Raw genomic sequence first — 230,686 nt, 5'->3', positions numbered from 1 at the left:
CCAGCGCCGGTACCGAACTCATTGCGCACACGCTCGAAACAATCTACGCCATGCCCTATGCAGACCTGCTCACGCAATTCATCGCGCGCGAAGCCGGCATGCGCGATACCGGGCTGAAAATCGCAGCCCAGGATGCCGGCCGGCTGGCGCCCGGCTACCACAGCGACAATCCCGTCATCACGACACCGATGCCGCAACTGCCCTGGGGGGCAGCGGGCAACCTGAAGTCGACCATGCCCGATATGGCGAAGTACCTGCGCCTGCAATTGAGCGCCCATCGCGCGGTCGCCGAATCGCACAAGCCGCTGGTGCGCTTTCAGGATGACTTCAGCATTGGCTATTTCTGGAACATCGGCAACAACCGCCAGTTGGGCACGCATTATGTACACCATGGCGGCGTGCCACGTGCGCAAAGCTACGCCTGGATCGTTCCCCAATATCAGCTTGGGGTCTTCATCATCACCAACCAGAGCGGCGACGCGACCGCCGGCGCCATGGAAAGCGCGCTGGCGCCTATTTTCGACACAGTGGAATCGATGGAAAGCGCGAAGTAGGCCGCCAACAATACGCACGGCGCCACAGTTTGGGGCGATGGCGCTTATTTGCCAGGCGCTGCGGCCTGCAAGGCGCGCAAGGCGGCCATGCGGGAAGTAAATTGCGCGAGCGCGTCGTCCAGCGCCAGGCCCGGGCGGCTGGCGGCGAAACCGGTCCAGGCCGGAGCGTGGCGGGCCGCCTCATCCCGGCCATGCTGGCCATCGAGGTAGGCAATGGCCGCCATCGCGTGCTCCTGATCAAAGTGCAACTGCGGCTGGCAAAGGTAATGTGCAAGATAACGGTGCAGGTAGTCGCGGCTGGCTGGCGTGTCGAAAACGGCCAGCGCCAGACAATACGCGCTGCCCGCGTAGCAGACCTCGCTGGCCAGCAGCAGGCCGCCCAGCTGGTCCGTGAAAGCGGACTGCCCGGTCAGTGCGGCCAGGTAGGCGCCCGCCGTGCGGCTGCGCCAGTCGAATTGCCCTAGCAGGCGCGCGATGACGGTGGCGTCGGCCTGCGCCAGCCGCTGCGCGCACGCCAGCGCCTGGGGCTGGTGCAAGCCCATGTACAGGGGACGCACCCAGTCATCGCGCAAGGCCGCCGTCAGCGGTTCCTGCGGCGGCAGCGCCGGCATGGCAAACGGGTGGTCATGGCGCACGGTGGCGCCGGCCACATGCAATTGCAATGGCGTCAGGGAAGAATCCGCCGTCATGGCATAGCTCCAAAAGTTTGATCCTGCAACTGTTCCACGAGGAAATCGATGAAGACGCGCAAGCGCGGCGGCAGGTGGCGGCTGGCTGGCCATAGCAGCCAGAATGCCGTGCGCGCCTGCGTATGCTCGTCCAGCAGCGAGACCAGTTGCCCCGCCGCCAGCTCGCGCTGCACGACAAATGCGGGCAGGTAGGCGATGCCCTGTCCCTGCACGGCCAGGAAGACGCGCATTTCCACGCTGTTGCATACCATGCCGGGCGCCGGCTGGGCAGCCTCGTCCATCAGCGGCCACTGTTCCAGGCGGCCCGTGGCGGGAAAACGGTAATCGAGGCGCGCGTGTCCCAGCAGCGCGGCGCCATCGGCGGGCCGGCCGTGGCGCGCCAGATAGGCGGGCGACGCCACCAGCAGGCGCCGGAACGTACACAGTTTGCGCCGCATCAGGCTTGAATCGGCCAGCTCTCCCGTGCGCACGGCCGCGTCAAAGCCGTCGCTGACGATATTGACCATGGCGTCGGAGAAATCGAGGTCGAGTTCGATGGCGGGATAGGCTTGCATGAAGGCGCCGATGGCCGCTTCGAACAGGCCGCTGTAGCGTGGCAGGCTGATACGCAGGCGGCCGCTGGGCGCACCGCCCGATTCACCGAGTTCGCGCTCGGCCGCTTCCACCTCGGCCAGGATGCGCTTGCAGCGCTGCAGGAATTTTTCCCCTTCCGCCGTCAAGGCCAGATGCCGCGTGCTGCGCTGGAAAAGGCGCGTACCCAGCCGCGCCTCCATGCGCGCCACGCTTTTCCCGACGGCCGACGACGACAGGCCCAGCAACCGGCCGGTGGCCGAAAAACTGCCGCTGTCGGCCACCTGCACGAACATGGCGATGCCACCCAAGCTATCCATGCGAACTCCATTGAAGACATTCTTGTCCGATATGTTGATCAGTTTAGCCCATTTTTCTTCAATGATGGGCGCGCCATACTCGCCCCTCTTTCTTTCATATCCGACACCCATGTCCTCTTCCTCACCTCTTTCACTCCCGCTGCAAGTGCTGGCCGCTTGCCTGACGGGCTTGCTGATACCCCTGTGCTTCACGGGCCCGGCCGTCGCGCTGCCCGCCCTCGGCGCCGAATTGCACGGCAGCGCCGCCGCCCTGAACTGGGTCATCAATGCGTATATCCTCAGCTATGGCAGCGCCATGATGGTGGCCGGCAGCCTGACGGACGTGCTGGGACGGCGCCGCGTCTGGCTGGCGGGGCTGGCGCTGTTTTGCGTGGCGACCCTGGCCATTGCCGTCGCGCCATCGGTGGCATGGATCGCCGCGCTGCGCTTCGTGCAGGGCCTGGGCGGCGCGGCCGCGTTCGCCGCCGCCATGTCATCGCTGGCGCCATTGTTCCACGGCGCGGCGCGCAACCGCGTGATGAGCGTGCTGGGCACGACGTTCGGCCTGGGCCTGGCCTTCGGTCCGCTGGCGGCCGGCGCCATGCTGGCGCTGGCCCGCTGGCCCGCCATCTTTTACGCCACGGCCGTGCTGGGCGCCATCGGCATGCTGCTGGTATGGGTCAGCGTGCCATCCGATCCGGCGCGCGGCCAGGGCCGGCTGGACTGGCCTGGCGCCATCAGCTTCAGCGCCGCGCTGGGCCTGCTGACCCTGGGCATGCTGTTGGCGCCCGAACACGGCTGGCGCAACGGCGCCGTGCTGCTGTCCATCGCCGCATCCGTGCTGCTGTTCCTCGCCTTTGTCGCCATCGAGCGCAGGACGGCGCGGCCCATGCTGGATTTGTCGCTGTTCCGCCAGCGCCGCTTTGTCGCCGTGCAAGTGCTGGCCGCCTCGCCCGCCTTCCTGTTCATCGTGCTCATCGTCATGCTGCCCGGGCGCTTCATCGGTATCGACAACATGTCCGCGCTGGCGGCGGGCCGTCTGATGATCGCCCTGGCCGCGCCGCTGCTGCTCGTACCCGTGCTGGCGGCGCTGCTGTCGCGCTGGGTCGAGACGGGCGCCCTGTGCGCGGCGGGGCTGTTGCTGGCCGCGGCGGGCCTGGCCTGGCTGGCCCAAGTGCTGGGCCATGGCGGCACCGCGGCGCTGGCTGGCCCCCTGCTGCTGATCGGCGTGGGCATCGGCTTGCCGTGGGGCTTGATGGATGGCATGGCCCTGAGCGTGGTGGAAACGGAGCGGGCCGGCATGGCGACCGGCATCTTCAATACCGTGCGCGTCAGTGCCGATGGGGTGGCGCTGGCCCTGGCGGGCTCCTTGTTGGCCGGCCTGATCGGTGCAGGCCTGGCGCAGCAACTGCCGGCCGATTTACCGGTGCTGGCCGCCGCCAGCCGCGCCGCGCTCGGTGATATCCAACAAGCAACACAGCTGCTGGGCGGCCAGGAAGCGCTGCTGCGCGCCAGCTATGACGCCGCCTTCCGCCAGTTGCTGGTCGGCCTGGCGGTGCTGGCAGTGGCGCTGGCGGCGCTGGTGCCGTACTTGCTTCGGAATGGTGCGACTCAGGCATCCAAACCGTAGAACACGGCGATAAGGATGGCGATATTGTTGCAGGCGCGCGCAAACGCCGTTGTCGCGTAGGCAACGGCCACGCTGGGGCCGCGGTAGCGCAGGTAGACAAAGCTGAACATGGCGCCGGACCCCAGCGCGACGATGGCGTGCAGCAGGCCGCCACTGATGAAATGCACGATGGCCCACAGGATGGCGCCGATAAAAACGCTGAGCTGCCGGCTGGCGCCCAGGCGCCGGAGGATTTCCAGCGGCAGCAGCTGGCCGAGGAAGGTTTCCAGGATGGGGGAATAGATGACGACCCAGAACACCAGCAGGGGCAGCGACATTTCGCGCTTGAACTTGGACAGGCCCGTGTGCGCGCCCCAGTATTCGGGCGGCAGCAGCCATTTGGTCACGAACAGGATGGCAAAGCACAGCATGCAGGTCAGCAAGCCCCAGCCGAGACCGGCAAGGGCCAGCTGCAGCACGGGCGGCGCCGGTTTGTCGTCGTCCGGGCTGGATAGATCATGGCTGCTGCGCACTTGCATGAGTCGTCCTGGCGGTGATCCAGCGCTCATTGTAGCGCGGAATATGCCGGTTGGCGCGCGCCGCGCCAAAGCACTGTCGGCCTCAGGCCGCCAGGCGCAGCGGTCCGTTGGCCGGCGGGGCCAGCTTGAAGATGCCCACTTCCTGTTCCAGCTGCGCCGCCTGCTGCTGCAATTCGTGCGCGGCGGCCGCCGCCTGCTCGACCAGGGCCGCGTTTTGCTGGGTCACACGGTCCATGTCGACGATGGCGCGGTTGACTTGTTCGATGCCGGCGCCCTGCTCCTGCGTGGCGTGGCTGATCTCGGCCATGATGCCCGTCACCCTGCCGATGCCGGCCACCACGTCATGCATGGTGGCGCCAGCCTGCTCGACGAGCACGGTCCCAGTACCCACCTTGCTGACGGAATCGTCGATCAGGGCCTTGATTTCGCGCGCGGCGGCGCTGGAGCGCTGCGCCAGGCTGCGCACCTCGGTGGCGACGACGGCGAAACCGCGTCCCTGTTCGCCGGCGCGCGCCGCTTCCACGGCCGCGTTCAAGGCGAGGATATTCGTCTGGAAGGCGATGCTGTCGATCACGCCGATGATGTCGACGATCTTGTTCGACGAGGCATTGATCAGGCCCATGGTGTGCACCACTTCAGCCACAGCCTTGCCGCCCTGCTCCGACACCTGCGACGCTTCGCGCGCCAGGCGGTTCGCCTGCTGGGCGTTGTCCGCATTCTGGCGCACGGTGGAAATCAGTTCTTCCATCGATGAAGCCACTTCTTCGAGCGAGCCGGCCTGCTGCTCGGTGCGCTGCGACAAATCGCGGTTGCCCGTGGCAATCTCGGTCGAGGCCGTGGCGATGCTTTCCGTTCCATGGCGCACCTTGCCGACGATGGCGGCCAGGTTGTCGCGCATGGTCTTGATGGCAAACAGCAGGCTGCTGTCGTCGCCATGGCGTGTGTGCACGTCGATGGCCAACTCCCCCAGCGCGATGCGCCCGGCAATCGCTGCCGCATACGCCGGTTCGCCGCCCAGCTGGCGCAGCAGGCCGCGCGTGATGACGGTGGCGACCGCAATGCAAATGAGCACGCTGAGCGCGGCCAGCACGCCGATCCAGCGCAGCGACTGGCCGTAGATGGCGCGCGCGGCCACGCTGGCCTGCTCCGATTCGCGCTGCACGTTTTTCAGCACCGTATCGATGTCGGCGACGATCTGGCGCCGCAGGGGGCTGCACTCTTCGACGAGGAAGGTGCCGTACTGTTCCATTTGCCCAGCGGCGCGGAACTGGCGCGGACGCTGCAATTCCTGCGCCATGGCTTTCAGGCCCGTGCTGACTTTCTCGAACTGTGGATCGCCGGCGAACTGCGGCGCCAGCCGGGCCAGCGCGTCCAGGTACAGTGCCTTCTGGCTGTCGAGGATGGCCAGCTCTTTCTCGGCCGCGGCCTGGTCGTGGAAGATATATGCGTTGCGGGCGGCCAGGCCCGTCTGGTCGAGCGCTTCACGCGCCACGTACAGCGGTTCGAGTTTTTCCAGTTGGACTTTTTCCTGCGCGTCCATGGCGCCGGAGATGGCGCCGATGCGCAGCAGCGCGAAGGCCGCCAGCACCAGCATGAGTAAGACCAGCAGCCCGAAGCCTGCGCTCAGGCGCGCGCCTATCGTCAAACGATTGAATGACATCATTGTTGTTATTGCCCTGTATAAAGTTGATTTTTTGCCGGTTCCGCTAGAACCGGGCGATCTGCTCGCCGTCGTGTGCCTTTCCCGCATGCTGCAGGATGGGTCTCTAACTGGCGTTTTTTGGGCAGTCAGCTTCTAATGTCGGGCAATGCAGGCGCGCGGGACTTTCCGCTACGCCATACAACAGCACACTGAATTATAAGCGAACAGCGTTTTTTATGATTTCACGCGCTCGCTTTTCATGCTTTGATGCAAGTCAAGAGCTGCCGCATCAGCCCGCACCTGGGGCGTCGATAACGGCCATGGTGATGCGCGAGATGCAGCACAGTTTGCCGTCGTCACCCGTGATGCGGATTTCCCAGACCTGGCTGGTGCGGCCCCGGTGGATCGGCGTGGCGCGCCCCGTCACGTGGCCGCCGCGCACGCCGCGCAGGTGGTTGGCATTGATTTCCTGGCCCACGCTCACGTGCCGGCTGGAATCGAGGCAGGCATTCGCGGCCATGCTGCCCAGGGTTTCGGCCAGCAAGACGGAGGCACCGCCATGCAGCAGCTTGAATGGCTGCATGGTGCGGTGGTCGACGGGCATGGTCGCCTCGATCCAGTCCGGGCCGAAGGCCGTAAATTCGATGCCCAGGTGGCGCATGGCCGTGCCCTCGCTGGCGGCGTTGAGGATGGCCAGGTCGAGCGGTGCGTGCCAGATTTCCATTGTTACCTCGGATAGTGTGTAGAAAAGGCCATTGTAGGACAGAGCGTCCACGCGTGCCGCTTCATCTTTCCTTCACCGTGGCCCGGGGTGGCGATGGCATTAACTGGTTATAATTGCCCCATTCTTAAAAAACGAGGTTGTGTATGAAGTGGGCCTTGCTGGGCATTTTTGTGTTTTCTGTTTTACATATTCATTTTCGGGGCAAGGTGCGCCTGCCGTTCCGCCGCCAGATCTTCGATCACTCCTCGTTCATGGCGCCGCTGAACCTGTTCATGCACACCTTTTCGAAAGTGCCGGCCACGCCGTATTTGGCCGTCGAGCAGTTCCCGGAACTGGCGCCGCTGCAGCAGAACTGGCAAATCATCCGCGATGAAGCGCTGCGCATGCAGGAAATGAAAAAGATCAAGGCCGCCGAAAAGAACAATGACGTCGGTTTCAATTCCTTCTTCAAATATGGCTGGAAGCGTTTCTACCTGAAATGGTATGACGCGAACCACCCGTCGGCGCAGCAGATGTGCCCGCAAACCTATGCCTTGCTGCAATCGATTCCGTCGATCAAGGCGGCCATGTTCGCGGAACTGCCGCAAGGCGGCAAGCTCAACCCGCACCGCGACCCGTTTGCCGGCTCCTTGCGCTACCACCTGGGCTTGCAGACGCCGAACGACGACCGCTGCTTCATCGACGTCGATGGCGAGCGCCACAGCTGGCGCGACGGCCAGGCCGTGATGTTCGATGAAACGTATATCCACTGGGCCCGCAACGATGCCGACAGCGACCGCATCATCCTGTTCTGCGACATCGAGCGCCCGATGCGCTACCGCTGGGCGCAAGGCTTGAACCGCTGGCTGGGCCGCACACTGATGACAGCCGCCGCCTCGCCAAACGAACTGGGCGACCAGGTGGGCGGCGTGAGCAAACTGTTCCAGATTTCCTGGACCATGGGCCAGTACCGCCGCCGCTTCAAGGCGTGGAACAAGACGGCCTACCAGATCACCCGCGTGGCGCTGGTCGTGGGCATCATCGCGCTGATCTATTTTATCTAAGCGCTGCATTACCGCACAAGAAAACCGCCTTCGGGCGGTTTTTTTTATAATGCGATACCACTGCCCAGGAGAATGCTGAAACATGACGCAACGCGACCACCAATACGATATCCAGATCGGCGACGACGCATGGATCGAATTCATCGGTCTTGACGGCCGCTATGAGCAAGCCATCGACATCGATCCCTTGCTGGGGGAACTGTGGCCGCTGATCTGCCTGCTGGAAACCCATTGTGTCGCCGACTGCTGCGGCATGGATGCCTACGATTTCACACGCGAAGCCGTCAATACGGCTTTGCTGGAACTCGATCGGGCGCAACTGCATGCCGCCTGCGCGCAAGCCCACAGCGCCGTGGCAGCGGCCGCCAGCGATGTATTGCTGAGTAACACGATGAATCACTACGCCGATAAACGCGTGTTCCTGCAATTGCTCGAGCATCTGGACGCGTGCATCGTCGCGCAGGATGCCGCAGGGGCTTGACCTTGCCAAGGCGGGAAGGTCCACAGTGGCGGCATTGAAGGATAAACGAGGAGAATCCCGCATGCCAAAAATCACCGTCCTGCCCCATCCCGAGCTGGCCCCGGAAGGCGCCGTCTTCGACGCGCCGCAGAACATGAGCATTTGCGACGCATTGCAGCTCAACAAAATAGACATCGAACACGCCTGCGGCCAGGTCGGCGCCTGTTCCACCTGCCACGTGGTCGTGGTGCAGGGTTTCGACTCGCTCAACGAGCTGGGCGACAATGAAGAAGACATGCTGGACCAGGCCTGGGGCTTGCAGCCCCACTCGCGCCTGTCGTGCCAGGCGCGCCTGGCCCAGGAAGACCTGACGGTGGAACTGCCCAGGTACACGCTGAACCACGCCAAGGAATAGTCCCCGGCGCGGTTGCGCGACTGCCCTACGGGTTTACCACGTGATTTACCACATGATCACACGCTGCTCGGGCGGCAGATACATCGGATCGCCCGGCTTGATGCCGAACGCTTCGTAGAAGCCGGGCTGGTTTTTGACCGTGCCCTTGGCGCGGAATTCGCCCGGCGAATGCGGGTCGCTCTTGATCTGGGCGATGGCCGCTTCGGGACGCAATTTCGCGCGCCATTTCTGCGCAAAACCGATGTACAGGCGCTGTTCGCCCGTCAAGCCATCGATGACGGGGGACGGCTTGCCACCGAGCGAACGCTGGTACGCCTTGTAGGTGATCGACAGGCCGGAATTATCGCCGATGTTTTCGCCCAGGGTCAGTTCGCCATTGATGTGGTAGCCCGGCACGGGGCTGTAGGCACCGTATTGCTTGACGAGGCCGGCGGCCAGCGCCTTGAAGGCGGCCCGGTCTTGCGCCGTCCACCAGTTGCGCAGACGACCCTTGGCATCGTATTGGCTGCCCGAATCGTCGAAGGCATGGCTGATCTCATGGCCAAACGTAATGCCCAGCAAGCCGTAATTGACGGCGTCTTCCGCCTTCACGTTGAAGAATGGCGACTGCAAAATCGCGGCCGGAATCGTGATGGCGTTGAGGGCCGGGCTGTAGCTGGCGTTGACGGTTTGCGGCGTCATCGACCATTCGTCGCGGTCGACAGGTTTGCCCAGCTTGGCCAGGTTTTGCTGGCGGCTCCACGCGCGCGCCGCGCGCACGTTGGCGATCAGGTCATTCGGCTGCGTCTGCATGCTGCTGTAGTCGCGCCAGGTATCGGGGTAGGCGATCTTCGGCTTCAGGGCGGCCAGCTTGAGCTGGGCTTCCTTCTTGGTTTCCGGACCCATCCAGTCGAGCTGTTCGATGCCATCCTTGAACGAGGCGACGAAATTGTCGAACATGGCCATCACGCGGGGCCGGGTTTCCGGCGGCAGATACATTTCCACGTAGCGCTTGCCGACGGCGTCGCTGATGGCGTTATCCGTGAAGCGCAGCGCCAGCTGCCACTGCGGTTCGCTTTGCGGCACGCCGCGCAGCACCGTGCCGTCGAAGGCGAAACGCTCCTTGACGGTTGCGCTGTCCAGGTAGGACGCATAGCTTTCGATGATGCGCCAGTTCAGATAGCTCTTCCACGATGCCAGCGGCACGGCGGCCACGGTCTCGGAAAAGCCTGTCATGAAGCTGGGCTGGCGCACGACGGCCGACGATGCCTTCGGCGCCAGGCCGGCGGCCGTAAAGTAGGCGTTCCAGTCGAAGGCCGGCGCCAGTGCCGCGAATTTGTCGAAATCGACGCGGTTGTACGATTTCACGGGGTCGCGCATCTGCACGCGCGTCCACTGCACTGCCGCCAGGCGCGTTTCGATGTCGAGGATCTGCGCAGCGTGTTCGCCAGCGGCCTTGTCGCCGCTCATGGCCAGCATGGTCTCGATATGCTTGAGGTATTTGGCGCGCACGGCGTGCAGCTTGGCGTCGTCATCCTTCAGATAGTAGTCGCGGTCGGGCAAGCCCAGGCCGGACTGGCTGATATTGACCGTGTACTGCTCGGGGTCTTGCGCATCGGGCGCCACATAAGCGGAAAACGGCGTCGCAACGCCATTGCCTTGCAGATAGGCGAGCAGCGCCGGCAAGTCTTTCTTGTCCTTGACGGCAGCAATGCGGGCCAGTTCGGCATGCAGGGGCTTGAAGCCGGCCGCATTGCGCGCCTTGTCGTTCATGAAGCTCGTGTACAGGTCGGCGATCTTGTGCGCCTCGCTGCCGGGCTTGCCGGGGTTTTTCACAGTGGCGTCGATCAGTCCGCGCAACTGGCCCTGGGCGATTTCGCGCAATTCGATGTAGGTGCCCCAGACGGATTTGTCGGCCGGGATTTCCGTATTGCGGGTCCAGACACCGTTGACATAGCCGTAGAAATCATCTTTGGGACTGACTGCCGGGTCCAGGGTTTTCAGGTCGATGCCGGAGACGGGTGCGGCGGGATTGTTGGCTTGGGCGTACAGCGAGGGCGAAGATAAGGCGAGCAAGGCGCAGCAGGCGGCGCTGATAAGTGAGCGTTTCACGAAGATTCCTTTAATTGTTTTCACTTCATGTTGGGGAACATGCTTGTCCAGGCATGGGAGGCCGGATTATAGTCCGCCAGCCTGCCCCGCAACAATGACAGTTGAACAATTCCAGGTATCAGCGGATCAGGAGATCGAACAGGTCCACGGTCTTTTTACCCTGATTTTTCAGCAGGTCCGCAAGCGAGCCCGGCGTTGGCCCGCCATCGCCGGCCGCATGATTGAAATAATTAAAATCGAGCTTGATCTTGTCTTCCAGGTCGCTCGCATAATTGGCGGGATATTGCGACTGTTCCAGCTGGGGCAATGTATTGAAATGCCCCAGCACCGACTTGAAGAAATTGGTCATCTTGCCGGTGGTATTGTATTCCTGCATGGCTTGCGCCACGACTTGGGTGCGCCAGGCCTGTTCTTCATCGTATGCCTGCGTAAAGGCAGCACGCCGCTCGTTGATGGTAAAGGTCCCGCTGTCATCGTTCGAAATGGTGGACAATTGCTCGCGCGACAAGCCGGCAAAGGGATTGGGCCCCTTCCTGTCGACAAACACGGTAGCGGCAGCGGCCGACTTTGCCGAGGCCGCGTCATTCGGTTGCGGCACCTGCTTTGCGGCAGCAGCCTTGTGTTCCGCGTCCAGCGGATAGAGAATCTCCGTCGTATTGTCCTTCACCCACACACCCAGCGCCGCATGATCGTAACCGTGGACGGTGGCGCTGGTTGCCGTCGCGGCCTTCGACAGGCGCCCGGCCAGGGTCGAGATCACGACATCCTCGGCCACGGCGCCAGCGCCGGCCGACGCCGGGGTTGTCTGGGCCTTGTCCGATGATACTTTGTCAGATGACACCTTGCTGCCTGCCGCGGCAGACAGTGCCCCGGACTGGATTCCCGCCGTGCTGATATTCACTATCGCCCGCCCCTAGATCAGTAAAAGTTACTATTTAAGTAAATGTTACTATAGCACAATATATGTCCATGCCGGCCAGGCGAATCCACGGGGCTGTCTCTGTTCGGCTCTGCCTTTTTACTTCACCGGCTCGAACGTCACCGTCAATCCATTACTGGTGGTCCTGAGCTGCGTGGGCACGAATTGCACGCCCGCGTAGCGCAATTCGTCGGGTTTGAACGTGTAGATCGGGGTTTCATGCATGAGCTGGTCGGCCACCAGGCTGGCCACTTTGGCGAACTGGCGCTGCTGGGCTTCATCCATGCCGTCGATGGTCACCTTGTCCACGCTCGCTTCGCTCAGGTAGACGGCGTTGCGCTGGGCGTCCAGCACGAGGCGGCCCGACATGGCCAGACTGCCGCGCCAGGTCTGGCGGATAAAAGGCGGCAGGACGCTGGCGTCCACGCTGAGGGCCACTCTTTCGCGCTCGGGTTGCAAGGACAGTTGTGGGTGGGTCAGCTTGACGTCCAGCACGGACAGCACGCGCTTGTCGATGGGAAAGCGGCGCTCCAGGCCTTGCTGCATCTTGCTCAGCGACACATTCACGTCGCGCGGGCCGATCAGGGTGGAACACGCGGCCAGCACAGTACAGGCAAAGGCGGCGATCGTGGCGGTTTTCAGCAAGGGACGTATGGAGGTCACGTTCATGGATGGTCTCGGAGGAAAGATGGCGCCATCTTACACATGCGCCCGCTTTCACGCAAAAACCGGCGCCCACCTTGCAGCGGGCACCGGTTCTTGTGTTGGCCTTGTCAGCGGACGAACAGGGCGATCAGTATGACGATGGGCAATGGAATGCCCAGCAGCAGCAAGAGGATGGAACGCATGGAGGACTCCTTGATTTATATAGTTTATAGAGACAGGGTTCAGATGGTGACGTGGCGCAGCACGCGCTCATGGTCGCGCTGGCGGCCGCCAAACGTTGCCGCCAGGCTGGCCACGAAAGCGCCGAGCAGCAAGGCGACGAACATCCACAGTGCAGTGTGGGCGCCGGCCTTGCGGGCCGTGTCAGCCGCTTGCTGGGCACGCGCCTTGGCATCGGCGGCGGCCTTGGCGGCGCGGCCGTAGACGGCGTCGACCCGCGCTTCCGCTTCAGCTTGCGTCAAGCCCGTGCGGCTGGCCACGACCTGGCCCAGATAGGCGCGGTCATCGGCGGCCAGGCTGCCCGTGGACAGGCTTGTCGCGAAGATCCTGCCGGTTTCCATGCGCTGGTCGGCCGTGCTGGCATTGGCCGAGGGTGCCGCCAGGGTGCCGGTGGTGGTGGCAGCAGCGGTGGCAGCAGCGGTGGCAGGCGCGGCAGGCGCGCGCAGCAGCATGTCCGAGAAATAATCGAGCGGATTGGCTCCGCCGCCCTCGCCTGCATTGGCGCCTGCAGCACCAGCAGCACCTGCGCCCGCCGCCGCAGCTGGGGACACCGCCGCCGCCACGCCGCTGCCCGCATCGATGGCGCCGCTCAGTACGGCGCGCGTGCCGCCGGCCATCACGGCCACGGTGATCAGGGTGGCCACGGCCCAGGCCAGCAAGCCGTGCGCCGTATCGCGGAAATGCACTTCATCCGTGTGGATGGCACTCCATTTCACGCGCAACCGGCCCGCCATGTAGCCGCCGATGCCGGACGCGGCCAGTTGCATGAAGGCCAGCCAGGCGATGGTCGACACACCGATGGCCGTCGCGTTGAACGACCATGGCGACACGGATGACAGACCCAGGCCCACGCCGAGGATCAGCAGGATGAAGGACAAGGCGGCCGCAGCGGCCGCGCCCGCCAGCACGGCGCCCCAGGAGACGCCCGGATTGTTCAGGTCCGACACGGACAATTGTGTAGCTTGCATGGAATACTCCCTTGGTTGTTGATTTTTTAAGCCGTTCAGACGGCCACGCCCGTCAGCTGTTCCTTGCGCGCGGCCATTTCCTGGCCCAGCGCGTCGAGGTCGACGGCCGTCTCGCGCACCTTGGGAAACATGTCGCCCTCCTCTTCCTTGACGTGGTGCTCGATTTGCTCGGACAGCACCTTGACCTTGGCGTCGTACAGGTCGTCGGCCGGGTCCATGGCGGCGATTTGCGCGATGAGCTCCTTGGCGCTCGCGTGCTCGACGAGGGCTTCATCCATCAGGTCGCCGTCGTGGATGGGGCGGCGCACGGCCGGGTAGAAGATTTCTTCTTCCAGCTGCGTGTGCACGGTGAGTTCCTGGCAGATCTGGTCGGCCAGCTTTTTCTTGGTGGCAAATGAGCGGTCGCTCAAGCCTTCATATTGGGCAAACAGGGCCTTCACGGCCTTATGGTCCTGCATCAATAGATTGATCGCGTTCATGGCGCCTCCTTGTTGTAGATGAGGCAAGGATGCGCCATGGCGGCGCCATCGTATGTGCGACGCCTTACACAATCTTGATTTTTAATACACTCAGCTATTCACCTGCGACTTGATGCCGTGATGACCCATCAGGTCGTACAGGGTGGGCCGACTCACGCCCAGCAGTTCGGCCGCCTTGGCAATATTGCCGTCGGCCCGCGCCAGCGCGCGCACCATCACCTTGTATTCGGCCCCGTCGCGGGCCTGGCGCAGATTCAGCGGTTCATCCTGGGGCGCAGCCTGGGCGCTGGCGGGCAAGCCCAGGTCGTCGGCGGCGATCTGCGGCCCGTCGCTCATGATGACGGCCCGCTTGATGCAGTTTTCCACTTCGCGCACATTGCCGGGCCAGCCGTAGCTTTCGATCAGCTGCAGCGCGCCGGTGCTGAAATGCAGGTTGCTGCGGCCTTCGCTGGCGCAGAACTTGTTCTTGAAATGGTGGGCCAGCAAGGCCGCGTCGCCGGCCCGCTCGCGCAGCGGCGGAATGCGCAGCACGATTTCGCTGAGGCGGTAAAACAGGTCTTCGCGGAAACGTCCCTGCTCCGCCAGCACTTTCAGGTCCTGGTGCGTGGCGCAGACGATGCGCACATCGACGGCGATCTCGGCGCGCCCGCCGACGCGCTCGATGACCCGCTCCTGCAGGAAACGCAGCAGTTTCGCCTGCAGCCCCATCGGCATGTCGCCGATTTCATCGAGAAAGAAAGTGCCGCCGTGGGCCAGTTCGATCTTGCCCAGGGTTTGCCGGGCCGCGCCCGTAAACGCCCCCCGCTCATAGCCGAACAGCTCGCTCTCGAGCAGGTTTTCGGGGATGGCCGCGCAATTGATGGCAACAAAGCGTTGCGCATGGCGGCTCGACAGCGCGTGCAAGCCCCGCGCAATCAGTTCCTTGCCGCTGCCGGAGTCGCCCAGCAGCATCACGCTGGCCGACGAGGGCGCCACTTTTTCCACGCTGCGGCACAGCTTCAACATGCCCGGATCGCGGCTGACGATGCCGGCCAGCGGCGAGTCCGCCTGCGTCTGCAGCATGCGGCGGTTTTCCTGCTGCATCGCGTGCAGATAGAACGCGCGGGCGATGACCAGGCCCAGCATGTCGGCCTCGAACGGTTTCTGGTGAAAATCGTAGGCGCCCAGCGCGATGGCTTTCAAGGCATGCGCGCGCTCCTGGTTGCCGGAGAGGATGATGACTTTCGTGTCCGGCGCCAGCGCGAGGATTTGCCGCAGGGTGGCCAGGCCTTCCGTGGCGCCGTCCGGGTCGGGCGGCAAGCCCAGGTCCATCGTCACGACGGCCGGCTGGTGTCGCCGCACGAGCGCCAGCGCCGCCTCGCGCTCGCCCGCCAGCAAGACTTCATAGCCGTCAAAACTCCAGTGCAACTGCTTTTGCAGGCCGGGATCGTCTTCAATGACCAGCAGTTTTTGCTTGCCCATGGCACTCCTTTGCTATGCCGCGTGCAGCGGCAGGACCACGCGAAACGTCGTGCCCACCTGCGGCTCGCTGCGCACCTCCAGGCTGCCGCCCACTTCGCGCAGGTATTCGCGGCTTTCGAACACGCCGATACCCATGCCCGCCGTCTTGGTCGTGTCGAACGGTTTGAACAGGCGTTCGCGGATGAATTGCTCGCTCATGCCCTGCCCCGTATCGTCGAGCTCGACGACGGCCGTGTGCTGCTCGCGCCGCAGCCGCACGGCCACCTTGCCATCGCTGGCCGTCGCCTCGATGGCGTTCTGGATCAAGTGGCCCAGCACCCGCTCCAGGCGCGCGCGGTTGGCCAGCACCGTCAACTCGCCATCGACGATTTCCAGCCGGGGCGCCGGGGCCAGGCTTGCCTTGGCGGCCACGGCCTGGCGCAACAAGCCGTCGAGCAGCAGCGGCGCCGGCGCTTCCGGCGCTTCGCCGCGCGCCAGTTTCTGCAGCAAGGTCTTCATTTTCTGCACGGAATGGTCGAGGGTGCCCAGCATGTCTTCCTGGAAGGCGGGATTGGCGCGGTGCTTTTCCGCATTACTCAGTAGCAGCGACAGCTGGAACACGAGGTTTTTGAGGTCGTGCACGATGAAAGTGGACATGCGGTTGAACGAGTCGAACTGGCGCGCCACCGTCAGGGTGTCGAGCGATTCGCGGTGCGCCAGGTAGCTGGCGGCTTGGCTGCCGGCAATTTTCAGCACGTCGAGGATTTCCCAATTCAAGCTGATATGCGTGCGGGGCCGCGCCAGCGCGACAAAGGCGAACAGCTGGCCATGCAGCATCAATGGCACCAGCAGCCACACGCCGGGCAGCGCCAGCAGCGCCGGCGGCAACTGCAAGCCGCCGTACTGGCGCGGGTTTTGCTGGCAGTCGGGCACGTCGATTACCCATAACCTTGCCTCCAAAAACTGGCACAAGGGACCAGATGCCGGCTCGCTCCACCTGCTCGGCGGCCAGTTCCAGCTGGCGGCCGGGGCAAACTGCCCCTGTTCGCGCAAGATCCACAGCGCGCCGGCGCGGCTTTCCACCAGTTGCGCCATCGCTTGTATCGTGCGTTCGCCCAGGGCCGGACCATCTTCGGACAAGGCCCGCGTAAATCTCAGCCATTCCTCGCGGTAATCGAAGATGGCATTGTAGAAATGTTTATTGATATACACCTTGAGCTTGGCGCGCAGGCTGCCGGAAAACAGCACGCCCGCCAGCAGCAAGGCCGCGCCGCCCAGGTAAGCCATCTGCATCAGGGAACCCCAGGTGCCGCCGAAATAGCGCAAATAATAGGCACTGGCCGCCATGGCCAGCAAATAGATGGCCGAGCCCAGCAAGGCGGCCGAGCGGTACAGCATCTGGCGCGAGACGGACAAGCCCAGCGCCCAGCCCGGATTGCGCGCGGCCGAGACGGCCAGCAGCGGCGCGCACAGGGCGTCGACGATGCCGCGCGCGGCCCAGATGTCGTCATTGACCGCGCGAAACAGCAAGGCGTCGCTGTACAAATAGAAATCGTAGGCGAACAGCCCGCCTACGCCCAGGCACGCGAACTTGATGCCCCAGCGTTTCAAGGGCGGCGTGTTGCGGTACCATTGTTCCACCAGCAACATGCCCAGCACGGCCAGCAGCAAACGGCAAACACTGGCGATGAGGCGCGCCGGCAAAGGCAGCGCCAGCCACGATGAGGCCATGGAGAGCAGCCACGGTGCCAGCGCCGTGAGGACGATGCCGGCCAGCACGAGGCGCAAACGGGGACGCGACGGTTCAATCAACAGCAGCAAAAACACCAGCCAGGCCAGGGTGCGCAACAATTCCAGCGCGTCGCCGGCCAGCGCGATGCGCTGCCCCAGCAGCACCAGCACCACCGTACCCGTCGCCCAGCCGCCCGTCGCCAGGCACGCCACCAGCAAGGCGCGCACGTTCTGCCGCGCGCGCCAGTTGCTGATCAATAGCAGCGCCAGCACGAAGAAGGCCAGCGACGCCAGGCCATGGCTGAGAGCCGCCGCGTCGGGCGCCGCCAGCCAGTCCGACTGGTCCCGCATCATCGGCTGCCCTTGCCAAACAGCACCACCTGCACCGTGTCGAGCAGGATCAGCAGGTCGAGGAACAGGCTATTGTTTTTCACATAATATAAATCGTATTGCAGCTTCTTGACGGCATCGTCGACGGAGGCGCCATACTGGTAGCGCACCTGCGCCAGGCCCGTGATGCCCGGCTTGATGCTGTGACGAATGTTGTAGTACGGCACCTGCTCCTTCAGTTGCTCGACAAAATACGCGCGTTCGGGGCGTGGTCCCACAAAACTCATCTCGCCGCGAAACACATTGAGCATCTGCGGCAGCTCGTCGATACGCAGCTTGCGGATCAGATTGCCCACGCGCGTGATGCGCGCATCGTTGGCCAAGGCCCAGATGGGCGTGCCGTCGCGCTCGGCGTCGCAGCGCATGCTGCGAAATTTCAGCACCTTGAATGGCTGGCCGTCGCGCCCCACCCGTTCTTGCTGATAGAACACGGGGCCGCCGTCTTCCAGGCGGATGCACAGGGCTGTTACCAGCATCACGGGCAGCGAGGCCAGGCAGATGACCCCGCTGGCCGCCAGGTCGAACAAACGCTTCGACGTGGCGCGGAAAAAGCTCTGGTCGAAGCCGCCGCCATAGATCAGATAGCTCGGTTGCAATGAATCGATGCGAATCTGGCACGCTTCGCGCTCGAAAAACGTGGCCGCGTCGATCACCTTGACGCCGCCCAGCGCGCATTCCAATAGTTGCTTGGCAGGAAACGCGCCATTGCGCCGGTCGCTGACGGACACGACGATTTCATGCGCGGCATGGCGCTGGGCCGTGGCCAGCAGGGACGGTCCGGTCGGCAGCAAGGCCGAGGCCGGCACGCAGCATTGCTCGCCCGCCACATCGATGCAGCCGACCACCGTAAACTGGTGGAAACCGATCTTGCTGGCCGCCAAGTCCATGCATTCGCGCGCCAGTACCCCGCCACCCACCAGGATCAGCCGGCCTTTCATCAGCGCCGATTGCGAGGATTTGAATACCAGCAGGCGCGCCAGCAGCACGCCGATGGCACCCAGGCCGAAGATCAGCACGCTGCCGCGTCCGAAATGCAGGGCTGGAATGAAGCGTATCAACACGCTGAGCACGGCAAACCCCAGCGCGAACGACGGCAGGATGCGTAATAACGTGTTGCGGATGTCTTCGCGCGAGCGGTGCTGGTACATGCCCAGCGCGCTCATGCTCAAGACAATGACCAGCGCAAAGATCGAGGACGACAGGTAGACCTCGCTCGCCCGCACCAGGTGGCTGCCATCCGCCAGCCACAGCAAGGACGTCAGGCTGGCCGACAGCAGCAGGATCAGGATTTCCAGCAACAGCAAGATAAACGCTGTTTTCGACACATAATGGCTGAAGATGCGGATCATGGTTCCCCCTGCGGCAAAAAGCATCAGGCCGCGCGCAAGGCGGCCCGCTGCTGGTCTTGCCATCATGGCGAACTGTTCCAAGAAGACATTGATGCGCCACAAGCTACAGCCCCGGCTATCTTTCGCTGGCAGAATTTATCTCAATACATTACCGAATGAGGGGAAATGGCATATAGTATGCTTCCCCTAAAAAAAGATAAATGTCATGAAATTTGATGTAGCGATTGTCGGCAGTGGCCTGGCGGGTTTATCGGTTGCACTGCATTTAGCTGAGACGCGCACCGTCGCGATCATTTCCAAACGCGCGCTGCTCGATGGCGCCAGCAACTGGGCGCAAGGCGGGATCGCGGCCGTGCTGGACTCGGGCGACAGCCACGAGCAGCACATCGAAGACACCCTGATCGCCGGCGGCGGCCTGTGCGACGAGAGCGCCACGCGCTACATCGTCGAGCACGGCCGTGAAGCCATCGAATGGCTGATCGAGCAAGGCGTGCCGTTTACGCGCGACGCCACGGCCGAACTGGGTTTCCACCTGACCCGCGAAGGCGGACACAGCCAACGCCGCATCATCCACGCGGCCGACGCCACCGGCCACGCCGTGCAAGTGACCCTGGAAGAAAAAGTCCGCGCCCACCCGAACATCAGCCTGTTCGAACACCATTGCGCGATCGACCTGATCACCTCCGACAAGCTGGGCATGAAGCCGACCCAGCGCAACGCGCAACCGCATTGCCACGGCCTGTACGTACAGGATGAGCAAACCGGTAAAGTACTGACGTTTGCCGCCGAGCACACCGTGCTGGCCACGGGCGGCGCCGGCAAAGTCTACTTATATACAACGAATCCTGACACGGCCAGCGGCGACGGCATCGCCATGGCCTGGCGCGCCGGCTGCCGCGTGTCGAACATGGAATTCATCCAGTTCCACCCGACTTGCTTGTACCACCCGTATGCCAAATCGTTCCTGATCACCGAAGCCATCCGTGGCGAAGGCGGCTTGCTGAAACTGCCGCCTGAAGCGGGTGCGGCCGCTGGCACGCGCTTCATGCTGGCCCACGACGAGCGGGCCGAACTGGCGCCGCGCGACGTGGTGGCGCGCGCCATCGACTTCGAGATCAAGAAACGCGGCCTCGATTACGTGCACCTGGACATCAGCCACAAGCCGGCCGAATTCCTCATTGAACACTTCCCGACCATCTACGCGCGCTGTCTGGAACTGGGCATCGACATCACCAAGCAGCCTATCCCCATCGTACCGGCCGCCCACTACACATGCGGCGGCGTCGTGACGGACCTGGCAGGGCGCGCCGACTTGCCGGGCCTGTACGCGGTCGGCGAGACGGCATGCACGGGCCTGCATGGCGCAAACCGCCTGGCGTCGAACTCTTTGCTGGAATGCATCGTCATCGGCCGCGCTTGCGCACAAGACATCGAAAGCAAGGAAAAGCTGGGCACGCCGTATCTGCCCGACTGGGATGAAAGCCGGGTCACGGATGCGGACGAGGAAGTGGTGATTTCCCACAACTGGGACGAGCTGCGCCGCTTCATGTGGAATTACGTGGGCATCGTGCGCACGACCAAGCGCCTGGAACGGGCCCAGCACCGCATCGCCCTGCTGAAAGAGGAAATCGACGAGTACTACCGCAACTTCCGCATCACGCACGATTTGCTGGAACTGCGCAACCTCGTCGACGTGGCCTCAATGATCGTCAACAGCGCCCTGTCCCGCCGAGAAAGCCGCGGCCTGCACTTCAGCCGCGATTATCCTGAGACCTTGCCGAAGGCGATCGCCAGCGTGCTGACGCCGCCGCACCGCTAATGTTACGCCTCAGTCCTAGACTATTTGTAAGCCGATAGCATCACCGAACCCTCAGGCAAAGAGCCGGGGTCAGACCCGACGGGTCTGACCCCAGTCCTTGTCTTGGGTTAATTGACATGCTTCACTGCTCCGGCATCTCAAACTCAATTCCATCCTCCGTGTACGACATCTTCGCGGACGCCCCCGTGCACTCCCCCTGCGCCTCATCCGCCACATAACGGCACTCGCTTTCCACACTACCGTCAGCACGCCAGTGCCGCGTCCAGCCCTGGCGCTCGCCATCGATATACTCGATCAGCTGCCGCGGCTTGCCATCGGCAAACCAGGAACGCAACGCGCCCTCCTCGCGCCCGCCTGCATTCCACTGCTTGTCCACCATCAATACGCCAGCCCGGCTGAAACGCTGCTCGCTGCGCAAGACGAAGTGGCCGCTGTGCGTGCGCTTGCTGGCCACTTTGCCATCCGGATAATATTCGACGCTGTCGCCCACGGGCTTGTCGTCCACGTACTGCGTTGTACGCTGCACCTTGCCATCCGGGAAGTAGCCGGTGCTCGGTCCTGACTGGATGCCGTTCTCGTACCGGCTGCGGCTTTCCACCGTGCCATCCGGATAGAACAGCAGCAGCTCGCCCTCCGTCTGGCCCTTGACCTGGGTCATGCGCGTGCGCAGCTTGCCGTCTTTATCAAAAGACCCCACCACGCCATCGGCGCGGGCGCCGTTCACGTACTGGCTGGCCTCGTTCAGCTTACCCGTATCGTGGTAGGTCCGCTGTTCGCCTTCCTGCACGCCATTGCGCCACGTGTTGCGCATGGAAATCTGGCCGTCAGGACGATACAGGGTCTGCACACCTTCCTGCACGCCGCGGCCATCTTGCTCCACCTGCATTTCCAGCTGTCCATGCGGGTAGTACATGCTGTAGTTGCCCACCAGCTTGCCGCGCAGGTAATCGGGATCGTTGACCTGGCCAATCAGCCGCTTCGGCTCGCCTTCGCGCGCGTGCACCACCTCGACTTGCCAGGTGCCGGGCGTCTTGCCTGGCGGCAGCGGGACGATCAGCGCATAGCGCGCATGTTCCTTGACTTCGCCGCGCGTCAGATTGTGATTCAGGTACAAGCGCGCCTTGCCATCGGCACAGGCTTGCGGCTCGCAGCCGCCCAGCTTGCCAACATCCGGCATGGCGAGCGCACCCACATTACCCGGCGCAGGGCAGAATTTGATACGCATCAACAAGGGCGTTTTGTCACGTATCAGCTTGGCCAATTGCTGCTTCATGGCGGCGTATTGCTGCGCGTCCAGGCCCACGGACACGGCATCCATCAGCACCTGCCTGCCGCCACAGCCGCTGTCGCTGGCCAGGGTCAGCACATCGCCGTCGGGCGTCGCCTTGATGGCGCTGACTACTTGCCGCTGTTCGATCTCGGCGTGGGCCAGCACCGGCCACAGCAGCGTTGCCAGCAGCACATGCTTCACAAGGCGCGCCATGCCTGCTCCTTGCGCTGCAGTTCCGGCGCTGGCGGCGCTTCGCCGCAGCCGCCCTGGGCCTTGCCGGCCACGTACTGGCATTCGCCCTTCAAACTGCCATCCTCGTGCCAGCTGCGGCTCCAGCCGTCGCGCCGGTCGTTCACGTAGTCGATGGCTTGTTCCGGCTTGCCGTTCTCGTACCACGAGCGCGACGTGCCCTGTTCGCGCAGTTGTGCATCCCATTTCCGTTCCAGCACCAGCACGCCCTGAGGGCTGTAGCGCTGGATACTGAGCAGCCCGCCCTTGTCTCCATATTGCTGGCGGCTTTTCACCTTGCCGTCCGCATAGAATTCCATTGCCTCGCCCGTGGGCAAGTCGTTAACCTGCGTCATCCTGGCTTGCACGGCGCCATCCGGGTAGTAATTCGTGCTCACGCCATTGAACTTACCGTTCTGCATTTCCGCGCGGCTGGAGATTTTTCCATCAGGGAAGTATGTGAGCATCTCGCCTTCCATCTTGCCGCCGCGCAAAGTGTAGCTGCTACTCAGCTTGCCATTTTCATCAAACGTCTGCACTGGCCCGTCGAGCTGCTTGCCGTCGCGGTAGATGCTCGTTTCACTCAACTTGCCGGTCGCGTGATAGCGCTGATGCTCGCCTTCTGGCAAGCCATGGCGCCAGTCACCGCGCAGCTCCAGCGTGCCATCGGGAAAATACTTGCTGCCGATGCCATGCTGACGGCCCTGCCCATCCTGCGCCACCTGTTTCTCGGTCTTGCCATTCGGGTAATACGTGACGTAGCCGCCCACCAGCTCGCCTTGCGCATAATCGGCGTGGTTGACCTGGCCGGACAGGCGCAGCTTGTGACCCGCCACGCTGTAAATCTCCACCTTCCATGTGCCCGGCAGCTTGCCTTTTGGCAAAGGCAAGACCAGCACGTTCGGCGCCTTTTCCTGCTCGATGGGGAAGAAGCGCTCGTGCAGGTACAGCCGCGCCCGGCCATCGGCGCAGGCCGCTGGCGTGCAGGCGGCGATCTGCCGCACGATGGGCACGCTCGCATCGTCCGGGCATTTTTTCAATGTGACAAGCATGGGCGTCTTGCTGCGGATCTGCTTGGCCAGCCGGGCTTTCATCGCTTCGTATGGCCCATCGTCCAGCCCGACCGAGCGCGCATCCATGCGCACTTGGCGGCCGCCGCAAGCCGTGTTCGCGGCCACGGTCAGCACGTCGGCGCCTTCGCTATCCTGCTCGCCGGCGATGGCTGTCACCACCTGGCGTTGAACGATCTCCGCCTGCGACAACGCGGGCCACAATAAGGACGCGCCCAGCACGGCGCATAAGGTCTTGATTTTCATGGCATTCCTCTAATTTTCCGCCGTGACGGCCACGCCGCCCGGCACAAAGCTGACCCGGCCATCGCGGTAGCGCACGAGCACCACCACCTTCGATTCCAGCAATTGACCGTGCTGCACGGCCGGCAAATAAGTCCAGCGCTTGACGCTATCGAGCAGCACCTTGTTGAGCATCGGCTCCATCGGCAACTCGGCCGCCGCATAGGTCAGGGTGCCGTCGGCCGCGATGGTCAGGGTCAGGCGGTTTTCACCCGTTGCGTGCTTTTCGTCCAGCACGCCATACGCAACCGTCGTCATCGTGTCGCGCTGCACGCCGCCGACTTGGTCGCGCAAGGGCGGCATGGCCTTGAGTTTGGCCGCCAACAGCGCGCCCTCGGCCAGCACCTTGTCCCAGCGTTTCTGGTAATCCCACCCCTGAGCCAGGCGCAACACCTTGGCGTTCAGGTCCATGCGCTGCATCGTGCGAGCGACGCCGTTGTCGGCCGGTCCGCCCGGTTCCGTCGGCAAGGCGTTCTGCACGGCATAACGGTAAGCCGTCAGCTGCGCCAGCGCCACCAGATTCACGGCATCGCGCTCATCGCCGCCGCGCAGCAGGGCCGTGGCCGCGATGCCCAGCCAGGCTACGCCATCGGTGGGGCGTGCCCACACGGCTTGCTCGAAATACTGGCGCGCCGCCTGCGGTTCGTCCAGGCTCAGGTACATGCGGCCCATGGCCGCCGCCGCCAGATAGTCGCGCGGGTCGGCTTGCAAGTTGTCGAGATACGTATCCGACAATTCGGGGGCGTAGCCCGGCATCGACCCCAGGCCTTCCATCAAGGTGGTGCGCAGCCGGACGCGCATCGGGTCGCCAGCGTAGGTGGACGGCTTTCCTTCGCCGGCCCGGTACAACAGCTGCAAGCCGCGCGTAACAGCGTCGTCGTCGCCCTTGCTGACCGCTTGCGACAGGCTGCGCACGGCCTTGCGCGCATCGGACGGCTGGAAACCGGCCGCCTTGCGCGTGCGCCAGCGAAATACTTCCAGGCCAGCCGCCTGGTCCGCTTGCGCCTGCAGGCTGGCCTTGTCCGTCACTTCATCGGACGACGAGGTCCAGGCCGTAAAGCCGATCAGAAACAGCACGATCAGCAGCACCACCACGGCCCAGCCCTTGCCGGAAATGCCAACCGCCTTGACCTGCGCACCGCCTGCAGGCAGCCGCACGGGCGCCTGCCCCGGCGCCGTATGGTGCGCGCCGCGCGCGCTGCGCTGCTGCGGCTGGGACTGCGCCAGTATCTGCTGCTGGGCAAGCACGGACGCCTGCCCGGCCGCGACGATGACCTTGTCGCGCGCGCAGGCCGCGCAGCCGAGGCCCGCGAAATGCTGGTGTTCGGCATTCACGCCACACACGACGAGCTTGCCGTCGCTGCGCTGCGCATAGCCGCGCAGCAACTGCGCCCAGTCGGCCGCCGAGGGCCGCTGCGGTTTGGGGGACTGGGAAAACGCGCGGTCGAACATGGCGCGCAGCTCGGGTGGCATCAAGGCATGGCCGCTGGTCGCGTTCGGCGCCAGCTGCTTGTGGCGTTTGACGCCATACGCATAACAGCCGTCGCGGATGCGCCCGGGAATATCGGTCGCCACTTGCGCATTGCCGGGCCGCCCGCTGTACGGGTGGATGCCAAAGTTGAGCAATTGGAAGATGACGACGGCCAGCGCAAAACGGTCTTGCGCCATTTCCGTGCCCGCCGGCATGCCCTTGCGCTGGAATTCCGGCGCCAGGTAGTCGGCCGTGAATTGCTCGGCAGGAAAACGCTCGGCATGGCCCTGGATGCTGAAGCCGTCGCAATCGAGCATGGCGATGTACAGCGAATCGCGGTAAAAGCGCAAATTCACGGGTTTCAGATCAACCACGTAATGCTGCTGTTGATGCAGCGCATCGATGACAGCGGCCAGGTTGGCGGCCAGGGTCAGCTTGGGTCCGAGCCCCGTGGGCAAGCCGGCCGCGCGCGCTTGCCGCTCCTGCATGATCTGTTCCAGCTCGGCCGTTTGCGCCATGTCCAGCAAGGGCATGACGAAACCTGCAAAGCCGCCCTGGCCGTCGAACACGGCCGCTTGCGGCCAGGCGATCTGCACGTAGCGCTTGCCGTTTTCCAACTGATCGGGCAGTTTGGGCGTCAGTTCCAGCATCGCTTCAAGCTTGCGCCGGTTGGCGGCCCGGTCCAGGTGCGGGTGGTACAGCTTGGCCACCTGCGTGGGCGCGCCCGGCAGCAGATACACGCTGCCCGCGCCGCCGCTCTTGATGAGTTTGCCCAAGACCAGGCTACGGACTTTGTCGAGCCAGATTTTTCCACCCGGACTCAGGCCCGGTGTCACGCCCTGCTTCCGGCTCATGCGCGCAAAGCCAGCAACAGGGTCTTGTCGTCGCCCGTGATCTGGTGCGTGCGCGGGTCGGCCAGGGTGGATGCCAGTGCTTCATTGCCCAGTTCGATGCTCTCGACCGTGCGCAGATAGCCTTGCACGGCATCCATGAACGGCGCGTACAAGGCCGCATTGTTCTTGCTCATGGAAAAGGGCATGCAACCATCCGACATCAGCACGACGCCGCGCACGGACTGGGGTATTGGCAGCAGGCGCAGCTGTTCGCGCCAGCGTTCGCCGCTGATAAAGTATGTTTCGTTCGCGTATTCGCCGTTGGCGGGCAGCGAGATCAGTTCGCCGCCATCGCCCAGTTGCGCCACGCCCAGGCCATCGCCCAGGTGGAAGAAGAAGCCGGTATCTTGCCCCATGACCACGCCGACGACTGTGGCAGCGTAATCGTCGAGAGTGGCGTTGGCGGCGCGAGCGATATCGTCCAGCGCGGCGCGGATCTGCGCCAGGGCGCCTGCCAACGCGCCGTCATGTAAATCCTGCACGGTGGCGCCCTGCTCCAGCCGTCCGGCCAGCGCCTGCACGGTTTGCGCGGAAACAAACTGTGCGCCCTGCTCGCTGAGCCTGGCCGAACCGGCGCCATCGCAGACAATGGCCACCAGGACGTCGCCCACGACGGCGTGCGCATGCGCATCCTGGCAAGGGATGTCTTTATCCAGATGCGCCTTGCCCGTGACGGAGGCGCCAAACGTGCGCCAGGAATCCTGTGTTGCTTGCACTGCTGCCATCGATCAGGTGCTCACGACAGACCAGCCGTCCGTCGAGGCCAGTTGCGCCTGCGCGCCGGGACGCGATTGCGACACCACCTGCATGCTGGCGCTCAGCCACAGGAACAGTTCGCGGAACTGCAAGCCCTTCAGCTGCTTCACGCCGCGTTCGCCACGACTGGAAAACTGCCCCAGGGAATCGATGTTCGCGTTGTCGCCCACGGCGATGGGGAAGATCGCCACTTTATTGGCCTGCTCGGCCGCGCGCGCCTGCTCGGCGCCGTGCTGCCAGCGGTCCGTCGGTTCGCCGTCCGACATCAAAAACAGCCACGGCCGCGTGTACGCCACGCCCGCCTGGCGGAAGCGCTGCTTTTCCTGCTCGATCTCGGCCAGCGCCAGCTCGACGGCCGCGCCGGTCGGCGTGGTGCCGTTCGCTTCAAGCCGGGGCGCCGTGAAATCCATGGCATCGCACCAGTTGCTGGCCACCACGGCTTCATCGTGGGCGCCATATTGAATCACGAGGATGCGCACGCGCTTGGCGGCGATCACGTCGGACTTGAGTTCCTGTTCCAGCAAGGCCAGACCTTCGTTCAGCAGGGCGACGGGCTCGCCATCCATGCTGCCGGAGCAGTCCAGCACGAGCACCAGCGGTGTGCGTTGTTCGGTATTGTCGACGAGGGCGACGTCGGGAATCATTATTGAACTCATGGGCTATCGGCAAATGTAAAATCGGTCATAGTGCGAATCTTACATCATGGACGTGTTTTGCCCGTGCAAGTTTCCTACAGAACACTATCCAACCATATTATTGCAAACCATTGCAGCACTGATGTCTTTGTACTATCTTGATAGTTGCCCAGGCCAGATGGCAGCGGCCAGCCCCTCCTCACAAAGGCGGGGCGGATCGCTGCGCAACAACGCCCTTACCCAGTTCCGCACCTGCACGCCTGCGGCACGCTGATCTAATCAGGCTATGGGGACAAGCATGGGCACAGGTAGCGCGGATGTGGGCAAACTGATTGCCGCCTTGTACGAGACGGCTTGCGGCACGGACAACTGGCCGCAGCTCGACAGCGCCGCCCTGAACAGCCGGCAATGGCAGGAACTTTTGCCGCATCTGCAACGCGCCCTGTGCCTGCAGCAGCGCCTGCGCGAGGCGCAACTGGCCAGCCGATGCGCGCTGGCGGCGCTCGACGCCATGGGCGCTGCCGTGCTGGTGCTCGACGCGGGCCTCGGGCTGCGCTTCGCCACGCCCGCCGGCCACGCCCTGCATGCGGCGCAACTGGCGCACGCTGTGCCGCCCGCCCTCGTGCGTGCCGTGCGCCTCGTCATCGCCAGCGCCGGCGGCGCGCCGCAATGCCAGTCGCTGCGCCTGGCGCGCAAGCAGCAAACGCCGCTGGCTCTGACCGTCACCCTGCTCGCCGCCTGCCAGCCTCCATGTGCGCTGCTGATTGCACGCGATCCCACACAGGCGAGCACGTCCGTCCCCGCCTTGCGCCAGCTGTTCGACTTGACGCAAGCCGAAGCGCTGGTGGGCAAGGAGCTGGCGCAAGGGGCCACCATCGAGGAAATCGCCGCGCGCAGCGGCATCAGCGTCAACACCGTCAAGACGCATCTGCACCACACCTACCTGAAAACGGACACGCGGCGCCAGGGCGAGCTGATCGCGCTGATCCACGGCGCGACCGCGCATCTGGCCGTGCTCGACGCATGAGGCTGTCTCATCCGATCGGATGATGTACAGGACAACTTGCCTGCCTACACTGGCAAGACCGGTCGCCCGCACCTTGCCAGTGTCACCACAACGCGTACGGACCAGCCGGTTCGCTTTTCCTGATATCGACAACAATATCGCCGCGCCGGCAGCGGACGGCACCAAAGTTCAAGGATGGGTAGAAAAATGAAAACATGGATCTTGGCCGGCACCCTGGGCGTCTGCGCCCTGCTGGCAAATGCACAGTCGCTTCCCGACAGCCAGACCGTCGTCGTTCCAGGCGGACGCCTGCAGACGATCGAAATGCCGGTACACAAACATTTCATGACTGCGGAAAGGTTTGCCCCGTTCCGCGGCGGCTATGAGCTGGCGAACGGCCAGGTGCTCTACCTGCGCAATGCAAGCAGCATCGGCGCCATCATGTATGCGCGCATCGATGGTCAGGAAGAACACCGCATCGTCGCCACCGACAACAACAGCTTCGTGGCGCTCGACCGGCAGCTGGCCATGCGCATCGACTTGCGCGACGATGGCAGCGTGGGCGGCGAAGTGCTGATGCTGGTGCCGGCCGAAAAACTGGCCAGCGGCGACATCGTGCCGGCCCACGTGCAAAGCATGGGCCTGGCATCGCGCTAAGGCAGCAAGTCCCCTTCAGCATGGGTGGCAGCCATGAGCAGACAATATTCTGTCCAACAGCAAAACGCGCTGACCCTGGCCGCCATCAAACAGACGGCGGCCTGGTGGCGCGCCCGTCCCCTGCCCGACGCCCTGTGCCAGTACGCGGCCAGCCATGGCGTGGCGCTGAGCGCGGCCCTCATGCTCGACCTGCGGCTGGCCTACCCCGGCATGCCCGCCGTGTACGGCAAGCTGCTGAGTGCCGACGGCCACTTCATCCACTTCGAAATGGATCTCGACGATGCCTTGTGCCCGCTGCCCGGCAGCGTGGCCTGGGACGACATCAGCGCCAGATATGACCTGGCCGCACACAAACGCGGCACTGGCGTGGGATACGGCGAGTTATGCAAGAAGGTGCTGCAAGAAATGAATCACGCTGCGCGCTAGTGCATAAACCACCGCCATGCGATGGCCTACCACGCAAAATATCAAGGCCGTCTCCACCGAATGAACGATGCGCAGCGCCAAACCTGTGCCTAGACTGGTTCCTGCCCTATGCCCGCCCGCATCACGCGCCAGAGGCCATCAACCAACGAGGACAACAACATGAAAACCATCATCCTGGGCACACTGCTGTGCCTCGCCGCCGCCAGCACGGCAGCCATCGCGCAAACCCTGCCGCCCGAGCACACTGTCACCGTGCCGGGCAACATGCTGCGCATCGATGTGCCCGAACACCCGCGCTACATGATGCGCCGGGATTTCAAGCAATTCGTCGGCGTCTATGATCTGTCGAATGGCGACACCCTGGAACTGCGCCTCGCCGGCGCTGAAAAGTATGCGCGTATCGGCAAACAGGAAGAGCACCGCATCGTCGCCACCGACCACAACGCCTTCGTCGCGCTGGACCGCCAGATGAAGGTGCGCATCAACCATAACGATGACGGCAGCGTCGATGGCGAACTGGTCATGGTGGTACCGTCGCAGAAGGTATCGAGCGGCGGCATCGTGCCTTCCCACGTGCAAAACATCGGCCTGGCGTCGCGTTGAGGCGGCGTACAGGCGCGGCAGGCACCGGCGCTGCCATCGCGTGCTATCATCGCCGCCAAATTCCTTAAACGAATGGCAACGGCCCATGGAGCGCAATGCAGACACCTCGCAGTAATCCGATATTCACCGTGCTGCGCGGCGGCCTGCGCCTGCTGGCCTGGCCCTTGATGGCCCTCGTCAGCGCCGCGTGCACCAGCACCACGCGCCATCCTGCCAGCGAGCCCACGCAAGTCGTCCTGCGCTTTACCTATGACGACGGCAAGCCGATGCGGCATGACGATTACCTGGCCAATGCGCGCCAGCAAACGTATATCAAGCACTGCAGCAAGATAGGTAGCACCACTGTCTGCGACATCGGCTCGGATCCCCTCTTCATGGGTGGCGACGCCCCGCTGGACGCCAACGGCGAAGTGCGCGTCACCCTGCACTCGACCGGCCCCATTGGCAACAATCCGAACCACCACTGCATCAAGGGCAAAAGCTACGTCTTTGATTCCGGCGACTGGAGACGCGGTCCGTTTCACCATGGCCAGGTGATCGAGATCCGCTACAGGATCAGCGAAGTGCAAACGGCGTGCCCCTGGTCGTCGGGCACGCCGCCGTGGTGGGACAAGAGTTAAGTCTGGCCAGCCGTGGCCGGCTGGCTTGAAAGTTACTGCAGCTCGAACTCGCCTGGATTCAAGCCCAGTTCGCGCGCGATCTTGCTGGCCACGCGCTGCTCATTGGCGTCGAAATTACCGTCCGACGAAGCGACGGCGATAATCATGCGCACCAGCAAGCGCGACGCCTCCACATTCGACTTCATCTTGCCCAGCGCCTGATACGCCTTGGCTTCGCCGATATCCTTGTCGAACTCCAGCTGCCCGACATATTCCTGGAACGCCTTGATCACGTCCGTGGTGGTAAACACCGACAGCGCATCATTACTTTCAATAAACTTCACCATCTTCTGCTTCTCTTCCGCACTGACACTGCCATCCGCCATCGCGATCAGGGCCGATCCCGCCATCGCGGCATTCAGGAAATCCTTGTTCTTGTACTTCAGTGCTTCGGTTCTCAGTTCGCTGGCTTTGGTCTTCAGTTTGGACAGAAAGGAATCGAAACTCATGGCGTACCTCCGGGTTGGTTGGTTCATGTCGAGCGGCAAGTCGTGCCGCTACCTAGGATAGTTGAGGGTGCAAGCTTGAAATACAAGCAAGGAAACCAGTCAGACGCTCACTGGCGGCATTTATCTCACCCACAGGCAAAGGCCGGGGTCAGACCCGTCGGGTCTGACCCCAATTTCTGCCTTGGGGTGAAATTCAGTCAACTCCACACAAACCACCACAAAACCCCAATAACATAAAATTATCTCATTTGCAGTTGAAAAATAAGTAACTCCATGGCAGCATGGAATGATATTTTCTTTACTGCAAGGTTGTGATGGACAAGCAATTGCTGTTGATTTGCGCACTGACGTTCATCATCCACATTATCGGCACGCTCGCCTACTCCGTGCGCATCGCTGGCATCCGCACGCGGCGCATCGCCGTGTCGCTGGCGCTGTTCAGCATTTTGATGTTGCTGTCGCGCACTTCGAACTCTTTTCTGGGCCCGTTTACGCCATGAACGTCATCGCCACGGCCCTTTGGACGGTGGGCGCATCGTTGTCCACCTTACACCGCGGCCCTGTACGCAGGCGTGCTCGACCCCAGCGTGCGCGTCACCTCCAGCACGCTTTCATCAATCATCAATCATCAACGGCGGCGCCACCATCATGATGGCCGTCTTCATCGACCCGCACATGTCGGGCATGACGGATGACGTCATCGAAGGCAAGATCGAAGAATCGCAGTTCCGGCGAGCGGTGGTGTGACTGGTTGGGAACAGATTGGCAGGAACGCTGATTGCGCAGTTTTTGCTGGTGCCGGCGGCGGCGGTGATTGTGGGGATGGCGAAGGGATTGTAATGAAATCTGCACCAATAAGGAATGCAAAAAATTAATTATTAAAAATTAAATATTTAAATTCACATACGCTGTAAAATAGAAATACAAATATTCACTTAACCAATTTCCCCAACTCACATTATGGCAACTCCAAAAGTATTTATTAGTTCAACATGTTTCGATCTTGGTGAAATAAGAGAGCAATTAACTAGGTTTGTGAGATCATATGGATTTGACCCAATCTTAAGTGAACATGGTGACGTTTTTTACAAACCAGAGTTTCACACACATGAGTCCTGCATTCATGAAGTTTCAAATTGTCATCTTTTTATCCTAATAATAGGCGGGCGATTCGGCGGAGAGTATGTCTCGGATAAGAGCAAATCCATTACCAATGCCGAGTATTCTGCAGCACGGCAAACAAACATGCCCGTATTTACTTACATTAAAAATAATTTACTATCAAATCACAATCTATATCAGAAAAATAAAAAGCATGCTTTTGCAGCAAATATTGAATATCCAGCAATAGAGAAGCAAGAACATGCAGTAGATATTTTTAAGTTCATTGATGAGGTCAGAAGAAATCCTACAAACAATGCTATCGAAGGATTCGATAATTTCCAGGGAATAGAAAATCATCTCAGAAAGCAATGGGCGGGGATGTTTTTTGATTTACTAAGATCAAGAGAAATTGCAGCACAAATGGACGTTACTAACCAGCTAATATCTGGCATAAGAACATCAAGTCAAAAACTTGAGGATTTAGTGAAAAGTCTATATATATCATCAAACAAAGTTGATGCGGAAAAAGAAATAGCTTCGATTGAAGTGATTAGCGATATTGAATCATTTTATGAAAGCGTTCTCCACCCAAACTGGATTAAAGATGGGAAATATTTGCTGAATATTGAAAATTTTGATTTGATAAAAATTTCCAAAATCTCCCCATCCAAGAAAAAATGGCATGAGTATTTAGTGGATACCGGGCTTTTCAGATACGACCAATTTCCGCTCGACGTTGACGATGAGGCGCAGGGATTTAGCGATGCAGTAACATGCCTAGCCACTATCGAAAGTAATAGTTTTTTCATGATAGGGATCGAAGATGAGGAGAATCAAGAAATTTCATCAATATTTCAAAGATGCATACAGTCATCATCAGCAAAACAGAGAGAAAAAGCGCTACGTAGAATATTTGAAAAATACGCTGCATTTAGTTCGAAAAAAATATTAAATAAAATCAACAATTCACCCTTCGATTAATAAAAATAATATTCCACATAGCTACAATACAAAAAAGCCGCTGTCTCCCGACAGCGGCTTTCTCATTCCCACCCCAGCAGCAGCGCCCTTAACCAAGGCGCCGCGCCGAAAATAGCTGAATTACCCCACAAATTTCCGCGCATTCCTGAACATGCGCATCCACGGCGAATCCTCGCCCCACGCCTCAGGGTGGTACGACTGTTGCACGCTGCGGAACACACGTTCAGCGTGCGGCATCAGCACCGTGAAGCGGCCGTCGGGCGTGGTCACGGAGGTGATGCCTTCCGGCGAACCGTTCGGGTTGTACGGATAGGCTTCCGTGGCGGCGCCCTTGTTGTCGACGAAGCGCATGGCTTTGGTGACTTGGGTGATGTCGCCCGTTTGCGAGAAGTCGGCGTAGCCTTCGCCGTGGGCGATGGCGATGCCGGCTTGGGTGCCGGCCATGCCGTTGAAGAAGATCGATGGGGAATCCATCACTTCGACCATGGCAAAGCGGCCTTCGAATTTCTCCGACTTGTTGCGCGTGAACTTGGGCCAGGCGTGGGCGCCGGGGATGATGGATTTCAAATTGCTCATCATCTGACAGCCGTTGCAGATACCGAGGCCGAAGCTGTCCGTGCGGTTGAAGAAGCGCGCGAACTGTTCCGCCAGGCTGGCGTTGAACAGAATCGTTTTCGCCCAGCCTTCGCCGGCGCCCAGCACGTCGCCGTACGAGAAACCGCCCACGGCGATGACGCCCTGGAAGTCGTCCAGTTTCACGCGGCCCGCGATCAGGTCGCTCATGTGCACGTCGACGGCCGTGAAGCCTGCCTGGTGCATCACGTAGGCCGTCTCGATGTGCGAGTTGACGCCCTGCTCGCGCAGGATGGCGACACGCGGACGCACGCCGGTGGCGATGAATGGCGCGGCGATGTTCTCGTTCTGGTCGAAGGTGACGATAGGCGACATGCCCGGGTCTTGCACGTCCAGCAAGCGGTCGTATTCGGCGTCCGCGCACGCAGGATTGTCGCGCAGGCGAGCGATGCGCCAGCTCGTTTCACTCCACAGGCGATGCAGTTCGGCGCGCGGCTGGGTGTAAATCAGCTTGGCGTCGCGCGTGAATTCGATCACGTCGCGGTCGTTCAATTTACCGATGATATGGCTGCAGGCGCCCAGGTTGAACGTGCGCAGCACGTCCATGACGAGCGACTTTTCTTCCGCCCGCACCTGGATCACGGCGCCCAGCTCTTCGCTGAACAAGGCGCGCAGGGTCAGTTCGTTGCGGCGTTCCGCTACCTGGCCGGCCCAGTTCTTGGCGTCGCCCCAGTCGCTCGAATGCTCGCCTTCCATGGTCAGCATGTCGAGGTTGACGGACATGCCCGTGTGGCCGGCGAAGGCCATTTCCGTCAGGGTGGCGTACAGGCCGCCGTCCGAACGGTCATGGTAGGCCAGCAGCTTGTCGTCGCTGTTCAATTTCTGGATGGCGGCGAAGAAGCCTTTCAGGTCTTCCGCGCTGTCGACGTCCGGCGTTTCATTGCCCAACTGGCCCATGACTTGCGCCAGCGCCGAGGCGCCCAGGCGGTTCTTGCCGCGGCCCAGGTCGATCAAGATCAGCGAGGTCTCGCCCTTGTCCGTTTTCAGTTGCGGCGTGAGCGACTTGCGCACGTCCGTCACTGGCGCGAACGAGGAAACGATCAGCGATACTGGCGACGTGACGGATTTCGCCGCGCCCGTGCTTTCGTCTTTCCACGTCGTGCGCATCGACAGCGAATCCTTGCCGACGGGGATGCTGATGCCCAGCGCCGGGCACAGTTCCATGCCCACGGCTTTTACCGTGTCGTATAGGGCCGCGTCCTGGCCAGGCTGGCCGCAGGCGGCCATCCAGTTGGCGGACAATTTGATGTCGGAGATATCGCTGATTGCTGCGGCGGCGATGTTGGTGACGGCTTCGCCCACGGCCATGCGGCCCGAGGCGGCGGCGTCGATGACGGCCAGCGGCGTGCGTTCGCCCATGGCCATCGCTTCACCCAGGTAGCCTTCGAAACTCATGGTGGTGACGGCGCAATCGGCCACCGGCACTTGCCATGGTCCCACCATCTGGTCGCGCACGGTCATGCCGCCCACGCTGCGGTCGCCGATGGTGATCAGGAACGATTTGTCGGCCACGGTCGGCAGCAGCAGCACTTTTTGCGCTACGTCCTTCAAATCCATGCCCGTCAGGTCGATGGCAGGGAAATCGTTGGCCACGTGGACCACGTCGCGCTGCATCTTCGGCGGCTTGCCCAGCAAGACGTCCATCGGCATGTCGACCGGCTCGTTACCGAGTTCCGTGTCGATCAGTTTCAGTTGACGCTCTTCGGTGGCCACACCCACGGCGGCGAACAGGCAGCGTTCGCGTTCGCACATGGCTTTGAACAGTGGCAGGCTTTCCGGCGCGATGGCGAGAACGTAGCGTTCCTGCGACTCATTGCTCCAGATTTCCTTCGGCGCCATGCCCGATTCTTCCAGCGGCACCTTGCGCAGGTCGAAAATCGCGCCGCGCTTGGCGTCGTTGGTGATTTCCGGGAACGCGTTCGACAAGCCGCCCGCCCCCACGTCGTGGATCGAGATGATCGGATTGTCAAGCCCCATTTGCCAGCAGGCGTTGATGACTTCCTGGGCACGGCGTTCCATTTCAGGGTTGCCGCGCTGGACGGAATCGAAGTCCAGGTCGGCCGTGTTGCTGCCGGTGGTCATCGACGAGGCGGCGCTGCCACCCATGCCGATGCGCATGCCCGGGCCACCGAGCTGCACCAGCAGGCTGCCGACGGGGATGTCGTTCTTGTGCGTGTGCTGCGCCGAGATATTGCCGATGCCGCCAGCGATCATGATCGGCTTGTGGTAGCCGAACACGGCGTCTTTATCTGTACCGACGTTCTGTTCATACGTGCGGAAGTAGCCGCCCAATACGGGACGGCCGAATTCGTTCGAGAACGCGGCGCCGCCCAGCGGGCCTTCGATCATGATTTGCAGGGGCGACGCGATGCGCTCCGGTTTGCCGTATTGGTCCGCATCTGTGCGGCCAGCCAGCGGCGCCGTCACGGAAGCGGCCGTTTCCCAGCTGCGCACGGCGTCCGGCAGCGACAAATTCGAGACGGTGAAGCCGGTCAGGCCAGCTTTTGGCTTGGCGCCGCGGCCCGTTGCGCCTTCGTCGCGGATCTCGCCGCCCGCGCCTGTGGAGGCACCGGGGAATGGAGAAATCGCCGTCGGGTGGTTATGCGTTTCCACCTTCATCAGGGTGTGCGTCAGTTCCGTCGACGCCGCGTATTCGTGGTTTGCACCGCGCGGGTAGAAGCGCGAGACGGTCGCACCTTCCATGATCGAGGAATTGTCGCTGTAAGCGACGACGGTGCCCTTCGGCTGCAGTTCATGCGTATTCTTGATCATGCCGAACAGGGACTTCGGTTGCGCCACGCCGTCGATGGTCCAGTCAGCGTTGAAGATCTTGTGGCGGCAATGCTCGCTGTTCGCCTGCGCGAACATCATCAGTTCCACATCCGTCGGGTTGCGACCGGCCTTGGTGAAGGCGGCGTCCAGGTAGTCGATTTCGTCTTCCGACATCGCCAGGCCCAGTTCCGTGTTCGCCGTTTCCAGCGCGACCTTGCCCTGCCCCAGCAAATCGATCGATTCGAGCGGGCGCGCTTCCAGGGTGCGGAACAGGTCCTTGGCGTCGTCGGCGCTGCGCAGCACGGATTCCGTCATGCGGTCGTGCAGCAGGTCGGCCACGGCTTGTACCTGCTCGTCCGTCAATTTGCCGGCGCCGATGGCGCTGCCCAGGATGCCCGATTTCAGGTTGATGCGGAAAGCGATGCCGCGTTCGACGCGCTTGATGTGCGCCATGCCGCAGTTGTGCGCGATGTCGGTGGCTTTCGAAGCCCACGGCGAGATCGTGCCGAAACGGGGGATGACGAAGAATTCTTCGGCAGCGCCTTCCGTATTGTCAGCCTGGGCCGGCTCGCCGTACGTCAGCAAGGCGCCAAGGCGCGTGCTGTCGTCGTTGGTGAGAGGCGCGCTGGCATCGATGAAATGGACATAGCGTGCTTGTACGGCAACAATCGCAGGCGAGACGGCTTGCAGTTGGCTTAACAGACGGTGGCTACGGAAAACGGACAGGGCATTGGAACCCGGCAGTATCAACATGATTGGAAGGTGGTTGATGCAGCGTGGCTGCGGGTTAAAGGTAGGTATGACAATATCTTTCGTACGGCAAATTTCCTTTGCGCGCATTATACCCGTTTTACCCCTGCCTTATGACCGGAACTTGGCCCTTTGCCACCGTTTTGCCCCTCACAGCGGCAGTTTTTGACACTGCAACAACACCCTCAGCCGGTCATCAGGCGATCACATAGCGGTTCTTGCCTTGCCGCTTGGCCAGGTACAGGGCCTCGTCGGCCAGCCGGTAGCTGTGGCCCAGCTCCTTGTTCCGGTCCAGCTCGGCCACGCCCACGCTGATCGACACGAACTGGGCTGCCAGGAAAGCCTGGCTGACGGCTTCGACCAGGGAGCCTGCAAAGGCGCGCGCGTCTTCCCGGTCGCCCGCGTAGACGATGCCGAATTCCTCGCCGCCCAGGCGGCCGCACAGATGGCCCTGGGCCTTGTCCGCGATGACGGCGGCCGTGCGCACGAGCACCGCGTCGCCCGCATCGTGGCCCTGCTGGTCGTTGATGATCTTGAAATTGTCGATGTCGATCATCAGGAAATGCAGCATGCCGCCATGGCTTGCGCCATGCATCTGCTGGGCGCGCTGCGTGAACATGCGGCGGTTGTTCAAACCCGTCAAACTGTCCTGGAAGGCGAGCCGCGTCAATTCCACCTTGGAGTGATAGTTGCGCAAACGCAATAAACTGAAGCTGACATTCAGTGCCAGCCCGAACAGCACGCTGACGGCGATCATCAAGGGCGCCCAGGACTGGTCGGGCAAGCCCTCGTTGACGGGATACAGGCCATGGCCCACGTTCCACCAAACGCCGGCCACCACGGCCAGGTAGCTGAGACCGCCATTGAAGATGGAGGCGATGGCCAGGGTCATGAAGACGCCCACCGGCAAGACCCAGAAGCTGGCGTGCTGGACGGCGTCGGCCATGGTGCGCAAGCCGAAAGTCAGGGCCAGCACGGCGCAGGCGCCGGTAATCGTCAGCATGGGCAAGGTGGTGCAGCGGTAGCGCACGACCAGGCTGATCAGCATGCCCAGCAGCGCCAGCACGGCATGCGTGAGGTTCGGATGGTAGGTAGGCGGCATCAGCAGCCACGTCAAGCTGAAGGCGATGATGCCCAGCACTTGCGTGACCATGCCGACCCGGTGCAATTCCGCAAAATAGGTATGCTGCTGTTCGCTGTTGCCGCCAAATGCGAGGGGAACGGCAACGCGGCGCAGGGAAGAAAGATCAGGAACACGCATACGGGTATCGACACCAGAAAGAAGAAAAGCGCCCGGTACAGCCTTGCGCATGCCTGGCCGCAAGGTTGTGCGGCATCCAACATTAGTTGTAATTAGGATACTATCATGCTAGTCAACTATGTGCTGGAATTTGCGGCGTCGGCACTGGCGCGCAGCACAACGGCGCCATGAAATACAACGCTGCGCGCCATCGGATGCGCCTTGCGCCCTGCCCCGCACCCGATTGCACGCATTTTGCTGGCAGTGCCGGGCAGCTTTGCAGTATGCTGATAAAAAACAATACTGCCAGGCCGAGACATATAAGAAGAGTTCCCGCAAATGACCGAACAGATGAACGAGAGCTGAACAATGCCAGAAACTAGCGACTTATCTGTCCTGATCGTCGACCCGAACCCCAGCATGCGGGGCAATCTGCACAATATGCTGAATCAGGCTGCCATCACCAAGGTGGAATATGCCGTCAATGCCGGCACGGCCATCCGCTTGCTGACGAAGAAACCGTTCGACATCATCCTGTGCGAATACGATCTTGGCAGCGGCACGGACGGCCAGGATGGCCAGCAATTGCTGGAAGACTTGCGCCACCATAAGCTGATCGGCCTGTGGACGATCTTCATCATGCTGACCTCGGAAGCCATCCACAGCAAAGTGATCAGCGCGGCCGAACTGACTCCGTCCGACTACATATTGAAACCGTTCACCGTCGACGTGCTGAGCGGACGCATCGCGCGCGCCATCGAGCGGCGCGCCATTTTCCTGCCGACCTATCAGCTGATCGACAAGGGCGACTTGCGCGAAGCCGTGAAAAGCTGCCGCGCAGCCGAACTGCAGCACCCGCGCCTGGCGGCCGATTTCGCCCGCCTGCGCGCCGAGCTGCACATCGCCCTGGACGAATGGAAGGAAGCGGAACAGCTGTACGCCGACATGCTGGCCACCCGCCCCATGGCCTGGGCCCACCTGGGACTGGCGCGCACCCTGTTCGAACAGCAGCGCCACGAAGAGGCGCAGGACGCGCTGCTGGAACTGGTGGAGGTCTATCCCCGCTTCATGGCCGCCTACGACCTGCTGGCGCAAAACCATGAAGCCATGGGCCAGCAGCTGCAGGCGAAGAAAATCCTCGAGGACGCGGTGGCCATCTCGCCGCACATGGTACGCCGCTTGCGCCACCTGGGCGGCATCGCCTTCGACACGGGCGACATCGGCGCGGCCGAACGGGCCTACAAGCAGGTGGTGACGAAAGCCAAATACTCGGAATTCCGCGATCCCGAAGATCATGTGAATCTGGTCAAAACGCTGGTCAAGAAAGGCGATGCACCGCAAGCGAGCGGCGTGCTGCGCGACATGGAGCGCTCCTTGCGCGGCGGCGCCAACGTGGAAGCGTGCCGCGCCATCTCGGCCGCCATGCTGCATGAATTGTCGGGCAACGACATCGCCGCCGCCACCGAACTGCAACTGGCCGCCGCCGCCCTGGACACGGCACGGGGCCTGTCGACGCAGCTGAAGGTGGGCCTCGTGCAAAGCTGCCTGAAAAACAACCTGGAACAGGCGGCGTCCGACGTCATGATGAAACTCGTCAACGAAGCCGACAGCGACGTGACGATGGAAGCGGCCGTCGATGTCTTTGAAAAGGCGGGCCGCCACGACCTGGCGCAAGGCATGGGCCAGCAAATCACGAACCAGGTACAGGAACTGATGCAGGATGCGGCCAGCAAGTCGGAAAGCGGAGAGCTCAAGGGAGCCGTATTCGTGCTGCGTCAGGCCCTGCGCAAAACCCCAGGCAACCTGCCCGTGCTGTTCGCCTCCGTCGACGCCATCCTGCGCCAGCTCAACATGCTGGGCTGGGAAGCCCCGCTGGCCGAACAGGCGCAACACCAGATGCAGGTGATCCGCAAGATCGATCCCAAGCATCCGAAGCTCGAGTCGCTCAAGCAGCAGTACGAGGCGACGCAGCACAAGTATGGTATTGCTACCTGATGTGAAGGACGCACTGCAAACCTGCTGCGCAGCCCACTCTCGGGTCGGCGTTGCTCGCCGTACTAAAGTACGGCTGCGCTACTCAACCCGACATTGGGCTTGCTCGCGACGGTTTTCAGAGGCGTCGTGGCGTGCGTTGACGTCAAAAACGCACAGCCCATTTCCGATCATTCACGTAGGTCGGACACGTAGGTCGGATTAGCGTAGCGTAATCCGACGCCATTGTTGGCTCAGTAGTGTCGGATTACGCGGCGTGCCGCCGCTAATCCGACCTACGCACTTGATCAGCTTCGCGATATCAACGCTCGCCCCTGAGCGTGTAGACCGGCTTCTCGGACTCCCCCTTCTCCGTCATCGCCAGCACGCGCTGCAGTTCCTTGCGCTCGTTGCCCTCCTTGGCCGATGACACCAGGTTGCGCAGGATGGCGACATGCGCCGTCTGCAGCGCCTGTGCCGCGGGCACGGCGATGTCCGGCTTCACGCCGACATGCTCCCAGTTGGTTTTGGTGACGGCATTGGTCGTGCGCGCGGTCGGAATCGCGACAATGATGTCCTGCCCTACGTTGTACCAGCTCACGGGATTGGAACCGCCGCCGGTGGTCTCTCCTACCACCGTCCCCCGTTTCTGCGCCTGGATGCCATAGGAGAAATCTTCCCCGCCGGAAAACGTGCGGGCCGAGGTCAGCACGTACACCGGCTTGTCGTAACGCTGTGCGACCGTCTTCACGGTCCAGAACTGCCGCGTCGTACCGGTCGGGCGATCGTACATGTCGATCAGGTGACGCTCGTCGCCGAACGGGAAGAAATGACTCATCAGGTAAGCCACGCTGGCCGGGCTGCCGCCGCCGTTGCGGCGCAGGTCGAGGATCAGCGCATCCGTCCCCGCCATGAGCGACATCGCCGCCGTGTACGCCGCAGCGACGAATTCCGGTCCGCCGAAGCCGCGCAGCTCGATGTAGCCGACGTTGCCGGGAAGGCGTTCGATCTTCTCGATGTCATAGCCGCGCCGCGCGGTCTGGTCGCGCCATTCGTCAATCTTGGCGCGGCTAGGCAGTTCATCGGCACCGCTGCGCTCACGAAGACCTTCGTAAAACGCGGCGCCGAAATGCAAGTCACCGCTCAATTCCCGCAAGTCCTTCGCCAGCGCCGCACTGAAGGCCTTCACGTTGGCGGCGGTCGCATAGCCTCCTTCGGCATTTTTCCTGGTAATCGCAATGCCGACCCGTTCGGCCACCGCTGGCTCGATGTAATTCGCGTTCATTTTCACTGCCAGTGTCTGCACGATCGCCGTGCGATCGGCCGCGTTCAACGCGGTGTCCTCCGCCGCAAAGGCGTGCAACGACAACAACGTGCCCAATACGATTGCTGCGGCAAGCTTCTTTCTACCTGACATACATTCCTCCAAGTTGGACTGCGAAACGTTTGATCGTTGTGTGAAAAAGTGTGCGTGGCGGCATCATTCAGGTTTCTCGCCAGGTGTTGTCGTCGCTGCGTCAGAGCGGGCATCCAGGCGCAGCCTGCCATCGTGGATGCGCGCGCCGAAGGAGCGCGTCTCGAGTACGGCGATCGCCTGTGCGAGGCAGTCGGACAAGGGAAACGCCAGCTCCGCATCGAGGCTGTCGGCCGCAGATTTGGTCGCCTGCCAGCACAACCGCAGGCGCGGCAGCAGCGCTGCGCCAGCGGCGCTGAGGCGCACCACGCGCTGCCTGCCGTCTTCGCCGCCGGCAGCCACCGTCAACAGGCCTTTCTTCACCATCAAAGCCACTGTCTGGGTCGCGGCAGGCTGCGTGAGGCCGCCCAGGGCCGCCAGCTCCCCGATGGTCGCGCTCGGCTGCTCGGCCAGCACCCGCATCACCGGCGTGTAGCGCGGCCGGTAATCGAGCCCCGCTTCCACGTAGGCCTGCTCGACCGCGCCGTCGAGCAGTTCGATGAGATGTCTTAATTGCGTGCCCAGTCCAGGTTTCATGCAACCATCGTAGCACTATTTATATAAGAGCTTATATAAATATTTGAAAACTATTGAAGCGGGCCACCATCCAACCAAGGTGGCCTCAGCGAAGCGCCTGCTTGTGCACGTTATAAGTTAGCGACGATTGGTACTTGGCAATAGGTTCGCTGCCACTGCAGCGCCTGCATCAGCGAGGGAATTTATACCGTACCAGCAGCGTAGCTCCCTTGCCGCCAGGTGGCGTCAGCAGTATCTCGTCACCCGGCTGCATCTCTTCATACATCACCGTGCAACAGGTCGGCATCGAGTGGCCGCGCGCCGGATAAACGCCAACCTCGGTGTGCAGGTTCGCAGCGCGTACGTCCACACTGGACTTGCCGGCCTTTGCTTCGTCTTGCAGCAGCTTGCGCAGTACGGTGACGAAGTCCCCTTTGCTGAGCCTGACAGGTGCCTGGTTTGCTTGCGGGCGAGTGGTTGCGTCGTTTTTCATGGCAGTTTCTTTCAGTAAATAAATTTTCGCCACTATAACATTCGCTCCTGGCGCAACGCGACCAGGGGGCACAGCGGGGCCATCACATCCGACCGAGGCAACTGCGGCAGAACACCTGCGATGGAGCTGCCATCATGATCGGCGCAACATGCCATCTGGCGTCTGGCCAAAGCAGAAGCTACGCTGGCCGCTTACATGCTCCAAGTGATGAGGCGACCAGCCATTTGGGGTAAAGTGCTGCATCCAGCGGATTGACCCGCCGGTTTGAATTGCCAACGGCAGTAGCCAACAGCAGGCATTGCAAACGTTAACGTCTTGTGGGGTTCAAGCACCTAGAGGAAAATCATGGCAGGAAAATTTTTGAGCCGAGGCGCGCTAGTCCACCTTATCAAGAGTCAGGAACGAACTAATGCTATTCAAAAGCGCGATGGATTAACCCAGCACCCGGTGCGAACAACTGTGTGTGGCTGCCCTGACCCTGATTGCGGTGGCTGGCATACCATACTGATTGAGAAAAACGTGCCAACCGAAGACGAATGCAGGTCGATTTTGCAACGTGAAAAGATCAAAAGAAAGGGCTAGTTGCGTATGCCGAATCTGGCCAAGAGCGGATGTTGAATAAGTTTGCGATGGGCAAGAACACAAGTTGTTTAATTCAGGGGCGTGCAGTCGCCCATTTCTAAATATGGAATCAATGACAGTGATGGCAATAAAGTGGAGGAACCAGGAGGTGCGAAGCCACAATGGCCTCGTGTGCAGCAACGGTGACATCTACGAAGTGCACGAAACCTGGATGGCCAGAGTACATGAAAAACAGGAGCTTGGCGGTTGGCTCAATGTCGCGATTCTGGCGCAAGAAGAGCTGTATGGTGGTCAGTACATAGTCAAGTGCGGAGAGGCTGCGGAACACGGCTCAATCGGCGTAGTCGTTTTGGAATCGCTGCAAAATCATGAACCTGTTTGGACGTTTGTTTCGGATCAATCCAATCCATTTGATCAAATAACAATCAAGGGCGGCTGGGTTGTGGTGCTGTCAACGTCAGGCGCCGTGTTACGGTTTGGTGCGCCAATGAGGGAGGCAAGGCTTCTGCTTACGCGTACTTCGATCCATGGCTCTAACGACGGGCGCTTGTAAAGTGGTGAGAGGCTGCGCGTCCGCTATGCTTAGGTGATGCCTTTTAGTCAGCCTCCGGCCAAGAGCAGCCGTTCAATGATCGGTTCAATTATGAAATTTATGCAATACGATGTAGTTAAGATTGTGGCATTCAACGTGCAACAGGCCACATTTTCTGATGCATTCAATCTTCGGCGTCCTGCAATCGCTGACGTCGCAACCATCATTGAAATTTACTCATCACCTCCGGGTTACGAGTTGGAATGCAGTGATGCACACGGTATTACACAATGGCTAGTTGCGTTTCGACCTGAAGATGTAGTGCTCGAGTTGCATCGCTAATTCGACCGAGATCGGCCAGAAGCCACCGTTCGCCGATGTAAAAACTGAAACATCCTTCTTCCTGGAGCATCGATTTGGACAAGATGATTGTTTTGCCAATTTCCGATAATAGTGGCGTAGACTTGAATGGCGTCAAACTACATTCAACAACTGAGGTCGCGGAAGCTCTTGAGAAAATCTCCGCCGAGAACCCGGACATGGCAGTTTCTGTCGAGGCCACCGATTCCAAATGGTATGAATCTATCGGGAAGGCCATTTACGGTAGCCACCGGGCGGGGTTTTCAGGTGAACGGTTTCGCGTACTTATCGATGGCAAGCCTCTGGAAGCCTGACATGAACCTCGGTTACTCCACCGCCTGCTACCGGCCTATCGTGTTGAAAAACGCGGGTAGGTTGACGTTTAGCTAGAAATTCTGACAGCCTAGACTGGCCAGAACCGCCGCTATTGAACGATCTCCGACTGTTTGGAGGTCTGAGACCTCCCGAAATTGTTGCCGATCGACTTCTTCAACACAATAGGCCAAAAGCGGACGGTCAGTCGCCGCGGTTTTGCTTGAGCATGTCCTCGATCAGGACGGCAGGATATTGGTCAGACCTGCCGCTTTATCCCCGGTATTGCAGCGTAGACGTGCAGCACATCTCCATTAATATGTATCACCTGCGCCGGTGTTCCTTCGAACACGGGCGCAAGCAGCAAGGGGCGCAGGTCGCCACTTGCCACTGCCGCATCAAGAAATACCAGCAGCTCAGTGACGCTGGCCTGCGCCACACGGCCCTGGAAGATAACGCGCTTGCCGGCATGTGCGACCAGCTTGTGGGCCACGTAATATGCTGGCGCCGTCAACTGCATCCGCAAGTCGGTCATCGAATCGTATGCGACCAGCGGGCCGCCGCGCAGGACCGGCGCCAGCATGCTGAAAAACAGCGCATCGGCATCCGGTCCCGGCGCGACTTCCTGCTTTGCCAGCGCCGCAAAAGTGTACTCGTTCTTCATGCAGCCCTGGCCTGGTATGGGATGTGCCGACGAACGTCGATGTGTGCGGTTTTCATGGGCAAAGCATAGCACGGCGAGCAAGCATTCATTTGAATGCCGGTTGTGGCAGCCTTCAAGCATACGTGAGATCAAATGCTTCAATCCCACGCCAATTTCAACAGACCGCAAACGAACTTTGAAGGTCCGCTTCGGGGCCAGGCTGTGTGAAAACCCGAGTTTTTGTATCGGGAGCGGCCGCTCCGTGCAAGCCTCCGATTTTCCCCGACGTGCGAGTCGAAGTTAAAAAGGGCTCACGCCCCCAACAACGCCGCTTTCAGCCCCTGATTTCCCATGATGTTCACCATGCGTTTCAAGTTGTAGGCTAGAACATGTAAGCTCATCTCTGTTTTCACGCGTGGTAACGTTCGAGTTAAAAAATGTGTAGCACCCATCCAAGCTTTTAACGTACCGAATGGATGTTCGACTGTTTGCCGCCTGATTCTCGCGACGTCTCCGTGCTCAGCTATCCGCTTGCTCATCCTATCGAGGGCGTCTTCGTGCTCCCAGCGGGCGATACGGCGATTTGCGCCGGTGGTGCACTGAGATTTCATCAGGCACTTGGGACAAGATGACGACCAGTATTTGTAAAACAGCAGCCCTTTTTCTAGCGTGCTGAATCGTCGGATTGCACGTTCTCCAGCAGGACATTGGAACTCGTCGCTCTCGGGCAGATATCGGAAGTCGCGTTTATCGAATAGCCCCTTTGCACGATTGCCCGAAGTGAGCGGTTTAGGAACTAATGGCACCATCCCCGATTCCTCGCACGCCAAAATTTCGGGACCGCTGTAATAGCCGCGATCAGCGTACACTTCTAGATGCTTCAGACCGATCACCTCATTGGCTTGCTTTGCCATTGACGCCAGCTGGGCGCGATCATTTCCTATGTTGGTGACTTCATGCGCCACGATCAAGTGGTGCTTTGTGTCGACGGCAGATTGCACGTTGTATCCGACGGTGGCGGTTCCGCGTCCGCTGGTCGACATCGAGCGTGCATCAGGATCAGTCAGCGAAATCTGCTGATCTGGCGTCTGCTTCAATTTCTTGTCGAGCTCACCCAGGCTTTCGATCTGCTCTTTCAGACCTGCGATTTTTTCTTTAATACGCATCACGCGAGTTGCGGGGACAAGCGCAGGATCACGGTCGGCGCGATCAAGCTCGTCCATGTAGCGCTTGATGCTTTCCTCGATCTGCTCAATGCGGGCTTCCAGCTTGTTGTTGGTGAAGTTTCGGTCGCGATTATTTACCGCTTTGAACTTGCTGCCATCGATTGCCACGCTGCTATCCGAGAAAACATCAAGCCTGCGACATACCTGGACGAATTGGCGGCACACTTTGCAGATGGCGGGGCCGTTATCTTTGCGAAAGTCAGCGATGGTTTTAAAGTCGGGAGATAGCCTCCCGGTCAACCACATCAGTTCGACATTACGCTGCGCCTCACGCTCCAGGCGGCGGCTGGACTGGATTCGATTGAGGTAACCATAGATGTAAATACCAAGGAGAACTGCAGGATGGTAGGACGGGCGACCGGTGCGTGCCGGGTCGGCACCGGCAAAGCCAAGGGTCCTGAGATCAAGCGCTTCAATGAATGCCTCTACAATCCGAACGATATTGTCCTCTGCAACGTAGTCATCCAGATGCTCGGGAAAGAGAACACTCTGGCTGCGGTCGGTTCCCTCGACAAAACGCTTCATCCTGCTCTCCTGATTACGTCAAATGAGCTATTAACGCTTCAGAAAAAATCTCGTTTACATTGGGGTGCGTTTTCACACACTCTGGGGCGAAAGCAGACGAACACGACGGCCAGGGATAAGATGGCGAACAGGACTGATGCTATGACTAATGCAATGCTGCCCGACGGCTTCAGCTGCTCACCTTTCAGCACAGTCGGATTATGGCCCCGCTAATCCGCCCCACGCTCCACCCGCGCCACCACCAGCTCAATCAACTCCGCAATCAGCGGCCGGAACGTGGCCGCATTACCGCCCTGCCCCAGCATGACGGTACGCGTGGTCAGATGCGAAAAAACAGCGTCGAACAGGATTTGCGGCAGGTTGGAAAACGAGGTGTCGGGCGCGATGCGGCCCCGGGTGCGCTGCTGTTCCAGCAGGCGCAGGATCAATGCGTGCCACACTTGAGGGCCGTGCTCGTACCAGGTCTGGCCCACGGCTGGCACGGCGGCGGCGCCCGTGACGACGAGGCGGTAGAAATCCACGTGGCGGGGGCTGGTGACGACGGCCACCAGTTCATCGAGGATCAGCTGCAAGCCCTGTTCCAGGCCCGCTTGCGACGTATCGAGCTGGCGCAGCGCGATGATGAAGTCGGCGCACAGGTATTCGACCACGGCCACCAGCAGTTCCTGCTTGCTGCCGAAGTAGCGGTAGGCGGTGGCTTTCGAGCCGCCCGCCTCGGCCACGATGGCGTCCATGCTGACGCCGTCGTAGCCGGAGTCAAGAAAGAGTCTGGATGCCGCCACCAGCAGCTTGCGCCGCCGCTCCTCGCTTCGGGTACTCGGGGAAGCTGGAACGGTGCGCAACTGGGGCATGAAGCAAACTCTTACTGTGTCTTGGGAAGCGCGTATGCTATCACGTAATCCGCACGGTCCGGGCTCTGGCGGGCGCCGCCTGCGACCACCACGACGTACTGGCGGCCCGACTTGGGCGACACATAGGTCATCGGCGTGCCTTGCGAACCGACGGGCATGCGCGCCTTCCACACTTCATGGCCGGTGGCGATGTCCATGGCGCGCAAATAGTAATCCTGCGTGCCCGCATAAAACACGAGGCCGGACGCCGTGCTCATGCCGCCGCCCAGGGTCGGCATGCCGAGCGGGATGGGCAGCCTCGCCTTGACGCCATTGACCACCGCATCCTGCACCGTGCCGGCCGGACGCTCCCACACTTTTTTCTTCGTCTTGAGGTCGATGGCGGCAAACACGCCCCACGGCGGGCTTTGGCACGGTATGCCCAGCGGCGAATTGAAGGCCTTGTGGTCGATGACGAACGGCGTGCCATCCATCGGATAGGTGCTGCCCACGCCGTGGCCAGCCGTCAGCTTGGCCACGTCCACCGTTTCGCGCGGCACCAGCTTGACCACTTGCGGCATGCGGATATCGTTGACGAACATATAGCCATTGCTTTCATCGACGGCCGCGCCGCCCCAGTTGAAGCCGCCGTAATAGCCGGGATAGATCAAGGTCTCTTTCGTGCTTGGCGCCGTGAACTCGCCCTGGTAATTGAGCTTGCGGAAGCTGATGCGGCAGGCCAGCTGGTCGAAGAAAGTGGCGCCCCACATGTCGCGCTCCGTGAGCGTTTCCGCGCCGAGGGCCGGCATGCCCGTCGAGTATGGCTGCGTTTTCGACACCCAGTCGCCGGCCGCGTGCTCTTGCGGCACGGGTTTTTCCACGACTTCCGCAATCGGTTTTCCCGTGCGGCGGTCCAGCATGAAGATCTGGCCACGCTTGGTCAGCTGCACCAGCGCGGGGATCTTGCCTCCCTTGCCGTCCGGGACGTCGTACAGGGCCGGCTGCGCTGCCACGTCGTAGTCCCAGATATCGTGGTGGACGGTTTGATACGTCCAGCGTTCACGGCCCGTGGCCATGTCGAGGGCAACGATGGCCGATGCGTATTTTTCCGTCAGCGGTGGTCGCTTGCCACCCCAGAAGTCCGGCTGCTCGTTCCCCGTCGGCAGGTAGACCAGACCCAGTGCATCGTCGAATGCGGGCGCCGACCACATGTTCGGCGTGCTGCGCGTGTAAGTCTGCCCTTCCGGCGGCAGCTTGGTGATGGCGGGATTGCCCAGGTCCCAGGCCCACACCAGTTCGCCCGTGTCGGCGCTGTAGGCGCGCACGACGCCCGATGGTTCATCGGTAGAGCGGCCGTCGAACACCCAGCCGCCGAGGATGATCAGGTTGCGCGCCACCGTGGGCGCGGACGTGTAGGCGTAGTACGGCACGTTCATCTTGACCTTGCCCAGGCCGACGGTCAGGTCGACCGAGCCCTTGTCGCCGAAGCCTTCGCACTGCTTGCCCGTCTGCGCGTCGATCTGGATCAGGCGCGCATCCATGGTCACTTGCACGATACGCTTGGCGCACGCTCCCGCGACAGGCGCGCTGGCCGCCTGCATGCCGTCAAAACGGAACGGATTCGTCACCTTCGCCGGCTCGTAATAGCCGACGCCGCGGCAGCGGTTCCACGTCTTGATGTTGGCCGGCTTCGGGTCGAAGGTCCAGCGCTCCTTGCCCGTATCGGCATCGAGCGCGATGACCTTGCTCGTCGGCGTGCACGTATAGATGGTGTCGCCGATCTGCAGCGGCGTGTTTTGCGATTCGGACGCGCCTTCGGCCAGTTCGCCCGAGCGGTAGGTCCACGCCACTTGCAGCTTGTCGATATTCTGCTTGTCGATCTGCGTGTACGGCGCGAAGCGCGTGCCCTTCGGGCCATAGCCGTAGTGCGCCCAGTTGGCGCTGCCACCGTTCACCGCCGCCAGCGCATCCTGCTGCGGCTGCACGGTGGCCTCAAGCACGCCATGCGGCTTGAACATGGCGGCGAAACCGGCCACCAGCACGACGGCAACCAGAGCCGCGAAACCGCGCGACTGGCCGGTGTGCTTGCGCCCCACCAGCCACGGATGCAGCAAGGCGGCCACCAGGCCGATGACGAGGAACGGCGCCAGGCGCGGTACCATGGGCCAGAAGGCGAAGCCGATTTCCCACACGGCCCAGACCAGGGTGGCGATGACCAGCGCGGCGACGATGCCGCTCGCCAGCGGTTTGCGGCGCAGATACAGCACGCCAGCGAGGAGCAGGCCGAGACCGGCCAGCAGGTAGTACCAGGAACCGCCGAGGGTAATGAGTTCGATGCCGCCGGCGGCCAGGGCCAGGCCGGAAAATCCGAGAAAGATGCCGAAAACCGTCAAGGCAAGCCGCTTGCCCCTGAAGACCGCCGGGATCGCCGGCGCTCCTTTATTTACTGAAGTGTCCATTTTTTATCCATGACGCCTCCCCTGCCCAGGCAAATACGCCGGGGATGGCTGGTTTTTTCAAATCTACGTAGTGAAACTGTACTGTACGGTTTCATTTTATGCCGATTTTTGATGCAAGGAAAGAAAAATTGACGCGGGAGCTTGATTTTTGGCGAGGATGGGAGTTGACGGGGGTGTCGGATTACGCGCTTGCGCGCTAATCCGACCTACCGGACTGCTGGATATGCGTAGTGCGTAGGTTGGATTAGCGCAAAGCGCGTAATCCAACAAACACAGGTCAACCAGATAGCAGCCGTTTTTGCTTTTAAAACATACCGGTTGGAACGCCCGAAAAATGCCCAGGGCTAGGCGCCGCGTCGAAGACAGTACGAATAGTACGGCGAGACGCGGTAACAACGCCCTGGGCTTTTTCTCGAGCGTTACAAAGATGCCATGTCGATCACGAAGCGATAGCGCACATCGCTCTTGACCACCCGCTCAAACGCCTCATTGATATCCTGGATGCGGATGATCTCGATGTCCGACACGATATTGTGCTTGCCGCAGAAATCCAGCATTTCCTGGGTTTCCTTGATCGAGCCGATCATGGAGCCGGACAGGCTGCGGCGCGCGCCCACCAGGCCGAAGGCACTGATCGGCGGCACGGCGCCGTCGGGGATGCCGACGATGACCATGTTGCCGTCGACTTTCAGCAGGTTGATGTACTGGTTCCAGTCGATAGACGCGCCCACGGTGCAGATGATCAGATCAAACGTGCCGGCCAGTTTGGTGAACGTTTCCGCGTCGTTGGTGGCGTAGTAATGGTCAGCGCCCAGGCGCAGGCCGTCTTCGCGCTTCGACAAAGTCTGGCTCAGCACCGTCACTTCGGCGCCCATGGCGTGGGCGATTTTCACGCCCATGTGGCCCAGGCCGCCCATGCCCAGGATGGCGACCTGCTTGCCAGGACCGGCCTTCCAGTGGTTCAGCGGCGAATACAGGGTGATGCCGGCGCACAGCAGCGGCGCCGCGGCGTCCAGCGGCAGGTTGTCGGGAATCGACAGCACATAGCCTTCCTTGACGACGATGCTGTCCGAGTAGCCGCCCTGCGTGGCCGTCTTGCCGTCCGCTTCCAGACCGTTGTAGGTCTGGATCAGGCCTGGCATGTACTGTTCCAGGTCCACGTTGCGCGTCTTGCAGGTGGTGCAGGAATCGACGAAGCAGCCCACGCCCACGTGGTCGCCCACCTTGAACTTGCTGACGTTGGCGCCGACGGCCGTGACGACGCCGGCGATTTCATGGCCGGGCACCATCGGGAAAGCAGCGCCGCCCCATTCGTCGCGCGCCTGGTGGATATCGGAATGGCACACGCCACAGTATTTGATCGAGATGGCCACGTCGTCTTCGCGCGGGGCGCGGCGCTCGAACGTGAACGGTTGCAGTGCGGAAGTCGGGCCCAGTGCGGCGTAGCCTTTGGCGATGGTGGTCATGAAAACTCCTGTATCTAGATGTGTGTGGCGAGGGGTGACGCGTGCCATGCATGCGATTGCACAAGTGTGCCCGAGATGCCCGGCCGCCGTTACCGCGATCCTGCAAGACCTTTGCACGATCCTCCAAATCTGCGTAAGATCAGCCCCTGCCCTTCTTCGCCTCACGCATACTGAACGCCATGTCCACGCCACTTACTCCGCAAGATGAAATCGCCGCCCTGATCAGCCGCCACGCGCCGCGCACGGGCGACTACACGACGGCCATCGGCAACCTCAGTTTCCACCGCCAGTCCTCGGTCACGGAATCGCTGTTCCATGCGGCGCGCCCCAGCGTGGCCATCATCGCGCAGGGTGCGAAAGACGTCACCCTGGGCACGGAAACCTTCCATTACAGCCGCATGCAGTATCTGCTGACCTCCGTCGACCTGCCGGTGCAGGTGCGCGTGGTGGAAGCGAGCGTGGACAAGCCGCACCTGTGCGTGGTGCTGGGCATCGACATCGCCGACGTGGCTGCGCTGCTCGACAGCGAAAGCGGCAGCGACAACGTGGCGCAGCAGAAAATCCTGCCCGCCACACGCGGCATTTCCGTCAGCGACGTGTCGGCCGAGCTGCTCGACGCCATGCTGCGCCTCGTGCGCCTGCTTGACAAACCGGGGGAAATCGCCACCTTGGCGCCCTTGATCCGCCGCGAGCTGACTTACCGCCTGCTCAATGGCCCCGTCGGCGCGCGCCTGCGCCACATGGCGCTGGCCAGCAGCCAGTCGCACCAGGTGGGGCAAGCCATCGACTGGATCAAGCACAATTATTGCGAGCCGCTGCGCATCGAACACCTGGCCGGCATGGCCAACATGAGCATGTCGTCGCTGCACCACCACTTCAAGGCGATTACGGCCATGACGCCGATGCAGTACCAGAAACTGCTGCGGCTGCAGGAAGCGCGGCGCTTGATGCTGGTCGAACAGATCGACGCGGGCACGGCCGGCTACCGGGTCGGCTACGCCAGCGAATCGCAGTTCAGCCGCGAATACAGCCGCCAGTTCGGCCGCGCGCCCATGCGCGACGTGGGCCAGGTACGCGCGCAGCTCAGCGGAGCCACGGTCTATTCCGTCTTGCCGTAAGCGCCGCCACCCGGCGTCTCGATCACGAACACGTCGCCGGGGCACATGTCGGTCTTGCCGATATGGGGCAAGTGTTCCACCGTGCCATCAACCCGCTCCACGTAATTGCGCCCCAGCGCGCCAGGCGCACCGCCATCCATGCCGAAAGGCGGATGGATACGGTTGTTCGACAAGATCGCCGCCGTCATCGGTTCCAAAAAGCGCACCCGGCGCACGCCGCCATTGCCGCCGTGCCAGCGCCCCGCCCCGCCCGAACCTGCGCGGATGCTGTAGCTGTCGAGCCGCACGGGAAAGCGCCACTCGAGGATTTCCGGATCCGTCAGGCGCGAATTGGTCATGTTCGTCTGCACCACGTCCGTGCCGTCAAAACCGGGGCCGGCCCCCGAGCCGCCCGATATCGTCTCGTAATACTGGTATTTGGCGCTGCCGAACGTGAAATTGTTCATCGTGCCCTGCGACGCCGCCATCGCGCCCAGCGCGCCATACAGGGCGTTGGTGATGCAGGTCGAGGTTTCCACATTGCCCGACACGACGGACGCAGGATACTGCGGGTTGAGCATGGAGCCGGGCGGGATGATCACCGTGAGCGGCTTCAGGCAGCCGGCATTCAAGGGAATCTCGTCGTCGACCAGGGTGCGGAACACGTACAGCACGGCCGCCATGCAGACGGCGGACGGCGCATTGAAGTTGTTCGGCAGCTGGCTTGAGGTTCCCGTGAAATCGATGACGGCGCTGCGTGCCGCTGCGTCGACCCTGATCGCCACTTTGATCTGCGCGCCGTTGTCGAGGTCCAGCGCATAGCTGCCATCCTTCAGGGTCGTGATGACCCTGCGCACGGCTTCCTCGGCATTGTCCTGCACGTGGCCCATGTAGGCTTGTACGACCGGCAAACCGAAATGCGCGACCATCTTGTGCAGTTCGTCGGCCCCCTTCTGGTTGGCCGCCACCTGGGCGCGCAGGTCGGCCAGGTTTTGCCGGGGATTGCGGGCCGGCCAGCTGGCGCCCGCCAGCAGGGCCAGTGTTTCCGCCTCGCGCAGCAAACCCGTGGCGCCGTCGACCAGCTTGAAATTGTCGATCAACACGCCCTCTTCCTCGATGCGCGTGGAGTCGGGCGGCATGGAGCCTGGCGTGGTGCCGCCGATATCGGCATGGTGGCCGCGCGAGCCCACATAGAACAGGATGGCGCCGCCCGCTTCGTCGAACACGGGCGAGATCACCGTCACGTCGGGCAGATGCGTGCCGCCGTGGTACGGGTCGTTGAGCATGTAGACGTCGCCCGGCCGCATGGCGCCCGCATTGCGCGTCATGACCGTGCGGATGCTCTCGCCCATGGAACCCAGGTGCACGGGCATGTGCGGCGCGTTGGCGATCAAATGGCCTTGCGCGTCGAAGATGGCGCAGCTGAAATCGAGCCGCTCCTTGATGTTGACGGAATGGGCCGTATTTTGCAGGCGCAGCCCCATCTGCTCGGCGATCGACATGAACAGGTTATTGAAAATTTCCAGCATCACGGGGTCGGCATTGGTCCCGATGGCACGGCGTTCAGGCAAAGCGGCGACTCTGCGCAAGACCAGATGGCCGTGCGCCGTCACTTCCGCGCGCCAACCCGGCTCGATGACCGTGGTGGCATTGGCGTCGCTGACGATGGCCGGGCCATCGATGATGTCGCCTGGACGCAGGCTGTCCGCCGCATACAGGCCGCTTTGCCGCCACGCGCCGGCGCAGTACATGTCCACCGTCTGCACGGGCGCCAGCCCACCCGCGCGCGCCGCATGGGCCGGCGCGGCCACTTGCGGCGCATCGGACGCGCCGATGGCTTCCACGGAAAGGGCTTCGACGATCAGCGCACGCGCCGGCATCAGAAAGGAAAAGCGTTTTTTGTACGCCGTTTCGAACTGCGCCTGCATGCTGGCCACCGTATCGAACAGCACGACGAGGGCCGAATCCGTGCCCTCGTAGCGCAGGTGCACGCGCGACACCAGCGCGATGCGTTCCTGTGCCACGCCCTGGCGCAGCAAGTCGCCACGCGCCAGTTCGCCCAGTTGCGCGAAATCGCCGGCCAGGTCCGCGCCCAATGCCGCCTCGATGGCGCGCTCGCGCATGGCGCTCTGGTCGGCCAGGCCCATGCCGTAGGCCGACATCACGCCCGCCAGGCTATGGATGAACACCGTGCGCATGCCCAGCGCATCGGCCACCAGGCAGGCATGCTGGCCGCCCGCGCCGCCAAAGCTGGTCAGGGTGTATTCGGTGACGTCGTGGCCGCGCTGCACGGAAATCTGCTTGATGGCGTTGGCCATGTTGCCAACCGCGATGGCGACATAGCCTTCGGCCACCTGTTCCGGCGTCGAGTATACCGTGCGCGCCAGCGCTTCGAACTGGGCCCGCACGGTGGCCGCGTCCAGCGCTTCATTGGCGTCGGGGCCGAAGACGCGGGGGAAGAACGCGGGCTGCAGCTTGCCCAGCATGACGTTGCAGTCGGTGACGGCCAGCGGGCCGCCGCGCCGGTAGCTGGCGGGGCCGGGATTGGCGCCCGCGCTGTCCGGCCCCACCTTGTAGCGGGCGCCGTCGAAATGCAGGATGGAGCCGCCGCCCGCGGCCACCGTGTGGATGCTCATCATGGGCGCGCGCATGCGCACGCCGGCGATCTGCGTCTCGAACACGCGTTCGAATTCGCCCGCGTAATGCGACACGTCGGTGGAGGTGCCGCCCATGTCGAAGCCGATGACTTTATCGAAACCGGCCAGCGCGCTGGCGCGCACCATGCCGACGATGCCGCCGGCGGGACCGGACAGAATGCTGTCCTTGCCCTGGAAGGCGCGCGCATCCGTCAAGCCGCCATTCGACTGCATGAATTGCAGGTGCACGCCGGGCAGCTCCATCGCCAGTTGGTCGACGTAGCGGCGCAAAATCGGCGACAGATAGGCGTCGACCACCGTGGTGTCGCCGCGCGCCACCAGTTTCATCATGGGACTGACTTCGTGCGACACGGACACCTGCGTAAAACCGGCTTCGCGCGCCAGCTGCGCCACCCGCGCCTCGTGCGCGTGATGGCGGTAGCCGTGCATCAGCACGACCGCAATGGCGCGCACTCCGCGCGCATATGCGTGTGCCAGTGCCACCCGCGCGGCCGTCTCGTCGAGCGGGGTCACGACGTCGCCGTGGGCGCCCACTCTTTCATCGATCTCGATCACGTCGCCATACAGCAGTTCGGGCAGGATGATCTGGCGCGCGAACAGCTGCGGGCGGTTCTGGTAGGCGATGCGCAGGGCGTCGCGGAAACCGCGCGTGATGGCCAGCACGGTCGGCTCGCCCTTGCGTTCGAGCAGCGCATTGGTCGCCACCGTCGTGCCCATCTTGATGGCGCCCACCAGTTCGACGGGCAGCGGCGCACCGGGCGCCAGGTCCATCAGCTGGCGCATGCCGGCCAGCGCCGCGTCGCGGTACTGGCCCGGGTTCTCCGACAGCAGTTTATGCGTGGCCAGGCTGCCGTCAGGACGGCGCGCCACGATGTCCGTAAAAGTGCCGCCCCGGTCGATCCAGAATTGCCAGTCCATCGCCTTGCCCCCGTACTTATGTGAGATGGCTATTGTAGCCGCACAATTACGGCGCACCGCAGGCGCGCGCGACTTGCCTTTCGCCCGCTTCGGCCTTATGTTGAAGATATGCTGACTAACGGAACACGCTCCATGAACCTGATCGACTCTGCCGCCCCTTTGTATTCCATCGCCGAACTGCGCGCCATCGAACAGGCGGCCATGCGCGACCTGCCGCAAGGGCTGCTGATGCAGCGCGCGGGGCAGGCCGCCGCCAGTGCCGCCCTGAAGCTGCTGCATGCCCAGGACGATGGCGACGACGCGGGCCACCGGCGCGTCCTGGTGCTGGCCGGCCCCGGCGACAACGGCGGCGACGCGCTGGAAGCGGCCGCGCACCTGGCCGGCAGCGGCACGGAGGTACTCGTCTGGCTGGCGCCTGAAGCGCAAGCGACATCGCCCGAACGCGAGCAGGCGCTGAGCCGCGCGCGCAACAGCGCCGCGCGCTTCATGGATGCGGCAACGTCGATGGCGTCGGCCGCGGTGGGCGCGGCGCCATGGTACCTCGTCATCGATGGCCTGTTCGGCATCGGCGCTTCGCGCCCCCTGGACGGCGAATGCCGCGACATGGCGCAGCTGGTCAACAATCTCGATTGCCCCGTGCTGGCCCTCGACGTGCCCAGCGGCCTGCACGCGGACACGGGCGCCATCGACGGCGTCGCCATCCGCGCCACGCATACGCTCACCTTCATCGGCGACAAGCCTGGCCTGCACACGGCGAATGGCCGCGACCATGCGGGGGACGTGGAAGTGGCCGCGCTGGCCATCGACCCTGCCCTGCTGCCTGCGGCGAAGGCGCAGCTGGGCGGCCTGCACCTGTTCGCCCGCCATTTGCTGCCGCGGCGCCAGAACACGCACAAGGGCAGCTACGGCAGCGTGGCCATCATCGGCGGCGCGCAAGGCATGGCCGGCGCGCCCATCCTGGCGGCCCGCACGGCCCTGCATGCGGGCGCGGGACGAGTGTATATCGCGTTTCCCGATGCGCCGCCCGCCTTCGACAGCGGCCAGCCGGAACTGATGTGCCGGCACGCGAGGGATGTCGATTTCTCGGGCTTGCACTTCGCCGCACTGGTGGCGGGACCTGGCCTCGGCGATAAGGCCGGGACGGTGGAACTGCTGCAGCGTGCCATTGACAGCGACAGCCCGCTGCTGCTGGACGCGGACGCGCTGAACCTGATGGCGGCTGAGCCGGAGCTGCAATCGGCGCTGGCCGTGCGCACGGGCGCGGGGGCGACGATATTGACGCCGCATCCGCTGGAAGCGGCGCGCCTGCTCGACCTGACGGTGGCCGAGGTGCAGGCCGACCGCCTGGGCGCGGCGCGCCAGCTGGCCACGCAGCTGGGCGCCATCGTGGTATTGAAAGGTTCGGGCACGGTGATCGCCGCGCCCGACGGCCAGGTCGTCGTCAACAACACGGGCGGCCCCGCGCTGGCGACGGCCGGCACGGGCGACGTATTGTCCGGCCTGTGCGGCAGCCTGCTGGCGCAAGGCTGGCCGGAATGGGAGGCGGCGATAGGCGCCGTCTGGCTACACGGCGCGGCGGCCGATGCGCTGGTGACCGCAGGCAGCGGCCCGATCGGGCTGACGGCCGGGGAATTGATCCCTGCGATACGCAGGTTGATCAATGCCTTGTCGGCATAGGCATTTGGCGCGCTTGTGCTGGATTACGCTGCGCTAATCCAAGCTACACCCCGGAGGCCGGGTAGGTCGGATTAGCGGAACGCGTAATCCGACAACCACCACTAACAATCACACCAGCCGACCCGCCGCAATCGTAATCGTCCGCCCGCAACGGGCCGCGATCGAACTGTCGTGCGTGACGAGCACCAGGGTCGAACCGCGTTCGCGGTTCAGCTCGAACATCAGCTGGATCACGGCTTCGCCGGTGGCCGCATCGAGACTGCCCGTCGGTTCATCGGCGAACAGCAGCGGCGGCTCCGTGACGAACGCGCGGGCCAGGGCCACGCGCTGCTGCTCGCCGCCGGACAGGTATTTCGGATAGTGCTTCAGGCGGCTGCCCAGGTTGACCCTGCCCAGCATGGCTTGCGCCTTTTCCTTCGCATCCGGGTCGCCGCGCAATTCCAGCGGCAGCATGACATTTTCCAGTGCCGTCAGATGGGCCAGCAGCTGGAAGGACTGGAACACGAAACCGAGCTTTTCCTTGCGAAAACCGGCGCGGCCGTCTTCATCGAGGGCGAAGATATCGGTGCCGTCGAGGATGACTTTGCCTTCGCTGGGCGTGTCCAGTCCCGCCAGCAAACCCAGCAAGGTGGACTTGCCGGAACCGGAGGCGCCGACGATGGCCAGCGTCTCCGCCGTTTGCACGGTAAAATCGACTTGATGCAGGATGGTCAGCTCACCATCGGCATCGGGTACGCGCTTGGCCAGTTGGACCACTTCGATGGCCGGCTGGGCATTTTGGCTGTTGGGTACGGCGGGCCGCTGGGCCGCCGCGTCTGATGGAAGAAAACTGGTGGAAGTCGCTTTAGGGAATTCGGGCATGCTGATCTATCTTAAAAAATTTCGTGAACAAATAAGTGTCGAGGGCAGCAGCCGCATGCGGCGGCGCACCCTGTCCTTGCTTCCTGCGGCAGCCCTGCTGCTGGTATCGAGCATGACGAACGCCTATTCTGCACCAAAAACGCTGCTGGTGCTCGGCGATAGTCTGTCGGCCGAGTATGGGCTGGCACGGGGCACGGGCTGGGTGGCGCTGCTGGAACAGCGGCTGCAAGCGCAAAAGAACGACACGCGCATCGTCAACGCCAGCATCAGCGGCGAGACCACGAGCGGCGGCCGCGCGCGCCTGCCTGCCCTGCTGGCCAAGCACCAGCCCGATGTCGTGCTGATCGAACTGGGCGCCAACGACGGCTTGCGCGGCTTGCCCGTGGCGGCCGCCGAAGCAAATCTGCGCGCCATGGGCGAGGCAGCCAAAAAATCGGGCGCGCAAGTGGTGCTGGTGGGCATGCGCATGCCGCCCAACTATGGCCGCGCCTATGGCGAACAGTTTTACGGCGTGTACGGCAAGCTGGCCAAGGAATGGAAGGCGCCACTGGTGCCGTTCATGTTCGAAGGCATCGCCGACCAGCCGCAGCTGTTCCAGGCCGACCGCATGCACCCGAATGCGAATGCGCATCCGACGATTTTGAGGAATATCTGGCCGCGGCTGGCGCCGTTGCTGGGGGCCAAATAAGCAAAGGCGGGTATTACCTCTAGCCCAAGGCAGAATCCGGGGTCAGACGGGGTCGCCGAGACCCGGCGGGGGGATATGCCCCAGTGGGGCATATCCCGATCGCGAAGCGACTGACCCCAGCTTTATGCTGACGATCCCGCTCGCGTCCATGGCACGCTCACTCCACAGACAAAATCCACAGACAAAAAAATAGCCGCTCAAGAGCGGCTATTTTTGTGGGCTAAACTGATTACGGTGCTTCCGGCGCTGCTGCAACCGGTGCGGTCACCGGCTTGACGATCTTCACCTTGGCCTTGGCTTTCAGGTATTCGACGTAATCGAACATTTCCTGTTGTGCCAAGATGCCGCTGATCTGGTCTTTCTCTTGCTGGCGGCGCGCTGCGTCCACTTGTGCTGGCTGCTGCACCTTGGCGATGCGGTAGATGCCGTAGCCCAGGGCTGGCAGGTCCACGCCCACATAGGCTGGCAGCTTGCTCGTGTCCGCTTTCATGACTTGCGCGATGGCGGCACGGTTGATGCCGTCGAGCTTGCTGCGCGATACCCATTGCGCCGCGCCGAAACCGGTGGCGTCACCGGAAGCCTTCAAGGCGGCCAGCTTGGTCTCGCCCGCTTTCTTGGCCAGCTTTTCCGCTTCTTCCATCGTCACGCGCTGACGGATCATCGCTTCGACTTCGGCCAGCGGACGCTTCGAGGCAGGCTTGAATTCCACCACGCGGCCGGCGATCAGCACGTTCGGTGCGACGGTGACGGCTTCCGTGTTGCGTTTGTCTTTCAGCGAGTCGTTCGAGAAGATGGCTGTCAGGAACTTGGCGTTGTTGAACGGTGCCTTGCCCAGTGCTGGCGACGGCGTGCGCGACAGGTTGGCGACGGTTTCCACTTTCAGCTTCAGCTTGTCGGCCACCGGCTTCAGGCTGTCCGATTGCTCGTAGACCGTGTTGGTGAACGTTTCGGCCATTTCCGAGTATTTCTTGGCGGCAAATTGCTTGCGCAGGTCGGCCGTGATTTCGCCGCGCACTTCGTCCAGCGCACGGACGTGCTGTGGCTTGAGCGAGGTGACGGTCAGGATGTGGAAGCCGAAATCGGAAGCGACGACATCGCTGATTTCGCCTTGCTTGAGTTTCGCGACAGCGCTCAGCAGCGGTGCTGGCAAACCATCCTTGCCAATCACGCCCAGGTCGCCGCCCTGTTCCGCGGACGCCGGATCTTCCGACTTGGCTTTCGCCACGGCGGCAAAGCTGGCTGGCGCCTTGCGGACTTCCGCCAGGATGGCTTCGGCCTTGGCCTTGGCGGCTGCCTTGTCGGCGGCCGACGCGTCTTTCTTGACGGCTACCAGGATGTGGCTGGCCTGGCGCGCTTCTTCCGTCGTGTAGGCTTTCTGGTTCTTCGCGTAATAGCCGGTCACGTCGGCGTCGGTGACGTCGACCTGCTCGCCGGCGGCGCTGTCGTCCAGCACGACGTACTCGACCTTGGCTTGTTCCGGGATTTCGAAGAACTTGCTGTTCTTGTCATAGAAAGCCTTGATCATGGCGTCCGTCACTTTGACTTCCGACACGTACTGGGCGATCGGCAGCAGCAGTTCCTGCACTTCACGCTCTTCCGAGGTGATGTCGGACAGGCGCTTGGAGACGGTGTTCGGCGCGAAGGCGGTGCCTTGCACGGCGCCGGCCAGTTGCTGCAGGGCCAGGTCGCTGCGGCGGCGCGCATCGTACATCTGCGGCGTCATGCCTTGGGCGGCCAGCATGGCCTTGTAGCGTTCCAGGTCGAATTTACCGTCCGGCAAGGTCAAGCCTGGGATGTCCAGCACTTCCTTTTGCAGCACGGCATCGCTGATGACCAGGTGGCTGCGGCCCACTTCGGCGGCCACGGCGCGCTCGGCGATCAGGTTGTCGAGGATGCTCTGGCGCGCTTCCGGCGTGTCAAACATTTTCTGGTCGAACTGCTCGCCCATCATCTGGCGGTAGCGGTCGATCTGCTGGCGTTGCGCTTCTTCATATTGCTGCTGCGTAACGACCTGGTCGCCGACCTTGGCGATGGTGTTCGCGCCATCGCCGAAGCTTTGGTAGCCGCTGATACCGACCAGTGCAAAAGACGGGACGATGACCAGCATCAGGAGAAACTGCATCAAGCGTCGATGGGTACGAATAAATTCAAACATGGTCAGCCAATTCGGGATGAGTGGATCACTATAAAAAAAGGCGAACATGCGTTCGCCTTGATTTCTTCGGCGGAATGGACGGGACAGATGTCCACTTCCCCTTTAGATTCAACAACTTGGCGCTGGAACTAAAGCAGGATTCTGACGCCCAAGCCATTATCTCCTGATTCTACAATGCCCATAGCGCTATAGCAAGAGTAAATCAGGGCGCGCGCCCTGCCCTGGCGCCGCATGGCGCGCAAGGCGCCGGGCTCGATCATTTAACACGGCGCAGCTTAAAGCGGATTTAAACGCGGGCGTTTTTATTCAAAACGGCAGGACGGGATTTTAAAAGACGGCGCACCGAGATAATCTGGCGCCGGAAAAGAAAAACCCGCGCTACTTATTCAGCAGCGCGGGCTTCTATATTCTGGCGGAGCGGACGGGACTCGAACCCGCGACCCCCGACGTGACAGGCCGGTATTCTAACCAACTGAACTACCACTCCTTAAGAGCGTATTTTTTGGCGGAGCGGACGGGACTCGAACCCGCGACCTCCGACGTGACAGGCCGGCATTCTAACCAACTGAACTACCACTCCGAAAAATACACAGTACTACTTGCATTTGTATTCAGGGTTGCGATTCGCAGAACTTCAACCCTGAAATCGCGGCACCCGGAGGCGCCGCCAAATGTTTCCGGTGATTGTCACCTCACCGAAGTCCGTTAGTTTACAGCATCCTTCAAAGCTTTACCAGCTTTAAATTTTGGAACTTTTGCAGCTTCGATCGTGATCGCTTCTTTGGTACGCGGATTGCGGCCGGTACGCTCAGCGCGTTCGCTGACCGAGAAAGTGCCAAAACCAACCAGCGTCACGCTGTCGTTGTTTTTCAAAGTTTCCGTCACGCCGCCGATAACAGCGTCGAGTGCGCGCGCAGCGGCGGCTTTGGAAATGTCAGCTTTTTCAGCAATGTGGTCGATCAATTCAGTCTTGTTCACTAGCATCCCCAATTACAAAGGTATAAAACGTTTACCGTATCGTTGCGGCACTTTTGGCACCACAGCTGTCCGGCGAAAAAAATGTGCAGGCGTATTAAACAAGCCACACTGTATATGTGTCAAGCGCTTTGGGGGCGCAATTCACGTTTCAATATAAAACAAGCGCTCTAAAAGCGCTTGTTTGGGGAAAACAGGGGTAAAACGTTAGTGTTTTACTACCTCGCCGGCCGCGTCAGGCTTGGCCGCGGCGGCCGTGACAGCCTCCACCGCAGCGACGTCCGCCAACGCTTCAGGCATGCGTTCGAGGGCGATTTCCAGCACTTTGTCGATCCAGCGCACCGGTACGATCTCGAGCTTGTTCTTGACGTTGTCCGGAATGTCGGCCAGGTCTTTCACGTTCTGCTCGGGAATCAGGACCGTCTTGATGCCGCCGCGATGAGCCGCCAGCAGTTTTTCTTTCAGGCCGCCGATCGGCAATACTTCGCCGCGCAAGGTGATCTCGCCCGTCATCGCCACGTCGGCGCGCACGGGGATGCCCGTGAAGACCGATACCATCGCCACCGTCATGGCCGCGCCAGCCGAAGGACCATCCTTCGGTGTCGCGCCTTCCGGCACGTGGATGTGGATGTCGCTCTTCTCGAACACGTCCGCCTTGATGCCCAGGCGCTGTGCCCGGCTGCGCACCACCGTGCGGGCCGCCTCGATCGACTCCTTCATGACGTCGCCCAAGGTACCCGTGCGGATGATGCCGCCCTTGCCCGGCATCGACACGGCTTCGATGGTCAGCAGATCGCCGCCCACTTCCGTCCATGCGAGACCGACCACCTGGCCCACCTGGTTTTCTTTCTCTGCGACACCGAAATCATAGCGGCGCACGCCGAGGAACTTGTCCAGATTCTTCGAGTTGACGATGACTTTCTTGTCGGATTTCTTCAGCAGCAGCATCTTGACCACCTTGCGGCAGATCTTCGACACTTCACGCTCGAGCGAACGCACACCGGCTTCCCGCGTGTAGTAGCGGATGATGTCGCGCAAGGCCGACTCGGCCACCGAGATTTCCTCTTCCTTCAAGCCATTGTTCTTGATCTGCTTCGGCAGCAGATAACGTTGCGCGATGCTGGTCTTTTCGTCTTCCGTGTAACCGGACAGACGGATCACTTCCATGCGGTCAAGCAAGGCTGGCGGAATGTTGTACGAGTTCGACGTGGCCACGAACATCACGTCGGACAAGTCGAAATCGACTTCGATGTAATGGTCGGAGAACGTGTGGTTCTGTTCCGGATCGAGCACTTCCAGCAGGGCCGACGATGGATCGCCACGGAAATCGGCACCCATCTTGTCGACTTCATCGAGCAGGAACAAAGGATTGCGCACGCCGACTTTCGACAGCGATTGCAGGATCTTGCCCGGCATCGAGCCGATGTAGGTGCGGCGGTGGCCGCGGATCTCGGCTTCGTCGCGCACGCCGCCCAGGGCCATGCGCACGAACTTGCGGTTCGTCGCGCGGGCGATGGACTGGCCCAGCGAGGTTTTACCGACGCCAGGAGGACCGACGAAGCACAGGATCGGGGCTTTGAGCTTGTCGACGCGCTGTTGCACCGCGAGGTATTCCAGGATGCGTTCCTTGACCTTGTCGAGGCCGTAGTGGTCGCCTTCGAGCACTTTTTCCGCATTCGACAGATCGTTATTGACCTTGGATTTCTTTTTCCATGGCAAGTTGACGAGGGTGTCGATGTAGTTGCGCACGACGGTGGCTTCGGCCGACATCGGCGACATCAGCTTGAGTTTTTTCAGCTCGTTGGTGGCCTTGTCGAGCGCTTCCTTCGGCATTTTTGCAGAAGCGACTTTTTTCTCCAGCTCGTCGAGGTCGGCGCCATCTTCGCCCTCGCCCAGTTCTTTCTGGATTGCCTTGACTTGCTCGTTCAGGTAGTACTCGCGCTGCGATTTTTCCATCTGGCGCTTCACGCGGCCGCGGATACGCTTTTCCACCTGCAGGATGTCGAGCTCGCCTTCGAGCTGGCCCAACAGGTGCTCGAGGCGCTTGGCCACGCTGAAAATTTCCAGGATGACTTGTTTTTGCTCAAGTTTCAGTGGCAAATGCGCGGCCACCGTGTCGGCCAGGCGGCCGGCATCGTCGATGCCCGACAACGATGCCAGGATTTCCGGCGGGATCTTTTTGTTCAGTTTAACGTACTGGTCGAACTGCTGCACGATCGCGCGGCGCATGGCTTCGACTTCCGACTCGTCGCCCGGCTCGGACTCGAGCGGCGTCAGGTCGGCGATGAAGTGCGTCGGCGCATCGCTGATATGGTTGATACGGGCACGCTGCGCGCCTTCGACCAGCACCTTGACGGTACCATCGGGCAGCTTCAGCATTTGCAGAATATTGGCGACGCAGCCAATTTCATAGATATCCGAAGGAGAAGGCTCGTCCTTCGCGGCTGCTTTTTGAGCGGCAAGCATGATGCTCTTGCCCTGCTCCATCGCAGCTTCCAGCGCCTTGATCGACTTTGGACGGCCAACGAACAGCGGTATCACCATATGCGGGAAAACGACGACATCCCGCAACGGCAATAACGGCAGTTGAGTTTGCTCAGTTAATTTGGAAGTTGTCATGGCGTACCTTATAGAAAGCGTGTTTACGATGTTGGCGCTCGCTGCCAAAACACAAGACCGGCGAGAATAAATAATTCTGTGAAACAAACATTTTTCTGTCTATTTCGCAAAACACACCCGCATGACGGTAATAAATGCAGTTTTCACAGTAAAAAAGCCACGCGCAGCTAAGCGCCGCGAGTGGCTTTCCGATTGAAGCCTGCACTCATTGATTTAAATTGTACTGCCATGCATTAAGGAATCAAAACCCTTTTTATGCATTTGTCTCAGCAGTAATCAATTTTCTCCGGAGGCCTTGGCAGTCTCTTGATAAATCAACAAAGGTTTGGCGCCACTGGTGATGGTATTTTCGTCGATGACGACCTTCACCACATTTTGTTCGCTCGGCAGTTCGTACATGACGTCCAGCAAAGCATGTTCCAGGATGGAACGCAGGCCACGGGCACCGGTCTTGCGCGCCAGTGCTTTCTTGGCGATCGCATGCAGGGCGGCCGGACGAATCTCCAGTTCCGCGCCTTCCATGTCGAGCAGCTTCGAATACTGCTTGATCAGCGCATTCTTCGGCTCGACGAGGATCTGGATAAGCGCCTCTTCCGTCAATTCCGCCAGGGTGGCGATGACGGGCAGACGGCCGACCAGTTCCGGGATCAGGCCGAACTTGACCAGGTCTTCCGGTTCCGCTTGCAGCATCAGTTCGCTGGCCGAGCTTTGCGACTTGCTGCGCACCGTGGCCGAGAAGCCGATGCCGCTCTTTTCGGAGCGGTTGGCGATCACTTTCGACAGGCCGTCAAAGGCGCCGCCGCAGATGAACATGATGTTGGTCGTGTCGATCTGCACGAAATCCTGGTTCGGGTGCTTGCGGCCGCCTTGTGGCGGCACGGACGCCATCGTGCCTTCGATCAATTTCAACAGCGCCTGCTGCACGCCCTCGCCCGACACGTCGCGCGTGATGGACGGATTGTCGGACTTGCGCGAAATCTTGTCGATCTCATCGATGTAGACGATGCCGCGCTGGGCTTTCTCGACGTCGTAGTTGCAGCTTTGCAGCAGCTTCTGGATGATGTTTTCCACGTCCTCGCCCACATAACCGGCTTCGGTCAGGGTGGTGGCATCGGCGATCACGAACGGCACGTTGAGCATGCGCGCCAGGGTCTGTGCCAGCAGGGTCTTGCCCGAGCCGGTAGGACCGACCAGCAAGATGTTGCTCTTGGCCAGTTCGATGTCGTCTTTCTTGCCCAGGTGCTTGAGGCGCTTGTAATGGTTGTACACCGCCACCGACAGGATGCGCTTGGCAGTCTGCTGGCCGATCACGTACTGATCGAGCAAGGCGGCAATTTCTTGCGGCGTCGGCAGGTCGGATTTGGTACCGGTCACCGTCTCGATGCTCGACGTTTCATCACGGATGATGTCGTTGCACAGGTCGATGCACTCGTCGCAAATGAACACGGACGGGCCGGCGATGAGTTTCTTCACCTCGTGCTGGCTTTTGCCGCAGAACGAGCAATACAGTAATTTTTCGCCGCTAGAGGATTTTTTGTCTGACATAAGGCATTTTGGTTGGAACTGCATTAACAATATTGCAAAATCGCAAGCCGGATGATGGTTGCCGCCCGCAAAGGCGGCTATCCATGGCGCAAGTCAACAACGTGCACAAGCTCCATGCTACCCGAAATAAAAGCGAAACGCCCGAACGTTTGATCGCCCGGGCGTTTACTTACGTACTTAGCAATACCGGTAGGGGCTCATCAAGCGCGGCTGGTCAACACTTTGTCGATCAAACCATACTCAACGGCCTCGTCGGCGGACATGAAACGGTCGCGGTCGGTGTCCTTGGCGATCTGTTCGATCGACTGGCCCGTGCGCTCGGCCATGATGCCGTTCAAGCGGGTGCGCAGGTAAAGGATTTCCTTCGCCTGGATCTCGATATCGGACGCCATGCCTTGCGAACCACCGGACGGCTGGTGAATCATGATGCGCGAGTTCGGCAGCGAGAAACGCTTGCCCTTGGCGCCAGCGGCCAGCAGGAAAGCGCCCATCGATGCGGCCATGCCCGTGCACAGGGTCGAGACGTCCGGCTTGATGAACTGCATGGTGTCGTAGATGGCCATGCCGGCCGAGACCGAACCACCTGGCGAGTTGATGTAGAGCGAGATTTCCTTTTCCGGATTTTCGCTTTCCAGGAACAGCAGCTGGGCGACAACCAGGTTGGCCATCTGGTCATTGACCGGGCCGACCATGAAAATCAAGCGTTCCTTCAGCAGGCGCGAGTAAATATCATACGAGCGCTCGCCGCGACCGCTTTGTTCCACCACCATCGGCACCAGGCCGAGCATCTCTGTGTCCAGCGCCGGATTACGGTTCATACCTGTCATTTCATTTCCTTGTGAAGCAGTTAGGGGATACCGCCCTCGCCTTTCGGCAAGAGCCGGCATCCCAATACCAACTGGTTTACGCTTGTGCGTTGCTTCCCATCAGTTCGTCGAAAGCAACTGCTTTCGTCGTGACTTTCGACAGGCCCAACACGTAAGTGACGACGTTTTCTTCCAATACAAGGGCTTCGATCTCACCCAGACGACGACGGTCGCTGTAGTAGTACTTCAGCACTTCGCGTGGATCTTCGTAGCTTTGGGCGAAATCTTCGATTTGCGCTTTGACTTGCTCAGGCGTTGCCTGCAGGTTGTTGTCGCCCACCAGTTGCGACAGGATCAGGCCCAGGCGTACGCGACGCTCGGCTTTTTCTGCGAACAGTTCAGCTGGGAAAGGCACGTCCTTGACGTTCATGCCGCGCTGCGCCATGTCTTGACGGGTCATTTCGGCCAGGCGTTCGGAATCCTGAGCGATCAGCGTTTTTGGCACTTCCAGCTCAGCAACTTTGATCAGCGCGTCCATGACGGCTTCCTTGTTGCGTGCTTTCACGCGGCCAGCGACTTCGCGTTGCAGGTTGACTTTGATGTCTTCGCGCATTTTGGCCAGGTCGCCATCGGCAACGCCCAGGGACTTGGCGAATTCCGCATCGACTTCCGGCAGGTGCGCCCATTCCAGCTTTTGCAAGGTGATGGTGAACGATGCGGTTTTGCCGGCAACGTCTTTACCATGGTAGTCCTCTGGGAACGACAATGGGAACGTCTTGGCTTCGCCAACTTTCAGGCCCAGGGTCGCTGCTTCGAATTCTGGCAGCATGCGGCCTTCGCCCAGCACGAAAGCGTAGCCTTCAGCTTTGCCGCCTGGGAATTCAACGCCGTCGATCGAGCCGACGAAGTCGACGGTCACGCGGTCGCCGTTGGCAGCGACAGCTTCGCCGCCGTCGCCGTGTTCGCCAGCTTCGCCCTTGGTGTGGAAGTGCACGCGCTGCTTGCGCAGGATGTCGATGGTCTTGTCGATTTCGGCTTCCGACACGTCGGCTTGCACGGTTTCGATTTCAACGGCCGTCAGGTCGCCGATGGCGACTTCCGGATACACTTCGAACGTTGCGTCGAAAGCCAGCTGGCCTTCGGCTGCTTCTTCTTTCGGCACGATGTTCGGGAAACCGGCCACGCGCAGATTGTTTTCGTTGGCGGCGTCGTTGAACGCACGGCCGACTTTGTCATTCAGCACTTCCGATTCAATTTGGTAGCCGTATTGTGCTGCGACCATTTTCAACGGCACTTTGCCCGGACGGAAGCCCGGTGCCTTAGCCGTACGGGCTTGCACTTTCAGGCGCTTCTCAACTTCCGTGCGGACGTCCGTCAGCGGGAAGGAGATCGTGATACGACGTTCGAGTTTGCCCAAGGTTTCGACTGCAGTTGCCATGTAAAAAATCGTCCAAAAAATAAACACTGTTGGTGCGAGAAAAGAAGACCCGACCCCTTGCGCCATCACTGGCGGCAAGACATGGGTCCAGCTTCACTCGCTCGCATATTCATCTGTAAAAGTACTGAAAACAGGACGATGGACCTGGTCTACCCGGCTGAGGGAAAACCCGCACCAGGCACCAAACAATCCGCCGCTTCCAGTACTGCGACAGGGCTCCGAGCGTCCAGCCATGCGTCTAAGTATATGCAGGGCCGGCCATCATTCGGTAAAGCGTGGCATTATAACAAAGGACTTCGGGAAAGTGGCTGGCTTTGCAGCCCGGCCACAGAGGATACCAGCGGCGGCGAACGAGTCGCCACAGCCTGGGGGTGCCCTGTCTTTACTCTTGCCCCGGCATTCTTTATTTCGCCAGAGACAGGCTTTCCAGCCTGCTTCGTTCATTAGTATATGCGAACTGGCGCCCCGTCCGAAACAAAGAAATGCGCTCACAGCGAAGATTTCGGGCAAAAAACCTTTGATTTACCTCAATTTGGCCATTTTTCAGGCAAACCTAAGCCGCGCACGCCCTCTCCAAGTGAATTTAATGGAGAAAACATCATGAGCGATAGCACATCCGGCAGTTCCAGCAACGCCAAAGCCAAGCTGCAAATGGTCCTCAGCCGCCTGCTCGACGGCGTATCCGATGACGACCTGCAAAAAATCCAGACGGAAGTCGATGAAATGGAATTGCGCATGCGCGGCGATGGCCACCACGACCACGACCACCCCACCGTCGCCTGACCCGGCAGTGGCTGCGCTTACCGTGCGCGCCGCGCCACCGGATGTGGACGTGCTGGCCGCCGTGGAAACGGCGCTGGCGGCCCACCGCGCCTTTGGCGACAGCGGCTATATCCGCGACCAGCTGGCCATCGCCTACCGGCGGCGCCTGCACAAACTGGGCAGCACCCTGCCCGAGGCCGCGCGGCTGGCCAGCCTGCTCGATGCGGCGCCGCTGGCGCGCCAGCGCCAGCTGCTGGGCGACACGGTGCTGCGCTGCGCCGTCCAGCACGCCATGCGCCAGTTGCACCTCGGTGACGAGTACGGCTTGCCGTTGCCGCAATGCGCGGCGCTGTTTCAGGCGGCCTGCGCACACCTGGACGCGGGCCTGCCCGGCGGCCCGCTGACGGCGCACCTGCCCGACATGGCGCGTCTGTACGGCGAGCCTCCACAGCAGGACAACGGCACTTACCTATGGCATGCCTGGCAGGAAGATACGCCGTATGCGCGCGCCTTCCTTGCCGTGATGGACGATAACTACGGCGCGCCACTGGCCACGCCCACGCCGCAGGAACGGGCCCTGCTGCGCCGCGGGCTAGGCTTGCTGGAAACCTTGCTGCCCCGCCTGACGGCCAGCGCGCTTTCTCACGTCCAATTGGTCGCCCTGTTTCCCAAGCTGGGCACGTGGCGCGGCAAGGCGTCCAGCTCGCAATTTCGCGTCAACGGCAGCGTGTTCCTGAACCAGGAACTGATCGGCAATCCCTGGTGGCTGGCCGAGCACTTGCTGCACGAGTCGCTGCACCAGAAACTGTACGACTTCCGCCACGGCCACAGCCTGCTGGCGCCCGACTATGCGCGCGAGGATGGCGCCAAGGTCTGCTCGCTGTGGAATGCCCCCGATGATGAGGGCAATCACTATTGGGATGCCCACCGCACCCTGGCCGCCTTTCATGTGTATGTCCACCTGGCTTTGCTGTGCCTGCTGGCCGAGCAACAGGAGGCGGTACTGTCACCCCAGTACGGCCCCATAGGCCAGCACATGAGCGGCAGCCGGCGCGCCATCGACCGCGCCCGCTACCTGGGCGAACAGTTGCAAAGCACCACCTGGCCGGAACTGGGACTGGCCGGGCGGCAGATGACGCACTGGCTGCTCGATGTGCTCGACGCCCTTGACACGCAACGGCGGCCAGGCGGCGCCACCGTGCATTTGCTGCTCGACCTGTACGAGCGCCAGAGCCGCAAGCTCGACACTTATCTGGCGCAGCAGCCGCCACCGCGCAGCGACACGCTGGCCGCGCAGGCGCGGCAAGAACTGGCGATGACGCGCGAGGCGCTGCACCTGCTGGACAAGGAACTGCCGCCCTCAACGCAGGCGCACGAGCACGACTGGCCGCAGGCACGGCAACGCGTCTTGCAGGCGCTGTGGCCGCTGACTGAAGATGATCATTTAATGGAAAGGAATGGCTACCCGCAGGCGCAGGCAGTGATTGCGAAGATGGTGCAACAGTCGAGCCGGCAGCTGGGCGCGCTGGGCGCACTCGCTTAATTGACTACTTTGGAGAAAATCTTGATGGCGCTGCACATCCGGGCTGGAACAACCCGGATTGGTGCGGATGGGGAGACTCGAACTCCCAAGCCGAAGCACTGGCTTCTAAGACCAGCGTGTCTACCAATTCCACCACATCCGCATTTGGTACTACTTTGTGCTACTTGTTGCAGCCTGCTCCTGATTTTAACAACTCGGGAGCGATCTGGCTACCGCAGACTAAACGAGCAAGCCCTCGGTAAAGCAAAGGCGGCATTCTACTGGATTTCCCAGAGGAATGCCGCCTTTTTTATGCCAGCGCCCTGGCGCTGGCGCCTAGCCTTCTTTTGCGCTCACCGGCTCGGGCCTCTTGACCCGGAACCAGGCCGCATACAGGGCCGGCAGGAACAGTAAAGTCAAGGCCGTCGCCAGGATCAGGCCGCCCATGATGGCCACGGCCATTGGCCCCCAGAACACGGAGCGCGACAGCGGGATCATGGCCAGCGCCGCGGCGGCGGCCGTCAGCACGATGGGGCGGCAGCGGCGCACGGCCGAATCGATGATGGCGTCCCACGGGGCGGAGCCATCCTTGATGTCTTGCTCGATCTGGTCGACGAGGATCACCGAGTTGCGGATGATCATGCCGAACAGCGCGATGATGCCCAGATTGGCCACGAAACCAAGTGGCCGGCCCAGCGCCAGCAAGGCAAAGGCGGCGCCCGCCACACCCAGCGGCCCCGTCAGGAAGACCAGCAGGGAACGCGAGAAACTGTGCAGCTGCAACATCAGCAAGGTGAAGATGATGAAGATGGCCAGCGGCAGGTTCGCCGAGATCGACGCTTCCGCCTCGCCGCTGTCGGCCGCCACGCCTTTCACCACGATGCGGTAGCCGGACGGCAACTTGGCGCGCAAGGCGTCCAGCTGCGGCGCCAGCTGCGTCGACACGGTCGCGCCCTGGATGCCATCGATCACGTCCGACTGCACGGTGATGGCCCATGCGCGCTTGTCGCGCCAGACGACACCCGGCTCCCACACGAAATGCGCACGGGCCAGCTGCGAAATGGGCACGGACTTGCCCGTCGCCGTCGGGATATTCGTGTCATTCAACACGGAAATCGTCGCCCGCTCTTCCAGAGGCTGGCGCACCTGGATGTCGATCAGCTTGTTGTCCTCGCGGAACTGGCCGATGACGGTGCCCGACAGGATCGTATTGGCCGCCTGCATCACCGTTTTCGAGGTGACGCCCAGCGCGCGCATCTTGTCCTGGTCCAGGTCCAGGCGCAGCACTTTCACCGATTCATTCCAGTTGTCATTCACGCCCAAGGTGTTCGGATTGGCGCGCATGATGTCCTTGACCTGGTCGGCGATGGCCCGCACACCCGCCACTTCCGGCCCCATGACGCGGAATTGCACGGGATACGGCACCGGCGGCCCATTCGGCAACAGCTTGACCCGGCCCCGCACTTCCGGGAAGTCCTTCTTGAAGACGTCGACGATTTGCTGGCGCAAGCGTTCACGGTCGGCCAGGCTCTTCGGCAAGACCACCACTTGCGACACATTGGTCTGCGGGAATATCTGGTCCAGCGGCAAATAGAAGCGGGGGCTGCCCGTACCGACATAGCTGGTCACGCTTTCCACGCCATCGAGCTTGCCCACAAACGCTTCGAACTTCTTCACCTGCTTTTCATTCGCGGCAAACGTCGTGCCCTCGGGCGACCACAGTTCCACCATCAGTTCGGGACGGCTGGAATCGGGGAAGAATTGCTTTTCGATAAAGTTAAAGCCGTAAATACCGAGCGCAAAGATGGCCAGGGTGGCGGCAATCGTCGTCTTGCGCCATTCCACGCACCAGGTGACGGCGCGGCGGAAGCGGCGGAAGTTTGGCGTGTCGAACAATTCATGGTCGTTATGCGCGTGCGGTTTGACTTTCAGCAAGATGTAGCCGATGTACGGCGTAAACACCACGGCCACCACCCACGAAATGATCAAGGCCAGCGCATTGACGGAGAACAAGGAAAACGTGTATTCGCCGGCGGCCGACTTGGCCAGGCCGATGGGCAAGAAGCCCGCCACCGTGATCAGCGTGCCCGTCAGCATGGGCATGGCCGTCGACGTGTAGGCGAACGTGGCCGCGTCGAAACGCGACATGCCCTCCTCCATCTTGCGCACCATCATCTCGACGGCGATGATGGCGTCGTCGACCAGCAAGCCCAGCGCGATGATCAGGGCGCCCAGCGAAATCTTGTGCAAGTCGATGTCGAGCAGGCGCATGAACAGGAAGGTGACGGCCAGCACCAGCGGGATGGTCAGCGCCACCACCAGGCCCGGCCGCACGTCGATGCGCAGCGGCTTCGTATGCAAGCCCAGCGCAACGAAGCTGACGGCCAGCACGATCAGAATGGCTTCGATCAGGGTATGCACGAATTCGCCCACGGAGGCGGACACGGCTTCCGGCTGGTTCGACACGCGCTGCAATTCTATGCCGACAGGCAATTCGCTCTTCATGCGCGTGACCGTTGCCTGCAAGGCCTTGCCCATGTCGATGATGTTGCCGCCCTTTTCCATCGATACGCCCAGGCCGATCACTTCCTTGCCATTGAAACGCATCTTGTCCTTCGGCGGATCGACGAATTCGCGTTTCACCGTGGCAAAGTCGCCGAGGCGGAAGGTGGTACCGTTGGCGCGCAGTTCCAGGTTTTCCAGGTCCTTGACGGTCACCATGGCGCCCGTCACGCGTACTTGCAGATTATCGGTCGGCGTCACCAGCACGCCCGTGGCGTTGATGCTGTTTTGCGCGGACAGTTGCTGCACGATGGCGTCGAAAGGAATGCCCAGCTGGGCAAATTTCTTGTGCGAGAAGATGATATTGATCTTTTCATCCTGCACGCCGAACAGTTCCACCTTCGATACCTGCCCCACGGCCAGCAGCTCCTGGCGCACCTTGTCCGCGTAATCCTTCATTTCCGCGTAGGTAAAACCGTCGCCGGACAGGGCGAAGATGGAGCCGTACGTGTCGCCGAACTCGTCATTGAAGAACGGGCCCACGACGCCGGACGGCAACGTGCCCTGGATGTCGCCGATCTTCTTGCGCACCTGGTACCAGGCGGCCGCCGTTTCCTTGGGCGGCGCCGATTCGCGCAATTCCAGCAGGATCAAGGTTTCGCCCGGCTTCGAATAACTGGTGATCTCGTCGATGTACGGCGTTTCCTGCAGTTTCTTTTCCAGCTTGTCCGTCACCTGCTCGGCCATTTGCAGGGCCGTGGCGCCGGGCCAGTACGCTTGCAAGACCATGGCGCGGAAGGTGAACGGCGGATCTTCATCCTGGCCCAGGCTGGCATAGCTGAGCATGCCGCCGATCAGCAGCACGGCCATCAGGTAGCGCGTCAGCGGGATGTGTTCGAGCGCCCAGCGCGACAGATTGAAGCCGCCCTTCATTTGGCCGCACCCACGGTGACGGCGGCAGCGGCGGCAGCCGGCTTGCTGGCCACGTCGGCGCCGAGGATAGTCACTTTCTGGCCCGGCTTGAGCAGGTTGACGCCGGCCGTGACCACCGTCTGGCCCGCTTTCACGCCCGACGCCAGCAGCAACTCATTGCCCGCCACGCCGCCCACCGTCACGGGCACGAGCTTCACGGCGCCGTTTTCCACCACCCACACGGAACTTTGCGATTTTTCATTGAACAGGGCCGTCAACGGCACCTTGATCTGCGGCGTGGCCGTCTGCGAGGCGAACTGCACCACGGCCGTCATGCCCAGGCGCACTTGCGGCGCGTCCGGGATGCTGACCTTGGCAATATAGGTGCGCGTGGCGGCATCGGCCACGGGCGACACTTCGCGGATCTTGCCCGGCAGCGCCTGCTTCGGATCGGCCCACAGGCGCACAACCACATCCTTGACGCCGCGCAAAGTCTCGACCTTGTCTTCCGGAATGCCGATCACGACTTCCTTCTCGCCGCTCCTGGCCACTTGCACGACGGGCGCGCCGGGCGCCACCACCTGCCCCACTTCAGCCTCGATGCGCGTGACGACGCCATCGACGTCGGCCAGCAGGCTGGCATAGCCGGACTGGTTGGCCTGGCCACGGTACAGGGCCTGGGCCGCTTCCACGTTCGCCTGGGCCGCCTTGTAGGTGGCATCCTTGCCATCAAGCACGGCCTGGCTGACGAAATTTTTCTCGCGCAAATCCTGGTAGCGTTTCAATTCCGCGCGCGCCAGGTCGCGGCTCGTTTCCGCACTGACCAGCGAAGCCTTGGCCTGCGCCTGCGACAGCTGCAAGTCGACGGGATCGAGCTGCATCAGCACTTGCCCCTTCTTGACGCTGGCGCCCACGTCGACCTTGCGCGCGACGATCTTGCCGCCCACGCGGAAACCCAGCTGCGACACGACGCGGGGCACGACCTCGCCCGACAGCTCGGCACTGACGTCAACATTACTGCTAGACAACACGATCGCGCGCACGGGGCGCACGTCTTCCACTTTGACAGCAGGCTTGGAACAGGCCGCCAGAGTCAGCGCGAGGGCCGCGGCGGCAGTCAGCCGCAGGGCAGGAAGTGCGGATGCGCCGGTCTCGCGGCGCAGGGTTTTCAGGGCAAACAAGGTATTTTCCTTTACTATGCGGGCTGCAATATTTTTATGCGGAGAAACTTTTTGCCTGCCCTTTGGGCCAAGACAAACTTTTTCGCACGCGATATCCTTAAATTTGTGACAATATCAGCTTGGTCGTGACGGGGAGTATTCTTCGCCTACTGACTTTCTGGTTATTAATTATAATCGTGCGTAAAAGTTTTTAGTGACTTTTGCGTCATTAATCTTGAGACGTACAACGTCCGGCCACACTCGAGCATTTGGGGTGCCGGACAAACGCAAGACTAGAGAAGTGTGTTCATGCCTGTAGACCATTACGAAAATTTTCCTGTTGCATCATTTTTACTGCCGCGCCGCCTGGTGCCCGCCGTCGAAGCCATCTATGCCTTCGCCCGCAGCGCCGACGACCTGGCCGATGAAGGCGACGCCACGCCGGCCGAACGCCTCGTGGCCCTGCACGCCTACGAAGAAGCGCTGGGCCGCATCGACCGCCAGGAAGTCCATGCCGGCGAGAACGCCGCCATGTTCGAACGCCTGGCCGCCGTCATTGCCAAACACCAGCTGCCGCTGAAGCCGTTTTACGATCTGTTGTCCGCCTTCAAGCAGGATGTGGAAACGACGCGCTACGCGAGCTACGACGACCTGCTCGATTACTGCGCCCGCTCCGCCAACCCCGTGGGGCTGCTGATGCTGCACCTGTACGGTGCGGCCGATGAACAGAATGTACGCGATTCCGATGCCATATGTTCAGCTTTGCAACTAATTAATTTCTTGCAAGACGTCGCCATCGACCAGCAAAAAGAGCGCATCTACCTGCCGATGGAAGACTTGAGCCGCTTTGCCGTCTCCGCCGCCGCCTTCGAGCGGCCCGAGGCGCACGGCAAGTGGAGCGCCCTGATGCGCTTCGAAGTGACCCGCGCGCGCGCGCTGATGCTGTCCGGCGCGCCGCTGGCCCTGCGTTTGCGCGGGCGCATCGGCTGGGAACTGCGCCTGGTGGTGCAAGGGGGCTTGCGCATTCTCGAGTGCATCGAAGCCGTCAATTACGACGTGTTCCGGCGCCGTCCCAAGCTGGAGAAACGCGACTGGCTGATCATTTTCTGGCGCGCCCTGCGCATGTCGCGCAAAAGCTTGCATCAAGAGACACAAGTAAAAACGGCTTTTCCCCCGTCGCCCACTCTGTAAGACGATAGAATAGCGGCTTCGATCTGCAACCCTTGCTCTTTTGACTATGTCTCCCGACGAATACTGCCAACAAAAGGCCGCCCAGAGCGGCTCCAGCTTCTACTACAGCTTCCTGTTCCTGCCGGCCGAGCGCCGCAAGGCCATCACGGCCCTGTACGCCTTCTGCCGCGAAGTCGATGATACGGTCGACGAATGCACGGACGAAGCCGTGGCACGCACCAAGCTGGTCTGGTGGCGCAAGGAAGTCAAGGCCATGTACGAGGGCAACCCCACGCATCCCGTGATGCGCGCGCTGCAGCCGCACCTGGATATCTATAAACTGGAAGAAAAACATTTGCAGGCCATCATTGACGGCATGGAAATGGACTTGAACCAGACCCGCTACCTCGATTACCAGGCCATGAGCCGCTATTGCTGGCACGTGGCCAGCGTGGTCGGTATCTTGTCGGCCAGCATCTTCGGTGCGACCCGCCCGGAAACCCTGCTGTACGCGGAAAAGCTCGGTCATGCCTTCCAGCTGACCAACATCATCCGCGACGTGGGCGAAGATGCGCGCAAGGGGCGCATCTATTTGCCGATCAGCGAATTGCAGCAATTCAATGTCACGGCGGCCGACCTGCTGAACGCGCGCCACAGCGAAAACTTTGAAAACCTCATGCGTTTCCAGGTGGCGCGCGCGCAAAAGGCCTACGACGAGGCGTTCGCGCTCTTGCCAGCCGAGGACCGCCGCGCCCAGCGCCCGGGGCTGATCATGGCCGCCATCTACCGCACCCTGCTCAATGAAGTCGAGCGCGACGGCTACCACGTGCTGAAACAGCGCATCTCGCTCACGCCGATCCGCAAACTGTGGCTGGCCTGGAAGACCTGGGTTCGTGGCTGACAAGGCCGTGAAGCAACGCTACGCCGTCATCGGCGCCGGCTGGGCCGGCTGCGCGGCAGCCATGGAACTGGCGCGCGCCGGTCATTCGGTGACCGTGTTCGAGGCGGCGCGCACCCTGGGCGGCCGCGCGCGCCGGGTCGAGAGAGAAAATACAACGCTCGACAACGGCCAGCACATCCTGCTGGGCGCGTACACGGAAACCTTACGCCTGATCAAGCTGGCGGGGCAAGACCCTGCTGCACTGATCCTCACCCTGCCCCTGCAGATGCGCTATCCGGCGGACTCGGGCGGCATGGATTTCATCGCGCCGCGCCTGCCCGCGCCGCTGCACCTGGCGTGGGCCCTGCTGCGCGCGAAGGGATTATTGCGCGCCGACAAGCTGGCCCTGATGCGTTTTTCCACGGCCATGCGCTGGATGGGCTGGCAGCTATACAACGATTGCACGGTCAGCGAACTGCTGCAGCGCTTCGACCAGACGGAGCGCCTGAACCGGCTGATGTGGCATCCGCTATGCCTGGCCGCACTCAACACGCCGCCCGAGCGCGCCTCGGCCCGCGTCTTCATCAACGTGCTGCGCGACAGCCTGGGCGCATCGCGCCGCCGCGCATCCGACATGCTGATCCCGAAAGCGGATTTGAGTACCCTGTTGCCCGACGCGGCCGCCCGCTATGTGGAACGGCATGGCGGCACAGTGCGTACGGGCGCCAAGGTCGACGCGTTGCAGGCGCTGGCCGATGGTTGCTGGCAGCTCGATGAGACCGGCACTTACGACGGTGTCATCGTCGCCACCTCATCCGTGCAGGCGGCCAGCCTGCTGCAAGGCTTGCAGGACGCACGCCTCGACGAGGCTATCGGCCGCATGCAAGCTTTCACGCCGGAAGCCATCAGCACCTGCTACCTGCAATACGACGCCTCGGTGCGCCTGGACTTGCCGTTCTATGCCCTCGTCGATACGCCGGAGCAGCAGCACTGGGGCCAGTTCGTCTTCGACCGGGGCCAGCTCGACAGCAAGCAGGCTGGCTTGCTGGCCGTCGTCGTCAGCGCGTCAAGCGCTGCCGCCGAGCAAGGCCACGGCCCGCTGGCGCAAGCGATCGCGGCGCAGCTGGCGCAGGTGCTGCAGCGCCCGGAGCTGGCGCAACCCGTTTGGACCCAGCTGATCACGGAAAAGCGCGCCACCTTTGCCTGCACGCCGGAGCTTGCCCGTCCCGGCAACGCCAGCGGCGTGCCGGGCTTGCTGCTGGCTGGCGACTACACGGCCAATGATGACCGGACGCAAGATTATCCGGCCACCATCGAGGCGGCCGTGCGCAGCGGCGTGGCGGCGGCCAAAGCCGTCACCACGGGCAAGGCGGCAAAACAGCCTTGACGGTGCATCCTGCCCTGGTGTCGCTCGCCCCCGCGAAATTGCAGTCTGTCGCACCGCGCTGGTGCGCTCGCGTGCGCTTGGGTACAGTCTGATCATCGACAACGTCCATGCCACGGGGAATACCATGCATACCACCTTGCACTTGAAAAACAGCTTGAAAGCCGTGGCGCTGCTCGCTTGTGTGGCACTGGCCACCTTGATCGTTGTCAGCGTACAGCAGGCATCCCATGCGCCATTGCTGCTGAGCCAGGCAAGCATGCTGCTGCCGGCAATGGGCTGAAGCGGCTAAGCGGACTGACAGGAAGAATATGATGAACAAGCAAGATTATCTCGACGCACTGCGGCGCGCGCTGGAAGGCTTGCCACCGGACCTGGTGGCCAAGACCCTCGATTATTACGAGCAGACCTTCATCGAAGGCGCTGCGGCCGGCCGCAGCGAGCAGGAAATCGCCGACGACCTGGGCGACCCGAAAAAGATCGCCCTCACCTTGCGCAGCAGCACCCACCGCCAGGCGTTTGAGCAAAAGAAGACCCCCGTCAACCTGCTGCGCCTGCTCGTCTCGCTCGTGGGCCTGGCCATCTTCAACCTGTTCATGGTCGTGCCTGCCGCCGTGTACGCGGCCCTGCTGGCCGCCCTGTATGCCGCCGGCCTGAGCTTTTACCTGGCCGGCATCGCCATCACGGCCAGCGGCTTGTCCGGCGCCAACGAACTGGTGCTCGACGGCCCGCTGCGCCACGTCTTCATCCATGACGATGACGGCGGCGAAGGCGGCGAACGGCGCGAAACGCGCATCACCATCGGCGACACGGGCATCGAAGTCGATCACCTGCCCGGCCCCGTCAAAGCGGAGTCCGAGCCTCAGGCGCCGGGCGCGTCATCGCGCGTGATGGAGCGGGCCGAAGCGCTGGCCGGCGGCGGCATCCGCATCTCCACGGACATGGACCGCGATGCGCGCACCACGCAAACCGTCTTCGGCGTGGGCATGCTGCTCGGCGGCATCGCCATCTTCCTGCTCAGTCTCGTGGTCACGCGCTATACCTTGATCGGTATCAAACGCTATGTCGCCATGAATGTTTCCCTGCTCAAAGGTCACTAGAAAGGCTGCCATGAAACGCTTGCTCAAAGTTGGCCTGTCCATGCTCTTGCTGGCACTGGTCCTGATCGCCATGTCGTATGCGGCGCTGCGCGCCAAGGGGATCAGCAATCCCAGCAGCGCTGCCGGCCGCGCCGTGCGCAGCGAAACGCGCCCGATTGCCGCCAATATCAACAGCATCGACCTGGCCGGCCCCATCGACCTGGTGCTGCGCCGCGGCGCCACGCCATCGCTGAAAGTGAGCGGCGAACAGCGCTTGCTGTCGAACGTCGACACGACGGCCGATGGCACGACCCTGCATATCGGCCCGAAAGGCATGCTGTTCCACCATCGCCAGCCGCTGCAGGTGGAACTGGTGCTGCCAGCCCTCGTGCGCGTGGAGGTGCACGGCAATGGCGACAGCAAGATCACGGGATTTTCCGGCGACAGTTTTATCCTGGAATTGACGGGTTCGGGCGACGTCAGCTTCACGGGACGCTACAAGCAGGTGCAAGCGACCGTCAACGGCAGCGGCGACCTCGATATCAATGCTGGCAACAGCGACAGCGTGGTGCTGGAAATGGTGGGTTCAGGGCGCATCGCCGCCAGCGGCAACACGAAATTCCTCCGGGCCGACCTGAGCGGTTCAGGCGATATCGATGCCGAGCACCTGGCCGCCGACAAGGCCAGCGTCAGCCTGCAAGGCTCGGGCACGAGCACCGTCTTCGTGCGCGACGCGGCCAACCTGACCCTGCGCGGCAGCGGCGACATTAACGTCCACGGCAACCCGCGCCAGCGCGAGACGCAAAAGAGCGGCTCAGGCGATATCACCTGGCATTGACCTTCTCTTCCAGCCACGCCACCGCCTGCTCGCCTGCCGCCTTGCCTTGCGCCAGGCAGGCCGTCAGCAGGTAGCCGCCCGTCGGCGCTTCCCAGTCCAGCATTTCCCCCGCCACGAAGACGCCCGGCATGGCGCGCAGCATGCTGCCGTCGACGCCGTCGAATTCCACGCCGCCGGCGCTGCTGATGGCTTCATCGATGGGGCGCGGGCGCACGAGCGTGACGGGCAGCAGCTTGATGGCGGCCGCCAGCTTCGCTTCGTCGGCGAAGTCGGCCGCGCTCAGGCATTCGCGCAGCAAGCCCGATTTCACGCCCTTGATGCCCAGGCGGCTATTCAGGTGGCTGGACATGGAACGGGCGCCACGGGGGCGCGTCACTTCCTCGAACACGCGTTCATGGCTGTGGTCGGGCGCCAGGTCGAGCCAGATGGTCGCGCTGCCGTCGCGTGCGATCTGCTCGCGCAGCGCGGCCGACAAGGCATAAATCAGACTGCCTTCCACGCCGCCCGCCGTGATGACGAACTGGCCCTGGCGCTTGATCCTCAAGCCGTCGATGTCATGCGCCGTGATGGCCACGGTCGTCAACGGTTCGCCCGCATGGCGGCTGCTGAAATGCGCGCTCCAGTCCACGTCGAAGCCGCAATTGGCCGGCGCCAGCGCTGCCACGGCCACGCCCTGCCCTTGCAGCAGCGGCACCCAGGCGCCGTCCGAGCCCAGCCGCGCCCAGCTGCCGCCACCGAGCGCCAGGATCACGGCGTCGAAGGCGCGCAAACGCTCGCCGTCCGGCGTGGCAAACGCCAGCTGGCCATCCTCATCTTGCCAGCCCGTCCAGCGGTGGCGCATGTGAAATTGCACGCCCGCTTCGCGCAGGCGGTGCAGCCAGGCGCGCAGCAGGGGCGCCGCCTTCATGTCCGTCGGGAAGACGCGGTTCGAAGAGCCGACAAAGGTCTCCACGCCCAGGCTGTGCACCCAGTCGCGCACCTTTTGCGGGCCGAACTGGTCCAGCGCAGGCTTCACCCGGTGCGCCTGCCTGCCGTAGCGCGAGACGAAGGGCTGGTAGCCTTCCGCATGCGTGATGTTCATGCCGCCGCGCCCCGCCAGCAGGAACTTGCGGCCGACGGACGGCATGGCGTCAAACAGTTCCACCTTGGCTCCCAGGCCGGACGCCGCCTGGGCGGCCATCAGGCCGGCGGGGCCGCCGCCGATGACGGCGATGTGAAACGGAGGGGAACTGGAGTTGGTCATGGCAAGCTGGAAGACGGTGAAAACCCCGGCATTTTAGTCGAGATAAGGCCGGTGGATGGCAAGAATGCCGAAAAATGATGCATACTGCGCGGACATGCCGCAACGATCGGCTTTGACTTCACGAGACAACGAGACGACAAGAGGAGAAACACATGGGCGCAGGATTCTGGATTTCCCGCTATTTGCTGGCCAGTTCGATTTTATTCATCATCCTGACGGTAGTCGAGTACAGCAAGGGCACGCCCAGCCAGGCCGATATCCTCAGCGCGCTGGCCTGGTCGCTGGTGGCCTCGGCCATCTTCATAGGCTCGAAATACTGGCGCTACCGGAAAGCCGTCGCCTGCGCCACGTGCAGCGGGGACAAACCAAAAACCAAGTCGCGATAAAAAATGGCCGCATCAGCGGCCATTTTCTTGAGTCAGTATTCTTAACCGCCCGTCACGGGCGGGAAAAACGCCACCTCGTCGCCATCACCGATCAAGGTGTCGGCATCGCACATCACCTGGTTGTGGGCCATGCGCAGCGCGCGGCCTTGCGCCAGCGCGTATTCCCAGTTGCCGCCGCGGGCGATCAGCAGCGCTCTCACCGCACCCACCGCCAGCGGCTCGGCTACTTCCAGCACTTCATGGCCGGTGCCCACCAACTCACGCACGCTGGCAAAAAATCGCAGATTGATCTTCATCGATACTTCCTCAGTACAGCAATTCGTTAAACGGGATAAAACGCAGCATGTCGCCGCGCGCAATCGACAGCCCCGGCGGACAATCGATCAAGCCGTCGCCCCACACGGTGGACGTCAGCACGCCCGAACTCTGGTTGGCGAACAGTTCCAGCTCGCCCTCGTCATTGACCTTGGCGCGCAAGAACTCGTTGCGCTTGTCCGCCTTCAGGCGCTCGAACGCGGCCGGCAGCTTGTAGCTGCGCGGCGCCAGGTTGCCCGCCACGCCTTGCAGGCGCAAAATGAACGGGCGCACGAACAGCAAAAACGTGACAAAGCTCGAGACGGGATTGCCGGGCAAGCCGACAAAGAACGCCTCCCGCACTTCGCCAAACGCCAGCGGTTTGCCTGGCTTGACGGCAATCTGCCACATGTTCAGCCGCCCTTCCGCTTCCACGGCCGGCTTGATATGGTCTTCCTCGCCCACGGACACGCCGCCCGAGGTGATGATCAGATCATTGCCCTGGGCCGCCTGGCGCAGCACGGCCTTGGTTGCTTCCAGACTGTCGGGCACGATGCCCAGGTCCGTGATCTCGCAACCGAGGTTTTCCAGCAAGCCGCGCAAGGTAAAGCGGTTCGAGTTGTAGACGGCACCCGGCGCCAGCGGTTCGCCGGGCATGGCCAGCTCGTCGCCCGTGAAAAATACGGCCACGCGCAGTTTGCGCAGCACAGGCAGCTGCGCCAGTCCCACCGAGGCGGCCAAGCCCATTTCCTGGCTGCGCAAGCGCCGGCCCGCACCGAGGATCTCGCCGCCGGCGCGGATATCCTCGCCCTGGCGGCGTACCCATTCGCCCGCTGCCGGCACGTGGTTGACCGTCACCACGCCATCCGCCACCGTGCACTGCTCCTGCATGACGACGCAGTCGGCGCCGTCTGGAATCAGGGCGCCCGTGAAGATGCGCGCCGCCGTCCCCGGTTGCAAGGGCTGGCCCACGTGGCCGGCCGCGATGCGCTGCGACACGGGTAAGCTGGCCGCGCCGCTGGCGCAGTCACTGGCGCGCACGGCGTAGCCATCCATCTGCGTATTGTCGCGCTCGGGCACGTTCAGGGTCGACGTTTGCGCGGCCGCCAGCACGCGGCCGTTGGCGCGCATGGTGTCGACCAGCTCCACGTCGGCCACCGGGCGCGCCGCGCCCAGCATGAAGGCTTGCGCCTCGGCCACCGACAGCATCGGTTTGCGTACAGTGCTGGCGTCTGTCATCACAAGCCCGTATTGGCGGCGATATACGCCTTCATTTTTTCCACGTCCGCATCCATCACGACGAACTTTTGCGGCAAGTCTTCGATGTTCTCGAAGCCGGCTGGCCGTTCCGCGTCCACGCCCAGCGCTTCGAGGATGGTTTCGTTGAACTTGGCCGCCAGCGCCGTTTCCAGCACGATCATCGGCACGTTCGGTTCCAGGTGCTCGCGCGCCACCTTGATGCCGTCGGCCGTGTGCGTGTCGATGGTGATGCCGTAGTCGTCGGCCACGTCGCGGATGGTGTCGAGGCGGTCCTGGTGCGTGGACTTGCCCGACTTGAAGCCGTACTTGGCCACCAGCTTGAATTCATCGCCATCGCTGCCAGGCTTGCCGGACAAATCGAAACCGCCGTGCGTTTCCACTTTCGTAAACAGGGCGCGCACGCGGTCGCTGTCGCGGCCCACGAGGTCGTAGACGAAGCGCTCGAAGTTCGACGCTTTCGAGATATCCATCGACGGGCTGCTCGTGTGGTACGTTTCGGCCGACTTGCGCACGCGGTAGACGCCCGTGCGGAAGAATTCGTCGAGCACGTCGTTTTCATTCGTCGCCGCCACCAGTTTCGAGATCGGCAAGCCCATCATGCGGGCGATATGGCCGGCGCAGATATTGCCAAAGTTGCCCGACGGCACCGTGAACGACACTTTTTGCTCGTTGCTGGTGGTGGCCGCCAGGTAGCCGCGGAAGTAGTAGACGACCTGCGCCACGACTCGCGCCCAGTTGATGGAGTTGACGGTGCCGATCTTCTGCTTGGCCTTGAACGGCAAGTCGTTCGACACGGCTTTCACCATATCCTGGCAATCGTCGAACACGCCTTCGACGGCGATGTTGACAATGTTCGGGTCTTGCAGGCTGAACATCTGCGCCGTCTGGAAGGCGCTCATTTTCTTGTGCGGCGACAGCATGAAGACGCGGATGCCCTTCTTGCCGCGCATCGCGTATTCGGCCGCGCTGCCCGTGTCGCCCGACGTGGCGCCGAAGATATTGAGTTCGGCGCCCGTCTTGGCCAGGGTGTATTCAAACAGATTGCCCAGCAGCTGCATAGCCATGTCCTTGAAGGCCAGGGTCGGGCCGTTCGACAGCGCCTGCAGCATCAGGGTGGTCGATCCGCCCTTGACGACGTTTTCTTCGAGCACGCGCAGCGGCGTGATGTCGGCCGCGTTTTCGCCGGCACGGGCGTTCTTGTAGACTGCCTTGGTATAGGTTTTCGCCGTCAGTGCCTTCAGGTCCGCGGCCGGGATATCGGTGGCGAACTTCTTCAGGATTTCGAATGCCAGGTCGGCATACGACAATGTGCGCCAGGCATTGAGCTCGGCACCAGTGACTTGCGGGTAGTGTTCTGGGAGATACAGTCCGCCATCGGGGGCCAGGCCGCCCAGGAGGATGTCGGAGAATTGCTGCTGATTCGATGGCGCTTTATCAGCGCGGGTAGACACGTAGTGCATAAATTTGAAGAGTCCAGTTGAGCTGAGTGCGGTTGATCATGAATGGCAGCGGATATTATAGTGCCAGCCGCCGTCCAAGGCGAATCGCGTGGCGCCCGCCTGATCAAGATGTGACAATTGGAGCGCCTGCCCATTATCAAACAAGCCATAATTGCATGAGATCAAGCCAGGCGAACATGGCTGGCGTACGCACTGGCGTGCGCCGGCGATTTACGTCACACTGTGCTGAGTATCCTTGCCATGATCATTATTGGAGTCGAGAACCGGCCATGTCGCTGAGTAAAAAACCGTATCTGCAAAGCGCCGCGCTGCGCTCCGACGCCGTCGTCGACCTCGATCACTATCCGTTCACCATTCCCGCCATCCGCGACTTCGTGCACATGGATTTCCACCGCGACGTGACGTTTTTCGTGGGCGAAAATGGCAGCGGCAAGTCGACCATGCTCGAAGCGCTGGCCGTGGGGCTGGGCTTCGGCAAGGATGGCGGCACGCGCAACGTGCGCATCGCCCTGCCGTCGGACGAGGAATCGGGCTTGCACGCGCACTTGCGCCTGAGCAAGAGCTATAAAAAACCCGAAGACAGCTATTTCCTGCGCGCCGAGAGCTTTTTCAACGTCGCCACCTACATGGACGAGATGCCACAGGAGTACCTGGAGAGCTACGGCGGCAAGTCGCTGCACGCGCAATCGCACGGCGAAGCGTTCATGGCGACCTTGATCAACAAGCTGCGGGGCAAGGGTTTATACCTGCTGGACGAACCCGAGGCGGCCCTGTCGCCGAGCCGCCAGATGGCGGCGCTATCCGTGATCCACCAGCTGGTGCAGGACGACTCGCAGCTGATTATCGCCACCCATTCGCCGATCTTGCTCGCCTACCCGAACGCGAAGATTTTGATGTTTACTGGCGGCGGCATCCACGAAGTGGCGTATGAAGACACGGAACACTATGCAGTGACGCGCGATTTCTTGAATAACTACCCGAGGAGGCTGGAGCAGTTGTTTGAGGAGGAATGAGTTTGTCAGGAGACTACTGTGGTGGTGTCGGCTTACGCGCTTTGCGCTAAGCCGACCTACGCCGACCTACGCCGTCCAACGCCCATCTGCGACATTGCCACTCACCGTAGGTCGGATTAGCGCGTGAGCGCGTAATCCGACAACACCATCAGCGCATCAGCAAGCGGCGTGATTGACCGTGATAACGTGGACGGCCAAGCCGCCCAGCGACGTTTCCTTGTACTTGTCCTGCATGTCCGCGCCCGTCTGGCGCATGGTTTCGATGACTTCGTCGAGGCTGACGAAATGCGTGCCGTCGCCCTTCAGCGCCAGCGAGGCGGCCGTGATGGCTTTCACGGCGCCCATGCCATTGCGCTCGATGCAGGGGATCTGCACCAGGCCGCCGATGGGGTCGCACGTCATGCCCAGGTGGTGTTCGATGCCGATTTCGGCCGCGTTTTCGATCTGTTCATTCGTGCCGCCCAGGGCCGCCACCAGGCCGGCCGCCGCCATGGCGCACGCCACGCCCACTTCGCCCTGGCAACCCACTTCGGCGCCCGAGATCGAGGCATTGCGCTTGCACAGCATGCCGATGGCCGCGGCCGTCAGCATGAAGCGGCGCACGCCGCCCACCGGATCGCTGGGGCGGCAATCCTGCGCGTAGTAGCGCAGCACGGCCGGGATGATGCCGGCCGCGCCGTTGGTCGGCGCCGTCACAACCCTGCCGCCGGCCGCGTTTTCCTCGTTGACGGCCATCGCATACAGGCTGACCAGGTGCACGGCGTCGTGCGGCAAGTCGTTGGCGCGGTTGTCGGACGCTTTCGCCTCCTGCGCCAAGCGCCACAATTTCGCGGCACGGCGCTTCACGTTCAAGCCGCCCGGCAGGTTGCCCGTCGTTTCCAGGCCGTGCGCGATACAGTCGCGCATGACGTGCCAGATGCGGTCCAGGCCCGCGTTCAATTCCTCGTCGCTGCGCTTGACGCACTCGTTCGCGCGCAGCATTTCCGGGATCGACAAGCCGCTTTCGACGCCGTGGGCCAGCAACTGCTCCATCGTGTCGAAGGGGAAGACGACCCGCGCGCTGGCGGCCGATTCCACGGCCGCTTCGGCCTGCGCCGCAGTTTGAACTTCCTCGGCCTCGCGGATAAAACCGCCGCCGATCGAGTAATACACCTTGTCGACACGGCTGCCGTCCGCCAGTTTCAGGGTGAAGCGCATGCCGTTCGGGTGTTCGGGCAGCGATTCGCTCTTGTGCCAGACGAGGCCCGTGGCGGCCGTGAATGGCACCACGTGCGTACCCAGCAAGGCGATCTCGCCGGCCGCCTCGATGGCGGCCAGCTTGCTGTCGACTTCATCGGGCGCCACGTCTTGCGGCGTTTCGCCCATCAAGCCAAGAATGACAGCCTTGTCCGTCGCATGGCCCACGCCCGTCAGCGCCAGCGAGCCATACAGGGCCGCCTCGGCGCCCACTACCTGGTCCAGCGGACCGTATTCGACCAGAAAACGCCGCGCCGCCACCATTGGTCCCACCGTGTGGGAACTCGACGGCCCGATGCCGATTTTAAACAGGTCAAATACGCTCATGTCCATGTAGTGTCTCTTTATTTAGTATGTTTTATGAATGCCGGGGCTGGACTCAGGCCGCCTTGGCGGCATGGCCCACGTCGACATTGGCCAGCATGTCCGTGACCATCTGCTCGACGCCGATCTGCGCCTTCCAGCCCCAATCGGCGCTGGCCTTGCTGTCGTCCAGGCTTTGCGGCCAGCTGTCGGCGATGGCCTGACGGCTGTCCGGCTTGTAGCTGATCTTGAAGTCCGGCACCATGCGCACGATGGCCTTGGCCAGCTGCTCGGGGTTGAACGACACGCCGGCCACGTTGTACGACGAGCGGATCTTGATCTGTGCCGCTGGCGCGTCCATCAGTTCGATGGTGGCGCGGATCGCGTCGGGCATGTAAATCATCGGCAGAGTGGTATTCGCATCGAGGAAGCAGTCATAGCGCTCGCCGCGCAAGGCCGCGTGGAAGATGGCGATGGCGTAATCGGTGGTGCCGCCGCCTGGAGGCGATTTGTAGCTGATGATGCCCGGGTAGCGGATGCTGCGCACGTCCACGCCATACTTGTTGAAGTAGTATTCGCACAGGCGCTCGCCGGCCAGCTTGCTGATGCCGTACATCGAGGTCGGGTCCATCACCGTCATTTGCGGCGTGTTCACTTGCGGCGTGTTCGGGCCGAAGGCGGCGATCGACGATGGCCAGAAGATCCGCAGCGGCTTGCCTGCCTCGCCACGCTCGCGCGCCAGTTCCAGGATATTGAGCAAGCCATCCATGTTCAGGCTCCACGCCTTCAACGGCGCCGCTTCGCCCGTGGCCGACAGCATGGCCGCCAGCTGGTACACCTGGGTGATGTTCTCGTCGGCGATGATGGCCGCCAGGCCGTCCTTGTCCAGCACATTGAGCTGGGCGTAGCGCTTGGCCTGATACAGATTGTTCGTGCCGATGTCGCTGGCGATGACGTTGTCCGCGCCGTGCTGCTGCGCCAGCGCGCCCACCAGTTCACTACCGATTTGGCCGTTTGCGCCGATGACTAAAATGCGTTCCATCTTCTTATCCTGATTTCTTGTTAATTGATAGTGGTCGTGGTCAGCAAACCGAGTTCCTTGCCAGCCTGTTCGAAAGCGGCCAGCACTTGCACCAGCTGTTCACGCGTATGGGCCGCCGACAGCTGCACGCGCACACGGGCCTGGCCCATCGGCACGACCGGATAGAAGAAGCCCGTCACCAGCACGCCCAGCTCATACAGGCGGGCGGCAAATTTCTGCGCCACGGGCGCGTCGAACAGCATCACCGGCACGACCGGATGGGTGCCCGGCTTGATGGTAAAGCCGATGCGCTCGATCTCGCTGCGGAAGAAGGCCGTGTTGTCATGCAGGCGGTCGCGCAGTTCCGTCGACTTGGCCAGGCGTTCCAGTACCGACAGCGACGCGCCGGCAATCGATGGCGCCAGCGTGTTCGAGAACAGATAAGGACGCGATTTCTGGCGCAGGGTGTCGATGACTTCCTTGCGCGCCGACGTAAAGCCGCCCATGGCGCCGCCCAGGGCCTTGCCCAGGGTGCCCGTGATGATGTCGATGCGGCCCATCACATTGTGGTGTTCGTGCGTGCCGCGGCCCGTCGCGCCCATGAAGCCGGAAGCGTGGCATTCGTCGATCATCACCAGCGCGCCATACTGGTCGGCCAGGTCGCAGATCTTGTCCAGCTGCGCGATCGTGCCGTCCATCGAGAACACGCCGTCCGTGACGATGACTTTATGGCGCTTGCCGGCGGCAATCGCCGCTTTCAGCTGCACTTCCAGGTCGGCCATGTCGTTGTGGGCGTAGCGGTAGCGGCCAGCCTTGCACAGGCGGATGCCGTCGATGATGGACGCGTGGTTCAGCGCGTCGGAGATGATGGCGTCGTTTTCATCGAACAGCGGTTCGAACACGCCGCCGTTGGCGTCGAATGCCGCCGCGTACAAGATCGTGTCTTCGGTACCCAGAAAAGCGGAGATCGCCTGTTCCAGTTCCTTGTGCACGGTTTGCGTGCCGCAGATGAAGCGGACGGACGACAGGCCGTAGCCGTATTTTTGCGTGGCGGCAATCGATGCCTCCTGCGTCTGCAGGTCGCCGGACAGGCCCAGGTAGTTGTTTGCACACATATTGATCAGGGTACGGCCATCGTCGCACACCACTTCGGCGCCCTGGCGCGAGGCGATCACGCGCTCGGGCTTGTACAAGCCCTGCTGGCGCAGTTGATCGAGGTTCTGTTGCAGACCGCTGAAAAAGGTGTTCTTCGCTTGCTCGCTCATGATGATCCTTGTGTGTCCCTGCGTTTGTGGTATCCGTGTGACCTCAGCCGCCATAGGGAAAAGCGGCCGCTTGACCGGTGCGCGCACAATGCTGTACCGTGAAGCGCTGTTTGAAGTCTACACGTTTCCGTATTTTTCTTCAAAATCCACTATTTCGAACTGAAATTCAATATAGTGGATATTACCCAAGCCTTTTGAACTTTGCAAGCCACCTGCCGATGAAAACCAGCGTTTCGACCAATTCTCCGCCCGAAGTGGGCGCCACCCTGCAACGGCTGCGCCTGGCGCGCGGCCTGACACTCGAGGATTTGTCGCGCATCGCGGGCGTTTCGAAGTCCATGCTGTCGCAAATCGAGCGCGAAAAAGCCAATCCCACCATCGCCATCACGTGGCGCCTGGCCAACGCCCTGGGCGTACAGATCGGCGAATTGCTGTCCAGCGCGGAAAAAGCCGTGGAAACCATCCGCATCACGGACGCCCACGAAACCCCCACCCTGCCCGGCGACCATGCGGGCTACGTGCTGCGCATCCTGGGACCGATGGAACTGGCCGGCAAATATGAATGGTATGAAGTGACTCTGGCGCCGGGCGGCGAACTGGCGTCGCAGCCGCACGACCCGGGCACCACCGAACATTTGACGGTCATCCACGGTAACCTGGAGCTGGAAGTGGGCACGGCGAAGAGAAAGGTCAAGAATGGCGGCACGGCACGCTACCCGGCGGACCAGCCGCATACGATACGCAACCTGGGCAAGACGGAAGGCAAGGCCTTATTGGTGGTCATCCATAGATAGTGCTTTTCAGCAGTGTGCAATAGGCGCTTTCGCCCATGCTAAGATTTTGGATTAGACAAGATTTTCACTGTCTTTCATGGAGCCTTAGCAATGACGATTTCCGAAAGCACCACCCTCTTCCACAAGAAAAAAGTCGTCCAGTACGATCCCGATATTGCGCTGCAGTCGGGGCAGGATATCGTCTACCGCCTCTCGCTCGAGTATGACGACAAGCGCAAGATGCCGGACCTGATCGCCGGCTTCCTGGAAAAAACCGACAAGAATGCGCTTGAGGCGCTGATCATCGGCATGTGGGGCGACCCGTACGAAGCGGGCGCCGACGAGGTGATCGCCGCACTGATCAGCCACGCGCCGCAGCTGCCGAACTTGCGCGCGCTGTTCATCGGCGACATGACGTACGAGGAATGCGAAATCTCGTGGATCGTGCAAGGCAGCTACAAGCCGCTGCTGGACGCTTTCCCGCAGCTGGAAGAGCTGCGCATCCGCGGCGGCAATGAGTTGACCGTCGAACCGTTCGCGCACCAGAACCTGCGCAAGTTCACCATCGAGTCCGGTGGCCTCGATCAGAAGATCGCGCAGGCGCTGGCCCAGTCGAGCATGCCCAAGCTGGAATACCTGGAACTGTGGCTCGGTACCGACGACTATGGTTTTTCCGGCGACGTGGCGCTGTACCAGAAAGTACTGGCGCAACTGGCCACGCCGACCCTGCGCTACCTGGGCCTGCGCGATGCGCAGATCGCCGACGAGCTGGCCGTCTGGCTGGCCAACGAGCCGCTGCTGGCCACCGTCGAGACCCTGGACCTGTCGCTGGGCACCTTGGGCGACGTGGGCGCCGAAGCACTGCTGCAAGGCACGCAATTGGGCAATCTGAAACGCATGGACCTGTCGCATCACTATATCTCCGAAGCGAACCAGGAAAAACTCAACGCCCTGCCCTTCCCCGTCAGGCTCGATGATCCGCAGGAAGACGACGAGGACGACGACGAAGTCTATCGCTATGTCGCCGTCGGCGAATAAAACCTGATGCTTTTGCTGGCGACACAGGGCAGCAAGCGCGTGCGCCTGCTGCAGGCGGCGCGCGCGCAGCTGCGCCTGCCGCCCGCGCAGGTGCTGGAATGGCGCGACTGGCTACGTCAGCCTGCCTTGCTCGAGGATTCATTGCGCCAGACCGGCCCGCTCAAGATCGAACCGCCCGGCGACGATCCCGCCGCCCACCTGCTGTTGCTGCAGGCGGGCTGCCGGCTGTTGGACCGTCCGCTGCTCTCGGCGCCCGCGCATGGCGAGCTGCTGGCCATGGATGCGTGGTTTGCCGGTTTTTCCAATGCCATGGCGTCCCTGGCGGCGCAACTGGCGGACCTGCCGCAGACGCGCGTCTTCAATGCGCCAGCCGAAATCTGTCTCATGACGGACAAACTGGCGTGCCAGCGCCATTTGGCCGCGCATGGCGTGCCCATACCTGCCTTGCTGGGACCAGTGGAGAGCTACGAGCATCTGCAGTCGCTGCTGCACGAACACCAGCTTGACCGCGTCTATCTGAAACCGCGCTACGGCTCGTCCGCGTCTGGTGTCGTCGCCTACCGCAGGAACAAGGCCGGGCGGCAGCAAGCCACCACCTCGGCCGCCTTGCACCGCACCGAGGGCGCAACGCGCCTGATGAACAGCAAACGCATGGCCCGCTACGAGTCCGAACACGACATCGCCGCCCTCGTCGACGCGCTGGCAGCCCAGGAACTGTATGCGGAAGCATGGCTGAACAAGCCGCGCTGCGGCGACAGCCATTACGACTTGCGGGTCGTGACCGTAGCCGGCCGGCCCGCGCACCGGGTGGCGCGTATCGGCGCCCAGATGATGACGAATCTGCACCTCGACAACCGGCGCGGCGACGCGGCCGGCCTTTTGAACGCTGCCGACATGGCGGCGCTGGAAGCGGCCAGCGCCCAGGCCGCGCGCGCCTTCCCCCACAGCCACGTGACGGGCTACGACCTCGTCGTGCGCCACGGCCAGGCCCATGTGCTCGAAGCGAATGCCTTCGGCGACCTGCTGCCAGGCCTGCTGTGGCAAGGCGAGGACACTTATGCAGCGCAACTGATCCATGTTTAAAGACACGGCACCGATCCCCGACATGCACCGCATCGTCGGCAGCCACGACATCGTCTTCATCACGCTCGACACCCTGCGCTATGACGTGGCGCAAGCCCTGTATGAGGCGGGTGAGCTGCCCGTGCTGGGACGTTTGCTGCCGCCGGGCGGCTGGGACAAGCGCCACTCGCCCGCCACGTTTACCTACGCGGCGCACCAGGCCTTCTTTGCGGGTTTCTTGCCCACGCCGGCCGCGCCCGGCCGCCATCCGCGCCTGTTCGCCAGCGCCTTTGCTGGCAGTGAAACCACCTCGCCGCACACGTTTGCGTTCGAGGAAGCGGACCTGCCCGCCGCACTGGCCGCGCGCGGCTACCGCACCATCTGCATCGGCGGCGTAGGCTTCTTCAATAAACAGACGGCGCTGGGCACGGTGCTGCCGTCGCTGTTCCAGGAAAGCCACTGGAGCGCCGGCATGGGCGTGGCCAGCCGCCATTCGACGCAAAAGCAGGTGGCGCTGGCGACCCGGCTGCTGGCGCAAAACGACCAGCGCACCTTCTTGTTCATCAACGTGGCCGCCCTGCACACGCCGAACCGCGCCTACCTGCCCGGCTGCCACTGCGATAACCTGGACAGCCATGCGGCGGCCCTGCGCTATGTCGACAGCGCACTGGCGCCCCTGTTTGCCGCCTGCGCCGCGCGCGCGCCCACGTTCGCCATCGTCTGCTCGGACCACGGCAGCGCGTATGGCGAAGACGGCTACCGTGGCCACAGGGTCGCCCATGACAGCGTGTGGCAGGTGCCGTACGCGCACTTCTTCCTCACGCCAGATACCATTTCCCAGGAGTCCCCACCGTGAACCCATCCGAACCGCCGGGCACCCTGGCGCAGCGCATGCGCCACACGCCCTACCAGGCGTATTCATATTCGTATCCGCACAAGGCGGCCTACCGCGCCTTGCCGCAGGCCGCGCCGCTGGCGCCCCTGTGGGCGCAACAGGACCGTTCCGCCCTCTTCGCCTACATCCACATCCCGTTTTGCGAGATGCGCTGCGGCTTTTGCAACCTGTTCGCCATGGCGCGGCCCAGCGCCGACATGGTCGAGCGCTATGTGCAGCAGGTGCTGGTGCAGATGCGCGCGATGGACGGCGCCCTCGGTGAACGCCGCTTTGCCCGCTTCGCGCTCGGTGGCGGCACGCCCACTTACCTGTCGCCCGCGCAGCTGGACACCTTGCTGTGCGGCGCGCGCGACATCCTTGGCATCGACCTGCAAGCCACGCCGGCCGGCATCGAAGCGTCGCCCGAAACCATCACGGCCGAGCGGCTTGCCGTCTGCCGCGCGCATGGCATCGACCGGGTCAGCCTGGGCATCCAGAGCTTTGCCGCCGGCGAGATGCGCGCGCTGGCCCGTCCCCAGCAAAACGCCACCGTCCATCACGCCATCGGCCTGATACGCGCGGCCGGCTTTCCCACCCTGAACCTGGACCTGATCTACGGCATCGCGGGGCAAACCGTCGTCAGCCTGCTCGCGTCCATCGACAGCGCATTGGCCTTCCGGCCCGAGGAAATCTACCTGTATCCGCTGTACGTACGGGAGCAGACGGGTCTTGGCAAAGTGGCGCGCCGCCAGGGTGCCGCGTCGCTCAACCCCATCATGCTGGCCCGCGATGGCGACAGCCGCCTGGCCCTGTACGCGGCCGCGCGCGACCATTTGCGCGCCCAGGGCTATGAGCAGGTCTCGATGCGCATGTTCCGCGCACCGCATGCGCCCGAGCAGAACGGACCGTCGTACTGCTGCCAGAACGATGGCATGGTGGGCCTGGGCGCGGGCGCCCGTTCCTACACTTCGCGCCTGCATTATTCGAGCGAGTACGCGGTGGCGCGCACGCAGACCATCGGCATCATCGAACAGTATCTGGCGCTCGACGAAACGCGCTTCGCGCAGGCCGAACACGGCTATGTGCTTGATGCGCAGGAACAGCGCCGCCGCTACGTGATCCAGTCGCTGCTGACGGAACCGGGCCTGGACCGCGACGCCTACACGGCGCGCTTCGGCACGCGCTGCGAGCTTGATCTGCCGCAGCTGGCCGAGCTGCACGCCTTGGAACTGGTGGAAGAAAACGGCGCGCTGCTGCGCCTGAATGACCGCGGCTACAGCTACGCCGACACCATCGGCCCGTGGCTGGCTTCCGATACGGTGCGCGCGCTGATGGCTGAAGGCGGCCAGGCGTGCTGACAGCGCAAGCGCCAACGCTGTCCCTGCTGTATCGCGGCACGCTTTCGAGCTGCAATTACGCCTGCGGCTACTGCCCGTTCGCCAAGAAGCGCGACAGCCGCGCCACCCTGGCCCGCGATGCGCGCGAAGTGGCGCGTTTTACCAGCTGGGTGGCGGCACAAAAACGGGACATCAGCGTCCTGTTCACGCCGTGGGGCGAAGCACTGGTGCGGCGCCACTACCGCGTGGCCATGCAAACCCTGGCAGCTTTGCCCCATGTGCGGCAAGTAGCGCTGCAGACGAATCTGTCCGGTCCCCTGAACTGGCTGCAAGCGGTGGAGGGGTTGGAAAAGATCGGCCTGTGGTGCACCTACCACCCGGACCAGACGACACTGGCCCGTTTTCTCGAACGCTGCGCACGCCTGGACACGATGGGCGTGCGCTATTCCGTCGGCGTCGTCGCCATGAACGAACACCTGGACGCCATCCGCGCCCTGCGCGCGGCCCTGCCCGCGCACGTCTACCTGTGGCTGAACGCCTACGACCGCCGTGGCCCCGGCTACTACAGAGAACAGGACCTGGCCTGGCTCGACGCCGCCGACCCGTGGTTCGCGCAAAGCCGCCGTCCGTCACCCTCGCGCGGCAAACCGTGCCTGGCGGGCGAAGCGTCGCTGTCCGTCGATGGCGATGGCGAACTGACGCGCTGCCATTTCGTGCCGGAGCGCTTGGGGAATCTGTACGTTGATGACTTGGCAGACATGCTGCAGGAACGCCGCTGCCCGCGCTTCAAGTGCGATTGCTATATCGGCTATGCACAGCGCAAGGATTTGCCGTTTCAGGCAGTGTTTGGGGAAGGGGTGCTGGCGAGGATCGTGACTGTAGGTCGGATTAGCCAGCGTAGGTCGGATTAGCGGCGGCACGCCGCGTAATCCGACACATTGTTGGCATGACGGGTGTTGTCGGATTACGCGCGGCGATGCCGCGCTAATCCGACCTACCGTATTTTACTGCGCAGCCACCTTGGCCGGCTCCGCCACTACCGGCGTCATCTTCAACGAACGGCTGAGGAAGCCCCAGCGATCCGCCACTTCTTCGATCTGCTTGGTCGTCGGCTTGCCGGCGCCATGGCCCGCCTTGCTGTCGATGCGGATCAGCACGGGCGCCGCGCCGCCTTGCGCTGCCTGGGCGGCGGCGGCGAACTTGAAGCTGTGGGCAGGCACGACGCGGTCGTCGTGGTCGGCCGTCGTGATCATGGTGGCTGGATAGCAACCGCCCGCCTTCAGGTTGTGCAGTGGCGAGTATTTCACCAGCGCCTTGAACTGCTCGGCGTCGTCCGACGAACCATAGTCAGGCACCCAGCCCCAGCCCACTGTGAACTTGTGGAAGCGCAACATGTCGAGCACGCCCACTTGCGGGATGGCTGCAGCGAACAGGTCTGGACGCTGCGTCATGGCCGCGCCGACCAGCAGGCCGCCATTGCTGCCGCCGCCGATCGCCAGCTTCGATGGCGAGGTGACCTTGTTGTCCACCAGCCACTGCGCCGCGCCGATGAAATCGTCAAACACGTTTTGCTTGTTCAGCTTGGTACCAGCCTGGTGCCAGGCTTCGCCGTACTCGCCACCGCCGCGCAGGTTGGCCATCACGTAGACGCCGCCCATTTCCACCCAGGCCAGATTCGCCACGGAGAAGCTAGGCGTGAGCGAGATATTGAAGCCGCCATAGCCGTACAGATAAGTCGGGTTGGAGCCGTCGAGCTTCATGCCTTTTTTCGAGACGATGAACATCGGCACCTTGGTACCGTCGCGGCTGGTAAAGAATTGCTGGCGTGTTTCAAAGGCGTTCGGGTCGAAATCGACCTTCGGCTGGCGGTACACCGTGCTCTTGCCCGACTTCATGTCGTAGCGGTAAATGGTCGCTGGCGTCGTGAAGCTGGTAAACGAGTAGAACGTTTCCGTGTCGCCACGCTTGCCCGCAAAGCCGCCGGCCGAACCGATGCCCGGCAAGGCCACTTCGCGCACCAGCTTGCCGTTCAGGTCGACGATCTTGATTTGCGTTTGCGCATCTTTCAAGTAATCGAGCACCAGCTGGTTGTTGATGAGGTTGACGGCGACGAGGGTTTCCGCGCTTTGCGGCACGATTTCCTTCCAGTCGGCAGGGGCAGGTTTGCGCGTATCGATGGCGATCACGCGCGATTTTGGCGCCTTGTTGTCCGTCTTGAAGAAGAACACGGGGCCGTCATTGTCGATGAACGAGTATGAAGCGTCAAACTCTTCCAGCAAGCCCACGACCTTGGCGTTTTTCTGGCGCAAGTCCTTGTAGAAAACGCGGTTCTTGCGTTCCGTGCCTTGCGTGGCCGTGATGATCAAATAATTGCCGTCGTCGCTGACGGTGCTGCCGCCGAACGCCCATTCCTTCTGGTCGGGACGGTCGAAAACGAGCACGTCGTCGCTTTGCGGCGTGCCGATCTTGTGGAAATACAATTTCTGGAAGTAATTGATATCGGCCAGCTTGGTGGCTTCGTTCGGCGCGTCATAACGGCTGTAGAAGAAACCTGTGTTGTCCTTGGTCCACGAGGCGCCCGAGAACTTTGCCCACTTGATGTGGTCTGTCAAATCCTTGCCCGATTCGATGTCGCGCACTTTCCACTCGTTCCAGTCGGAACCGGAAGCGGACGTGGCATAGGCCAGGTACTTGCCGTTCGGGCTGATCGAAGTGCCTGCCAGCGCCACCGTGCCATCCGTGGACAGGGTGTTCGGGTCCAGCAGCAGGCGCGGTTCGTCCGTCAGTTTTTTCACCGTGTACAGCACGGCCTGGTTCTGCAAGCCGTCGTTGCGGCTGTAGAAATAGCGGCCGCCCTGCTTCGTTGGCGTAGAGAAACGCTCATAATTCCACAGCTTGGTCAGGCGCTGCTTGATCGCGGCGCGCTCGGGAATGGTGCCCAGGTAAGACTGCGTCAGCTTGTTTTGCGCCGTGACCCACTCGCCCGTTTCCGCGCTGTTGGCATCTTCCAGCCAACGGTACGGATCGGCGATGGTGGTGCCGAAATAGCTGTCTTGCTGGTCGACTTTTTTGCTGACCGGATACGTCACGGCAGCGCCGTCGCCGGCCGGGCACGATGGCATCGCGGCGCTTTGCGCCAGGGCATTGCCACCGAAAGCGGCCATCAAGCTGAATATGAGGGATGCACTACGTAATTGCATGGGTTGTTGTCTCATTGTTGGATGTCGAGGAAAGCAGGCCGCTCACACACACGCCGCGCCTGCCCATGTTGACTTTCGCCAAGAGAAATCATAGCGCGGATTGCCACTTTTAAAGCACAGTTATCTGAGGGATTTGCCGTCTTTTGTTTGGATAATTTACGGGAAACGCCATGATAAATCTCGCTTTCGGCGGAATCGGCAAACTGACGTTCATGCAAGAAACGTTATCAAAAGCAAAGTCATTTCATCAAGTTGTCATAAATCTTCTTTACTATCGGCAACATGTTCATGGCCCGTCCAGAGGCCGTGCCGCCACAGCCTCCTATGCACACTCTCGCCCTCCCTACCGCCACCGCCGCGCCGGCCCCCGCGACGCCATCGAATGTGGCTTACCTGAAACCGCCATCGGCAAGCATGACCATCGAAGGGACGGATGCCTTACACGACATCCTGGCGGGCCGCAAGCTCAGCGCGCTGTTCCAGCCCATCATCCACATGCATAGCGGCGACATCATCGGCTACGAAGGCTTGATACGGGGGCCGTCCGACAGCCCCCTGCACGCGCCGATGAATCTGTTCAAGGTGGCGCGCGCGCACGACCTGACCCTGGAAGTGGAGCACCTGTGCCGCCAAGTGGTGCTCGAACGCTTTGCCGAACTGCAGCTGCCAGGCAAGCTGTTTCTCAACGTCAGCCCGGAATGCCTACTGCTGCGCAATGCCCGCCATGGCGAAACCCTCGAATACATCGAGCACATCGGCATCAACCCGGACCGTGTCATCATCGAGCTGACGGAAAACCAGCCCACCTACGATTACGAGCTGATGCGCGAGGCGGTGCTGCATTACCGTAACATGGGTTTCCAGATCGCCATCGACGACCTGGGCGAAGGCTTTTCCAGCCTGCGCCTGTGGTCGGAACTGCGTCCGGAATACGTGAAGATCGACATGCATTTCATCCAGGGCATCAACAACGACCCCGTGAAACTGCAGTTCGTGCGTTCGATCCAGGAAATCGCGGAGAAGTCGGGCACCCTGGTGATCGCCGAAGGCATCGAGGCGCAGACGGAATTGCTGGTCCTGCGCGACCTCGGCGTGGCGTTTGGGCAAGGCTATCACCTGGGCCGGCCCAACGCGGTGCCGGCACGGGCCCTGCCGGCCGAAGTGGTGCAGGCGCTGGGGCGCAATGGCGTGGCCGTGTATCCGCAGCGCAGCAGCCTGGAAAAGAATGGCGCCAGCATCCGCAAGCTGCTGCACAAGGTGGCGGCAGTGTCGCCACAGCTCAACAATAACGAGGTGTACGATATTTTCCTGAAGGAACCGAAGCTGATGATTATCCCCGTCGTCGATGACGGCGTGCCGCTGGGCCTGATCAGCCGCTTTGAAATGATCGACCACTTCGCCCGCCCCTACCAGCGCGAACTGTATGGCAAGAAATCATGCAGCCTGTTCATGGATGCCACGCCCCTGATTGCCGACCACGAGACGAGCTTGCAGGAACTCAGCTACACCATGGTGCAGTCCGATGCCCACCACCTGTTCAACGGTTTCATCATCACCGAGCACGGCCGCTACCTGGGCATGGGCACGGGCCACGACCTGATGCGCGAAATCACGCAGATGCAGATCAACGCGGCCCGTTACGCCAACCCGCTGACGCAACTGCCCGGCAACGTGCCCATCAACGAGCATATCGACCGTTTATTGCACAGCGGCAGCCGCTTCTGGGTCTGCTATTGCGACCTCGACCACTTCAAGCCCTTCAACGATGTGTACGGCTACCGCAAGGGCGACGACGTGATCCAGCTGACGGGAGAAATCCTCAGCAGCCATTGCGACCCGAACCGCGACTTCATCGGCCACATCGGCGGCGACGATTTCATGATCCTGTTCCAGAGCGAAGACTGGGAAACGCGCTGCCAGGCCATGCTCGACGACTTCGCGGCCGCCATCCTCGCCTACTACAGCACGGGCGACTGCGAACGGGGCGGCTACATCAGCGAAGACCGGCAAGGCAAGAAAGTGTTTTATTCGTTGATCAGCCTGTCGCTGGGCGTCATCAAGGTCGAGGCGCACCAGTACTACACGCACCATCAGATCGCCACGCAGGCGGCCGAAGCGAAGAAGCAGGCAAAGAAAATCCACGGCAACAGCCTGTTCCTGGACCGGCGGCAAGGCGCGGCTGTGGCGCGCATGGATGCCTAGCCTGGAGCAATAATACGCAAGATCAAATACGCACGAGATCGCCAAACGCATTGCTGCTGCGCGTATCGGACACGAATGCCAGGCTGATGTGCGCGCCATCGCGGCGCGCCTGCACGCGGTAGCTGCCTGCGGGCAGATCCACGAACAGTCCTCCATACGCCGTGTCCGGTTCCAGGCCGCCGCCCGTAACGTCTTCCCCGGCGCCGATGAAGACGCGGCCCGAAACGATGGCAAGATGCACGATCACCTGCGGTTCGGCAAGTTCGGCGTGCAAGGCAAGTTCATACGCGCCATCGCCGCCCACGTTGAAAAACGCGACTTGCCCCGCATTCACGGCCGCCAGTTCGGCGCTGGGGATGCTCCACCAGTCGCAGTCCTCTTCCAGCTTGTGGCGCAAGAGCGCCGGGTCGAACACGCACAGGGTAGCCGTCCCGGTCACAATGGTCGTCATATGGCCAGCGGCGCCGGTCCCAGCAGGGGCTGGCTCTCCACATACTGCGCGCTCGCTTGCGCCTGCCACGGGAAATGGCCATCGCGCGACGGCCAGACGATCTGGTACAAGGTAAAATCATCGCCCTGGTAATACCAGCGCGCATAGCCGACATAGTCGCGGTATTGCTCGACGGGCACGCGCACGAAGGCGCACTGATGGCCTTCCAGCAAGACGTCCGTGGTAGTCGTGAAATCCGTGATGGCGCCGCTGCGCGCGGCGTCCAGCGCCAGGTCGAGTATCCGGTGGGCCATGGAATGGGGCAAGCCCATGATCAGGAATTCAGGCTGGCCGAAGCTGTGGCAAGCGCCTATGGTGAAGGCATAGCCGGGACCTTCTTCATCGGCACCGATATGCACGCCATGCCAGCCATGCGTGGCGATGTCGTCGATGACTTTTTGCTCTGATGCATCCTCGCCTGCCTGCCTTACCATGCTCCACCTTTCACCGTGCCGAAAAACCGTGCCGCCTTGGCGACATGCCTGCCGGCAATTATCGCATGCGGCACGCGTCCATGCGCGCACGGCGGCGGCGCTTCAGTCGGGCGGCTGCAGCGGCGGAAAGCGCACCTGGTGCCATTGCCGCATGCGCTGCTGCGCCTCTTGCAGCTGTGCCGGCTCCAGCCGGGTGGCAGCCGCTTCCCTGGCCCTGGCCGCCCCGCCATCGCCACCCTCGGCCGCCAGCGCCAGCCACATGTAGCCGCAGACGGGGTCCCTCTCCACGCCGCGTCCGCTGTTGTACATGCCGCCCAGGTTGTACTGGGCCAGCGCATGGCCCTGGCCCGCCGCGCGCGCATACCATAGCACGGCCAGGCCATCGTCTTGCGGCACGCCATGGCCGTTCGCGTACATTACGCCCAGGTTGTTTTGCGCGCTGGCATCGCCCTGCTCGGCCGCCGTACGGTACCAGCGCACGGCGCACACTTCGTCGCGCTCCACGCCCTGGCCATTCGCATACATCACGCCCAGGTTGAACTGCGCATTCGACGCGCCCTGGGCCGCCGCCCGGGCATACCAGTCGAGCGCCAGGCGCAAATCGCGGATGACGCCGCGCCCGCCCGCAAACATGCCGCCCAGATTGTATTGCGCCATGCAATGGCCTTGCAGGGCAGCGCGCCGGTACCACGCGACGGCGCGCGCCTCGTCCTTGTCCACGCCCTGGCCGCGCGCCAGCATCAGGCCCAGGTTGAACTGGGCGTCGGCGTCGTCCTGCTCGGCCGCCCGCTGCAGCCAGGCATAGGCGCGCAGCTGGTCGGGCGCCACGCCCAGGCCTTCCGCATACGCCACGCCAAGTTGCCGCTGCGCCACGGCCAGCCCCTGTGCCGCGGCCTGGCGGAACCAGGCCAGCGCCTGCGCATCGCTCTGCACCACGCCCTGCCCCCGTTTGTAGACGAGCCCCAGATTCAGCTGTGCCTGCGCATCGCCTTGCAAGGCCGCCTTGCGGAACCACGCCAGGGCCAGCGCATCGTTCTTTTTCGCGCCCAGACCCTGGGCATAGGCTTCGCCCAGCAGAGATTGTGCGCTGGCCACGCCCTGCTCGGATGCGCGGTAAAACCACGCCAGGGCCAGCTCGTCGCTCTGCAGCACACCGCGTCCCTTGCGGTACATCTGCCCCAGGTTTTGCTGGGCCGAGGCATCGCCCTGGGCGGCGGCGCGGCGAAACCACAGCACGGCGTCGGCATCGCTCTGCGCCACGCCGCGGCCGTGGTAATACATGGCGCCCAGGTGGTTCTGCGCGAACGCCAGCCCTTGCAGCGCTGCCAGGCGTAGCCAGACAAAGGCACGCGCGTCGTCCTGCGCCACGCCTTCGCCCTTCTTGTACATCAATCCCAGGTTGAACTGGGCGTAGGCATTGCCCTGCTCGGCAGCCGTGCGGAACCAGATATACGCATGGTGGCTATCTCTGGCAGTATGGTCCTTGTCCATGTGCGCCCCCATCCACATCGCGCTTGCCGGCAGCACGCGCAAAACGGCGGCCCAGGGCGGCGAAATCGAAATCGTGTGTTGCTTAAATTTTAAATTCGCTGCAGGGGAAGGACTTGAGCAGGCTCAATAGAAATAATAAAATTATATCGTTTTGATGAGCCCGCTTAGAGGGGAAACGGCGCTCAGCGGCGCGATGGATGCTTTTGCAGGAATTGCGGCACCTTGGCGGCGGCCAGCTTGTTCAGCGACACGAGCAAGTCGGCGTCGACATCGGCGATGCCGTAGCTGCTGCGCAAATGGCGGCCGATATGGATCAGCACTTGCGCCGCCACTTCCGCGTCGGACTCGGCCCTGTGGGCGGCGCTCTTGAAGGCGATGCCCAACTGGCTCGACAGCAAGCCCAGCTTGTAGCTGGCCATGCCGGGAAACACGCGGCGCGACAGTTTCAAGGAACACACGAGCGACTGGTGTGCCGGCGTCAGGTTCAGCCTGGCGCTTTCCGCGCGCAGGAATTTTTCATCGAAGCTGGCATTGTGCGCCGACAAGGCATCGCTGCCGATAAAATCCAGCAATTGCGGCACCACTTCGGCCACGGGCGGTGCTTTGTCCACCATCGCCTGCGTGATGCCCGTCAACCCCGTGATGAACGAGGGGATGCGCGCATTGCAGTTGATCAGGGTCACGTAACGGTCCGTGATCCGCCCGCCCTCGATGCGCAGCGCCGCCACTTCCGTGATGCGGTCGCCCATGTCGGGCGACAGTCCGGTCGTCTCGAAGTCGATCATGACGATCGGTTTGTCAAACACATTCATGAAGTCAGGCTCTTTCTGCGATGCTGCGGTGGACCAGCTTAGCCGAACTTGCGCACGGCGTCCAGCGCAAGACCGGCACCAATGCTGCCGAACAAATCGCCTTCGACCTTGCGCGCGGCCGGCACCAGCGCCGCGATCTTTTCGCGCAGCAGGCGCACGCCGCTCGATCCACCCGTGAAGAACACGGTGTCGACGGCTTCCGGCGCCACGCCCGCGTCGCGCAGCAGACGCAGCACGGTGTCTTCCACGGAACCGCACAGGTGGCCGATGGCTTCGTCGAACTGCGTGCGTTTGAGCAACAGGCTTTGCGCGGGCGACAAGCGGTCCAGCTCCAGCTGCACTTCGGCCGCGTCGGACAGGGCGATCTTGCCCTCTTCCACTTTCATGGCCAGCCAGTGGCCGGCGCGCTCGTCGATCAGCTTTTGCAGACGACCCATCTTGTCTTGCTCGCGCGCATCGCGGCACACGTCGGCCAGTTGCACCCAGATCTTCTTCGTGTACGCCAGGTTGATCGTGTGCCACGTCGCCAGATTGAAATAATAGCTGGACGGCACTTCGCTATTGTTGTTCAGGCGGCTGCCATAGCCGAGCAGAGGCATGACGGAAGACAGGCTCAGGTATTTATCGAAATCCGTGCCACCGATGTGCACGCCGCCCGTGGCGAGGATATCGTCACGGCGCTCGGCCTTTTTCGCCCGGTCCGGCGACAAACGCACCAGTGAAAAGTCGGACGTACCACCGCCGATGTCGGCGATCAGCACCAGCTCTTCCTTGGCTATCTGCGACTCGTAGTCGAACGCTGCGGCAATCGGCTCGAACTGGAAGGCGACATCCTTGAAGCCGACGGAGCGCGCCACTTCGGCCAGGGTGTCCTGCGCCAGCTGGTCCGCTTGCGCATTGTCGTCGATAAAGAAGACGGGACGGCCGAACACGGCGGACGAGAATTCGCGGCCGGCGGACTGCTCGGCGCGGCGTTTCACTTCGCCAATGAATTGTGCGAGCAACATACGGAACGGCAAGGCGCGGCCGCCGACTTCCGTCTGGCCATCGATGAGGCTCGTGCCCAGCAGGCTTTTCAGCGAGCGCATCAAGCGTCCTTCGTAACCGGCCAGATAGCCGGCCAGCGCCGCGCGGCCAAAACTGACTTCCTCGTCTTCCGCATTGAAGAAGACGACGGACGGTAAGGTCGTCTTGCCATCTTCCAGGCCGAGCATGGTGCTCTGCCCTGGACGTGCCCAGCCTACCGTGGAATTTGACGTGCCGAAATCGACGCCGCAAGCATTGGCCATGTCGACCCTTCCCTGAATAAAGGGGCGTTATGTTATCAGAAGGCAGGCTTTTGCACCAGCAAAACCCGTTCATCCCGGTCAACAGCATAAGCTTGCTTTGCATCAAGTACCAACCACACGCAAAAGATACTCTTGGAAAATTAACGCCGAGCAACTCGGCCAGCTCCCGGAGACCCATCGTGCCCCATGCTCCCCTGCGCCACCTGCCAGCAGCTTTGCTGGCCGCCTTCCTCGTTTCCCTGGCCGGCTGCGGCGGCGGTTCGGCCGACACCCAGGCCGGCGCCGGTTGCGGGCTGCACAGCACGGCACGGCAGGCTGCGGCGGCAACCCGCCGCCGGTCGTCAATCCGCCCGTAACGCCTCCGGTGACGCCGCCCGTGATTCCGGCCGTCACGCCGCCCGAACCGGCCAGCCTGGCCACCGCCGTCAACCTCGTGTTTTCCAGCACGGAACTGGCCTCGGCGGGCCTGGCCGGCGGCGAAGTGGCCGTCACGGCCCTCGTCAAGGATGGCGCCAACCTGGCCTTGCCCAACGCGAAGATTTCCTTTGCCGCCGATTCCGGCATCCTCGGCAGCGTCGATGCCGTGACGGACAAGAACGGCCAGGCGCGCGCCCTGCTGGGAACGGGAGGCGCCAACAGCAACCGCAGCATTACCGTAACGGCCAATGTGGGCACGCGCAGCGGCAAGGGCATGGTGGCCGTCACGGGCAGCACGGTGGAGCTGCTGGGGCCGGCCGCCTTGATGCTGGGCCAGGGCGCCGACCTCACCGTCACCGTGCGCGACTCGGCGCGCAAACCCGTGGCCGGCGCCGCCATCGCCTACAGTACGGGCGCCGGCAACAGCGTGCGTGTCAAGGATGGCGGCGCTGCACTCAGCAATGCGCAAGGCCAACTGGTGCTGCGCTTGACGGCAAGCAGCCTGGGCAAGGACGCCGTGTCCGTCAATGCGCTGGGCGCCGCCGCCACGCAAGCGTATGCCGTGGCGGGCAGTGACCTGCGCCTGAGCCCGGCCGTGGGCCAGGATGCCAGCGGCGCGGACGTGCTGGCGGAAGTGGCCACACTGGCATGCCAGCCCATCGACGCGCGCTATGACAAGGCGGGCGTGGCGCAGTCCGGCAGCGCCAGCTTGTCGACCTCGCGCGGCAACCTGTTTGCGGACAGCGCCTGCAGCCAGGCCTTGCCCGCCAGCTTGATGTTCAGCAATGGCAACTTGCCGCGCAGCTATGTGCAGTCGGCCAACGCGGGCGTGGCCACCATCACGGCGGCCGTGGCCGGTGGCCCCTCGGCGCAGACGCGGCTGGAATTCGTCGCGCCATTGAGCCCTGCCAGCAAGCTGGCCGTGCAAGCGGATCCGGCCGTGCTGCGCGCGAATACGACGGCATCGGCCGACAATGCCAGCATCAGCACCAGTATGAGCACCATCGGCGCCGTGGTGCGCGATGGCGCGGCCAACAACCTGGTCAAGAACGCGCCCGTGCTGTTTACCATCTTGAGCGACCCCAGCGGCGGCTACCTGCGGCAAGCGGGCCGCGTACTGACGGGCAGCGACGGCCTGGCGCGCGCCGAGTACGTGGCGGGACCGGCCGACAGCGGCCGCGATGGCGTGCTGATCCAGGCCCGCATCGAGGGCGCTGCGCAAGCGGCGGCCACGGCCCTCGTGCGGCTGACGGTGGCGCGGCAAGCGCTGTCGGTCAAGCTGGGCACGGGCAGCCTGCTGCGCGAGTATTCGGCCAGCGTGCTGCAAAAGGACTTTGCCGTGTTCGTGTCCGACAGCGCCGGCAATGCCGTGCCCGGCGTCACCATCACGGCCGCCGCCTGGCCCAGCCGCTATGCCAAGGGGTACTATGTGTGGCAAGCGGACAAGCCCGAGTTCCCCGACACGGGCGTCTGGCGCCTGGCCCTGCCCCATTACAGCTGTGCCAACGAGGACGTCTTGCGCAATGGTATTTTTGACGCCGCCTATGATGGCAACGGCAATGGCGTGCTCGATCCGGGCATTCCCCTGACCGTCAGCGCAAGCGGCCTGAGCGACGCGCTGGGCATGGCCACCGTCACCATCAGCTATCCGCGCAACTTTGCTTCCTGGGTGCATGTCGCCTTGACCGTGCGGGGCACGGTCAGCGGCACGGAAGCGAGCGCCACGGCGGACTTGCCCTTACCCACCCTGGCCAGCGATTTCAGCGCCCGCCGCGTGGAGCCGCCGGGACGCCTCAGCCCCTATGGCAGCGGCCCCTGCGACAGTCCCGATTGAGGAGCAGGCATACCACTTGCCATTAAATCAAATTATTTGCAACATGGACAAGAAAACAGTCTTGCCACATGGAAATATTTTCGCTATGCTCATTTTTCCCGCCCAGGCCGCCACAAGCGGCCGGGCCTGCAGGAATACTTTGAGACAGGTTGCTTGCCAGACCATTATGCGAAAAAAGAATACTGTAGCCCGGACACCCATCACCACCACCCGCCCCGTATCCGGCGCCGGACGGCGCGTGACCTCGTATGACGTGGCCCTGCTGGCCGGCGTGTCGCAATCGGCCGTGTCGCGCTGCTTCAAGCCGGGCGCCAGCGTTTCGCCAGCCACCCACGCCAAGGTCATGCAGGCGGCCATCAGCCTCGACTACATCCCCAACGCGGCCGCGCGCAGCCTGATCACGCGGCGCTCGAACCTGGTGGCCGTCATCATTTCCAACCTGGCCAATCTGTACTATCCGCAAGTATTGTCCGACCTGAGCCAGCAAATTGCCCGCCAAGGCAAGCGTCTCCTGTTGTTTACCCTCGAGCGCGAAGCGGACATCGGCAAGGTCTTGTGCGACGTGTGGCAATACCAAGTCGATGGCGCCATCGTGGCCGCCTGCCTGTCGGACGAACAGATGGCCGAATTCGGCCGGCGCGACGTGCCGCTGGTGCTGTTCAACCGCAGTCCGCGCGAGCACGCCGTGCACGCCGTGCTGTGCGACCAGGGTGAAGCGGCGCGCCTGCTCGTGTCGCGCCTGGCCGAGGCGGGCCACCGCCAGTTCGCCATCATCGACGGTCCCGGCGACTCGGCCGTCGCACAGGAACGCAAGGCCGGCATGCTCGATCGTTTGCTGACCCTGGGCTTGCCCGCGCCCATCGTCGTCAGCGGCAACTACGATTACGCCAGCGGCGGACGCGGCTTGCGCAAGGTCATCGACCGCCTGGGCCGCGTGCCGGACGCCGTCATTTGCGGCAACGACATCATGGCCATCGGCTGCCTGGACACGGCGCGCCACCAGATGGGCATCGAGGTGCCGCTGCAGATGTCGGTGGCCGGGTTCGACGCGCTGGAAGCATCAGGCTGGCTCAGCTACGACATCACCACCCTGCGCCAGCCCGTGCAAAAGATGGCCACCGATGCCGTCGCCATGCTGGGCGAACTGATGGAGCGGCGCGGCGGCATCGCCGAGCGCCGCCGCTATTGCTCGTATCTGGTCGAGGGAAGTACGGCGAGGCTGACTGGAGCACAGCCATATTTCGGCATGATGGCCGCCGCCTGAAAAACGCCCGTGGCGTTGTTGCCTGCCCCTCGCCGTACTATTCGTACTGTCTTCGGGGCCGCGCCTAGCCACAGGCGTTTTTCAGACGCTCGCACTTCTCTGCCAAAAACCTTACACATAAAAAAACCTCGCATTGCTGCGAGGTTTTTCATTTCAAGGCCAGGGAATCAACCGAAGATCTTGCCCTTGAGCATATTCAAACCCTGGCTGACGAGGTCATTGCCTTCCGGTACCTGACCATCAGGGGTCAGTTTGTCGATCAGCTGGGGCAGCAAGGCTGCCAGGCCGCCCGAAGCCGCGTCCGGTGCGACGCCCGCTTTTTCCGCGATCTGGGTGATCGTGTCGCTACCGAGCGCATCCTTAATTTGTTCGCCGGAGACAGGCGCATTGGCACCCGTGCCGATCCAGCTGGCCACCTGGTCACCCAGGCCGCTTTCCTGGAATTTCTGCAGCAGGCCGGGCAAGCCGCCATGCTGGTTGACCAGGTCCATCACACTGGCCATCAATCCCGATGGGGCTTCCCCGTCAGCACTTTTGTTGCCCAAAGCGCTCATCGCCTGTCCTGCAAGTTGATCTAGCAAACTCATCGTATTCTCCTGAACGCTATCGATTGGTGCCGCGTGACTGCGGCTTCGGTATGGCGCAGACCATTCTGCGCCATGGAAATCATTATACTATGAATAATAAAAATGCTATAATTACAATCTTGAGGCGAACGCACAGATCGCCTCACTGTCGAGGCATCCACCTCCATCATATTTAGTTCGGCCCAACTTGCAAGCGTAAATTGACAGTTTGCAAAAACGTGTAGAATTAATTTTCCATTTACTGAGGAGTATCAACACATGAACATCAATAAAGCGGTAGACAAGGCTTACGAAAAAAAGACCTTCAAGGAAATCGCTGATGCGCCCGTCGATGCGCTGCAAGGCGTGAGCGAAAAGGATGCGGAACTGCTCAAGCAAGCGTTCAATATCAAGACCGTGCGCGATCTGGCGAACCTGAAATACTCGAAGTGGGCGCGCGCCATCGTCACCCTGGCCGATACGGAAGAATAAACCGGGCCATGCCGCAGGCATTCCCGTCAGCACAGCCCGCCCCAGTCGGCGGGTTTTTTCATTCCGGCCTATTACCGGCTGGCAAGCCGATAGCCGCGCGGAGTCGCCGTTGACTACGCCGCTGACCCTGCCCGGCATCTGCTGGCCCCTGCAAGCGAGCACGGGCCACCTTGCCGTCACCACGCAGCACATCACGGGCCACTTTCGCGCCGGCGCAGGCGAAGATGCCATCATCGTGTGCGATCTGTTGGCAGCCGGGAAGTTCCGCAATGGCGCGGCGCGCCACTGGTGCCGCACGCACCAGTGCTACTGGGGCACGCAGGCCGACGTGGCCGACTGGCAGGCAACGCGGCAGATGCGTTGCCGCCAGCACGCCAGCCCCATGGGCTACGTGCTGTATCCGGCGCTGTTCGACCCCAGCCAGTTTCACGCCACGACCTTGCGCCCGGGCCCCGATGGCTTGCTGCAACTGCGCGCCAAGGCCGATGATGGCGGCGCCCTGCTGGCGCGCGACCTAGCCGCGCTGGCCATCGATTGCCGCGCCCTGCCCGGCCTGTTCCCGCCCGACGTCGTGCAGCTGAACATCACGCCGCCCGCCGCGCAAGCGTTCACCGCCGCCTTGCAGGCAGGCACGCCGCTGGACTGCAGCGACTGCGCCCGCTGCGGCCATCCGCACCTGGACCTGGGCAGCTTCGCGCTGGCGCCGCACCGGCGCCACAGCTGCGGCCATTGCGGCCACGACGCCTCGCACAGCGCCACGGCCATCGTCTCGACGCCCCTGTGGCGGCTGCGCCAACGCTACGCGCAATGGTTCTGACGCAATGCGTCTGATGGTGCGTCCGCCCACAGTCAGGCAATGCACTGCCGAGTAGACTCCCTCCATCACCACCACGAGGACGGCACCATGCCACAAACGCAACACCAGGATGAAAATGGCCAACCGGGCGACGAAGGCGATTTGTCCGACCTGCTCAGCGAATTGCGCATCCTCTTGCCGGGCGCGCAGATGCTGACGGCCTTCCTCATCATCCTGCCCTTCAACGGCGGCTTCGCGAAGATCGTGCAGGCGGAAAAAGTCGTCTTCCTGCTGACGTTCTTCCTGTCCATGACCAGCCTGGTGCTGCTCAGCGCGCCAGCCATCCAGCACCGCGTGATGCGCCCGCTGCAAGACCGCGAACGTTTCAAGCGCGTGGCCGACCGCATCATGATGTGCGGCGCCTTTTCCCTGGCGCTGGCGTTTATTCTGGGCACGAACCTGGTGATGTCGGAAGTGTTCGGCCACATCGCCGGCATCATCGCCGGCGTGCTGATGGGGTCACTCATCATTTGCATGTGGTGGTGGCTGCCCCTGCACCTGAAAAGCAGCAAGAAGATCTAAGCGAAGCTGGCAGCGCCCAGTCCGCGCCCGGCAACTATCGTAGGCATAGTCGCTTTCATATTCTACGTGTCAATATTTTCCATGGGATCAGAAATTCCTTGCGCCGTCCGTCTCCGAGTGACATCAGAGCGATTCCTCCGTCCTGGCCATCAGCACGGCTGCCGTCATGCAAATACAGCTTGCGCACCTCGACGCCAAGATTAGTATGAATGCAATATTTTGTCTTCGTACAACTAGTATCGAACCCGCATTGAAAGGATGACAACTTGGATCCCGACCTCGACCTCCTCAAGAAGCAGATTGAATTGATGGCCTTGCACGCGCAATCGAGCATGGACCCCGCGCAAGCAAGGGCTTTCGAGGCAGCGACATGGAAAATGCAGGCGGAGTATGAAGGTGCAAAACGCATCCTGGCCGACAAGAACGCCAGCGCGGAAGCCAAGAAATATGCAAAGGACGTCACGGACGCCATCAACAAGAACTTGCCCAACATGGTCAAGGGCGTGCTGTCCGCGGCGAGCGCCTTCAAGTCCGGCGACTATATCAATGGCAGCGCCGCCATCATGGATATCTGCGCCGCCGGCATGCAGCTGATCGGCAGCCTGTCAGCCGGCGCCGGTCCGTACGGCGCGATATTCGGCGCCCTGTTCAGCATTGTCGGTCAACTGCTCACCTATTTCGGGCCAAAGCAACCTTCTCTCAAGGATCAGATCATTGAGGCAATGAAAGGGTTGAACGCGGATGAGAAACTGCGTGAGGTCAAGGCCAATGGCAGTGCGGTTGATCAATATATGGCGACCATAGGCCGCATCAAACTGGATCTGTCCGAAATTCTGCCGACGCCCTTGAACACGGTGGAGAATCGGGTGAAGGTCCACAAATGTCTCGATAGTTGCATTATTTCAATAAATAATGCGTTTACCATTATTTCCGTTTTATACGACAAATGGATGACCGCCGAATGGCTGAAAGACGAAAAAACCCAGGACCTGGAGAAATGGCCGGAAATCCTCGGCGTTTTCTGCCGCACCTACGCCGATGCGTTGCTCGCCCATGTACTGCTGGAGTCCCTCGTCGACCATGAAATGGTGGGGCGGCAGCTGGAGCAGGCCTCGATTCGAAATCCGGACTACAAGAACACGCCGCACGAGTATGACGCGATCTACGACCGTTTGATACGGCTCGAAGCGGACATGGAGGCGCTGCCCAAGCTGTGGAACGACGGCAACACCCAGATGCTGGAATGCCTGAAGGCGATCGAACCGGTCGCCCGCGACCGGGGCCTGTTCGCTCACCTCGGCACCAACATGAGCAAGAACCTCTACGCCGCGACGGGAGGCAACGTCACGCGGACCGGCGAATGGAAGCCTTTCCAGATCGGCTATGGCAATCGTGGCCGCCGCTTCGCCTTGACGATGCCAAAGACAGAGGCAGGCTCGCTGAAGCCACGCTATCACCTTTTCTTCTGCCAGCACTGGAGCGCGTCCGATAACGGCGACATGGAACACGGCTGGATGGATCCGACCACGATTGAAGTGTCGGACATGAAAGAAGTATCCGGTGATAAATTCCATGACGTCTGGGCGCTGCCGTCCCCCGACGACAGCCGCGCATCGTTCGTCTACACGGCGCGCAATGAAGGCAGGCAAGGCTCCATCAAGCTCCATCAATTGAATGACAGCGGAGAGTTGAAAGCCGGAAATTGGCAGCCGGCGACCAAGGCCGGCGTCGTCAACGTCCGCGCCATCACCCATCCACCCGCGACATTGCCCGATGACCCGGACGGGGCCGCCATGCTGCCGGCCCTCCTGCAAGGGACGGACCATTACAACTCCATCATGTACGGCGCCCTTGCCGCTTCCGGCGAGCTTTACGTCGACCAGTCAAATACCCGCTGCTACGTGCCAGCGCCGTGGGGCAGCTATACCGGTATCGATGTCGATCCCTACTATGTCTGGGTTTTTGGGCCGATGGGCCTGGCGTGCGCCACGCACGCCTCGGTCATCAGTTGTATACGCGGCATCATCAAATCGCCCAGATGGATCAGCCATATCCCCGAAGCGCTGATCGGCGACACGCATACCCATCCGAGCAAAACGTGGCGGGACAGGTACACCCAGGCGAGGATTCCCTACCCGCCGCTGATCGGCATCCAATCGCTGTCGCCGTGCAAGGATGGCACCCTGTTCGCCAGCATCACGACACGCACCGTTACAGCTGTACAACATGGCGGAGAAGTCGCCTACATCGCGACCGATACGCCAGCCCTGTATACGGCCCTCTACAGCATCAATATCAAGGATGGCAGCCTCAACGTGGGACCGTGGAGCAAGCTGCCCGGCGGCCCGCAGGCGCAACAAGTCCAGAAGATGGCCATCCCCTGCTGGTCGCTATTTGCAAGTTTGAAAGCACAGCTGGCCAAGACGCCTGTCATGGCCCCGCCTCCGCTGCGAACTGCCCGGCAGACCACGCTGTAAGCCTGTCCTGCCGCCATGGCTCGCCGTGGCGGCAGGAATCACAGAGACGGCAGGCAACGCACGGCGGAAGGAAACGCAGCATGGGCAAGGCGCTACCCCGCCTTTTGCAAAATGGTGATCTTGCCATCTGCCTCGAGGAACGCGCATTTCATGTCCGCCAACGGACAATCGGCCTCGCGCAGCGCCTGCTCGACATCGCCGCCGGCCACCCGGCATTTCTTGACGACATCATCGAAAATCTGCCCGTCGCGGCCCAGCAGCACGGGCGTGCCATCGACCAGATCGGCGAACTTGCGGCTGCGCGAACTCAGCCATGCGATCAGCATGTTGAGGCAGATCAAAGTCAACGCCAGTACCAAGCCGGCAGGAACGGATTCGTCTCCGCCGGACAGGGAATTCGATACCGCCTCGCTCAGCAGCATGACGACCAGCAAGTCGAACGGCGTGAATTGCCCCACAGTCCGCTTGCCCGTCATGCGCACCATCAGCAGCAAGGCAAGATAGATGATGACGGCGCGCGCCACCAGTTCCCACACCGGCACATCCAGATCGAACATGGCAATCCTCCCCACAGATGATTGCCTTATTTATACGTCTTTTTGCTCCGGCATGGCAACACCGCTGGCCTGCTCCAGCAACGTTTCGCGGAAAATCCCCACCAGCGGACGCAAGTTGACCTTGTGCCAGGCCAGCCACAATGGCGTGCGGTAGCTGAACCACGGCAGTGCGCGCACGATCACGCCGGCCGGCGCGTGCTGGCGCAGGCTGTGCTGGATCATGGCCATGCCCAGCCCGGCCGCCACCAGGCCCAGCGCCGTCAGCGGTTCCGTTGCTTCCAGGCGGATATCGGGCGTAAAACCGGCGCGCGCACAGGCGGCGATAAAGTTATCGTGTTTCAGCACGCTTTCCTTGTGCAGCACGGCAATCCATTCCTGGCCCGCCAGGTCCTCGGGCGTGAGGTCCGCCTTGTGCGCCAGCGGATGCGTCTCCGGCAAGGCCAGCAGCATGGGGTCGCTCAGCACTTGCGCGCAATCGAGGTCGGGGTCGTTCGGCAGCGGCGGTTCGCACAGCAGCGCGATATCGAGGCTGCGCTGGCGCAAGCCTTCGATCTGCTCGGCAGAATGCAGCTTGTACAGGGCAATGTGCACCTGTGGGCGCGTGGCGCGCAAGGCGCGCAAGCCATCGGGCAGGACGCCCGCATGCATGGCGTTCTCGATATAGCCGATGCACAGGCCGCCCTCGTCGCCGCGTCCCAGGCGTTTCGCCAGCGCTTCCAGGCGATTCCCGTGCGTGATAAAAGCGCGCGCTTCGGCCAGGAAAGTATGGCCGTCGCGCGTCAGGCGGATGCGCTGCGCGCTGCGCTCGAACAGGGTCAGGCCCAGCCTGTCTTCAAGCTGGGCGATTTGCCGGCTCAGCGGCGATTGGGAAATATGCAGGCGCTCGGCGGCCCGCCCCACGTGTTCTTCCTCGGCGACGGCGATGAAGTATTGCAATTGGCGGATGTCCAGCATATCAGACCTTTCAGGACTCAAGTTGCGCCAATTATGTCTTGGACAGGCTTAACTTGTCCAGCTATTCTGTCTTCACTGATCCACACATTGAAGGAAAACATCATGAGTATCAAACACTTACTGACAGGCAAACTGGGTTTCGGCACGGCGCCGCTGGGCAATATGTTCCGCAACATTCCTGAAGAGGAAGCCATGGCGACCGTCGACGCGGCCTGGGAATCGGGCATCCGCTACTTCGATACGGCCCCGTTCTACGGCGCCGGCCTGGCCGAGCTGCGCCTGGGCGCCGCCCTGAAACAGCGCCGCCGCGACGAATACGTACTGAGCACCAAGGTCGGCCGCCTCATCCTCGACGAACTGGAAGACCCGGCAAGCCGCGAACTGGGTGAAAAAGGCGGCTTGTTCGAATTTGGCCGCAAGAACAAAATCGTCGACGATTACTCGGCCGACGCCACCCTGCGCTCGATCGAAGACAGTTTGAAACGCCTGGATACGGACCACCTCGACATCGTCTGGGTACACGACATCGCCCAGGATTTTCACGACGACAACTGGCTGGCGCAATTTGAAACGGCCCGCACAGGCGCCTTCCGCGTACTGACCAGCTTGCGCGAAGAAGGCGTCATCAAGGCTTGGGGCGTGGGCGTGAACAAGGTGGAACCGCTGGAACTGACCCTGGACCTGGCCGAAGCCCAGCCCGACGCCTTCCTGCTGGCCGGCCGCTACACCCTGCTCGACCATGAACGGGCGCTGCAGCGATTGATGCCTGCCGCCGCGAAACAGAACGTCGACATCGTCGTCGGTGGCCCCTACAGCTCGGGCATCCTGGCCGGTGGCGCGCATTTCGAATACCAGAAAGCCTCGCCCGAGATCATTGCAAAAGTGGAACGCATCAAGGCCATTGCCGCGCGCCATGGCGTCAGCGTGAAGGCCGCCGCCCTGCAATTCTCGCTGGCCAACCCGGCCGTGGCCGCCGTGATCCCCGGCGCCAGCCGTCCGCAACGCCTGGCCGAAGACCAGCAAGCATTGAACAGCGTCATCCCCGCCGCCTTCTGGCAAGACATGCGCGCCGAGCAACTGGTGTCGCCATTCGCGCCGCTGCCCGGCAGCACTCTCTAATATATACATAAGGAATTCACCATGGCCCATACCACCACCTCGATCGACATCGCCGCCACACCGGCGCAAGTGTGGCAACTGATTGGCGGCTTCAACTCGCTGCCCGACTGGCTGCCGTATATTCCCAGCAGCACCCTCAGCGATGGGGGCCGCATCCGCCATCTGGCCAATCCGGCCGGCGACGTCATCGTCGAGCAGCTGGAAGCGTACGACAATGCGGCGCGCAGCTACAGCTACTCCATCCTGCAGGCGCCGTTTCCCGCCACCGATTATTTGTCCACCCTGCAAGTGAGCGCGATTCCCGGCAGCGATGGCGCGCGGGTCAGCTGGTCGGGCCGCTTCACGCCCGTGGGCGTGAGCGAGCAGGAAGTGACGGAGCTGTTCCACGGCATCTACGTGGCGGGCCTGGAAGCGCTGCAGCAATCATTATCGAAGTAACAAACCGCGAAGACCATTTCCGCCACAGCCAGCTTTTCTTCGCCTGCCCTGTGGCGGAATCGCGCAGATTCCGTGTTATCGTTAACAACAAGAGCAAGCGCTATTGTGTGCAGTGCAGCATATTTCAGCCATCGCCCAGCAGAGCTTGCCCGAATCTTTTACAATGTTGTCTTTGGGCAGTTCCTATCGCCCGAAAATACCGGCCAGCCGACGACTCTGGTGGCGCATTGCCACTTCCGGCCGGGCCACAGCGCGTCTCTCCACCCTGTCATTCTTTACCCAACTAACAAGAACATGCACGCCTCCGTAGACCCATTGATTCCGCGCGTCACCGCGCCTTTTGGCGCTGGTTATGCCGACCTGGCCCTGGCCATCGGCGGCCTCGCCATCGGTACGGGCGAATTCGCCTCCATGAGCATCCTGCCCGTGGTGGCTGACGACCTGGGCACGACCTTGCCGCAGATGAGCCACATGATCAGCGCCTATGCGCTGGGCGTGGTCGTCGGCGCGCCCCTGATCACGATCTTCCTCGCCCGCATGCCGCGCCGGCTGATGCTGATCTGCCTGATGCTGATGTTCGCGGGCGGTAACTTGCTCAGCGCCATCGCCCCCAATTATGGCTTGCTGGTCGTGGCGCGTTTTGTCGCCGGCATCCCGCATGGCGCGTATTTCGGCGTGGCGGCCTTGGTGGCGGCCGCCCTGGCCGAACCGGACAAGCGGGGCCAGGCCGTCGCCCGTGTCCTGATGGGCTTGACCGTAGCCAATATCTTCGGCGTGCCGCTGGCCACGTATATCGGCCAGACCCTGGGCTGGCGCTCGGCCTTCTTGCTCGTCGCCGCGCTGGGTTTGCTGACCATGCTGATGGTGCGCATCTTCGTGCCCATGGTCGCCGCCGGCGATTCGAGCCCGCGCCGCGAACTGGGCGTATTCCGCCGCCTGCAAGTGTGGCTGACCCTGCTGATGGTGGCGATCGGCTTTGGCGGCATGTTCGCCGTCTATACGTTCATCACGCCAACCTTGCTGGAAATCACGAAAGTGTCGCCCCTCGTCATCTCCATCTTGCTGGCCATCATCGGCGTCGGCATGACCGTGGGTAATCTGATCGGCGGCTGGCTGGCCGACCGCTCGCGCCTGTGGACCATCTTCGGCGTGCTGCTGTGGAACGTGGCCGCCCTGGCCGCGTTTACCTATACCAGCAGCAATGTGTGGCTGACGGCCATCAACCTGTTCGCCATCGGCGCCGGCATCGCCGTCGCTCCCGCCGTGCAGACGCGTTTGATGGACGTGGCCGGCGACGCGCAAACCGTAGCCGCCGCCCTCAACCATTCCGCCTTCAACATCGCCAACGCCCTGGGCGCCTGGGCCGGCGGCATCGCCATCGCCATGGGCATGGGCTTGCGTTCGACAGGCTGGGTCGGCGCCATGCTGGCCTGCGGCGGCATCGTCGTGCTCGGTATTTCCGTGCTGGTGGAAAACCGCAGCCGCAATGTGGTTGGTGCGCAGCCGGCTTGATCCGTTCAATGAGCGGCGGCCTGTTCAGGCGGCCGCTGGTGCATCAGCGCCCGGCGGCCTTAGGCGTCTACCCACGCAAACAGCGCCTTGCCCGGCGTGGCAGAGCGATGCCAGCTCGACTTCAATTCCAGGAGAAATCCGGCCAGGTCGATTGGCTGGACATCCAGGTCCGCCCATGGCGCCGTTCTGGACCATGCCACGGCAAGCTCCAGCAAGTCGTCATCCGCCATCCGGCCTATCGCTTGCGCAATCGCATCATTGAATATGTGAATGTCCCGCCCCTCGATCCTCAGGGGCCGCAGCGCCTGTTCTGCCGACTGGGTCAGCAATTGCCCCAGCGACGCAAAATCCAGTTCCCCTGGCAAGGTGATGCCGGTGACGGGAAACGCATCGAAGGCATCTTCCCAGCTGGCACATGCGCGCATCCCGGCGTGGGAACAGATAAAAATATCGATTTTCTTCATATATTAATCATGCATCAGCACAGTTGCTTGTTGATGAGTTCAAGCAATTGCGCATGGACGTTTTCCGCCTCCAGCACAATGGCACGCAAATCCGCCAGTGCATAGCGTACTTCGTCCTGATGACCGCCAGGATAACCGCTCACGTGCACCACTTGCTGCGTGGACGGCAGGATGGCCCAGCGGCCGTGGGCAAACCGGTTCCGCTTGAGGCAGATCGACTTCGCTGCCGCATGCCACGCATGGCATGCCAGCAGAAAATCGGCGCGCTCCTGATGCAATACATCGGCGAAGCGCAGGAAAAAATCCAGTTTTCTGGCAAAGTAGCAGTTCGACAATGCCGCTTCTGACTCGCCCATCGTGGCCGTGACAGACATGACCACAAGATTGAGCGTCAGATTTAATTCGATGCGGGAGAAAACAAACAACAGCTTGCCTAGGTAGCGGCTGGCAAAATCTTCCAGGTCTTCAGCGCTCAACTCCGCTTCGGGTATCGGCAACAAGACAGCTCTCCTTCCTTTCAGCAAGGCACGCCCTGCCGGTTCGACCTCTCGCGGTCATACAGCCGCTCAAAGGCGCCGACATCGCCAGCTTCTGCCCACAAGCTTGCGATGTAGTCGAATTCCAGTTCGAACGGCTGCTCGAAATCGGCCACGTCCGTCGCACACTCGCAATTGCGGCTCAGCATGACCAGCCAGTCGGGATAATCGAGCGCCGGGTACAAGCGGGTAAAGATGGCATCGAGCGAAGACGCGCTTTCCCGCCCTGCCAGATAGGCGGCGCGCAACTCGACAATGAATTTGCCAGCGAGGAATTGCTGATCGAGCCGTTGCGTGCCCCGGTAGCGCTCGATGATCACGTCGGCCAGCGGCAGCACCTCCTCAACACCACGGGCGCTGGCCAGCAGCACGACCTCCAGGTCGTCGCCTTCCTGGTCCAGACGCAGGCGTTCCACGGCCCAATCCACGCAGCGGTCCGCCGGGGCGAAACCCATGCGCAGCTGGAAAACGGCGATTTCAAGTTCTGTCAGTTGTTCCATGATTTTCATTTTGCTGATGCCCTCCTCACTCCGCCCGCAGCATCTTTTGCAACACCGCATCGAGCTCGTAAAAATCCACAGGCTTGGTCAGGTGCAGATCGAAGCCCGCATCGGATGCCATCTGGCGGTCCTTGTCCTGGCCCCAGCCCGTGACGGCCACGAGGATGGCGTCCTGGCCGCAGGGTTCACTACGCAACAGCCGCGCCACGTCGTAGCCATTCATGTCCGGCAAGCCGATGTCGAGCAGGATGACTTGCGGCATGAATACTTGCGCGGCCGACATGCCGGCCGGGCCGTCGTAGGCCGTGCGCACTTCATAGCCGAGGATGTCGAGCGCCAGTGCCAGGCTTTCGGCCGCGTCGGCGCTGTCGTCGATGACCAGCACTTTGCCCTCGCGCGTGCCGGCCAGCAAGCGGCGGTTGGGCTCGGACGGCGCTTGCAGCGGCACGGCGGGCAGCGGCAGGCGCAGAATGAAGGTGCTGCCCAGCCCCACGCCATCGCTGTGCGCGCTGATGCTGCCGCCATGCAATTCGGCCAGGCCGCGCACCAGCGACAGGCCGATGCCCAGGCCGCCCTGGGCACGCGACAGGGCCGGCTCCAGCTGCGAAAACATGTCGAACACCGTGTCCAGGTGCTCGGGCGCGATGCCGATGCCCGAATCGCGCACGGTAATGTGCACGGCGTTTTCCGTGCATGCCACTTCCAGCCCGATGACGCCGTTGGCGGGCGTGTACTTGACGGCGTTGGTCAGCAAGTTGGCGATCATCTGTCCCAGGCGCGTGGCGTCGGCGTCGAGCCAGATGGCTTGCGGCCATTGCTCCACGTGCACCGCGTGGCCCGATTGCCCGGCCAGCTCGGCCACGCTGTGCAGGGCCGCTTCCACCACGGGCGCCAGCTCCACGCTGGCGCGGCGCAATTCCAGACGCCCCTGCGTGATGCGCGACACTTCCATCAAATCGTCGACCAGGTGCGTCATGTGCGCCACTTGCCGGCCCAGCACGTCACGGGCCCAGCGCAGCTGCGGGTCGTCCAGCTGCGCCAGGCGCAGCACTTCCAGCACATTGCGCATGGGCGCCAGCGGATTGCGCAACTCGTGCGCCAGGGTCGCCAGGAACTCGTCCTTGCGCCGGTCGGCGGCCGCCAGCTGCTCGTTGAGCTCGCCAGCTTCCTTACGCGCCAGCTGCAGCTGCTGTTCGTATTTGCGCCGGTCGCTGGCGACAAAGACAGCGATCTCGTCATAACGCACGCCCTCGTGCACGCGGCGCACGGCGTTGAACAGCATGGGGATCGACTGCCCCTGGCGCTGGCGCATGTCAAGCAGGATTTCCGACACGCTGCCCTGCACCTGCATCAGCGGCAGCCAGTGCGTCTGGTGGAACACGCGCCCGCCGATGGTCAGCAAGTCCTGCAGTTTCTTTTTCCCGAGCAATTCCTCGGCGCTATAGCCGAGCCAGCCGCAAAAGGTGGCGTTCGCCTGCACGATGGTGCCGTCGGCCGTGCACAGCAGCAAGCCGCAGGCCGCGTGCTGGAACAAGGTACTGGTATCAGGCAAGGAAGGCATCGTGTCGCGCATTACAGGTGCAGGCCGTCGAGAAAGCGGCGGATGGCGCGGTAGCTGGCATCGGGCGCGCTCATGTGCGGGCAATGACCGACATTGTCGACCACGTGCAGGCTGCTGCGCGGCAGCATCTCGCGCAAGTACTCGCCCACGGACGGTGGCGCGATGAAGTCGTCGCTGCATTGCACGATCAGGGCCGGCGTGCTGTTGCGCGGCAAGATGGCGCGGTGGTCGGACAAAAACGTGGTTTGCGCGAAATGCCGGGCGATGGCCGGATCCGTGCGGCAAAAACTGTTCATAAGATCGTCTCCCAGCGCCGGCTGCCCGGGCGCGCCCATGATGGCAGGCGCCATGCCGGCGGACCAGCCCAGGTAATTGCTGTCCATGGCATCCAGCAAGTCGTCGATATCGGCACGGCTGAAGCCGCCACGGTAGCCGGCCGCCGCATCGTCGATATAGCACGGCGACGGCGCCAGCATGACTTGCGCGGCGAACAGGTCCGGCTCGGCGATGGTGGCCAGCAAGGCGCTCATGGCGCTGACGGAATGGCCGACGCAAATCACGGGACCGCCGCCAACGGCATGGATGACCCGGCGCAAATCGGCGCCATGCGCATCGAGCCGCGCATAGCGATCGAAATCATAGGCGCCCTGGTCGGAAGCGCCACTGCCGACAAGATCGAACAGCACGGTGCGGTAGTGCGGACGAAACAGCGGCTCCAGATAGCGCCACATGGTTTGATCGCAGCCAAAACCATGCATGAACACCATGGTGGCTGCCGCGCCCGCCAGCGGTGCACCGCTGCGTTCGTTCACGCGGACATTGTTCCGATCTTCTATACGCATGCCGCTTCAACCTTGAATATTTCCATGTGGAATGTAAATTAACTTCTTGCTAGCATCTTAGCATGCGCCATTTGACTCGAGGCAACACCATTGGCGCTGGACAAACGCCATGCCACGGCGGATAATGAGAACGATTCCCATTATCAAAATAACAGGCCTGTACCTGGCCCATACTTGGCTTTTCCCTGTGTGCCCCGGTGGCGCCCGCTGGCGGCAACAAGCCGGTTTTATGTTGAAGGTTTGTACCGCATGCGCGCTTTCTGGACTGTCATACACCGCTGGGCCGGTCTCACCATCGCCCTCTTCCTCATCGTCGCGGGCCTCACGGGCGCCGTCACGTCGTGGGACCACGAACTGGACGAGTGGCTCAACGCCGACATCATGGAAACGCCGGGCCGCGGTCCCCTGCAGCCGCCATTCGTGCTGGCGCAAAAAGTGGCCGCCGCCGACCCGCGCGTGGAAGTCAATTACATGACCCTGGGCCTGGAAGAAGGCCATGCGGGCGCCTTCATGGTGCGCCCGCTCACCGATCCGGCCACGAACAAGCCGTTCGTGCTCGACTACAACACCGTCTACATCGATCCCGTCACGGCGCAGATCACGGGCACGCGCGATTCGACGGCCATTTCCCTGTCGCGCCGCAGCCTGATGCCATTCTTGCGCCACCTGCACTACAGCCTGCACGTGCCCGCCTTCTGGGGCACGGACCGCTGGGGCTACTGGCTGATGGGCACGGTCGCCCTGATCTGGTTGCTCGACAGCATGGTGGCGTTTTATCTGACCACGCCGCGCCGCTTGCGCCCGCGCGCGCAGGACGAGGCGCCGCGCCACCGCGACGCCGCCAACTGGTGGCAGCGCTGGAAGCCATCGTGGGTGGTACGCTGGGCGGCCGGCGGCTACAAGCTCAATTTCGATTTGCACCGCGCGGGCGGCCTGTGGGTGTGGGCCATCATCATCGTCGTCGCGTTCACGTCGTTCTCGCTGAACCTGTACCGCGAAGTGTTCTATCCCGTCATGTCGCTTGTCTCGACCACCACGCCGGGCCCGTACGAAACGCAGACGCCGGCGCCATACGGCACCTACATCACACCCGCGATCGGTTTCGAGCAAGCCGTGGCCATCGCCAAAAAGCAGGCCGTGCAGCGCGGCATCACCTCACCCATCGGCGGCATTTATTACGGCGGCAATTACTCGTTCTACAACGTCTCGTTCTTCGACCCGGCCGATGAATTTGGCGCGGCCGGCATGGGCTTGTCAAACCTGTACGTCGACGGCATGGACGGCAGCATCATCGGCCAGCACAAGCCATGGGAAGGCACGGCGGCCGACGTCTTCGTGCAACTGCAATTCCCTTTGCACTCGGGCCGCATCCTCGGCATGCCGGGACGCATCATGATGTCCTTCATGGGCGTGATGGTGGCCATGCTGTCGGTGACGGGCATCGTCATCTGGGAAAGAAAACGGCGTTCGCGCCGGCTGCAGGCGAAAAAACCCTAGCAATCCACCTGAAGCAACGGCTCCACGAGGGCGCAGGCGGACTCCTTCGGTCTGCGCCGCACACGCGCAACGCGCAACTAATAATAGCGGCCATCCCCCCTCCTCACTTTGCTACACGGTAGCCGGCACATGCCGGCTGTCCGTGCTGCGCCTTCCGCGCGACCAAATGCAGTTTACTTGCAATAACATGACGCGCCAGCTATTATTGCAACTAAATTGCATTTATCACTTCGCGCTGCGCCTGCGTCCAGCGCCAGCATCCCATTCCGCCTTTTAGAGAGTCCTATGCGCCATCACGTATTCGCAGCTGCCATGCTGTCCACTTCCCCGCTCGCTTACGCGGCGGAAGACGTCACACTGCAAACCATCAAAGTCAGGGCAGACAGGCCTTCCAGCATCGACAGCGTCGTGCTGGTCGAGAATACGCAAGCGCAGAACAGGACCCTGGGCGGCATGCTCGAGCATGTCTCGGGCGTACAAAGCAGCGCCTTCGGCCCGAATGCCGGCGCCCCCGTGATTCGCAGCCTCAGTGGCAGCCGCGTGCAAATCCTGGAAGATGGCCAATCCATCCTCGGCATGAATGCGCTCAGCGGCGACATCAACATCCCGTTCGACCCGCTGTTTGCGCGCAGCGTGAGCGTGAACAAATCGTCCGACAGCGTACGTTTCGGCGGCAATGCGATCGGCGGCAGCGTGGACGTCGATTCCGGCCTCATTTCCAGGAAGATGGAGAGCAAGGAGAAAGACCTGGAGCTGGTGCTGCGCAAGGGCTTCAACGATGCCGACGCGCAAGGCTTGCGCATGAATTTCAACGATGGCACACATTTCTCGACGAATCTGCAGATGTCATTCCAGAAGATCGGACATTACGATATTCCCGGCAACAGCAAGGCCGGCGTGTGCAACAGCCAGCTGTTCCCTTCAAGCGGCGGCGTGAATAGTTTTTTGGCCGACAGTTGCCAGAAAGAAGCGAAGATCCAGCAAGTCTACAACAAGGCTTCGCAACCGTTTATCGACCAGTTCATGAAGGAAAATCCGGACTGGGCGGACGGCGATTTTTCCTTTTATACGAATCAGCCGACATCCGTCTGGCAGCGCAAGACCTACGTCAATCCGCCTAACCCCGCTTATGTGCCCGGTACGCCAAAGACGGTGCAGAACAAGATCAACAAGGACGTGACACCCGATTACCACGGCACCCTGGGCAACAGCCATGCCAGCAATTCCCACTTTGCCGTCGGCAGCACCTATTTTTTCGATCGCGGCTACGTGGCCGTCAGCCTCGACACCAAGAATAGCGACTATGGCGTGCCGGGCTTTTCCATGGAAAACAAGTCTTTCGGGGCCAACCATGACGAGGGGTTGCCAGTCGGCGTCGTGATCAGCCAGGATAAATATGCGCTGGAAGCCACTCTGCGCGACCCCGTCGCGTATATGGAAAGCGCGCAGCTGCGCGTGTCGCGCCTGAACAATACGTCGGGAGAACGCCTGGGAGCGGCAAAGGCGAATGACTACCGCTTCGACACCAGTCAAGCCGAGCTCCTGCTGGCGCACCGGCGCGCGGGCCCCTTGAGCGGCTTGCTTGGCCTGAGCCATCAATCCCGCGACATCACCGGCAGCGGGCCGCAGCTTTACCTTCCCGATACGCGCACGGCCAGCAGCGCGCTGTTCGTCAAGGAAAGCCTCGACGCCGGCTGGGCCACCTTCGATGCGGGTTTTCGCCATGAAAAAGTCGAGCACGACATCCGCCAGAGCGGATTCAAGACGTCAAGGAATGCGAAAAATGCCAAACTCGAGGACAGGTCATTCAGCCTGAACAGCTATAACCTGGGGGCCTCGGCCAAGCTGGGCCAGCTGTTCGGTGCGAAGGTGCGCTATGCCTCGTCGGAAAGAGCGCCCGACGTCAATGAGTTGTATGCGAGCAACCGCCACTATTCGATCATGACCCAGGAAGAAGGCAACCAGGATTTGAAAGCCGAGCGCGCGCGAAATACCGAGCTTACGGGCTTATTCGCCAATCGCGGCTTCCAGCTGTCCGCCACCGGCTACGTCATGAAGTACGAGAACTATCTCTATCTTGGCCACTCGGGACTGCAGACGGCGAATCGCCTGCCATTAAAATATTGGAAGCAGACAGATACGACGGTCAAGGGATTCGAGATCGACGCCTCGCAGCTCATTCAGCTTGGCGGCTACGGCAAGCTGAACCTCTCCGCCTTTGCCGACCTGGTCAAGAACAAGGCGGACAATCCGGACAAGCTGCGCGCACACAACGACGGCGCCTACCTGCCCAACATGCCCACCAACCGCTATGGCGCGAATGTGCTGTGGGAAAACAAGGGGTGGAAGGCAAAGCTTTCCAGCACCTGGTACGACAAGCAGAAGTACCTGGGCAAGAGTGTCAGCGAGGAAGTGCCGCTCGACGGCTACACCATGGTGAACTTCCAGGTGAGCCGCGCACTGCAAGTGCCGAATTCACCGTTTGCCGGCATCGACGTATTCATCAGCGGCACCAACCTGCTCGATGAGGACGCCAGGCCACACAATTCTCCACTGAAATACATCGCGCCCTTGCCGGGCCGTGGCTTCCAGATTGGATTGAGCGCCAGACTCTAAGGCGCGGCGCCCTCCCGCTCCCGCCTCACCAGCGCCAGCAGGCTGTCGTTGCGGTTGCCGTCGCAGCAGACGGCCACGCCATCCGTAAAATCAGGCGCCGTCAACCGCGTCAGGACGCTGCCGGGCGGCATTTCCAGCGCCAGCCTGGCGCCACGTTCCCACGCCAGGCGCGCGGTAGCGGTCCACTGCACGCGCTGCGCCATGTTGGCGGCCAGGCTGTCGCGGATGCGGGCCGGGTCGAACAGCGCGCGCGCCGCGCTGCTGCTCAGGTAGACAAGCGATGGACGGCGCACGACCACGCCATCGAAGGCGGCAGCCATGTCGCCGGCGGCAGCCTCCATCAACGGACAATGCGACGGCACGCTGACGGCCAGGCGCTTGGCCTTGCTGGCGCCATGCGCGAGGGCCAGCGCCATCACGGCGTGCAAGGCGGGCTCGCTGCCGGCAATGGCGATCTGGCGCAGCGCGTTCAGGTTGGCGACATATACGGGCGTTGCAGCGCCATGCACCTGCGCCAGCAAGGGTTCAAGCTGCGCCAGGTCCAGGCCGATGATGGCCGCCATGCCGTAGCCGGCCGGATACGCGTGCTCCATCAACTCGCCGCGCCGCGCCACCAGGCGCACGGCGTCGGTGAAATCGAGCGTGCCGGCGACGACGGCCGCCGCATATTCTCCGATGGAAAAGCCGGCCACCATGTCGGGCAGCGCACCGCGCGTGGCCAGGGAGCGCGCCATCGCCACGCCCGCGATCAGCAAACACAGTTGCACGGCCCGCGTCGACGCCAGCGCGTCAGCCGTATCCAGCGCCAAAGGATCGTGGCCCAGCACTTCAGCCGCTTCGGCCAGGGCCGCCGCCACGGCCGCATCGCCGGGCAACGCATGCAGCATGCCCGGAGTCTGGGCACCCTGGCCGGGAAAGGTAAACAAGACGCTCATGCCAGCTCCCATGGCGTGGCCGTCAGCACGGGACCATGATCCGTTTTCAACAAGACCCGGCCCCGCCCCGCCGCCCACTCGGCATACGCAAAGCCGCCACGGCCCGTGTCGATCTGCATGTCCAGCCGGCACGCCGTGACAGTGGCCGCGATGGCGCGCAGGGCGTCGGCCCGGGCGAGGTCCGGCGGCGCGCCGATGCGCAGCACGAGATCGAGGTCGCTGTCGGCGCGCAGCACGGGCAAGCCGCTGGCCAACGCGAAACCGACGCCGCCCGTCGGCCCCCAAGGCCAGCCCGTGGCGTCGAGCAGCGGCGCAACTTGCCGCAGCGCGTCGAGCGCGGCGCAGGAAAAATCCGGCACTGGCGCATGCGCCAGCATTTCCGGTGTGACGCGGCGCACGACCGCCGACGCATCCACTTCGAACGCATACCGTTCGCTGCGCGACCTGCCGCGCAGGCCCACGGGGATGCGCCCGGGGGCCGTGCTGGCGCGCCGCACCACCAAGGGCGCGGCCTGCAGCCAGACAGAGTCGGCCCAGGCTGGCAAGGATGCGCCGTCCGGCAAGCCGTCCAGCCACAACAGATCATGCGCGCGCCAGGCTTCCATCAGGCCACCACCGCCTTGACGGCAAAGAACAGCAACGATGGACCCAGCAAACAGCCCAGGCCCGTATGAAACGTGGCCACCAGCGCGCCATACGGCACCAGCTTGCGGTCGGTGGCGGCAAGGCCCGCCGATACGCCGCTGACGGTGCCGGCCAGGCCGCCGAAGACCATGGCCGAACGCGGCGTTTTCAGTCGCAGGAAACGCGCCGCGGCGGGTGTGCCCACCATCACCAGGATGGCCTTGATGAGACCCGCCGCGATACTGAGCGCCATGACGTCGGAACTGGCGCCGATGGCCGCGCCCGTGACGGGGCCGACGATGTAGGTGACGGCGCCGGCGCCGATAGTGGTCATGCTGACGGCGTCCGAATAGCCAAACGCGTACGCGATGCCCGCACCGACGAGAAACGGCAGCACCACGCCCAGCATCAGCGCCACGACGCCGATCAGACCCGCCTTGCGCGCTTCCGTCGCCTGCACTTCGAAGGCCGTGGCGACGATGGCAAAGTCGCGCAGCATGGCGCCGCCCATCAGGCCGATGCCGCCGAACAGCGACAGATCGGCCAGTCCCTTGTGGCCGCCGCTATGCACGCCGCCCCAGTAAGCAAGCCCCAGGCCGATGACGATGGCGATGGCCGAACCGTGCACGCGGCCCAGGGTCAGATACTTCGACAGCGCCACGGACAGCAGCATGATCAGGCCGACAAAAGCGAATGCCGTCACCAGGCCATTGTGGATGGCGGCTTTTTCAAATATCTCAAGCATGACGGTGCTCCTTGATCAGCATCGAGTCGGCTTCTGCGGCGGCAGGGTTTTCCATGCGCGGGTTTTCCATGCGATTAATGATGGAAATCACGGCGCCGCAGACAAGCACGGAACCGATGGCGGCCAGCACGGCCACCGGCCCGCCGCGCAAGGCCGCCACCACGTCCTGCTGCGCGGCCATCGCCACCACCACGGGAATATACATGGCGCCCCAGTATTCGACGCCCCGCTCCGTCATCTGCGGCAGCCAGCCGCGCCGCTGCATGTAGAGACGGGCGCAGATCAGCAGCAGCATGGCGATGCCCACGCCACCCACGTTGGTCTTGACGCCCATCAGCTGCCCGAGCAGGTCGCCCAGGAAGATGCCGAGCAAGTGGCATAACGCCAGCAGTGCGGTTCCGTAAATGATCATGATTTGTCTCCGTTATAGGAATGGAATGACTTGAAGTCTTCTCTGTTGTTTCACCTACCACTGCTGCCCCAGCACCTCCCTGACTTTTGCCGACGCCTGGCGGTGCGGCGCGCCCAGGCGGCTGGACAGGTCCGCCAGCGGATCGGCGCGGATGTCGGCCAGGGCCGCCTGCAGGCAGGCCTCGACGGCGGCCGCGTCCTGCGCCGACGGATCGTCGGGCTGCGCCACCTGCAAGGTTTGCCACAGCAGGCCCAGGGTGGCGTAGTTGCCAATGTCGTAGGCCATCGGCGCGATGGTGGCGGCCAGCGCTTCGAGTGCTTCCACGGTGCGCAAGGTGATGCGCGCGGCCGACGCCTTGCCCATCGCATGCACCATCACTTGCGGGTCGTCGAGCGCGATCAGGCGGTTGGCCTGGTAGCCGTGCGCGAGGAAGGCGCCCGACATGGCCTTGCCGACGATCAGGCCGATCACGGGATGGCCGGCCAGGCGCGCCTCGGCGTAAGCGCCTGCCGCGCCGGCCAGCGCCTGGTGGATGCCGTAGGCCTCTTCGCGCCGGCCGTAGGCCTGGCTGGCCACGTCGATGACGGCGACGATGGGGCGTTTCACGGTCAGCGCGCGGTCCTCGACCACCGCCTGCCGCACGGCGCGCGCCAGCTGCCACGCCTCGACCAGGCCGATTTCACCCGTGCGGGCGCGCGTAAAACGGTTGTCCGGGTCGGGCAGCACGGCAAGGTAGCGCGCCGCTTCGCCCGCCAGCGGCGCGTCGGCCACGCGCACGGAAGGCGGGTAATCAGACAGCGGCGCGGCATGCTGCGTCAGGGCCGCCAGCCAGACTGCGCCGCGGCTCGTATCGGTGATGGCGTTCATGGTGTGGTTCCTTTGCTGTAGATGCTGCGCACGGCTTGCGGCGTGGCTTGCGGGCCGGCGTCCACTTGCGCCAGGCGAGCGAGAAAATCGTCGGCCTGGCTGCTGCGGTGCTGTGCTGGCACGCCACGCGCGAACAGTTCGGCCACCGTGGCGCGCATCTGCGCCGTGTCGTCTTCGACATAGGCGTCGGCCAGGCCGCTGTGGAAGCGCTGCTCGCCGCCCGTCAGGCTCCAGATGAACGGTTTGTTGCGCGAATCGAATTCATCCACTCCCGCCTCCTGCTCGATGACGGCGGGGCCGTTGAGACCCAGGCGCGCCTCGCGCGTGACGACAAGGTAGCTGCACAAGCCTGCCGCGATCGACATGCCGCCGTAGCAGCCCACCGTGCCGGCCGTAATGCCGATGACAGGCTGGTAACGGCGCAGGTCGACGATGGCCGCATGGATGTCGGCAATGGCAGCGAGGCCCAGGTTGGCTTCCTGCAGGCGCACGCCGCCCGTCTCGAACAGGATCACGGCGCGCGTCGGTATGCCGTTGCGGTTGTCGCGCGCCGCCAGTTCCAGCGCGCCGGCGATCTTCGCGCCGCCCACCTCACCCATGCTGCCGCCCTGGTAGGCGCCCTCGATGGCCAGCACCACGGCAGGCTGGCCGCCGAACAGGCCCTTGGCCACCACGACGCCATCATCCGCCTGGGCCGTCACGCCTTGTTGCGGCAGCCACGGTGAAGCGATGCCGCAGAACGGGTCGAGCAGTTCGCGCATGCTGCCCGCATCCAGCAAGGCCTTGGCCCGGCTGCGCGCGCCCCGTTCGATGAAGCTGTCACGCTCAAGTAATTGCTGCAATGTGCTCATGCCGCCCTCCCCGCTTGCAATTCTTCGTAGGCTTGCTCGATGCGCATGCGCACCACGCCCGGCGTGGCGCCGCAATCGTTGATGACGATGCGCGCCGCCGGCAGCGGCTCGCCGCCGAATACGCGCTGCAACAGCGCATCCCACACGGCGCCCTTGCCATCGACCGAGGTGTTGACGACGATGCGGGTCACGCCATCGCTGCCGGGCTGCAGCAGCACTTCCAGGTCGCCCGAGCCGACGACGCCGGCCAGCGCGCGCCCTGCCGCCGGCTGCCCTGCCGGGAATGTATAGTCACGCGTTTCCATGCGCTTCTCCTTCTGTCAATCGGTCGAGGAACAGGGTGGCGGCCAGCAGGTCGGCCGAGCCGCCTGGCGACACGCCGCGCGCCAGCGCCACCGCTTCCAGCGCCAGCAGCGCTTCGGTGCCGGCGGCAGTGGCCGCGCCGCCGGCCGCCAGCACCCGCGCAGCGCCTGCCTGCACTGCCAGCAAGGCCGATTCGCCGCCGCGCGACAGCACGCAGGTGTCGTCCAGCTGGCTGACTATCGCCAGCAAAGCGTTCAGGCGCGCCGTCGTTTCGTTGTCGCCGCGCGCCCGCGAGGCCAGCAAGGCAGGCAATCCGGCGCCTGTCACCAGAGGAAAGCCGGCTCGGGCCTGGCCGCGCGCGCCGTCGACCCGATACTGGCGGCATGCCAGCTCGCCCTTGTTGCCGGTGGCGCCAGGCGCGCCGCGGTCGTGCAAACGGGCCAGTGCACCGGCCCGCGCCGCCACGGCTGTTGGTGCCAGCGATGCGCCGCGCGCGCCCTGCTGCGCCGCCGCCGTCACCAAGAGGCCCAGCGCCCAGATGGCGCCACGGTGCGTATTCACGCCGCCCGTGGCTGCCAACATCAGCGCCTCGCCATCGCGGCCGATGGCGCCGATGCGCTGGCGCAGCAGGTCGTCGTCTTCACTCCGCGCGCCAGCGTCGGCCATGGCGGCAAATACGGGCTCCAGCACGCAGGCCGAATGGCACATCAGAGCCCAGTTCAAGTCCGTGTGCGCGCCACGGCTGCGCAAATCGACCAGGCCCGGTTTCGGCGTCAAGGTCACTTCATCGAGCAGCGCCTGCAGCACTTGCCGTCCCAGCGCGGCAGTACGTATCTGCACTGGCCTTATCATCATTGTGCTCATTGCAATCATTACCAGCTCCTGAATTTGGCGGGTGGTTGATACAGGCCGTCCGACCATTCGACCAGGTCGGCGATGCTTTTCGCGGCCAGCAGCGAGCGGTTCGCCGCGCCGCGCTGCACGCCGATATCCTCGGGCAGCGCGATCAGGCCGTCGGCGCGCAGCTTGGCCGTTGTCTTCGGGTCGTGGCGCAGGCCAATCGGCGTCACGCCGGCGACAGCCGCCAGCATGGCCTTGCGTTCGTCGAGCGAACGGGCCTTGTACAGGTAGGCGATGCCCTCTTCCGTCAGCACGTGGGTGACGTCGTCGCCATAGATCATCACGGGCGCGAGCGGCATGCCGCTGGCCTGGCCCACGGCGACGGCATCGAGCGATTCGACGATCGTCGGCTGGCCGCCATCCTGGAACGTTTCGACCATCTGCACCACCAGCTTCTTGCCGCGCGCGAGCGGGTCGTCCGTCTCGATCAGGTCCAGCCAGGCCGGTGTCGGGTGGCGCCGGCCGTGCGGATCGTGGCCCATGTTCGGCGCGCCGCCGAAGCCCGCCAGCCGTCCATTCGTCACCGTCGACGAATTGCCCAGGCCATCCATCTGCAAGGTGGCGCCGATGAACAGGTCGACCGCGTACTGGCCGGCCAGCTGGCACAGGGCGCGGTTCGAGCGCATGGAGCCGTCGCGGCCCGTGAAGAACACGTCGGGCCGCGCGGCCGCATAGCCTTCCATGCCCAGTTCCGCGCCGAAGCAGTGCACGCTCTCGACCCAGCCCGTCTCGATGGCAGGGATCAAGGTCGGATGGGGGTTCAGCACCCAGTTGCGGCAGATCTTGCCTTTCAGGCCCAGCTGCTCGCCATACGTGGGCAAAATCAGCTCGATGGCGGCCGTATTGAAACCGATGCCGTGATTGAGCGACTGCACCTGGTGTTTTTCATACACGCCGCGGATCGCCATCATGGCCATCAGCACGTGCACGGGCTTGATCACGCGCGGGTCGCGGGTAAACAGCGGCTCGATGAAGAACGGTTTATCGGACTGCACGACGAAATCGATCCACGAGCCGGGCACGTCGACCCTGGGTAAATCGCTGACGTCGTCGACGATCTGATTGACCTGGGCGATGACGATGCCGTCGCGGAAGGCGGCCGATTCCACCAGGGTCGGCGTGTCCTCCGTGCTGGGGCCCGTGTACAGATTGCCCTGGCGGTCGGCCATGTAGCCGGCCACCATGACGACGTTCGGCGTGAGGTCGACGAACAGGCGCGCATACAGTTCGATGTAGGTGTGGATGGCGCCCACCTCGAGCAAGCCATCCTGCAGGAACTGGGCGATGCGCAGGCTTTGCGCGCCGGCAAACGAAAAATCGAGCTTGCGGGCGATACCCCGTTCGAACAGGTCCAGGTGCTCGGGCAGGCTGACGCTGGGCATGATCAGGTGCAGATGGTGGATCTTGTCGGGATTGACCTGGGTCAGCATGCGGGCGAGGAAGTCGGCCTGCTTCTGGTTATTGCCTTCGAGGACGACGCGGTCGCCCGGCGCCAGCAAGGCTTCGAGCACGGCGACCATGTCGCCCTGTTGCAGCACGGGGCCGCTCGCGTAATGGCGCACGGCGTCGAGGCGGCGGCGCTTCTCGGTGCGACGCGTGTCCCATTGTTTTTGCCGCTGCGCTGGCGCTGCTGTGGCGGTTGACATCTTGCCTCCGAATTAAGCTATCGAACCCTGACGATAGAGTGAAAACGGAGGCGCGACAATCAACCTGCTACCATGTTCATTACCCTGAAGTTAATGAACTCACGATAATCACGGTGATCATGGCCATCAACGAAGAAATCACGCTGAAAAAGCTCGAAGTTTTTCTCAGCTTTATGGAATTGAACAACCTGGCGCGGGTGGCCGACGCGCTGGGCCAGAGCACGGTCAGCGTGCACCGCGCCCTGCACTCGCTGGAAGACGGCTTGCGCTGTCCCCTGTTCAAGCGCGAGGGCCGCAGCCTGATACCCCTGCATGCGGCCTACACCTTTGCCGAATCGGCGCGGCGCGCGCTGGCCGAGTGCGAGGAAGGCGTGCGCAAGGTGCGCGAAATGTCGGGCATCAACCCCGTGCGCCTGAAGATCGGTTCGCTGTATTCATTGACCCTGCACTGCATCCCGCAGCTGGTGATCGCCCTGAAGCTGCGCCGGCCCGGCCTCGACATCGACCTGACCCTGGGCTCGAACCGCGAACTGCTGCAAAGCCTGGCTGATGGACGCCTGGACGCCATCATCGTCGGCGTGCAGGAAGAAGAACAGCATGCCGGGCTGGTGGCCGTGCCCCTGTTCCAGGACGACGTCTACCTGGCCGCCCCGCTCGGTTCACCCTATGCGGGCGCCGCATCGGTGGACTTGCAGCAGCTGCGCGACGACAAATTCGTCACCCTGAACGAAGGTTTCGTCACCTCGCAAAGCTTCAACCACGCGTTCGACCTGGCGGGATTCGTGCCCGACACGGCCATGCGCGTGGGCGACATCTTCTCGCTGATCAATCTGGTCAGCGGCGGCATCGGCTACAGCCTGCTGCCGGGCCGCGTGCGCGCCTTCAGCTCGCGCATCGAACTGCTGCCGCTGGACGCGCGCTACGGCTCGCACCAGCAGATTACCCTGCTGATGCTGAGCAGCCGCGAGCGCGACCCGAATTTGCTGGCGCTGGCGGCGGAGTGCAGGCTGTATGGGCGTGGCGAGCGCGCAACTGGCAGCTGAAATGGCGTCGCAGATGCGCCGCGAACATGCCTGTATCAGCTCAAGTTGGAAACTCTCCGCGCATATAGGTTTTCCAGAGATTGTCGATAAAGTCGATCTCGACTTTATCGTGGCATGCCTGTGCAATCAGGCCCATATCGTCCGACACATAGCCAGCAAGGTCGGAATTCTCAGTGATTTGATACACTTTCTTGAATGCGACCTCCCTGATCCCCTTCACCAGGGCGCCTTCAGGTGGACAAGATGAGGTCACTTTTTCGTAGCTGGCACACCATGCGCCATCAAACTCAACAGATTCCCTGGCGCACAATACAGCATCCCAATCAGTATCTTTCTGGAAAATAGTCTCAAGAAAAATGCTGTCATTTATTGTCGCTAAAATGTCGTTTGCGGTCGTCATCTCGGTATTTCGTATTGATCAGTGTGGATGCCATTCGGCATTTCGTGTTCCTGCGCACCTAGGCTGGTGATGACCTGGCGGGTAATGACATGGCACAATTAAATCGCACTATCCCAAGGCGCCGACAGCCTGACCGCGCAATTAATCAGGCCCACCATCGAATACGTCTGCGGGAAATTGCCCCACATCTCCCCCGTCACCGGATGCGTATCTTCCGACAGCAAACCCAGGTGATTACGCGCCATCAACATCGTTTCGAAGATTTTGCGCGCTTCGTCTTTCCTGCCGATGCGGGCCAGGGCGTCGATGCGCCAGAAGGTGCAGATGTTGAAGGCCGTCTCAGGCTTGCCGAAGTCATCGGGCGCTTCGTAGCGGCGCATGTAGGGGCCGTCGCACAGCGATGCTTCCAGCGCGTCGACGGTGGCGATGAAACGGGGGTCCATGGGGTCGATGAAGTTGACTTCCGCCATCAGCAGCACGGATGCGTCGAGGTCGCGCCCGCCCAGGCTTTCCGCGAAGGCCTGGCGCTCCTCGCTCCACGCTTCGCGCAGTAATCTCTCGCGTATCAGCACGGCGCGGCTGTTCCAGTGGTCGGCGCGGTCCGGCAAGCCCAGTTTATGGGCGACCTTGGCCAGGCGGTCGCAGGCGGCCCAGCTCATCAGCATGGACGAGGTATGGACCCTGGCCCGCGTGCGCAACTCCCACATGCCCGCGTCCGGTTCCGCGTGCAATTTGAAGGCTTGGTCACCCACGGCTTCCAGCGCGGCAAACTCGGCCCTGCCCGCCCGGTGGAACAAGCGGTGGTCGAGGAAAGCCTGCGCGGCCCCCAGGACGATGTTGCCATAAACGTCGTGCTGAAAGTGTTCCTGCGCCTGGTTGCCGACGCGCACGGGACCATTGCCGCGGTAGCCGGGCAAGTGGTCGAGCATGGATTCGGGCAACTGCTCTTCCAGGCCGATGCCGTACAGGGGCTGGATGTGGCCGCCTTTCGAGCGGGCGACGATATTCGTCAGCCAGCGCAAATACTCTTCCATCGTCCCAACTTCCGACAGGCTGTTCAATGCCCGCACGACGAAGAAGGCGTCGCGCAGCCAGCAGTAACGGTAATCCCAGTTGCGGCTGCTGCCCGGCGCTTCCGGAATGCTCGTCGTCATGGCGGCGATGATGGCGCCCGTGTCCTCATATAAAGACAGTTTTAATGTGATGGCCGCGCGGATGACCACGTCCTGCCATTCCAGCGGCACGGCCAGGCGCCGCGTGTAGGTGCGCCAATAGTTAATCGTTTCCTTTTCGAAGATGCGCGCCGTCTCGTCGATGCCGCCGGCCAGGGTTTCATCGGGGCCCAGCAGGAAGTTGGCGGTGCCGCCCAGAACGAAATACGTTTCACTCAGCACATAGTTGAGCGAAACATCGGTGTTCAGACGCAAGGTCTGTTCCGGCCCCACATAGCGGATGTGGTGGCTGCCCTGCGTGACCTGCGGCGCCAGCTTGCCCCAGTCGTAGCGGGGGCGCAGGCGCACGCGGATGCGCACGGCGTGATCGAGCGGACGCACGCGGCGGATCAGCATCAGCGGGCGGAACATGCGGTCGCGGCTGAGGAAGCGGGGCGCGAAATCCGTGATTTCCACGCCGCGCCCATCCGTGTCGTACAGCCGCGTGCGCAGTACGGCCGTGTTCGGCTCGTAGAATTGCTCGCTGCGGGCAAAGTTTTCAATGTCGATGGCCCACACGCTGCCGTTTTCCGTCGCGTCCAGCAAGGTATTGAAGACGGGGTCGCCATCGAAACGGGGCAGGCAGGACCAGACGACCTGCCCTGCCTGGTCGATCAGGGCGCTGAAGGCGCAATTGCCCACCACGCCGCAGTTGAGGGACGCTTGCCCGGGCGGTGCGGTGGCGGCGGACGCGTGGGCGCCGCTGGGGGTGTCATAGGATGTCGTCATCGGCTACTCCTTGAACGGGGATACGGACGCGGCCAGCAATACGGTGCGCAAGACGTCCGGGCTGGCCAGGCGCAGGCTGGCGGCGCTGGGGCCGCTGCCCACTTTCACGCCCTGCCCCCCAATTTGTTGAACATAGGCAAAACCTGCCTCGTCGGTGGTATCGTCGCCCGCGAAGACGGGACGGCGTCCCTTGAACGGCGCCTCGGCCATGAAGGCGGCAATGGCGCCGCCCTTGTCCGTGGCGGCCGGCTTGGCTTCCAGAACCATTTTGCCATGCAACAGCAAAAGACCGGGGCACGCTTGCACGGCCAGCGTCATTTCCTGCAGGCACAGCTGCTCCAATTCCGGCGCCAGCCGGTAATGCAGGGCCACGGCGCCGCGCTTGTGTTCCACCAGCAAGCCGGGGTACACCGCCGCCAGTGCGCGGGCATGCGCCAGCACGGACGACACGTCGGGCGTGGCCGCCACATGCCGTGTGCCGTCGGCGCCGCGCCGCTCCACGCCATGCACGCCGGCCACGGGCAAGATCAGCGGCGCCAGCATGGCATCGATCTGCGCCACGGGGCGGCCGGAAACGAGGGCCAGCGCGCCGCCATGCCAGCGCGCCAGCAGCATCAGCGCGTCGACCACGCCCGCTTCCAGGCGCACGCCGTCGGGCGTGGGCGCCAGGTCGACCAGGGTGCCGTCGAAGTCGAAGAAAACGGCGCTGCCGGGCGCACTCAGCAGTTGCAGCAAGGCTGCGCTATCGTCAGGGATCTCCGCCATCAGATCCCCTTGCGCCGCTTGATGCGGCTGTGGGCATCGATCTTGGTCATGACCTTGTCGCGCTGGCGCAGACGGGCCGCATCGAGCAGCATGCGCCCGGCCCAGCGGTAGACATTGAAATGTTTCACACGGGCCCGCATGCTCTTCATGCGCTCGCGCTGTTCCACGGGCGGCATCACTAGGGCGCGGTACAGGGCGTCGGCGCCCTGCTCGATATGGTAGGGGTTGATGATCAGCGCTTCGTGCAGCTCGCGCGCGGCGCCCGTGAACTGGCTCAGCACCAGCACGCCCAGCTCGTCGTCGCGCGCGGCGATGAATTCCTTGGCCACCAGATTCATGCCGTCATGCAAGCTTGTCACCATGCAGACTTCCGAGGCGCGGAAATAGCGCTGCAAGTCGTCCTGGCCATGGTGTTCGGCTTTCAGCAGGATGGGCACATAGTCGCCGCTGCCGAAGCGGCGGTTGATGCGTTCGACCATCTTGCGCACCCGGGCGTCGAAACTCTGGTATTCATCGAGCGACGCGCGGCTCGGGGCGGCGATTTGCACGAAGGTAAAATGACCGACCATGCCGGGCTGCTGCTCCAGCATGCGCTCGACGGCCTGGAAGCGCTCGACGATGCCTTTCGTGTAGTCGAGGCGGTCCACGCCGATGCCCAGCAAGTGGTCGGGCGCCACGCCCAGTTCGCTGCGAATCTGTGCGCGGCACGTGGCCACGTCGGGCTGGTCCGGGTTATCTTCCGGCCAGGCGATGGAAATCGGATAATCCTCGACCTGCGTCATCTCGCCGCCATAGGAAATGGTCGACGCTTCCGGTTCGATACGGGTTTCCAGGTAGCGGTCCACCGTTTCGAGGAAATTCTTGCGGTGGAATGGCGTGTGGAAGCCGAGAATCGTGCTGCCCAGCAAGCCGTCGAGGATTTCTTCGCGCCATGGGCAAATGCCGAACGATTCCGAGTTCGGCCACGGGATATGCCAGAAAGTGATAATCGTCGCCTTCGGCAAGGCTTCGCGCACCATGCGCGGCAGCAAGGCAAAGTGGTAATCCTGCACCAGTACGACGGGGTTGTCCGCCTTCGCCTCGGCGATCACGGCGTCGGCAAAGCGGCGGTTGACCTTCACATACTGCTCCCAGTCGGACGAGCGGAACACGGGGCGCACATGGGCGATATGGCACAGCGGCCACATGCCTTCATTGGCGAAGCCATAATAATAGCCCTGCTCTTCCTCTTGCGTCAGCCACACGCGGCGCAAGGTATAGCTGGGGTTATCGGGCGGCACGGGCACGTGGTCGAGCTTGTCAACCGTCTCGCGGTCGGCGGAACCGGCGCCATGCGCGATCCACGTGCCGGAGCAGGCGCGCATCACGGCTTCCACGGCCGTCACCAGGCCGCTGGCGGGACGCTGCACCGCAACACCGGTCTCCGTTTTGGTGTGGATATACGGTTCGCGGTTCGACACCACGAGCACCTGGTCGCCCGACAGGTCCGCTTCCAGCAAGGCGCGCAGCTTGTCCGGCGTCCAGTCGGACGACCAGCCGTTATCGCCCTGGCGTTCCAGATGGTATTCCTGCAGCAATTCGCGCAAGTCGCCGATCAGCGGCTGCATTTCCGGCGGCGGCGCGGGCGCGGCGGCCGGTGCGGCGGCGGCAACGGCAGGATTATTCTTCGACAGCAATTCGCCGCGCAAAATGTCCTTGACGGCCGCCAGCCAGCCGCGCCAGCTCAGGTGGGCCACGAACACGGTCATCAGGGAAATCAGCACGGCCAGCACGGCCAGGAAGGCAAAAATGAAACGTTTGGTATCGGTATTGCGGCGCTCGACAAAGCTCATGTCCTGCACCAGCACCAACCGGCCCAGCTGGGACGCATCCTGCATCACGGGCGTTTCGCTGATATGGACTTGCCCTTGCGGCAATTGCGCCAGGGATTTGTACAAGCCGCCCGTGGAAGGCGTGCTCCAGCAGCCGATCGAAGCGGGGTATTGCGCGGACTGGTACAGCAAATGGCCCGCATTGTCGCAAAAGCCGATGGCGATCAGGCGCTCGTCGCGCGTGGCGCCCTGGAACAGTTCGCTGATGCGGGTGGCATCCTGCGCGGGCAGGTATTCGGTGAGCGAAGGCCGGAGGGTTCCGGCGAGCAGTTCTGCCCGGCTGTCGAGATCGCGCACATACCAGCGCAGGGTGATGTTGTCGAGCAGGGGTACCACGATATAGGCAAACAGTCCCAGCACCAGGGCCAGTGGCAGGATGAAGCGCAAGGACATTCGGAGTGATCGTACTATCATCGTTTTCCTTTGCAAAAACAAAAAGCATGGCAAGTATGACTATGTTTCCACTGCGGCGACGCCCGTTTGCTTTCCGTATTGAAACGTCAACGTGACATGGCGCAGCGCAGCAATTTCTGCAAGTATCCACGTTGACGCAAGTCTTATCCGTACGGCAACGCACGCCCCCGTTACGCCATCTGCCCGTAAAATACCCGCTTCCGACATCCATTTCATTTAAGAACAAGGAGTTTTCGCCTATGGATCTCAGCACGTTCCACTCGCTGATGGGAGGCCCGCTGCGCTCGGCGCTGACCGTGCTCGTTTCCGCCCTGCTCGTCACCCTGGTTGCCATCGGCGTGCACCGGGCCGGCATCGGCCTGCTGAAAAGACTGGCCAATGGCCACCCGCTTGCCAGCAACGTCGCGCGCGTGGCCTTCCGCGCCAGCCAGCTGTGCCTGATCGTCTTCGGCTTGCGCATGGTGCTGGCCAGCGCGCCCGACGACACGCCGGGCCTGGTCGCCATGTCGCACCTGGCCAGCGTGGCGCTGATCATCGCGCTGACCTGGCTGGCCATGCAATGCATCGAATCGCTCAGCATCACGATTTCCCAGATCAATCCCGTCGACGCGGCCGACAACCTGCGCGCGCGGCGCCGGATCACCCAGGCCCGCGTGCTCACACGCAGCGCGCACGCCATCGTGGTCCTCCTGGGCCTGTCCTTCGTGCTGCTGACCTTGCCCGGCGCGCGGCAGATCGGCGCCAGCCTGCTGGCGTCGGCCGGCGTGGCGGGCCTGGTGGCCGGTATCGCCGCCCGGCCCGTGCTCGGCAATTTCATCGCAGGCCTGCAAATTGCGTTCTCTCAACCGATCCGCATCGACGACGTGCTGATCGTCAACGGAGAATGGGGCACGGTCGAGGAAATCAAGGGCACGTATGTGGTCGTGCGCGTATGGGACGAGCGCCGTTTGATCGTGCCGCTGCAGTGGTTCATTGAAAATCCGTTCGAGAACTGGACGCATACCTCCTCGGAGATCCTGGGCACAGTGTTCCTGTGGCTCGATTTCAGCATCCCGATCGAGCCGCTGCGCGCGGAACTGACGCGCATCTGCGAAGGCGCCAAGCAATGGGATGGCCGGGTCTGCACCGTGCAGGCGACGGATTCGAACGAGCGGGCCGTGCGTGTGCGTTTCCTCATCAGCGCTGTCGATTCAGGCACGGCGTTCGAATTGCGCTGCATGGTACGCGAGCAGATGCTGGCCTTCATCACCACCCACTATCCGCACGGCCTGCCCCGCTTGCGCTCCACGCACGACCCCATCGAGCTGCACGCCATGCAGGTACAGAACGACAGCGTGTCGCTGCACAAAGCATAAAAAAACCGTGCGGCGCGCTGCCCTTGCCCGCGCGCCGCTACAATGGTTTGCATGAGCACCACCGCCTGGTTCATCCTGATCGGTTGCCTGATGCTGGCGCGTGGCCTGGGCGCCGATGGCATCGCGCGCCTGCCATTGACCTCGGCCATGGCTTACCTGGGCGTGGGCCTGCTGCTGGGGCCCATGTTCCTCGGCCTGTTTTCGTTCGACCTGGTGCAGCAAGCGCCACTGCTGGAAACCCTGACGGAAATCGCCGTCCTCATCTCCCTGTTTTCCGCCGGCGTCAAGATGCCCGTGCCCTTCAGCCTGGCGCGCTGGCTGCCGTCGCTGCGCCTGGCGTGGCTGTCGATGGCCATCTCCGTGGCCCTGGTGGCGGCCTTTGCGTGCCTGGTGCTGGGCCTGCCCCTGGGCGCGGGCATACTGCTGGGCGCCATCCTCGCGCCCACCGACCCCGTGCTGGCCACCGACGTGCAGCTGCGCCATGCGGGCGACCGCGAGCAATTGCGCTTCATGCTGACCAGCGAAGCGGGCATGAACGATGGCAGCGGCTTTCCCTTCGTCATGCTGGGTCTGGGCTTGCTGGGCCTGCATGAGCTGGGGCCGCACGGGGTCACCTGGCTGTGGCGCGATCTGGTCTGGGCCAGCGCGGGCGCCATTGGCATGGGCGCGGCCGGCGGCGCGCTGCTGGCCTGGCTGGGCTGGCAGGTGCGCGCGAAGGAGCCGAAACACGCGATGCTGGACGACCTGGCGGCCCTGGGCTTGATCGCCCTCGTGTATGGCGTGTCCACGTGGCTGCACGCGTGGGGCTTTCTGGCCGTGTTCTTCGCCGGCGTGGCCTTGCGCCAGACGGAACTGCGGCTGGCCGGCGCGCCGAAAGACCGGCACGGCTTGCTGCAGGCCGAGGAAACCCATGCCGTGTCCGCCGCCAAGCCGCACGACAGCGACGTGCCGCTGACCGTCAGCGGCGAATCCCTCGTCTTCAAGGAACACCTGGAACGCCTGTCCGAACTGACCCTGGTGCTGCTGCTGGGCGGCGCCGTCACGGCCGCCGCCTGGAGCTGGCAGGCGTGGAGCGTGGCGCTGTTCCTGCTGCTGGTGGCGCGCCCGGCCAGCGTGATGCTCGGTCTGCTGGCCTCGGGCACCAGCGTGCGCCTGCGCGGGCTGGCCGCCTGGTTCGGCGTGCGCGGCATCGGCTCGCTGTACTACCTCAGCTATGCCATCGCGCATGGCCTGGCGGACGGCCTGGCGCGCGAACTGGCCGACATCACCCTCGTCGTCGTCATCCTCTCCATCGTCGCCCACGGCCTGACGGTCAAACCGCTGCTGGAACGCTACTGGCGCAAATAGGCGCCGGCGGCACCTATTTATCACTGCTTCAAAGCAATGTTTTGTCAATTGCGCCTATGACGGGCGGAAATATTGTTAAGATAATTAAAAATGGCAAAAGAGAGAAGCAATGAAACGAAGAAGCGTGCTGGGACTGGGCGTCTCGATGGCCCTGCTGCAAACGGGCTGCGCCACCGATCCGGCCAGGCTGGCGTGGGAAACGGCATTTGACAGATTCATGCGCGATGGCCTGGCCCGCACGGAAACGCCGGGCATGAGCGTGGCCGTGGTGCGCGGCGAGCAAACGATTTTCGCGCGCGGCTATGGCTGGGCCGACATCCAGGCCGGCAAGAAGGCCGACGCCAGCACGGTGTTCCATGTCGCCTCCGTCAGCAAGCTCGTCACGGCCACGGCCGCCATGATGCTGCTGGAACAGGGCGCCTTCCAGCTCGACGACAAGGTGGCGGCCTACCTGGACTTCCCGCTCATGCATCCGAAGTTTCCCGACGTGCCCATCACCTTTCGCCATTTGCTCAGCCACACCTCGGGCATTTCCGACGCCGTGTACGAAAAGACGACGACGTTTGCCGTGCAGGGCGACCCGCGATTACCGCTGCGCGACTTCGTCAAGGGTTACCTGTCGCGCGGCGGCGCCTGGTATGACGCGGACGTGTCGTTTGCGGCCCGGCCCGGCACGGAATGGCGCTACAGCAATGTCGGCATCGCCCTGCTCGGCTATCTGGTGGGCCGTTTGAACCCCGATGGCCTCGACGCCTTTACCCACGAGCACCTGTTCGAACCGCTGGGCATGGACAGCACGGCGTGGAAACTGGCTGGCTTGCCGCGGCGCGCCGTCGTAGCCCAGCCGTACGCGCACAAGGAGCCGGGCCTGCAAGCGCTGCCGCCCGTCGGCTATCCGGACTGGCCGGCCGGCCTGCTGCGCAGCTCGGCGCATGACTTTGCCCGCTTCCTGGCCATCTTCAGCAATGGCGGCCGGGTCGATGGCCATCGCTACCTGCAAGACTCCACCCTGCAATTGTTTTTCGCGCCTCAAGCAGCCCCCGTCGTGCCCGCCGATTCGTCCGTGCGGCAAGCCCTCGTGTGGCTGCTGCGCGACGTCGACGGCAGGCCGCTGGCCACGCACAGTGGCGGCGACCCGGGCGCCGCGTCCGTCGTCTGCGTCGACCGCGCCAGCAAGACAGCCGTGCTGGCCTTCGCCAACGTCAGCGCCGACAAGGAGTTCCGTTCATTCCAGAAAGAAGTCGTGTTGCGCCTGCTGGCGCATGGCGGCGGCGCGCAAGCGCGGTAGGCATGCCGCTTGTGTGAGCGGGCGCACGGTGGCGCACAGGCAAGAAAGTATGCTGTGCTGGTCAGATTTGACACTCAACGAGGAGACCGGCATGACTAACCGCATCGGCAACAAGGACGTGGCGCAGCAGCGCAGCAAGAGTGAAAAAGCCCGCATCAAAGCACAGAACATCGCCAACGAGGCGGTCAAGAAGGCCGAGGCCAGGGCGAAGTACCGCAACGCCATCAAGGGCCAACCGGGCCAGCCCGCCCCGGCAGGCTAGGCGCCGAACCAGCCGCGCAGTTTCTCGGCGGCCCGTTCCTTGACCTCGGCCGTGATGTAGGTGGCCACCGTGGCAACAGCCGCCGCTAGCACGGCCAGGTCATCCGCATAGCCGACCACGGGCGTGATATCGGGAATCGCATCGATGGGCGAAATGAAATAGCCGAGTGCGCCATAGATGGCCGTCTTGGCCCACAGCGGCGTATTCGGCTGCTGCGCCGCGTAATACAGCCACAGGGCTTTTTCGATGACTTCGCGTCCCGCCGTCTTGGCGAACTTGACAACCTTGTCCCAGAAGCTGTCATCCGTGTATTTCTTTTCATACTGCTTGTCGGCCTGGGGGGCGTGGTCTTCTTCCAGATTCTTTTTTCTGCCAAACATCTGCTGCTCCTGTCTGCCGCGCACGGCGTTACGAATGCGCACCTTAGCATAACGGCGCGGCAGGTGCGCGGCGTACAAGGTACGCTATATCCATGGAAATATCCGCCACCACCACGGCCCGCGCCGCCGGCCTGCGCTACACGGGCGACCATCAGAGCGGCATCGCCCGATCGGGCAAGCCCGGCAAGTTCCGTTACCGCGACACGGATGGCAAAGTCCTGCGCGATGCCGCCACCCTGGCGCGTATCAAGGCGCTGGCCATTCCGCCGGCCTGGACGGACGTGTGGATCTGCCCGCACGCGAATGGCCATTTGCAGGCGACGGGGCGCGATGCGCGGGGCCGCAAGCAATACCGCTACCATGCGCGCTGGCGCCAGGTGCGCGATGAAGTGAAATACGAGCGCATGCTCAGCTTTGGCCGCGCCCTGCCCGCCATCCGCGCCGCCGTCGCACGCGGCATGCAGCTGCCGGGCTTGCCCCGTGAAAAAGTGCTGGCCACCATCGTGCATCTGCTGGAATTGACGATGATGCGCATCGGCAACGAGGAATATGCGCGCACGAACAAATCGTTCGGCCTGACCACCCTGCGCACGCGCCACGTGCAGGTCGACGGCAGCGCCGTGGCCTTCCACTTCAAGGGCAAGAGCGGCGTGCGCCACGATATCCGCCTGAGCGACCGGCGCCTGGCCAGGGTGCTGCAGCGCATGCGCGAACTGCCGGGGCAGGAACTGTTTCAATATGTCGATGAGGATGGTGCGCGCCACGGCATCGGTTCGGGCGACGTCAACGATTATCTGCGCGAGGTGACGGGCGAAGACTACACGGCCAAGGATTTCCGCACCTGGTCCGGCACCCTGCTGGCCGCGCTGGCCCTGCAGGCGTTCGAACTGGTCGATTCCGATGCGCAAGCGAAGAAAAACATCGTGCAGGCGATCGAGTCCGTGGCCAAGAAGCTGGGCAACACGCCGACGATCTGCCGCAAGTGCTATGTGCACCCGGCCGTGCTGGAATCGTATCTCGATGGCAGTTTATTGGAAGGCATGCGGGCGCGGGCGCGGCAGCAGATGCAGGACGATTTGCAGGCGCTGGCGCCGGAGGAAGCGGCCGTGCTGGCCTTGCTGCAGCAGCGGCTGCAGGGTGCCGCTACGGTCAAGCCCGGCGTTCCGGCTGGCAATGTGCCGACAGCGTGAGCGCATCGCTGCTGCAGACCGGCAAGGCGCCGTGACCGGCATCGCGCGCCACGGGTGCCGGCGCGGCATCGTCCGGCTGGGCCTCGCCCGTAGTCATCAAGGTGGCCGCCAGGGTCGAGAACGTAAACAGGCAGATCAGCAGGAAGGGCTTGTTCACGTGGATGGACTGGTCTGGCTTTTGCATCGCGTACTCCGTCGGACTGGTTGGCTGTTGCAGCATGGACACGATCATCGCGTGTTTCCGCAAGGCATACAATCAGACAGTTTCGACAAGACGGGTAGGACAGCGCTGACAGGCTCAGCCATGACGTCCCGTGTCGGAAAATTTGACACCTGCTCCGTCCCATTGCCGCCAAGCCCTTGTTTTTAAAGCACAATCGATGCAGGAACGCTTCCTGCTTGACCTCCTGCCTGGGCACGCTTGGCGCCAGTCTACGGGGGGAACGATCATGAGCTTTATCAAACAGGCGCTGCTGGCGCTGCTGTTATGCGCAATGTCCGCCGCGCACGCCGCCAGCATCGGCTACACGGCAACATCGCTGGGCGGCACGCAGTGGCGCTACGACTATACGGTCAGCAATACCACCCTGGCCGTGCCCATCGAGGAATTCACCTTGTTCTTCAGCGTGGGCCAGTACGCCAACCTGCACAGCGCCTCCACGCTACCAGGCTGGGACGTGCTGGTAGTGCAGCCCGATCCCGCCATTCCCGCCAGCGGCTACCTCGACGCGCTGGCGCTGGCCGGCGGCATCGCGCCCGGCGCCACGGCCACGGGCTTTTCCGTCACCTTCGATTATCTGGGCGCGGGCAGCCCCGGCGCCCAGCCGTTTTCCATCCTCGACCCCGTCTCCTTCATCGAGCTCGAGGCGGGCATCACGCTGCCTGCCGCCGTCGCCCTGCCCTCCACGCCATGGCTGCTGCTGGCGGGCGTACTGGCCATGGCCTGCCTGCGGCGCCGGCAGCTGGCGGGCGCCGCGCTGGCCACGGGGCTGGCACTGAGCCTGTGTGCCTGCGGCGGCCCGAACGATCCCACGCAGGCGCCCGCGCCGAAGGTCATGCTGGCCGGTGCGACCACCGCCCAGGCCGCCGGGGACCTGGAAGTCACCTTGCTGGAAAAAGTGGCCGAGCAGCGCGTCAACCGCACGGCCTGGGACTACACCTACCGCGTACACATCCGCAACAATGGCAGCGAAGCGGCCGTCAACGTGCAAGCCGTGCTGGCCAGCGCGCCCGCAGGCAGCACCATCATCGATGGCAACGTGCTGGCCGGCAGCATCGGCGCGGGCGCCACCGTCACGCCCGCCGACACCATCACCGTGCGCATCGAGCGCAGCATCGCCTTCCAGAGCTCCGGCCTGACATGGACCTTCAGTACCGGCGACGGCATCGTCCTCGACCCCGTACGGCCCGCGCAAGTGATCGTGCTGCCGCTGGCCGAGCTGGGCTTTCCCGATGGCGCCGACAGCGTCAAGGCCAGCGGGGCCGTGACGGACGTGCTGCTGCAGGACGGCAGCCTGCGCTTTTCCACGCCCGGCGACACGGGCGTGGACCAGCACGCGCAATTTTCCCTCAGCAAGGGCGGCAAGGTCACGACCCTGGACCTGCTGATCCAGACGCAACTGCCCACGGCTGTGGAAACCTATGTGGAGCCGAACGATGACGGCAGCGTGCCGACCACGGCGCCCGTGCTGGCCATCACGGGACTGGGGCCGAACAACCGCCTGCAGCCGGGCGGCCTCGCGTTCCGCCTCGTGGATGCGGCCCCCATGGCCCTGCAGGATGACAGCGACGGCCTGCTGTCCGGCCCGAATGACGTGGCCATCAGCCTCAAGACCTACTGGACGTTCGATGCGGCCAGCGGCACCTTCAGCATCGGCGCCACGGCCATGCAACAACTGCTAGCATCCTTGCCCAACGGCAGCTACGACCTGAACCTCAATTTCGTCTCGCAGGATGGCGAGTTCACGGCCAGCTATGCCTTGATCGTCATCAAATCCGGCATCGTGCTGCAAGGACAGCTGCGCACCCCGGCGGGCGGCAATGCCACGGGACTGGCCGGCAAGAAGATGCTATTGGCCGGCTACAACAACCACCAGCGCCAGGTGGCCGTGGTCGACGCCACGGGCGCCTTCCATTTCGATGGCGTGCTGCCCGATACCTACCAGCTGACCTTGAACGATCTCGTCCACCCGAACGTGGTCAGCGTCAGCGCCGTCGTTTTTGAGAACAGCAGCAACGTCAATGTCGACATCGTCTATCCGTATGCGGCGAGCCTGGCCTTGCGCGGCGGGGTGCAGACCTATGCGGCCGGCCGCGTCACGCAGGATGGCGCCGGACCGCCCGCGCGCGACCTGCCCGCCAGCCCCCGCGCCGCGGGCGACGCCACGCCGCAGGCTGACGAGGGCAGCAAGACCTTCACGGCCATTGCAGCCGCACAAAACCAGACCATCACCTCGCCCATCGCCTTCACTGTGCCCCAGGGCACGAAAAACGTGGGCGTGAAAATCACCGTCAGCACGGCCGAGTATCCCACCTACACGACGGCGCAAAGCCAGTACAACGATACCTGGTCATACGCCGTGACAGGGCTGCCCGGCGTCAACCTGGCCGCCACGGGCGCAGTCAACCAGTCGCACTTCACGCAAGGCACCATCGTCAGGACGGAGTGCGTCGACGTCAGCAAGCAAACCAGCAATGGCGCGCTGAACCTGGGCGGCAACGTCAGCGCCACAAATATCGGCGACAGCGCCCTGGCCACCGTGACGACGGTGGAACTGAGCCTCGCGTGCAAGGGTTTAAAGGTGACGCTGGCGAAGTTCAGCTCGCCGAACCAGGCCGCCCACCCCGTGCTGCAGCCGATCAAACTGACGGGTAATCTGGCGGGGCCGTATGTTTCCGTCTCGCAAGGAACGGCCACGGCCACGCACACCTTGCCGCTGGAATTGCACTACACGCCGGCGGCGGCGACGATTACGGAAGTCAACATCGGCATTTCGTCGGGCGGGGGCAATCCCGCCTTCAGCGCGGAGAATCTATTGTCCCAGACCAATACCAAGACCGCCGGCACCGTAAAATTTCCCAGCCTGGTGCTGCCCGCCTTTGCCGGCGCCAAGCTCGACAAGAAGGCCGTCGTCACGGTGCGTCTGAAGGGCCGCATCGATAATGTCGATGCCAGCTCGGACCCCGCCGAAGGGGGCCAAGTGGAGTTCAAGGGCGACACGGCCTACATCCCCCTGTACCTGGCCGACAACGAGGCGGCGCTGGCGGCGCGGCGCTATGGCACGCGCGACCCTGGCGGCGATTCGTGGGCCACGCGCCTGGCCATCGCCTGGCTGGCAGGCAAGGCTTACCGTTTCGACGACATCAGCGGCCAGCACGTGACGCAGACGGCGACGGGCCGCTCCATCCTCGGCCACAGCGGCCACAGCGACGGCCAGCAGATCGACTTGCGCTACGCGGACGGCGCGGGCGGCTACACGGACGCGCTGGGCGGCCAGAACGATGGCGCCGCCATTCAAAATCTGATCAATGCCGCCAAAGCGGAAGTGGTGGCCAACCTCGCGCAAAAGCCGAAACTGGCAGCCCTGGTGGCGTGGATTGCGGCGAACCGCGCCATGCTGGCCCTGGAAGCGGCGCAGGCCAGCACGCGCGTGATCTACATCGGCCCCCGCTTCATCAAGCTGGCCCTCGTCGACGGGCGTTTTTCCGCCGCCACTACCGACCATATCCCCGGCGCTGGCGCCTGGACCAAGCCGGCAAAAGTGCACATCGAGACGGGACACCTGAGCCACTGGCACATCAGCATCACGGCCCATCCGTAAGCATGGTCAGGCGGGCAGATCGGACAATTCCAGCTCCGAAAACCCCGCACGGCGCCGCGCTTCCAGGTTGAACGGACCGCGCAGGGTGGGCGCTTCGTAGCGCAGCGCCAGCTCGGCATAGGTGGCGCGCAATTCCAGGCCCCTTTGATCGCACAGGTAGCCATACCAGCGGTTGCCGATTTCCACGTGCCCCACTTCATCGCGCAGGATGATGTCGAGGATGGCGGCAGCGGCCATGTCGCCCGCCTGCGCCAGCTTGGCGCGCAGCGGCGGAATCGCATCGAGCCCCCGCGCTTCCAGGGTGCGCGGCACGAGCGCCATGCGCGCCAGCACGTCGCCGCGCGTCTTGTCGACCATTTCCCACAGGCTGTCGTGGCCTGGGAAGTCGCCATATGTGTGCCCCAGCACCTGCAGGTGCGCCTGCAGCATGGCAAAGTGCGTGGCTTCCTCCTTTGCCACGCGCAGCCAGTCCGTGTAGTAGTCAAAGGGCAAATCCGGGAAGCGCCACAGCGCGTCGAGCGCCAGATTCATGGCATTGAACTCAATGTGCGCGAGCGCATGCACGAGCATGGCGCGCCCTTCCGGCGTGATCATCGACCGCCGCCCCACCAGACGCGGCGGCACCAGTTCCGGCCGTTCGGGACGGCCCGGCACGGGGCCGGTCGGCGCCAAAGGCGCTTGCGCATCGATAGAAAGCTGGGCTTCGGCCATGGCCGCCACCATCGCCACCTTCGTTGCCGGGTCCGGTTCGAGCAGGCAGGCGAGCGCAGTCGTGCGCAATTCTTGCGGCATTGCGGCTATGGTGGAGGTCAATGGAAATATCGGCATGGAGCTGCTTTCTGGTACGCACTTGAAGAAGGGCCGCAGTGTATCAAAATCAGAAGCAACTTACCCATACTCCAATTTCTCGTCTAGTCATGAGTGGAAAGCATCAAAAGGGTGAAGGGGTCGACGTTCCCCAATGCTGATCAATTTGCACTCCTCGCCGGCCGGCAGGCGTTTATGCCGATGACCTGGACTTCTATCGCCCCCATCTGATTTGCAGTAACTTGTGCGGCATAGCGCATGAGATGCAACATCAGTTGATCGAAATTCATGTTCTTTCCGTCAAAACGCCACTTTCTGGGGGCATGCAAGCTAATAACCAACAGACCATGACGACGATTTTGGGGGCGCAAATAGAAGTTCGCCAGCTGTTTCCTTACAGCAGTCTCGTATTGTTTGACCGTCCACTTCTTGTTCGCGTTTTTGATTTCAATAGCGATCTGCGCTGAACAAGATGTTGATGAAACTATGATATCTGGCTCCTTGCTCTCTGCGACCTTCGGTTCGCGATGAGCGTGGTAACGCGCTTTGCTTAAATCATTCAACCGTTCGGTCAACCATTGCTGTACCTTTTCCTCATCATCAGCCAAGGCAAAAAGAGAACGGCTGGAGGCATCGGCATTGTGGAATGAATCGGTTATGTTGGACAATACCGCTATGACAAGTCGAAGCAGTTGCCCTCCATTCTTTGTAGGGGCGACATGCAAATGGCCAAAGTCATTAATCTCTGCAGCAGTCCAAGCGTCGATGTCTGAATCCACATGCGCCTTCCGATGTGCCAACTCCGAAAACCGCATGGAATGGGGTGCGTACTCCGGATTACCTGCCATCTGCATCAATACGTCGTAAGCAGCAGTTTCGCGTCTAACCATCACCTCATTCAGAAGAGAGTTGCGCGCGCCCTCTGCGCGATCCCTTCGAGAAACAGTAGAGCCGCTTTCCGATGTTCTATCGTCCTGAGGGCGAACATAGCGATAAGCCAATTTCAGAAACTTGGCAAGTAGCTCTAATCCCATACTGTGAAGCGCAGGCAAAGCGACTCCATCGCTAGTGTGGCGGTCAAACAGTGCACCAAGCCAATGTTGTACCCTTAATTCAAACTCGGGCTCCGACTCTGCTGATGTGCGCACGAGCTGCGTGAACACGAGTCTGGCTAAGCCATCGCCATCGACTGATGCCAAAATCCGAAGATAAACAGAAATCCGCTCATCGTCCCACGAAGCCATGTGCACAAGTAAGCGTTTTTGAGCCAGCGCAATCACATCCTTTCTAGTCAGGAAATCCACGTGACGCGCGACAATACGACTACAGTAATCCAACGTTTGCTTGTCAGCCGGCTCCTTCCGCTTTAAATGTAGAAAGACTTTCTCGGTAACTATCTGTTGTCCCGGCACGTCATGATAGGCGGCATTTGAAAGGATATCGTTGAACTGGTTCTTAGCGCCGAATTCATATTGCAATGCTGCAACAATTTCCGGTAAAGCTATCTCGGTTCGAGCCAGGACGAGTTTATGAACCCATGAACATCTAATCGTTCCTGCCATCGTTGCGTGACGAATGGCAGTCCTAACTTCCATCTCACTCAAATTCGTGGCCCAACCACTGCTCTGGCTGTCTAAAGTCAATGCATCGAGTGCCAGACGGCTTAAGAGAGTGAATGTCCGGTTAATGCCTGAAACATTCGGCCGAACGGGTTTACGCAGTCGCCATACTTGGCGCATACCTGCAGCATAGTGCTCGATAACTTCATGGCTAAATACGCCATTAAGAAGTGAATAAGATATAACATTGTCCTTACCGTCTTTGGCGGCACGCATTTTTAACCATGTCGTCAAAGTGTAAAGCCTGTGCTGGCCTCCTCGCCAAGAGATCAATGTATCGGCATGGTCGAGGATTGACGGATTCTTGCTTAACTCCTCACGAAAATCAAGCCAGGATTGTTTCGCTCTCGCAGCTTCTTTCTCATGCTCAAGCTTCGCCTCCAGTTGTTGCTGTACATAAGCATCTGGTTCCCTTGGTTTTACGAACTCAGCAAGATCCCTGCCCAATACCAAATCTTCGAATGCCAATAGATCTAAACGCAAACGTAAAGGCGATACCTCATCATCTTTCAACGCATGCCATAGCGCGCTGAAAGCAATACGCCGATCATCTTCACTACACATTCTCCGTGCATCGTTCAGAAGCCAGTCTAGGTCGCTTGCATCGGTCCCCCAAAGAGTACGGCCATAGAACGGGCCTATCTGACAGAAATGGACGATTGGATGATCCGTTGTTGGCCTACTGCGCCAAGCAGCAGCATCGGCCCACATCAGTTGGCGATTCAAATGTTTGTCCGCACGCACCCTGTCTTTAAGCGCAGGCAAAGCCGCGTCCTCATGGTAATAGTCCAAGACGCGTTCGACCGCCATCAACAAGTGCAACATTCCATCCTCAATCTCACCTCGTCCGGATACTGAAAATTCGGCATTCGCCAGATCTGCAATTCCCTTGCAAAGTTCCGTATACCGTGTAGCAGTTTCGTTTGAGGCATTCAGACGATCCGAACCGAGAACCAGATCCGCGATACCAGCAACCAATCTCTTCTTGTCTAGTCTAGATGGCGTTTGCTTGTGGAATGTGGCAAGGTAACTAGCAAAGCCATCGGATGAGAATTTTCTTGCCTGCTCAGAGCGCTCGATCAGCATAAGAAGGTCTGCGATATTCAGGTAGTTCGGGTAAAGCAACTCAGCCAACCGGGGTGCAAGACGAGCATTCAATCGCTCCGGTTCCGCAATCAACTGTCTTGCAATTTTTTTCAACCCAGAATGATCGTTGCATACGACCATGGCTCTGGTAGCAGCTATACGCATATCGTCCTGAGATTCGTCGCAAGCGGCCTGCCGCGCCAAGTGCACACATGCTTCAACCCGGCCTTCTTCGATGAAATGTAAGAGATGCAGTCTAAATCCCGCTTTGGAGTTAGCTTGCCAAGCGAGATTGATTGCCTTTGCCAGCGCAGAATTCGAAAACATCCATGCTGCTCGATTATCGATATATTCATAATCAAGCCTGCCGGCAGCATCTAGGTGAGCGTAGGAGTTCAGCAAAGCCCCCCTAGTCTGCAGGGAAAGAGATTTAGGATCACCATGCACAATTAGCGCAATAGGTTCGCGCTCAATCAATTCCTGACAGACTTCAGGCACCCACTGGGACAGCCACGCGGTTACGGCAAGTAATGAAGGAACAGCAGTCTTTGCGCCATACGGATCCGCGAAGAGCAATCTTTTTATTTCAGATATGGGGCAATTATGCTCAAGCAAGGTACGCAACCAACAGGCAGCAAGGAACTCCTGTGTAGTCCGATGGTGAAACTTGATGCGTCCGTATGTGCTTGGCGCAAATACACCGGTACGTAATAAGGCGTTGACCTCATGGGGTTGCCAGTCATGTAGTATATCGGAAGGATTAATTGCACCTTTCGACAAGGTCAGGTCTGGCTCTTGCCCAGGCGCTTTCAGCGCAAACGTCTTGGCGAATACTAAGGCAGCGGCCAGTCGCCTCGCACCATCCATTGCACGCTCCGGACTTAGCAACCCGGCCCGGTGTTGGTTCTCCTCGCGAAGCTTACGACGTACACCTGCTGCCGTCATTTCGATCAACGAATCAAGGCGCGAATGTTCAGCCCAATAACCAATCAAGTCTATAAAGTCACCAGGACGCTCTGCCATCGCATCTAAACCAGATTGATTAATAGCTCGAAGCAGCGCTCGTCCGTCAATTTTGGCAGCGTCTGCCATTTTCAGCTTCTGGTCGTCGGTCAAAGGAACTAACTGAACAACAAGTAAATCACTAGGCCTGGGCACCTCATCCAAAATTGTTGTGTGGGTCTTTATTGTATGCTTGTCAAAAATAGGCCCTAATAAGATTTCGTCACGATCATGGCAGGCTAAATTATTAACAAAAGGTAATTCAGTTTCAATTGCTTCGCGATCTGACTTGCCTTTCCAGTCACTGACTCGGCAACTGACAATAATAAACGCTCGATTCAGGCTATCATTACCCAGTTCATTGCTGAGAGTACGGAGAGCACTTGGAAACGACTTGTTGTTGATTCTGGCCTCATCAACCGAATCAAGAAAAAACCAGGCATCGCCCGTCTCGCTCTGCTTCCATGCGTCAAACAACTGAGCATCCTCCCTTCGCAGAGCGGCTATGAAGCCATGGTCTATCAGATCCTCAATACGAACATAAAACGCGGGGTGCGCCTGCCCCCTTAGCATTAGGGCTCTTTGCTCAAGTTCCTTGGTTTTCCCGCACAACGCTTCCGCAAGTAGGACCACACGGCGACGCTTGAGAAGTTCTTCCCAATTAAGCCAATTTCCATACTTTCGTCCTAAATGTAAACTCCAGTTAAGTTCCGCATCCTTGTCTTTGTATATTGGTGCGAAGTGGCGTTCCAGATCGACGAAGTCTATCATTTAGGGCTGACTCTGTATGGTTTATATTGCTCAAATGATACCATTATCTTAGGGCAATGCCCCTTACATCGGCACAAGTCAATCAGTTGAGAAAATAGTGGGTGCTGGGGCTAGCTTAAGTTCACGAGTATTAGTAAAAGGTTGAAAACCATTTAATGCGTTTCAGCAACTAACTGAAACCTGCCCCAGCAGCCAGTCAAACAAGGCTTGCACTCTTGCCGGCAGTGCGGCGCGTCCGCTGTGCACGAGGTAATACGCCTGCGGGCTGTCCAGGGAAAAATCGCCAAACGGCAGGATCAGCTGGCCGCTATCTAACCACGGCTGCACCAGCTGGCGCCGGCCCATGGCCACGCCGGCGTGGTGGATGGCCGCCTGCGCGCACAGGTCGGCGCGGTCGAAACGCAGGCTGCGCGCGGGCAAGTTTACGCCGGGCGCCTGCCCGTCCAGCCACAGCCGCCACTCGGCATCGGGCGCGCAGGCGGGCCAGGCCAGGGTGTCGTGCAGTACCGTCGCGTCTTGAATCTGATGCGGCGCATCGAGCAAACCGTGTTCGCGTGCATAATCCGGGCTGCACACGGGCGCCAGCCATTCGTCCATCAGCTTGCGCGATGCCAGGCCGGGAAAGTTGCCGTCGCCGTAATGCAAGGCCAGGTCGACCTGGCCCGCGCGAAAGTCCACGCTATCATTTCCCACGCGCAAATCGATCGACACGTCCGGATACTGCGCCGTGAAACCTGCCAGGCGCGGCACGAGCCAGCACTGGGCGATGGAGGGGCGCGCATGCACGGTGATGCTGCCCGTGAGCGCATCGCCGCCGGCCAGCGCCGCATGCAAACCATCCCAGCCAATTTGCAGCGCGGCGAAGATGCGTTCGCCATCCTGCGTCAGCTTTACCTGCCGCGTCAGGCGCTCGAACAAGCGCAGACCCAGGCCCGCTTCCAGCCGCGCGATGCGGTGGCTGACGGCGCTGGGCGTGAGCGCCAGTTCCTGCGCGGCCAGCGCAAAACTGGCATGGCGCGCCGCCACGAGAAACGTGTGCAGGTTGGCAAACTGGCTGGCCGTCAGCGTCGCCATGCGCGGTGCGCCGGCCGGCATCAAGCGGCGCCGGCCGCCAGCAAGGCGTGGCCGCGCGCCACGTAAGCGGCCATTTCGTGCTCCGGCACCATGCTGCCGCCCGTGCCCCACACCAGGTGCGTGGCCGCTTCCAGGTGCTGCCGGTATTGCGGCGCGGCCAGCACGGCAGGAATGCCCGCGAAACCGGCCACGGCCGACGGTTCCAGGCGCAAACCTTGCGTTTGTTCCAGCGTCGTAAGCAAGCGGTACAGTTCTTCATCCGTGACCGTGGCGTAGCCGTCAATCAGCCGCTGCATGGCGCGCCCGACGAAGCCGGACGGGCGTCCCACGGCCAGGCCATCGGCGGCCGTCAGGTTGTCGATGCCGATTTCCTGCACGCTGATGCCATCATGCAAGCCCGTGTACACGCCCAGCAGCATGCACGGTGAATGGGTCGGCTCGACGAAGATGCAGTGAACATGATCGCCAAAAGCCAGCTTCAAGCCGAAGGCCACGCCGCCGGGGCCGCCGCCCACGCCGCACGGCAGATACACGAACAAGGGATGCTGCGCATCGACCGTGACGTTCTTTGCGGCGAACTGGGCTTTCAGGCGCTGGCCCGCCACCGCGTAGCCGAGAAACAGATCGTGCGAATTTTCATCGTCGACGAAGTGGCAGGTGGCATCGTTCTCCGCCTGTTTGCGCCCCGCTTCCACGGCCACGCTGTAGTCGGTTGCGTACTCGACGACGGTGACGCCGTGGCTGCGCAATTTGTCCTTCTTCCATTGCCGCGCGTCAGCCGACATGTGGACGGTGGCACGAAAGCCCAGGCGCGCGCTCATGATGCCGATCGACAAACCCAGGTTGCCCGTCGAGCCGACGGCGATCGCATACTGGCCGAAAAACGCCCGTACGGCGTCGCTGGCCAGCAGGCTGTAATCATCGCCGTCTTTCAGCAAGCCTGCGTCCAGCGCCAGCGTTTCCGCATGTTTCAGCACTTCATAGATGCCGCCGCGCGCCTTGATCGAGCCGGAAATGGGCAAATGGCTATCCTGCTTGAGCCACAGCTGACCGCTTGTCATGTCTAACGCCAAACCTGGTGCCGCCTGCATGGCTGGCAACGGCACGACGGGCGACTCGATGACGCCGCCGCTGGCCTGCGTTTCCGGGAAAGCCTTGGCCAGATACGGCGCAAAACGGGCCAGACGCGCACTGGCCTGCGCCACGTCATCCGCCGTCAAGCCCACGTCTTTCAGACCCTCGGCCGCCGGCGCAATGCCGGGGTTGAACCAGCTCAAGGGCTCCAAGGCCATCAGTTCTGTAATCAGGGGAAATTTTTCGCGCAGCGCGACGATGGCGGAAGTGGGCAGCATGTCAACCTCGTGAAGGAACAAACCATGATTAGACCGCATGCGGGCGCCGCTGGCAAACGATGGATGATCAGGCAATGGGTGACGGGAAGTCATCTATGCCATATTTATCGTCCGCACGGAACGCCAGAACGCGTGGACGATATCGCATGCCGACGCCGCGCATGACCGGGTCCTGAACTTGAACGATAGCTAAATTTAATTCCTGAATGCACTATCGATTAAAGAAAAATTACCACAAAGTCACAAAAATAAGTTATCTTAAAGGCAAATAAAAGGAGACATTTTTTCTCTTTTCCACCGAGGCAAAAATGCGCTCCAAGAATGACAAAGTCACTGCTACGAATATGGATATCCTCGACTGCGCAAGGCAGGACGACTTGACGGCCCAAAAGGTCGAAGTCGGCATTATTTTCCAGGAAATGCTCGATACGGCCACGGCCGCCGCCTACCTCGCCAAGAACAAGGTGCCGATCGCCACCGCGCTGCGCGTCCTCACGGGGTCACGGCGGAAAAAGAACGGCGGTGGGAATTGATGGCGCTGTGCCGGATAGCCAGAGGATGGTGTTGAAAAAGATACACGCGCACATTGTCACAAACCCCAGGCGCTCGCCGATGCGGCAATGCCAGCAGGCGCCTCCCTTCCGCATCGGCACAGGAAGACGCCGCTGATTGCCCGCTTTAGAACTTCAGTTGCAGCCCCAGATCAATCGACCTGCCCTCGGCCGGCAATGCTTGCAGCGCGCCGCCGCTCGCTTTCAAGCCGGACAAATACACGCCACCCAGCGGGTCTGCATACGCGCGGTTGAACAGGTTGCTCACGCCCGCGCTCAGGCTGGCCATCTTGCTCAGCGCTACGCTGCTGCGCAGGTTGACGAGCGCGTAGCCGCCCGTTTCCGGTTCGACGCGGCGCGCGTCGACCTTATCCTTGCGGGCCACGATTTTCGTTTCGATGCGGTTGCTCCAGGCGCCCAGCTTGTGCTCGACGGCCAGCAAGGCGTTGAACGGCATCATACGGTACAGGTCGCCGCCATCGCTGCGCTTGCCCCGCGTGTATGCGGCGTTGCCTGTCGCCATGAAGCTGCCCCAGCGTGCGCTGCTCGTCAGTGGCAGCTGCCACGCCAGATTGGCGCCATACAGCTTGGCGTCGTGGTTGGCAAAGCGCAGCAAATTGCCGTTCGCACCCATTTTCATGTAGGGGTGGAAAGATGACAGCACGTCGACGTCGATGTAATTGTCGACCTTGCTGTAATAGGGGTTGAGGCGCACGAACCAGCCCTCCTCGCCGCCGCCATGCCAGTCGGCCGTGAAGGCCGCCGTGTAAGCGGTCTCGGGCTTGAGGTCGATATCGCCCACATAGCCGTTGCCATCGCCAAACCAGTTGGTCATGGTCATCGCCATCGAACCCCGGCCCCACGAGTAGCGCTCGTACAGGTTGGGCGAGCGCACCTTGCGCGCCAGCGCGAATTCATAGCTGCTGGCCGCGTCTGGCGTGAACGTGGCTTGCGCGGAAGCATCGATATTCGTGTCGCGCTGGCTGCGGCTGCGCGCATTGAAAGCCCTGGCGGCCATCACGTCCGGCATGTTCATCATGTTGGTGCCGTACGATTGCACGTCGCCCGTGTCCATGCGCACGGATTCGCCGCGCAAGCCCAGCACGCTCGTCCAGCGCGCATCGTGGCGCGTTTCCAGTTCGCCGAACAACACGGTACGGTCGCGCTTGCCGTCGTTGATGTTCAGGTAGGTGCGCGGTCCCATCATCATGGAACCGGGCACAGCCGGCCAGTAATCGTCGAGGCGGAAGCCGTGCCACTCCTGGCCCAGGCGCAACTCGCCCGCAGCGGTCGGCAGGCTGGCCATCAGCGCATAGCCCGTGTTGCGCCCGTGCGTGATCATCGGCATCGAACCTTTGCGCTCGGGCGTAAAGAAACCCATTTCATGATCCGTCTGCTGCCAGTAGGCGCGCGCGTCAAACACGCCCCAGGCAAATGTGCCCTGGTAAGCGAGGTTGGCGAACTGGCCGTGGTTGTCCGTCATGTCCATGTACTGGTTGGGAAATCCCTGGTACGGGATGTGCTGCACGCCGGCACGCAGGGTCAGCTGCTGGCCATCGCGCTTCGCCGCCAGCACGATGGACTGGTTGATGCTTTCAAACATGCTGGCCAGCACTTTATTGCCGTGGCCATCCTCATAACTGTGACCGCGCGTGTAGGCACCGCTGTAGCCGACGCTCAGGCTGTCGCTGGCGGCCGACGCGTTCACGCTGGTCGCCACGCTGTTGTTGACGCTGCGTCCCGACACGGCAAAGCTGCCTTGCGTGAGCAGGCCCGCGCCGGGCTGGGCGAACACGGGCGCGTTCGACTGCACTTCGATGGTGCCGCCTATGCTGTCGCCGCCCGCGCTGACGGGTGTCACGCCCGCGATCAGACGGATGCGCTGCACCTGCTGCGGATCGATATACGACAGCGGCGCATTCATGTGGTTGGCGCAGGCCGACGTCAGTTCCATGCCGTCGATGCGTATTTTCAGCCGGTCATCGGCAAAGCCATTGACCACCGGCAAGCCGGACACGCCGCCGCCGGCCGCCACGCTGTAGCCAGGCGTGCTGGACAACATGAGCGCCGTGTCGGCGGCGGGACGGTAGCCGTCGCCTATGGCCGTGACGATGACTTTCATCTCGGGCAAAACCTGTTCAGTGCGGGTTTGCGCCACGGCGGGCATGGCGATGGCGAGGGAAATCAATAAGGGGAAATGTTTCATGGTGCTGCTTTCAGATTCTGTATGGGCAAGACGAACAGACGCAAGCGCACGATACGCGCGGCGCAAGGCAGTTCAGGGAAAGGGACAGATCAGAAAGCGGCAGGCGGCCCGCGAGGCTGGACAGGTGTCCAGGCGAACAAGGGCGTGGCGGATTGGTAGAACAGCAGGGGCAGCAAGCCCGTGATGAGCTCTCCGGAAGCGAGCACGAGGGTCGTGGGCGGCACATCCAGGGCTGCCGCATGCATGCTGCAGCACGGGCAATCGCCTATGCGCATGCTGCTCTTGGTATCGGGCTTATCCGTGGAGAATGTTGCGGGTAGCATATTCATGCCGCCCGCCACCGAGCAGATTTCCAGGCTGGGCACGGCCAGGCCGCTGGCGACCGTCAGCGCGCGCGATACCGTAGGGGCGAGCGTGGCCAGGAAGATGGCGATACACGCGATCCACAGGACGATGCCGGCCTTGCCTTTGCTGATGAACATGGCAACATTGTATCAGCGCAGGTCACCCGTGGACAGCGCGCAAGTCAAGCCTTATAGATCCACCTTCATCGACAGCTTGATCGCGCGCGGCGCGCCCGACGCCAGGCGCGTGCCGGCGCCGGCCCAGTAGCGCTTGTCGGCTGCATTTTCCACGTTCAACTGCCACACGACGGCCTTGTCCATCACGCGGCTAGCATAGCGGGCGCCCGCGCTGAACAGGCTCACGCCGCCGAGGAAGGCTTGGTTCAGGTCGTTGACGGGACGGGCGCTGTAGTAATACGCGCCGCCGTTGACGGACAGGCCCGGCACGGTGTCAAACGCGTAGGCGAGAAAGGCGCTGGCCGTGCGTTTCGACGCGTTTTCCGGCGCCTTGCCGTTGTAGTCGGCGTTGATGTGCGCAAAGCTTGGATCGAGGAACTGGGCCGACGTCTGCCACGACAACTGGCGCGTCAGCTTGCCCTGGGTCGACAGTTCCAGGCCACGGTAGCGCTGTTCGCCGTCCGACGTGAACACATTGCTGGTATTCGTGTAATAGCCGGGACGCGTGATATCGAACAGCGCCGCAGACAGCAAGGTGCCGCCCGGCGTCAGCCAGCGCGCGCCCAGCTCTTTCTGTTTGCTCACGCCAGGCGCCATCTTGACGCCCTGGTTGACGGTACCCGTCGGGCCCGTCTCGCCCTCTTCCAGCCCACGCGCCGTGGACGCGTAGAACGACAGTTCGGGCGTGGCCTTGTAGATCAAGGAAGCCATCGGCGTCGTCTTGCTGACGTCGTAGTGGCTGGCGCCCTGGTCGCTTTGATAGCTACTGCGGCGCACGCCGATGACGCTTTGCCATTGCGGGCTGAAGACCATGCGATCGAGCGCATACAAGCCCGTGTCGCGCGTGTCGAGCCCGGCCGTCGTCGGCGCCGTCGGCTTGGGACCGAACACGACAGTCGTCACGGGCACTGGGTTGTACAGGTTTTGCGAGGCGATCGTGTAATTGCTCTGGTAAATCGGATCTTGCGATTTGTCCGTGCGCGAGGCGCCCAGGGTCAGTTCATGGGCGATGAAACCCGTGTTGACATTGCCGGCCAGTTCCGCGCGCAGCAAGTCCGACGTCACCACGCTGTGCTGGATATTGCCCGTGATGCGGCCCGCGCCCGTGGCCAGCGCGGCCGCGTTGTTCAGGCGGAAGATCGCCAGGCGGCGGTCGCGCGCCGTTTCCGAGTGGCCCGCCTCCACCGTCAAGGCCCAGCCATCGGCGATGGCGTAGTCGGCGCGCAATTGCGCGTTTTTCGTTTGCGCTTCGAAATTCGACCAGTCCGGGCCGATCAGCTTGCGCGGATCGACGGCGCGCGGCAAGCTGATCACGCCTTTCACGGCCGTGGGCAAGGCGATGCCCGCCTGCTCCGTCACCCTGCGGCGCTCGTACTCGAGGTCGGCCTTGAGCAGCAATTTGTTCGTCACTCTCCAGTCGAGCGCCGTGGAAAGGAAGCGGCGGTTGCCATTGCCGACATCATCCAGGTAGGAACCGAGGGTGCCGCCAGCGGCATTGATGCGCACGCCGAATTCCTGCTGCACGCCAAAACGGCGCGCCACGTCGACATTCGCCACGGCACTGCCACGGTCATCGAGGCTCAAGCCCATGCTGGTGACGGGCTGGCTGCCGGCCCGCTTGGTAACGAAGTTGACGACGCCGGCCGGCGACGTAAAGCCGTAGTACAGGGCCGAAGCGCCCTTCAGCACTTCCACCCGCTCCTTGTTTTCCATGGGCACTTGCGAGAAGTTCATGATGGGCAGGGAGCCGTTGAGGCGGTAATTCGTGCGGTTTTCCACGGCAATGCCGCGTATCACCAGCTGATCCCACGTCTCTCCCCCGTTTTGCTGGCGCGTCACGCCGGCCGTATTGCGCACGGCGTCGTACAGGCCGGAGACGGCTTGCTGCTCCAGCAATTCGCGCGTGATCACGTTGACGGTCGATGGCACGTCCATGATGCTGGCGCCCCGAAAACTGCCCGCCTCCGTGGTGAGCGGCACCAGTCCTTGCGCGCGGGCGCCCGTCACCTGCACGGCTTGCATGACTTTCTCATCGCCAGCCGTCGGCTCGTCCTGGCCGCTGGCCGCCTTGGCCGCCAGCGCGGCGTGGGAAGCGAAGGCCAGCGACAAGGCTGCCGCCACTGGAAGTAAACGGGTGCGGGGAGTGGCAACAGGCATGGCGTCAGGCTTTCAATTGGAAAATGGGGGGCAAGCGGAAACTTACGGTTAGCGCACATGATACCGATAATGAGAATCATTATCAAGAAAAGGTGAGTTTGTGTGAGTTTTACAGAAGAAACTAGCTCCCTTGGGCGCCTGTTATCACTTGAACACGTTTGGATTTTGCAGACGAGGCCGCAAAGAGGCATACTGACAGTCACGGCGCGCAAGACGTGCCGCCCAACAAGATACTAAAAGGTAAGTTCGTGAACACAATCGACAACAAAAGCGTGCAGACGAAAACATTTCGCTGGAAACGCTGGCAGCGCTGGGCCCTGGGCACGGGCTGCGCCCTGGCCGCCTACAGTGCGGCCGGCTTCTGGCTGGTGCCCTACGTCATCAAAAACCAGCTACCCAAATTTGCAGAAAAAGAACTCGCGCGCCAGGCCAGTATCGCCGACGTGCGCTTCAACCCGTTCACCCTGCGCCTGGAAGCGGACAAGATCGCTTTCACGGAAGCGGCCAGCGCAAACAATGCACCGCTACTGTCCATCGGCGCCCTGGCCGTGCAGCTGGAATGGAAATCCATCGTCCGCCGCGCCTGGAGCCTGGCGGAAATCCGCATCACGGCGCCGCAAGCGCAGCTGACGATCACGCCGGACGGCAAGTTCAACCTGGCCGAAGTGCTGGCCACCTGGCAACGCAACCATCCGGAAAAGAGCGAAGGCGGCATGCCGCGCCTCGTCATCGCCCACTTTGCGCTGGAGCAAGGCAAAGTCGACTGGCAAGACCAGAAGGCCGGCTATGCGGACAACTTCACGCCGATCAACTTTACGCTCGATAATATTTCCACCCTGCCCGACGCCAACGGCAGCTACAGCCTCAGCGCCGATGCGGCGCGCGGCGGCAAGCTGCATTGGCGCGGCACGGCCTCGCTGAGCCCCATCCGTGGCGAAGGCGAACTGATACTGAACGACGCTTCCCTGCCCGGCCTGGCCGCGTATTTGAAAGCCTATACGCGCGCGACTGTCGCCAGCGGCAAGCTGTCGGCGCGCCTGCCCTACGCTTTTTCCTATGCGGACGGCAAGCTGGAAGCGGCCGTCAAAGGCGCCGGCCTCGCCTTGCGCGACCTGGCGCTGGTACAAAGTGGCAAGAGCGACGCCTTTACGTCGCTGAACACTTTGGGCATCGCCGGCGTGAACGTGGATCTGGCAGGCCAGAAGGTCACGGTCGACAAGGTCAACTTGTACGGCGGCAAGGTGGCCGTGCGCCGCGACAGCAAGGGCGAGATCGACGTGGCGAACCTGATGCTGCCCGGTAATCCGGCACCAGCAGCATCTACCGCCACCACGCCCGCCGCACCAGCCACGCCTGGCAAGTGGAAGGTGGACTTGAAACAGCTGGCGCTCGCCAATGTGGACGTGTCCGCCATCGATGAAACCGTCTCGCCGGCTTTGCAGCTGAGCGCCAAGCAACTGCAGCTGAGCCTGCAACTGGCCTTGCAGCAAGGCCCATCGGGCATGGCCACCGTCATCGACGGCGCACATTTCGGCCTGGCCGACCTCACCATGCAACGGGGCGCGCAAACGCCGTTCAAGCTGGCCCAACTGGGCTTTACCAAAGGCAAGATCGACCTGGCCGCGCATACCGTGCACCTGGGCGCCGTGACGGCCAGCGGCGCGCAGATCGACCTGGCGCGCAACCGCCAGGGCGAATTTGCGATTGCACAAAAGCTGCCCGTGTTTGCCTCCGGCAAAGCCGACGCGGGCAAGGACACCCCATCCGCGCCATGGTCCACCAAGGTAGACAAGGTGGAACTGAGCAAGTTCGGCGCCCGTTTCGATGACGCGGGCACGGGCATCAAGGTCAATGTGCAGGATGCCCGTTTGTCGCTGCAAGACGTCAGCAACGATATGAAACAGGCGCTGCCGTTCGAGCTGGGCGTGGGCCTGCGCGAAGGCGGCCTATTGACGGCCAATGGCAAGTTCGTGCCGGGCACGGGCGCCGTCGATGCGCAGCTGAATTTGAAACAGCTGACCCTGGCCCCCGTGCAACCGTTGCTGGCGCAGCATATCAAGCTGAAACTGGCAAGCGGGTCGCTCTCCGGCAGCGGCCGCCTGACGACGGGCGGCGGCGCGCCGAAAGCGCCCAAGGTCCGCTATGTGGGCGGCGTCGATATTGCCGGCCTCGTGCTCAATGAAACGGATGGCAAACGCTTTGCCTCATGGAAAAGCGTGCGCGCCGACAAGATGACGGCCAGCGTGGGCCCCGACTTCGTCGACATCCCCGAACTGCGCGTGGTGGAACCGAACGCCCAGCTGATCATCGAAAACGACCGCAGCCTCAATGCCCAGCGCCTGCTGGTCAAGGCGCCCGAGCCTGCCACGGCAACGGCCCCCGCTCCTGCGGCCTCCGCCACGCCGGCAGCCGACGCCGCCTTCCCCGTGCGCGTGCGCCGCGTGCGCCTGCAAAACGCCAAGCTGGATTTTGCCGACCTCAGCTTGCGGCCCCAGTTCGCCGCCAAGATCTATGAACTCAATGGCGTCGTCACGGGCCTGTCGACCAAGCGCGATGCGCGCAGCCAGATCGAACTCGATGGCCGCATCGACGAATTCGGCCTGGCCCGCGTGCGTGGCCAATTAAATCCGTTCGCCCCGACCGACAACACGGACTTGAACGTCGTCTTCAAGAATGTCGACATGGTGTCCGCCTCGCCGTACACGATGAAGTTCGCCGGCTACAAGGTGGCAGAAGGCAAGATTTCGCTGGACTTGCAATACAAGGTGCGCAACCGCCAGCTCGACGGCACCAACCAGATCGTGCTCGACAAGCTGACTCTGGGCGAGCGCATCGACAGCCCGGACGCCTTGAAGCTGCCGCTGGAACTGGCCCTGGCCATCCTCAAGGACTCGGACGGACGCATCGACCTGGGTTTGCCCGTGTCGGGCGACATGAACGACCCGCAATTCAGCTATGGCGCCCTGATCTGGAAAGCCGTGGGCAATGTGCTGACGAAAATCGTCACGGCGCCGTTCCGCGCGCTGGGCAACTTGCTCGGCATCAGCGCCGACAAGCTCGAAGCTATCGACTTCGACGCGGGCAGCGCCGTACTGCTGCCGCCCGAGCGTGAAAAAATCAAGCAGGTGGCGCAAATCCTCGCCAAGCGCGAACAGCTGAAGCTGGCCGTGCCTGGCCAGTACAGCGATACGGACGCGGCCGCCCTGCGTGCCCAGGCCGTGCGCCGCGCCGTCGCCGCCAAGGCCGGCATCAAGCTGGAAGCGGGCGAAGAACCGGGACCGTTGAACTTGGGCGAACGCAAGATACGGGGCGCCCTGCGCGACCTGTACGCGGAACGCTTCGGGAAGGCCGAGCTGGACAAGCAGAAAAAGGCGGCGGAATCGGCCGTCCCAGCCACAGCGGCGGCAGAGACGGCATCAGCAGCCGCATCGGCTCCGGCAAAAATCCCCGTATTCCAACGTCTGGGCAAGCTGATCGAAGGCGAGCCGCAAGTGGCCGACACGGGCGCCTTCTACAAGGGCTTGCGCGAGCAGCTGGAAGCCAAGCAGCCCCTGGCGGCCGACGCCTTGAGCAAGCTGGGCACCCAGCGCAGCGCAGCGATTCTGGCCGCCCTGCAGCAGGATGGAACGCCGGCGGCCAGGGTCAGCGCCGGTGCGCCGGAAAAAACGGAGGCCGCGCCGGGCAAGCTGGTGGGTTTGAAGCTGGGATTGGCGGCGCAATAAAATCTGGGGTCAGACCCGTCGGGTCTGACCCCGGCTCTTTGCTGTGGGCTCCAAGCATCCCGCAGCATGCGCATTAAGCCCTTTACTTTTTCTTCTCCACCGCCTCATCCGGCAAAGCAAACGCCACCAGGCTATCGCCCATCTTCGTGCCGAGCGAACCATGGCCGCCGGCCATGACGACGACATATTGCTTGCCCGTCTTGTCCGAGACATAGCTCATCGGCGTGGCCTGGCCGCCGGCAGGCAGGCGGGCTTTCCATACGGTCTTGCCATTGCGCACGTCGTAGCCGCGGATGTAGTAGTCGAGCGTGCTGCTGAGGAAGGCCACGCCGCCGCCCGTGGTGCTGATGCCGCCCAGGCTGGGCACGCCCAGCGGCAAGGCGATGGGCACGGGGGCGCTGTCGCGCGTGGTGCCGTTCTTGTGCATCCACACTTTTTTCATGGTGCGCAAGTCGACGGCGGCGATATACCCCCACGGCGGCGCCTGGCATGGGAAGCCCAGCGGCGAAAGAAAAGGCTTGATTTCCACTGCAAACGGCACGCCCGTCTGCGGCTGCAAGCCCATTTCCGAGCCCGTGCCGCCCTTCGCATTGGCTTGCGCACGCGGCACCAGACGCTCCAGAAAGCCCATGTAGTCGGGGTTCACCAGCAGCAATTGCCGGCCCGGGTCGACAGCCGCCCCGCCCCACTCGAAGATACCGAGCGGGCCCGGCGAGATGATGGCGCCCTTGATCTTGCCTTCGGCCACCGTTTGCGGCGTGAACGGCCCTTCGTAGCGGTGCTGGCGGAAGATGATGCGGCACGCCAGCTGGTCGAATGGCGTCGTGCCCCACATATCTGTTTCGCTGATGTTTTTCTCGGGCAGGAAAGTGAGGGCCGAAAACGGCTGCGTGGGCGACAGGCGGTCGCCGGGAGCCGGGTTGTTCGTCGGCACCGGTTTTTCCGGCGCCGGCACGACCAGGCTGCCATCGCGCCGGTCGATCACATAGATGTCGCCGCGTTTCGTCGTGGCCACGACGGACGGCACTTTGCCTTTCGGCGTGTCGATGTCGACCAGAGTGGGCTGGCCGCCGATATCCATGTCCCAGATATCGTGGTGCACGGTCTGGTAGACCCAGCGCACCTTGCCTGTCGCCAGGTCCAGCGCGACGATGGCGCTATTGTATTTCTCGCCATGGGGATTGCGGTTGCCGCCCCATGTATCCGGCGTTTCATTGCCCATCGGGATGTACACCATGCCCAGTTTTTCATCGATGCTGGACACGCCCCAGGAATTGGGCGAGTTGTTCGTATACGTTTTTCCATCGGCAATCGGCGCCGTGTCGTCGGGGTTCGACGCATCCCAGTTCCACATCAGCTTGCCCGTGACGGGATCGTAGCCGCGGATCACGCCCGACGGCTCTTCCGTGGAAAAGTTATCGGTGACGCTGGCGGCCATCACCACCACGTTTTGCGCCACGGCCGGCGGCGACGTCGGCATCAGGAATCCCCGCTTCTTCATGCCCATGCCATGGTACAGGCCGATCACGCCATTTTCGCCAAAGCTTTTGCAGGCTACCCCCGTATCGGCGTTGACGGCGATCAGGGTGGCATCCATGGTGGGCGCGAGGATGCGGCGCGGGCATTCCATGCCGGCCGCCTCGGGTGCCGGGTCGCCCTTGGCGCGGCCCGCGTTGACGTCCCAGTAGGCCACGCCGCGGCAGATCATGTGCTGGTAGGTCGATGCGTCGCGGTTGATCTTCGGATCGTGGCGCCAGATCTCCTTGCCCGTGTCCGGATCGAGCGCAATGACGATGTTATGCGGCGTGCACAGGTACAGCATGCCGTTCACTTTCAGCGGCGTGACTTCGTTGGCGATCTCGCCCGGATCGTTCGGACCCTTGAAGTCGCCCGTGTTGTACACCCATGCCTGTTTCAGCTGCGACGCGTTGGCCGGCGTGATCTGCGCGGCCGGCGCATAGCGGTCGCCATAGCCGGAACGGCCATACGCGGCCCAGTCGTTGGGCGCCACGCCCGGCGCGAAATCGCCTTGCGGCGCGGCTGCCATGTTCTCGGCCGGCACTTCGCCATGCAAGGTGTAGTAGTCCTGAAATAGCGAGAACACGCCCACGGCGGCCGTCAGTACCACGGCGGCGGCCAGCGCGCTCTTGCCCGCGTCGCGCGGTTTCGCTCCGGCCGTCAATGGCGGATCGAGGCGGCGGTCGACGAACGGCAGCAGCAGCCAGACGGCGGCGGCGAACCAGATATCTAGGCGCGGCAGCAATTGCCACCAGTCGAACTTCACTTCGATCACGGACCAGATCAGGGTGGCGAACAGCAGCAGCGCGAGAAACAGCTGGGCGCTGCGCCGCCCCTTCCACACGAGCGCGCCCGCGACGAGCATGCCGATACCGGCCACGACGTAATACCAGGAACCGCCCAGGCTGACGAGCCAGGCGCCGCCGCCGGCAAGTGCCAGGCCCAGCAAGATGAAGATGACTGCGGTGATGACAAGCAAGGGTCCAGGCCGGGCAGAGGCAGTCATGATGCTCCTTTACAAGAGTCAGTCGGCGGCACGCGCCTGCGCACCGTATTTGATGGCGATCAAGGAATTCCATTTTTTCACTAATCGCCAAAGCGTGCCACACGCCAGAAGGCCAGGTACACGCCGTGTGGCTTTTTATACACGGTCTTACCGTCCAGCCCGCTATAAGCATATGTTTTCAATGAAAATCATTGAATAAAATAATTCAACAACAAATTTCTCGAATAAAACGAATTTTTATCGTAAAATGGAAAAAAACCTCCCAAGCCAAACATTTTTCTTGAATTTCACTTCATTGGAGCGGCGCCCAAAATGACCATCGCTAAACGGCTGTACGCCTTGATCCTCTCCGTCGTCCTCGGGCTGGCCGCCCTCGCGGGCTTTGGCATCTACCAGATGGACCGCGTGTACACGGCGGCCAGCTATGCCACTGTCAACACGGTACCCAGTCTGCTCACCTTGAACGACGCTTTTGTACCGTTCGCGCAGATGCGCACGGCCGTCTGGCAGCACATGGCCAGCAAGGATGCGGCCGGACGCGCCAAGCTGGAAGCGGGCATCAGGGAAGCGCGCGCGGCGGTCGGCAAGGCGCTCGACCAGTATGAAAAAGAAGATATCACCGATGAACAGGACCGCGCGCTGCTGGCCGCCGACCGCGCCGTGCTGCTGCGCTACGATGAAGTGCGCGACAAGGTGCTGGCGCTGTCGAAGGCCGGTGAACTGGACGCGGCGCGCGACTTGCTGGCGCAAAACCAGCCCATCATCAAGGAACTGGTCGACGCCCTCGCCGCCCACCACCGCTACAACGCAAACCTGGCTGCCAAAGGTGCGGCCGATGGCGCCGCAGCCGCTGCCAGCGCGCGCTGGATTGCCATCACCCTGTCCCTGGCCGTGACGGCGCTCGTAGCCAGCATGGGCCTGCTGCTGGCGCGGCGCATCGCCGCCTCGCTGGCCGGCGCCATCGGCGTGGCCCGCACCATCGCGGACGGCGACCTCAGCGTGCAGATCCGCGCCACCTCGAACGACGAGGTGGGCCAGCTGATGCAGGCCATGGCGGACATGAGCGCGAGCCTGGTGCGCATCGTGGCCGAAGTGCGTTCCGGCACGGACAGCATCAGCACGGCCTCGGGCGAGATCGCGTCCGGTAACCTGGACCTGTCGGCGCGCACGGAACAGCAAGCGGGCTCGCTGGAAGAAACCGCCTCGGCCATGGAAGAACTGACGGCCACCGTGCGGCAAAACGCGGACAATGCCCGCCAGGCCCAGCAAATGGCCATCAGCGCCTCGGACAAGGCGCAGCGGGGCGGACAAGTGATGGGCGACGTGATACGCACGATGGAAGCGATCGACAGCGCGTCGAACAAGATCGCCGACATCATCGGCGTCATCGACGGCATCGCCTTCCAGACCAATATCCTGGCCCTGAATGCGGCCGTGGAAGCGGCGCGCGCCGGGGAACAGGGGCGCGGCTTTGCCGTCGTGGCCACCGAAGTACGCAACCTGGCGCACCGTTCGGCCGCGGCCGCCAAGGAAATCAAGGTACTCATCAGCGACTCCGTGGAACAGGTGGGCCAAGGCGGCAAGCTGGTCCAGCAGGCCGGCGCGGCCATGACGGAAGTGGTCGACACGGTACGCGGCGTTACCGACATCGTCAGCGAAATCTCGGCCGCCAGCGTGGAGCAAAGCACGGGCATCGAGGAAATCAACCGCGCCATCACGCAGATGGATGAAGTCACGCAGCAGAACGCGGCCCTGGTCGAAGAAGCGGCGGCGGCATCGCAATCGCTGCAGGAGCAGGCAGCCAGGCTGGCCGGCGTGGTGGGCGCCTTCAAGCTGGCGCAGGGACAGGCCGGCGCGGCGCCGCGCGCGCCTGCCGCGCCGCGGCCCGCGCCGCACAAGGCGACGCTCAAGCTGGTCGCCACGCGCCCCGCAGGCCAGGCCAGAAAAGCGGCGCCGTCCGCCGCCGATTCGGGCGACTGGGACGTATTTTAGGTCCGCCATCACACAGGATCACTCGCATAGAACGCACTGGAGCACTGCCATGAACTCCTTTCTCGCCATTCACCCCTTCCTTCGCTGCGAAGATCTCTCGCTGATGCGCCCGGCGCTGGCGCTGGCAGGCCTGCTGTTGCTGCTGGCCGCCCTGCTCTGGCGCCGCACCCGCTGGCACCAGGCCGACCGCACGCAGGCCGCCGGCGCGGCACCGTCCGATCTGCATGCGCTGCTGCAAATGCGCAAAGCGGTCCCGCCGGCCAAGGCGACTGACAGCGCACCACCGTCGACAGCGCCCAAGACACCGGACACGCCGCCGTTCGACGCGGCCCGCCTGGACGCCATGTTCGGCCACGACCGGCGCCTGCAGGGCGAGATCCTGGCCCTGTTCGTGGCCGAGACGCGCGACCGCCTGGCCGGCATCGCCCATGCGCTGCGCTGCGAGCGGGCCGCCCCGGCAAGAGTGCTGGCACAGGAAATTCTCGACGGCAGCCAGTCCATGGGCCTGCTCCCATTGCAGGCGCTGTCGCGCCAGGCCGTGCATGCGGGCTTTTCCAACGATATCGGCGCCCTGCACCGCCTGCATGCGGAACTGCTGATGGCGCTCGATGCGCTGTCGCAAGCCGTCACGGTCCTGCAGACGGCGGGCACGGCGCAGGCCGATGACTGCAATGGCATAGGGAGCCGGCCATGAGCGCGCACATCGACCTGGCGCGCCTGCCCGGCGGTACCATCCTGCCGTCGCCCGCCTGGCGGCGCCACTGGCTGGCCACCTTGTGGCAGCAGCAGGTGCCGCTCGACGAGCTGGCGGAACAGCTGGGCTGCGACCCGGCCATGACCGGCAAGGTCATCGGCCTGGCGAATGCGGGCGTGCCGCCGGGCGAGCGCAGGCATGCGGCCGTCAGCGCCGCGATGCTGGCGGCCATCGGCCTGCCCGCCCTGCGCCAGGCGTGCGCCACCCCGGCCCCGCCAGCGCCCACGTGCGCACACTTCGACGCGCAGCGCTACTGGTCGCACTCGCTGGCCATGGCGTGCGCCGCCCGTGTGGCCGGTGACGCGCTGCAGCTGGCGCCGGCCGATGAGCTGTACAGTTGCGGCTTGCTGGCCAACTGCGGCCAGCTGGCCCTGGCCACCGTGCATCCGCAGGAATATGGAGAACTGCTGGGCCAGTACGGCAATGGCGTCACGGCCCGGCTGCTGGGCGAAGAATCGCAGCGCTTCGGCCACCACCAACTGGCCCTGTCGGCCATCCTCATGCGGGACTGGGGCATGGCGGACATCCTGTGCGACGCCGTGCTCTGCCATGCCGCGCCGCCCGGCTTCGGACGGGCCGGGCGCATGACGGACCTGGCGAAGCTGCTGAAGCTGGCCAGCGGCTTCGCCGACCTGATACTGCGCAACGGCGCGGGGCCGCGCGAGCCAGCCCTGGCCACGGCGCGGGTACTGGGCCTGGACGCAGGCCACATGGAAACCCTGCTACGCCACAGCAATGCGGAGTGGAGCGAATGGCGCGATATCCTGGAACCGCACACCCATCCCGCCCCCTGCCGTACGCGCACGCGAGTCCGGCCAGCCGCACGCCAGGTTTTTAGTGAATTCATCTAATTCGTTGAAATTGATTTTTTGAGCCCGATTGCGTATCATTCCCTTCAACTTCATCGCGACCATAAAGCCCATCATGCACACTGCAGACGTCTGCACCACCCAAAAGGCCGCCGAAATCCTCGGCATCTCGGTCACCTCAGTGCAGCAACTGGTCGAGGCCGGCGTGATCGAAGCGTGGAAGACCAAGGGCGGCCACCGGCGCATTCCCCTCGCGGCCGTCGAAGCCTACAAGGGCAATCCCGGCCAGCCGGGACAGGACCAGCGCGCGGCGCGGGCCAGCCGCCCTGTCCCATCGGGCCGCCCGCCGTCCATCCTGGTGATCGAAGACAATCCGATCGAGCGCGCGCTGTATGAAAAACAGATCGGTTCATGGGGCTTGCAGGCGGACTTGCGCTTTTGCGAGAACGGATACCAGGCGCTGATGGAAATCGCCCGCGACCAGCCCGACATCCTGCTGGCCGACATCGTCATGGAAGGCATCGACGGCTACGAAGTGATCCGCACCATCCTGGCCGACCCGCTGCTGGCGGACATGCACATCGCCATGCTGTCGAGCCTGACGCAGGAAGAGCTGCAAGAACGGGGCGGCGTGCCGCCAGGCGTCGTGTTCTTTGCCAAACCCGTCAATTACGACGAGCTGCGCGGCTATCTGCGCGCCTGCTGCGCCGGCCACGCGCGGCGCAACAGCCTGGCCGCCTGACCCGCCGCCGCTTTCCCTTCGCCACGGAGCCGCCATGCCAGCCTATCGCCACATCGATCCTGCCGTGCTGTTCCACGCCACCGGCCACGACCTCGAGATGTTCCGCGCCCTGTCGCAGACCTACCTCGACACGTCGCCGGCCATGTTTGCGCGCGTCGAGCAGGCCGTGCGCGGCGGTGCGGCGCAAGCCATCGTGCATAGCTGCCATACCTTGCGCGGCACCGTGGCCCTGCTGGGCGCCAGCGCCCTCGTGGCGCGCCTGGCGGCACTCGAGCAGCTGGTGCGCCACCAGGGCGTGGCGGCACCGGAATGGCTGGCCGAAACGGCGGTGCTGATCGGCGCAGTGGAGCAGGAAGTACGCCGCAGCATGCGCGAATACACGGGCGCGCAGGCATGAACGCGCGCCAGGCCGTCCTGCGCCTGGTGCACCACTATCGGCCGCGCACCACGGCGGCCATCGTGGGCCTGGTACTGGTGGGCCTGCTGGCGCTGCGCATCGTCGTCTCCGGCGTGGTGCTGCACCGCGAAGCCGTCGACGACTGGAAACAGGACCTGTCCAACCTGTCGCTGCTGCTGGCGGAAAACACGGCGCAGAGCATGACGGCGGCCAGCCTGGTGCTCGACAGCGTCAGCAGCGAGATCGAAGCCGCAGCCCCCGTGGACGCGCAGGCGCTGGCCGCCGCCGCCGGCACCCCGGCCATGTACCAGATGCTGCGGCACAAGATCGGCGGCGTGCCGCAAGTGGACGTGGTATCCATCGTAGGCAGCGATGCCGGCGTGCTGGCCTTCAGCCGCGCGTTTCCCGCGCCACCCATCCGCCTCGGCGAGCGCGACTACTTCGAGTATCACCGGCGCCACCCGCACGGCGGCATGCATGTGAGCGCGCCCGTGCAAAACAAGGGCAATGGCGCCTGGACCTTCTATATCAGCCGGCGCATCAGCGGGCCGGACGGCCGTTTCCTGGGCGTGGTGCTGGTCGGCCTGTCGTGCGATTTCTTCAGCAAATTCTTCCAGAGCACCAGCATCGGCGAACACACGGCCTTTTCCCTGTACCGCAGCGACTACACGCTGCTGGCCCGCTGGCCGGCCGTGCCCGCCATGATGGGCAAACGCAACCTGACGGGCAGCACCTACCGCCTGCTGGAACAGGGCAAGACCGACGGCGTGCTGCAGGTGGACTCGCCGCGCGCAGCCGAGCAGGGCCGCCCGGTCAAGCGCCTGGCCGGCATACGGCTGGTGCGCGACTATCCGCTGGCCGTCAACGTCACCGTGACGGACGAGGTCTACCTGGCGGGCTGGCGGCGCATGCTGCGCACCATGGGCGGCGCGGCCGTCGTCAGCCTGCTCGTGCTGGCCGGGGCCATCGCGCTGATCATGTCGCTGCTGCGGCGCCAGGGGCACGAGGCCGCCGTGGCGCTGGCGCCGCGGACGCCGGCCGCCACATCGCCGGAGCCGGAGACAGCAGCGCCATCCGAATCCACACCCGCGCCCGCGCCCGCGCCTGTACCAGCGCCGGAATCCGCCCCGGAACCGGGCGCGCGCATCCTGCTGGTCGAGGACACGGCGCTGAACCGCCAGCTCGTGTGCCTGCAGCTGGGATCCCGCGGCTACAGCATCGACACGGCGGAGAACGGCGCGCTGGGCCTGCAGGCGCTGGCCGAACGGCAGTACGACCTGGTGCTGATGGATTGCATGATGCCCGTCATGGACGGCTACCAGGCGTGCGAGGCCCTGCGCGTCCGCGAAGCGGCCAGCGGCGCGCCGCGCCTGCCCGTCATCGCCCTTACGGCCGGTGTCACCGAGGACGACCGGCAGCGCTGCGTGGCGGCCGGCATGGACGATTACCTGTCCAAGCCGTTTACGGCCAGCCAGCTGCGCGACATGGTCGAGCGCTGGCTGACGCACTAGGCGGCGACGCGCTAGCCGCCAGAGCCAGCGCTCAATACAACACTTCCCGCATAAAAATCATTTTATTCGATAAATTCAATTATATTCACTATAATTGATAAATCGCGCGCAGAATGACAACCCTTGCGGAGGCAGCATGCAACAGCACAGATACGGGAAGGCCATGGCCTGGCAGCGTTGGGAGCGCTGGGATGCGCGCACCCTGCTGTCGCTCTTCATGGCCGTGCTGCTGACGGGGCTGTGGAGCATCACCGTGCTGCAACTGCGGCACGCCTACGACAGTGCCATCGCCGGCGCCGGGCGCGATGCGCGCAGCATGGCGCGCGTCTTCGACGAGCACGCGATCCGCACGATCGAGGCGGCGGACCAGGCGGCCACGTATTTGCGCAGCCGCTACCAGGCGCTGGGCAGCGGCCTCGACATCGTAACGGACCTGCGGCAAGGCCTCAAGCCCGGCCCCCTGTACAACCTGTTTACCATCGTCGACGAACAGGGCGACATGGCGCTGTCAAGCCGCCCCTTCCAGCCGACCAGGCTGGCCGACCGCGAACACATCCGGGTACACATGCAGCGCGACAGCGGTGAACTGTATATCAGCAAGCCGGTGCTGGGCCGCGTGTCGAAAAAATGGTCGATTCAGATGACGCGCCGCATCAACCATGCCGATGGCCGGTTCAAGGGCGTGGTGGTGGTCTCGATGGATCCGTATTACTTTACCCGCCTGTACGACGAAGTCGACCTCGGCGACAACAGCTCCACCGAGCTTGTCGGCAGCGACGGCGTGGTGCGCGCGCGCCGGGTCGGTGCCGCCGACACCATCGGCCAGGATATCGGCGCCAGCAAGGTATTTTCCTTAATGCAAGGTAAAACGCGGGGCGGCTTCACCGAGCGCAGTCCCGTCGACGGCATCGTGCGCTTTTACGCATTTGAAAAACTGGCCGGCTACCCGCTGTACATGCTGGTCGGGCTGGACCGCGACACGGTATTGGCCGACTACGTCTCGCGCCGCAACCAGGCCTTGCTGATGGCGGCCATCACGAGCGCGCTGATCGTGCTGTCGTGGGCCGCGCTGGTGCTGCTGATCGGCCGCCTGGTCGACAGCCGCGCCAGGGCCATCGCCGCCAGCGAAGCCAAGTCGCGCTTCCTGTCGAACATGTCGCATGAATTGCGCACGCCCCTCAACGGCATCCTCGGTTTCTCCGAGCTGCTGCAAGAGCAGCTGCGCGAGCCGGAACAGGCCGCCTACGCGCAAACGATACAGGACAGCGGCCGCCAGTTGCTGTCCATGGTCGAGGCGGCGATGGAATTGAGCGCGCTCGAGCACGATCAGGTCAGGCTGGAGTCCGCCGCCGCGCCACTGGACCAGCTGCTGGAACTGGCGCTGGCGCCGCACCGGCCGCGCGCGGCGCACAAGGGCTTGCAGCTGGCCGCTCAAGTGGCGCCCGCCACGCCGCCCAGCATCGATTGCGACCGCGTCCGCTTCGTGCGCGTGCTCGACATCCTGCTCGATAACGCCATCCGCTACACGGCTGCGGGACGGGTCGACGTGCACGTCACGCACAGCGGCGCGGACCTGCAGATCGAGGTGCGCGATACGGGCATCGGCATCGCACAGGCGCAGCAAGGCGTGATCTTCGACAAATTCTCGCAGGCCGACGACTCGCCGAGCCGCGCCCACGATGGCGCCGGCATGGGTCTGGCCATCGCACGCCAGCTCGTCGCGCTGATGGGCGGCAGCATCGGCGTCGCATCCGCGCCGGGCCAGGGCGCCGTCTTCCGCCTGCGGCTGCCGCTGGGCGGCAAATTGACCACACTATCACATGCATAGTTGCGCCAGTTGTGCGCAAAAGTTGTTCTCCATCCCTATCGGGTATAGCATCGCCACATGAGCTATCACACAGAGGCGGCGGCGTTGCGCAGACGATGGATCGAGTGGCTGTTCCTGCTTCTCGGGCTGCTGATCGTCGCTGCCGCCCTCGCCTACGCGCACCTGGCCGAAGCGACGCGGCATGACGAGGCCGAACGCGAGCGCCTGAGCGTGCTGACGGCGCTGCTGGCAAAAAACATCGAAGTCGACCTGGCGGCGACCAACCTGGTGCTCGGCGGCGTGATCCGCGACTATCTTGCCGCCGGCCCCGCACCGGACGCCGGCCAGGCGCTGCCGCGGCGCCTGGCCGCGCTGGTCGACGCCATGCCGGGCGTGCGCACCATGCTGGTCATCGATGCGCAAGGCAAGGCGGTCGCCACCAACATCGCGGAACTGGCGGACCAGGATTTTTCGCGCCGCGGCTACTTCCAGACGGCGCGCGATGCCCCCGATGCGCGCATGCTGTACATCTCGGCGCCCTTCCATTCCTTCAAGGGCGACCTGGTCATCACGGCGTCGCGCATGGTGCAGGACAAACAGGGCCGCTTTGCCGGCGTGGTGGTGGCCACCTTCGCCCCCGAATACTTCACGGCCAAGTTCCGCACCGCCATGTACGCCCCCGACGTGTGGGCCGTGGTGCTGCATGGCGACGGCCAGCAGTTCCTCAACTACCCGGCCAGGACTGCCAATGGCGGCAATATGGACGTCCCCGGCAGCTTCCTGCGGCGCTTTCGCGACAGCGGCTACCAGGCGGGCGTCCTGAGCGGCGTCGAAATTGCCGACGCCGGCGCCCACACCGCCCCCCGCATCATGGCCATGGCGACCATCGCCCCCACGGCCCTGCACATGGACCGCGCCCTGATCATCGGCCTGAGCCGCGAAGAAGCGGCCATCGCCGCCCCGCTGCGGCGCCAGGCGCTCGGCTACGTCCTCTCCTTTGCCGTGCTGGCGCTGGCCTCGGCCAGCCTGCTGTTCTGGAGCCAGCGGCGGCGCCGGCAGCAGACCGCCTGGCATGCGGAACAGGAAAGCGAGCGCCAGGCCATGCAAGCCATGTCCGACAGCGAAACGCGCTTTCGCACCCTGATCGAAGATGCGCCCGTGGCCATCGCCATCCTGCGCCACGGCCGCTTCATCTATTCGAATCCCCGCTACCGCAAGCTGCACGGCTACACGATGGAAGACAATCTGAACGGCCTGCCCTGGTCCGCCATGATTTCCCCGCCATCGCTGGCGGCGCTGGCCGCCAACGAAGCGCTGATCGAGGCCGATTCGCCCAGCGAACAGGTGTTCGAAGCCGTCGGCCTGGGCAAGCAGGGCCTGCCCGTGCCCATGTTCAAGACCACCACGCGCGTGCTGCTCAAGGATGGACCGGCCACCCTGATCTTTGCCCAGGATATCTGCGCGCAAAAACAGGCCGAAGAGGCCATGCTGCTGGCGCGCGACGCGGCCGAAGCGGCCAACCGCAGCAAGGCGGAATTCCTCGCCAACATGAGCCATGAAATCCGCTCGCCGCTCAACGCCATCCTCGGCATGGCCTGGCTGCTGGAACGCGACGGCCTCGATGGCGAAGCGCTGCAGATGGCGCGCAAGATCCGCGCCGCCGGCCAGTCGCTGCTGGGCATCATCAACGACGTGCTCGACGTGTCGAAAATCGAGGCGGGCCACATGACCATCGAACAGGCGCCGTTCCGCCTGGCCGACGTGATCGACAAGATCGCCGCCAGCATGGGCGTTGCCGCGCATGACAAGCCGATCGAGGTGCGCATCGGGCCGCTGCCCGACGGCGTCGACCAGGTGATGGGCGACGCGCTGCGGCTGGAACAGGTGCTGGTCAACCTGACCAGCAATGCCATCAAGTTCACCACGCAGGGCACGGTCGAGCTGACAAGCGCACTGGAAAGCCGCGACGGCGACGCCGCGGTGCTGTGTTTCAGCGTGCGCGACACGGGCATCGGTATCGCGCCTGAAGTGCAGGAAGCGATCTTTTCCGCCTTCGCCCAGGCCGACACGTCCACCACGCGCCGCTTCGGCGGCACGGGCCTGGGCCTGACCATCTGCCGCCAGCTGGTGCGCCTGATGGGTGGCTCCATGCGCCTGACCAGCGTCACGGGCCAGGGCAGCACCTTCAGCTTCACGGTGCCGCTGCAGCTGATGGCCGCCAGCGTCCCGTCCTCGCCCGACATGCACGGCTTGCGCGTCTTGCTGGCCGATGGCAAGGCCGACGCGCGCGGCGCCGTGGCCGCCGTGGCGCAGGGCCTGGGCTGGAGCGTGCATGCCGTCTCCGGCGGCCAGGCGGCGCTCGAGCATGCGCTGGCCTGCGCCGATGACGCGCGGCCCGGCGTCATCGTGCTGGCCGCGCGCATGCCCGACATGGACGGCGAAACCACGGCGCGCGCCCTGCGCGAGCACCTGCCGCCGCAGGATTGCCCCATCGTTATCCTGGCGGCCAGCGGCACGCCGGCGACAGCGCCCGCGCGCCGCCGTACGGACCCGGCCAATCCGGCCGATGCCATCCTCAATAAACCGGTGACGGCGTCCAGCCTGTACAACGCGACGATGGAAGCGCGCCAGCGGCGCGCCGAAGCGGCCGGCCTGGACGTGGGCCTGGACGTTGCTCATGGAGCGCTGGGCGAGCGCGTGCTGGCCGGCGTGCGCGTGCTGGTGGTCGACGACAGCGACATCAACCGGGACGTGGTCAACCATATCCTGTGCGACCAGGGCGCCCTGCCCTCGTTCGCCTGCGACGGCCAGCAGGCGCTGGACTGGCTGCTGGCCCACCCGGCCGACGTCGACATCGTGCTGATGGATGTGCAGATGCCCGTCATGGACGGCTTGCAGGCGACGCGCGCGCTGCGCCAGCTGCCGCAGTTCCAGGACCTGCCCGTGGTGGCGCTGACGGCCGGGGCGTTCCAGACGCAGCGCGCGGCGGCGCTGGAAGCGGGGGTGAACCATTTCATCAGCAAACCTTTCGACGTGCCGCAGACCATCGCCCTGATCGCGCGCGCGCACCGGCGCCATGCGCAAGGGCTGCCGGCCCTGCCGCCCGTCGTGGCCGAAGCGGCGATACCCATGCGGACAGGCGGCGCGGCGCCCGTGATCGACCTGACGCAAGGCATGGAGCAGTGGCTCGACGAAGCACCCTACCGCCAGCACCTGTCGCACTTCGGCAGCACCTACCGCAACACCGTGGGCGCCATGCGCGCGCTGCTGGCGGCCGATGCACGCGCCGACGCCGCCGCGCTGGCGCACAAGCTGGCCGGCGTGGCCGGCAGCCTGGCCCTGCCCGCCACCGTGCACGCGGCCCAGCAAGCCGAACAGCTGCTGCACGCGGGCGACGATGCGTCGGCCGCCCTCGATGCACTGGAACAGGCGCTGGCGCAGGCCATCGAGGCCGCCGCCGCATACACGGCACAGACGCCGCCCGGCCAGGCGACCGTGCCAATGACAAACTTGCCAGCCTAGCCTTCGCGGCCATCCACCCTGGCGCGCCACAGATACGGCGCATACACGCATGCATACAGGCCAAAGGCCAGCGACCAGCAGGCGCCCGCCGCCAGCAGCAGCGGCATGGCCAGCGAAACGGGACCGACGGCGGCCAGCAGGCGCGCCAGCGCGCCCAGCTGGATCAGCCAGTACATCACCGCTTCCGCCTTCCCGCCCTTGAGCGGCCGACCCGTGTGGCCCAGCGTGGTGCGCGTCATCATGCCGATGATCAGGCCCGCCATCGAGCCCACCGTCAGCGCGTGCAAGGCGGCGCTGGCCGGCAGCAGGCCCAGGCTGGCGGCCGCCAGCAGCGCAAAGCCGATGCCGATCCACGCATACGACAGGTGCAAAATCCACAGCAGCGGCACGCGCAAAGTGCGCTGCGGCTGCCAGGCCAGCAGGTTGGCCAGCGACACGCCAGCGGCGCAGAAGGCCAGCGGCGCCGTCAGCCAGGCTGGCGCGCCGGCCAGCCACGCGATCGCGGCCGCCGCCATGCAGGCCACGGCCGCCAGCGCCCGTTTCGGACTGGCCACGGGCGTGCTGCCCGGTGCGCCATTGCGCGTAAACATGGGGATCACGCGCGCGCCGATCACCGATTCGATCAGCACGATGATGAAAATGGCCGCCTGCACGGGCACAAACAGCGACAGCGGCAGCCAGCCCAGCACGGCCGCATGGAACAGGCCATTGGCCAGCGCCAGCAGGGCCAGCAAGCCGACGAGGAACAGGTTGCGCGTATTGCCCGAGCGGCGCAGCACCAGGTACAAAGGCCAGGCGGCCAGCGGCAGGAACAGCCAGTCGACCAGCGCCGGCAGCAGGCCCGGGCCGCACAGCATGGCCACGCGCCCCGCCAGCCACAGCCCCACCAGCGCCATCAGCCGGGCGCCGTGCGGCGTCGGCAAGCCCGTCCAGTTGCGCCCCGCCGTGTACAAAAAGCCCACGACGACGGCCAGCGCGAAACCGAACACCATTTCATGCATGTGCCAGCCCAGCCCCACCTGCAGGCCGCCCGTCAGCCAGCCCGCATAGCTGGCCAGCCACAGGGGAATGCCGATGGCCGCAAACACGGCCGCCAGCAGGTAGAACGGGCGAAAACCCAGTTGCCAGACGGCGTGGCCGGCATGCCAGGGCGCGGCGCTGGCGGCGGCGGGAGGAGAAGATGGTTCGCTGATCGGGGTAATGGCCATGATGGGCTCTCTTTTAAAGATATATCCAATATACTACTTTAAAAGCGCGATGTCGGCCATCGGCAAAAAGGACTAGAAGAATGGATGGCAGCGGCCATGGGGCCGGCCCGGCGGGCCAGACCCCATCTACGCGGCTACTTGCCCTGCCGGTGCTCGACCGCGTACACGGCCGCCTGCACGCGGCTGGTGAGGTTGAGTTTTTTCAGCACGTTCTGCACGTGGATCTTGACCGTGCTTTCAGCCAGGTCGAGGGTGCGCGCGATGCCCTTGTTGCTCTCGCCGCGCGACAGGCAATCGATGATTTCCTTTTCACGCGGCGTGAGCTTGTCCAGTTCCGACACGGGTTCCTCGCGCCGCGTGCCCGCCTGCAGCTGCGCCACCAGCTTGCCCGTCATCGCTTCGGCGATGACGACTTCGCCGGCGGCAGCGCGGCGGATGGCGCGCACCAGGTAGTCGGCGTCGATATTCTTGATCAGATAGCCGCAGGCGCCCGCCCGCAGGGCCGTGGCCAGGTCTTCCGCGTCTTCCGACACGGTCAGCATGACGATGGCCGTGTCGGGGCAGTCGTGCTGCATCAGCTGCAGCGCTTCCACGCCGGACATGCCGGCCATGTTCAGGTCCAGCAGCACCACGTCGGGCTGCAGCTGGATGGCACGCTTGATGCCTTCCACGCCATCGGCCGCCTCGCCCACGACGGAAAAGTCCGTATGCCGCTGCAGCAGCGAGCGTATGCCGCTGCGGAACAGCGCGTGGTCATCGACCAGCATGACGGTGATCGGTTTATCGGGTGTCTCCATTTTTTATACTTTCAGGTAGTTACTCAGGCGGCGCGGCGCTGCTCGCGCGACAGATGCAATTCGACCGTGGTGCCGCCGCCCTGGCAGGCATGCACGTCGAACGTGGCGTCGATGCGCTGCGCGCGCTCGCGCATGATATGGATGCCGACATGGCTGTCGCCCTTTTCCAGCACGGCGGCAGCGTCGAAGCCCACGCCATTATCGCTGATCGTCAGGGTAAAGTCCTGGTGATCGGCGAGGCGCACTTCGACGTGGCTGGCCTGGGCGTGCTTGCGGATATTCGACAGCGCTTCCTGCACGATGAATAATAACTGCAATTGCTGCTCGCGGGGGAACGGCGCGCCGTCCACATCGGCCAGCAGTTCGGCGTCGATGCCCGTCTGGCGGCGGAATTTGTCCACGGCCGCGCGCAGGGAGCCGATCAGATCGTCCTCCATCAGGCGGCTGCGGAAATTGGCCAGCAGTTCGCGCACGTCCTCGTAGCTTTCCTTCACGCCTGCATGCAGAGCCGGCACGATGCCCGCCACCTCGTCGAAACGCGCGTTGCGCACGGAGTCGTCGAGCATCTGCACCTGCAGGTTGAGGAAATTGAGGCTTTGCGCGATGCTGTCGTGCAGGCCCTGCGCCACCAGGTTGCGCTCTTCGGAAATGGCCATTTCGCGTTCGCGCGCGGCCAGGCGCAGGTTTTCCAGCGCGATGCCCAGCAGCTGGCCCAGGGTTTCCAGCAAGGCCAGCTCGCGCGCGGAAAACACGCGCGCATGGCGGAAATGCAGGTTGAAGAAGCCCAGGTGCTGTTCGTGCGCATGGATATGGAAGACGGAGACGGTGGCAAAGCCCTCGCGGTGGCAGCGCAGCTCGTGCGCCTTGTCGATGCGGCGCATGTCGTGCACCTTCGCCACCTTCATCTCGACAGCCGTGCCGCACAGGCAGTCGCCCACCTTCAGGCAATGCTCGGACGCCACCAGTTCCTCGGACAGGCCCGTATGCACGACCATATGCAGGTTGCCCCGCTCGGCGTCGAGCACGCGCACGGTGGAGCCGTCCGCCTCGAAATAATCGACGATGCGCTGCATGAAGCCGCCGCAGATGTCTTCCAGCGGCTGCGGGCGCTGCAAAAAGGCGGCGCTTTCGTACAGCAGCGCCAGTTCGCGGTTGCGGTATTCGAGGGTGGCCGTCTTGCTGCGCACGCCCTCTTCCAGGTTGCCGTACAGCGCCTGCAGGCGGTCGGCCATCTGGTTGAAGCCACTGGCCAGCTGGCCGAATTCGTCATTGCTTTCCACTGCCAGGCGCACGCTGAAATCGCGTTCCTTCATGCGCTGCATGCCCAGGCGCAGCCGCGTGACCGGTTCGATGATCAGCATGAACATCAGGTAAATCATGCTGACCGTGCCGATGACGGCCATGCCGACGAGGATCAGCTGCGAGGCGCGCAGCCAGAAGGTGCGCTGTTCGCTATCATGCTCGATCAGGCGCACCAGTTGATCGACCTGGCCCACGAAGGTATCGGCGTCATGCTCGAACTGGCGCGCGCGCGCGGTGGAGTCGGCGGCCAGCGCGGCCGGGCGCAATGCGCCGCGCCAGGCCGTGCCGATGCGTTCGAATTCGGACTTGATGGCCGTACTGGGGGGCAGGAACAGGGGGCGCTGCGGGTCCCCGTGGCCGATCTTGGCCAGGGTCTCGTCGATCAGCAGCACTTGCTGGCGCGCCTGTTCGCGCGCATCGCTGGCAAGCAGCAGGGTCAGGCGGTAGGTCTGCATGCGCAGCCGGCCCGTCTCGTTGATGGCGGCCGAACTGCCTTCGAGCTGCCAGGACAGGAACAGGGTGCAGCCGATGGCACTCAAGGCCAGCACCAGCATGAGCAGCAGCGCGCCGACGATCTTGGTCGACAGCTTCTGCCAGGAGGAAAACATCGCCTTGAATTTCATACCGCCCTTGAGTGTAAATACAAAACTGCCTCAGCCGCCCGTCTGCGCCATGAACCGGATAATTTTATCGGGCTGCGTATTGAAATCATGCTGCTGCGGCTTCAGTTCGATGGCGGCGCGGATCGCCGCTTCGATCTCCGCATCCGTGGCCCCGCCGCGCAGCATGGGGCCGAGGGCGAATTTCTCTTCCTGGCCCAGGCACAAATACAGGGTACCATCGACGGACAGGCGCACGCGGTTGCAACTGGCGCAAAAATGCTGCGACATGGGCGTAATGAAGCCGATGCTCGAGCGTCCATCGGCTGTCGCCATGTAGCGCGCCGGCCCGCCGCCCAACTCTGTTGCCTGCGGCACCAGGCCAAAACGGGCCGCCAGGCGCTCGCGCACAGGACCGAGCGGCATATAACTGGCATTGCGGCCCGTGCTGCCCATCGGCATGGCTTCAATCAGGCGCAGGATGAACTGCTGCTCGATGCAAAACGCCGCCATGGCCTCGATCTGGCCGTCATTGATGCCGCGCATGGCCACCATATTGATCTTGATCGGGTCGAAACCGGCTGCCTTGCCCGCCATCAGCCCATCGAGAATCGGCTGCAGGCTGTCGCGCCCCGTGATCTGCTGCATGCAGGCGCGGTCGAGCGAATCGAGGCTGACGTTGATGCGGTCCACGCCCGCCGCGCGCAAAGCCACGGCGTGCTTGCCCAACTGGGTGGCGTTGGTCGACAGCGACAAGTCCTGCAAACCAGGCAATGCCGTCAGCCGCTGCGCCAGTTCCGGCAGGTTGCGCCGCAACAGCGGTTCGCCGCCCGTCAGGCGCACGCGGCGCGTGCCGAGGCGAACGAAGATGCCCAGCAGGCGTTCGATCTCGTCGAACGTCAGCCAGTCCTTCGGCTCCTCGAAGCCGCGAAAGCCCTTGGGCATGCAGTAACTGCAGCGCAAGTCGCAGCGGTCGGTGACGGACAGCCGCACATAATCGATCGAACGGCCAAAACGGTCCTGCAACTTGACGCTACCCATGACGCTACTCCTGTTTCTTACTTGATTGTAAAGGCTGGGGCACGATCTGGCTGTGCCCCAGAAGGCCTAGCGGCCTACGCCTTTCGGCCTACGCATTTCTACCTACTGAACCAGCGGGCTGGCCGTGCCTTCGAGCTCGATGCCGGCGATCTCGGCGCGCCCCACCAGCAAGTGCAGATACTGGTGCACGGCGCGCTGCCACGCGGCCCGCGACAGGCGGTCGGCGATCTGCGCCTGCACGGCCTCGTAGGCGATGGGCTGGCCCTCGACCCTGCGCAGCACTTGCACGATGTGGTAGCCGAAGCGCGTTTCCAGCAAATGGCCGGCCAGCGCGCCCGCTTCCAGGCGGAACAGCAGCGCGTCGAACTCCGGCACGCTCTGGCCCGGCGACAGCTGGCCCAGGTTGCCGCCCAGGGCGCCCGACGGGCAGTTCGAATACTGCGCCGCCAGTTCGCCGAAGCGTTCGGGCGCCAGTTTCAAGGCGTCGAGCACGGCTTGCGCCGTCGTGCGCAGCAGCTCCAGGGGCGCCTCGGGCGTCACCTGGAACAGGATGTGGCGCGCCTCGACCAGCGCCCCGCTGCTAAACAGCTGCGGGCGCTGCGCATAAAAGGTGCGGCAAGCCGCATCGTCGGCGGGCGGCACGCGCACTTCCTGCGCAAACAGCGCTTCGATGCGGTCGTCAATACTGTCGCCCTGCACGCCGAGGCGTTCGGCTTCGTCTAGCAACAGCCGGCGCAGCACCAGTTCATGCACGGCCTGCTTCAAAGGGTTGCCGGCACCGTCGTGATGCGGTAGTTCCTGCGCGATGTCGGCATCGTCGATATCGATGCCATTGACGGAGATTCCCATGATGTGACTCCTTTCTTAACGGCGGCGAACCAGCTGGTAAGCGCGGCCCAGGTACCCGATGGCGCCGAAGCCGCTCCACACGTGCACCAGACGGGTGAACGGGAAGATGACGAACAGCGACATGCCCATGAACAGGTGCAGCTTGAACACCAGCGGCGCATCGACGATGAAGCTGGCGGCGTCGCCGCGGAAGGTCACGATGTGCTGCGCCCAGTTCATCAGCAAGACCATCATGTGGCCATCCATGTGCGAAGCCGAGACGAAGATCGAGGACAGGCCCAGCAGCAAGGTCAGCAAGATCCACACCATCACCAGCTTGTCGCCGGCCGTGGTCACGGCGCGCAGCCGGTCGTTACTGAAGCGGCGCACCAGCAGGATCAGGATGCCGGCCAGGCACAGGGCGCCCATCACGCCGCCGGCCGCCATGGCCACTCCCTGCTTCAGGCTGTGCGACACGCCCAGGGTATCCCACACCCAGACGGGGGTGAGCAAGCCGGCCGCATGGCCGAACAGCAGGCCGATGATGCCGATGTGGAACAGGATATTGCCCAGGCGCAGGCTGCCGCGGTGCAGCAGCTGGCTGGAATCGGACTTCCACGTGTATTGCTCGCGGTCGAAACGGATCAGGCTACCGAGGAAAAAGATGGCCAGCGCGATGTATGGATAAATGCCATACACAAATTGATGCAAGTAATTACTCATGATGTACTCTCCTCATGCGGACGCGCTTCAAGCGGCGCGCCGCGGCTGCGGGTGAAAATGCACGGGATGGACGCCGCCCGGAACCTGGCCCGGACCTTGGCGCAGCAGCGGCTCGACGCCGTCCGCACCGGGACCGAAGGTTTCCAGCGCTTCATCCATGTCGCGCACCGGCGGTTCGGCCAGCATTTCCGCCGCCACGGGGCTCAGGCGTTCGAGCACGGTGAAGACGGGCGCATACGGACTGCCGTTGGCCGTCAGCTTGCGGCCGATGTGCGCCAGCACGTGGACGGCGTCGCCCAGCAGCGGCGCCGAGACTTCCTCGTCGAGCTGCGCGAGGAATTCCAGGAACAGCGGCACGAAGTCGGGCAAGTCGTCGCCCACCATTTGCAGGCCGTGGCGCTTGTACTCCTCCATCAGGTCGACCATGGCCTGGCCCCGGTCGCGCGATTCGCCGTGGATATGCTCGAACAGATGCAGCGAGTGCGACGGGTTGCGGTCGAACGTGGCCACGTACTGCTGCTGCAGGTCGATCAGGCTGCTGCTTTCCAGGTGCGCCAGCAAGGGCCGCAGCAGCGCGTGCTGCTCCGGCACGGCCGCCAGCGCGGCGTCCAGCTGCGGCAGATGCGCGATCAGCTCGGGCTCCGGATACAGCAGCAGGCGCGAAAGGACTTGGTAGTGATGCATAGCGTATTCCATATCAGCTCCTTAAGCGCCAGGCGCCGTTTTGCGCGACTTCGGCATCTGCATGAAGATGGCCGAACCGTGTTTTTTCTTGCCGAACAAGGTCGGTTCGCTGGTGCCGTCCGAGCAGCCGTTGCCGAAGCTGAAGCCGCATGAACCCTTCTCGTTGAAGCTGTCCTCGGCCATTTCCTTGTGACTGCTGGGGATGACGAAGCGGTCTTCGTAATTGGCGATGGCCATGATGTGGTACATGTCCTCCACCTGCGCCTTGCTCAAGCCCACCTGTTTCAGGACCGTGAGGTTTTCCACCTTCTCGACGGTCTTGCTGCGCATGTAGGCACGCATGGCCAGCATGCGGTCCAGCGCCGTGACGATGGGCGGCTGGTCGCCGGCCGTCAGCAGATTGGCCAGGTACTGCACGGGAATGCGCAGGCTTTGGGTGTCCGGCAGCATGCCGTTCACGCCCAGCTTGCCCGATTCGGCAGCCGCCTGGATAGGCGACAGCGGCGGCACGTACCACACCATCGGCAAGGTGCGGTATTCGGGATGCAGCGGGAACGCCACTTTCCACTCGACGGCCATCTTGTAGACGGGCGACTTGACGGCCGCTTCCAGCCAAAGGTCGGGGATGCCCTGACGGCGCGCCTCGGCGATGATGGCCGGGTCGTGCGGATCTAGGAACAGGTCGAGCTGCGCCTGGTACAGGTCCTGCTCTTGCGGCACGGAGGCGGCGGCTTCGATCTTGTCGGCGTCGTACAGCAGCACGCCCAGGTAGCGGATACGTCCCACGCACGTTTCCGAGCACACGGTAGGCTGGCCAGCTTCGATGCGGGGGAAGCAGAACGTGCACTTCTCCGCCTTGCCGGACGACCAATTGTAGTAAATCTTCTTGTACGGGCAGCCGGAGATGCACATGCGCCAGCCGCGGCACTTGTCCTGGTCGATCAGCACGATGCCGTCGTCTTCGCGCTTGTACACGGAGCCCGATGGGCAAGACGCCACGCACGTCGGGTTGAGGCAATGCTCGCACAGGCGCGGCAGATACATCATGAAGGTGTTTTCGAACGTGCCGTACATCTCCTTCTGCATGTTGTCGAACAGTTTGTCCTTGCTGCGCTGGGCAAACTCGCCGCCCAGGTCATCTTCCCAGTTCGGACCCCACTCGATTTTTTCCATCTTTTTCCCCGTCAGCACGGAGATCGGACGGGCCGTCGGCGGCGTCTGCGACAGCGGCGCGCTTTGCAGATGCTCGTAGTCGTAGGTGAACGGCTCGTAGTACTCGTCGATGGCGGGCAGGTTCGGGTTGGCGAAGATATTCGCCAGAATCTTCAGACGGCTGCCCTGGCGCGGCTCGATCTTGCCCGCATCCGTGCGGCGCCAGCCGCCGTTCCACTTGTCCTGGTTTTCCCACTGCTTCGGATAGCCGATGCCGGGCTTGGTTTCCACGTTGTTGAACCATGCGTACTCGACGCCGTCGCGGCTGGTCCATACGTTCTTGCAGGTGACGGAACAGGTGTGGCAGCCGATGCACTTGTCCAGGTTCAGCACCATGCCGATTTGCGCTCTGATTTTCATACTATGCTCCTTGTTCCTGCAACGGGCCTTCGAGCCAGTCGACCTTGTTCATCTTGCGCACCAATACGAATTCATCGCGGTTGGAGCCCACCGTGCCGTAGTAATTGAAGCCGTACGCCAGCTGGGCGTAGCCGCCGATCATGTGCGTCGGCTTGGGCACGGCACGCGTCACCGAGTTATGGATGCCGCCCCGCTTGCCCGTCATCTCCGCGCCAGGCACGTTGATGATCTTTTCCTGGGCGTGGTACATCATCGTCATGCCGGCCGGGATGCGCTGGCTGACGATGGCGCGCGCCGTCAGGCTGCCATTGACGTTGAAGACTTCGATCCAGTCGTTGTCGACGATGCCGGCAGCTTGCGCGTCCGTCTCCGACAGCCACACGTGCGGTCCGCCGCGCGACAATGTCAGCATGCGCAGGTTGTCCGAATACGTGGAGTGGATGCCCCACTTCTGGTGCGGCGTCAAAAAGTTCAGCGCCAGTTCCTTGTTGCCGTTCGGCTTGGTGCCCAGCAGCGCTTCCGTCGTCTTCGTGTTGATGGCCGGCTTGTAGACGCACAGTCCCTCGCCGAAATCGCGCATCCACAGGTGATCCTGGTAGAACTGCTGGCGGCCAGTCAGGGTGCGCCAAGGGATCAGTTCATGCACGTTGGTATAGCCGGCCGTGTAGCTGACTTCTTCGCTTTCCAGGCCCGACCAGGTGGGCGAGGAAATGATCTTGCGCGGCTGCGCCTGCACATCGCGGAAGCGGATGCTGTCATGCTCGCGCGGCAATGCGAGATGCGTGTGGTCGCGTCCCGTGATGGAGGACAGCGCGGCCCAGGCTTTCACGGCCACATGGCCATTCGTTTCCGGCGCCAGCGACAAAATCATCTCGGCCGCATCGATGGCCGTATCGAGGCGCGGCTGGCCCTGCGACACGCCTTCCTCCAGCACCGTGCGGTTGATGCCGCGCAGGACGTCGACTTCATGCCCCGTTTTCCAGGAAATGCCCTTGCCGCCGTTGCCGATGGTTTCCAGCAGCGGGCCGATCGAGGTGAACTTCTTGTAGACGTCGCGGTAATTGCGCTCGACCACCGTCATGTTCGGCATGGTCTTGCCGGGAATCGCTTCGCATTCGCCGGCGCGCCAATCCTTGGGATCGAAAGGCTGGCCCAGTTCGCCCGGCGTGTCGTGCATCAGCGGCGTGAGGACGATGTCTTGCTGGGTGCCCAGCAGTTCGCCGCCGATTTCCGAGAATTTCTCGGCGATGCCCTTGTAGATTTCCCAGTCCGACTTCGATTGCCACAGCGGCTGCACGGCTTCCGACAGCGGATGGATGAACGGATGCATGTCCGACGTATTCAGGTCGTCTTTTTCATACCAGGTGGCCGTCGGCAGCACCACGTCGCCATACAAACACGTGGTCGACATGCGGAAGTCCAGCACCACGAGCAGATCGAGCTTGCCTTCGGCGGCCGGGCGCACTTTCACCTGTTTCGGCGTGAGGCAGTCGTCTTCGTCGCTGAGCAAGCCGTTTTGCGTGCCGAGCAGGTATTTCAGGAAGTACTCGTGGCCCTTGCCCGAGCTGCCGAGGATATTCGAGCGCCACACGAACATATTGCGCGGGAAGTTGGCCGGATTGTCCGGGTCATCGCACGAGAACTGCAGCTGGCCCGCCTTGATCTGGTCGAGCGCATACGCGGCCGGCTTCTGGCCTGCGGCGGCAGCGGCCTTGGCCACTTCCAGCGGATTCGTTTGCAGCTGCGGCGCCGATGGCAGCCAGCCCATGCGTTCAGCCTTGGCGTTGTAGTCGAGCAGGGTCAGGTCGCCCGTGCCGCCGGCCGCCGATGGCGAGGCGATATCGCCCGTTTCCAGCTTTTCGTGGCGCCACTGGCTCGTGTGGGCATAGAAGAACGAGGTGCCGTTCATCTGGCGCATCGGACGTACCCAGTCCTGGGCGAAGGCCAATGGCGTCCAGCCCGTTTGCGGACGCAGTTTTTCCTGGCCCACGTAATGGGCCCAGCCGCCGCCGGACTGGCCGATACAGCCGCACATCATCAGCATGTTGATGATGCCGCGGTAGGTCATGTCCATGTGGTACCAGTGATTCAGGCCGGCGCCCACGATGACCATGCTCTTGCCGCGCGTCTGGTCCGCGTTTTCCGCGAACTGGCGCGCCACGGTGATGACGTCGGCGCGTTTGACGCCCGTGTGCTTTTCCTGCCATGCGGGAGTGTACGGCACGTCGTCGTCATAGCTTTCCGCCACGTTTTCGCCGCCCAGGCCGCGGTCGATGCCGTAGTTGGCCAGGGTCAGGTCGAACACGGTGGTGACGAGACCCGTCGTGCCATCGGCCAGGCGGATGGTTTTCACCGGCACCTTGCGCAGCAACATGTCGGACGCGTCCTTGCCGCCGAAGTAGGCAAAGCCCACTTCCGTGACGGCGTCGCTGTCGTTGATCATGGAGAGCATCGGCACGATGGGCGCGCCGCTGCCGCCGGCCTTCTGTTCCAGGTTCCACTTGCCCGACTCGCCCCAGCGGAAGCCGATGGAGCCGGCCGGCGCGGTAATCGCACCCGTCGTCTCGTCGATGACGAGGGTTTTCCATTCGGGGTTATTGGTTTCGTCGAGGTTGTTGTCCAGGTGCGAAGCGCGCAGGAAGTAGTCGGGCACCAGGGTGCCGTTATGTTCCTTGAGCAGGACCAGCATGGGGAAGTCCGTGTACTGGCGTGCATAGTCGCGGAAATAGGCGCTCTGCCCTTCCGAGTGGAATTCCTTGAGGATGACGTGGCCCATGGCCAGCGCCAGCGCGGCGTCCGTGCCCTGCTTCGGCGCCAGCCAGATGTCGCCGAACTTCACCATTTCGCCGTAGTCGGACGAGATGGCGACGGTTTTCGTGCCCTTGTAGCGCACTTCCGTGTAGAAGTGGGCGTCCGGCGTGCGCGTCATCGGCACGTTCGAGCCCCACACCATCAGGTAGGTCGAGTTGTACCAGTCGGCCGATTCCGGCACGTCCGTCTGCTCGCCCCACACTTGCGGGCTGGCTGGCGGCAAGTCGCAGTACCAGTCGTAGAAACTCAGGGCCACGCCGCCGATCAGGGACAGATAGCGCGTGCCGGAAGCATAGCTGACCATGGACATGGCGGGAATCGGCGAGAAGCCGACGATGCGGTCCGGGCCGTATTTCTTGATCGTCAGCGCATTCGCGGCGGCGATGATTTCATTCGATTCTTCCCACGTGGCGCGCACGAAGCCGCCCAGGCCGCGGATGGATTTGTACTGCTGCGAGCGCACGGGGTCCTGGCTGATCCAGTCCCAGGCCGTGACGGGGTCCATGGTCTTGCGCGCTTCGCGCCACATTTCCATCAGGCGGCCGCGCACCATCGGATACTTCACGCGCTGCGCCGAATACACGTACCAGGAATAGCTGGCGCCGCGCGGGCAGCCGCGCGGTTCGTGGTTGGGCAGGTCGGGCCGCGTGCGCGGGTAATCGGTTTGCTGCGTTTCCCAGGTGATCAGGCCGTTCTTGACGTACACCTTCCAGCTGCACGAGCCGGTACAGTTCACGCCATGCGTGGAGCGCACGATCTTGTCGTGCTGCCAGCGCTGGCGGTAGGCGTTTTCCCAGGTACGGTCTTCATCGACCACGGTGCCGTGGCCGTTTGAAAACGGCTCGGCGGGCTTGCTAAAAAATTTCAGGCGGTCCAGAAAGTGACTCATGCTACCTCCACATTGCGCCGCCGACAGCGGCGCCAGGTCTTAAAAAACGCTGCAAGCACGATGGCTCAAGCGTCGATACAAACAGTCTATCGATGCGCCGTGCCCGGCGGTATTGGCAAGAAGTCGGTTTCCGGCACCAGGAATGCATAGGCGGATAGTCACTATTGCCTATGGGCGGCGCGGCGGAGCTGCGGTATACCTGTCGTCATCGTTCAACACAGAGAAAGAGCATCATGCCGATTACCGATTACGCCAGCCTGCTGAGCAGCGCCCGCAACCAGGAGCAGCCGCAACGCCTGCTGTTCACCTTTACCCAGGCGCAGGCCCAGCCTGGCGGCCAGGGCAAGTCCCTCACGCCCGTGATGTGCGCCGACAAGCTGCCCGAGGAACTGGACAGCTTCGAGACGTTGAAGGAGGAGTCGAAACAGATGCAGACGCACTGGGACGTAGTCTTCGTGGCGGGACTGGCGGGTCGCGAAGGCCAGCCGCCCGCCGCGCAGGAATGCGAGGCGCCCCTGCGCGCCATGGTGACGGCCATCGAGCAAGGCCGCATCGACAGCCTGCTGGCGTTTGACCGCAGCGGGGATTTGTTACGTTTTAGTTGAGGGAGCTTGTCGGATTACGCCCTGCGGGCTAATCCGACCTACCTGACGAGGCAACTGTGGAGCGACGTAGGTCGGATTAGCGTAGCGCAATCCGACACTTTGTTGGCCGCACGTTTCGGATTATCTGCCTGCATCCGGCCAAGGGCGCTCATGCAAATGCCGCGCCCTTTCTATTGGACAGACGAGCGGCAAAAACTGCTGCTGGCGCGCCGAATACGCCATCAGCGCCCCGCTGTCGATGTCGAAATACCATCCATGCAATTTCAATACGCCCTGCTCCACCCTGCGCTTGAGCCACGGGTAGGTGAGCAGGTTGTCCAGCGACTGCAATATGCTGGCCAGCTCGCACGCGTGGTGCTGTTCCGCCGACGAACGGTGCGCCAGTTCGCGCCGTACTCTTTGCGCCACCGGTTCGGCGATGCGCATCCACTGGCCAACGAAGTCCGTTTCCTGCCCTTCCGCGCGCGGCTGCGGTTCCAGCAGCGCGCGGATGCCGCCGCAGCGCGCATGACCGAGCACGATGACCCTGGCCACTTCGAGCTTGCAGACGGCGAACTCGATGGCCGAACTGACGCCGGGCGGCGCGTCCGGCGTACACGGTGGCACGAGGTTGGCGATATTGCGCACGACGAACATGTCGCCCGGGTCGCTGCCCGTCAGCAGCATGGGGTCGACCCTCGAATCGCAGCAGCCGATCAGCAGAGTCGAGGGCCGCTGCCCGTCGCGCAGGCTGTCGTACAAGGTTTGCGGCTCGCTGAAGTACTGCTGCTGAAACAGGCTGAAGCCGTTGACGAATTTTTCCAGTTCTTCCATGACTACCTCTTACTGTGTTCAACGCCGGGCAAGCAAGACTCGTCCGACGTTCTGACGCTAACTAGCAAGGCATCGGCGCATTCTTGCGCGCATAGCACCACCAGGTGATCGCGATGCAGCTGACATAAAAGCCGATGAAGCACCACAGGGCCGCGTCGGGGCTGCCCGTCAGCGCGATCGAGGTGCCATAGCTTTTCGGGATGAAGAAGGCGCCGTAGGCGGCCACGGCCGAGGTGAAGCCCAGGACGGCCGCGCCTTCCTTGTTGGCGTCGACGATGGCTTGCTCCTGCGCCGCCTTGCCCTTGCCGGCCGCCGCGCGCTGGTGTTCCGTCAGGAAGATCACGGGGATCATGCGGAAGGTCGACGCGTTGCCGATGCCCGTGCCGGCGAACAGCAGCATGAACATCCAGAAGAAGCCATTGAAACTGCCACCCACGCCCGCTTGCGGCATGAAGTACAGCACGCCCAGCACGGCACCGATCATCAGCAGGAAGGACCACAGGGTGACTCTGGCGCCGCCCAGTTTGTCGGAAATCACGCCGCCGGCCACGCGCGCCAGCGCACCGACGAGGGGGCCGAGGAAGGCGTAATCGAGCGGATTCACGTCGGGGAACTGGATCTTGATCAGCAGCGGAAACGCGGCCGAATAACCGATGAAGGAGCCGAAGGTGCCCGTGTACAGCCAGCACATGAGCCAGTTATGCTTGCGCTTGAAGATCACGGCCTGCTCGGAAAACGACGCTTTCGCCGACGCCAGGTCATTCATGCCGAACCAGGCCAGCAAGGTCGACAGCGCGATGAACGGCACCCAGATGAAGCCCGCGTTTTGCAGCCACATGTCCTTGCTCACGCCATTCTTGACCCAGGTGAGCGAATCGCCGCCCCAGGCGCCGAAGACGGCAAACGTGATCACCAGCGGCACGACGAACTGCACCACCGACACGCCCAGGTTGCCCAGGCCCGCATTCATGCCCAGCGCGAAGCCCTTGCTCGCCTTTGGATAGAAAAAGCTGATGTTGGCCATCGAGGAGGCGAAATTGCCGCCGCCGAAGCCGCACAGCAAGGCCAGGATCAGCATGGTCGGATAACCGGTGTTCACATCCTGCACGGCCAGGCCGATGCCGATGGCGGGAATCAGCAAGGAACCCGTGGAAATGGCCGTCCAGCGGCGCCCGCCGAAGATCGGCACCATGAACGAATAAAAGATGCGCAAGGTGGCGCCGGACAAACCCGGCAAGGCCGTCAGCCAGAACAGCTGGTTGTTACTGTAGGTGAAGCCGATGTTGGGCAGGTTGACCACCACCACGCTCCACACCATCCACACGGCGAATGCCAGCAGCAGCGCGGGGATCGAGATCCACAGATTGCGCGCGGCCGTGGCCTTGCCCGTGTTTTGCCAGAAGCTCGGGGTTTCCGGCTCCCAGGTATTAATCATATAGCGGCTCATGCTTTAGCTCCTGCGAGTTGGTTGGTAGGTGCCGCGCGCAGCGGCTTGAACGAGAAATGCATCCAGATGAGGGAGACGCAAACGGTGCCGTAGAGGAGCATGAAGGAGCTCGAACGCACGCCCGTAAAGTCCACCAGGGCGCCGAACATCACGGGCAGGATGAAGCCACCGAGGCCGCCAGCCAGGCCCACCACGCCAGAAACGGCGCCGATGTTGTCGGAAAAATCATCGCCGATGAACTTGAAGACGGACGCCTTGCCCACGGCCATGGCGATGCCGACGATGAACAGCAGCACGGTGAACCACAGCGGCGACAGGCCGATATGGAAGGCCAGCGGACCGGTGACGGTTTCCACGACCATCTGTGTTTGCGGATACGACAGCAGGAAGAAGCACACCCAGCACACCCACATCACGGCCCAGGTGACTTTCGCCGCGCCGTATTTGTCGGAGATCCAGCCGCCCACGGCGCGCAGCACGCCGCCCGGCAACGAGAAGCAGGCGGCCAGCAGCGCCGCGTGTTTCAAATCAAAACCGTATTCGGCCACGTAGTACTTCGTCATCCACAGCGCCAGCGCCACGTAGCCGCCGAACACCACCGAGTAGTACTGGCAGTAGCGCCACACGCGCGGATCCTTCAGCACTTTCATCTGGGCCGAAAAGCTTTCGCCCGATGGCGCCAGGTGCGATTTGTCCGTGTACGAAAACAGCCAGAAGATGATGGCCGTGGCCAGCATGGCTACCGCGTACACCTTGGGTAGCATCTGCCAGCCGAAGGCGGCGACGATGCCGGGCGCGACGAACTTGGTCAGCGCGGAACCGGAATTGCCGGCGCCGAAGATGCCCATCGCCAGGCCGCGACGCTCCTTTTCATACCAGCGCGCCACGTAAGGCGTGCCGACGGAAAACGAGCCGCCTGCCAGGCCCACGAACATGCCCAGCACGAGGAAGTGCCAATAGGCGGTGGCGTAGGAGATCAGGTAGATCGGCACCACGCTGGCCAGCATCAGCCAGAAGAAGACGCGGCGTCCGCCGTATTTGTCCGTCCAGATGCCCAAGGGCACGCGCACGAGGGAGCCCGTCAGCACGGGCATGGCGGCCAGCAGGCCGAATTGTGTTTCAGTCAAGCCCAGGCTGGTCTTGATGGGGATGCCCAGTACGGCAAACATCATCCAGACCGCAAAGCAGATGGTAAATGCGAAGGTGCTGCTGATCAGCACGGACGCCTGCTTGCGCCGCATGCCGGGTTCGACTGCCTTGTTACTACTGTTGTTCTTAGTGCCATCTAGGGTAGCCACGATGTTTCTCCATGAATGCACTGGCCGTCTGGCCAGCCGTCCCGACCAGCTTACGTGGCAGAGTCGAAAGGCACTATCGGCCACAGGGTGATTCTGGAAAGGCAATCTGGATAGCCGCATCGGCAAAAGTGACTAGATGGCGGGGTATGAACCTAGCCTGGATGGCGGGTGTTTTACAAACGGACGCATTTTTGGCACACTCGGCGCCTGGAGAAAAAGAACGCCATGCAGAACATTCACGAAACAGACGGGATCATCACGCGCGCGGCCCAAGCTGGCGATGTGGACGCCATGCTGGCCTGCGATGCCTATGCGCAGGCGCACGCCAGCCGTGGCGAAGCCGTGCGCGCCGCCGTCGGCCAGGGGCACTGCCAGGTGGCCATCCGGGCTGGCCAGGTGGCAGGCTATGTCCTCACGCGCGACGATTTCTTCGATTACGGCTTTGTCTCGCTGGTGGTGGTCGCTCCCGGCCACCAGCGGCGCGGCGTGGGCGTGCGCCTGCTGGCCGCCGCCGAAGCCGCGTGCACGACGGCGAAGCTATTCACCTCGACGAACCAGTCCAATTTGGCCGCGCAACGGCTGTTCGCCAGCGCGGGTTTCGTGCGCAGCGGACAGATCGACCATCTCGACGAGGGAGACCCGGAGCTCGTGTACATGAAATGGTGCCGCTGATTGCGCGTCCCTCCGACGGCGTATGGCGCGGCGCGCCAAAGGCGGCTATGCTGGCGCTACTTTGAATAACGACCGCATGGACATATGGACTATCTGAGCCTCAAGCATTTCCACATGGCTTGCGCCGCCGCCAGCGGCCTGCTTTTCCTCTTGCGCGGCGCATGGATGCTGCGCGCCTCGCCCGCCTTGCAGCAGCGCTGGGTAAAAATCCTGCCGCACCTGGTCGACACGGCCTTGCTGGCCAGCGCCATCACCCTGGCCGTGTGGAGCGGCCAGTCGCCGGGCAGCCAGCCCTGGCTGGCCGCCAAGCTGTGCGCACTGGTGGCCTACATCGTGCTGGGCACCATCGCGCTGAAACGGGGCAAGACGCCGGCCGTGCGCGGCGCCGCCTTCGCGCTCGCCGTGCTGGTCTTCGCCTACATCGTCGCCGTAGCCGTGACCAAACAGGCCTGGCCGCTCTGATGCAGCAAAAAATGTAGCGCAGGGTCGCGCCTGCAGTACAGAGTGACGCGTGCGCGGCGCGACCTGCAGGTGCTTATTTGGCGCGGTTTCTTTCCTGAATTTCCTTGCCAAGGGCGTCCTCTAGCCACCATTCACGCACCTCGAGCGCCTTGTTCTCGATGCTGGCATTGGCCAGCAAGGGATTTTTCTTCAGGTATGCGATATCTTCCTCGAAATTGTCGTGTATCGAAGCCACTTGCAGGAAACGGTTGGCATCCAGACGTCCCAGGTAGATGACCTTGCCAGCAACGACGTCAAACTCGATCGGCTTCGGCGACGATTCGGAGTACCTGGACCTGAATCCATAGTCAAGCAGCCAGATGATGACGCTGTAGCGTCCCGGCGTCAGCTGCAGCGCAAAGGTGCTGCCTTTGCCCGTAGGTACTTTTGGCAAGACATTCTGCAAGGCGACCTGGCCGGCGGGAGCATGGCTGGATAACCACAGACTTTTGCCCTCGAGGGCGGCAGGGTCGCTGCTGACGATGCCGAACCTGGCGCCATGCGCCTCGAAGACGGAGCTCTCGAACACGGTGCCGACGACAACGCCCTTGGCAAGGTCGGGTGTCGTGTAGGTAAACGCAGGCGCGCTATTGCGGCCGGTGACACAGGCCGACAACAGCGCAGGCAGCAAGACGGCGCACGCCAGCGCGCGCAGCATGGTGGTTCGGACAAACATGGATGATCCTGAATAAAATGAAGAAATGGGTCACAAGTGATGGGCAAAGGGCAAAGGACGGCAAGCGCGCCTGTGCCTGCATGAGTCCAGATAAATATTGCTAATTGGAAATATTTTCAGTGTATCCGCCTGGCACGAAAATGTCTAGTTGACAAGTAGTCAAAGGACGCCATACGACTTCTGCGGAACGCGGCAAGCTGCACGGCAATGATAGTATTGGCAACTTCATCGACAAGGCAGCCACCGTGGCCGTGCTGCTCCCCTGAAAGGCAACCATGCTCTTATCCGAACTATTGACCAAGCTGACCTGCGGTGATCTGGAAGGCGAGGAACTCGACGACGCCGTCGCCGCCATCACCGAAGCTCCCTCCGCGCCGCGCGAGGAATGGGTCGACAGCGATGCGCAAGCCTACGCGCTGGAACTCCTCTCGCAGCTGGGCGGCCATATGGCGTCGAGCGACAAGATCGATGAATTGCACGAACAGATACAGGACATGTTCGACGAATTCCCCGACTTCCCGTACGCACTGCTCAAGGAAAGCGGCGGCAGCGTGCTGCCCTATTTCGAGTGGCTGGATACGGAACTGGCGCAGCGCGCCGTGGAAGAAGGCGGCTATGACCTGATCCAGATCGACGGCAACGGCTCCGACGAAATGGATGCGCTGATCGTCTACCGGCGCGACACGGACGACATCATCCAGGCGGCGGCATTGATGGGCGTGACGATAGGCCGGCCGCTCACCTACTATCGCGGCATCGATGCGATGGTAGGCAAGCGGCCAGGGTAAGACTTACTGCATCGGCAAGGCGCTGACATCGACGGCCGGCGCCTGGCCCGTCGCGGGCCGCGTAAAGTTCTGGCTGGTTTTCACATAGTCGGCGAAGAAGCCGCCGTTATGCAGGTAGAACCTGCCGTTTTCCAGCCCGCCCGCATAATCCATGCGCTGCGCATTCGTGGCCGTGGCGTCGCCGGTGAACCTTCCCGCCGTCACTTCGGTCCATGTCCCGGAAACGTTCCTGGCCCACTGGTTGCCGAACTGGACGCGGCGCTCCGTGTAGCCCAGGGTATCGATAAAGTTCTCGAGGAAGGAATGCACGCCCGTCAGATACGTGGAGATCGCCGGCCGCTTCCAGGTGGCGATGTAGCGCCACTTGCCCGTCTCGGGCGCGAAGAACCAGGCCGAATAATCGCTGCCGCCATTGCCGTCGGGCCGCGCACGCGTGATGAAGCGGTACGTCGTGCCAGCCGCCCAGTTATACGACAGATAGGTCTGGCCGCCCGTGCCCTCGCCGCCAAACGCATTGTCGACCACGCCGGCGCCCTTGCTGACCAGGGTGGTCTTGGCGCCATTGTCGGCATCCCACACGGAGAACAATATCCAGCGCTCGCTCGGCGACTTCACCTGGATGCCCATGTAGCCCTGGCCAAAGCCGTTGGCCATGAAGTAGGAACCGATGGCGTCCTGGCCCTGGGGAATCGTCATCTCGTTATAGAAATACTCGGTATTGGCCGGCACCGTATAACCCATGTGCACGGACGGGCCGCGCCGCGACCAGTAGTAGTTGGCGCGGTCATTCGCATAGGTGAGCGCCGTGTTCGACGTCACCTTCAGCGCCGCCACGTCGCCGAACGTGCCCTTCACGCGCTTCAGGCCCTGCATGTCGACCTTTACATAGCCGGCCGCCGGCACATTGACCGTGCCGACGGCATAGGTCTTGCGCTCCTTGCCGGCCAGCTTGACATCGAACGGCGTGCCATTGATCTTCACGCGGATGGTGCTGTTGCCGCCATCGGCCAGGCTGGCGTCGAGCGCCACCTGCACGGAGCCCGCCTCGGCCACGCGGAAATACGTGCTGGCGACGGCATCGGGATTGCTCCAGCCGGCCAGGCCGCGTTCGTTGATGACGGCGCCTGCGTCGCCGCTGGTGATGAAGGCGTTACCGGCCAGTTCCACGGTCGCCGTCGTGGCGGGCGCCGCCACGCTGGCCGCCAGCAAGGCCGTGTTGCCGTTGCCCGTGGCGGTGGCGCCGCCGCAGGCCGCCAGCAGCAAGGGCATGGCGGGAAGGATGGCATAGAGTAATGAACTTCTGTGTTTCATCAACGTCTCCTGGTGGTACAGCTTTGCGGCGGGCGAACACGGGCCTGCGCACCTGCGCCGCGGTTGAAAAACTGGGTGGATAGAAAAAACCCGCTACGGCAACTGGTGCGGTAGCGGGCGAATGGAGCTTAGTACTTGCCGTCGAGGGCGAAGATCGGCTTGCGCGATTTCCACTGCCCGCCCGTAAAGTCCGGGAAGTCCAGGGTCTGGAAGTTGGCGGCGATCGATTGCTCGGACAGCGGCGTGATGGCGCTCCACGTCACGGCATCGTAGATATCGATCGGCATCGGCGCGTTGGCCTTGAGCGCTTCGACAAAGGCGTGGATGACGAAGAAGTCCATGCCGCCGTGGCCAGCGCCTTCCGCTTGTGCCGCGTACTTGCGCCACACCGGATGCTCATACTTGTCCTGGTAAGCCTTGAAGTCGTCCCACTGGTGCGGCTTGCTGACGCCTTCGATATGGATCGAATTGTTCAAGTCCATCCACAGGCCGTCCGTGCCTTGCACGCGGAAGCCCAGCGAATACGGACGCGGCAAGCTCGTATCGTGCTGCAGGATGATGGTTTCGCCGTTCTCGCACGCCAGCGTGGTGGTGACGACGTCGCCCAGCTTGAATTTCACCTTGGCGTTCGCATGCTGCGCGCCGCCCGGCTGCTTGACGATGTAGTCGTGCAAGCCGCGCGCCTTGGTGGCGAAGGCGTTGATGCGCGTAAAACGGTTGCCGCGGTTGATGTTCGTGTACATGGCGCACGGACCGATGCCGTGGCTTGGATACAGCTCGCCATTGCGCTCGACCGAGTGCTGCGTGCGCCAATGGGCTTCGGACCAGCCCTTCTCGCCGAACTCCACGCCGCCGCCATATGGCTTGGCCGGATTGCCGCTGTTGAATTTCACGGCGCGCAAATCGTGCTGGTAGCCGCCCTGCAGGTGCAGCAGTTCACCAAACAGGCCCGCGCGCACCATCTGCAGCGCGGCCATCACGTCGCGGCGGTAGCACACGTTTTCCAGCAACATGTACGGCGTGCCCGTTTTCAGCTGGGTATTGAGCACATCCCAGTGGTCTTGCAGGGTGATGCCGGCCACCACTTCGCAGCCGACGGCGATCTTCGCCTGCATGGCGGCGATCGCCATCGGCGCATGGAATTCCCACGGCGTGGCGATGATCACGCCATCGAGGCCGCCCGCGTCCAGCATGCGCTTGTAGGCTTTCTGGTCGCGGTCTTCGCCATACGTGCGCGGACGGGGCTTGCCGGCCTTGGCCACCTGGCCCAGCGCGTGTTTCAGCATGATCGGTTCGATATCGCACAGGGCCACCACTTCCACGTCGTCGCGGCGCACCAGTTCGGCCAGCAGCACCTGGCCGCGCATGCCCGTGCCGATCAGGCCCAGGCGGACCTTGTCGCGGCCGGCGGCGGGTGCGGCGTTGGCCTCGCCAGGCAGCAGTGCGCTGCCGGTCATGGCGCCACCGGCCAGCGCGGCGCTGGCGGACAGGAAATTGCGTCGATTGATTTGTGTCGTCATTGGTCTCTTCTCGCTTCCATTGGTAATGATCGTCGCCGGTCCGCCGCACGGCAGGCCGGCTGCAGTTTAATAGGTGTATTCCGCCGTGAAGCGCACGGAACGCGGCGCCGTGCGGCCGGCCACCTGCAGATAGCTGCGGGCGATGGCGCCATGGTCTTCGCGCGTCTCGTTGTAGCGGGTCACGGTCTGGCTGTTGAACACATTGAACACGTCCACTTTCAGGCTCAGGCCCTTGACGGCGCTGGGAGTATAGGCCAGATTCATGTCCAGCTGGGCTTGCCAAGGCAGGCGGCCCTGGCTGCCGCGCGGCGCCGCTTTGCCATCGCAATAGAAGTAGGAATCGCCGTAGTCGTTCTCGAACTTCAGGTTGTCGGGCAGCGCGCCGATGCAGTTGCGTGGCGCGCCCGACGTCAGCGACAGGTTGGCGCCGACCGTCACGTCCGGGATGACCTGCATGAAGCCGTAGGCCTTGAAGGCGTGGCGGTGGTCGCCCGGCAGGTAGCCATACGCGTTGTACATCAGTTCCTTGTGGTCGTCGCTGACCGTCAGGCCCACGTCGCCGCCGCCGATGCTGTCCGTCTGGCCTTCCATATTGCCCTTCAGGCCGGACAAGGTGTAGGTCAGCTTGCCGTACCAGCCGTTCGTGTACGGGTGTTCGATGAACAGGTTCAGGGCGCGGTAGGTGCGTGCCGGTTTCGGATTGCCCCACTCCGCGGCAGAAATATCCACGCGGCGCAAGCCCTTGCCATCGTCGAAGTCCACCATCAGGCTGTTGTCGCGGCCCGGGTTGATGATGGCGCACTGGAAGCCGCCCCAATTGCTCGTGTCGACGCTGTTGCGCGTGGCCCAGGCTTGCAGCGGACGCGCGTCGCAGGTGTCGTCGTTGGTGTCGTTCAGCTTGCGGTACAGGACGCTGGCGCCCACCACCAGCTTCTTGCTCAGGGCACGTTCGAAGCCGAGCGAGAATTCATCCTGCGACAGCGGCTTCAGGCCGATGGCCGTCACTTCGCGCGCATCGCGGCTCTGGCCATACGCATTGTTTGCCGAATACGGCTTGCTGATCGCGTGCAGGCCCGTCGGCGCGCCCGTGACGGGATCGATGCCCGTGTACGTGTACATCTCGCTGGTGGCCAGGAAGGGGCTGGCCATGTTGCTCGACAAATTCGATGGCACGGGCAAGTGGTAGCGGCCGCCATTGGCGAAGAATTTCAGCGTGCCGTCGCCCAGGTAATCCCAGGTGGCGCCCACGCGCGGGGCGATCATGTTGCGCTGCGAAATGAAGGCCACGCCATCGGTGCTGTAGTTGGTGAACTGTTCGCGGCGCAGGCCCAGGTCCAGCAGCACCCGTTCCGTGACCTGGTAGTGGTCCTGGATGTATTGCGCCGATTGCACGCTGGTCGGGCGCGCCAGGTTGGCGTTCAAGTCCTTGCTGACGTAATAGCCCTGCGCGCCGTAGCCGCCGCCCTGGGCCGGCGTTTCAAAGGCGCCGTTGATGGCCCGGTTCGGATCGGTCGCGCGCTGATAGCTCCAGCGGTAGCCGCCGGCCAGGCTCAGGCCCACTTTCGATTCCACGTCGATGCGGTCGATGCCGCCGCGCAGCGAGTGCTTGCCCAGCTTGTATTCGAGATCCAGGCGCTTGGCTTTCTGGCGGTCTTCCGACGACGGGTCGACCAGGGTGCCCGTCACCGTTTGCGGATTGGCGTACGTCAGGCCAGGGACTTGCGTCGAGGTATTCGACGACGTTTGCGCCAGCAGCGGGTTGTAGCCGTTCGGCGTGCGGGTGTGCGAGGTGCGCGATTCGCCCATCATGGCCGTCACGGTCAGGTTGTCCGTCAGGTAGCCCGTGTACTTGAAGATGTCGATGTTGGCGCCCGGCGCGGCCGATGAACCGCAGCAGTTGACCGTCGTCTCGCCCTTGCCTGCCTGGACGCCATTGCTTGCATGCGTGGCGTAGCTGTAGCCATATGCCTGGCTGTCTGTTTTCGTGCGGTCATACAATTTGGTGTATTCGAAGTGATGGTCGTCCGTCAGGTTGTAGTCGAGCTTGGCCATCATGCGGTCCACCTTGCTCTGGCTCGTGCTCCAGCCGCGCGCCAGAGCCGTGCCCGAGTCGGCGGCGGCGGCAACGGACTGGCTGTCCGTGCGCGTCTGTTCCAGCGCCACGAAGGCGAACAGCTTGTTCTTGATCAGCGGGCCGCTGCCGTACAGGCCCACCACTTTGCTGGTGCTGCCATTGTCGCGGTTCCAGTACAGCAGGTTGCCGTCCGTCTTGGGATTGGCGCCCGTGTTCGGGTAATAGGTGTTTTCCGGCTCGCCCTTCAGCGAACGGGGAATGATGGAGACCTTGCCGCCGAATTCGACCTTGTTGCCGCCGCTCTTGGTGGTGATGTTGATCACGCCGCCCGTGGAGCGGCCGAATTCCGAACCATAGCCGCCCGACAGTACCTGCAGGTTCGAGATCGCGCCAAACGGCAGCTCCGACGCGCCCACCTGGGTCAGGATGTTCGTGATGGGGAAGCCGTTGACGTAGAACGCGTTTTCCGACTGGCCAGAGCCGCCGATCGATGGCGCATTGCCGTACACGCTGTTGGTGCCGCGCGAGACGCCCGGCGTCAGCTGCACGATGGATGCCACATCATTGCCGACCGGCAGCGCCTTCAATTCCTTGGCCGTGAAGATCACGCCGTTGTTCGTGTTCGACACGTCGATCGGATTGCGCGACGCTTTCACGACGACGGTCTGCTCCTGCCCCACGGTGCCGGCCGCGCTGGCCGGACCGAAGTTCGCTTCCGCGCCCGCGCCGATCAGGGCTTCGACTTCCTGCGATGCTTCCACCGAACCGGCACGCAGCACGCGCACCGCATAGCGGCCTGGCGGCATGGAGTTGGCCACGTAGCGGCCCGACGTATCGGGCGTCAAGGTGCGTTGCACGCCCGTCGCCAGGTTTTCCAGCACCACGGTGGCGCCGGCCGGTGCGCTCACTTCGCCGAAAATGGTGCTGGTGGCGTTCGACTGTGCCCAGGCCTGGCCTGGCACGCCGGCCGCCAGGGCGATCACGATCGCGGCGGCGCGGCTGATGTGGCGCAATTTGAGTCCGGTGGTATGCATGGTGTGTCTCCGTCTATATCGAGGGTTATGCGCGCCCTCCCCGCTCCAGGGCGAAGCCGGGGGGATGCAATTTTTATGGTGGTCGTCGGAAGGTAGCTCTAGGCAGTTGCACCTTCCGGGAAATCAGTCCGTATCGGCTGATTTTCGTTTTCTTGGGATTACTTTAAAAAGAAAAATAAGTATCGTCAACAAAAAGAAAGTTATAACGGCAATTTATCGAGAAATCCGGCAAATAAAGGCATTTTATCTTTCGATTTAATCTGTGACGCGTCCCATAACTTTCGTTATCGTGGTATGACAGATACACGCGACTGCAGCGAGGTAAGCAGAAATGGTGAATCGGCGCAAAAAAACGGGGAGAAAAACGCGAAAGCAGCCATGGCACTCTGCTTTCACTTACGTTTATCTTTCGTATTGTACATTTCGGAATATTATCTTTTCTTTTCCATGCCAATACCCCGGCCCGCATAGACGGGCCGGGGCAGCGTCACGTATTAAAAGAACTTGTAGCTGGCCGACAGGGCGAACTGGCGGCCGAACAGGTCCTGGCTATGGTTGTAGCCTTCCCAGCCGTTCGGGTCGTAGTACGGCTTCTTGTTGAACGCGTTTTTCACGTTCAGGCCCACGTCCAGGTTCTTCACCGGCTTCCAGCTGAAGGCCAGGTTGACCGTCGTGTATGACGGCGCGCCCTTGCACTGGCCGGCCGGCAGCGCCACCGAGGCGGCGGTGCAGTTTTCCGGCGTGTTGTCTTTGTCCCAGGGACCGTAGGCCCAGCGCGTCTTGCCCGAATAGTTGATGAAGACGCTGCTGACGAAGTTGCGGTAGCTCCAGTCGGCGTTGACCGTGGCACGGTAGCGCGGCGAATCGTAGTAGCCGACGGTATTGCCCTTGATATCGCTGCCGTCTTCGCTGTCGTGGGTGTCGCGCTTGCGGATGGTGGCCGCGATGCCCGTGCTCAGCTTGCCCCAGTCACCGAGCCCAAAGCGCGTGCGCGCATCGATGTCCACGCCATCCATCAGGGTGCGGCCGCGGTTCGAATACGAGTTGATCAAGCCGCCCAGGTTGCCCACCGAGTAGCCGGGCACGCCGCCCGTGCACACGCCCGCGTTGGCGGGATTGGCGCACATGGCCGCCACCGCCGCCACGTTGCCCCGGTCCGTATCCGTCAGGTCGTTGCGGATGGCGCTGGACGTGCCGGCCAGGGTCGGGCCGTACTTGTCCACCAGTTCCGTAAACAGCTCGTTGAAGTCCTGGCGCACGATTTCGTCGCGGCGGTTGATGAACCAGTAATCGATGGAGATGCTCACGTCCTTGGCCGGCTGCAGCACCAGGCCCACGGTCGATATCTTCGCCTTTTCCGGGCGCAGGTTCTGGTTCGGCGGCGTCAGGCCGCCCACCGTCGTCGAGCAGTTCGAATTGAGCAAACTCTTGCCCAGGTCCGCATCCGTCGCCACCTTGGACTTCATCAGCGCGCGCGCCATGGCATTCGTTTCATCGCAGCGCACCGTGTCGCGGATGCCGCCCACCTGCGCAAAGACGCCGCCCGTGCCCGATTCGGCCAGGTTGGGCGCGCGGAAGCCTTCCGAATACGTCCCGCGCAGCATCAGGTCGGGACGCGCGCGCCAGATCACGCCCAGCTTGGGCGCCAGGTTGGCCGAGAAATGCGGATATTTGTCCAGCCGCGCGGCCGCGTTGACTTCCAGGGTGTCGCTGAGCGGCACCACCACTTCGCCAAACACGGCCGCGATGGTGCGCCGGCCATCGAACCAGGAACCGCCCTGCTGCGTGATCAGGCCATTGGCCGCATCCGCGTTGCCGGGCGTGAGGAAACTCTCGCGCATCACGTTGGTGCCCACGGCGGCGCGCACTTCGCGCTCGCCCAGCTTGAACAGGGTGCCTTCCACCTTCGCATCCCACGTCATCAGCTTGGTCCACGATTCGATGGCGAAGGTCGGATAGGCGCTGCGCACCAGCGCCGCATTCGCCTCGCTGATTTCGCCGAACTGGTAGGCGGGATTGTCGGAGATATACGTGCGGCCGCTGACGGGGTCTTTCGTGAACGGCCCGAATGCCTGCTCGAAGCCCTTGATGTTGATGTTCGCCGTCTGGAACAGCGTCGAATGGCTGCCCGCCACGCTGAGCGCCGTTTCAAAATCCCAACCGCCGCCGATGCTGCCGCGCAGGCCGACGAGCGCGCGGTAGTTTTCATCGACGTTCTTCTGGCCGAAGTGGCCTTGCGCATCCTGCAGCAAATAGTTCAAGCCGGCCGCGCCGCCCATCTTGTCCACCATGTCGGCATCGAGCTTGCCTTTCAGGTAGACGTTGTTGGGGCTCAGGAAAGGCGTGGCAAACGTGTTCAGGGTATTGCCCGTGTTGCGCGCGAACCAGTTGTTCGTGCTGCCGCTATTGAAGCTGGACGGGCCATTCTCGCCGCGCATCTTGATGTGGGTGAAAGCGCCTTCCGCGAACGCTTCCATGTCGCCACCGAGTTTCAGCCGGCCGCTCACGTAGGCCGTGGCGCGCTCCGAGGTGGGGCCCGTGTCGAGCTGGTTGGGCAGCGCATTCCACACACAGCGCGTGCCCGACGCTTCGGTGATGCTGTTGTTGCAGCCATTGACGGCGCGCTGGGTGCGCGCATTGTTCTTCGCCTTGTCGAAGACAAAGAAGGTCCCTGGATTCATCACGCCCGGTTCGCTGCCGACACCCACGCGCATGTTCGGGATGAAATTGGGATTGTTTACATAAAAATACGAGGGACGCTTCTGGTACGTATCGGCCAGCGCGATGCGGTCGCGCTGGTAGACGTTCACGGAACCGTAGATGTTGTAGCCATCGCTGGCCAGGTCGCCCAGGCCATACAGCACGCTGGCCTGGCGCTCGCCATACGATTTCACGCTCGGCGAAAACTCGCCGTTGGCGCGCGCTTCCAGGCCCTGGTACGACTTCTTGGTGATCACGTTGATGACGCCGGCCACGGCGTCGGAGCCATACACGGCCGACGCGCCGTCCGTCAAAATTTCCATGCGCTCAATGGCGGCGGCGGGAATGGCGTCGATATTGACGAACATGGTCTGGAAGCCGGCCGGCGCGCCATAGAACGACAGGCGGCGGCCATTGAGCAGCACCAGGGTGCCCTGCGCGCCCATGCCGCGCAAGTTCGCTTGCGAACCGCCATCGGAGCCCGTAAACATCGAACGGAAGTCCTGCTGCGCCGGACGGGCGGCGGGCAGGTTGTCGAGCACTTGCAGCAAGGTCAGCGCGCCCATGTTCTCGATCTGTTTGGCGTTGATCACCTGCACGGGCGACGCCGTCTCCGCGTTGATGCGCTTCAGGCTGGAGCCCGTCACTTCGACACGCGCCAGTTTCTCCTCCTCCGCCGCCAGCGCCGTCGACGCCAGCCCTACCGCCACCATCGCGGCCATCATTTTTTTCAAGTGCATACTCAACTCCCTTTTTATAAGTGATTTGTTTTCGTCAGGTTGCAAGAGCCCCTCCCCGGTCCGAAGAGGGGCTCTTTTTAGTGAAATGATTGAAGCAGTTAGCGCGGCTTGACTGTCGCGCCTTCCGTGCCGGTGAGTACGGCATTGGCCCAGTTGCCGCAGACCTGGGCCGGGTGGGCGCCGCGCGCGCCCAGGGTGCGCAAACTGAGCTGGCTCAGGCCGCGCACGTCGATTTCGGGTTTGACCACCCCGGGAGCCGTGACCAGGCCGCTGTCGTACAGCAGCCGCTCACCGCTCCATACCTGGAATTGCAAGCCGCCCGCGCTGCGGCAGCTATCGTCCACGCCCAGGTCGGCGCGCAGCAGATTCCAGTTGCCCGCCAGCTGCAAGTCGATGCGGCTGGCTGGTCCCACGCCGAGGCCCTTGCGGAACCACAGCCCGTTCATGCGCATCTCGGCCGCCTTGCCGGCTGGCCGGTCTTTCGCGATAGTCTTCGGCAACGCCAGGTCCGACAGGTAGCGCTGCACTTCCTCGCCTTCGGCCACTCTGTGTTCGAGCACGCGGAATGCGGACAAGGTGACGGGCGCCACGTCGGTCGCCAGCGCCGCGTCGAACGCGCGCGCCACCGGACCCGCTTGCGCCGCCGTTACCATCGGGTCCAGGGACGCCGCGCCATCGCCTTCCGGATTTTGCGTGCTCATGACGCGAAAGCGCAGCAAGCGCCCGGCCGTGGCGGGGAAGTTGATCGTCTGCGGGCCTTCCTGCAGCTTCAAGGTGCCCCGCTGCAGCGGCGCGCCCCACTCGCCGTTGTTGTCGCCGATGTAGATTTCATAGTCGCGCACCTGGCCATGCTTCCAGTGCTGGTCGTTGCGCGGCGCCAGTTCGACGCCGTCCACCAGGCGCCGTTCCGTAAAGCCGATCACCCATTCATGCGGTCCGCTTTTCACGGACGGGCTGCGCACGGTGCGGAACCACGTCTCCGGCTTGCCATCGAAGGCGTTTTCCAGCGGATAGCCGCTTTCTTCCGCAGGACGCGCCACCACCTGCATGGCGTCGGCCGGCAAGGCGCGGCCCGGCACGGGCGCCGCCGGGAAGTCGGCATCCGTGCGTGCCACGGCCAGCGCGCCGGCGACCTGCAGGATCAAAGGCTGGCGGATATCCTGCGCCGCCACTTTCACGTGCAAGGTGCCTTGCCTGTCCGCCGCATCAAAATACCAGCCCTCTGCCGCCTTGTCGTAGGCGGCACGGCCGGCGGCTGCCGCGATCAGGCGTTCGCCGGCGCGCACGGCGGCCGGCGCCTGGCCGGCCAGCATGCGCAGCGCATAAGCGCGACGCGCTTCCTGGCCCTGGTACTGGCCATCGACGGCGCCGATGTCGACCTGCACGTCGGCGCCCGTCTGGCGCATGCGGATGACTTGCTGGCTGAAGGCGCCGCCCTGGTACTGGCGCGTGTTGCCATCGTCTTCATACAGGGTGTAGTCGGAATCGCCGTGCGGGTAGATATCGAGGGTCAGCTGATCCTTCGGCTTCTGGCCGTCGTACAGCATTTCCGGATACATGGGCAGGATGGCGCCGGCGCGCACGAACACGGGCAGTTTATCGAGCGTCACCTGCAGATCGAGGTCGCGCCCCTTGGCGTCGGCCGTGGCCTGGCGGCCATCCCAGTAGTCGTACCACGTGCCCTGCGGCAGGTGGATGCCCTTGCGCCAGCCGCCGCTGACGGCCTGGCTGCGGTAGACGGGCGCCACCAGCACGTCGCGGCCCAGCAGGAACTGGTATTTATACGCTTCCGTGTAGGCGGCCGGGTCTTGCGGATAATCCCACATCAGACCGCGCACCAGCGGCGCGCCCGATTGTTCCGCTTCGCGCACGAGGGTATACATATACGGCGTGAGGCGCATCTTGAGCTTCAGATAGCGGCGGTTGATGTCGCGGTACGGCTCATCGAACCACCACGGGTGCTTGCGCTCGGCCGCGGCCCAGCCGGACATGCCCATCAGGACGGGCGTAAAGCTTTTCCACTGCAGGTCGCGCAGATAGGTTTCCGGGCTGCCGCCAAAGATGGCGTCCACGTCGCCGGACGCATAGGCCTGGCCGGACAGGCCCGAGCCGATCAGGGTCGGGATATGCCAGCGGATGTAGTCCCAACTGGCGCTCTGGTCGCCCGTCCACGCCACAGCGTAGCGCTGGATGCCGGCCCAACCCATCACCGTCCACAGGAAGGGGCGGCTGTCGGAGTTGTTCAGGATGCCGTCGTAGGCCGACTTGTTCGCATCCATGGCGAACTGGTAGCCCTTGCCCGTCCACGCCACGTCGAGCTTTTGCACGCGGCTGCCCGCCTGGCCCACTTCCCAGGCGATCTTGTCGACGCCGTTTTCCGTCCACAGGCCCGTACGGAAGCCGTAGCCGGCCAGGCCCTTCACCGTTTCCGGCAAATTCGTGTAGCCGCAGCCGTAGCCGTCGTTGGGCAGTATCCAGCCGCCCGGCATGTCGTGTTCGCGGTACTGGCGCGCCACCGTTTCCACCACGTCCGGCGTCTTGCCCGTGGGGCCGTCCGTCCAGTTCTTCGGCACGGAACCGGGCTTTTTCACGTTATCGCCATCGTTGTAGCAATCGGCGTCGCCGTATTCCAGCGCCCAGCGGGGCAGCATGCGCGCGCGGCCCGTCAAGTCCGTGTAGCGGGCGACGACGTCGCGCAAGTCCTTACCGACGAAGAAATACGCATCGAAGCGCCCTTCCGCGTGCTGCAGCGAGATCTGCTCCTTGTCGCGCAAGTCGTAATTCCCGTCGGACCAGGTATTGCGCAGCATGCCCCAGCCGCGTGAACTCATGAGAAATGGCGCGGGATTTGGCCGGTCGCCCTCTTCCCAGCCGCCCGAATACGACACGGGCACCTGCTTGCCCTTGAATTCGAAGCGGCCATTTTGCTGGCCGCCGCCAAAGTAACGCTCGCCCGGCAGGCTCGAAAGCACCTGCACGCCCTGCTTGTCGTCGAGCGACAGCGGTTGCACCTCGCGCCACAGCGGCACCGCATCACCGTTGCGGAAAAGGGTAAAGCGCAGCGGTTTGCGGTCGATGCGCAGGCTCAGGGCTTCGGTACTGATCAGGATATGGTCGGGCTGTTCCTTGATCTGGTACGCCACCTGCGCGGCAGGCTGGCCCACGACGATGGGCGCGGCCTTGTCGCCAGGCCCCGTCAAGCCGGCCTTGCCGCACGCCTGGATGCGCAGCACGTCCACCTGCGGCAGGCTGATACGCAGTTGCATGCCCGTGTCGCTGCGCACATCCCAGCCCAGCGCCTCGCCCTTGGCCACGTCGGCCGCATGCACGGCACTCAAGCTGGCCAGATTACCGATAGGCGCGGCCTGCAGGCCGGGTCCGGCCAGAGTGGCAAGGGCGGCCAGGACACAGGCGGCAAGGGCGCGGCGGGGAAGCGGGAGAGGTTTCATCAGGCGGCTTTCAGAAAATCGAAGTGATGGAAATACTTTAAGAAGAAAAATAAACATCGTCAATCAAAAGAAAGTTAAAGCGGCAATTTATTAATAAAATGCCCAGAATTGGCCCATTTTTCTTACGTTTCACCAAAATGTCACAAAACATACTTTCGTTATCGTGGCATTTCCGCGACATACCGCGCCGCCACTAGCTTTTGCGCTGCACCGCAGCATGCTTCCTGGCCGTTTAAACGACATTATTTCGCAAGTCGCCCAACTATTTACTTTCGTTTTACTTTCGTATTTGACTTTTCGAAATTTAGTATTTATGCTTTCTCCAACAAACACTTTACTGACCTCTCATGACTACCCTTCTTCAGCGTGACATTCAAACCTGGCGCGACATCGGCGGCCTGCACACGGCCGAGGAAATCGCCCACCAGCCAGCCATCTGGCGCGCGCTGGCCGGCATCTTGCGCAAGGAGCAAGCGACACTGGCCGCCTTCCTCGGCGACGCGCTGTCGAACCCACAACAACGCGTCATCCTGACGGGCGCCGGCAGCTCGGCCTATGTGGGCGAAATCGTCGTCGATACCCTGAATGCGGCCTGGCCCGCGCAGATCCGCGCCATCGCCACCACGACTTTGCTGACGCACCATGAGCTATACCTGGAAGCGGACGCGCCCACCCTGCTCGTCTCGTTTGCCCGCAGCGGCGACAGCCCGGAAAGCCTGGCGGCCGTGGAGCTGCTGCGCCAGGTCGTGCCCGGCGCGCGCTTTCTGAACATCACCTGCAATGCGGACGGCAAGCTGGCGCGCCAGGGCGCAAACGACAGCAATACCTATAATCTGCTGATGCCGGAAGGCAGCTGCGACCGCGGCTTCGCCATGACCAGCAGTTTCAGCAGCATGCTGCTGGCCGCCCTGTCCGTACTGGGCAAGGACACGGATCTGTCTCGCCTGGACACCCTGGCGCAGCTGGGTGGACACGCCTTGCGCGACTGGTCGGCCCCTGTGGCGGACCTGGGTTCGACACCCGTACAGCGCGTCGTCTACCTGGGCAGCGGCCCGCTGGAAGCGCTGGCCAAGGAAGCCGCATTGAAAATCCTGGAATTGACGGGCGGCAGAGTGATGGCGATGGCGAATACGCCGCTGGGTTTCCGCCACGGCCCGAAATCGGCCGTCACCACGGAGTCGCTGGTGATCCTGCTGCGCAGCAGCAAGCCGCTGGCGCGCCAGTACGAAGACGACCTATTGAAAGAACTGCAGCGCGACAGCGTGGCGCAGCGCTGCCTGACGGTGGGCATCGGCGGCGACTTATCTGCCACCTTGTCGGCCGATGCGCCGGCCTGGCCCGACGCCTGGCTGGCCCCGCTGTGGCTGCTGATGGCGCAGCAATATGCGCTGCACCAGTCCGCACTACTGCAACTGCGCCCCGACAATCCATTCGCCGGCGGCATCGTCAACCGTGTCGTGCAAGGCGTCACCATCTATGGCCATGACCAATTCTAATCACACAGCCGGCTACCACGGCATCGACATCGGCGGCAGCAAGATGGAGCTGGTGGCGTTTGCCGACTGCGATGGCGCGCTGACGGAAGTGTTCCGCGAACGGGTCGCCACGCCGGGCGACGATTTTGCCGCCTTCGTGCAAGCCATCGTCGACCTCGTGGCGCACGGCGACGCGGTGCTGGGCACGACGGCACCCGTCGGCATCGGCTTGCCCGGCGTGATCGACAGCGCCAGCGGCCGCCAGCTCAGCTCCAACGTGCCGGCTCTGAACGGCCGCCTCGTGGCGCAAACCCTGCAGCAAGCCTTGCAGCGCCCTGTCGGCATCGGCAACGATTGCCAGTGCTTCGCCCTGTCGGAAGCGCAAGGCGGCGCGGCCGACAACGCCGCCAGCATGTTCGGCGCCATCCTCGGCACGGGCGCCGGCGGCGGCTATTGCGTGGGCGGCCAGCTGCTGCGCGGCTTTAACGGCGTGGCCGGCGAATGGGGTCACTGGAGCCTGCCCGCCACCCTGCTGGCGCAGCACGGCCTGGCCGGTTACGACTGCCCGTGCGGCAAGACGGGCTGCCTGGAACGCTACGTCTCCGGCCCCGCCATGCGCAAACTCCATATGCACTTTGGCGGCGACGGCGCCGAGCCTCTGGCCATCGTAGCCCGCGCCAACATGGGCGACGCCGTGGCCCAGCGCACGGTGGCCGTGCACCTCGACGTACTGGGCCACGCGCTGGCCGGCCTCGTGCTGGCCTACGACCCGCACGTCATCGTGCTTGGCGGCGGCCTGTCCAAACTGCCGCACCTGTACGACAAGCTGCCGGCCGCCGTGAAACGCCATCTGTTCCCCGGCGTGCACGTGCCGCCGATTCTGCCGCCCCGCTTTGGCGACGCCGGCGGCGCACGCGGCGCGGCCCTTTTGATACGACAACATACAAAGGCGTAAACATGATGAAGCAAGCGGAAAACCCGACTTTTACCCTGTCCCCGATCCAGCAAGTGATCAAGGCGCACCGCCGCGGCGAGCGCGTGGGACTGTACGCCGTCTGCTGCAGCCACCCGAGCGTGCTGCGCGCCGCCATGCGCGTGGCCAGCGAGTACGACACGGTGCTGCTGGTCGAGGCGACGTCGAACCAGGTCGACCAGTTCGGCGGCTACACGGGCATGACGCCGGCCGTTTTCCGCGACACCATGCTGGCACTGGCCCGTGAACAGGGTTTCCCCGCCAGCCGCCTCGTGCTGGGCGGCGATCATCTGGGGCCGAACGCCTGGCAGCACCTCGATGCGGCCACCGCGATGAACCACGCCGAAACCCTGATCGCCGCGTATGCGTCGGCCGGCTTCCATAAGATCCACCTCGATTGCAGCATGCGCTGTGCCGACGATCCCTTGCAGCTCGACGATGAAACAGTGGCCGCCCGTTCGGCGCGCCTGTGCATCGTCGCCGAGGAAGCGGCGGCGGCCGCCGGCTTCGCGCCGCCCGTCTACGTGATCGGTACGGAAGTACCGGTTCCCGGCGGCGAAGCATCGCTGGCACAAGCCGGCGCCGTCACCAGCCCGCAAGCGGCGCGCCGTACGCTCGACGTGCACCGCCGCGCCTTCCTCGACAAGGAATTGCATGGCGCCTGGCGCCGCGTCATCGCCATGGTGGTGCAGCCTGGCGTTGATTTCGACCAGAGCAGCATCCAGCACTACGATGCCGATGCCGCCACAGAACTGTCGGCCTTTGTCGCCGAGCAGCCCGGCCTCGTGTTCGAAGCCCACTCCACCGACTACCAGCGCGAAACGGCGCTGCACGCCATGGTGCGCGACCATTTCGCCATCCTGAAAGTGGGCCCGGCCGCCACCTTCGCGCTGCGCGAGGCGCTGTTCGCGCTGTGCCAGATCGAGGAAGAACTGCTGCCGGCGCACGCCACCTCGCAGCTGATGCAGGTGCTCGACGACGTGATGGTGGCCAAGCCGAAGAACTGGATCAAGCATTACCTGGGCACGCCGGACGAGCAGCGCCTGATGCGCCGCTACGGCTTGAGCGACCGTTGCCGCTATTACTGGGGCGAGCCGGAAGTGGCGGCCGCCGTCGCCAAGCTGCTGGCCAACCTGGACACGGTGGCCATTCCGCTGCCGCTCCTGAGCCAGCATTTGCCGGAACAGTATCTGGCCGTGGTGCAGGGCAGTTTGCCGGCACAGGCGCCGGCCCTGATCGAGCACAAGATCGGCAGCTTGCTGGCGCAATATGCGCGCGCCTGCAACCGCAATGCGGCAGTCCCCGTCATTGCCGAAGCGGCAATCTGTTAAGCTCGGTATTTTCACTTTTTACCGAGCCCGCCACCATGCGAAATACCAGCCAACGCCGTGAATCCATCCTCCAAATGCTTGCCCAGCAGGGCTCGGTGCAAGTGACCGACTTGGTGGAAAAGCTCGGCGTGTCCGCTGTCACCATCCGCAGCGACTTGAATGCGCTGGAAGCGCAAGGCATGGCCACGCGCAGCCACGGCGGCGCGACCCTGACGCGCACGCCCCCGCTTGAACACACGATACGCCAGAAGGATGCCATCAACCACGAGCAGAAGGAGCGCATCGGCGCCTATGCGGCGCGGCTGGTGGAACCGGGCGACAACATCATCATCGACTCGGGCACCACCACCATCTCGCTGGCGCGCCATCTGCGCGATGCGACGGGCGTGACGGTGGCCACGAATGGCCTGAACATCGCGTGGGAACTGGCCGACGCGCCCGGCGTGGACCTGATCCTGACGGGCGGCCTGCTGCGCAAGCAGTCGCTGTCGATCCAGGGCAGCCAGGCGGAAACCTGTCTGCAGGCCTACAGCTTCGACAAGCTGTTTCTGGGCGTCGACGGCTTCGATCTGCAGTTCGGCGTCACCACCCACCACGAAGCGGAAGCAAGCCTGAACCACAAGATGGTGGAACGGGCGAAGAAAATCATCGTCCTCACGGACGCCTCGAAGTTCGGCCGCGTCAGCCTGCACCGCATCGTGCAGCTGGACCGGGTCGATACCGTCATCACCGATGCCAGCATCAGCCAGGAGTACCGCGAAGGGCTGCAAAAGCTGGGCATCGAACTTTTTATAGCGGAATAACACATGCTGAGCGGCAGAATCCTTACCCCATCTGGCTGGATCACGGGCACCATCACCTTTGACCAGCGCATCGTCCAGATACAAGAAGACCCTGCCGCCGACAGCGCGCTGACCATCCTGCCCGGCTTCATCGACCTGCACGTGCATGGCGCGGCCGGCGTCGACATCATGGAAGGCGGGAACGCGGGCGCCACCGTGGCGCAAGTGCACGCGCGCCACGGCACCACGGCCCTGCTGGGCACGACCCTGACAGCCAAGGAACCGTCGATCCTGCGCGCCCTGCAAGGCCTGGCCGGCGTCATCGCCGAGCGCCCAGCCAACGGCGCGCGCATGCTGGGCGTGCACCTGGAAGGCCCGTTTTTGAATTTGCATCGCCTGGGCGCGCAGCCGCCCGACGTCGTGCAGGCCAGCCTGGCGCTGGTGCAGCGCTTCCACGCCATCGCCCCCATCAAGGTCTTGACCATGGCGCCGGAAATCCCCGGCCACCTGGAACTGATCCCGCAACTGGCGGCGATGGGTATCCGCGTGCAGATCGGCCACAGCGCCGGCACGTATGACGAAGGCGTGGCGGCGCTGAACGCCGGCGTGTCCGGCTTTACCCACCTGTACAACGGCATGACGGGCATGACGCATTACGACCCGGGCATGGTGGGCGCGGCCCTCGCGCATGCCGAATATGCGGAAATCATCCCCGACCTGCAGCACGTGGCCAAGGGCGCCCTGCGCGCGGCCTTGCGCGCCATCCCGCGCCTGTACGGCGTGACGGATGCCACCTCGGCCACCGGCATGCCGGACGGCGAATACGGCCTGGGCACGCAGCGCGTCTACAAATGCCTGGGCTGCGTGCGCCTGGCCACGGGTTCCCTGGCCGGCAGCGTGCTGACCATGGACCAGGCCCTGCGCAATTTCGTCGACCTGGGCCTGGACCTGGCCGACGCCTCGAACCGCTTGTCGCTGTACCCGGCCGACTACCTGGGCGAATCCGAACGGGGCCGATTGGCACCGGGCGCCTGGGCCGATATCGTCGTCCTCGATTCCCAATTACAGCCAGTGTCCGTCTTCGTCGAAGGCACGGCCATCGATCTTTCCACCCGCTAGACCATCCACAACCTCAACCCCGTCCCGGAGTTACCATGCACGACACGTCACACAAGGCCCCCGTGTGGGCCATGCGCTACCTGCTATTTATTGCCGGCATGGGGGGATTGCTGTACGGCATAGACATCGGCATCATCGCCGGCGCCCTGCCCTACCTGGAATCGACGGCCTCCGTGGCCTGGAAACTGACGGCCCAGCAGCTGAGCTTTATCGTCGCCGCCGTGCTATTGGGTTCCGTGCTGTCGTCGCTGTTCGCCGGCGCCCTGGCCGACCTCTTGGGCCGGCGCTGGGTGATGTTCCTGGCCGGCGCCCTGTTCAGCGCCAGCATCCCGCTGATCGCGCTGGCCGACGGCTACACGCCGCTGCTGCTGGGCCGTCTGCTGCAAGGCATCAGTGGCGGCTTGATCGGCGTCGTCGTGCCCCTGTACCTGGCTGAATGCCTGCCCGCGCAGCAGCGTGGACGCGGCGCCGCCCTGTTCCAGCTGCTGCTGACCATCGGCCTGGTGGCGGCCGCCCTGATCGGCCTGATGCAGGCGCAGACGGTGGAAACGGCCACGCAGGCGGCGCAAGCGTTGCCGGAAGCGGGCCGCATTGCCGCCATCTTCACGGCCAAGGACCAGGCCTGGCGCAGCATCTTCTGGGTCTGTCTGACGCCGGGCCTCGTGTTTACCGTCGGCGCCCTGCTGCTGGCCGAGTCGCCGCGCTGGCTGGCGCAACGGGGCCGCATCGAGCTGGCGCGCCAGTCGCTGCTGCGCACGCGCCTGCCCGCCGCCGCCGACGTCGAGCTGCGCGAGATGCAAGATACGCCCGAGAATACAGCCAAGGCCAGCGGCAAGGCGAAAGATCCACTGCTGAGCCGCCGCTACGTGCTGCCCTTCCTGCTCGCTTGTTTGATCCTCGCCTGCACGCAGGCGACGGGCATCAATTCCATCCTCGCTTATGTCGTCAATATCCTGAACCAGGCCGGCCTGTCGGGCGCCTCGGCCAACATGGCGGACGTCTTGCTGAAAGTACTCAATGCCGTGATGACGGTGGTGGCCGTGCTGCTGGTCGACCGCAAGGGCCGCAAGTTCCTGCTGATGCTGGGCACGGGCGGCATCGTCGTCTCGCTGCTGGCGGCCGGCCTGCTGTTCCGCGGCGCCGAAGCCCATCTGATCGACGTGCGCCCCGCCATCGCGGCGCAGGTGCAGGCCGATGGCCTGGCCCTGAACCTCGATGCGGCCGCCTTGACGGCCCTGGGCGCGGCGGCCGACGGCACGCCGCAGCAGCTGACCATCGCCTACGCCTACGGCCCGTTCACCAACGTGAAAAGCTTGCGCAGCGACGACCCCGTGCTGCGCCAGGTGACGATCGCCCGCGACGACGCCGTGCAGCCTGACAGCGTGATCGGCGTGTTCTTCCGCAAGCTGCACCTGAATCCGTTCGCCGACCCGGCCGCCGGGCGCGAAGCGCCGCTGCGCATCGAGAAGGCCAGCCTGGGCCCCGTGCCCTCGTCGACGCACGGCTGGCTGGTGGCCATTGCCATCTGCGTGTTCGTGTCCAGCTTTGCCGTGGGACCGGGCGTGTGCGTGTGGCTGGCCCTGTCCGAACTGATGCCGACGCGCATCCGCTCGAACGGCATGAGCATCGCGCTGCTCGTCAACCAGTTCGTCTCGACGGTGATCGCCGCCATCTTCCTGCCGACCGTGGGCTTGCACGGCTATTCGACCCTGTTCTTCTTTGGCGCCGGCTGCACGGTGCTGTATTTCCTGGCGGCAGCGTTTTTGCTCCCCGAAACCAAGGGCAAGACCTTGGAAGAGATCGAAGCGCACTTTGCCAAGTAAGCCAGAGTAACCAACTGTAGCAGTCTCCTTTCCAGCCCCGGGCCACCATCCGGGGCTGTTTTTTTGCCTGCCGGACAAGTTTGCGGGGCTGGCGCGCACGGCACCGTACGGTTTTCCTTCTGGAATCAAGGGCGCGTGGGCTAGAATCTGGCTGCGTCGTGCTACTCACGAGGCGGCAATGGCGCCATGACAAAAACCACCAGGAGACACAGTGAGCTTATTTAGAACCAAGAATTTGGATGACATGATCGCCCACAGCAAGAAACCGGGAGGTCTGGCGAAAGTGCTGGGGCCCTTCGACCTTGTCCTCATGGGCATAGGCGCCATCGTCGGCACGGGCATTTTCGTGCTGACCGGCACGGGCGCGCTGACGGCCGGCCCCGCCCTGTCGCTGTCGTTCGTCGTGGCGGCCGTCGCCTGCTGCTTCGCCGCCCTGTGCTATGCGGAATTCGCTTCCACCGTGCCCGTGGCCGGCTCCATCTATACCTACAGCTATGCCACTTTGGGCGAGCTGGCCGCCTGGATGATAGGCTGGGACTTGCTACTCGAGTACGGCCTGGCCGCGGCCGCCGTCTCCGTCGGCTGGTCCGGCTACTTCCAGTCGCTGCTGTCGGGCTTTGGCATCGCCCTGCCCGTCGCCCTGACGGCCGCACCCGGTGCCCTGCCTGGCGTGACCACCTTCATCAACCTGCCGGCCCTCGTCATCATGCTGCTGCTGACGGCCATGCTGGGCTGGGGCGTGCGCGAATCGGCGCGCCTGAACAACATCATGGTGGCCATCAAGGTGGGCGTGGTCCTGCTGTTCATCATCTTCGGCGCGCGCCACGTGCAGCCGGCCAACTGGCAGCCCTACATGCCCTTCGGCTACCACGGCATGCTGAGCGCCGCCGCCCTCGTCTTCTTCGCCTTCATCGGCTTTGACGCCGTCACTTCGGCCGCCGAGGAAGTCAAGAAACCGTCGCGCGACCTGCCGATCGGCATCATAGGATCCTTGGCCGTGTGCGCCGTGCTGTACGTCGTGGTGTCGGCCATCATGACGGGCATCGTGCCATATCAAAAATTCCTCGGCGTCGACCATCCCGTCTCGCTGGCCCTGCAATATGCAGGCGAAAACTGGATCGCCGGCTTCGTCGACCTGGGCGCCATCCTCGGCATGACCACCGTGATCCTCGTGATGGCCTTCGGCCAGACGCGCATCATCTTCGCCATGTCGCGCGACGGCTTGCTGCCCAAGCGCCTGTCGACCGTGCACCCGCGCTTCCACACGCCGTTCTTCGCCACCTGGCTGGTCGGCATCGTCTTCGGCCTGATCGCCGCCGTGATCCCACTCAACATCCTCGCTGAGCTGATCAACATCGGCACCCTGGCCGCCTTCACCATGGTCTCCGTCGCCGTCGTGGTGCTGCGCAAGAAGCGTCCGGACCTGCCGCGCGCCTTCCGCTGCCCTGGCGTGCCGTACGTGCCGGCGCTGGCAGTGATCCTGTGCGTGGGCCTGATGACCTTCCTCAGCTGGGTCACCTGGGTGGCCTTTACCATTTGGCTCGTGATCGGTCTGGTCATCTACTTCGGCTACGCGCGCCGCCGTTCGCTGCTGCATCCGCAACAGTAATCCCTCCACTGCGCCATCGCAGTAAGATGGCGGTCTCGCAACCCTGCAGACCGCCATCGATGCAACGCTCCCCCGACCTCATCAAACAGCTGGACCACAGCACGGACCAGCTCAAGCGCGCGCGCCTGCGCAGCATGCAGTGGCTGGCCGTTGGCTTGCTGCTGCTCGCCGCGCTGGTGTTTGCCGTGGCCCGCTCGCAGCGCGGCGGCCACCCGGCCTGGGGCTATGTGGAAGCGTTTGCCGAAGCGTCCATGGTGGGCGCGATCGCCGACTGGTTCGCCGTCGTCGCCCTATTCCGCCACCCGCTGGGCATTCCCCTGTGGCATACGGCCATCATCCCGAACAGCAAGGCCGACATCGGGCGCAGCCTGGGCGCCTTCGTGGAAAACCATTTCATTACCGAGCAAGGCATCGCCGAACGCATCGCGCAAGCCGACCCCGCCGCGCGCCTGGGCGCCTGGCTCAGTGACGAGGCCCACGCGCGGCAGCTGGGCATGGCCAGCGCCGGTGTCGCCAGACAGCTGCTGGCGATGGCCGACCACGACAAGCTGGGCCACCTGCTGCGCGAGCAGGCCAGCGGCTACCTCGGTCAATTGAACCTGTCGGACGTGGCGGCCGACTGCATCGATGCGCTGATCGCCGACGGCAAGCCGCAAGAATTGCTGGACTTCCTGCTCGACCGCGGCGCCGCCTTCCTCGACGACGAGGCGCACCACGCGGCCATCGGCGACTTCGTGCTGGGCGCCTTCCAGATCGAGAACGCGCTCGTGAAAAAGGCCGTGAAGGCGTACGAGCCGCGCATGATCGCCTCGCTGCAAAAATTCGCGCTCGCCGTGCGCATCGATCCCGGACACCCGCTGCGCCAGCGCATCGCCGGCTGGATCGCCGACAGCGCACTGCACCTGAAGGCCGACCCGCAGTGGCAGGACACGGTGCGCCGCTACCAGTTGCAACTGATCGCCAGCGACACGGTGCAAGCCATGCTGGGTGACGTGTGGAAGCACATCAGCACGCGCGTGCTGGCCGACCTGCACGCGGACCAGCCCGTGCTGGCGCAAGCCATCGCCAGCCTGGCGCGCAACACGGGCCGGGTGCTGGGCACGGACGACCATGCGCGGGCATGGCTGAACGGCGCCATCGTCGCCGGCAGCGGATCGCTAGTGCGCCGCTACCGGGGCGAAGTGGGCGCCTTCATCGCCAGCCGCCTGGACCTGTGGAGCAAGGAAGAAATGAGCGAACGCATCGAACTGGCCATCGGGCGCGACCTGCAATTCATCCGCATCAACGGCACCGTCGTGGGCGGCCTGGCCGGCTTGCTCATTTACGCCGCCAGCCAAGCGTTCTAAGCGGACTTACCAGCGCGGCACGGCGCTGGCCGGCGCCGCATGCGCAGGAAAATGCGGCAGCACTTCCTGCGCCAGTTCCTGCAGCACCTCGGGGGCCGGACGCTGGCCATGCTGGATGCCCAGTGCCGCATGGTTGACGCCCGCTTCCTGCCATTCCCCCAGCAGATCGATCAATCCCTTGCGCCCCGTGCGCAGCACATAGCCGCTGCGCACGGGCGTGCGCGGGTAGTCAGGGTCGTCCACCAGATCCAGCCACTCATTGCACATGTGCGGACGAAAGCCGCCATCCGGGATGCACTGGCGCCAGGCGCGGATCTTTTCCGCCAGCCGGCGCGGCCCGTCCGGCGTACCGGTCGCTTCCGGATACGTCAGCCAGCCATCGGCATGCCGCCCTATCCATGCCAAAGGCTGGCCCGAGGAACTGGTGACGATCAGGGGAATGGCGCCCGCCACGGGCTTGGGCAGCAGTTCGAGGCCCTCAATCCTGCCCAGCGGGCTGCTGACATGCGCGGGGCCAGGGCGCAGCAACTGGCGGAACAGGTGCACGGCCTGCGCATAGCGTTCGCCGCGCGTATCGTACGGCACGCCATACGCGGGAAATTCGCTGGCGCGGTCGCCCGAGGCCGTGCCCAGCACCAGGCGCCCGCCCGACAGCTGGTCGATGCTGGCGGCCGCCTTGGCCAAGTCGATGGGATGGCGCAGGGTAAAAATGGCGCTGCCCGTGGCCAGGGCCAGCGAGTCCGTGCGCGCCGCCAGGTAGGCGAGATAGGTCCACGGGTCGAACATCTGGCCTGCATCGCCGAAGCGCGGGTCGAACAGGGGAATATCGCGCACCCAGGCGGCGGCAAAGCCTTGCCTGTCCATGGCGGCGACCAGGTCGGCCTGGCCGGCCAGCGCCTGCATGTCGCCCTGGTAAAAGCGCAGCGGCAGATAAATGCCGAGGGTAAGCGCGCCGGGCGCGAACATGCGGCGGTAGCCGCGGTGCTGGGTGAAGGCCTGCGACGAGGCGCCTTCCGTGTTGTCATTGCTCATGCTGTTCCTCGATAAAAATCAGGCGCCCGTGGCGGGCGCGGGGATAGTGACGCCCAGCTGCACGGCCGGGCGGGCCGCCACGCGGGCGTACCAGCTGCTGACGTGGGGCCAGGCGGATAAATCGAAGCCGACGATGCGGGCGATGTGCAGCCAGCCGAAGCTGGCGATGTCGGCAATGGAATAGTCGTCGCCGGCAAGGTAGGCGTTGGCCGCCAGGCGGCCATCCATGGTGGCCAGCGCCGCGCCGCAAAGCTGGCGAAAGTGTGCCGTGGCGGCCGCATTTGCGCCTCTCTCCTCGATCTCGAAATGCACGCGCTGGCCCAGCACCGGCCCCATGCTGGCCGCATGAAATTGCAGCCAGGTGATGGCGGCCCAGCGCTGCGCGGGCGCCGCGGGCAACAGCCGCCCCGTCTTCTCGGCCAGGTACAGCAAGATGGCGGCCGATTCGAACACGGTGATGCCTGTCTCGTGGTCGACCAGCACGGGAATGCGCCCGTGCGGATTGAGGGCCAGGAATGCGGGCAGCCGGTGTTCGCCCTGTTCGATACGCACATGGCGCAATCGATACGGCAAGCCCAGTTCGGCCAGTGCGATGGTGGCCTTGAAGCCGTTGGGCGAGCTGTCGGTGTAGAGTTCAAGCGAACCCGCGGGGGATGTGATGCTGTGCATGGAGTATCCTATCGATATAGTTTTACTGAAGTAAAATAAGCGTTGCAAACACCGCCATCCTCGCTCTTATTTTCAGCGAATGGAAACGATGATTTTTGCTGTCTTACTATAGAAAAACTATATCGATGAAACATCCTTTACCGCTCCAGGCACTGCGCGCCTTTGTCGAAGTGGGCCAACGCGGCAGCATCAAGGCCGCCGCCGAAGCGCTGCACGTGACGTCGGGCGCCGTCAGCCAGCAAATCCGCCTGCTGGAAGAACGGGTCGGCATGCCCCTGTTTACGCGCGAACGCCAGGGCTTGCGCCTGACCGAAGCGGGCGCCATGGTCCACCCCACCCTGCTGGGTGCCTTTGCGCAGATCGCCGGCGCCAGCCAGGCGCTGGAAGACATGGGTGGGCGCCAGACGCTCACCGTCAGCACGGTCGCCACCTTTGCCGCCGCGTGGCTGGTGCCGCGCCTGGGCCGCTTCAACCAGCGCCACCCGCAAATCGAGGTGCGCGTGGAAGCCACGTCGGCGCTGGTCGACCTGCGCCGCGACAGGGTCGACGTGGCCTTGCGCCACGGCTTGGGAGATTATCCGGGCTTGCAGGTGACGCGATTGATGGCACCCGTGCTGGTGCCCGTCGCCAGCCCCGCCCTGATGGCAGGCCAGCCGCCCATCGCCACGCCCGGCGATTGCCTGCGCTACCCGCTGCTGCACGATACGGACCGCGCCGACTGGCCCTTGTGGCTGGCCGCGCATGGCGCCCCGGACGGCAGCGCGGATGCGGCGCGGGCGCTGCGCGGCTCGGCCTTCGAAGATGATTTTCTGTTGATACGCGCGGCCGAGGCGGGACAGGGACTGGCCCTGGTGCCGCAGCTGTACGCGCAGGAGGAAATCGCCGCGGGACGCCTGGTGCAAGTGCTGGACTTGCCCTGGCCCGCGCGCTTTGCCTACTACCTGGTGACGCGGCCCGACGCGGCCACGCGCCCTGCCGTCCAGGCATTCATGGCATGGATACGCGAGGAGGCGCAGGCCGCGCGCTAGAGTCCATGCTCGCCTGCCGCGCACGACACGACGCCGCACATGGCGCTGAACGGCGCCGGCATGCCGGCGCGTCCCGTGGCGATGCAGGCCGCGGCTGGCACCACAGCCAGCAGCAGTGCCAGGTAAGCGATCGCCTTCAGGCGCTGCATGGATAAATGGCGGACCTGCGCCCCGTGTGGATAGCCCTTGCCCGCCTCTACGCTGCCCCTTGCCGACATCTTCGTATGCATGTCCGTCTCCTCTCTCCACAGTGAATGGTGTTGCTTCACTGCATTTTGCTACATAAATTTACCGAATACAATAAATAAATTCACGAAAAAATCGTTTTTTCTTTCCAGTCGCAAGAAGGACGAAGGCGAAAATTCTGCTCCCCATAGAGGGAAATGACGCGCCACCTGCTTTTACATCACTCGACTCCTGATTTACCTGTGTCAAAAATCCAAATAAAATCATGAAAATCACAATATTCGTTGAAATCATTTTTATTTGATGTATGATGAGTATAAAGGAGCACCCAAGGCGATTCGGCAGACCTCTTTGCCTCGACCGCCCGGCATCTCCACCTTCTTTGTAGGGGACAAGCAGATGAACAGAATCCTGGCCTTGCGCCTGCTCGACGCCGCCGATGACGCCGCCATCATCATCGATGCGGGCTCGCGCATCCGCTATGCGAACGACGCCATGTATGCGCTGAGCGGCTATGCCGCGGGCAGCTTGCCGGGCCAGCAAATCGAGGCGCTGCTGCCCGACGCCGTGCGCGAGCAGCATGGCGCGCAGATCGGCGCGTATCTGGCCGGCTACAAGAAGTCCCGGGTGCTCGGTCACAAGCGCCATTTCGCCATTCGGCACCGCGATGGCACGATGCTGCCCATCGTGCTCAAGGCCATGGACCTGGGCACCCTGGACGACGAAAACTTCATGGGCGCCTTTTTCATCGACCAGCGCCGCGAACTGGCCATCGAACAGCAGAACGCGGCCCGCTGGCAGCAGTTGCAGCGCATCGCCCTCAGCGATCCCCTGACCCAGCTGCCCAACCGCCGCGCCTTCGAGATCGACGCCGTGCGCACGGCGGCGCGCTCCAGGCGCTCGGGCCACCCGATGACCATCGGCATCGCCGACATCGACTTCTTCAAGCGGGTCAATGACCAGCATGGCCATGCGGCCGGCGACGCCGTGCTGCAAGCCATCGCGGCCATCATCCTGGCCCAGGCACGGGCCGCCGATGTCGTCGCCCGCGTGGGCGGCGAGGAATTCGGCTTGCTGTTCCCCCATACGGACCTGGCCAGGGCGCGCCAGGTGGCCGAGCGCATCCGCCTTGCCGTGGCCGCGGCACAAGTCGAGTTCGAGCACGCGCCCATCGCGGTGACGATCAGCATCGGCCTGGCGCCGCTGCCTGCGGATGGCGACTGGAAAGCCGGCTTCACGCAGGCCGACGCCGCCCTGTACCAGGCCAAGAAAAATGGCCGCAACCGCGTCGAGCAGGCTTGAACCCCGCCCGGCGATCCTCGCAGTCCCATGCAGTACGCAGCACCTGACAGGAGCAAGCACATGGAAACGACCACGACACATGCCGCCGCAGCGGGCCAACGGGCGCAAGCGGGCGCACGGGAATTGCTGGTCTTCGGACTCGGCAAGGAGGAATACGCGATCGACATCGGCCTGGTGCAGGAAATCCGCGGCTACGGCGCCGTCACCCGCATCGCCAACGCGCCCGCCTTCCTCAAGGGCTTCATCCACCTGCGCGGCAGCATCGTGCCGCTGGCCGACCTGCGCATCGCGCTGGGCCAGGCCGAGCCCGCGTACGATGCCTCGACGGTGGTGATCATCCTCGTCTTCGCGCATGGCGCCACCGGCATCGTGGTCGACCGCGTGGCCGATGTGGTGCCGCTGGCGCCGGGGCAGATCAAGCCACCGCCGCAGCTGCACGGCTCGGCCATGGCCGGCCACGTGACGGCCATCGGCGCCCTCGGCGAGCGCATGCTGATCGTGCTCGACATGGACAGCCTGCTGGCGGGCCTGGGCATGCACGCCACGGGCGAGCTGGCGGCCTGAACCAGCCGCCGCCGTCCGTCCGCCACCTGACCGCCATCCGCCGGAGACACCATGAGCATCCTGATCGTCGATGACAACGACACCAACCTGAGCCTGCTATCGACCCTGGCGTCCAAGGCCAGCAGCATCGAGACGGTCTGCATGAGCGATCCCGTCGATGCGCTGTACTGGTGCGAATCGCACGTGCCGGACCTGGTCTTGCTCGACTACCGGATGCCCAGCCTGTCGGGCAACGAGTTCCTCAGCATTTTCCGCAAGATGGGCGGCATGGCCGACATCCCCATCATCATGGTGACCACGGAAAACGACCGCGCCGTGCGCAAGCAGGCCTTTTCGCTGGGCGTCACCGAGTTTCTCACCAAGCCCGTCGACACCATCGAATTCAGCCTGCGCGTGCGCAATCTGCTGGCCCTGCGCACGGCGCAAACCATGCTGGCCGACCGCGCCAAGCTGCTCGAACACGAAGTGGCCCAGGCCATCGCCAACGTCACGGCCAGGGAGATGGAACTGGTCACGCGCCTGGCGCGGGCGGCCGAATTCCGCGACCCGGAAACGGGCGCCCACATCATGCGCATGGCGCGCTACTCGGCGCTGATCGCCAGGAACCTGGGCATGGATGCGCAGTGGCAGGAGCTGCTGCTCAAGGCGGCGCCCATGCACGACGTGGGCAAGCTGGCCACGCCCGACCATATCCTGCTCAAGCCGGGACGGCTCGACCCCGATGAAATGGCCATCATGCGCCTGCATGCGAAGATCGGCGGCCATATCCTCGCCGGCAGCGATTCGCCGCTGATCCGCCTGGCCGAGGAAATCGCCTGCGGCCACCACGAAAAATATGACGGCAGCGGCTATCCGGACGGCCTGGCGGGCGAGCAGATACCGCTGTCGGCGCGCATCGTCGCCGTGGCCGACGTCTTCGACGCGCTCAGCTCGGAGCGCCCGTACAAGCCGGCCTGGCCTCTGGCGCAGGCGCGCCAGTACCTCGAGGAAAACCGGGGCAGCCATTTCTGCCCGCTGTGCCTCGACGCCTTCCTGGACGCCTGGGACGAGGTGCTCGCCATCCGCGACAGCCTGCCCGACCCTGTCCAGCCACACGCCCACCCACTGTAAGCGAGGAGCCTGCCATGCGCGTGCAACAACTGATCCTGAACAGCCATGCCGACTTCGATGCGGCCCTGGCGCCGCTGGCCGCCATGGCCCCCGACCTGGTGCTGGTCTTCGGCGCCTGCCCCTACTTTGCCACGCCAGGATTGAGCGCGGCGCTGCGCCGGCAGCTGCCCGGCGCCGTCATCGCCGGCTGCTCCACGGCGGGCGAGATCGCCGGCAAGCGCGTCCACGACGACAGCTGCGTCATCACGGCCATCCGCTTCGCCCACACCACGGTGGCGATTGCCGATGCCATCATCTGCGACATGGCCGATTCGCACGACGCGGGCGAGCGCCTGGCGCAGGCCCTGCCGCACGATGGCCTGACGGCCGTCTTCATGCTGGGCACGGGCGTGGCCATCAACGGCAGCGCCCTGATCGCCGGCCTGCAGGCGAACCTGCCGCCTGGCGTGACGGTGTCGGGCGGACTGGCGGCGGACGGCGGCGCCTTCCTCCAGACGTGGACCCTGGGCCCGCGCGGCGCGGCCGACAATACCATCGTCGCCGTCGGCCTGTACGGCGAACGCATCCGCCTCGGCTACGGCAGCCATGCGGGCTGGGAAGCGTTCGGCCCCGCGCGCAAGGTGACGCGCTGCGTCGACAACGTGCTGTATGGCCTCGATGGCGCGCGGGCGCTCGACATCTACAAGCTGTACCTGGGCGACCATGCGCGCGACCTGCCCGCTTCAGGCCTGCTGTTCCCGTTTGAAATGCTCACGGCCGCGCATGAAAAAAGCAATGTGTTTCGCACCATCCTCGCCGTCGATGAAGAGCAAGGTTCGCTGACCCTGGCCGGCGACATCCTCGCCGACGGTTACCTGAGACTGATGCATTCCAGTACCAACCGGCTGATCGACGGGGCCGAGACGGCCGCGCGCGGCGTCGCCCCCCACGCCGATGCGCAGGGCGACCAG

At 63.1% G+C, this 230,686-nt stretch carries 187 protein-coding genes, 3 tRNA genes and 1 pseudogene (2 of these 191 cut by a window edge); 83 read left to right on the top strand and 108 right to left on the bottom strand.

What is annotated here, in order from left to right; translation table 11 throughout:
• A protein-coding gene (locus OPV09_RS15010) for a serine hydrolase domain-containing protein (protein WP_338678622.1) crosses the window boundary here: on the top strand, positions 1-554 show its final stretch. The gene continues 589 nt to the left of window position 1, outside the view; only the last 554 of its 1,143 coding nucleotides appear in the window; the start codon falls outside the window, past its left edge; its stop codon occupies positions 552-554.
• 44 nt (positions 555-598) lie between these two features.
• On the opposite strand, the gene OPV09_RS15005 is transcribed toward OPV09_RS15010, so the two are convergent.
• Complete coding sequence (locus OPV09_RS15005; RefSeq protein WP_338678621.1) at positions 599-1,243, bottom strand: DUF6000 family protein; 645 nt, start codon at positions 1,241-1,243, stop codon at positions 599-601.
• Positions 1,240-2,133: a LysR family transcriptional regulator gene (locus OPV09_RS15000; RefSeq protein ID WP_338678620.1), complete on the bottom strand. Its 894-nt coding sequence runs from the start codon at positions 2,131-2,133 to the stop codon at positions 1,240-1,242. The genes OPV09_RS15005 and OPV09_RS15000 overlap by 4 nt, the downstream gene beginning before the upstream one ends.
• 109 nt (positions 2,134-2,242) lie before the next feature.
• Between OPV09_RS15000 and OPV09_RS14995 the strand changes: the two genes are divergently transcribed.
• Positions 2,243-3,742 (top strand): MFS transporter, encoded by a 1,500-nt coding sequence (locus tag OPV09_RS14995; RefSeq protein ID WP_338678619.1) that lies wholly within the window; start codon positions 2,243-2,245, stop codon positions 3,740-3,742.
• Here the strand turns inward: OPV09_RS14995 and OPV09_RS14990 are convergent.
• The 3 genes from OPV09_RS14990 to OPV09_RS14980 form a co-directional block, all read right to left on the bottom strand.
• Positions 3,724-4,260, bottom strand: a complete 537-nt coding sequence (locus OPV09_RS14990; RefSeq protein ID WP_058049555.1) for a CPBP family intramembrane metalloprotease — start codon at positions 4,258-4,260, stop codon at positions 3,724-3,726. The two genes, OPV09_RS14995 and OPV09_RS14990, sit on opposite strands and share 19 nt — an antisense overlap.
• A gap of 82 nt (positions 4,261-4,342) precedes the next feature.
• Positions 4,343-5,923: a methyl-accepting chemotaxis protein gene (locus OPV09_RS14985; RefSeq protein ID WP_338678618.1), complete on the bottom strand. Its 1,581-nt coding sequence runs from the start codon at positions 5,921-5,923 to the stop codon at positions 4,343-4,345.
• A gap of 268 nt (positions 5,924-6,191) precedes the next feature.
• Positions 6,192-6,626 carry a hotdog fold thioesterase gene (locus OPV09_RS14980; RefSeq protein ID WP_072453709.1) on the bottom strand — a complete coding sequence of 145 codons (435 nt, stop codon included), beginning with the start codon at positions 6,624-6,626 and terminating at the stop codon, positions 6,192-6,194.
• Positions 6,627-6,769: 143 nt separating this feature from the next.
• On the opposite strand from OPV09_RS14980, the gene lpxO reads away from it, so the two are divergent.
• From lpxO to fdx, 3 genes are all read left to right on the top strand, one after another.
• Positions 6,770-7,669: a lipid A hydroxylase LpxO gene (gene lpxO / locus OPV09_RS14975; RefSeq protein ID WP_070301794.1), complete on the top strand. Its 900-nt coding sequence runs from the start codon at positions 6,770-6,772 to the stop codon at positions 7,667-7,669.
• An 82-nt stretch (positions 7,670-7,751) separates the two neighbouring features.
• Complete coding sequence (locus tag OPV09_RS14970; RefSeq protein WP_338678617.1) at positions 7,752-8,150, top strand: DUF6331 family protein; 399 nt, start codon at positions 7,752-7,754, stop codon at positions 8,148-8,150.
• A 61-nt stretch (positions 8,151-8,211) separates the two neighbouring features.
• Complete coding sequence (fdx, locus tag OPV09_RS14965; RefSeq protein WP_338678616.1) at positions 8,212-8,544, top strand: ISC system 2Fe-2S type ferredoxin; 333 nt, start codon at positions 8,212-8,214, stop codon at positions 8,542-8,544.
• A gap of 45 nt (positions 8,545-8,589) precedes the next feature.
• Here fdx and OPV09_RS14960 read toward each other — a convergent pair whose 3' ends face one another.
• The 8 genes from OPV09_RS14960 to OPV09_RS14925 all read right to left on the bottom strand — a co-directional run bounded on the left by OPV09_RS14960 (position 8,590) and on the right by OPV09_RS14925 (position 18,796).
• A complete protein-coding gene (locus tag OPV09_RS14960; RefSeq protein WP_338678615.1) occupies positions 8,590-10,635 on the bottom strand; it encodes a M13 family metallopeptidase in 2,046 nt (681 codons plus the stop codon).
• A gap of 118 nt (positions 10,636-10,753) precedes the next feature.
• Positions 10,754-11,476: a hypothetical protein gene (locus tag OPV09_RS14955; protein ID WP_338678614.1), complete on the bottom strand. Its 723-nt coding sequence runs from the start codon at positions 11,474-11,476 to the stop codon at positions 10,754-10,756.
• A 177-nt stretch (positions 11,477-11,653) separates the two neighbouring features.
• Positions 11,654-12,223 (bottom strand): DUF1439 domain-containing protein, encoded by a 570-nt coding sequence (locus OPV09_RS14950; protein ID WP_070301811.1) that lies wholly within the window; start codon positions 12,221-12,223, stop codon positions 11,654-11,656.
• Positions 12,224-12,441: 218 nt separating this feature from the next.
• Complete coding sequence (locus OPV09_RS14945; RefSeq protein WP_338678613.1) at positions 12,442-13,407, bottom strand: hypothetical protein; 966 nt, start codon at positions 13,405-13,407, stop codon at positions 12,442-12,444.
• 35 nt (positions 13,408-13,442) lie between these two features.
• Positions 13,443-13,886 (bottom strand): hemerythrin domain-containing protein, encoded by a 444-nt coding sequence (locus tag OPV09_RS14940; RefSeq protein ID WP_338678612.1) that lies wholly within the window; start codon positions 13,884-13,886, stop codon positions 13,443-13,445.
• Between the two features lie 90 nt (positions 13,887-13,976).
• Positions 13,977-15,347, bottom strand: a complete 1,371-nt coding sequence (gene prsR / locus OPV09_RS14935) for a PEP-CTERM-box response regulator transcription factor (RefSeq protein WP_319991764.1) — start codon at positions 15,345-15,347, stop codon at positions 13,977-13,979.
• 12 nt (positions 15,348-15,359) lie between these two features.
• Complete coding sequence (gene prsK / locus OPV09_RS14930) at positions 15,360-17,411, bottom strand: XrtA/PEP-CTERM system histidine kinase PrsK (RefSeq protein WP_051990935.1); 2,052 nt, start codon at positions 17,409-17,411, stop codon at positions 15,360-15,362.
• Positions 17,408-18,796 (bottom strand): TIGR03013 family XrtA/PEP-CTERM system glycosyltransferase, encoded by a 1,389-nt coding sequence (locus OPV09_RS14925; protein ID WP_338678611.1) that lies wholly within the window; start codon positions 18,794-18,796, stop codon positions 17,408-17,410. The genes prsK and OPV09_RS14925 overlap by 4 nt, the downstream gene beginning before the upstream one ends.
• 205 nt (positions 18,797-19,001) lie before the next feature.
• Here OPV09_RS14925 and nadB point away from each other — a divergent pair, with 205 nt between their 5' ends.
• Complete coding sequence (gene nadB, locus OPV09_RS14920; RefSeq protein WP_219330298.1) at positions 19,002-20,615, top strand: L-aspartate oxidase; 1,614 nt, start codon at positions 19,002-19,004, stop codon at positions 20,613-20,615.
• 121 nt (positions 20,616-20,736) lie between these two features.
• On the opposite strand, the gene OPV09_RS14915 is transcribed toward nadB, so the two are convergent.
• From OPV09_RS14915 to OPV09_RS14895, 5 genes are read right to left on the bottom strand one after another with little or no spacing between them, the layout of a single operon-like run.
• Positions 20,737-22,098 carry a toxin-antitoxin system YwqK family antitoxin gene (locus tag OPV09_RS14915; protein WP_338678610.1) on the bottom strand — a complete coding sequence of 454 codons (1,362 nt, stop codon included), beginning with the start codon at positions 22,096-22,098 and terminating at the stop codon, positions 20,737-20,739.
• Positions 22,083-23,429 (bottom strand): toxin-antitoxin system YwqK family antitoxin, encoded by a 1,347-nt coding sequence (locus tag OPV09_RS14910; protein WP_070301822.1) that lies wholly within the window; start codon positions 23,427-23,429, stop codon positions 22,083-22,085. Before OPV09_RS14910 ends, OPV09_RS14915 begins: the two co-directional genes overlap by 16 nt.
• 9 nt (positions 23,430-23,438) lie before the next feature.
• Positions 23,439-25,790, bottom strand: coding sequence for a hypothetical protein (locus OPV09_RS14905; RefSeq protein ID WP_338678609.1), 2,352 nt, complete (start codon positions 25,788-25,790; stop codon positions 23,439-23,441).
• Positions 25,787-26,554: a PP2C family serine/threonine-protein phosphatase gene (locus OPV09_RS14900; RefSeq protein ID WP_338678608.1), complete on the bottom strand. Its 768-nt coding sequence runs from the start codon at positions 26,552-26,554 to the stop codon at positions 25,787-25,789. Before OPV09_RS14900 ends, OPV09_RS14905 begins: the two co-directional genes overlap by 4 nt.
• A 3-nt stretch (positions 26,555-26,557) precedes the next feature.
• Positions 26,558-27,241, bottom strand: coding sequence for a vWA domain-containing protein (locus tag OPV09_RS14895; protein ID WP_072453725.1), 684 nt, complete (start codon positions 27,239-27,241; stop codon positions 26,558-26,560).
• Positions 27,242-27,518: 277 nt separating this feature from the next.
• Between OPV09_RS14895 and OPV09_RS14890 the strand changes: the two genes are divergently transcribed.
• The 5 genes from OPV09_RS14890 (at position 27,519) to OPV09_RS14870 (ending at position 30,532) form a co-directional block, all read left to right on the top strand.
• On the top strand, positions 27,519-28,247 hold the full coding sequence (locus OPV09_RS14890; RefSeq protein WP_338678607.1) for a helix-turn-helix transcriptional regulator: 729 nt from the start codon (positions 27,519-27,521) through the stop codon (positions 28,245-28,247).
• A 186-nt stretch (positions 28,248-28,433) separates the two neighbouring features.
• On the top strand, positions 28,434-28,883 hold the full coding sequence (locus tag OPV09_RS14885; RefSeq protein WP_338678606.1) for a hypothetical protein: 450 nt from the start codon (positions 28,434-28,436) through the stop codon (positions 28,881-28,883).
• A 33-nt stretch (positions 28,884-28,916) separates the two neighbouring features.
• Entirely contained in the window at positions 28,917-29,309 is a 393-nt protein-coding gene (locus tag OPV09_RS14880; protein WP_338678605.1) for a hypothetical protein, read from the top strand.
• A 159-nt stretch (positions 29,310-29,468) separates the two neighbouring features.
• Positions 29,469-29,912 (top strand): hypothetical protein, encoded by a 444-nt coding sequence (locus tag OPV09_RS14875; protein ID WP_072453729.1) that lies wholly within the window; start codon positions 29,469-29,471, stop codon positions 29,910-29,912.
• Between the two features lie 95 nt (positions 29,913-30,007).
• On the top strand, positions 30,008-30,532 hold the full coding sequence (locus OPV09_RS14870; RefSeq protein WP_139248273.1) for a hypothetical protein: 525 nt from the start codon (positions 30,008-30,010) through the stop codon (positions 30,530-30,532).
• A 32-nt stretch (positions 30,533-30,564) separates the two neighbouring features.
• Here the strand turns inward: OPV09_RS14870 and OPV09_RS14865 are convergent, their stop codons facing one another.
• Complete coding sequence (locus OPV09_RS14865) at positions 30,565-31,020, bottom strand: tellurite resistance TerB family protein (RefSeq protein ID WP_338678604.1); 456 nt, start codon at positions 31,018-31,020, stop codon at positions 30,565-30,567.
• 314 nt (positions 31,021-31,334) lie between these two features.
• Between OPV09_RS14865 and OPV09_RS28415 the strand changes: the two are divergent.
• The 3 genes and pseudogenes from OPV09_RS28415 to OPV09_RS14855 all read left to right on the top strand — a co-directional run.
• A pseudogene (locus tag OPV09_RS28415) lies at positions 31,335-31,511 on the top strand (lipid II flippase family protein); the annotation flags it as partial.
• A gap of 157 nt (positions 31,512-31,668) precedes the next feature.
• Entirely contained in the window at positions 31,669-31,767 is a 99-nt protein-coding gene (locus OPV09_RS28410) for a lipid II flippase family protein (RefSeq protein WP_425323990.1), read from the top strand.
• Between the two features lie 213 nt (positions 31,768-31,980).
• Positions 31,981-33,105, top strand: coding sequence for a DUF4062 domain-containing protein (locus tag OPV09_RS14855; protein ID WP_338678603.1), 1,125 nt, complete (start codon positions 31,981-31,983; stop codon positions 33,103-33,105).
• Positions 33,106-33,225: 120 nt separating this feature from the next.
• On the opposite strand, the gene purL is transcribed toward OPV09_RS14855, so the two are convergent.
• Positions 33,226-37,263 carry a phosphoribosylformylglycinamidine synthase gene (purL, locus tag OPV09_RS14850; protein ID WP_338678601.1) on the bottom strand — a complete coding sequence of 1,346 codons (4,038 nt, stop codon included), beginning with the start codon at positions 37,261-37,263 and terminating at the stop codon, positions 33,226-33,228.
• 193 nt (positions 37,264-37,456) lie between these two features.
• Positions 37,457-38,521: a GGDEF domain-containing protein gene (locus OPV09_RS14845; protein WP_338678600.1), complete on the bottom strand. Its 1,065-nt coding sequence runs from the start codon at positions 38,519-38,521 to the stop codon at positions 37,457-37,459.
• Positions 38,522-38,869: 348 nt separating this feature from the next.
• Between OPV09_RS14845 and OPV09_RS14840 the strand changes: the two genes are divergently transcribed.
• On the top strand, positions 38,870-40,495 hold the full coding sequence (locus OPV09_RS14840) for a tetratricopeptide repeat-containing response regulator (RefSeq protein WP_034748563.1): 1,626 nt from the start codon (positions 38,870-38,872) through the stop codon (positions 40,493-40,495).
• Positions 40,496-40,793: 298 nt separating this feature from the next.
• On the opposite strand, the gene OPV09_RS14835 is transcribed toward OPV09_RS14840, so the two are convergent.
• The 3 genes from OPV09_RS14835 to OPV09_RS14825 form a co-directional block, all read right to left on the bottom strand.
• Positions 40,794-41,888: a S41 family peptidase gene (locus tag OPV09_RS14835; protein WP_338678599.1), complete on the bottom strand. Its 1,095-nt coding sequence runs from the start codon at positions 41,886-41,888 to the stop codon at positions 40,794-40,796.
• Between the two features lie 63 nt (positions 41,889-41,951).
• A complete protein-coding gene (locus tag OPV09_RS14830) occupies positions 41,952-42,461 on the bottom strand; it encodes a MarR family winged helix-turn-helix transcriptional regulator (RefSeq protein ID WP_219330379.1) in 510 nt (169 codons plus the stop codon).
• Positions 42,462-42,630: 169 nt separating this feature from the next.
• On the bottom strand, positions 42,631-42,933 hold the full coding sequence (locus tag OPV09_RS14825; RefSeq protein WP_070301846.1) for an HNH endonuclease: 303 nt from the start codon (positions 42,931-42,933) through the stop codon (positions 42,631-42,633).
• 793 nt (positions 42,934-43,726) lie between these two features.
• On the opposite strand from OPV09_RS14825, the gene OPV09_RS14820 reads away from it, so the two are divergent.
• Positions 43,727-44,068 (top strand): hypothetical protein, encoded by a 342-nt coding sequence (locus OPV09_RS14820; RefSeq protein ID WP_338678598.1) that lies wholly within the window; start codon positions 43,727-43,729, stop codon positions 44,066-44,068.
• A 395-nt stretch (positions 44,069-44,463) separates the two neighbouring features.
• Entirely contained in the window at positions 44,464-44,721 is a 258-nt protein-coding gene (locus OPV09_RS14815; protein ID WP_338678597.1) for a hypothetical protein, read from the top strand.
• 257 nt (positions 44,722-44,978) lie between these two features.
• On the opposite strand, the gene OPV09_RS14810 is transcribed toward OPV09_RS14815, so the two are convergent.
• The 5 genes from OPV09_RS14810 to OPV09_RS14790 form a co-directional block, all read right to left on the bottom strand.
• A complete protein-coding gene (locus OPV09_RS14810) occupies positions 44,979-45,383 on the bottom strand; it encodes a hypothetical protein (RefSeq protein WP_338678596.1) in 405 nt (134 codons plus the stop codon).
• Positions 45,384-45,673: 290 nt separating this feature from the next.
• On the bottom strand, positions 45,674-47,113 hold the full coding sequence (locus OPV09_RS14805; protein ID WP_338678595.1) for an IS1182 family transposase: 1,440 nt from the start codon (positions 47,111-47,113) through the stop codon (positions 45,674-45,676).
• Positions 47,114-47,322: 209 nt separating this feature from the next.
• Complete coding sequence (locus tag OPV09_RS14800) at positions 47,323-47,964, bottom strand: TetR/AcrR family transcriptional regulator (protein WP_257620460.1); 642 nt, start codon at positions 47,962-47,964, stop codon at positions 47,323-47,325.
• A gap of 11 nt (positions 47,965-47,975) precedes the next feature.
• Positions 47,976-50,402 carry a membrane-bound PQQ-dependent dehydrogenase, glucose/quinate/shikimate family gene (locus OPV09_RS14795; RefSeq protein ID WP_338678594.1) on the bottom strand — a complete coding sequence of 809 codons (2,427 nt, stop codon included), beginning with the start codon at positions 50,400-50,402 and terminating at the stop codon, positions 47,976-47,978.
• 419 nt (positions 50,403-50,821) lie between these two features.
• On the bottom strand, positions 50,822-51,868 hold the full coding sequence (locus OPV09_RS14790) for an NAD(P)-dependent alcohol dehydrogenase (protein WP_072453737.1): 1,047 nt from the start codon (positions 51,866-51,868) through the stop codon (positions 50,822-50,824).
• 179 nt (positions 51,869-52,047) lie between these two features.
• On the opposite strand from OPV09_RS14790, the gene OPV09_RS14785 reads away from it, so the two are divergent.
• Positions 52,048-52,986: an AraC family transcriptional regulator gene (locus tag OPV09_RS14785; RefSeq protein ID WP_338678593.1), complete on the top strand. Its 939-nt coding sequence runs from the start codon at positions 52,048-52,050 to the stop codon at positions 52,984-52,986.
• On the opposite strand, the gene OPV09_RS14780 is transcribed toward OPV09_RS14785, so the two are convergent.
• Complete coding sequence (locus OPV09_RS14780) at positions 52,968-56,540, bottom strand: hydantoinase B/oxoprolinase family protein (RefSeq protein WP_338678592.1); 3,573 nt, start codon at positions 56,538-56,540, stop codon at positions 52,968-52,970. The two genes, OPV09_RS14785 and OPV09_RS14780, sit on opposite strands and share 19 nt — an antisense overlap.
• 132 nt (positions 56,541-56,672) lie before the next feature.
• Between OPV09_RS14780 and OPV09_RS14775 the strand changes: the two genes are divergently transcribed.
• A complete protein-coding gene (locus OPV09_RS14775; protein WP_338678591.1) occupies positions 56,673-58,217 on the top strand; it encodes an NAD(P)H-hydrate dehydratase in 1,545 nt (514 codons plus the stop codon).
• A 108-nt stretch (positions 58,218-58,325) separates the two neighbouring features.
• On the opposite strand, the gene OPV09_RS14770 is transcribed toward OPV09_RS14775, so the two are convergent.
• On the bottom strand, positions 58,326-59,078 hold the full coding sequence (locus OPV09_RS14770; protein WP_425323989.1) for an ABC transporter ATP-binding protein: 753 nt from the start codon (positions 59,076-59,078) through the stop codon (positions 58,326-58,328).
• On the opposite strand from OPV09_RS14770, the gene OPV09_RS14765 reads away from it, so the two are divergent.
• A complete protein-coding gene (locus OPV09_RS14765) occupies positions 59,077-59,766 on the top strand; it encodes an arylesterase (RefSeq protein WP_080698539.1) in 690 nt (229 codons plus the stop codon). The two genes, OPV09_RS14770 and OPV09_RS14765, sit on opposite strands and share 2 nt — an antisense overlap.
• A gap of 229 nt (positions 59,767-59,995) precedes the next feature.
• Here the strand turns inward: OPV09_RS14765 and OPV09_RS14760 are convergent, their stop codons facing one another.
• The 8 genes from OPV09_RS14760 to tig all read right to left on the bottom strand — a co-directional run bounded on the left by OPV09_RS14760 (position 59,996) and on the right by tig (position 69,304).
• On the bottom strand, positions 59,996-61,921 hold the full coding sequence (locus OPV09_RS14760; RefSeq protein ID WP_219329384.1) for a SurA N-terminal domain-containing protein: 1,926 nt from the start codon (positions 61,919-61,921) through the stop codon (positions 59,996-59,998).
• A gap of 410 nt (positions 61,922-62,331) precedes the next feature.
• Positions 62,332-62,408, bottom strand: a tRNA-Asp gene (locus tag OPV09_RS14755).
• 16 nt (positions 62,409-62,424) lie between these two features.
• A tRNA-Asp gene (locus tag OPV09_RS14750) sits at positions 62,425-62,501 on the bottom strand.
• A 125-nt stretch (positions 62,502-62,626) separates the two neighbouring features.
• On the bottom strand, positions 62,627-62,899 hold the full coding sequence (locus OPV09_RS14745) for an HU family DNA-binding protein (protein WP_010398442.1): 273 nt from the start codon (positions 62,897-62,899) through the stop codon (positions 62,627-62,629).
• A 204-nt stretch (positions 62,900-63,103) separates the two neighbouring features.
• A complete protein-coding gene (gene lon, locus OPV09_RS14740) occupies positions 63,104-65,515 on the bottom strand; it encodes an endopeptidase La (protein WP_034751007.1) in 2,412 nt (803 codons plus the stop codon).
• A gap of 276 nt (positions 65,516-65,791) precedes the next feature.
• Complete coding sequence (gene clpX / locus OPV09_RS14735; protein ID WP_034751010.1) at positions 65,792-67,060, bottom strand: ATP-dependent Clp protease ATP-binding subunit ClpX; 1,269 nt, start codon at positions 67,058-67,060, stop codon at positions 65,792-65,794.
• Between the two features lie 200 nt (positions 67,061-67,260).
• Positions 67,261-67,878 carry an ATP-dependent Clp endopeptidase proteolytic subunit ClpP gene (gene clpP / locus OPV09_RS14730; protein ID WP_374106865.1) on the bottom strand — a complete coding sequence of 206 codons (618 nt, stop codon included), beginning with the start codon at positions 67,876-67,878 and terminating at the stop codon, positions 67,261-67,263.
• Between the two features lie 85 nt (positions 67,879-67,963).
• A complete protein-coding gene (tig, locus tag OPV09_RS14725; RefSeq protein WP_034751396.1) occupies positions 67,964-69,304 on the bottom strand; it encodes a trigger factor in 1,341 nt (446 codons plus the stop codon).
• A gap of 600 nt (positions 69,305-69,904) precedes the next feature.
• Between tig and OPV09_RS14720 the strand changes: the two genes are divergently transcribed.
• Together OPV09_RS14720 and OPV09_RS14715 are read left to right on the top strand one after the other, a co-directional pair.
• Entirely contained in the window at positions 69,905-70,087 is a 183-nt protein-coding gene (locus OPV09_RS14720; protein ID WP_034751016.1) for a hypothetical protein, read from the top strand.
• The gene (locus tag OPV09_RS14715; RefSeq protein WP_338678589.1) at positions 70,050-71,609 is read left to right on the top strand and encodes a hypothetical protein; all 1,560 of its coding nucleotides are present in this window, start codon (positions 70,050-70,052) and stop codon (positions 71,607-71,609) included. Before OPV09_RS14720 ends, OPV09_RS14715 begins: the two co-directional genes overlap by 38 nt.
• Before the next feature lie 59 nt (positions 71,610-71,668).
• Here the strand turns inward: OPV09_RS14715 and OPV09_RS14710 are convergent.
• The 3 genes from OPV09_RS14710 to OPV09_RS14700 all read right to left on the bottom strand — a co-directional run bounded on the left by OPV09_RS14710 (position 71,669) and on the right by OPV09_RS14700 (position 76,183).
• A tRNA-Leu gene (locus OPV09_RS14710) sits at positions 71,669-71,751 on the bottom strand.
• Positions 71,752-71,924: 173 nt separating this feature from the next.
• Positions 71,925-75,023, bottom strand: coding sequence for an efflux RND transporter permease subunit (locus tag OPV09_RS14705; protein ID WP_070301861.1), 3,099 nt, complete (start codon positions 75,021-75,023; stop codon positions 71,925-71,927).
• Positions 75,020-76,183 carry an efflux RND transporter periplasmic adaptor subunit gene (locus tag OPV09_RS14700; RefSeq protein ID WP_080698541.1) on the bottom strand — a complete coding sequence of 388 codons (1,164 nt, stop codon included), beginning with the start codon at positions 76,181-76,183 and terminating at the stop codon, positions 75,020-75,022. Before OPV09_RS14700 ends, OPV09_RS14705 begins: the two co-directional genes overlap by 4 nt.
• A gap of 288 nt (positions 76,184-76,471) precedes the next feature.
• On the opposite strand from OPV09_RS14700, the gene hpnC reads away from it, so the two are divergent.
• The 6 genes from hpnC (at position 76,472) to OPV09_RS14670 (ending at position 81,513) form a co-directional block, all read left to right on the top strand.
• On the top strand, positions 76,472-77,353 hold the full coding sequence (gene hpnC, locus OPV09_RS14695) for a squalene synthase HpnC (protein ID WP_338678588.1): 882 nt from the start codon (positions 76,472-76,474) through the stop codon (positions 77,351-77,353).
• A 46-nt stretch (positions 77,354-77,399) separates the two neighbouring features.
• The gene (gene hpnD, locus OPV09_RS14690) at positions 77,400-78,233 is read left to right on the top strand and encodes a presqualene diphosphate synthase HpnD (protein WP_139092815.1); all 834 of its coding nucleotides are present in this window, start codon (positions 77,400-77,402) and stop codon (positions 78,231-78,233) included.
• Positions 78,226-79,599 carry a hydroxysqualene dehydroxylase HpnE gene (gene hpnE / locus OPV09_RS14685; protein WP_338678587.1) on the top strand — a complete coding sequence of 458 codons (1,374 nt, stop codon included), beginning with the start codon at positions 78,226-78,228 and terminating at the stop codon, positions 79,597-79,599. The genes hpnD and hpnE overlap by 8 nt, the downstream gene beginning before the upstream one ends.
• A 124-nt stretch (positions 79,600-79,723) precedes the next feature.
• Positions 79,724-79,879 (top strand): hypothetical protein, encoded by a 156-nt coding sequence (locus OPV09_RS14680; RefSeq protein WP_161781480.1) that lies wholly within the window; start codon positions 79,724-79,726, stop codon positions 79,877-79,879.
• Positions 79,880-79,907: 28 nt separating this feature from the next.
• The gene (locus tag OPV09_RS14675) at positions 79,908-80,696 is read left to right on the top strand and encodes a DUF1700 domain-containing protein (protein WP_338678586.1); all 789 of its coding nucleotides are present in this window, start codon (positions 79,908-79,910) and stop codon (positions 80,694-80,696) included.
• A gap of 10 nt (positions 80,697-80,706) precedes the next feature.
• A complete protein-coding gene (locus OPV09_RS14670) occupies positions 80,707-81,513 on the top strand; it encodes a head GIN domain-containing protein (protein WP_319991799.1) in 807 nt (268 codons plus the stop codon).
• Here the strand turns inward: OPV09_RS14670 and OPV09_RS14665 are convergent.
• Positions 81,500-82,756, bottom strand: a complete 1,257-nt coding sequence (locus OPV09_RS14665) for a TIGR03862 family flavoprotein (RefSeq protein WP_338678585.1) — start codon at positions 82,754-82,756, stop codon at positions 81,500-81,502. The two genes, OPV09_RS14670 and OPV09_RS14665, sit on opposite strands and share 14 nt — an antisense overlap.
• Positions 82,757-82,908: 152 nt before the next feature.
• On the opposite strand from OPV09_RS14665, the gene OPV09_RS14660 reads away from it, so the two are divergent.
• A complete protein-coding gene (locus OPV09_RS14660; protein ID WP_034751041.1) occupies positions 82,909-83,142 on the top strand; it encodes a hypothetical protein in 234 nt (77 codons plus the stop codon).
• 41 nt (positions 83,143-83,183) lie between these two features.
• Here the strand turns inward: OPV09_RS14660 and moaD are convergent, their stop codons facing one another.
• The 3 genes from moaD to thrC are packed head-to-tail and all read right to left on the bottom strand — an operon-like array spanning position 83,184 to position 86,156.
• Positions 83,184-83,438 (bottom strand): molybdopterin converting factor subunit 1, encoded by a 255-nt coding sequence (gene moaD, locus OPV09_RS14655; protein WP_034751044.1) that lies wholly within the window; start codon positions 83,436-83,438, stop codon positions 83,184-83,186.
• A 10-nt stretch (positions 83,439-83,448) separates the two neighbouring features.
• Positions 83,449-84,675 (bottom strand): gephyrin-like molybdotransferase Glp, encoded by a 1,227-nt coding sequence (gene glp, locus OPV09_RS14650; RefSeq protein WP_331776741.1) that lies wholly within the window; start codon positions 84,673-84,675, stop codon positions 83,449-83,451.
• Entirely contained in the window at positions 84,675-86,156 is a 1,482-nt protein-coding gene (thrC, locus tag OPV09_RS14645; protein WP_338678584.1) for a threonine synthase, read from the bottom strand. The genes glp and thrC overlap by 1 nt, the downstream gene beginning before the upstream one ends.
• A 269-nt stretch (positions 86,157-86,425) precedes the next feature.
• Here thrC and OPV09_RS14640 point away from each other — a divergent pair, with 269 nt between their 5' ends.
• Entirely contained in the window at positions 86,426-87,169 is a 744-nt protein-coding gene (locus OPV09_RS14640) for an AAA family ATPase (RefSeq protein WP_034751064.1), read from the top strand.
• A gap of 156 nt (positions 87,170-87,325) precedes the next feature.
• On the opposite strand, the gene OPV09_RS14635 is transcribed toward OPV09_RS14640, so the two are convergent.
• The 3 genes from OPV09_RS14635 to kbl are packed head-to-tail and all read right to left on the bottom strand — an operon-like array spanning position 87,326 to position 90,994.
• Positions 87,326-88,738, bottom strand: coding sequence for an L-serine ammonia-lyase (locus OPV09_RS14635; RefSeq protein WP_331776744.1), 1,413 nt, complete (start codon positions 88,736-88,738; stop codon positions 87,326-87,328).
• Between the two features lie 46 nt (positions 88,739-88,784).
• Positions 88,785-89,750, bottom strand: a complete 966-nt coding sequence (locus tag OPV09_RS14630; RefSeq protein WP_331776745.1) for an NAD-dependent epimerase/dehydratase family protein — start codon at positions 89,748-89,750, stop codon at positions 88,785-88,787.
• Positions 89,751-89,770: 20 nt separating this feature from the next.
• Entirely contained in the window at positions 89,771-90,994 is a 1,224-nt protein-coding gene (gene kbl / locus OPV09_RS14625; protein WP_338678583.1) for a glycine C-acetyltransferase, read from the bottom strand.
• A gap of 218 nt (positions 90,995-91,212) precedes the next feature.
• On the opposite strand from kbl, the gene OPV09_RS14620 reads away from it, so the two are divergent.
• The 6 genes from OPV09_RS14620 (at position 91,213) to OPV09_RS14595 (ending at position 96,989) form a co-directional block, all read left to right on the top strand.
• On the top strand, positions 91,213-91,788 hold the full coding sequence (locus OPV09_RS14620; protein WP_072453752.1) for a helix-turn-helix domain-containing protein: 576 nt from the start codon (positions 91,213-91,215) through the stop codon (positions 91,786-91,788).
• Positions 91,789-91,878: 90 nt separating this feature from the next.
• Positions 91,879-92,805: an STM4015 family protein gene (locus tag OPV09_RS14615; protein WP_072453753.1), complete on the top strand. Its 927-nt coding sequence runs from the start codon at positions 91,879-91,881 to the stop codon at positions 92,803-92,805.
• Positions 92,806-92,811: 6 nt separating this feature from the next.
• Positions 92,812-93,888: an STM4014 family protein gene (locus OPV09_RS14610; protein ID WP_338678582.1), complete on the top strand. Its 1,077-nt coding sequence runs from the start codon at positions 92,812-92,814 to the stop codon at positions 93,886-93,888.
• Positions 93,881-94,723, top strand: coding sequence for an STM4013/SEN3800 family hydrolase (locus tag OPV09_RS14605; protein WP_072453755.1), 843 nt, complete (start codon positions 93,881-93,883; stop codon positions 94,721-94,723). The genes OPV09_RS14610 and OPV09_RS14605 overlap by 8 nt, the downstream gene beginning before the upstream one ends.
• Positions 94,720-96,099 (top strand): STM4012 family radical SAM protein, encoded by a 1,380-nt coding sequence (locus tag OPV09_RS14600; RefSeq protein WP_217653635.1) that lies wholly within the window; start codon positions 94,720-94,722, stop codon positions 96,097-96,099. The genes OPV09_RS14605 and OPV09_RS14600 overlap by 4 nt, the downstream gene beginning before the upstream one ends.
• The gene (locus OPV09_RS14595) at positions 96,093-96,989 is read left to right on the top strand and encodes an STM4011 family radical SAM protein (RefSeq protein ID WP_081368050.1); all 897 of its coding nucleotides are present in this window, start codon (positions 96,093-96,095) and stop codon (positions 96,987-96,989) included. Before OPV09_RS14600 ends, OPV09_RS14595 begins: the two co-directional genes overlap by 7 nt.
• Positions 96,990-97,082: 93 nt before the next feature.
• Here OPV09_RS14595 and OPV09_RS14590 read toward each other — a convergent pair whose 3' ends face one another.
• A complete protein-coding gene (locus tag OPV09_RS14590) occupies positions 97,083-99,278 on the bottom strand; it encodes a prolyl oligopeptidase family serine peptidase (protein ID WP_338678581.1) in 2,196 nt (731 codons plus the stop codon).
• Between the two features lie 11 nt (positions 99,279-99,289).
• On the bottom strand, positions 99,290-99,496 hold the full coding sequence (locus OPV09_RS14585; protein WP_139248279.1) for a hypothetical protein: 207 nt from the start codon (positions 99,494-99,496) through the stop codon (positions 99,290-99,292).
• A gap of 196 nt (positions 99,497-99,692) precedes the next feature.
• On the opposite strand from OPV09_RS14585, the gene OPV09_RS14580 reads away from it, so the two are divergent.
• Positions 99,693-101,480, top strand: coding sequence for a GGDEF domain-containing protein (locus OPV09_RS14580; protein ID WP_034751085.1), 1,788 nt, complete (start codon positions 99,693-99,695; stop codon positions 101,478-101,480).
• A gap of 22 nt (positions 101,481-101,502) precedes the next feature.
• On the opposite strand, the gene OPV09_RS14575 is transcribed toward OPV09_RS14580, so the two are convergent.
• The 5 genes from OPV09_RS14575 to OPV09_RS14555 form a co-directional block, all read right to left on the bottom strand.
• Positions 101,503-101,931, bottom strand: a complete 429-nt coding sequence (locus OPV09_RS14575) for a DUF6386 family protein (protein WP_338678580.1) — start codon at positions 101,929-101,931, stop codon at positions 101,503-101,505.
• Positions 101,928-102,404: a DUF4262 domain-containing protein gene (locus tag OPV09_RS14570; protein ID WP_338678579.1), complete on the bottom strand. Its 477-nt coding sequence runs from the start codon at positions 102,402-102,404 to the stop codon at positions 101,928-101,930. Before OPV09_RS14570 ends, OPV09_RS14575 begins: the two co-directional genes overlap by 4 nt.
• Positions 102,405-102,506: 102 nt before the next feature.
• Positions 102,507-103,895 carry a tetratricopeptide repeat protein gene (locus OPV09_RS14565; RefSeq protein WP_034751416.1) on the bottom strand — a complete coding sequence of 463 codons (1,389 nt, stop codon included), beginning with the start codon at positions 103,893-103,895 and terminating at the stop codon, positions 102,507-102,509.
• 182 nt (positions 103,896-104,077) lie between these two features.
• Entirely contained in the window at positions 104,078-104,707 is a 630-nt protein-coding gene (locus OPV09_RS14560; protein WP_170846245.1) for a 3'-5' exonuclease, read from the bottom strand.
• A 38-nt stretch (positions 104,708-104,745) separates the two neighbouring features.
• Positions 104,746-105,996, bottom strand: a complete 1,251-nt coding sequence (locus OPV09_RS14555) for an Hsp70 family protein (protein WP_331776754.1) — start codon at positions 105,994-105,996, stop codon at positions 104,746-104,748.
• A 179-nt stretch (positions 105,997-106,175) separates the two neighbouring features.
• On the opposite strand from OPV09_RS14555, the gene OPV09_RS14550 reads away from it, so the two are divergent.
• The 3 genes from OPV09_RS14550 to OPV09_RS14540 all read left to right on the top strand — a co-directional run bounded on the left by OPV09_RS14550 (position 106,176) and on the right by OPV09_RS14540 (position 109,511).
• The gene (locus tag OPV09_RS14550) at positions 106,176-106,352 is read left to right on the top strand and encodes a hypothetical protein (RefSeq protein ID WP_338678578.1); all 177 of its coding nucleotides are present in this window, start codon (positions 106,176-106,178) and stop codon (positions 106,350-106,352) included.
• 20 nt (positions 106,353-106,372) lie between these two features.
• Positions 106,373-108,247 (top strand): Ig-like domain-containing protein, encoded by a 1,875-nt coding sequence (locus tag OPV09_RS14545; protein WP_338678577.1) that lies wholly within the window; start codon positions 106,373-106,375, stop codon positions 108,245-108,247.
• 238 nt (positions 108,248-108,485) lie between these two features.
• Positions 108,486-109,511, top strand: a complete 1,026-nt coding sequence (locus OPV09_RS14540) for a LacI family DNA-binding transcriptional regulator (protein WP_235194210.1) — start codon at positions 108,486-108,488, stop codon at positions 109,509-109,511.
• A 167-nt stretch (positions 109,512-109,678) separates the two neighbouring features.
• Here the strand turns inward: OPV09_RS14540 and OPV09_RS14535 are convergent, their stop codons facing one another.
• Positions 109,679-110,098, bottom strand: coding sequence for a YidB family protein (locus tag OPV09_RS14535; RefSeq protein ID WP_034751100.1), 420 nt, complete (start codon positions 110,096-110,098; stop codon positions 109,679-109,681).
• A 258-nt stretch (positions 110,099-110,356) separates the two neighbouring features.
• On the opposite strand from OPV09_RS14535, the gene OPV09_RS14530 reads away from it, so the two are divergent.
• The 4 genes from OPV09_RS14530 to OPV09_RS14515 all read left to right on the top strand — a co-directional run bounded on the left by OPV09_RS14530 (position 110,357) and on the right by OPV09_RS14515 (position 114,424).
• A complete protein-coding gene (locus OPV09_RS14530; protein ID WP_034751103.1) occupies positions 110,357-110,569 on the top strand; it encodes a hypothetical protein in 213 nt (70 codons plus the stop codon).
• A 109-nt stretch (positions 110,570-110,678) separates the two neighbouring features.
• Entirely contained in the window at positions 110,679-111,386 is a 708-nt protein-coding gene (locus OPV09_RS14525) for a hypothetical protein (protein ID WP_338678576.1), read from the top strand.
• 87 nt (positions 111,387-111,473) lie between these two features.
• On the top strand, positions 111,474-111,947 hold the full coding sequence (locus OPV09_RS14520) for a DUF6328 family protein (RefSeq protein WP_070301903.1): 474 nt from the start codon (positions 111,474-111,476) through the stop codon (positions 111,945-111,947).
• Positions 111,948-112,213: 266 nt separating this feature from the next.
• Positions 112,214-114,424, top strand: a complete 2,211-nt coding sequence (locus OPV09_RS14515; protein WP_338678575.1) for a hypothetical protein — start codon at positions 112,214-112,216, stop codon at positions 114,422-114,424.
• Between the two features lie 92 nt (positions 114,425-114,516).
• Here OPV09_RS14515 and OPV09_RS14510 read toward each other — a convergent pair whose 3' ends face one another.
• The gene (locus tag OPV09_RS14510; protein ID WP_338678574.1) at positions 114,517-114,981 is read right to left on the bottom strand and encodes a DUF421 domain-containing protein; all 465 of its coding nucleotides are present in this window, start codon (positions 114,979-114,981) and stop codon (positions 114,517-114,519) included.
• A 30-nt stretch (positions 114,982-115,011) separates the two neighbouring features.
• Entirely contained in the window at positions 115,012-115,935 is a 924-nt protein-coding gene (locus OPV09_RS14505) for a LysR substrate-binding domain-containing protein (RefSeq protein WP_338678573.1), read from the bottom strand.
• Between the two features lie 102 nt (positions 115,936-116,037).
• On the opposite strand from OPV09_RS14505, the gene OPV09_RS14500 reads away from it, so the two are divergent.
• From OPV09_RS14500 to OPV09_RS14490, 3 genes are all read left to right on the top strand, one after another.
• Positions 116,038-117,054, top strand: coding sequence for an aldo/keto reductase (locus OPV09_RS14500; protein ID WP_338678572.1), 1,017 nt, complete (start codon positions 116,038-116,040; stop codon positions 117,052-117,054).
• A gap of 21 nt (positions 117,055-117,075) precedes the next feature.
• Positions 117,076-117,492 carry an SRPBCC family protein gene (locus OPV09_RS14495; protein WP_338678571.1) on the top strand — a complete coding sequence of 139 codons (417 nt, stop codon included), beginning with the start codon at positions 117,076-117,078 and terminating at the stop codon, positions 117,490-117,492.
• A 294-nt stretch (positions 117,493-117,786) separates the two neighbouring features.
• Entirely contained in the window at positions 117,787-119,004 is a 1,218-nt protein-coding gene (locus tag OPV09_RS14490) for an MFS transporter (protein WP_338678570.1), read from the top strand.
• A gap of 59 nt (positions 119,005-119,063) precedes the next feature.
• Here the strand turns inward: OPV09_RS14490 and OPV09_RS14485 are convergent, their stop codons facing one another.
• The 5 genes from OPV09_RS14485 to OPV09_RS14465 are packed head-to-tail and all read right to left on the bottom strand — an operon-like array spanning position 119,064 to position 122,907.
• Entirely contained in the window at positions 119,064-119,468 is a 405-nt protein-coding gene (locus OPV09_RS14485) for a hypothetical protein (RefSeq protein WP_338678569.1), read from the bottom strand.
• 14 nt (positions 119,469-119,482) lie between these two features.
• The gene (locus OPV09_RS14480) at positions 119,483-119,968 is read right to left on the bottom strand and encodes a hypothetical protein (RefSeq protein ID WP_338678568.1); all 486 of its coding nucleotides are present in this window, start codon (positions 119,966-119,968) and stop codon (positions 119,483-119,485) included.
• A gap of 17 nt (positions 119,969-119,985) precedes the next feature.
• Complete coding sequence (locus tag OPV09_RS14475) at positions 119,986-120,504, bottom strand: hypothetical protein (RefSeq protein ID WP_338678567.1); 519 nt, start codon at positions 120,502-120,504, stop codon at positions 119,986-119,988.
• Positions 120,505-120,529: 25 nt separating this feature from the next.
• Positions 120,530-122,065 carry a hybrid sensor histidine kinase/response regulator gene (locus tag OPV09_RS14470; RefSeq protein ID WP_338678566.1) on the bottom strand — a complete coding sequence of 512 codons (1,536 nt, stop codon included), beginning with the start codon at positions 122,063-122,065 and terminating at the stop codon, positions 120,530-120,532.
• A gap of 11 nt (positions 122,066-122,076) precedes the next feature.
• Positions 122,077-122,907 carry an alpha/beta hydrolase gene (locus tag OPV09_RS14465; RefSeq protein ID WP_338678565.1) on the bottom strand — a complete coding sequence of 277 codons (831 nt, stop codon included), beginning with the start codon at positions 122,905-122,907 and terminating at the stop codon, positions 122,077-122,079.
• Positions 122,908-123,156: 249 nt separating this feature from the next.
• On the opposite strand from OPV09_RS14465, the gene OPV09_RS14460 reads away from it, so the two are divergent.
• Entirely contained in the window at positions 123,157-124,404 is a 1,248-nt protein-coding gene (locus OPV09_RS14460; protein ID WP_338678564.1) for a PepSY-associated TM helix domain-containing protein, read from the top strand.
• Between the two features lie 312 nt (positions 124,405-124,716).
• The gene (locus OPV09_RS14455; protein ID WP_338678563.1) at positions 124,717-127,020 is read left to right on the top strand and encodes a TonB-dependent receptor; all 2,304 of its coding nucleotides are present in this window, start codon (positions 124,717-124,719) and stop codon (positions 127,018-127,020) included.
• Here OPV09_RS14455 and mdcH read toward each other — a convergent pair.
• Genes mdcH through mdcA form a run of 9 tightly spaced genes read right to left on the bottom strand, consistent with a single transcriptional unit; the run spans position 127,017 to position 134,303 of the window.
• Positions 127,017-127,955, bottom strand: a complete 939-nt coding sequence (gene mdcH, locus OPV09_RS14450) for a malonate decarboxylase subunit epsilon (protein ID WP_338678562.1) — start codon at positions 127,953-127,955, stop codon at positions 127,017-127,019. The two genes, OPV09_RS14455 and mdcH, sit on opposite strands and share 4 nt — an antisense overlap.
• The gene (locus OPV09_RS14445) at positions 127,952-128,560 is read right to left on the bottom strand and encodes a malonate decarboxylase holo-ACP synthase (RefSeq protein ID WP_034751136.1); all 609 of its coding nucleotides are present in this window, start codon (positions 128,558-128,560) and stop codon (positions 127,952-127,954) included. The genes mdcH and OPV09_RS14445 overlap by 4 nt, the downstream gene beginning before the upstream one ends.
• A complete protein-coding gene (madM, locus tag OPV09_RS14440) occupies positions 128,560-129,324 on the bottom strand; it encodes a malonate transporter subunit MadM (protein ID WP_034751139.1) in 765 nt (254 codons plus the stop codon). Before madM ends, OPV09_RS14445 begins: the two co-directional genes overlap by 1 nt.
• A complete protein-coding gene (gene madL, locus OPV09_RS14435; RefSeq protein ID WP_034751142.1) occupies positions 129,317-129,736 on the bottom strand; it encodes a malonate transporter subunit MadL in 420 nt (139 codons plus the stop codon). Before madL ends, madM begins: the two co-directional genes overlap by 8 nt.
• Positions 129,737-129,790: 54 nt before the next feature.
• Positions 129,791-130,603, bottom strand: coding sequence for a biotin-independent malonate decarboxylase subunit gamma (mdcE, locus tag OPV09_RS14430; RefSeq protein ID WP_034751144.1), 813 nt, complete (start codon positions 130,601-130,603; stop codon positions 129,791-129,793).
• Positions 130,600-131,454 carry a biotin-independent malonate decarboxylase subunit beta gene (locus OPV09_RS14425; protein ID WP_034751147.1) on the bottom strand — a complete coding sequence of 285 codons (855 nt, stop codon included), beginning with the start codon at positions 131,452-131,454 and terminating at the stop codon, positions 130,600-130,602. The genes mdcE and OPV09_RS14425 overlap by 4 nt, the downstream gene beginning before the upstream one ends.
• Positions 131,451-131,759, bottom strand: coding sequence for a malonate decarboxylase subunit delta (locus tag OPV09_RS14420; RefSeq protein WP_034751150.1), 309 nt, complete (start codon positions 131,757-131,759; stop codon positions 131,451-131,453). Before OPV09_RS14420 ends, OPV09_RS14425 begins: the two co-directional genes overlap by 4 nt.
• Positions 131,746-132,630: a triphosphoribosyl-dephospho-CoA synthase gene (locus OPV09_RS14415; RefSeq protein ID WP_034751152.1), complete on the bottom strand. Its 885-nt coding sequence runs from the start codon at positions 132,628-132,630 to the stop codon at positions 131,746-131,748. The genes OPV09_RS14420 and OPV09_RS14415 overlap by 14 nt, the downstream gene beginning before the upstream one ends.
• Complete coding sequence (mdcA, locus tag OPV09_RS14410; RefSeq protein WP_034751155.1) at positions 132,630-134,303, bottom strand: malonate decarboxylase subunit alpha; 1,674 nt, start codon at positions 134,301-134,303, stop codon at positions 132,630-132,632. The genes OPV09_RS14415 and mdcA overlap by 1 nt, the downstream gene beginning before the upstream one ends.
• Positions 134,304-134,422: 119 nt before the next feature.
• Between mdcA and OPV09_RS14405 the strand changes: the two genes are divergently transcribed.
• A complete protein-coding gene (locus OPV09_RS14405) occupies positions 134,423-135,346 on the top strand; it encodes a LysR family transcriptional regulator (protein ID WP_034751158.1) in 924 nt (307 codons plus the stop codon).
• A gap of 40 nt (positions 135,347-135,386) precedes the next feature.
• Here the strand turns inward: OPV09_RS14405 and OPV09_RS14400 are convergent, their stop codons facing one another.
• The 4 genes from OPV09_RS14400 to OPV09_RS14385 form a co-directional block, all read right to left on the bottom strand.
• Positions 135,387-135,746 (bottom strand): hypothetical protein, encoded by a 360-nt coding sequence (locus OPV09_RS14400; RefSeq protein WP_034751161.1) that lies wholly within the window; start codon positions 135,744-135,746, stop codon positions 135,387-135,389.
• A 98-nt stretch (positions 135,747-135,844) separates the two neighbouring features.
• On the bottom strand, positions 135,845-137,686 hold the full coding sequence (locus tag OPV09_RS14395) for a glycoside hydrolase family 15 protein (RefSeq protein ID WP_338678561.1): 1,842 nt from the start codon (positions 137,684-137,686) through the stop codon (positions 135,845-135,847).
• Positions 137,687-137,689: 3 nt separating this feature from the next.
• On the bottom strand, positions 137,690-138,451 hold the full coding sequence (gene otsB / locus OPV09_RS14390) for a trehalose-phosphatase (protein WP_051991142.1): 762 nt from the start codon (positions 138,449-138,451) through the stop codon (positions 137,690-137,692).
• Positions 138,451-140,715 carry an alpha,alpha-trehalose-phosphate synthase (UDP-forming) gene (locus OPV09_RS14385; RefSeq protein WP_152546437.1) on the bottom strand — a complete coding sequence of 755 codons (2,265 nt, stop codon included), beginning with the start codon at positions 140,713-140,715 and terminating at the stop codon, positions 138,451-138,453. The genes otsB and OPV09_RS14385 overlap by 1 nt, the downstream gene beginning before the upstream one ends.
• 260 nt (positions 140,716-140,975) lie before the next feature.
• Here OPV09_RS14385 and OPV09_RS14380 point away from each other — a divergent pair, with 260 nt between their 5' ends.
• The 4 genes from OPV09_RS14380 (at position 140,976) to OPV09_RS14365 (ending at position 144,988) form a co-directional block, all read left to right on the top strand.
• Entirely contained in the window at positions 140,976-142,091 is a 1,116-nt protein-coding gene (locus OPV09_RS14380; RefSeq protein ID WP_034751177.1) for a mechanosensitive ion channel family protein, read from the top strand.
• A 51-nt stretch (positions 142,092-142,142) separates the two neighbouring features.
• On the top strand, positions 142,143-143,438 hold the full coding sequence (locus OPV09_RS14375; RefSeq protein WP_034751180.1) for a cation:proton antiporter: 1,296 nt from the start codon (positions 142,143-142,145) through the stop codon (positions 143,436-143,438).
• Positions 143,439-143,547: 109 nt separating this feature from the next.
• Positions 143,548-144,726 (top strand): serine hydrolase domain-containing protein, encoded by a 1,179-nt coding sequence (locus tag OPV09_RS14370; RefSeq protein ID WP_034751184.1) that lies wholly within the window; start codon positions 143,548-143,550, stop codon positions 144,724-144,726.
• Positions 144,727-144,817: 91 nt separating this feature from the next.
• Positions 144,818-144,988 (top strand): hypothetical protein, encoded by a 171-nt coding sequence (locus OPV09_RS14365; protein ID WP_200873014.1) that lies wholly within the window; start codon positions 144,818-144,820, stop codon positions 144,986-144,988.
• On the opposite strand, the gene OPV09_RS14360 is transcribed toward OPV09_RS14365, so the two are convergent.
• Complete coding sequence (locus OPV09_RS14360) at positions 144,985-145,368, bottom strand: YkvA family protein (protein WP_046685558.1); 384 nt, start codon at positions 145,366-145,368, stop codon at positions 144,985-144,987. The genes OPV09_RS14365 and OPV09_RS14360 overlap by 4 nt on opposite strands.
• Positions 145,369-145,460: 92 nt before the next feature.
• Here OPV09_RS14360 and OPV09_RS14355 point away from each other — a divergent pair, with 92 nt between their 5' ends.
• The gene (locus tag OPV09_RS14355; protein WP_338678560.1) at positions 145,461-146,558 is read left to right on the top strand and encodes a DNA topoisomerase IB; all 1,098 of its coding nucleotides are present in this window, start codon (positions 145,461-145,463) and stop codon (positions 146,556-146,558) included.
• On the opposite strand, the gene OPV09_RS14350 is transcribed toward OPV09_RS14355, so the two are convergent.
• The gene (locus OPV09_RS14350) at positions 146,518-146,742 is read right to left on the bottom strand and encodes a hypothetical protein (protein WP_139248283.1); all 225 of its coding nucleotides are present in this window, start codon (positions 146,740-146,742) and stop codon (positions 146,518-146,520) included. The genes OPV09_RS14355 and OPV09_RS14350 overlap by 41 nt on opposite strands.
• Positions 146,743-147,007: 265 nt before the next feature.
• Here OPV09_RS14350 and OPV09_RS14345 point away from each other — a divergent pair, with 265 nt between their 5' ends.
• Positions 147,008-150,379, top strand: a complete 3,372-nt coding sequence (locus tag OPV09_RS14345) for a hypothetical protein (RefSeq protein WP_081368054.1) — start codon at positions 147,008-147,010, stop codon at positions 150,377-150,379.
• 6 nt (positions 150,380-150,385) lie between these two features.
• On the opposite strand, the gene OPV09_RS14340 is transcribed toward OPV09_RS14345, so the two are convergent.
• From OPV09_RS14340 to OPV09_RS14325, 4 genes are all read right to left on the bottom strand, one after another.
• Positions 150,386-151,207 carry a ferritin-like domain-containing protein gene (locus OPV09_RS14340; protein WP_425323988.1) on the bottom strand — a complete coding sequence of 274 codons (822 nt, stop codon included), beginning with the start codon at positions 151,205-151,207 and terminating at the stop codon, positions 150,386-150,388.
• 140 nt (positions 151,208-151,347) lie between these two features.
• Positions 151,348-155,664, bottom strand: coding sequence for a hypothetical protein (locus OPV09_RS14335; protein WP_338678558.1), 4,317 nt, complete (start codon positions 155,662-155,664; stop codon positions 151,348-151,350).
• 162 nt (positions 155,665-155,826) lie between these two features.
• On the bottom strand, positions 155,827-156,738 hold the full coding sequence (gene dsdC / locus OPV09_RS14330) for a DNA-binding transcriptional regulator DsdC (RefSeq protein ID WP_338678557.1): 912 nt from the start codon (positions 156,736-156,738) through the stop codon (positions 155,827-155,829).
• Between the two features lie 20 nt (positions 156,739-156,758).
• Positions 156,759-158,090 (bottom strand): D-serine ammonia-lyase, encoded by a 1,332-nt coding sequence (locus tag OPV09_RS14325; RefSeq protein WP_338678556.1) that lies wholly within the window; start codon positions 158,088-158,090, stop codon positions 156,759-156,761.
• 344 nt (positions 158,091-158,434) lie between these two features.
• On the opposite strand from OPV09_RS14325, the gene OPV09_RS14320 reads away from it, so the two are divergent.
• Positions 158,435-158,623 carry a hypothetical protein gene (locus OPV09_RS14320; RefSeq protein WP_139143517.1) on the top strand — a complete coding sequence of 63 codons (189 nt, stop codon included), beginning with the start codon at positions 158,435-158,437 and terminating at the stop codon, positions 158,621-158,623.
• A gap of 145 nt (positions 158,624-158,768) precedes the next feature.
• On the opposite strand, the gene OPV09_RS14315 is transcribed toward OPV09_RS14320, so the two are convergent.
• The 3 genes from OPV09_RS14315 to OPV09_RS14305 form a co-directional block, all read right to left on the bottom strand.
• Positions 158,769-160,847 carry a TonB-dependent receptor gene (locus OPV09_RS14315; RefSeq protein ID WP_338678555.1) on the bottom strand — a complete coding sequence of 693 codons (2,079 nt, stop codon included), beginning with the start codon at positions 160,845-160,847 and terminating at the stop codon, positions 158,769-158,771.
• An 89-nt stretch (positions 160,848-160,936) separates the two neighbouring features.
• Positions 160,937-161,329, bottom strand: coding sequence for a DUF2946 domain-containing protein (locus OPV09_RS14310; RefSeq protein WP_070305881.1), 393 nt, complete (start codon positions 161,327-161,329; stop codon positions 160,937-160,939).
• 51 nt (positions 161,330-161,380) lie between these two features.
• The gene (locus OPV09_RS14305) at positions 161,381-163,525 is read right to left on the bottom strand and encodes a TonB-dependent receptor (protein WP_338678554.1); all 2,145 of its coding nucleotides are present in this window, start codon (positions 163,523-163,525) and stop codon (positions 161,381-161,383) included.
• A gap of 248 nt (positions 163,526-163,773) precedes the next feature.
• Between OPV09_RS14305 and OPV09_RS14300 the strand changes: the two genes are divergently transcribed.
• Positions 163,774-167,247 carry a DUF748 domain-containing protein gene (locus OPV09_RS14300; RefSeq protein WP_338678553.1) on the top strand — a complete coding sequence of 1,158 codons (3,474 nt, stop codon included), beginning with the start codon at positions 163,774-163,776 and terminating at the stop codon, positions 167,245-167,247.
• A gap of 82 nt (positions 167,248-167,329) precedes the next feature.
• On the opposite strand, the gene OPV09_RS14295 is transcribed toward OPV09_RS14300, so the two are convergent.
• Complete coding sequence (locus tag OPV09_RS14295) at positions 167,330-169,771, bottom strand: membrane-bound PQQ-dependent dehydrogenase, glucose/quinate/shikimate family (RefSeq protein WP_034751212.1); 2,442 nt, start codon at positions 169,769-169,771, stop codon at positions 167,330-167,332.
• Between the two features lie 312 nt (positions 169,772-170,083).
• Between OPV09_RS14295 and OPV09_RS14290 the strand changes: the two genes are divergently transcribed.
• The 8 genes from OPV09_RS14290 to OPV09_RS14255 all read left to right on the top strand — a co-directional run bounded on the left by OPV09_RS14290 (position 170,084) and on the right by OPV09_RS14255 (position 181,305).
• Positions 170,084-171,763: a methyl-accepting chemotaxis protein gene (locus OPV09_RS14290; protein ID WP_338678552.1), complete on the top strand. Its 1,680-nt coding sequence runs from the start codon at positions 170,084-170,086 to the stop codon at positions 171,761-171,763.
• Positions 171,764-171,812: 49 nt separating this feature from the next.
• Positions 171,813-172,457, top strand: coding sequence for a hypothetical protein (locus tag OPV09_RS14285; protein WP_338678551.1), 645 nt, complete (start codon positions 171,813-171,815; stop codon positions 172,455-172,457).
• The gene (locus OPV09_RS14280; protein ID WP_338678550.1) at positions 172,454-173,368 is read left to right on the top strand and encodes an HDOD domain-containing protein; all 915 of its coding nucleotides are present in this window, start codon (positions 172,454-172,456) and stop codon (positions 173,366-173,368) included. The genes OPV09_RS14285 and OPV09_RS14280 overlap by 4 nt, the downstream gene beginning before the upstream one ends.
• A 73-nt stretch (positions 173,369-173,441) precedes the next feature.
• Positions 173,442-174,068 (top strand): response regulator, encoded by a 627-nt coding sequence (locus OPV09_RS14275; RefSeq protein ID WP_034751458.1) that lies wholly within the window; start codon positions 173,442-173,444, stop codon positions 174,066-174,068.
• 34 nt (positions 174,069-174,102) lie between these two features.
• Entirely contained in the window at positions 174,103-174,465 is a 363-nt protein-coding gene (locus OPV09_RS14270; protein WP_331776790.1) for an Hpt domain-containing protein, read from the top strand.
• Positions 174,462-175,976, top strand: coding sequence for a response regulator (locus tag OPV09_RS14265; protein WP_338678549.1), 1,515 nt, complete (start codon positions 174,462-174,464; stop codon positions 175,974-175,976). The genes OPV09_RS14270 and OPV09_RS14265 overlap by 4 nt, the downstream gene beginning before the upstream one ends.
• Positions 175,977-176,112: 136 nt before the next feature.
• On the top strand, positions 176,113-177,804 hold the full coding sequence (locus tag OPV09_RS14260) for a sensor histidine kinase (RefSeq protein ID WP_338678548.1): 1,692 nt from the start codon (positions 176,113-176,115) through the stop codon (positions 177,802-177,804).
• Positions 177,805-177,861: 57 nt separating this feature from the next.
• Positions 177,862-181,305 (top strand): response regulator, encoded by a 3,444-nt coding sequence (locus tag OPV09_RS14255; protein ID WP_338678547.1) that lies wholly within the window; start codon positions 177,862-177,864, stop codon positions 181,303-181,305.
• On the opposite strand, the gene OPV09_RS14250 is transcribed toward OPV09_RS14255, so the two are convergent.
• From OPV09_RS14250 to OPV09_RS14210, 9 genes are all read right to left on the bottom strand, one after another.
• Entirely contained in the window at positions 181,302-182,513 is a 1,212-nt protein-coding gene (locus tag OPV09_RS14250; RefSeq protein ID WP_338678546.1) for an NnrS family protein, read from the bottom strand. The genes OPV09_RS14255 and OPV09_RS14250 overlap by 4 nt on opposite strands.
• 134 nt (positions 182,514-182,647) lie before the next feature.
• On the bottom strand, positions 182,648-183,310 hold the full coding sequence (locus OPV09_RS14245) for a response regulator (protein ID WP_034781594.1): 663 nt from the start codon (positions 183,308-183,310) through the stop codon (positions 182,648-182,650).
• A gap of 23 nt (positions 183,311-183,333) precedes the next feature.
• Positions 183,334-185,220 (bottom strand): type IV pili methyl-accepting chemotaxis transducer N-terminal domain-containing protein, encoded by a 1,887-nt coding sequence (locus OPV09_RS14240; RefSeq protein ID WP_235194215.1) that lies wholly within the window; start codon positions 185,218-185,220, stop codon positions 183,334-183,336.
• Positions 185,221-185,265: 45 nt separating this feature from the next.
• The gene (gene moaA, locus OPV09_RS14235; protein ID WP_034751232.1) at positions 185,266-186,252 is read right to left on the bottom strand and encodes a GTP 3',8-cyclase MoaA; all 987 of its coding nucleotides are present in this window, start codon (positions 186,250-186,252) and stop codon (positions 185,266-185,268) included.
• Positions 186,253-186,354: 102 nt separating this feature from the next.
• Positions 186,355-187,101: a peptidylprolyl isomerase gene (locus OPV09_RS14230; protein WP_338678545.1), complete on the bottom strand. Its 747-nt coding sequence runs from the start codon at positions 187,099-187,101 to the stop codon at positions 186,355-186,357.
• 15 nt (positions 187,102-187,116) lie between these two features.
• On the bottom strand, positions 187,117-187,803 hold the full coding sequence (gene narI / locus OPV09_RS14225) for a respiratory nitrate reductase subunit gamma (RefSeq protein WP_331776796.1): 687 nt from the start codon (positions 187,801-187,803) through the stop codon (positions 187,117-187,119).
• Positions 187,804-187,830: 27 nt separating this feature from the next.
• A complete protein-coding gene (gene narJ, locus OPV09_RS14220; protein ID WP_338678544.1) occupies positions 187,831-188,487 on the bottom strand; it encodes a nitrate reductase molybdenum cofactor assembly chaperone in 657 nt (218 codons plus the stop codon).
• A gap of 21 nt (positions 188,488-188,508) precedes the next feature.
• Positions 188,509-190,059 carry a nitrate reductase subunit beta gene (narH, locus tag OPV09_RS14215; protein WP_034751243.1) on the bottom strand — a complete coding sequence of 517 codons (1,551 nt, stop codon included), beginning with the start codon at positions 190,057-190,059 and terminating at the stop codon, positions 188,509-188,511.
• Position 190,060: 1 nt separating this feature from the next.
• Positions 190,061-193,759, bottom strand: coding sequence for a nitrate reductase subunit alpha (locus OPV09_RS14210; protein ID WP_338678543.1), 3,699 nt, complete (start codon positions 193,757-193,759; stop codon positions 190,061-190,063).
• Between the two features lie 233 nt (positions 193,760-193,992).
• On the opposite strand from OPV09_RS14210, the gene OPV09_RS14205 reads away from it, so the two are divergent.
• Complete coding sequence (locus OPV09_RS14205; RefSeq protein ID WP_034751248.1) at positions 193,993-194,364, top strand: hypothetical protein; 372 nt, start codon at positions 193,993-193,995, stop codon at positions 194,362-194,364.
• Positions 194,365-194,484: 120 nt separating this feature from the next.
• Here OPV09_RS14205 and OPV09_RS14200 read toward each other — a convergent pair whose 3' ends face one another.
• The 3 genes from OPV09_RS14200 to OPV09_RS14190 all read right to left on the bottom strand — a co-directional run bounded on the left by OPV09_RS14200 (position 194,485) and on the right by OPV09_RS14190 (position 197,865).
• Positions 194,485-195,177, bottom strand: coding sequence for a carbonic anhydrase (locus OPV09_RS14200; protein ID WP_034751250.1), 693 nt, complete (start codon positions 195,175-195,177; stop codon positions 194,485-194,487).
• 61 nt (positions 195,178-195,238) lie between these two features.
• Entirely contained in the window at positions 195,239-196,624 is a 1,386-nt protein-coding gene (locus OPV09_RS14195; RefSeq protein ID WP_219329445.1) for a NarK family nitrate/nitrite MFS transporter, read from the bottom strand.
• Positions 196,621-197,865, bottom strand: coding sequence for an MFS transporter (locus tag OPV09_RS14190; RefSeq protein ID WP_070305910.1), 1,245 nt, complete (start codon positions 197,863-197,865; stop codon positions 196,621-196,623). The genes OPV09_RS14195 and OPV09_RS14190 overlap by 4 nt, the downstream gene beginning before the upstream one ends.
• Before the next feature lie 282 nt (positions 197,866-198,147).
• On the opposite strand from OPV09_RS14190, the gene OPV09_RS14185 reads away from it, so the two are divergent.
• Together OPV09_RS14185 and OPV09_RS14180 are read left to right on the top strand one after the other, a co-directional pair.
• Positions 198,148-198,594 carry a GNAT family N-acetyltransferase gene (locus OPV09_RS14185; protein WP_338678542.1) on the top strand — a complete coding sequence of 149 codons (447 nt, stop codon included), beginning with the start codon at positions 198,148-198,150 and terminating at the stop codon, positions 198,592-198,594.
• Between the two features lie 84 nt (positions 198,595-198,678).
• Positions 198,679-199,056 (top strand): SirB2 family protein, encoded by a 378-nt coding sequence (locus OPV09_RS14180; protein ID WP_034751260.1) that lies wholly within the window; start codon positions 198,679-198,681, stop codon positions 199,054-199,056.
• Between the two features lie 73 nt (positions 199,057-199,129).
• Here OPV09_RS14180 and OPV09_RS14175 read toward each other — a convergent pair whose 3' ends face one another.
• Complete coding sequence (locus OPV09_RS14175) at positions 199,130-199,771, bottom strand: hypothetical protein (RefSeq protein ID WP_139143519.1); 642 nt, start codon at positions 199,769-199,771, stop codon at positions 199,130-199,132.
• 275 nt (positions 199,772-200,046) lie between these two features.
• On the opposite strand from OPV09_RS14175, the gene OPV09_RS14170 reads away from it, so the two are divergent.
• Positions 200,047-200,559, top strand: coding sequence for a hypothetical protein (locus OPV09_RS14170; protein WP_139143520.1), 513 nt, complete (start codon positions 200,047-200,049; stop codon positions 200,557-200,559).
• A gap of 3 nt (positions 200,560-200,562) precedes the next feature.
• Here OPV09_RS14170 and OPV09_RS14165 read toward each other — a convergent pair whose 3' ends face one another.
• From OPV09_RS14165 to OPV09_RS14145, 5 genes are all read right to left on the bottom strand, one after another.
• Positions 200,563-201,870 (bottom strand): DUF3472 domain-containing protein, encoded by a 1,308-nt coding sequence (locus tag OPV09_RS14165; RefSeq protein ID WP_338678541.1) that lies wholly within the window; start codon positions 201,868-201,870, stop codon positions 200,563-200,565.
• Between the two features lie 128 nt (positions 201,871-201,998).
• Positions 201,999-203,390: a Gfo/Idh/MocA family protein gene (locus tag OPV09_RS14160; RefSeq protein WP_200873015.1), complete on the bottom strand. Its 1,392-nt coding sequence runs from the start codon at positions 203,388-203,390 to the stop codon at positions 201,999-202,001.
• A gap of 66 nt (positions 203,391-203,456) precedes the next feature.
• Positions 203,457-206,498, bottom strand: coding sequence for a TonB-dependent receptor (locus OPV09_RS14155; RefSeq protein ID WP_338678540.1), 3,042 nt, complete (start codon positions 206,496-206,498; stop codon positions 203,457-203,459).
• A 494-nt stretch (positions 206,499-206,992) separates the two neighbouring features.
• Positions 206,993-209,938, bottom strand: coding sequence for a TonB-dependent receptor plug domain-containing protein (locus tag OPV09_RS14150; protein ID WP_338678539.1), 2,946 nt, complete (start codon positions 209,936-209,938; stop codon positions 206,993-206,995).
• 98 nt (positions 209,939-210,036) lie between these two features.
• Positions 210,037-213,387 carry a TIM-barrel domain-containing protein gene (locus OPV09_RS14145; protein ID WP_338678538.1) on the bottom strand — a complete coding sequence of 1,117 codons (3,351 nt, stop codon included), beginning with the start codon at positions 213,385-213,387 and terminating at the stop codon, positions 210,037-210,039.
• Between the two features lie 347 nt (positions 213,388-213,734).
• Here OPV09_RS14145 and OPV09_RS14140 point away from each other — a divergent pair, with 347 nt between their 5' ends.
• From OPV09_RS14140 to OPV09_RS14105, 8 genes are all read left to right on the top strand, one after another.
• Positions 213,735-214,883 carry a tagatose-6-phosphate ketose isomerase gene (locus OPV09_RS14140; RefSeq protein WP_338678537.1) on the top strand — a complete coding sequence of 383 codons (1,149 nt, stop codon included), beginning with the start codon at positions 213,735-213,737 and terminating at the stop codon, positions 214,881-214,883.
• Positions 214,870-215,817, top strand: coding sequence for an ROK family protein (locus OPV09_RS14135; protein WP_338678536.1), 948 nt, complete (start codon positions 214,870-214,872; stop codon positions 215,815-215,817). Before OPV09_RS14140 ends, OPV09_RS14135 begins: the two co-directional genes overlap by 14 nt.
• Before the next feature lie 5 nt (positions 215,818-215,822).
• Positions 215,823-217,166 (top strand): D-tagatose-bisphosphate aldolase, class II, non-catalytic subunit, encoded by a 1,344-nt coding sequence (locus OPV09_RS14130; RefSeq protein ID WP_338682301.1) that lies wholly within the window; start codon positions 215,823-215,825, stop codon positions 217,164-217,166.
• 35 nt (positions 217,167-217,201) lie between these two features.
• Positions 217,202-217,969, top strand: coding sequence for a DeoR family transcriptional regulator (locus OPV09_RS14125; protein WP_034751280.1), 768 nt, complete (start codon positions 217,202-217,204; stop codon positions 217,967-217,969).
• Between the two features lie 3 nt (positions 217,970-217,972).
• Positions 217,973-219,067, top strand: coding sequence for an N-acetylglucosamine-6-phosphate deacetylase (locus OPV09_RS14120; RefSeq protein ID WP_338678535.1), 1,095 nt, complete (start codon positions 217,973-217,975; stop codon positions 219,065-219,067).
• Between the two features lie 35 nt (positions 219,068-219,102).
• The gene (locus tag OPV09_RS14115) at positions 219,103-220,890 is read left to right on the top strand and encodes an MFS transporter (protein WP_338678534.1); all 1,788 of its coding nucleotides are present in this window, start codon (positions 219,103-219,105) and stop codon (positions 220,888-220,890) included.
• A 211-nt stretch (positions 220,891-221,101) separates the two neighbouring features.
• Positions 221,102-222,499: an amino acid permease gene (locus tag OPV09_RS14110; protein WP_034751289.1), complete on the top strand. Its 1,398-nt coding sequence runs from the start codon at positions 221,102-221,104 to the stop codon at positions 222,497-222,499.
• Positions 222,500-222,558: 59 nt separating this feature from the next.
• Positions 222,559-223,845, top strand: coding sequence for a DUF445 domain-containing protein (locus tag OPV09_RS14105; RefSeq protein ID WP_338678533.1), 1,287 nt, complete (start codon positions 222,559-222,561; stop codon positions 223,843-223,845).
• A 6-nt stretch (positions 223,846-223,851) separates the two neighbouring features.
• On the opposite strand, the gene OPV09_RS14100 is transcribed toward OPV09_RS14105, so the two are convergent.
• Both OPV09_RS14100 and OPV09_RS14095 read right to left on the bottom strand, forming a co-directional pair.
• Positions 223,852-224,877 carry an LLM class oxidoreductase gene (locus OPV09_RS14100; RefSeq protein WP_338678532.1) on the bottom strand — a complete coding sequence of 342 codons (1,026 nt, stop codon included), beginning with the start codon at positions 224,875-224,877 and terminating at the stop codon, positions 223,852-223,854.
• 18 nt (positions 224,878-224,895) lie between these two features.
• The gene (locus OPV09_RS14095; RefSeq protein ID WP_338678531.1) at positions 224,896-225,546 is read right to left on the bottom strand and encodes a glutathione S-transferase family protein; all 651 of its coding nucleotides are present in this window, start codon (positions 225,544-225,546) and stop codon (positions 224,896-224,898) included.
• Between the two features lie 125 nt (positions 225,547-225,671).
• Here OPV09_RS14095 and OPV09_RS14090 point away from each other — a divergent pair, with 125 nt between their 5' ends.
• Positions 225,672-226,574: a LysR substrate-binding domain-containing protein gene (locus OPV09_RS14090; RefSeq protein WP_338678530.1), complete on the top strand. Its 903-nt coding sequence runs from the start codon at positions 225,672-225,674 to the stop codon at positions 226,572-226,574.
• On the opposite strand, the gene OPV09_RS14085 is transcribed toward OPV09_RS14090, so the two are convergent.
• A complete protein-coding gene (locus OPV09_RS14085; protein ID WP_338678529.1) occupies positions 226,571-226,804 on the bottom strand; it encodes a hypothetical protein in 234 nt (77 codons plus the stop codon). The genes OPV09_RS14090 and OPV09_RS14085 overlap by 4 nt on opposite strands.
• Positions 226,805-227,159: 355 nt before the next feature.
• On the opposite strand from OPV09_RS14085, the gene OPV09_RS14080 reads away from it, so the two are divergent.
• The 4 genes in view from OPV09_RS14080 to OPV09_RS14065 are tightly spaced (at most 60 nt apart) and all read left to right on the top strand, a layout consistent with a single transcriptional unit that may run on beyond the window.
• Positions 227,160-228,062: a GGDEF domain-containing protein gene (locus OPV09_RS14080; protein ID WP_338678528.1), complete on the top strand. Its 903-nt coding sequence runs from the start codon at positions 227,160-227,162 to the stop codon at positions 228,060-228,062.
• Between the two features lie 60 nt (positions 228,063-228,122).
• Positions 228,123-228,626, top strand: coding sequence for a chemotaxis protein CheW (locus tag OPV09_RS14075; RefSeq protein ID WP_338678527.1), 504 nt, complete (start codon positions 228,123-228,125; stop codon positions 228,624-228,626).
• Between the two features lie 51 nt (positions 228,627-228,677).
• Positions 228,678-229,736: an HD domain-containing phosphohydrolase gene (locus tag OPV09_RS14070; RefSeq protein ID WP_219329459.1), complete on the top strand. Its 1,059-nt coding sequence runs from the start codon at positions 228,678-228,680 to the stop codon at positions 229,734-229,736.
• Positions 229,737-229,750: 14 nt separating this feature from the next.
• On the top strand, positions 229,751-230,686 hold the 5' portion of the coding sequence (locus OPV09_RS14065) for an FIST signal transduction protein (RefSeq protein WP_338682221.1). It continues 207 nt past the right edge of the window; the window shows 936 of its 1,143 coding nt (coding positions 1-936); the start codon lies at positions 229,751-229,753; its stop codon lies beyond the right edge, outside the window.

The organism is Janthinobacterium sp. TB1-E2 (genome assembly GCF_036885605.1).
Lineage (GTDB): Bacteria > Pseudomonadota > Gammaproteobacteria > Burkholderiales > Burkholderiaceae_D > Janthinobacterium > Janthinobacterium aestuarii.
The sequence above is the reverse complement of the archived record's forward strand: the minus strand, read 5'-3'. Positions and strand labels throughout refer to the sequence as shown.

Coding starts and splice junctions, on each gene's coding strand:
- OPV09_RS14375 (WP_034751180.1), top strand. CDS start 142,143: ATGAGCACCACCGCCTGGTTCATCCTGATCGGTTGCCTGATGCTGGCG.
- purL (WP_338678601.1), bottom strand. CDS start 37,263: ATGTTGATACTGCCGGGTTCCAATGCCCTGTCCGTTTTCCGTAGCCAC.
- OPV09_RS14485 (WP_338678569.1), bottom strand. CDS start 119,468: ATGAAGAAAATCGATATTTTTATCTGTTCCCACGCCGGGATGCGCGCA.
- OPV09_RS14675 (WP_338678586.1), top strand. CDS start 79,908: ATGATGAACAAGCAAGATTATCTCGACGCACTGCGGCGCGCGCTGGAA.
- narI (WP_331776796.1), bottom strand. CDS start 187,803: ATGAGTAATTACTTGCATCAATTTGTGTATGGCATTTATCCATACATC.
- OPV09_RS14905 (WP_338678609.1), bottom strand. CDS start 25,790: ATGAGCCGGAAGCAGGGCGTGACACCGGGCCTGAGTCCGGGTGGAAAA.
- OPV09_RS14155 (WP_338678540.1), bottom strand. CDS start 206,498: ATGCATACCACCGGACTCAAATTGCGCCACATCAGCCGCGCCGCCGCG.
- OPV09_RS14880 (WP_338678605.1), top strand. CDS start 28,917: ATGAGCAGACAATATTCTGTCCAACAGCAAAACGCGCTGACCCTGGCC.
- OPV09_RS14295 (WP_034751212.1), bottom strand. CDS start 169,771: ATGACTGCCTCTGCCCGGCCTGGACCCTTGCTTGTCATCACCGCAGTC.
- OPV09_RS14420 (WP_034751150.1), bottom strand. CDS start 131,759: ATGGAAACGCGTGACTATACATTCCCGGCAGGGCAGCCGGCGGCAGGG.
- OPV09_RS14100 (WP_338678532.1), bottom strand. CDS start 224,877: ATGAGCAATGACAACACGGAAGGCGCCTCGTCGCAGGCCTTCACCCAG.
- OPV09_RS14340 (WP_425323988.1), bottom strand. CDS start 151,207: ATGCCGATATTTCCATTGACCTCCACCATAGCCGCAATGCCGCAAGAA.
- OPV09_RS14400 (WP_034751161.1), bottom strand. CDS start 135,746: ATGACGACCGCAAACGACATTTTAGCGACAATAAATGACAGCATTTTT.
- OPV09_RS14885 (WP_338678606.1), top strand. CDS start 28,434: ATGAAAACATGGATCTTGGCCGGCACCCTGGGCGTCTGCGCCCTGCTG.
- OPV09_RS15005 (WP_338678621.1), bottom strand. CDS start 1,243: ATGACGGCGGATTCTTCCCTGACGCCATTGCAATTGCATGTGGCCGGC.
- madM (WP_034751139.1), bottom strand. CDS start 129,324: ATGCTTGAGATATTTGAAAAAGCCGCCATCCACAATGGCCTGGTGACG.
- OPV09_RS14980 (WP_072453709.1), bottom strand. CDS start 6,626: ATGGAAATCTGGCACGCACCGCTCGACCTGGCCATCCTCAACGCCGCC.
- OPV09_RS14080 (WP_338678528.1), top strand. CDS start 227,160: ATGAACAGAATCCTGGCCTTGCGCCTGCTCGACGCCGCCGATGACGCC.
- OPV09_RS14285 (WP_338678551.1), top strand. CDS start 171,813: ATGAACTCCTTTCTCGCCATTCACCCCTTCCTTCGCTGCGAAGATCTC.
- OPV09_RS14425 (WP_034751147.1), bottom strand. CDS start 131,454: ATGAGCACATTGCAGCAATTACTTGAGCGTGACAGCTTCATCGAACGG.
- OPV09_RS14835 (WP_338678599.1), bottom strand. CDS start 41,888: ATGTCAGGTAGAAAGAAGCTTGCCGCAGCAATCGTATTGGGCACGTTG.
- OPV09_RS28410 (WP_425323990.1), top strand. CDS start 31,669: ATGATGGCCGTCTTCATCGACCCGCACATGTCGGGCATGACGGATGAC.
- prsK (WP_051990935.1), bottom strand. CDS start 17,411: ATGATGCGGGACCAGTCGGACTGGCTGGCGGCGCCCGACGCGGCGGCT.
- OPV09_RS14320 (WP_139143517.1), top strand. CDS start 158,435: ATGGATATCCTCGACTGCGCAAGGCAGGACGACTTGACGGCCCAAAAG.
- OPV09_RS14795 (WP_338678594.1), bottom strand. CDS start 50,402: ATGGACACTTCAGTAAATAAAGGAGCGCCGGCGATCCCGGCGGTCTTC.
- OPV09_RS14160 (WP_200873015.1), bottom strand. CDS start 203,390: ATGACGACACAAATCAATCGACGCAATTTCCTGTCCGCCAGCGCCGCG.
- OPV09_RS14195 (WP_219329445.1), bottom strand. CDS start 196,624: ATGAGCCGCTATATGATTAATACCTGGGAGCCGGAAACCCCGAGCTTC.
- OPV09_RS14630 (WP_331776745.1), bottom strand. CDS start 89,750: ATGGAACGCATTTTAGTCATCGGCGCAAACGGCCAAATCGGTAGTGAA.
- moaD (WP_034751044.1), bottom strand. CDS start 83,438: ATGAAGATCAATCTGCGATTTTTTGCCAGCGTGCGTGAGTTGGTGGGC.
- OPV09_RS14605 (WP_072453755.1), top strand. CDS start 93,881: ATGTTTAAAGACACGGCACCGATCCCCGACATGCACCGCATCGTCGGC.
- OPV09_RS14085 (WP_338678529.1), bottom strand. CDS start 226,804: ATGCATACGAAGATGTCGGCAAGGGGCAGCGTAGAGGCGGGCAAGGGC.
- clpX (WP_034751010.1), bottom strand. CDS start 67,060: ATGTCAGACAAAAAATCCTCTAGCGGCGAAAAATTACTGTATTGCTCG.
- OPV09_RS14070 (WP_219329459.1), top strand. CDS start 228,678: ATGAGCATCCTGATCGTCGATGACAACGACACCAACCTGAGCCTGCTA.
- thrC (WP_338678584.1), bottom strand. CDS start 86,156: ATGCACTACGTGTCTACCCGCGCTGATAAAGCGCCATCGAATCAGCAG.
- OPV09_RS14865 (WP_338678604.1), bottom strand. CDS start 31,020: ATGAGTTTCGATTCCTTTCTGTCCAAACTGAAGACCAAAGCCAGCGAA.
- otsB (WP_051991142.1), bottom strand. CDS start 138,451: ATGGCGGAGATCCCTGACGATAGCGCAGCCTTGCTGCAACTGCTGAGT.
- OPV09_RS14370 (WP_034751184.1), top strand. CDS start 143,548: ATGAAACGAAGAAGCGTGCTGGGACTGGGCGTCTCGATGGCCCTGCTG.
- OPV09_RS14270 (WP_331776790.1), top strand. CDS start 174,103: ATGCCAGCCTATCGCCACATCGATCCTGCCGTGCTGTTCCACGCCACC.
- OPV09_RS14665 (WP_338678585.1), bottom strand. CDS start 82,756: ATGACCAACTCCAGTTCCCCTCCGTTTCACATCGCCGTCATCGGCGGC.
- OPV09_RS14170 (WP_139143520.1), top strand. CDS start 200,047: ATGCTCTTATCCGAACTATTGACCAAGCTGACCTGCGGTGATCTGGAA.
- OPV09_RS14855 (WP_338678603.1), top strand. CDS start 31,981: ATGGCAACTCCAAAAGTATTTATTAGTTCAACATGTTTCGATCTTGGT.
- OPV09_RS14395 (WP_338678561.1), bottom strand. CDS start 137,686: ATGACGACATCCTATGACACCCCCAGCGGCGCCCACGCGTCCGCCGCC.
- OPV09_RS14660 (WP_034751041.1), top strand. CDS start 82,909: ATGGGCGCAGGATTCTGGATTTCCCGCTATTTGCTGGCCAGTTCGATT.
- lpxO (WP_070301794.1), top strand. CDS start 6,770: ATGAAGTGGGCCTTGCTGGGCATTTTTGTGTTTTCTGTTTTACATATT.
- OPV09_RS14950 (WP_070301811.1), bottom strand. CDS start 12,223: ATGAACGTGACCTCCATACGTCCCTTGCTGAAAACCGCCACGATCGCC.
- OPV09_RS14175 (WP_139143519.1), bottom strand. CDS start 199,771: ATGTTTGTCCGAACCACCATGCTGCGCGCGCTGGCGTGCGCCGTCTTG.
- OPV09_RS14870 (WP_139248273.1), top strand. CDS start 30,008: ATGCAGACACCTCGCAGTAATCCGATATTCACCGTGCTGCGCGGCGGC.
- OPV09_RS14580 (WP_034751085.1), top strand. CDS start 99,693: ATGACCATCGAAGGGACGGATGCCTTACACGACATCCTGGCGGGCCGC.
- OPV09_RS14900 (WP_338678608.1), bottom strand. CDS start 26,554: ATGGCAGCAGTGCAAGCAACACAGGATTCCTGGCGCACGTTTGGCGCC.
- OPV09_RS14205 (WP_034751248.1), top strand. CDS start 193,993: ATGCCGATTACCGATTACGCCAGCCTGCTGAGCAGCGCCCGCAACCAG.
- hpnC (WP_338678588.1), top strand. CDS start 76,472: ATGCCTGTAGACCATTACGAAAATTTTCCTGTTGCATCATTTTTACTG.
- mdcA (WP_034751155.1), bottom strand. CDS start 134,303: ATGTCAACCGCCACAGCAGCGCCAGCGCAGCGGCAAAAACAATGGGAC.
- OPV09_RS14245 (WP_034781594.1), bottom strand. CDS start 183,310: ATGGAGACACCCGATAAACCGATCACCGTCATGCTGGTCGATGACCAC.
- OPV09_RS14925 (WP_338678611.1), bottom strand. CDS start 18,796: ATGATCCGCATCTTCAGCCATTATGTGTCGAAAACAGCGTTTATCTTG.
- OPV09_RS14575 (WP_338678580.1), bottom strand. CDS start 101,931: ATGACGACCATTGTGACCGGGACGGCTACCCTGTGCGTGTTCGACCCG.
- OPV09_RS14840 (WP_034748563.1), top strand. CDS start 38,870: ATGCCAGAAACTAGCGACTTATCTGTCCTGATCGTCGACCCGAACCCC.
- OPV09_RS14565 (WP_034751416.1), bottom strand. CDS start 103,895: ATGGACAAGGACCATACTGCCAGAGATAGCCACCATGCGTATATCTGG.
- OPV09_RS14345 (WP_081368054.1), top strand. CDS start 147,008: ATGAGCTTTATCAAACAGGCGCTGCTGGCGCTGCTGTTATGCGCAATG.
- OPV09_RS14560 (WP_170846245.1), bottom strand. CDS start 104,707: ATGAATGTGTTTGACAAACCGATCGTCATGATCGACTTCGAGACGACC.
- OPV09_RS14380 (WP_034751177.1), top strand. CDS start 140,976: ATGGATCTCAGCACGTTCCACTCGCTGATGGGAGGCCCGCTGCGCTCG.
- OPV09_RS14190 (WP_070305910.1), bottom strand. CDS start 197,865: ATGCGGCGCAAGCAGGCGTCCGTGCTGATCAGCAGCACCTTCGCATTT.
- OPV09_RS14720 (WP_034751016.1), top strand. CDS start 69,905: ATGAGCGATAGCACATCCGGCAGTTCCAGCAACGCCAAAGCCAAGCTG.
- OPV09_RS14185 (WP_338678542.1), top strand. CDS start 198,148: ATGCAGAACATTCACGAAACAGACGGGATCATCACGCGCGCGGCCCAA.
- OPV09_RS14765 (WP_080698539.1), top strand. CDS start 59,077: ATGCTGATCTATCTTAAAAAATTTCGTGAACAAATAAGTGTCGAGGGC.
- OPV09_RS14535 (WP_034751100.1), bottom strand. CDS start 110,098: ATGAGTTTGCTAGATCAACTTGCAGGACAGGCGATGAGCGCTTTGGGC.
- OPV09_RS14825 (WP_070301846.1), bottom strand. CDS start 42,933: ATGAAAAACGACGCAACCACTCGCCCGCAAGCAAACCAGGCACCTGTC.
- lon (WP_034751007.1), bottom strand. CDS start 65,515: ATGACAACTTCCAAATTAACTGAGCAAACTCAACTGCCGTTATTGCCG.
- OPV09_RS14145 (WP_338678538.1), bottom strand. CDS start 213,387: ATGAAACCTCTCCCGCTTCCCCGCCGCGCCCTTGCCGCCTGTGTCCTG.
- OPV09_RS14385 (WP_152546437.1), bottom strand. CDS start 140,715: ATGTCCTTGCGCTTCATCCTGCCACTGGCCCTGGTGCTGGGACTGTTT.
- OPV09_RS14460 (WP_338678564.1), top strand. CDS start 123,157: ATGCGCGCTTTCTGGACTGTCATACACCGCTGGGCCGGTCTCACCATC.
- mdcH (WP_338678562.1), bottom strand. CDS start 127,955: ATGAGCGTCTTGTTTACCTTTCCCGGCCAGGGTGCCCAGACTCCGGGC.
- OPV09_RS14275 (WP_034751458.1), top strand. CDS start 173,442: ATGCACACTGCAGACGTCTGCACCACCCAAAAGGCCGCCGAAATCCTC.
- OPV09_RS14490 (WP_338678570.1), top strand. CDS start 117,787: ATGCACGCCTCCGTAGACCCATTGATTCCGCGCGTCACCGCGCCTTTT.
- OPV09_RS14350 (WP_139248283.1), bottom strand. CDS start 146,742: ATGCAAAAGCCAGACCAGTCCATCCACGTGAACAAGCCCTTCCTGCTG.
- OPV09_RS14770 (WP_425323989.1), bottom strand. CDS start 59,078: ATGCCCGAATTCCCTAAAGCGACTTCCACCAGTTTTCTTCCATCAGAC.
- OPV09_RS14445 (WP_034751136.1), bottom strand. CDS start 128,560: ATGGAAGCCTGGCGCGCGCATGATCTGTTGTGGCTGGACGGCTTGCCG.
- OPV09_RS14505 (WP_338678573.1), bottom strand. CDS start 115,935: ATGCTGGACATCCGCCAATTGCAATACTTCATCGCCGTCGCCGAGGAA.
- OPV09_RS14090 (WP_338678530.1), top strand. CDS start 225,672: ATGAAACATCCTTTACCGCTCCAGGCACTGCGCGCCTTTGTCGAAGTG.
- OPV09_RS14200 (WP_034751250.1), bottom strand. CDS start 195,177: ATGGAAGAACTGGAAAAATTCGTCAACGGCTTCAGCCTGTTTCAGCAG.
- OPV09_RS14760 (WP_219329384.1), bottom strand. CDS start 61,921: ATGTTTGAATTTATTCGTACCCATCGACGCTTGATGCAGTTTCTCCTG.
- moaA (WP_034751232.1), bottom strand. CDS start 186,252: ATGGGTAGCGTCAAGTTGCAGGACCGTTTTGGCCGTTCGATCGATTAT.
- dsdC (WP_338678557.1), bottom strand. CDS start 156,738: ATGGCGACGCTGACGGCCAGCCAGTTTGCCAACCTGCACACGTTTCTC.
- OPV09_RS14590 (WP_338678581.1), bottom strand. CDS start 99,278: ATGCAATTACGTAGTGCATCCCTCATATTCAGCTTGATGGCCGCTTTC.
- OPV09_RS14325 (WP_338678556.1), bottom strand. CDS start 158,090: ATGCTGCCCACTTCCGCCATCGTCGCGCTGCGCGAAAAATTTCCCCTG.
- OPV09_RS14120 (WP_338678535.1), top strand. CDS start 217,973: ATGCTGAGCGGCAGAATCCTTACCCCATCTGGCTGGATCACGGGCACC.
- OPV09_RS14130 (WP_338682301.1), top strand. CDS start 215,823: ATGAAGCAAGCGGAAAACCCGACTTTTACCCTGTCCCCGATCCAGCAA.
- hpnD (WP_139092815.1), top strand. CDS start 77,400: ATGTCTCCCGACGAATACTGCCAACAAAAGGCCGCCCAGAGCGGCTCC.
- OPV09_RS14310 (WP_070305881.1), bottom strand. CDS start 161,329: ATGTTCATCAGCAAAGGCAAGGCCGGCATCGTCCTGTGGATCGCGTGT.
- OPV09_RS14640 (WP_034751064.1), top strand. CDS start 86,426: ATGTCGCTGAGTAAAAAACCGTATCTGCAAAGCGCCGCGCTGCGCTCC.
- OPV09_RS14790 (WP_072453737.1), bottom strand. CDS start 51,868: ATGACCACCATCGCCAAAGGCTACGCCGCACTGGGCCCGACTTCCGCA.
- OPV09_RS14820 (WP_338678598.1), top strand. CDS start 43,727: ATGGCCAGAGTACATGAAAAACAGGAGCTTGGCGGTTGGCTCAATGTC.
- OPV09_RS14805 (WP_338678595.1), bottom strand. CDS start 47,113: ATGAAGCGTTTTGTCGAGGGAACCGACCGCAGCCAGAGTGTTCTCTTT.
- OPV09_RS14255 (WP_338678547.1), top strand. CDS start 177,862: ATGAGCTATCACACAGAGGCGGCGGCGTTGCGCAGACGATGGATCGAG.
- OPV09_RS14995 (WP_338678619.1), top strand. CDS start 2,243: ATGTCCTCTTCCTCACCTCTTTCACTCCCGCTGCAAGTGCTGGCCGCT.
- OPV09_RS14365 (WP_200873014.1), top strand. CDS start 144,818: ATGACTAACCGCATCGGCAACAAGGACGTGGCGCAGCAGCGCAGCAAG.
- OPV09_RS14280 (WP_338678550.1), top strand. CDS start 172,454: ATGAGCGCGCACATCGACCTGGCGCGCCTGCCCGGCGGTACCATCCTG.
- OPV09_RS14180 (WP_034751260.1), top strand. CDS start 198,679: ATGGACTATCTGAGCCTCAAGCATTTCCACATGGCTTGCGCCGCCGCC.
- OPV09_RS14635 (WP_331776744.1), bottom strand. CDS start 88,738: ATGGACATGAGCGTATTTGACCTGTTTAAAATCGGCATCGGGCCGTCG.
- OPV09_RS14680 (WP_161781480.1), top strand. CDS start 79,724: ATGCATACCACCTTGCACTTGAAAAACAGCTTGAAAGCCGTGGCGCTG.
- OPV09_RS14140 (WP_338678537.1), top strand. CDS start 213,735: ATGACTACCCTTCTTCAGCGTGACATTCAAACCTGGCGCGACATCGGC.
- OPV09_RS14845 (WP_338678600.1), bottom strand. CDS start 38,521: ATGCGTGTTCCTGATCTTTCTTCCCTGCGCCGCGTTGCCGTTCCCCTC.
- madL (WP_034751142.1), bottom strand. CDS start 129,736: ATGATCATTTACGGAACCGCACTGCTGGCGTTATGCCACTTGCTCGGC.
- OPV09_RS14615 (WP_072453753.1), top strand. CDS start 91,879: ATGACGATTTCCGAAAGCACCACCCTCTTCCACAAGAAAAAAGTCGTC.
- OPV09_RS14315 (WP_338678555.1), bottom strand. CDS start 160,847: ATGAAACATTTCCCCTTATTGATTTCCCTCGCCATCGCCATGCCCGCC.
- OPV09_RS14105 (WP_338678533.1), top strand. CDS start 222,559: ATGCAACGCTCCCCCGACCTCATCAAACAGCTGGACCACAGCACGGAC.
- OPV09_RS14495 (WP_338678571.1), top strand. CDS start 117,076: ATGGCCCATACCACCACCTCGATCGACATCGCCGCCACACCGGCGCAA.
- OPV09_RS14095 (WP_338678531.1), bottom strand. CDS start 225,546: ATGCACAGCATCACATCCCCCGCGGGTTCGCTTGAACTCTACACCGAC.
- OPV09_RS14230 (WP_338678545.1), bottom strand. CDS start 187,101: ATGGGAATCTCCGTCAATGGCATCGATATCGACGATGCCGACATCGCG.
- OPV09_RS14500 (WP_338678572.1), top strand. CDS start 116,038: ATGAGTATCAAACACTTACTGACAGGCAAACTGGGTTTCGGCACGGCG.
- OPV09_RS14165 (WP_338678541.1), bottom strand. CDS start 201,870: ATGAAACACAGAAGTTCATTACTCTATGCCATCCTTCCCGCCATGCCC.
- OPV09_RS14915 (WP_338678610.1), bottom strand. CDS start 22,098: ATGGCGCGCCTTGTGAAGCATGTGCTGCTGGCAACGCTGCTGTGGCCG.
- OPV09_RS14555 (WP_331776754.1), bottom strand. CDS start 105,996: ATGGCCAATGCTTGCGGCGTCGATTTCGGCACGTCAAATTCCACGGTA.
- OPV09_RS14240 (WP_235194215.1), bottom strand. CDS start 185,220: ATGTTTTCCTCCTGGCAGAAGCTGTCGACCAAGATCGTCGGCGCGCTG.
- OPV09_RS14810 (WP_338678596.1), bottom strand. CDS start 45,383: ATGAAGAACGAGTACACTTTTGCGGCGCTGGCAAAGCAGGAAGTCGCG.
- OPV09_RS14475 (WP_338678567.1), bottom strand. CDS start 120,504: ATGGAACAACTGACAGAACTTGAAATCGCCGTTTTCCAGCTGCGCATG.
- clpP (WP_374106865.1), bottom strand. CDS start 67,878: ATGAACCGTAATCCGGCGCTGGACACAGAGATGCTCGGCCTGGTGCCG.
- OPV09_RS14125 (WP_034751280.1), top strand. CDS start 217,202: ATGCGAAATACCAGCCAACGCCGTGAATCCATCCTCCAAATGCTTGCC.
- OPV09_RS14075 (WP_338678527.1), top strand. CDS start 228,123: ATGGAAACGACCACGACACATGCCGCCGCAGCGGGCCAACGGGCGCAA.
- OPV09_RS14945 (WP_338678613.1), bottom strand. CDS start 13,407: ATGCAAGCTACACAATTGTCCGTGTCGGACCTGAACAATCCGGGCGTC.
- narH (WP_034751243.1), bottom strand. CDS start 190,059: ATGAAAATCAGAGCGCAAATCGGCATGGTGCTGAACCTGGACAAGTGC.
- OPV09_RS14780 (WP_338678592.1), bottom strand. CDS start 56,540: ATGGACTGGCAATTCTGGATCGACCGGGGCGGCACTTTTACGGACATC.
- OPV09_RS14465 (WP_338678565.1), bottom strand. CDS start 122,907: ATGCGTATAGAAGATCGGAACAATGTCCGCGTGAACGAACGCAGCGGT.
- OPV09_RS14875 (WP_072453729.1), top strand. CDS start 29,469: ATGAAAACCATCATCCTGGGCACACTGCTGTGCCTCGCCGCCGCCAGC.
- OPV09_RS14355 (WP_338678560.1), top strand. CDS start 145,461: ATGGAAATATCCGCCACCACCACGGCCCGCGCCGCCGGCCTGCGCTAC.
- OPV09_RS14135 (WP_338678536.1), top strand. CDS start 214,870: ATGACCAATTCTAATCACACAGCCGGCTACCACGGCATCGACATCGGC.
- OPV09_RS14890 (WP_338678607.1), top strand. CDS start 27,519: ATGGGCACAGGTAGCGCGGATGTGGGCAAACTGATTGCCGCCTTGTAC.
- mdcE (WP_034751144.1), bottom strand. CDS start 130,603: ATGAACGCCATCACCGATACGAGCCGCGGCGCAGTCTGGCTGGCGGCC.
- OPV09_RS14985 (WP_338678618.1), bottom strand. CDS start 5,923: ATGATGTCATTCAATCGTTTGACGATAGGCGCGCGCCTGAGCGCAGGC.
- OPV09_RS14570 (WP_338678579.1), bottom strand. CDS start 102,404: ATGGTAAGGCAGGCAGGCGAGGATGCATCAGAGCAAAAAGTCATCGAC.
- OPV09_RS14260 (WP_338678548.1), top strand. CDS start 176,113: ATGCAACAGCACAGATACGGGAAGGCCATGGCCTGGCAGCGTTGGGAG.
- OPV09_RS14610 (WP_338678582.1), top strand. CDS start 92,812: ATGCTTTTGCTGGCGACACAGGGCAGCAAGCGCGTGCGCCTGCTGCAG.
- OPV09_RS14305 (WP_338678554.1), bottom strand. CDS start 163,525: ATGCCTGTTGCCACTCCCCGCACCCGTTTACTTCCAGTGGCGGCAGCC.
- fdx (WP_338678616.1), top strand. CDS start 8,212: ATGCCAAAAATCACCGTCCTGCCCCATCCCGAGCTGGCCCCGGAAGGC.
- OPV09_RS14785 (WP_338678593.1), top strand. CDS start 52,048: ATGTCCACGCCACTTACTCCGCAAGATGAAATCGCCGCCCTGATCAGC.
- OPV09_RS14335 (WP_338678558.1), bottom strand. CDS start 155,664: ATGATAGACTTCGTCGATCTGGAACGCCACTTCGCACCAATATACAAA.
- OPV09_RS14670 (WP_319991799.1), top strand. CDS start 80,707: ATGAAACGCTTGCTCAAAGTTGGCCTGTCCATGCTCTTGCTGGCACTG.
- OPV09_RS14360 (WP_046685558.1), bottom strand. CDS start 145,368: ATGTTTGGCAGAAAAAAGAATCTGGAAGAAGACCACGCCCCCCAGGCC.
- OPV09_RS14990 (WP_058049555.1), bottom strand. CDS start 4,260: ATGCAAGTGCGCAGCAGCCATGATCTATCCAGCCCGGACGACGACAAA.
- OPV09_RS14910 (WP_070301822.1), bottom strand. CDS start 23,429: ATGAAAATCAAGACCTTATGCGCCGTGCTGGGCGCGTCCTTATTGTGG.
- OPV09_RS14470 (WP_338678566.1), bottom strand. CDS start 122,065: ATGCCTTCCTTGCCTGATACCAGTACCTTGTTCCAGCACGCGGCCTGC.
- OPV09_RS14115 (WP_338678534.1), top strand. CDS start 219,103: ATGCACGACACGTCACACAAGGCCCCCGTGTGGGCCATGCGCTACCTG.
- OPV09_RS14620 (WP_072453752.1), top strand. CDS start 91,213: ATGAAAACCAGCGTTTCGACCAATTCTCCGCCCGAAGTGGGCGCCACC.
- OPV09_RS14775 (WP_338678591.1), top strand. CDS start 56,673: ATGAACCTGATCGACTCTGCCGCCCCTTTGTATTCCATCGCCGAACTG.
- OPV09_RS14530 (WP_034751103.1), top strand. CDS start 110,357: ATGAACATCAATAAAGCGGTAGACAAGGCTTACGAAAAAAAGACCTTC.
- prsR (WP_319991764.1), bottom strand. CDS start 15,347: ATGGGCAAGCAAAAACTGCTGGTCATTGAAGACGATCCCGGCCTGCAA.
- OPV09_RS14250 (WP_338678546.1), bottom strand. CDS start 182,513: ATGGCCATTACCCCGATCAGCGAACCATCTTCTCCTCCCGCCGCCGCC.
- OPV09_RS14290 (WP_338678552.1), top strand. CDS start 170,084: ATGACCATCGCTAAACGGCTGTACGCCTTGATCCTCTCCGTCGTCCTC.
- OPV09_RS14510 (WP_338678574.1), bottom strand. CDS start 114,981: ATGTTCGATCTGGATGTGCCGGTGTGGGAACTGGTGGCGCGCGCCGTC.
- OPV09_RS14405 (WP_034751158.1), top strand. CDS start 134,423: ATGGCCATCAACGAAGAAATCACGCTGAAAAAGCTCGAAGTTTTTCTC.
- OPV09_RS14455 (WP_338678563.1), top strand. CDS start 124,717: ATGCTGTCCACTTCCCCGCTCGCTTACGCGGCGGAAGACGTCACACTG.
- OPV09_RS15000 (WP_338678620.1), bottom strand. CDS start 2,133: ATGGATAGCTTGGGTGGCATCGCCATGTTCGTGCAGGTGGCCGACAGC.
- tig (WP_034751396.1), bottom strand. CDS start 69,304: ATGGCAACTGCAGTCGAAACCTTGGGCAAACTCGAACGTCGTATCACG.
- OPV09_RS14715 (WP_338678589.1), top strand. CDS start 70,050: ATGGCCACCACGACCACGACCACCCCACCGTCGCCTGACCCGGCAGTG.
- OPV09_RS14800 (WP_257620460.1), bottom strand. CDS start 47,964: ATGCCCCAGTTGCGCACCGTTCCAGCTTCCCCGAGTACCCGAAGCGAG.
- OPV09_RS14150 (WP_338678539.1), bottom strand. CDS start 209,938: ATGCACTTGAAAAAAATGATGGCCGCGATGGTGGCGGTAGGGCTGGCG.
- glp (WP_331776741.1), bottom strand. CDS start 84,675: ATGACAGACGCCAGCACTGTACGCAAACCGATGCTGTCGGTGGCCGAG.
- OPV09_RS14415 (WP_034751152.1), bottom strand. CDS start 132,630: ATGATTGCAATGAGCACAATGATGATAAGGCCAGTGCAGATACGTACT.
- nadB (WP_219330298.1), top strand. CDS start 19,002: ATGAAATTTGATGTAGCGATTGTCGGCAGTGGCCTGGCGGGTTTATCG.
- kbl (WP_338678583.1), bottom strand. CDS start 90,994: ATGAGCGAGCAAGCGAAGAACACCTTTTTCAGCGGTCTGCAACAGAAC.
- narJ (WP_338678544.1), bottom strand. CDS start 188,487: ATGCATCACTACCAAGTCCTTTCGCGCCTGCTGCTGTATCCGGAGCCC.
- OPV09_RS14210 (WP_338678543.1), bottom strand. CDS start 193,759: ATGAGTCACTTTCTGGACCGCCTGAAATTTTTTAGCAAGCCCGCCGAG.
- OPV09_RS14830 (WP_219330379.1), bottom strand. CDS start 42,461: ATGAAACCTGGACTGGGCACGCAATTAAGACATCTCATCGAACTGCTC.
- OPV09_RS14940 (WP_338678612.1), bottom strand. CDS start 13,886: ATGAACGCGATCAATCTATTGATGCAGGACCATAAGGCCGTGAAGGCC.
- OPV09_RS14705 (WP_070301861.1), bottom strand. CDS start 75,023: ATGAAGGGCGGCTTCAATCTGTCGCGCTGGGCGCTCGAACACATCCCG.
- OPV09_RS14265 (WP_338678549.1), top strand. CDS start 174,462: ATGAACGCGCGCCAGGCCGTCCTGCGCCTGGTGCACCACTATCGGCCG.
- OPV09_RS14520 (WP_070301903.1), top strand. CDS start 111,474: ATGCCACAAACGCAACACCAGGATGAAAATGGCCAACCGGGCGACGAA.
- OPV09_RS14895 (WP_072453725.1), bottom strand. CDS start 27,241: ATGAGTTCAATAATGATTCCCGACGTCGCCCTCGTCGACAATACCGAA.
- OPV09_RS14970 (WP_338678617.1), top strand. CDS start 7,752: ATGACGCAACGCGACCACCAATACGATATCCAGATCGGCGACGACGCA.